The sequence below is a fragment of the Aequorivita sp. IT1282 genome (assembly GCF_058068205.1).
In genome coordinates this window covers 345,052-560,564 of the sequence record NZ_JBYRHR010000003.1, presented here as the reverse complement: position 1 = coordinate 560,564, position 215,513 = coordinate 345,052, and the positions used below count along the sequence as shown (strand labels likewise).

The following is a 215,513-nucleotide window of genomic DNA, read 5'->3' as shown; positions in this document are numbered from 1 at the left end:
CGGTAATTAATCTACGCTGTCAATTTCAATATCTCAATGAACTTTTCTCTATACTATTATAGAGAGTTATTTTGTTGATGGAACGGAGTTGAACCGTTGCTAATACTACCTTTCATCTTGTCTCTAAGAACGTGCTTATCTCTAAGCGGCTGCAAATATACAACTCTTTTTTAAACTCACAATGTTTTTTGAAAAACATTTGAAAAAAAATTTAAGAGCGAATTACTAACTTTCCCAACATCCTAGCTGCTGTTCTAAGCGGGTGCAAATATAACACCCTTTTTATAACCGGCAATACTTTTTAAAGTATTTTTTTTCTAAATTTTAAAGAGCGTTTGCTTTGCAATTCTGAACAGCTATCTGTTCTGCTTAGCGGGTGCAAATATAGATCGCTTTTCGATACCCACAAACTTATTTATGGCTTTTTTTCGATGTTTTTTTTTAACAAATAATAAGGCTTTGAAAGCTACCATATTACCATTGAAAAAAAATTGAATTAGCCCTAAAATCGGTTTTTATCTGTCTAATAGTTCAATTCTGAACCGAACTCCCTAATACAACGAGGGTTGCCAAAAACAAAAAGAGCGAACTACAAACATAGCATGTTTTAAAATTCTGTGCAACTACCTGAAGGTCTTAGTTATTAACAGTCTTTTTGTTCCAAGCGGCCTTTAAATCGAGATAGTCAATGGGGAATGAAGGTTTTTGACGTTCAAGTATATTTTCTTGAAAGGATCTTTCTAAAATATCCTCAATTAAATAGTCTTCTTTTACGTCAAAGGGGTTGTATTCTTCCTTTAGAGAGATTTCAAAAAGGCTGGCTGTGGTGTTATACCAAAATGCCCGCCAGCCAGTGCGAAGCTCTTTTACAAGATCGAAAGCTGTGCGACCGGTTTGTCTGTGGATTAGTTTTACCAATATTTGCCCTTCGGTATGGGTCAATTTTTTAAGTTTTTCAGAAAATTCACCTTCAATATACTTTTGGATGCGTTTTGTATAGCGTCTTTTATCACCTTTTCTATCAATAGTTTTTAATCTTTCGGTCATAGTTGTTAAACGTTCGGAGGCTAATTTAGCATACGGATATACTTTTCGGGTTTTACGGCGAAGGATAAGATAACGTCTTCGGTCATCGGCTGAACCAAATTTTAATTTATTCAGCAGTATTACTTCATCGAGATCAATCATTTCTCGAGCTATAGTATCACCTTCAATTAGGTAATACATAACTTCGGAGGAATCTTTCTGTTTTTTTAAATATTCAGAATCTGTTTGCGCGTAAGTGGTGTTCAAACCGCAAAAAAGTATACATATATATATAGGTAGAAAAACTTTCATCTAAAACTGTTTTTTTAAAGCTTGGTTCTATCCAAGAACGCACCAAAAATAAGCAAATTGCACTGTTGCTCTTAATAAGAATTTGCTAATTTTACCAAACATATTTAATTTCAGAAAAATAGATTTATGACGACTTCATTATTGAATGACAATTCACTTAAATTTTTAGAAACCTATTTAAATAATGCAGCCCCCACCGGTTATGAATGGGACGGACAAAAGCTGTGGATGGATTATCTAAAACCTTATGTTGATGAATTTTTTACCGATACCTACGGAACGGCGGTTGGTGTAATTAATCCCGACGCAAAATTTAAAGTGGTTATTGAAGGCCATGCAGATGAAATTTCGTGGTACGTTAATTACATTTCAGACAATGGATTGCTTTATGTAGTTCGAAATGGCGGAAGCGATCACCAAATAGCGCCTTCAAAAATTGTAAATATTCATACCAAAAACGGAATTAAAAAAGGTGTTTTTGGTTGGCCGGCAATTCACACACGCGATAAAGCGAAAGAAGAATGCCCTAAACCAGAAAACATTTTTATAGACGTTGGTGCAAAAGATAAAGAAGAAGTAGAAAAAATGGATATTCACGTGGGTTGTGTAATTACCTACCCTGATCAATTCCATATTTTAAACGAAGACAAATTTGTGTGTCGCGCTTTAGATAATAGAATGGGTGGTTTCATGATTGCCGAAGTTGCAAGATTACTTCACGAAAATAAGGTTACGCTTCCTTTTGGACTTTATATTACAAATTCTGTACAGGAAGAAATTGGTTTAAGAGGAGCCGAAATGATTGCAGAACGTATTAAACCGAATGTTGCAATTGTTACCGATGTAACTCACGACACCACTACCCCAATGATTGACAAAAAAGTACAGGGATTGGCGGAAATTGGTTGCGGTCCAGTAATAGCCTATGCTCCTGCTGTACAACAAAAACTTCGTGATTTAATTGTTGATACTGCCGAAAAGAAAATGATACCGTTTCAGCGTGCAGCACTTTCCAGAGCTACGGGAACAGATACAGATGCTTTTGCGTATAGTAACGGCGGAGTTGCGAGTGCGTTAATTTCGTTGCCTCTTCGTTATATGCACACCACTGTAGAAATGGTGCACAGAAATGATGTAGAAAACGTAATTAAACTTATTTACGAAACATTGCTTAATATTAAAGACGGCGAAACCTTTAGTTATTTCGACTAGATTTTTTTAAGCGACATATTAATTATTAAACATTTAAAGAGGCTGTTTAAAAAGTAGTTTTGGATGTCTGTTCGAGCGCAGTCGAGAACTTTAGGTTTCTGACTTACAATCAGGTCTCGACTGCGCTCGACCCGACAAACCGATTAATTCTTATTTTTTAGACTGCCTCTTTCTTTTGAATATTATTGAAGAAAGTAAGCCCGAGTTGATGTAGGTGAAATCGACTTTTTAATTTTTAAGTATCTTTCTTTAATAATATTTTTTGCTGCTTTAGTTTTTCGAAATAAATCTTTGCTTCTTTTATCACTCTAGGTGCAAGAATTACGGTTGCCGTCATTGTTGGAATTGCCATTAATGCGAAGAAAGTATCGATTAGATTAATCATCATACTTAACGAAGTTGTAGCACCTACGAGTATACTTAGAATATAGAAGTAATTATAAATACCCTTGTTTTTTGCTCCAAAGAGAAAAGACATACACTTGCTTCCATAATACGAATATGAAAAAAGCGATGAAATACTGAAAATAGCAATACAAGCCAGCAAGCCATATTTTCCGAAGACCGGCATACTTTCTTCAAATGCTGAAGCGGTTAAACTAACGCCATTTGCGTCGCTAGTTTGCCAAACGCCCGTAACTAAAATTGCCAGTGCGGTAAGTGTACATATTATTAAGGTATCAATTGCAGGACCCAACATTGCTACTAAACCTTCGCGAATTGGTTCGTTTGTTTTTGCTGCACCGTGCGCCATTGGCGCTGTACCTATCCCCGCTTCGTTTGAAAATGCACCGCGACGAATTCCTAATAGAATAATACCACCTATAACGCCTCCCAGAAATACATCTCCTTTAAAAAAGTTTGCCGAGAAAGCATCTGTGAAGATTAAGCCCAAGTATTTTGGAACTACATCAATATGAACGCCGAGAATTATAACAACCAGTGTGAAATATAGCAAGACCATAGCGGGAACCATTTTTGAAGCAGTTTTACTAATACGCCCAAGACCACCCAAAATAACTATTCCGGTGATAATAGCTAAAACAATACCTATCATTAAATCTGTTTTAAAACCGTAATAAAGTCCGGCGGGTTTTAAAAGTATATCGTTAATTGCTTGTGTAAGTTGGTTTACATTAAAAACCGGCAGAGCACCTACCAATCCTGCCACGCTAAAAAGAATAGCCATAGGCATCCATTTTCTTCCTAAACCTTCGGTTATAAAATACATTGGGCCACCTTGTATCTTCCCTTCGCTATCTTTTCCGCGGTAAAGTATTGCTAGTGTTGCCGTAAAAAATTTAGTAGACATACCAATTACAGCACTAACCCACATCCAGAAAACTGCGCCCGGACCACCAATGGCGATGGCTACGGCAACTCCTGCAATATTCCCCATTCCAACGGTTGCAGAGAGAGCCGTTGTTAATGCTTGAAAATGTGTGATTTCACCAGCATCGCTTTCGTTGTCATATTTTCCACGTAGCACTGCTATAGCGTGACCTAAGTAGCGAAATGGTAAAAATCTAATTCTTATTATAAGGTATAAACCACCTCCAATTAACAGTATTAAAAGTGGCAAACCCCAAGCTGCGGAAGCCATTTCAGCGACAATATTGTCAATTTTTTCCAAGTGCTAGTTTTAAAGTTTTAACGAATGTAGTGTTAAAATTTTTAAAATTAAAAGGGAAATTGTTTCTTGCAGCATCAAATGAAAATACAACTAACCATTTATTTTATTTTTGTGTCTTTTTTTACATTCGCTCAGACTGAGTCGGATTGGAAAAAAGGTGCGTTTTCTTTTAATCCTGAATTTCTTTTAGGATTAACTATGGAATCCAACGACGGTTTTCCCGATACTAAATTACAGAAACAACTACTTCTAAGCTTTGGACGCTTCCACGAAAATAATCCGCAAGAATGGGCGCAGCGACTAAAAGGTCCAAAAACGGGTATGTCTATTGGAATCACAGATTTTGGAAATCTGGATAGTTTAGGAATAGCCATTACTGCAATGCCCTTTATTGAATTTAAGGCCTTTGGCAGCACTCGCTGGAAAGTAGTGGCTGCAATGGGCGCTTCCTATTTCACTAAAAAGTTCGATGCCGAAACCAATCCGCAGAATCAAGCAGTTACCACAGATCTTACTTGGGCGTATAGAATGTATTTATATTATCAATTTTTAGGGACAAAAAATATAGATTGGCGAATGGGTTTGGGCTACTCCCACCACTCCAACGGACATACTCGCTTACTGAACCAAGGTTATAATTCATTTTTGGTTAGCCTTTCGGCAGATATAAAAAATCCATTAAATAATCCTGAAAACACTACTGTTGAAGCGCTTCCAACTTATAACGAAACCGTTTATAGCTATTTCGCGCTACGCGGTGGATTAGGACAAAATGTTTTCGCGTTGGCATTCAACGACAAAGAGAATGTTTACACTATTGCTGGAGAATACGGCCGTGTTTACAACAATACATTTAAAATTGGAGTAGGTTTTTACTATCGTTTTTACCAGCATTATTACGATTATATTGAAGGAAATGAATCGTTGGTGCAAGCTGGGCGCGAGTTCGATTATTTCAGAAGTAATTCTTGGTATTACGCTTCCAATTTAGCAATTACAGTTCACGGCGAAATATTCCTAAATCACTTTGGGATCGATCTTCAATTGGGTTATAATTTGCATAAACCTGCATATAAAATAGATTGGCGCATTAATCAAGGTTGGGATAATCCGCCGCGAGAAATTCCGCCAGGGTGGCTTTTAGGAGAATTTGACGGAAGTTTTAAAAAGAAGAGCCGAATTTCCTCCAGATTGGGGTTAAAATATTACCTAATTGGAATGGAAAAAGCACCGAAAAACAACTTTTATATAGGCGCCCATCTTAATGCAAATTTAGGGCAGGCTGATTTTACCGAATTTAGTTTTGGTTATGTGCACAGTTTTAATCATAAATCGAAGCAGTGATAAAACGTTTATTTCTAAAGTTCTCAAATAAACGTTTTCTACTCGCTGGTCGGTTGCCTTTTGGCACCCAAAAATACTTTCATTATTACTTCAAAATACAGCTGTTCATTTTTTTCTTTTTAATTACGTTTTCATCAATTGGTCAATCTACACCTAATTGGATTGATAATTCGTTATTTTTTAATACCGAATTACTCTTCGGAGAAACGCAGGAAGCGAACTTTAATTTCCCCAGTACAAAGACACAAAAGCAGCTAATTTTTAATATTGGTAGGGATCAATCTGAAAATTCACAAGAATGGACTCAACGATTAAAAGGTCCACAAACTGGCTTTTCCTTCGGCATTACAGATTTTGGAAATAGAGATAGTTTGGGGTTGGCCTTTTCGTTTATGCCTTTTATAAGGTTTAATGCTTTTAGAAGTGAAAAGGTGAGTGTACTTGCTGGAATGGGAACTTCCTTTTTGACTGAAAAATACGATGCCGAAAAGAACCCGAGAAACCAGGCCGTAACTACCGACTTAACTTGGGCTTGTAGATTGTTTTTGTACTATCGGCTTTTCACAACAGAAAACATTGATTTACACTTAGGTTTTGGTTATACACACCACTCTAATGGCCATATGCGCTTACATAATAAAGGGTATAATTCATATTTATTTAGCATTTCTACAGATATAAAAAGCCCTACAAAGGACATGGTAGAGTTAGGTGAGGAAGAGGTTATCACGTTAAAGAATAACGTTTACAGTTACTTCATTTTACGCGGGGGGCTTGGTCAAAATTCTTTTGCTTTGGCTTTCAATGAAAAAAAACATGTGTACACTTTTGCTGGCGAATACGGTCGTATCTACAATAACACACTAAAACTTGGGATTGGTTTTTACTACCGATTCTACGAACATTATTACGATTATATTAAAGGGAATGAATGGCTAGTGCGGAGTGGAAGGGAGTTTGATTACTTTAAGAGTATGCCTATATATTATGCAACCAATATAGGTGTAAATTTTAGCGGTGAAATTTTAATGAACCATATAGGCATAAATTTGCAGATTGGAGTTAATTTACACAAACCCGCCTATAAAATGGAATGGCGAATAAATAAAGGTTGGGAAAACACTCCAAGAGAAATTCCAGAGGGATGGGTACTCGGTAATTTTGATGGTTTTTATAAGTTCAAAGAACTATTATCTGGGAGGCTGGGCTTAAAATATTATTTACTTGCTACAGAAAAGAACCCTATAAACAACATATATATTGCCGCACATATCAATTCAAATTTAGGGCAGGCAGATTTCTCTGAAGTAAGTTTAGGGTATATCTACAGTTTTAATTTTCAAGAAGATATTTAAATTAAAAACTTAGCGTTTAGAAAAATAGCTTAAAATATTTTTTTCAATACGTTCGTGAATATTTGAAACATCTGCTTTTATAAACTTTTCGCCTGTAATGTTTTCGTATAATTCAATATATCTTTCTGAAACGGTTTCGATATATTCATCGCTCATTGGTGGAACCTTTTGTCCTTCTAAACCCTGAAAACCATTTTGAATTAACCACTGACGAACAAACTCTTTTGAAAGTTGTTTTTGAGTTTCATTATTATTCTGACGTGCTTCATATCCTTCGGCGTAAAAGTAACGTGAAGAATCTGGTGTATGAATTTCATCAATTAACACTATTTTTCCATCCTTCGTTTTACCGAATTCATATTTAGTATCAACTAAGATTAATCCTCTTTTGTGAGCAATTTCACTTCCGCGTTTAAAAAGTTTTCGCGTGTAATCTTCAAGTTGAAGATAATCTGCTTCTGAAACTATTCCTCTTTTCAGAATATCTTCGCGTGAAATATCTTCATCGTGATCGCCCATTTCGGCTTTGGTGGCGGGAGTAATTATTGGTTCAGGAAATTTATCATTTTCCTTCATTCCTTCAGGCATTGCGATGCCACAAAGCATTCGTTTTCCAGCTTTATATTCGCGAGCGGCGTGGCCACTCATATATCCACGGATTACCATTTCAACTTTAAAAGGCTCGCAAGCTTCACCAATGGCAACGTTTGGATCTGGAGTTGCAGTCAACCAATTTGGCACCACATCTTCAGTATCGCGCATCATTTTGGTCGCAATTTGGTTTAATATCTGTCCTTTATACGGAATACCTTTTGGCATTACCACATCAAAAGCGCTAAGCCTGTCCGTAGCTACCATTAAAAGTTTGTTGTTTTCTAACGTATAGACTTCGCGCACCTTTCCGTGATAAACACTTTTTTGTCCGGGGAAATTAAAATCTGTTGAAATTATTGTGTTACTCATTATTTAATCTACGTTTTCAATATTCTTGTAAGCCGCAATCACCTCTTTTACTAAACGGTGGCGGATTACATCTTTGTCGTCTAAATAAACCATTCCAATTCCTTTCACGTCTTTTAAAACTAGTAGTGCTTCCTTTAATCCTGAAGTTACACGACGCGGTAAATCTATCTGTCCTGGGTCTCCGGTTATCATGAATTTTGCGTTTTTTCCCATTCGGGTTAAAAACATTTTCATTTGTGCGTGGGTTGTATTTTGGGCTTCGTCTAAAATTACAAATGCATTATCCAGCGTACGGCCGCGCATAAATGCCAAAGGCGCAATTTGAATAACTCCTGTTTCAATGTGCGACGCCAGTTTTTCGGCAGGAATCATATCGCGAAGCGCATCGTATAACGGCTGCATATATGGGTCCAGCTTTTCTTTTAAGTCGCCCGGAAGGAAACCTAAATTCTCACCGGCTTCTACCGCAGGTCTGGTTAATATTATTCGTTTTACTTCTTTTTCTTTTAAAGCTTTTACAGCAAGTGCCACACCGGTGTAGGTTTTACCCGTTCCCGCTGGGCCAACTGCAAAAACCATATCGTTTTTACCCATAAGCGCTACGAGTTTGCGCTGGTTTGCGGTCTGTGCCTTAATAGGTTTTCCGCTTAAACCGTGAACAATTACTTCGCCACTGCCTGCAGGTGCTTCGTATTCTTCTTTATTTCGGCTTAACAAAACGCGTTCAATAACGTTTTCGTCTAGTTTATTGTATTTGGCAGTATGCTCTAAGAGCATCATAATTCGCCTATCAAATTCTTCCAGCACATCTTCATCGCCATATGCTTTGATTTTGTTACCGCGTGCAACGATTTTCAGTTTTGGAAAATATTTTTTAAGAAGGTCAATATTAGCGTTTTCAAGACCGAAGAAATCCCTTGGGCTAATCTCTGTAAGTTCGATGATAAGTTCGTTCAAATGCTGTATATTTTAGACGTGAGTTATGCTACGTAAAAGGTGTTATATTAAGGTGTAATTCACTGTCAATATTATATAAAAATATGATCAATAATGTTACGGCAGAATAATTTTTTTATTAATCAAAAATAGTTTTGCCACTAACAAAAGTAACTTATTTTTGTGGTAACCTTTTAAGAAAATATCAACAATCCATTTATGGCTATAATTACACTTACTACTGACTTCGGAGAGAAGGATCACTTCGTTGGCGCAGTAAAAGGGGCTATTTACACGGAAATGGAAGATGCGAAGATTGTTGATATCTCTCATTACGTTTCGCCCTTTCATTTGCACGAAGCTGCATATATAATCCAGAATGCATACAAAAGTTTTCCGCTGGGAAGCATCCACATTATTGGGGTAGATTCTGAGTTAAATCCTGAAAATAAGCACATTGCAGTTTTTATGGATGGGCACTATTTTATATGTGCTAACAACGGTATTATTTCAATGTTAACTTCAGAAATTCGACCAGAGAAAATTGTTGAAATAAACATTCACGATCGAATAATAAGTAATTTCCCTGTTTTGGATGTTTTTGTGAAGGTTGCTGGGCACATTGCCAGAGGTGGAACACTAGAGGTAATTGGCAAAAACATTACCGAAATAAAAGAATTAACAGGCATACGCCCTGTAATAAGCAACAAAGAAAGTCAGATAATTGGTAACGTAATATATATTGATAATTACGGAAACGTGATAAGTAATATTACTAAAAAGCTTTTTGAAGAAGTAGGGCGCGGAAGAGAATTTATAATTGCTGCACGTAACGCGAAGTTTTCAAAAATACACACTCATTATAGTGACGCCATAAATTTTAACCACGCCCCAGAAAAACGTGAAGAAGATGGAAAAAGGCTAGCGCTTTGGAATTCATCACAATTTTTAGAACTTGCAATTTACAAAAGCAATCCTACTTCGGTGGGTGGCGCTTCTAGCCTATTTGGGTTAGAATTTAGAGATACTATTACGGTTAATTTTAGTTTAGAAACATAAATTCATATTTTAAATAAACGTTTTTATCGAAAAGTGAAAACGGTGCTTCGGCTCCGCTTAAACCTTAAATTAGTTATATGTTCACAAGAATTGTAAAAATGGATTTTGAAAAGGAGAACATTCCTGCTTTTCTGGCTAATTTTGAAGAAGTAAAAAAAAAGATCCGCAATTTTCCAGGTTGTGCTTTTTTGGAACTTTACAACGATAAAAATAACGAAACAATCTATTTCACTTACAGCCGTTGGAATAAAGAAATAGATCTAGAAAATTACAGAAACAGCGAACTTTTTAGAGACGTCTGGAGTGTAACAAAACCAATGTTTAAAGCGAAAGCTGAGGCTTGGAGTGTGGATACTGTGGCGAGGCTTGAGTAAATAGGTGTAGGTAGTAGGTGAAAAATTAATGGCGGTTTAGCGCTTGGGATAAAAAACAAATGTTTACAATAATAAAACGCGAAATAAACTCTTTCTTTTCCAGTACCATTGGGTATATGGTGATTGCGGTTTATTTAGTGATAAACGGTTTATTTCTGTGGGTTTTTGGTGGAAATTTCAATATACTCGATTCTGGATTTGCAGACCTCTCCCCCTATTTTGAACTCGCTCCGTGGGTTTTACTATTTTTAATTCCCGCTGTTTGTATGCGTGCTTTTAGCGACGAAATGAAAATGGGCACTTTAGAGTTGCTACTCACCAAACCAGTGTCCTTAAAAGATATCGTTTTAGGGAAATATTTTGGCGCAGTAATTCTAATTATCATCGCTCTAATTCCAACAATTTTATACGTTTTCGCCATTTCTGAATTAGGAAACCCGCCCGGAAATTGGGACGTTGGCAGCACTATTGGTTCCTACATTGGATTACTATTTTTGGTGTTAGCTTATACCTCAATCGGCATATTTTCTTCCACGCTTTCACAGAATCAAATTGTGGCTTTTATAATTGCCGTGTTTCTGTGTTTTGGGCTTTATTACGGTTTTGATGGCTTTACTTCCACCTCTTTTGATATCTCACAATTTGGAATGAAAGCGCATTTTGACAGCGTTTCACGCGGAGTTTTGGATACTCGCGATTTACTTTACTTTTTGAGCGTTACCGTATTTTTTATTGCATTAACCATTTTTAAATTGAAGAAGCTATAATGAAAACTTCAATTAGAAAAAATATCGTTTCGCTGGTTGTGTTAATTGCAGGTTTAATCCTGTTGAATATCGTTGGCAATTATTTCTACAAACGTTTCGATCTTACACAGGACAAGCGTTTCACACTGTCTGAAGAGGCGAAACAAATAGTTGATCAAATTGATTCCCCACTTATTGTGGATGTTTTTTTGAAAGGAAATTTCCCGCCAGAATTCAAAAGGCTGCAAAGTGAAACGGAACAGCTTTTAGAAGAATTCTCATCATATAATTCAAATATAAAGTTTGAATTTATCGATCCCACAGAAAAGGGTAACGAAGCTTTTCAAACGCAATTTGAAAAATTTGGACTGACTCCTGCACAAGTTTCAGTTACCGAAAGCGGCAAACAGAGTACCGAGCTAGTTTATCCTTGGGTACTAGCACATCACGATGGAAAATCTGTGAAAATTGGTTTGCTGAAAAACCAACTTGGCGCTACTTCCGAAGAACGGGTAAACAGTTCGTTGCAAAACTTACAATATGCTTTCGCCGATGGTTTTAAAAAACTGGCTTCAGAAAAGTCAAAGAAAATAGCGGTATTAAAAGGAAATGGAGAATATGACGATCGTTACATTGCCGATTTCTTTGCCACCCTGCGGGAATATTATTTTATAGCTCCTTTCACTTTAGATTCTGTTGCTGCAAGTCCAGAAAAGACTTTGAAAGCCTTGGAAGGTTTTAACTTAATTGTTGCTGCCCAGCCCACAGAAGCATTCACCGATAATGAAAAATATGTGCTGGATCAATATATAATGAACGGCGGCAATACCCTTTGGTTACTGGACGCAACCCAAATGCAGACAGATACTGTTAGCGGCAATGCTTTCGCTTTTGGAAGGGATTTAAACTTAAACGATTTCTTCTTTAAATACGGCATCCGTATCAACCCTAATTTGGTGAAAGATGTGTATTCGGCCCCAATTGTTTTGGCGAGTGGCGATGAACGAGAATCCCAATACAATCGTTATCCGTGGTTTTTTAGTCCGTTGAGTAGCAGCACGAATAGCCACCCAATCGTTACAAATATTGAGGCGGTAAAATTTGATTATGCCAGTGCAATAGATACACTTCCAAATAACATCAAAAAAACGGTTTTGCTTTCTACTTCACCAATTTCTAAAATCGTGGGACTCCCCTTCCCTATTGACTTTGATTCAGAAATACCAAAGAATTTACAGATCGTAAATGAAGGTCCTAATCCTGAAGAATACAACGCTGGCGAAGTTCCGCTTGCTGTATTGCTGGAAGGAAAATTCACTTCAGTTTATAAAAATCGGGTGAAACCAATTAAACTTGACGGCATAAAAAATATAGATGAAGGTAAATCTGCTAAGATGGTAGTAATCAGCGATGGCGATGTAATTAAAAACCAAATGCAGGGCAATCGGCCGCTTGAACTTGGCTTCGACAAAATGACGAATCAGTTCTACGGAAATAAAGAATTTCTGCTAAATACGGTTAATTACCTGCTTGACGATAGTGGACTTATAAACATTAGAACGCGGCAAATTGCAGTACCTTTTCTCGATCCACAAAAAACTGTGGAAGAGCGAAGCAAGTGGCAAGTGCTTAATATATTGTTACCGTTGGGTTTACTGGCTATTTTCGGATTTGTTTTCACCTATTATCGCAAACGAAAATACACCCGCTAAATGTTGATAAGTTTGTTTTAACAAACACTTCAATTGAAATATATTTGTACTTCGGCTTCGAACAGTAAACTGAACGAATCCTTTGAATTATCAAGAAGTTTGACAGGTTCGCCAATCTTTTACGCTACTATAAATTAGACGTATGGGGCGAGCATAATTGAGAATTATTTCATAAAAAACACACATAATGAAATTCATCGTATCGAGTTCCTATTTATTAAGACAACTGCAAGTTTTAGGTGGTATTATTAACAACAATAATACGCTGCCTATTTTAGATAATTTCCTGTTTGATTTAGACGGAAAATCCCTTACTGTTTCGGCTTCCGATTTAGAAACTACCATTTCTTCAAAATTAGAAGTGGAAAGTACTGAAAAAGGTTTGGTTTGTATTCCTGCAAGACTTTTGCTAGAAACGCTAAAAACCTTTCCAGAGCAACCATTAACTTTTACGGTTGAAGACAACAATACTATTGAAATAAGCAGCAACCACGGTAAATACGCTTTAGCATACGCTAGTGGCGAAGAATTTCCCAATGCTGTTGAATTAAAAGATCCTTCGGCAACAATTGTACAAGGCGATGTGCTTGCAACAGCTATCAGCAAAACAATTTTTGCTTCAGGGAACGATGATTTAAGACCTGTAATGAGCGGTGTTTTCTTTCAGTTTTCAACAGATAATTTAGTGTTTGTAGCGACCGATGCACACAAATTAGTGAAATATACCCGCGACGATATTAGCGCTACACAAACTGCGGAATTCATAATGCCGAAAAAGCCATTAACGCTTTTAAAGAGCATTCTTGCAGGTAGCGAAGAAGACGTAACTATTGAATATAACGATAGCAACGCAAAATTTGTTTTTGAGAATACAGAAATGGTTTGTCGTTTAATTGATGGAAAATACCCGAACTACGAGGCTGTTATTCCGAAGGAAAACCCGAACAAGTTGGTTATTGACAGAAATCAATTCTTGAATTCTGTACGTCGTGTTTCTATTTTCTCTAGTAAAACAACGCACCAAATACGTTTAAAGATTGCTGGTGCAGAGCTTAATATTTCTGCGGAAGATATAGATTACAGCAACAAAGCTGAGGAGCGTTTAACTTGCGACTACCAAGGTGATGATATGCAAATTGGTTTCAACAGCCGTTTCCTTACTGAAATGCTGAATAATCTTACAAGCGATGAAGTTTCATTAGAAATGAGCCTTCCTAACCGTGCAGGAATTCTTACTCCTGTAGATGGATTAGATGAAGGGGAAACTGTTACAATGCTTGTAATGCCAGTGATGCTGAATAATTAAAAGCCTTTTTAACTTACAAATATAACGGAAGAACTAAAAGGAGAGCTTATGCTTTCCTTTTTAGCATTTCAGTATGTAATGAAGGTTCTGCTAGTTATTTTTCCAAAGATTAGATAAACTCTTATAAAATATATTCCAACTGTGGACAACTATAACCAGCATAGAAATCCATTTTAGACGGTATTGCGCGTTATAATAGCAGAAAGCAGTTCTTCAGCATTCAAGTTTGAGCACAGTTAATATGTATTTGGATATATTAATTTTTTACGTAGTTTTAACAAAGCATTAAGCCTCTCCTCATGAAAAACAATAAGTACGCTAATATAGATGAGTCCTTTAATATTAAAGTTTTTGGTAAAGGGTCTCAACCAATGCTATTTGCCCACGGTTACGGTTGCGATCAAAATATGTGGCGCTTCATGTATCCTTATTTCGAGGAGAATTACAAGATTATACTTTTTGATTACATAGGTGCCGGTAATTCTGATATCGCTGCATACACAAATGAAAAATACAATTCGTTGCACGCCTATGCAGACGACATAATTACAATCTGTGAACATTTAAATTTAAAGGATGTTATTTTTGTGGGGCATTCGGTAAGTGCAATGATTGGTATGCTTGCTTCACTTAAAGACCCTTCACTTTTTTCGAAGTTGATTTTAATAGGCCCTTCACCCCGTTATATAAATGAGGGGGACTACGTTGGTGGGTTTGATAAAGAATCTATTGACGAGCTTTTAGATACCTTAGACATCAATTATTTGGGATGGTCTCGAACAATGGCTCCTATTATTATGGGTAATGATGCACGACCTGAATTAGGAAAAGAATTAAGCAATAGTTTTTGTAAAACCGATCCAGAGATTGCTAAAAATTTCGCCCGTGTTACGTTTCTATCGGACAACCGAGACGATTTAGAGAATATTACTACGCCAAGCCTTATATTGCAGTGTTCTCAGGATGTAATAGCCCCTATAGAAGTTGGGAAATACGTAGCCAATTCGGTACAAAATGGCACTCTAAAGATACTAAAAGCTACAGGGCACTGTCCTAATTTAAGTGCGCCAGAAGAAACTGCAAATGCAATTTTAGATTTTCTTGAAACCAACTCTTAGTGGGAATTAAAAACGATATTTTAAACGAAGTAGATTCAGTACGTCTTAAGGCAGCTTTAGACTTATATGAAAATGCGCCCTGCGGGTCTGTCTCATTTCAAAACGATGGATTAATAATAGATATAAACAATACATTAACGAATTGGTTAGGCTATAAAAAGGAAGAAATAGTTAATGTAATTACCCTCCCTAGCCTATTTAAAATTGGAGGGCAAATATTTTTTGAAACGCATTTTTTTCCACTTATAAAAATGCAAGGTTTTATACAGGAAGTCTATTTTGATATTCTCAGAAAAGACAAAAGTGTATTTCACGGCCTTATTAATGTGCGAGAAATTCCTCCACAAGGAAATTTACAAACCACCTATCAAGCAACTATACTAGACGTTACAGATCGCTGGAACTACGAAAATGAAATATTAGATGCCAAGCGAAAAGCTGAAGCAGATTCAAAAGCTAAGGCAGACTTTTTAGCGACTATTAGTCACGAAATCCGTACGCCTTTAAACGCAATTCTTGGAATAGGGAATCTACTGCATAAAACGCCTTTAAACGATAACCAAAAGGAATATGCACGCCTGTTACTGAGTTCTTCTGAAAATTTATTGAGTCTTGTGAACAATCTTTTAGACCTAAGTAAAATAGAGGCTAAAAAGCTTGAATTGGAACATGTTTCATTCAATCTTCTCGATTTGCTTACTGTGTTAAAGCAAATATATTCGGTAAAAGCTGAGGAAAAGGGAGTAGAACTTCTTATAAATTTAGAAGAAGGTATTCCAAACAATATTATTGGAGATCCAGTAAAACTGAATCAAATTCTAACCAATCTTATTGGGAATGCAATAAAGTTCACTAAGGTAGGTGCAATAACGGTTTCCATTTCTTTGATTAAAAAACTTAAAAAAGAGGTTCATCTTAAATTTGAAGTTTCGGATACCGGAATTGGTATTCCTGAAGAAAAATTAGAAACAATTTTTCAAGAGTTTTCGCAGGCTAGTTATGATGTAAGTGTGGAATACGGTGGTACCGGACTTGGCCTTACAATCAGTAAAAAATTATTAGAACTTCACGAAAGTAAATTAGTAGTAACTAGTAAAGTTAATGAAGGTTCTAAATTCAGTTTTTCTTTAAAGTATGAGGTTAATAAGAAAAAATCTAAAAAGCCAGAACAATTAATTTCAACTTCTGAAGATAATGATTTTGATGGCTGCCAGGTTTTAGTGGTTGATGATAACCTAATTAATATTTATATAACAACGCAGTATCTTGAGTTGTGGAACATTCAATATAAAACAGCAAAAAGTGGTCAAGAAGCTATAAACATCATTAAAAAGCATGCAATAGATATTGTATTACTGGATTTGCAAATGCCAAAAATGAATGGATATGAAACTGCTGAAAAGATTAGAGAATTAAAGCTTGAAAAAGAGCCCGATATAATTGCTTTTTCGGCATCTACAAAGGGAGAAGTAAGCGATAAATTAATTAAAGCAGGAATAGATGACCACCTGCCAAAACCATTTCAACCTTCGGAGCTTTTTGATTTATTAGGAGTTTGTCACGGTAAAAAAAACAAAGGTAAAAAGCTCGCTAAACTTTCTACCAAAGCTAAATTTATACCGAAGAAAAAGCTAAGGAAATTAAGTGCAAAAACCAAATCATCAGGGGTTGAGAGTTACAGTTTAGAGCGCTATATAAAAATGGCGAATAACAAACCTGAATACCTTAAAAAATTTGTTTTAAGTACGCTGGATGCTATGGTAGGTTATAAGAAGGAATTTGAAATTGCTTTAGCAAACAAAGACATAAAAAAGATTTCAGATCTCATTCATAAAACTACGATGACCATGTATTATATGAAGGCTGATCCGCTAAGCGGTTATATGAGTGAATGTCGAGAAATTCTTGGAGCTGTTCCATTAGACGAAGCCACACTAGCTAGTAAGGGAAAGTTTTGTTTGGAGGAATTCACTAAAATAATAAAAGGTTTAAAAAAGAGTCAAAAGCTCTAATTCTATACTTTTCATTCAGTTTAAATAATAATCTTTGCGAGAATCCTGAATAGTAAACTTCATAAAAAAATTACTTTATCATTTTAATTTAGAGTGTTTCTTAGATTCAGTAATTTATAGAATTTTAGCATTCGTGCAACCCTTTTTTGATTGCGTATAATTCCTAGGGTACAAACCTTTAAAACTTTTCTAAAGTAATGTTACCTTTGCCCGCAATGACACACACAGATACTATAGTAGCAATGGCAACTCCTGCAGGGGCGGGTGCAATCGCAGTACTTCGACTTTCGGGGCCAGATGCCGTTGCAATTACTTCATCCATATTTACTTCAATTTCAAAGAAGGAACTTTCAAAACAGAAAACCCATACGGTTCATTTGGGAAACATAAAGGATGGGGAACGGGTAATTGATGAGGTGCTAGCAACTATTTTCAAAAACCCAAATAGTTATACTGGTGAAGATGTGGTTGAAATTTCCTGTCACGGAAGTAATTACATACAGCAAGAAATAATACAATTATGCCTTCGGAAAGGTTGTAGAATGGCACAAGCCGGAGAGTTTACACTACGTGCATTCCTTAACGGGAAGATGGATTTAAGCCAGGCAGAAGCTGTTGCAGACCTTATTGCTAGCGATAGTGCTGCCAGCCATCAGCTTGCAATACAGCAGATGCGTGGCGGATTTTCTTCAGAAATAAAAAAGCTGCGCGAAGAACTATTGAATTTTGCTTCATTAATTGAATTAGAGTTAGATTTTGCCGAAGAAGACGTAGAATTCGCCAATCGCGAGGAATTCCAAAAGCTAATTTCAAAAATAACACAAGTTCTTAAACGACTTATAGATTCGTTCGCTACTGGAAATGTTTTAAAAAACGGTATTCCTGTAGCCATTGTAGGCGAACCAAATGTGGGGAAATCTACCCTGCTGAATGCATTACTAAACGAGGATCGTGCCATTGTAAGCGACATTGCAGGTACAACGCGCGATACTATTGAAGATGAAATAACCATTGGTGGTATTGGTTTTCGATTTATAGATACTGCCGGAATTCGCGATACCGAAGATATTATTGAAGGATTAGGAATAAAGAAAACCTTTGAGAAAATTGAAGCTGCACAGGTTGTAATTTATCTCTTTGACTCGGAGAAATTTAAAATTCAAGGTACAAGATTCAAGGTTGAGATTGAAACTATCAAGAATAAATATCCTTTAAAAAACCTTGTAATTGTAGCCAATAAGGTTGATAAGCTTACAGAAATAGAAATTGAACAGTTACAATCTGCACTCAATAATCCGCCTGCTGGAAGATCTGTGCTTCAATTATTATCTGCCAAAACTGGGCAAGGCGTGGAAGAACTTCAAAATAAATTACTCGATTTCGTAAACACGGGCGCACTTCGTAATAATGAAACCATCGTTACCAACAGCCGCCATTACGACGCTATGTTGAAGGCTTTGGAAGAAATAAGCCACGTACAGAATGGAATAAATAATAATACAAGTGGAGATTTATTGGCAATAGATATTCGCCAAGCCTTGTATTATTTTGGTGAAATTACGGGCGAGATATCGAACGATGAGCTTTTGGGTAATATTTTTGCCAATTTCTGTATTGGGAAGTAATTCTTCTACTTTAAAAAACCTCTATACCAATCCGATAATACTCTATTATTTTCGCTATAATACTATAATATTCCGATATTCTTTATTAAGTTTGAGGTAAATGTTAAAGACTCTTTAATTTGTACATTTGTTTTTATTTCAAAAGCTTAGATACAAAACATTAAAAATCATTAGTATTGAAAAAAAAATATTTTGATAGTTACTTAGTTCTCCCCGTAAATCGTTAAAATAATTATTGCTATTCATGATTATTTCTAGTCAAAGACCCAACTTTCCGGATCAGCTTCTATTCAATTCATACCCATTTCCTATGTGGATTTATGATGTTGAAACGCTACGGTTTTTGGCAGTTAATGAAGAGGCAATAAAACATTACGGTTATTCGGAAACGGAGTTCCTTTCTATGACTATTAAAGATATTAGGCCAATAGAAGAAATTCCCAAATTATTAGAAGCTGTTAGAAGCACAATAACGAGGACTAAGGAATATAAAAATAATCTCTTTCTACATCAAAAAAAAGATGGTAGTATCATCCACGTAAAGATTAAAAGTAACCTAATTGATTTTTACGATAAGCAGGCAGATATTGTTACTGCAATAGACCTTACAGAGCAATACTTACAAGAAAAACATATTCTAGAGCAAAAGCATTATTTGTCTATAATAGGAGAACTTAATCAGCTTTTACTTAGGTCTGAAGATTGGGTGTTAGCATTGGATAGTTGTTTTCAGATTGTGGGAGATACGCTTAATATAGACAGAATCTACTTTTTTCAAAATGATTTAAAGAATAAAACAACCTCACAACGGCTGGAATGGGTTCAGGATAGTACCGAAATGCAAATTGATAATCCTGAATTACAGCATGTTCCTTTCTCTAAATTTCCACTTTTTATAGAGCCTTTGCAGAAAGGTGAATTCTTTGAGGCTATTGTATCACAATTACCACCAAGTACTATTAAAGATGTTCTAAAAACACAGAAAATTTGCTCTATACTAGTACTGCCAGTGATGGTTAACAATACTTTTTGTGGGTTTATTGGCATAGATGATTGTAAGAATGAAAGAACTTGGCAAAAGAATGAATTAGAACTTTTAAAAAACCTGACATCAAATCTTGGTCATGTTATAAAGGAATCTCAAGCCCAACAAAAATTAATAGACAGCGAGGCTAAATTAAAATCGCTTGTTCAAAATAGTACAGAGCTAATTTCAATTTTAAATACCGCTGGCGATTATATTTACGTAGCGCCAAATTCAACAAAAATATTAGGGATACCACCCGAGGAGATTATTGGCACTAATGCATTCGATTTTATTTATAAGGAAGATGCTCCTAGGCTACGAAAACATCTTGAGGAAGTCTTGACAACAGATAGCGAGTCTATTGAACCTTTCAGATATCCAGATTCTGAAGGTAATTGGCGTTGGGTTCAAACTGAATTAACAAACCATTTATACAATCCTGCAATTGGTGGGATAGTTGCAAACACTAGAGAGGTAACGCTTGAGGTTGAAAAAAGAATGGGGAAAGAACTTGTGGCATCTCTAACTAAAGCCATTGGTAGTCCAGGTTCACTTTCTGCTAGTTTAGCAGAAGCATTAAAAAAACTGGTACGGCTTTCAGGCATTAGTATTGCTGAAGTATGGCTTATTTCCGAAGATAAAGCGCGACTAAATTTAATTTCAAAATCTAATCAGGATGCATCATTTGATTCTTTTCATGAGCACTCTAAAAATATTCATAGTTTTGAAAAAGGCGTAGGTTTAGCAGGCCACGTTTGGGAATCTATGGGAACATCCATTTGGCAAGACATCTATAATTACGAGCCTCTTGTAAGAGCCGAAGCTGCGGCTGTAGCCGAATTACAGTCGGCTATCGGAATTCCTATAATTTTTAATGAAGAGTTTCTGGGGTGTTTTATTTGCTTTTCTCGCTTTAAAGATCAATATCTTTCAGATCATTTTAAACTATTAGAAGAAGTTGGTTTACAGATTGGCGCGGTGGTTAAACAGAAAATTACCGAAGAAGAATACCGCAACTTTTTTGATATTTCACCCGACCCACATTGCTTGGTTGGTTTTGATGGTTATTTAAAAAAGCTAAACAAAGCTTTTAAAGATTTACTTGGTTATTCAAAGTCTGAAATAATTGAAAAACCAATATTCGATTTTATACATAGTGAAGACAGAGCTTCTTTTATAGATAACTTAATAACCACTGCGGAGAGTATAAATTCATACGAGGCAAGGTTAATAACTAAAGATGGAACCATTAAATGGTTACGCTGGAGCGCTACTTTAAAAACTGAAGTAAAAATTATTATTGCTGTCGCTAAAGATATTACGGAGCAAAAAATTGCAGAGCAAGAATTAGAAGCGGCTTACTTACGACTTCGGAATGCTCAAAAAATTGCAAAGCTTGGGTATTGGAGTCGCGATTTAGATTCTGATATTTCTGAATGGAGTGAAGAAATGTACAGCTTATTTGGCTACACACCTTCTAATTTTATTCCTACATTAGAAAATATAGCGGAGGCATTTCACCCATCGGATAGAGCTTTACTATTTGGCGACGTAACTAAAATGCTTAAACCTGGCAAAATTCAAAGTTTTGAGCACCGCATTATAACTGGATCTAATGCTATAAGATGGGTGCGCCAAGAAGTACAACTTCTTGTGAATGCTGCTGGAAAACCATTTCGTTTGGAAGGAACAATTCAAGATATAACAGATAGCATAGAAAACCAAAAACAATTAGCTTTTAGCAATGAGCGGTTTAGCCTAGCAATGCAAGTGAGTAATGAAATAATTTGGGATATTGACCATAAAGAACAAACTATTGCAAGAGGTAGAGGTTATGAGGGCACATTTCAATATGATGCTACAGAGCCATTTAATAAAGAAAATTCTTGGTTTAATAAGGTTTACCCTGAAGACTTGCCTAAATTATGGGAGTCACTCCAAGCAGCCTTTTTAGATAAAACCAAGAAAAATTGGGAAAGAGAGTATAGAATTCTGACGGAAGATGGCAGCATTGCTTATATGGTTGACCGTTGCTATATACTAAGAGATGATGAAGGCAACCCCATTAGATCTATCGGGTCTGCGCTGGATGTTACAAATTCCAGACAACAACTTGAACAAATTAAAAGACAGAATACAAACCTTCGCGAAATTGCTTGGTTGCAATCGCATGTTATTAGGGCTCCCCTTTCTAAGATAATGGGTTTAATATATCTTTCAGAACTTAATTCTGAAGATGATTCGAAAGATGAAATTTTTAGTATGATTTCTGATGCAGCCGATGAATTAGACGAGGTAATACATGAAATCACTCACAAAATAAACGCAATTGAAGATGCAGATGCGTGAAATTTTACTAATTGATGATGATCCTATCATCAACTTGATTAACTCCCGAGTGATTAAATTGCACTTTCCGGATACGCACGTCACCGCCCTGAAAAGTGGTAAAGAAGGATTGGAATATATACGCGAACACCAAACAAAGACCTATCTTATTTTCTTAGACATTCATATGCCTCAAATGAATGGTTGGGAGTTTATCACAAAGATTCGTGAGTGCGAAATTTCGTTAGATTTGCAAATCCATATTCTTACGTCTTCGGTAGATAATACCGATATACGGAAAGCAAAAGAGAACGATCAAGTACTTTCCTATTTGTTGAAGCCACTAAAAATAGATGTTTTGAAATCCTTGGCTTGCTAATAACCCGTCATTGAGTTATTCTTTACTGTTCGGCTTTTATTAGTTTTCTTTATTCTTCATCAATTATATTACAAACAAATAGCTATTAATAAAATGGCTTAAACATAGAGGCGTTAATCTTTCCTTAAACCTTTACATTAAATTCAGTATTCTGTGGAATTGGCAACATAAACCCTTAGTTTTGCCCAATATTGATTAAATAATCGAAAAAAACAAACATTATGAGTCAAGTACAAGGAAATGAAACCGTAAAACTTCACTACACAGGTAAACTAAATGACGGACAAGTGTTCGACAGTTCTGTGGAAAGAGAACCACTAGAGGTAAAACTTGGTGAGGGCCGTTTAATTCCAGGTTTTGAAAAAGGATTGGTGGACATGAAAGTGAATGATAAGAAAACTATCACCATTCCAAAAGAGGAAGCTTACGGTGAAGTTCAAAAAGAGCTTTTCCAGAAAATTCCAAGTGAGAATTTACCACAGGAAATTAAACCAGAAATAGGAATGGGTCTAGTATCTAAAAACCCTGATGGTTCTGAACGTCAATTGCGTGTTGCAGAGGTGAAGGAAGATTTCATCATTGTAGATGCTAATCATCCCCTAGCTGGACAAGATTTGACATTTGATCTAGAATTACTTGATATTAAGTAATTTATTAGCATATATTTTTTATTTAAAAGGGCTTCCAGTTTTGGGGGCCCTTTTTTTATGAGGTGGTTTGAGGGGACGGGTTGTTTACATTTACATTTTGCTGGCATTGGACATCTTGCTACATAAGGGGGTTCGACTGCCCTTCGGCTCCGCTCAGGACGGGCTACTCACCCTGACATTGGGCTTTCATTGACAATTTTGCTGCAAAAGGGGTTCGACTGCGCTCACCCTGACATAGGGACTGCGCTTAGGATGGGCTACTCACCCTGACATAGGGACTCCGGACGGGCTGCTCACCCTGACATTCTGCTGAGCGAGGGAGTTCGACTGCTATTCGTTTATCTTCATTTTTTAAGCACCAATAAGTGCTCCTTCCCTTTACAACGAATTTAATTTAGAGAACTAAATGATCTTACAAGGGAAGGTGGCAGCTGGGTGTAATTTTAGTTCACTGTTGAATATAATTACCAGCTGACGGAAGGGTTGAAACTATAAGTTGGGCCTTCGACTGCACTTTGGAGGGGCTGCTTACATTGATAATTTTGCTAAATAAGGGGGTTCGACTGCCCTTCGGCTCCGCTCAGGACAGGCTGCTCACCCTGACATTGGGACTGTGGTTTGACTGCCCTTCGACTGCGCTTAGGAGGGGCTGCTTAAATTGATGATTTTGCTAAATAGGGGGTTCGACTGCCCTTCGGCTCCGCTCAGGACAGGCTACTCACCCTGACAGTAGGCTTTCATTGACAATTTTGCTGAACGAGGGGGTTCGACTGCCCTTCGGCTCCGCTCAGGACGGGCTACTTACCTACTACCCTCTTTCCTCTTCCCCGCAATTGCATCAACGCAATTAATTCCGTCTATTGCTGCGGAAATGATTCCGCCGGCGTAGCCTGCGCCTTCTCCGCAGGGGTATAGTCCTTTAATTTCGACGTGTTCTAATGTTTCTGGGTTTCGCGGAATACTTATGGGTGATGAAGTTCTACTTTCGGGGGCGTGTAGTACTGCTTGGTTTGTGTAATAACCATTCATCTTTTTCCCGAAAGCTACAAATGCTTTTTTTAGTCTTTTTGATAGTAAGGCCGGAAGTACTTCATTTAAATCTACTGAGACAATACCGGGTTGGTAGGAGGTTTTCGGGAAATCTTCTGAAACCTTTCCTTCCACGAAATCAATCATCCGTTGGGCAGGAACTCTTTGCGTCTTCCCTCCTGCTTCCCAACAAAGTCGTTCCACTTGTTTTTGAAAATCGAGACACACAAAAGGATCGCCTTCTTTATAATTTGGTAAATCTTTTGGCTCTACGCTAACCACAATTCCACTATTTGCATACGGATTGTTACGTTTACTGGGGCTCCAACCATTGGTTACCACCTCTTCCTGCTCTGTGGCACAAGGGGCTATAATTCCGCCAGGACACATACAGAACGAATAAACACCCAATCCATCCACCTGCTCCACCAACGAATAACTGGCGGGCGGTAAGTACGGATTGTCGTCATCGCCGTGATATTGTATATAATCTATCACTTCCTGTTGATGCTCTACACGAACGCCAATAGCAAATGGTTTAGCTTCAATTTTAATGTTTTTCTGGTGAAGTAAGTAAAATATGTCGCGTGCAGAATGGCCAGTGGCAAGGATTATATTTTCGAATTGCAACCATTTTTCACTATTAATTTGGATAGCTTCAATTGCGTTTTCCGTGATTTTTATATCTGTAAGCTTAGAATTAAAATGTACTTCTCCCCCATTTTCAATTATCGCCTCCCGCATTGCGGTTATAATTTTCGGAAGTTTATTAGTGCCAATATGCGGGTGTGCATCTACAAGTATATCTTCATCGGCACCAAAATGGACAAACCATTCCAATGCTTTTAAAACATTGCCTCGTTTTTTAGAACGTGTATAAAGTTTACCATCGGAATAAGTTCCGGCGCCCCCCTCGCCAAAGCAGTAGTTGCTTTCGGGGTTTACAATATGGTCTTTGTTGATGGCTGCAAGATCGCGCCTACGTTCGCGCACGTCTTTTCCGCGTTCAAAAATTATGGGTTTTAATCCAGCTTCTATTGCCCGAAGCGCTGCGTAAAGTCCGGCGGGACCTGCGCCGATTATAGCAATCTGCTTTGCCTCGCTTACATTTTGAGGTATAAATGGCGAAATAGTTTCTCGCTTTTCACCTTTTGACCACAATTCAATCTGCAGGTTTATTTTTATAGGTTTGCGGCGTGCATCAATGGAACGTTTTCGAATTCTCCAATCACTAATGTTATCTTTTCGAAGCTTTTCCTTTTCCAAAGCTAGTTCGAGAATGTAATCGAAATCCTCCTGTTGATGCGGTAAAACGGTAATTTGAACCAATCTGCTCATAGACGGCAAAGGTAAATGTTAATTTGTTAGTTTTTATAATGTTGGTTGGTGGATTTGTGAATTCGAGATTTGTTAATTCGGGATTCGGGTGGGGATTACCACGAATGCACGAATTTTTTTTGGGGGGGCTTTTACTTGCATTGATGGTTATGCTAAACGAGGGGGTTCGACTGCGCTCACCCTGACAATTGGCTTGCATTGACAATTTTGCTACAAAAGGGGGTTCGACTGCCCTTCGGAGGCGCTCGGGAGGGGTTGTTTACATATACATTTTGCTGGCATTGGACATCTTGGTACATAAGGGGGTTCGACTGCCCTTCGGCTCCGCTCAGGACAGGCTACTCACCCTGACAACTTAGTGGTGAAGGGGGTTCGACTGCCCTTCGGCTGCGTGCAGGACAGGCTGCTCAACCTGACAACTTAGTGGAGGGGGTTCGACTGCCCTTCGGCTGTGCTTAGGAGGGCTGCTCACCCTGACATAGGGACTGCGCTTAGGAGGGGCTGCTTACGCTTACATTTTGCTGGCATTGGACATCTTGGTACATAAGGGGGTTCGACTGCCCTTCGGGTGCGTGCAGGACGGGCTGCTTACGCTTACATTGGGACTGCGCTTAGGATGGGCTGCTTACGCTTACATTTTGCTGGCGTTGAACATCTTGCTACACAAGGGGGTTCGACTGCCCTTCGGCTCCGCTCAGGACAGGCTGCTCAACCTGACATTGGGACTGTGGTTTGACTGCCCTTCGGCTCCGCTTAGGAGGGGCTGCTCACCCTGACATTCTGCTGAGCGAGGGAGTTCGACTGCTATTCGTTTATCTTCATTTTTTAAGTACCAATAAGTGCTCCTTCCCTTTACAACGAGTTTAATTTAGAGAGCTAAATGATCTTACAAGGGAAGGTGGCAGCTGGGAGTAATTTTAGTTCGCTGTTGAATATAATTACCAGCTGACGGAAGGGTTGAAACTATATGTGGGGCCTTCGACTTAAATTCGGCTTCGCTCGGGAGGGGCTGCTTGGACTTACATTTTGCTGGCATTGAACATCTTGGTACATAAGGGGGTTCGACTGCGCTCACCCTGACAGTGGGACTGTGGTTTGACTGCCCTTCGGCTGTGCTTAGGAGGGGCTGCTCACCATGACAGTGGGCTTTCATTGACATTTTGCTGAACGAGGGGGTTCGACTGCCCTTCGGCTCCGCTCAGGACGGGCTGCTCACCCTGACATTGGGACTGGGCTTCTACTGCGCTGAGGGCGGACACCCCGCCAAAAAAAAAGGCGGGCAGGCTTCCCTTTTGGAAAGGGAGGAGCTGGGGTATTTTAGTATTGTTAATATTATGGGGGGCGTCCACAAAACAATTAATTATCTTTGTGTAAAACTAAAATGAAATGATTTTTATTGAAAACGAGAACAACACCAATCCACGGTTAAACCTTGCTTTGGAAGAATATGCACTGCGGAATTTTAGTGCAGATAATGATTATTTGCTTTTCTATATTAACGAGCCTTCAATTATTATTGGACGCAATCAGAATACTTTGGAAGAGATAAACCACAAGTATGTTAAAGAGAAGAATATTCATGTAGTACGAAGAGTATCAGGCGGCGGGGCGGTGTATCACGATTTTGGAAATCTTAATTTTAGTTTTATTACTAATCACGATATAAAAAGCCTAAACAACTTTAAAAAATTTACCGCACCCGTTATAAAAGTGCTCAAGAATTTAGGCCTAGACGCCGAATTGAAAGGTAGAAACGATATTCAAGTTGAAGAAAAAAAGATTTCTGGAACAGCTCAGTTTTCTACTGGAAAACGAATGGTTAGCCACGGGACGCTATTGCTGAACACCGATTTGGGAGAAGTGGTAAACGCGCTTAACGTAAAAATGAGCAAGATTGAATCTAAAGGTCACAAATCTGTGCGCAGTCGCGTGGCAAATATTTCGGAGTTTTTAAAAGAACCAATGAATATTAAAGCATTTAGACAACTTTTGCTAGAAGGGCTTTATGAGGAAAATGAACCTTTTGAAAGCTATCATCTAACGCCGGAAGAATGGAAAGCTGTTCATCAGTTAAAAGCAGAAAAATACGACACTTGGGACTGGAATTACGGCCGTTCGCCAAAGTTTAATATTCAGCGGAGCAAGCGTTTTGCTGTTGGTGAAATAGACCTGCGAATTTTTGTGGAAAAGGGACTTATAAAAGAATTTAAAATATTTGGTGACTTCTTTGGAAAAGAGCCAGCTGAGAATCTGGAGAATCTATTGATTGGTGTGCGTTATGAAAAAGAAGATATTTCGGAAGTCATAAAAAATATTAAGATTGAGGAATATTTTGGAGATCTTCAGAAAGATGAGTTTATTGATTTGGTTTATGGAGGGTAGGTTTGAGGGACGAGGTTTGAGCGACGAGATACGAGGGACGAGGGATGAGGGATGAGGTACTGCTTGCACTGACATTTTTGCTAAACAAGAGGGTTCGACTGCCCTTCGGCTCCGCTCAGGAGGGGCTGCTCACCCTGACATTACGTTCACCCTGATATTTTGCTTAGTCAGATCTTTAAAGGTACTAAGGGGGTTCGACTGCCCTTCGGCTGCGCTCAGGACAGGCTGCTCACCCTGACATAGGGACTCCGGACGGGCTGCTCACCCTGACATTCTGCTGAGCGAGGGAGTTCGACTGCTATTCGTTTATCTTCATTTTTTAAGTAGTAATAAGAGCTCCTTCCCTTTATATCTAGCTTTAATTAGAAGAATAATTAATCTTATAAGGGAAGGTGGCAGCTGGGTGTAATTTTAGTTCGCTGTTGAATATAAATACCAGCTGACGGAAGGGTTGAAACTATATGTGGGGCCTTCGACTTAAATTCGGCTTCGCTCGGGATGGGCTGCTCAACCTGACAACTTAGTGGTGAAGGGGGTTCGACTGCCCTTCGGCTCCGCTCAGGACAGGCTACTCACCCTGACATTGGGACTGCGCTTAGGATGGGCTGCACACCCTGACATTAGGCTTTCATTGACATTTTGCTGAACGAGGGGTTCGACTGCGCTCACCCTGACAGTGGGACTGCCCTTCGGCTCCGCTCAGGACGGGCTGCTCACCCTGACATTAGGCTTTCATTGACATTTTTCTGAACGAGGGGTTCGACTGCGCTCACCCTGACATAGGGATTGCCCTTCGACAGCGCATAGGACGGGCTGCTCACCCTGACAGTGGGACTGCCCTTCGGCTCCGCTCAGGACGGGCTGTTCACCCTGACATTTTGCTTAAAACGTAAGAAAGCTAAAAATGTAGTTACACTTTTAGCTTTCTGTATTTTTTGTGGTACGTGGTTGATGTTTCTATTTCCAACTTTACTTTTCGTACTTCGAACTTACAATTTTGTACTTCAATTATTCTACGATAAATTTTCCTTGCATTAGGGCGTAGTGGCCTGGGAAGGTACACATGAAAGTGTATGTTCCGGGGGCTGGAGCTTCAAATTCTATGGTGTCGGTTTGTCCGCCGCCTAACATTTTGGTGTGGACTATTATCTTATCTGTCATATCTGCTGGAATGTAATCGGTGTCTTTTGCGGTAGCTGCTGCTTGACCTACAGCGGCCATGTCTGCATCTTGAGTAAGTAATGCCCAGTTATGCCCCATTACGCTCATATCCATTTTACCTACGTGCTTTAGGGTAAGTTTTACTTTCTGCCCTGCTTTAACTCGAATCTCGCTCTTGTTATATTTCATTTGGTCGTTACCTTCGATGGTAATCGTGGCCACAGCATCATCGATTATTTCTGCTGGCGCAGCTTTTTCTTCAACTTGAGTGCCGATTTTCAACTCGTTTTGTTCTTCCTTTTTGTTGTCGCCACAACTGATTGCTATAGCGGACATAAATACTAATACTAACTTTTTCATATTATATAAATTTTAGATTAATTTCTAATAGCTAATAAAAGACAAAATTAGCTTCTATTTATGCGATAGCAAAATAAAAGGGCAATGGTTTGTTGGTTTTGGGAAAGGTATAACGTTTGGAATGTTGAATGTTGAATGTTGAATGATTAAGATTCGAGAATTAATGTTGTGGGGTTTGAGTTGTGGGGTTTGGGGTGTGGAGGAGTGATTTGGCTTGATATGGGTTAACCACAAAGGGCGCTAAGGAGACTCAGAGTTGCGCAAAGAGAGTTGGAAATTAATTAATATCTGTTTGCTTTAATCGGGTGGGTTTTAGGTGGTAGGTAGAGGACATAAGACGTAGGACGGTAAGACGTAGGACTGTAAGTTGTTGTATAATTTAACTGATGAAGGTACCAGAAAGTAGATTTTGGTATAGGGTTAAAAGGAGTAGGAATATTCTAGGCCTGCTCCTATTCTGGTTGATGCATTGTTTGAGAAATCTACTCCTGCTAGGGCGGTGAAAGTTCCTAGGTTTTCTGCTTTATAGGAAAGGGAGGCGTAATTGTACCAATATTTCCATTTGGGTGATAATGGCCTGCCGTAGGTGCCTAGATAGGTGGTGTAAGTACTTTTTACCTTCCAGTTGAATCTAGCGATATTGCCGGTTGCACCAAAATGATGGGCTCTAGAACGATTGCTAATAAAAGTCTTTTCATTAGTAGCAATGCTCTCTGGATCGTCATACAGCACAAATGGAATGCCGATAACATTTTGTTCATAAGTCCATCCACTTCTGTAAATACCATTTGAAAAGTAATTATCTCTACCACTACCCCCATATAAACCACTTTGATCTACAGTGTTTATATATTCGTAAAGTATTGATGAGATGAAATTTTGATTGAGAGGCTTAAAATAAACACCATAAACCCCATCGGGAAAGTTTTTGAAACCAGAGCCTGAGCCATCCTCGAACGGATGTTCGTGGTAGAGAGAAAACGCACCCAGTTTATTTTTAAATTCGTATTCAAGTAAGTAGGAACCCAGATGGTTGCCCAGTTTGTTGAGTATTTCGTTATCTATTTTACCATCGGATGGTGTAAGTGCAAAAAATACATCTACATAATCTCTAAAACTATCACTAAGCTTGCCATACTCAGGGGAAGTGCCTCCCCATTGGGCAAAGTGTTGAATCTTTGAGGTTAGTTTATGGCTATCGTTGAATTTAGTAATAAGGGCAAGTCTTTTATAATGTAGGTATGTGCCTTCTACATAGCGATTATCGTTTAGCTCGTAGTGGGCAATACCCCAATCTAGGGAGAATAGTTTTGAAATTTTAAGTGGATTGTTTGCTTCTAAAAGTAGCCCTGGGAAAGGTCGCGCATTACCCGACATTAGGAAGTTTTGATTAGTAGCGGAAAGGCCGTCAAATACTTCTTCTCGCTTTTTTGCCCCGAGGGTTGCGAGTAGCCAAGAATTTTCAAATTGCAGATATAAATCTCTGCGCTGTATTGCTTCAGTTGTACCATCTCTACCATAAACAGTAGCACCGGCGTTAATTTTAAAGGAGGAAAATGATAAGCTTGAAGTGAGTTGTGCGGTAGTTGAAAAATTAGTTAAATCGCTTACAGCATAGTCTGTATTGGTATGCATCCAAAAAGGAATTTCCTGTTTATTTGATGCAATTGCTTTTGTAGTTATACTGCCATTGACATCCAATTGCTGCGAGAAAATTGTTGCGGGTATTAGGATGAATGCGATGGTTAGTAACTTCATTATATGATATTTGATATTAGGTGGTAGGTTTTAAGTGAGAGGTTCCTCCAACGCTGAAAAAGCTTGCTCCTATGCTGAAGCTTCGGCGCACGCGGGCGGAGGACGATGGGAGACTTGTTTACGATGTTGATGGGTGTAACCATTGATTCTGTAAATTTAGGGTTCTAATGATTGCCTGTTTCATTTGGGGTGGGTGCTTAGGCTGACAGCTTAAATCAGATTGAGAATTTACTAACTGAGGGGGTTCGACTGCGCTCACCCTGACAGTTTAGTTTTTTTTTGATATTTTTCATGTATTGACATAATGCTAAACAAGGGGTTCGACTGCGCTCACCCTGACATTGTTGTTGTTTTCCTGACAGTTGTGCTCACCCTGACAGTTGTGCTACACTGGTGATTCGGCTGCGTGCCCGTTTCATTTGGGCGGGTGCTCAGGACAGGCTGCTCACCCTGACATGCTGCTTGGCATTTGGATTGGCCGGAAAATCTGTTGGAGCAAGGGGGTTCGACTGCCCTTCGGCTCCGCTCAGGACAGGCTACTCACCCTGACAACTTAGTGGAGAAGGGGGTTCGACTGCCCTTCGGCTCCGCTCAGGACAGGCTGCTCACCCTGACAGTGGGACTGAGCTCACCCTGACATTTTATTTTCTGGGTTATATTTGTAATGTGTTGCATTTCTACATTCTGATAGAATTTTTAACAAGTTTCCATCTCCATTAATTAAGGCTTTTTTCTTTGCTCTTGTCCATCTTTTGATTTTTTTCTCAAAGTAAATTGCTTGCAAAACATCATTGAATTCTTGATGAAATTTTAAGATTAATGGTCTTCTTTTATAAGTATAAGCGTCTCTTTTAGTTCCTGATTGATGTTGTTCTAATCGTTTTGACAAATCGTTTGTAATACCTGTGTAGTATGATTTGTCTGAACATTCTAATATGTACACGTAGTATTGGAAGAACATTTTTTTTATTTAAAGGTAGGTAATTTTGCTTAGTGAGACAATTGGGAAATTGAGGGGGTTTGACTGCCCTTCGACTGCGCTCAGGACGGGCTACTCACCCTGACATGTTGCTTGGCATTTCGGTGGAGAAGGGGGTTTGACTGCCCTTCGGCTCCGCTCAGGACAGGCTACTCACCCTGACATGTTGCTTGGCATTTGGATTGGCCGGAAAATCTGTTGGAGCAAGGGGGTTTGGCTGCCCTTCGGCTCCGCTCAGGACAGGCTACTCACCCTGACATACTGATTGGTGTGGACAAGGGGGTTTGGCTGCCCTTCGGCTCCGCTCAGGACGGGCTACTCACCCTGACATACTGATTGGTGTGGACAAGGGGGTTTGGCTGCCCTTCGGCTCCGCTCAGGACGGGCTACTCACCCTGACATGTTGCTTGGCATTTCGGTGGAGAAGGGGTTCGACTGCGCTCACCCTGACATTGGGACTGCGCTCACCCTGACAACTTAGTGGTGAAGGGGGTTTGGCTGCGCTCAGGACGGGCTACTCACCCTGACAACCTGCTGTAAAAGAGGTTGGGGTGCGCTTCGTCTACGCTCAGGACAGGTTGCTTACCTTGACATTCTGCTGAGCGAGAGGGTTCGACTGCGCTCACCCTGACAGCTTAGTGTTGAGGGTTAGCGTTTTCCGAAGGCTTTTTCCCAGATGGTTTGTTTTTTTTGTCCGTAGGTGTAGCCGTATTTGTTACCGTAGCCGAAATTGGCCATGCTTACGTTGTTAAGGACGAAGGCAACATTCTTTAGTTTTTTACCTCTTTCTTGTTCTATAGGGAAATCTAGGAGTTTCTTTTCTGTGTATCCTGCTCTAAGGGTGTATAAGGTGACATCTGCGTATTGGTTTATAAGCAGGGTGTCTGTAACAAGCATGGATGGAGCGGTATCTACTACCACATAATCAAATTCTTGGGCTAGTTCTTTAAATAAATCGCCTGATCTTTTTTGCATCCATAACTCAGCGGGGTTTGGGGGGATGGTACCACTAACCATTAACCACAGATTCTTTTGCATGGTAGATGCTTGTACATAATCTTTAGTTGTACTTTCTGGGTAGACCAAATATTCCACGACACCTTGGTTTGTAAAATCGTGCTCAATATAACGCTGTAATTGTGGGTTACGAATATCGGCACCTACCAATACCACTTTGGCACCGCTATTTGCCAAGGTAAGAGCGAGATTGGAAGAAACAAAAGTCTTCCCTTCACCTTTTACAGTTGAAGTAACGAAGATTACTTTTCCTTTTTCTGTTTCTTCTTGCTTGTCTAACATTAAGTATTGCAGGTTGGTGCGCAGAATTCTAAAGGACTCCGCCAGGATAGAATAGTCATTAACTTTTACTAGCTCGTCGTCTTTTTTGCTCAGTTCAGGGATTTCACCAACTATAGCAATATCGCCACCGTGACGTTCTACATAGGCACGGTTTCTAATTTTGTTATCTAAGAGTTGTTTTATGTAGATAACCAAAAATGGAACTAGAAGCCCTAAGATAAAAGCGGCCAACATTATAATTTGCCTTTTAGGCGATACTGGTGAAGTTGAGCTATAGGCACTATCTACAATTTTAGCCTTTGGTGTGGTCACTGCTAAAGAGATTGCTGTTTCTTCACGTTTTTGAAGTAAGTAGAGATACAAAGTTTCTTTGATTTCTTGTTGACGACTAATACTTCTAAACTGCTTTTCTTTTGCAGGAATGGCAGAAATTTCTCCTCCAATTAATGCGCCTTGTTGATTAAGTCTGCCGCGTTGTATTTGTAAGCCATTCTTTACATTAGCGAGACTCTGCTTTATATTAGCACGCATGCCGCTGATCTGATCTTCCAAACCTACCACCATTGGATTTTTAGTAGTACTACTTTGCAATAATTTTTTGCGCTCAAGAACCATTTTGTTGAAGAGTTCAACTTCCCCTGAAAAACCTTCCTTATCAACACCTAAATTTGCTGGGAGTAGCTCATCAGGATTACCGTTATTAAGATATTCCTGCATAGTGTTTACTAAAGCAATCTGAGTTTCTACCTCCAATTGTTTTTTGTTAAACTCACTTGCGTTTTCCAGAAATATTTGTCCTTCCGCAGCGATGTCTGTCAATCGATTTTCCTGCTTAAATTGAACTTTCCCAGTTTCAACACTATCGAGTTCGCTAGTAATGATCTCTAAACGGCTTTGGATGAAGTTAGCCGTATTGCGAGAAATCATGTTTTTGTCGTTTATAGCATCTTCATTATACTGTTGAATGAGTTCGTCGAGTATTTCTCTGGCCTTATCAGGAGCAGGAGAGATCATCTCCAAACCAATTACACTACTATTTTTGCTTACTTGTGTAGCTGTTATACCATTCCGAAGGCTACTAACTACCGCATCTTTATTGTTAATACTTACCCGTAGTTCATTGTTTTCAACACCCTTATTTAAAACTGCTAAGTTGGGAGAAACAATGATGGTGCCCCAGTCATAAGAAATGGGTACGCCAAATTTATGGGTTTCCTTATTTTGCCCATCTATTTTTAGAGAGAAACTAGTGGTAGATAAGGGTTCAATATGCATAAAACCTACAGGGGTACCATTATTTTCTGCATTAGGAATCAATTTAACATCAAACGGGCGGTTGTCAAAAACTTCGGCATCACGAACATTTCCTTCCTTAAAATAGCTTACTTGTAAATTAAGTTCATCTACTACTTTTTCAGTAAGGGATTTAGACTTTAGTATTTCAAGTTCATTGTCGAAATCGGAACTCGAAAGTCCAGAAAGGCCCATGTCTTGGAAAGCGGAGAGTTCAGAAAGGGCATTGCTCTTTTCGTCTTTAATTAAAATAGTTGCCGTAGTTTTATATGTGGGAGTTGCGTAGCGTAAATAGATATAGGCACCCGTTAAAGCTATTAAAACCGCAATAATAAACCAGGGCCAGTAACGGAAGTAGGATTCTAGTTGCTCGCGAAGGGTTAGTTCTTGTTCTTCGTTTTGGGACTGGTTTTGAGGGAGGTCTTGCATTTTCGGTTGTCGGTTGTCTGTTTTCGGTTGTCTGTTTTCGGTTTTCGGTTGTGGGTTGTGGGTATTAGGTTCTCCAGTTTTCTTCTACATATTTTATAAAAGTAAAAATTTTTGCGCCTAAGCTATCATATTTTATAATTAATTCAGGTATCTCTGGAATATTGTATAGTTCCCTAATTGTTTCTAATTGTCCTTTACATTCAAGCAAAGACGCGTGCGAATAGGTCAAAAATTTAATGAAATCCTGTTTATATGCTCTTCTACCATAACCTTCAATAATATTATCTTTAATACTCTTTGACGACCTCCTAAGTTGGCTACCTTGCTCGTATAATTCAAATTTCGGCATTTTTAATGAGGCGTGATGCACCTCGATACTATACTCGAAAGCTAAATTGTAAATGTCGAGATCTTTGTAGGTCTTCATGGGTTGGTTTTCGGTTGTGGGTTGTGGGTTGTGGGTTGTCTGTTAACGGTTGTGGGTTCTCGGTTGTCGGTTGTGGGTTGTGGGTTTTCGGTTGTGGGTTATGGGTTGTGGGTTGGGGTTGCTATCTAAAAATAATAACCATTACAGATAACAACAAAGATGCTATACTTATATATATACCTGTATTCGAATTAAAACTACTGCCTTGAACTCTTGCTTTATTGGGCTCTATATATACAACGTCATTTTGTTGGAGATAATAAAATTCGCTATTAAGCAAAGATGAATCTCTAAAGTCTAAATATTTATATTCTTTAGTTTTTCCATTGTCGCGAATAATTAAAACATTATCTCTTCTACCAAAAATAGTCATATCGCCCGCAAGACCTATAGCCTCAGGCAGGGTAAGTCTTTCTCCATCTACATTATAAGTGCCAGGTCTAGTTACTTCGCCTAATACGCTTACCTTAAAGTTCACAACTCTAATTGTAACAATAGGGTCTTTTACATATTCTGAAATACGTTCTACTAACATTTCACTTAATTCAGTACGGCTGAGACCGGCAACTTTAATTCTGCCTAAAACAGGGAAGTCTATAGTGCCATCTTGAGCTGTAAGATAACCTTGGCGTTCGGTATTTGTATATGATAAACCAGAAACATCTGCAGCCGCACGTGATTCGCTAATTAAGTTAAAGGGTCTTACTGCATTAAGATCGTAGGCAGAAACGACAATATTTAGAAGGTCGTTGGGTTGTATTTTGAAGCTGTTTTGAATATTATCTACTAAAGCTTTTTGCTGTTCTAAGTCTTGGAAGTAAACGATTTTTTCTCGAGATACACAGGATGCTCCTAAAATTACAACTAACAATAAAAGTAATCCCTTAATTATAAAACCTTTCATTTATTCTAATTTTCTGCAAAGATAGTTTCTTTATTATTTATTACTATTTTTTATTAATATTACTTAAAGTTTAATCCTTAGTTGTACTAATTGGAGGGATGGAAAATGGTTGTTGGTTGATGGCTAATGGCTAATGGCTAATGGCTAATGGCTAATGGCTAATGGCTAAAATAAAATAAATAATTTATCATTCATTATTCATTACTAATTAGTCACTTCACACTTTATCCGCCTCACTTTTGCTCGTTGAGACTCCATTTACTCTTCCTAACTCATCTTCTTGAGTAACATGAATTGATTTTACATATTCAGATTCTGGTACTAGGTCTAGGTCTACGTAAATTGAATTTTGGCTTACGAATTCGGGTACTACTTGTTTTAATTGTTTAATAATGCCTTTCTTCTTTCCTACTCTATTTATCAAAATATCTAGCTCATTGAGAGCTTCATTTATATATTCATAATCGTATTCCACTACACTACTCACGGTAATCTTAGGGTGATAGGTGGCTAGGGTATTTTCGCCATCATTCAAAAGCTCCTCATAAAGCTTTTCCCCTTCTCTTAGGCCTGTGATTTCAATATTAATATCTTCATATGGCTTAAGTCCGCTTAGTTTAATCATACGTTCAGCCATATCGAGAATACGCACTGGTTTCCCCATATCGAACACAAATATTTCACCACCTTTCCCCATAGTTCCAGCTTGCAGTACTAATTGGCAGGCTTCCTGTATTGTCATAAAATAACGAATAATGTCTTTATGCGTAACCGTAACTGGGCCTCCATTTTTTATTTGCTCTTTAAAGAAGGGAATTACAGAACCATTACTGCCCAATACATTTCCGAAGCGAGTGGTAATAAATTTTGTAGTTATGCCAGGTTTACGCTGCAAGGCTTGTACATACATTTCTGCTGCACGTTTGGTAGCACCCATTACGTTACTTGGGTTAACCGCCTTGTCTGTAGATATCATCACGAAGCGTTCGCAGCCGTAATCACAAGCTAATTCAGCCATAATACGCGTGCCCATTGTATTTACTCGGATACCTTCACGCGGATGGTTTTCTATCATTGGCACATGTTTATATGCTGCCGCATGATAAACAACATCGAACTGAAATTTCGCAAAAATACCCTCCATGCGTCCTTTTTTAGTAACATCTGCGAGGTAACATTGATACTTGAGGTTAGGAAAGGTTTTCTTTAAATAAAGATCGATACTATGTAAGGCACTTTCAGCATTATCTAGTACAATAAGTTTTTTAGGTTTAAAACCAGCAATTTGCTTTGCAAGCTCACTACCAATACTACCAGCACCACCGGTTACTAAAATCGTTTTTCCTTGTAGGTCTTCAAAAATTAAGTCTGTATCGGTTTCAATTGGATCGCGCTCCAGTAAATCTTCAATTTGAAGTGGTGCAATTTTTAAATGCATGTCGGAAAGCTTTCTCCATTTTTCAGGCATGGAAGTATTATAAACCTCTAAACCTGCAGCAAAAGTTTTTTCTACGAGTTGGTTTTTTTGAGGTACCGTCAAGGTATCACCCACTAACAATAAGCCGTGAACATTATATTTCTCTTTAATACCTGATAATTCATTTTCAATTTTTCCACAGCAAGTAATTATAGGCAAATTCATAATTTTATAATTATGGCCTTTTTCATCAGTACTTATAAATGCTATCGGGCGATAAGGAGCATACGAATCGCCAAGAAGTGACTGCGCTAAACCAATACTTTTCTCGGTAACTCCAAATACTAAAATGCGCTTTTTAAAATTATTAGAAGCTGTTTTGCGCAGTAGCCTATAGGTTTCCTTTACCACTATTCGAAAAGCAATTAAAAACCCTAAAGACAAGAAGGCATATAAAAGTAAGCCAGTGTTAGCAAATATTTTATACCCAGTAAAAGAATCATAGATATTATTTCCTATTAGAGTAAATAGAAACACGGTACCCGTTGCGAGCGCTAATCTGTATACATCTGTAAATGTGCTATGCCTAATAATTCCGGAGTAGGTTCTAAAAAGGACAAAGCTAGTAAGGTGGAGAACTAGGAGTAAAATTGCGCGCTCAGGAATGGACAGCACATCATACGTATTAATTGGAATATTGTATAATAGTAAGACAGTAATTATGTAGGAGAAGAGACAGATGGTTAAATCTAAGGCAATAACTACCCAGCGAGGAAGAAAGTGCTGGTCTAAAACATAATTTCGAACCCCGGCGTATTGCCTATGTAAATAATTAGATTCAGAATAATTATTTTTCATACTACATTTAGTTTAAATAATTTAGAACAGCAGTAGCAATACGCTCTCTAGCACTATCGTCTAGATTGCTACCCGAAGGTAAGCAAAGTCCGTTATTAAATAAGGTCTCGCTAGTATCATTTCCATAATATGGAGCATTTTTAAATATAGGTTGCAAATGCATCGGTTTCCACAAGGGTCTGGACTCGATATTTTCAGCTAATAGTGCTTCTCTTAGTCCGTCTGGATTACAATTAGCAGTAGGATTATTGAATGAAATACAGCTTAACCAGTGATTACTATAGTATTCAGCAGTTGGTTCTTTAAAAACAGTAATGTGAGGAAAGGCAGAAAATAGTTCTTGATAAAAATTATTCATTCCTCTTCGCAATGCCACATGAGCATCTAAAACTTCCATTTGCCCTCTACCGATTCCAGCACTAATATTACTAAGTCTATAATTATAACCAATATGACTGTGTTGATAATGTGGTGCATCATCGCGCGCTTGAGTAGCTAGAAAAACTGCCTTGTTTTTATGATCTACATCTCTAGACACGAGCGCTCCTCCACCAGAGGTGGTAATAATCTTATTTCCATTGAATGATAAAATAGACAAATCACCAAAAGTCCCACATTTTTGCCCTTTGTAGCTACTGCCCAATGCTTCTGCACTATCCTCAATGATTGGGATATTGTATTTTTTTGAAATCGCTTGTATTTCGTCAACTTTATATGGCATACCATATAAATGTACGGAAATTATTGCTTTTGGGTTTTTACCTTTTGCAATTCTATCTTTTATAGCTGTTTCTAAATGTTGCGGACATAGATTCCAGGTGTCTTTTTCACTATCTATAAAAACAGGTGTTGCGCCTTGATAAACAATAGGATTTGCCGAAGCAGAAAAGGTTAGGGATTGACAAAGCACCTCATCTCCCCTACCTACACCAAGTAATATTAAAGCTAAATGGATAGCCGCTGTGCCAGAACTGAGTGCGGCAACATGGCTTTCTTGACCTAAATAAGATTGGATATCGGCTTCAAATCCGTTTACATTGGGACCTAAAGGCGCTATCCAATTAGTGTTAAAAGCTTCTTGAACATAGTTTTGTTCTGTCCCGCCCATATGCGGTGATGACAGGTAAATCTTTTCTTTCATAGCATAATTTACAACTTTTTGTTCTTAAAATATTCACAACGATATTAGAAAAACAATCAGTAATAGTTTATAGGTATTTCTATTGAATTAGTGTTAATAGTAATTATTAAAACTTAGAATTCAATAGATTCAAGGGGAGATGCAAAGGTAGGAATATTTATGAAATATATGTAGGATTGAGGGAGGGAAAAATGAGATGGCGGTGTTCTGTTGTCGGTTGTCTGTTGTGGGTTGTGGGTTGTCTGTTGTGGGTTGTGGGTTGTCTGTTGTCTGTTGTGGGTTGTGTTGCTCCTCATTGGAGATTAGGGATTGGGTGCTAAAGGGCCCCCAACCCACCGCGGCGGAAGCTTTGGCGATTTATGTAATATTTATAGATGGAATGCTATTTAGTTATCTTCATTTTTCAAGTAGTAATAAGAGCTCCTTCCCTTTATATCGAATTTAATTTAGAAAACTAAATGATATTACAAGGGAAGGTGGCAGCTGGGAATAATTATAATTTGATGCTGAATATAAATACCAGCTGACGGAAGGGTTGAAACTATAAGTAGGGCCTTCGACTTTAATTCGGCTTCGCTCGGGAGGGGCTGCTTACTCTGACATTTTGCTTAGCCTGATGTTTGGAAGTACTAAGGGGGTTCGACTGCGCTCACCCTGACATTAGAACTGCCCTTCGGCTCCGCTCAGGAGGGGGTGCTTACTCTGACATTTTGCTTAGCCTGAGATATTGCTTGGCTCGACAGGTATCCTTTAAAAGGGGTTCGACTGCCCTTCGGCTCCGCTCAGGACAGGCTACTCACCCTGACAGTAGGACTGCCCTTCGGCTCCGCTCAGGACGGGCTACTCACCCTGACAATGGGACTGCGCTCAGGATGGGCTGCTTACCCTGACATTTGACATACGCTGACATTCGGTTTAGCCACAATTTGCTCATTCAGGCAACTTCATGTTTGAAGGGTTAGAGGATTGTGTGTTTAGCGCATTTTAGCAAGATTTGTATGTCGCCAAGAAATGATCTGTTGTAGTAATATTCTAGATTCATTTTTATTTTATCGGGGAAGAGAACCTCATCATTATATTTCAGGGGATCTTTTTGCTTTGCCAAAATTGCTTCTTCGTCCATATATTTCAATGCGGCTTTACTACAAAGGCCTGGTTTTAATTCTAATAGTTTTCGTTCTTTTCCTTGGAGCTTATCGTAATACCCAAGTATATCTGGTCGGGGACCTACAAAGCTCATTTGTCCGAGGAGAATGTTTAGCAACTGTGGCAGTTCGTCTAATTTGGTACGACGAAGGAAGCGTCCGAAACTAGAACTATCGCCACAGCAAAGCTGCAGGGTACGGATTTTATAAATTTTAAATGGCTTGCCGAATTGACCGATACGAACTTGTGTAAAAAGTCCACTGCCTGTATCGATAGCTGCAATTAAAATTAAGAATAGAAGTAGCCAACCTAGTAGGAATAAGAGTAGTAATGACAGTAGTATGTCGAATATTCTTTTAATTGGGGATGTTTTTAATGTTATTGTTTATTATTATTTTTGAAATTGGAAGTTATAAACTTTTGGCAGCTTTTTTATTAGAAAAGTAATTATGATTGGAGTTAAGGCGAAGTTAGTAAAATAGATTGTTAGCGACATAGAGTCTATATATATTTCGACAGGCTTAGCATAGGCTGCCCAAAGACCCGTTGCTAAATGGGCCCCAACCGGCCGCGGCGGGGAGTTAATTTGGTAATTGATGTATTGCTTGAATTGACAATTTTGCTAAACAAGGGGGTTCGACTGCGCTCACCCTGACATTGTGAGAAGGGGTTCGTCTCCGATCAGGAGGGGCTGCTTACGCCTACATTTTGCTGGCATAGAACATCTTGCTACACAAGGGGTTCGACTGCCCTTCGGCTGCGCTCAGGGCGGGCTACTCATCATGACATATTGCTTGACATTGTGCTTGGCTCGATATTCTGATAGCACAAGGGGGTTCGACTGCGCTCACCCTGACATTTGGTTTGTGTTGATGTTTTGTTATGTGTGGGGGTTGGCATGAGAAAAGGGGCCGGTTTTTTTTTGGGGCCCCTTTGGGTTATTTGGTTTTTTTATTTCTTTTGGACTTTCCTAGTTTGGGTTTTAGGAAGAGGTTCAATAAACAGGACATTAGGAAACTGACCACCGCGCCTATTGAGGCTAGGATGACGGTGAGTAAGATATCTTCGGCACGAATTACGCTTAGGGAGGAAAGGAAAGTTCCTCCAGCAGTACCCAACCATATTTGACCGTGTTTAATATCCATCATCATTGTCTTTTGATTCTTCATCAGGAATTACGTCTTCTACCGCTGCTTGACTTATAGCGCTAACTACTGTTCCTACAACTACTGCATAAGTAGCTATCGTGATTAGCCAGGTGGGTAAGCTAACAGGAGCGGCTAGAATTGTTCCGCCTACTGTGGCAAAACTCAAGCCTAGGTTTCTTATAATTCGAAAGAATCTAGGTGTTGGTTTTTTGAATCTGTTTAAGATATTCATATCGATTCGAATTAATATTAATGGTTACTTTTTCTCGCCTTTCCACTGCTTGATGGAAAATGGAAAGTACTTTTCCCAAAGCGAGTTTTGAATAGATACCCTTCCCTACTCCTGTGAGTTGCTTCACTGGAGCTATACAACCTCGCAATTCCTTTAGCGCGGAATTTGCAGGGTGCAAGAGAATTAAGCTTCTGTTATGTACGTCGAGTACTTCCAAATGATTTTTAAACTTTGGTGAGTACCGAGCTTTAAGTTCATATTTGCCTTCTGGGATGCAGGAAATGTTGCGCTTGTTTTCCTTCCACGGAAGCTCTATGGTGAAACAGACGAAGTGTCCGTTTAAAGTGAGGGTACCATTGGTACCCCCACTCTTATAAACCCTTGTTAATATAAACTCCATTATTAAACGGTGTCTATTTTAACAATGGACAGGGCATTTTTGGCCCCATTTTTTAACGGATAGAACTCTCCATTCACCTCTTGGTAAAATTCTACGCCCAATAGTTGGATAACTGGGAGCGTAAGATTTGGTTTTAGAAGAACGTTCATTTCACTAGCCATAACTTCTGGCTGCGTGTACGGAAGTATACCGGTGTCTGCCGCTGCAAATACAGCCTCCTCTCCATCGAAGTTTATGGCTGCTGCGCCTAGATTCAATTTGAAGTGGGTTGTACCACTTGGTGCTGCTATGCCAATAGCAGGACTAAATGCGTCTAGATTAACAGTAGCTTCTCCCGAAACTCGATCGAAGTCCATTGCGTATTCTAAGTAAACAGCAGTGCTGAGAGGGGCTTCAATATTAAAATCGAAGCCTTTCAGTATCTGAATATTCCCGTTGGGTATAGTCCGTTGACCTCGCGGACTAATTGGGTCGGTTTTAATGATTGCCAACAGGACGGTCATTAATCTACTAACAACTCGTCTGTCTTTGGCATTGATCATTTGTTGCCGAACTGCGTTACGCAGTAATTTTCCGCCACGACCTGCACGGCCGAATTCGGAATTGTTTTCCCGGGTTCTTTGAAACTTGGGATCGTGTAGCAGTTTGTTCCTCTCTATTCCGCCTTTAGCGCGGGCAAGGTGACCATCTGCAGTTTTGTAAAAGGCAATATCTTCGATAGTACCTTTTAACTTGATAATTCCAGCTTGTTTTGCCATAATTAAAAAATTTAAAGTTAGCTGCAAAGATGCGGTCCTGAAAAAGCGAATGTTCACAAGTTGGGTGCATCTTGGGTACGATTTATTTTTGGAAAATAGCCCGATTGTAGCGGCTGTGAGGGTTGAGGAAGTTGAATTTTATTTGAATAAAAAATTGGAGTCTGAAAAGGTTGTTAAAAGGCGTGAAAAAAAGTTTTTTAGGGAGATTATTTGAAAGAAGTGGTGGGGAATTGGGATAGAATATTTTAATATAAATCTTCTAAAAGTATGAAAATACTGAGGTATGATGGGAGTTAGTGTTATTTGTTTTTACCCAAGATGAGACCAAGTTGGGTGTTGGGAAATTTGGTGCTTTTTGCATATTAATTTATTTTGTAGGAAAAATTTGATGAATTCCTACGATCTAATGGCTTTGCTATGGCTTTGGTATGGCTATGGGGTGAGTATGGGGTGGGTGGGGGATTACCACGAATACACGAATTATTTATTGTTGGGGTTAGTGTGTGTTCCAAGCGGGGTGCATGCCGAGGGAGAGGTTGCTTCGGGCACTCCTATCGTCGCTTTCTCGCAATGACCCTTCGACTACGCTCAGGGCAGGCTACTGACCCTGACAGTCTACTGGCATTGAACATCTTGCTATACAAGGGGGTTCGACTGCCCTTCGGCTCCGCTCAGGACAGGCTGCTCACCCTGACATTGGACTGCCCTTCGGCTCCGCTCAGGACGGGCTACTCACCCTGACATAGGTACTGCGGGATGCAATTTGATTATGTTCATTTTTCAAGCACCAATATGAGCTCCTTCCCTTTACAACGAGTTTAATTTAGAGAACTAAATGATCTTACAAGGGAAGGTGGCAGCTGGGAATAATTATAATTCGATGCTGAATATATATCAGCTGACGGAAGGGTTCTAGCTGTAAATGGGACTCACGACTGAAGGGAATCAGTTCATATCCATTATTTGATGTTTTTTTTAATTTGAGATTTAAGATGTGGGATTATCCATCTACTTCTATGATTTTTCGCTGGAGGCTAGTTTTTAGGGTTTTGAAGAGTTTTGATTGTTTGCTCTTGCGGGTGCGGATTTCTAGGAAGGTGCGGTAGTAATCGCCTAGTTTTATTGTGAATAGGGTTTCTAGTCCTTCGGCTAGTTCTTTAATTGGGGCATTGCCGTGGTTTACTAAGCCTGATGCTTGAAGTGCGTAAACTAGTTCTACTAAATCTACCTTTAAGCCTGTCCATTTTAGGTTGGAAGTTTGTGGTTTGGTATTGAAAGGAAAATTTATTTTAGATAAGGCATTTGAATAGTGATTAAGAAGCAATTGATTGGCTATAAACTTCGCCAATAATAAATCGTGGGTAGTAGAAAATTGAGAGTCGGTGCAGTAAAAAAAGGTATGGGGATGAAAATTGATCATCCCATTAGCTCTTGTGAAGTATTCTTTATCGCGGTCTGTTCTATTTAGGAGTTGGTATGTATAGAATTCTTCGTTTGCTAAATACATTGCCTGTAAAGCTAAGAGCTGATTTTTTAAATGCTTTTTTATTGCTTTTTTACCGCATTTTGGTTTGGATGTTTCAAAGGATGCAAGCTTTAAATAGAAAATTAATTTACCCACCACCTGCGGTTTTATATTTTTAAAGAATGAGCATTCTGCATCCAGACTTTTAAATCCGTTAGAAATGACCAATTTGCGTAATTTTTCTAGCGCGGTCTTACAGGCATCTACAGCGGTATGGATTTCAAGAAAAATAGATTCTGATTCAAGATTTACGGAAGATAATTGTTGTTCCAATTCTTTTTGGATATTGAGATATGGTAACATATTGTACTGTTTTAAAGGATTTAACAGGGAGTGTTCCAATTAAAATACGATCAAAAATATGGCTATTGTTAGTAGTGAATGGGTTGAATCTCCATACTAATAGTAGGGAGAAACCATACTTGCTAGTTCAAAAAATGACGTAGTATGGAGGTATAAAGGATACAATTGTGTTTAGAGTATTGGCAGTAGTTAAAGATTTTATTAGGGTTCAGAATTTACTTGAGCAGCAGGTTGATACACTAGACTATTTTGAATTTATATTTTCTGAAATGCCTGAATTTATAGGGGAACCTATCAGTAAACACAGGCCAGACGTCATTTTAATTGATTTGGATTTTATCAGTAATCCGAATGATTTCATCTCAGAAATTCAATCCAGTTTTAGAAATCTGCCATTATTAATTGGACTATGCACAGATTACCGAACGGGGTATTTGGCATTGAAAAATGGTTTTTGCGATACTATAATTAAACCCATTATTCCTATCCTACTTATACAAGCATTACAAAAATGCAAGATTGCACTATTGAACAAAGAGCGCTCAATTTCCATTAGCTCTCCTAAAGAGGTTCGATATCTAAGAAGCACGGATATACGCATGTTGCAGGCAGACAACAATTATGTAATTATAGGGCTTGCGGATGGTGAAAGTTTTACTGTGTTTAATACCCTTTCGCATTTTCAGACAAAGTTGTGCATACCTTTTTTAAGGGTGCATAAGAGCTATATAATAAATGCACACTTTGTAACAAGAATTAATTATGGGAAGAAGTTTTTGAAATTAAAAGGGTGCGATAGCTGCATACCTTTTACTAAGAAATATGAAGAAGAGTTAGTATTGATTGATATTTTAAAGAGAGAAGGTGTATTGATGTAACCATGAATAGTAGGCATTTTACCATGTAAACAGTTAGTTATGAAAGAAACAAGGTAGTAATTACAAGGGTACAGAACTTACTTCAATAATTTTAGTATACGGAAGTTGCTCTCCGGGCTAGATTACTCTAGTCTTTCAAGGTGCACCATTGAATATAATCTATCAAGGCGATGGATGGAACTTTTATTCAACACCTTAATTCATTTAATTATGAAACTTCGACATGTAATTACTTTACTAGGCATTGCAATTTTGGGCCTAAGCTCTTGCACCCCTACCAATTTGGAGGGGCAAATGCAACAGGAGGATCGAAATCCGGTTAGTACGGGCGACGATTTGAGCATTCGCACAGACAACGGAAGAGACTGATTCACTTACCGTTAATCGAAAAGTCTTTTCACATTGGAAAGGCTTTTCTTAATTTTATAGTGGCTTTAAAGCATTTAAAATGAATAAAGTAACTATATACACATTCTATTTAATCGCAGGAATTAGTTTTATGTTTCTTGCACAATGTAATGAGCCTATAGTAAATTCTCAGAATGCCGAAACAAAGATAGATTCGTTATTGCAATTAAAACTTTCAACCCCTACTAGAGAATTTTCTAACGAAATAATAAGTGAGGCTATTAATGTAGCGGCTGCCACTAAAAGTGACAGTTTAAAAATGATTTGTTATAACAAGATAGCATACGCAATAGCCGAAGATGCAGATTCTTTGTTGTTCTACAATATAAATGGGAAGGCACTTATACTTGCGAACCAAAGAAAAGACAGCGGATTTATTGGGCAAACCCATTGGAATTATGGCATGCACTATTTGGGAAGGGACCTTTACAGCAAGAGTTATGCACATTACGAAAAGGCATATCACCATTTTAATAACTCGAACCCCTATTACGCTGGTAAAATGCTATATCATATGGCGTATATAAAATCTAGGATTAAGGATTATACAGGGAGTGAAATTTTATCGTATCAGGCTATTTCAATTTTTAAGTCTTTAGAGAAAACGCAACAACTTTATTTGTGTTACAATCTTTTGGGGGCGGTTTATGATAATTTAAATGAATACGATGACGCGCTAAAACAATACCAGATAGCTTATCAGTACTTAGACAAAGTAGAAACTAATTCACTACACCTTCAGGATCATCATAACAATATAGGCGTATTGTATCAGAAATTAGGAAGACAGGAAGAGGCTGTGGCGCTATTTGATGAAGCCCTAGGTTTTAAGGGTCTAAGAGAGCGGGACGCTGCATTATATGCACGTTTAATAGACAATCGCGCATATAGTCAGTTTTTAATGGGGATAAAATGGCAGCTGCCAGATATTTATTTAAACGCTTTAGCTATACGTGACAGCATTGAGAATAAGCCAGGTATGGTTATGAGCCATATTCATCTAGCAAGCTATTACTTAAGTGTTGAGGACACTGTAAAAGCACTTAATCACGGATCGCAGGCATATACCTTAGGGCGGGAATTAGCGCTAAATCGGGATACACTTGGCGCGTTGTTATTATTGGCAGAAATTGATCCAGAAAATAGTGGGCGTTATTTAAGGGAGCATATAGAACTAAATGAGACTTTAAACCAGAGAGAGCGGGAGTTACGCAATAAATTTACAAGAATAGAGTACGATACTGATAATTATATAAAGGAAAACGAGCGCTTGCTGCGCGATAAAACGTGGATAACAGTAGGAAGTGCTGCTGTAACGCTAATATTAATATTATTGATAGTAATCTTTAAGCAAGGCAGTAAGAATAAGGCACTAGCCTTTGAGGCGCAACAACAAAAAGCTGACGAGAAGATTTACTTGTTAAGCTTAGAACAACAAGCTAGTCTAGAGAGAGGAAGACTGCAAGAACGCAAGCGTGTAGCCGAGGAATTGCACGATGGCGTATTGGCAAGAATGATTGGAACACGGTTAATTTGGGAGTTTTTAAAAGTAAAAGGCGATACGGAAACTTTAAGGAAACATCGAAATAATTTAGCTGAAATGCAGCAGTTAGAGACTGAAATTAGAGATATCGCTAGAGATATGCTCAATGAAGTATTTATAACTGAATCAATTTATATTCAAACTATTGAAAAGTTGCTGAAAAAGTGGGAAAAACAGGGGCGCTATAAGGTTGAATTTAAAGTTGAGGAGCGGGAAATATGGGAAGAATTACCCGACTTTATTAAAGCAAATCTGTATAAAATCATAGAGGAAGCGCTACACAATATTACGGAACATGCAGATGCTTCACTTGTAACCGTAAATCTTAAGATTGTAAGTGTGTTTCTAGAATTACATATAGTAGATAACGGAATAGGATTTAAACCGCGCCTTACGGGTAAAGGGATTGGCATAAAGAATATGAAATCGAGAACTGAAAAATTAAATGGGAAGTTTACAATAAAAAGTGCCCTTGATAAAGGCACTACAATATTTATAAGTATTCCTTTAAACGAATAACAATGAAAACAAAACATTTAAACACACTGATAATTGATGACCATCCTTTGCTTATTGATGCATATAAAAGTGCGCTTTTAGAAATTGAATTGCAAAATGATGAATGGGCATTTAACATACACGAGGCTGATAGTTGTGATGCTGCCTTGATGGAATTAGAGAGAATACACTCGAATACTTCTCTAGATTTAGTTTTTTTAGATATCAAATTGCCACCCGCGAGCGATGGTTCTCATCTTTCAGGGGAGGATTTGGGGATTGAAATTAGAGAGAAATGGCCTAATGCTAAGATAGTAGTGGCTACTACATTTAATGATAACTATAGGATTCAGAATATTTTTAAAAGTATAAATCCGGAAGGGTTTTTAATAAAGAGTGATATTAATGCCGAAACACTAGGAGCGGCACTAATCGTTGTACTTTCAGCGCCACCGTACTACAGCAGAACAGTTATTCAGGCGATACGAAAGTATATTAGTCACGATTATTTATTAGACAAATGGGATCGTTCTATGCTCTATGAACTTTCTCAAGGCACCAAAATGAAGGAATTACCCAGCCTGTTACCTTTTTCAATGGGAGCTCTCGAAAAGCGCAAGAGCAAGTTGAAGGTAATTTTTGACATACAGCAGGGCGAAGACAGGGAGTTATTGATGCGCGCTAGGGAACATGGGTTTATCTGACTAGTTTATTGAAAAGGTTCTTTTTGTTGGGTGGTTGGATAGTTGGATGATACGTTTTCATTAGCACTTCGACTGCCCTTCGACTACGCTCAGGACGGGCTACTCACCCTGACATATTTCTGGGAATTGTGGGTGGGTTTTCATAAGCACTTCGACTGCGCTCAGTGTGACATTGTTGTTGAATTGTTGAGTTGTTTAATTGGTAATGGGGATTCATTTAATGTAGGAAATAAAGGTGACCGAGTGGATTTTAGCTAGCGAAGCGGAGCTAAAATTTGTATCGAGGTTAGCGGCTGCGGAGGTTAGACCACTTGATGCGCACTATTACGTTGGGCAATTCGACTACACTAAGTTTAACAAGCTAACAACTCTGAAATATTCCTTGGCCTAACATACTGCTTAATCGGACTTTTCGTTAAAACAAGGGGTTTGACTCCCCTTCGGCTACGCTCAGGACAGGCTACTCACCCTGACATATTTCTGGGAATTTGGATTCATTTAAAGTAGGAAACAAAGGTGACCGAGTTAATTTTAGCAAGCGCAGCGGAGCTAAAATTTGTATCGAGGTTAGCGGATTGTGGGAACGAAATCGAAATCGAAATCGAAAAGTTACTTCGGGAATACGGAAATACTCGTATTAGATGGTGGGATTTGTGGGTGCGTTTTCATAAGCACTTCGACTGCCCTTCGACTGCGCTCAGGACGGGCTGCTCAGTGTGACATATGTGTTTAATTGGTATTGTGGATTTATTTAAAGTAGGAAACAAAGGTGACCGAGTGAATTTTAGCTCGCGCAGCGGAGCTAAAATTTGTATCGAGGTTAGTGAAATGGGAGAAACCGTTGAAAAAGTAAGTTTAATCCGCCGAAAGGGTAAGCCTAATTTCCACTATTATAAAACCTTAGTTCCTAATTTTATGTATGCTAATTCAGTATATATAAAATTATGATAGATAGGGCGAACATTTTGAAATTCACTAGGAAACACACCAATGTTGTAGTGTCTTATCTCTTCGTTTTGTTATTCCTATATGCTGCGGTAAATAAAATATTGGATTTTGAAAATTTCAAATACCAACTCGCTCAATCGCCGTTACTAAGCGCTTATGCTGGTAAGATAGTCTGGCTGGTACCAAGCGCAGAAATATTAATCGCCATTCTATTAATCTTCTGTCGTTTTAGGAAAGTTGCGCTCTATGCAGGTTTTACATTAATGGTAATGTTTACCGCCTACATTTTTATCATTCTTAATTACTCTGACTTTATTCCCTGTTCTTGTGGGGGTGTTTTAGAAGCAATGAGTTGGACACAACACCTCATATTTAATGTGTTTTTTATCGTCTTGGCGGGGATGGCAATTTTATTAACAAATAGCCTAAGTATTAAAAGAAAATTATTACTACTTATTTCATTAGCTTTTTTAGCTATTGGATTGGTTATAATGCTCTTTCTGTTATCAGAGAAAAAGATGCATAGGAATAATGCTTTTCAGAGAAGGTTTGTGCCACATCCTATAAAATTAATTGAGGCGACAAATCTCAAATTTGATTCTTATTATATAGCAGGGATAAAAGATGGTATTATTTATTTAGGAAATGTGATAGCGCCATTGAATGTAATGGAGTTAGACAGGGATTTTAAAAATAGGAAAGAACATAGAATACAACTGGAAGCTATGGAGCTCCCCTATCAGCGTATTCAAATAGATATTAGTCCTCCGGATTTTTATGTTAGTGATGGCACTGTGCCAATAATACAAAAGGGCAGTATTACGAATTGGAAAGCGCATACCCTATCAAGAGATCAATTTTACTTTTCGAGTATAATTCCTGTCAATGATGATAGATTTATTGTAAGAACAATAGATGGACAGACCAAGCAGCAAGTAATAGCTAGTTATACTTCTACTCTATTTCACTTAAACAAAAACTTTAATCTAATTGGAGCTCAAACAAATTCAATATTTGAAACTGATGGGCAATTGCTTGCTGGAGCGACAGACGGTAAATTCATATATGTTTTTTACTATAAAAATGAATATGTTGTCTTCGATGAAAAACTAAACTTAGATTATACAGGCAAGACAATTGATACAATTTCGCAAGCACAAGTTGAACTTATCCACAATTCCAACACTAATGAAATTAAACTTAGTGGTAATACTGTGGTTGTAAACAAGCAAGCTACTATAGCTGGCGATTATTTGTATATAATTTCCGATCGACTTGGTGCATTTGAGAAAAAAGAAATCTTGGATCGTGCGACTATTGTAGATGTATATAAGATTTCTGGAAAAACGTATGAATTTAGTTTTTATATATATGATTATAAAGGGTTTAAAGTTTCGCAGTTTCAAGTTGAAGATAAGGCTCTATACGCGCTGATGGGGGATTATTTGGTGCGTTATGAGTTGAGTGGGGAATATTTTCTTGAGTTTGATTGATGGTTGGAAGATGAAGGGATGAAGGGACTAAGGGACGAATGGACGAAGAGACGAATGGACGGAAGGGACGAAGAGACGAAAGGACGAAGAGACGAAAGGACGAAGGGACGAATGGACGAAGAGACAAAAGGACAAAGGGGCTAAGAGAAAGAGGACGAATGATGAAAATGGAAATATTCAAATCTCCTATGGATTTTAAATTTCGTTATAATGCTTCAAATTTTAAGTTAACATAGTGATTAATAATATAAACGCATACTAGCGCAAGTATCAGGAAGTAAGATTGAACACCTGTAGAAAAAAGTAGATCGTTTTATAAATTTAAATTATTTCAAACATGAAAAATTTAAAAATGAATTGGGCGCTGCCAATATTGGCGGTAGCCTTTGCAGTAAGTGCGGCTTTTGCGAGCCAGGAGACTGTTGCTGATAGTTCATTGGAGCAAGGTTATGTGCATAGCACACAGCCCTGTAAAAAGGCTATACAATGCTATACCGATGGGCTCATTCAATGTACCTCCGGCGGAAACCTTGTTTTTGCCATGGACGGATCCACTGGATGTGACAGACCTTTGTATTTTAATTAGTGTAAAGGGTTGAGTAGGGAAAGAGGCTGTCTTGATGGGCAGTCTCTTTTTTTTGTGGGAAATTGGTGGGATTAGGGAATTGTTAATTTGTTAATTGGTGTATTGTTTGATTCGTTTTCATTAGCACTTCGACTGCGCTCAGTGTGACAAGCTAACCACCCAGAAAAATTACTTAATCAGACATTATGTTAAAACAAGGGGTTCGACTCCCCTTCGGCTACGCTCAGGACAGGCTACTCACCCTGACATATTTTTAGGAATTGTGTGTTCATTTAAAGTAGGAATCAAAGGTGACCGAGTGAATTTCAGCAAGCGAAGCGGAGCTAAAATTTGTATCGAGGTTAGCGGGGTGGGAAAACGACATCGAAATTGAAATCGAAAAGTTACTTCGGGAATACGGAAATACTAGTATTAGGTGGTGGGATTTGTGGGTGCGTTTTCATAAGCACTTCGACTGCCCTTCGACTTCCCTTCGACTGCGCTCAGGACGGGCTGCTCACCCTGACATATTTCTGGGATTTGTGGGCGCGTTTTCATAAGCACTTCGACTGCGCTCAGTGTGACATTGTTGTTTAATTGGTAATAGGGATTTATTTAAAGTAAGAAACAAAGGTGACCGAGTGAATTTTAGCTCGCGCAGCGGAGCTAAAATTTATATCGAGGTTATCGGATTGGGCACTCGGGCCCCTCGATACACCCTCCTGCGTCGGGCACTCGGGGACCTTTGGGTGGTGACTATGAAAATGTTTAGGGTTATTTTATTTTGGTTTTAGGTATTTTGCGAACCAATCAGAAATTCGCTTGGTGGCATCTTCTTGATTCTTGGGTTTTGTGAGGGAGTGGGATTCATTGGGGTAGTATAGGAAAGTTACTTCCTTGCCCAATCTGCGGAGGGCGAGATAGAATTCGATATTTTGGCGGACATCGATATGCACGTCTTCGGCACCGGACCAAAGCAAGATTGGGGTGCTAACATTTTGTACATGATGCATGGGCGAGTTTCTGTTATAGGCATCTGGATCATCGAAGTAGGAAACTCCCATCCTCCATTGGTGTTCCTCAAACCACCAGCTATTTGGGAGACCGGTATAGCCGCCAATGGTTAGAAAGAAGCTGAGAAAATTTGTAACTCCCGCACTTGAAACTACGGCTGCAAACATATCGGTCTGTGTGGCGATAAAGGCGGCTTCATAACCGCCATATGATTGGCCCTGCAACCCCAATCGGGTTTTATCGACCCTTCCAGATTTTAGAACGGTTTCCACTGCAGCGGTTACACATTGCAAGGCGGAAACTCCAGGGTCGCCAAGTTTGTAAACAATATCTGGATACAGTACAAAATATCCTTGGGCGGTATATAATCTAGGGTTGAAGCCGTCGCCATTATATTTGGAGGGGGTGTGGTATAAATGATATTTTGTTGATAAGCGCTCATAGACATGTACTATCATTGGATATTGTTTTCCTTTCTCATAATTATCGGGATACATCAATATACCTTGCAAATCTCGTCCATCAAAACTTTTGTAATTGATTAATTCCTGCCTAGGGCTGATGAAATCCTTATAATGCGGATTGCTTTCATATAGCAAAGACTCCTTGCCATCTTCCAATAAATATATTCTTTTGGGAATATCAAAGGATTCTTCCTCGACAATATAACTAGCTTTAACTTTTGCTTTTTTAAGATTAGCTATTTTAGTCTTTTTTGTGAAGAGTGGGTTTATTCCTTTTGAATTCCAGATATAGTAGCCAGATCCTTTAGGCCCTGTAGCTTCTAAAATAATATCGTTCTCAGTATCTAATACGTCTAATGAAAATTTGCCGAAACGTTGAAATGGAAATTGTTCAAATTGTGTATTGTAAACTCTGAAAACTGTTTCTTCTTCCCTACCATTTGTAATTCTATGAGCCTCTTTTCCATTTATAGCGACCTTCCAAATGTCAAATTCGTCATAGACATAGACCCATTTACTGTCTGTACTCCAACCGGCAAAACCATATAACCAGAAATTTAAGTTTGAAGATCGGTCCAATACTTCCATTTTAAAAGGGATATTAATCGATACATCTGTATGGGAATCGGTAAGGATATTGTAAACCCACCATTTTTCATCTTTGTAATAGGCAATAGATTCGCCATTTGGGGAACCGAATTTATTATTATATGAAGTTACATGTTCTTTTAGCATTAGCGTTTTCTCTTTGGTTGATAGATCCATAATATAGAAATCAGCATCGCCACGAGATTTGAAACTGGGTTCATATTGTTTCTCGTTGAACATTAGTGCATAGTTTTCTTCGGGCAAGAGAAAGGCAGTAGGTAGGTTTCCATCCGCAATTTGCAGTACCTCCTTTTTTACTGGATTCCATTGGGTGAGCCAAGGGCCAAACGCGGGATCGGCATTTTTTAATTGTCTCGGGACTATCCATTTATCATCTCCTTTCCAAACTTGGACGTTGTTTTTTAGAGAATCTAGATCACGTTGCAAATAGGTTTTGGGGCGAATATTAAAGAAGATGCGTTCGCCATCTGCAGCATAGAATAATTCGTCTTTTGCAGATATATAGGTGTTGGTTGGGAAATCTTTATGCCAGGTTGGATTGAGAGAGGTTAAGCTTGGCGTATTGCCATTTCGAAATTCGTAAAGTGTAGCACTATATGTTTTTTCGTCGGCATCCTTAAATTCTTCCATAAATGCCAGACCCGTACTTTGATTGTTCCATATCATATTTGAAAAGCTACTTTTTTCGCTACTTAGAAGCACTATTCTTTTATGGGATTCGGTATTTAAAATTTCAATTGAGTTACTCTTTTCTGTATTTGTTGCAATAGCCGCCCATTCACCATTTGGCGAGAATGCAAACCAGTCAATATTTTTAAGTTTAGTTGTTTTTGCTGTTTCCAGATCGATCAATGAGAAATCACCGTTTTTCTCCAATACGCCAGCATAATGTCCGTTATCGGAATAATAGAAGAGTTCTAATTCTGGAAAACTCTTAGTTTCTTCGGTAATAAGATTTATTAAATGAAGGGTTCTATTGGGCTCAAAATTAAAGATCCACTTTGAATTCTTACTGAATTCGTATTCTACGGCGTGTTTATATTTCATTGTTTTTTGAGATTGGGTATTTAGTACCATTAGGGAATCAACAGTTCCTGGAAATTGAAGTCGCCACGCCGTCCAATTACCATCGTTGGAAATAACTGGATTATAAAGTATATTCCATTTATCGTAATCTTTCTCCGTTATAACTTTCTTGTTTACAGCCTGCCCAAAAATTGGGCAGACTGCTATTAAAAACAAGAAAATGAAAAAAAATACTTGGCTAAATTTTGGTCTATGGGCGTTATTTATTTGAATATCCATATTAATATCCTGGATTTTGAGGTTGAAGATTTGGATTAAGATTTAACTCTGTTTCTGGTATTGGCAACAATATGTCTGTAGGCCGCCAATTGGGTTTAATTGGGCCAAGGAATACACTTGCTCTTTCTGTTCTTTTTAAATCGAACCAACGGTCCCCCTGTTCTGTAAATAACTCGTGGCGACGTTCATTTTCTATTGCTAAAAGCAATTCAGATTGTGTGGTTGCTGTTGTTGGGGTTAGGTTTGCGCGGGTTCGGATACTTTTTAAATCGGCTATTGCGCCATTTAAATCGCCTAAATATACCCGAGCTTCGGCACGAATTAAATACTGTTCGGCCAACCTTAGTATGATGGAATATTCATTGCCACTACCCTGCCGTACTTTGTATTTATACGGGTGGTAGTAGGTATTCCCTCCTACCGAGACCTCCCCTACCCAATTAGTTTTTCTACTATCGTTTGCTTCAAATGAAGAAATAAAATCTTGACTTAGTGCCACATAAGAAGGAGCACCCACAAAAATGAAGGTAGCGGCTTCCCAAGTATTATTGCCCGATTCTGGTTTGAGTTGCCAGATTGTGGAAGGGCTATTCTTGTTAAAGACTAATTCGGTCGTTTCGCCTAAATTTATTGTACCGCTATTGATTAGTTCGGTTGCCTGCGCAGCAGCCGAGGCGTAGTCTTTTTGGTAGAGAAAAGCGCGAGCTAAGAACGCAGTGGCGGCTAGCGCCGAGGGTTTTGTGCGTTCATTGCTTATGCCTTGTGAAGTGAGGAAAGATTTTGCCTCCAATAAGTCCTGAATTAAAAGTGGATACACTTCACTCTCTGGAAGACGACTAACGTCCTTATTTATTTTATAATCGGTAGTAGTGATATAGGGAATATCACCAAAGAGTTGTAATAAATGGAAATGAAGATATGCTCGTATAAAGAGTGCTTCACCTTGAAATTTTTCTTTATCTGTTTCCGAAAGATTTGTAGCCCCTTGCACACCTTCCAATATGCTATTAGTGGCATAAATTAAATTATAGGTATCGTTCCAAATGGTAGCTACTTCAGTATTGGTTGCCAACACGCTATGGCGATAAAATGCATCGGTATTTTCGCCGGGAACGCCATAGTAGTCCAATTCATCTACATATACGCCCATTAAAACGCTAAGACCATTCGTCTGCCCTGTAATAAGCACATCGTCGCGTAGCTTGGCATAGATACTTGCAAAGGCCGCATTGACGGTGGCTACATCTTCAAAGACTGCATTTGCTGTTAATTCTGATTGTGGCAAGTCCACTTCGGTGAAACTTTCACATGCATATAGTAATAAGCAGATATAAAGTAATGAGCTTACTATCACAATTTTTTTAAAGATCCTATTGGGATATTTTGTTTGAAATTTTATGATGAATTTCATAATTACTTATTTTAGATTGTTAGTTGAAGTCCGAGTGTTATTTTGCGCAAAGGCGGTAAAAAGCCTGTTAGCTGCTCGGGATCTCCGCTTTTAAATTTGCTAAATAGCAGGAGGTTTTCTCCTTGTAAATAGATTTTGCAGGCTAGATTTTCCGAATTGCGTTTTGGCAAGGAGTACGTTATGGAAGCGTTGCGTAGCCGTACAAAAGAGGCGTCGGATATTGAGGCGTTGCTAAACATATATTTTGAATAGGCAATTAAAGCATCTGTGTTATAGCCTGCTGTAAATAGTTGATGTTGCGCTTCATCGCCATCGTTTTGCCACTGTGTTGTAAGAAATTCAGGTTGGCTGGCCATCTGCCCAGGGACGGCACTTCCCAAAACATAGTTATAACCGTTACGCTTGGTAAACTGGAAGAGGAAATTGAGTTCCAGATTATTAAAAGTAATACGGTTATTTATTCCCCCATAAAACTTTGGGGAAGTATCTACTATGTACTGCCTATCCTCGGGTGCACTTATTTCGCCGTCGGCATTGTAATCTTCAAATTGGTAAATACCAGTTTCAGGATCGACCCCAGTTAGATGGTATAGTTTTTTAATACCAAGCGGCTCCCCAATAACATATTGGTTGGCATAAGTTGAGCTCTCCAAATTGGGAAAAGCTACAAGCCTATTTTTTGGAATTGAAAGATTTATATTGGTTGTCCAATGCCATTGCGCAGTTTTAAGGTTGATGGTATTCAGGCTCATTTCAATACCTGAATTTTCTACCACTGCTCCTAAATTTGATTGTATGGACGAGAAACCCGTAGTTCCCGGTAGCGGAATGCCTACCAATTGATTGGAAGAACGATTGTTGTAATATTCCAGAACTATATTGATTCTATCTTTTACAAAACCAAGTTCTAGGGCGCCACTAAATTTTTTGTTCGTTTCCCATCCAAAATCGGGATTGAAAATTCTTGTAGGTTGTAGGCCGCTTATGCCATCATATATAGTTCCTGTGGTGCTGTAGGTTTCTAAATATTGATAATTACCTATTTGGTCATTACCTGTAATTCCGTAGCTCCCTCGCAATTTTCCGAAACTAAAAAAAGGCAATCCAACTTTAAACAATTCTTCTTTTCCAAAAAGCCAGGCTGCGCCCACCGCCCCAAAATTAGCATATCTTCTACCAGAGCCAAAGCGGCTAGAACCATCGCGTCTGCCTGTGAGATTGAGGATATATTTATTTGAAAGGGTATAATTAATACGGCCAAAGAAGGCTTGGTATTTATATTCCGTTAGCGCATCGCGTTGTACGTTTAGGGTATTGGCTGCTGCAAGATTATAGATTAGACTATTGCTAGCAAAACCCCTCGCGAAATGAGATAGAATAGCATCAGTTTGCATTTGATAGCTTGCACCCAGTAATACATCCAGTTTAGACTTGCCGATATTTTTATTCCAATTTATTTGAGGTTCAAGCAGCCAAGAATCTTTCGTGGCATTATTAGTATAGATGGAGGAATAACTACTGGTTAAGCCAAGCGCTGGATCGTATTTAGTGTGTGGGCTGGTGCGGGACTCATCTAATTTTGTGGTGGTATAACCTAGGTTAGTGAGGAAGGTAATGCCTGGGAAAATTTTATAGGAAAGCCGAGCATTTGCAATGAGGTTGTTTCTATCAGTAAGATATTTACCTTCCAATTGAGACAATGGATTGGCGAAAGTACCGTTCTCAAAATTAAGCTCCCCATCAGAATCGTACAATTGGGGGGCATTAGGCGCCAAAAATCTGGGAAGTCCAGATAGGTCGATGCCCGGCAGATCATTATTCTCGACTGCATAGTTTGCTGAAAAGTAGAGGTTAAACTTATCGTCTGTACTTGTATGATCTAAATTGCTATGAACGGAAAGCCTTTTATAGTAGAAATCCTGTGGATATACCGTAGTTTCTTTATGATACCCTCCACTTAATAGAAAGCGCGTATTACCATTACCGCCAGAAACCGAGGCTTGGGCATTTGTAAGATAAGCAGTGCCCCCTATTAACTCTTTTTGCCAATCAGTATATCTATTTGCATCCCATGTTCCATTTACATCGTACGCATCTACCGGATACTCCGTAAACCCATCATTGGCAAACGCTTCCCTACGCATAGCCAGGTATTGATCGGTTTTCATATAGTCAATTGTTTTGGTAACGCTTCCTAGGCCGCTATATGTATTAAAACTGAATTTCGTTTTACCATCCTTTCCCTTTTTTGTAGTAATTAGCACTACCCCATTCGCACCACGGGAACCATAGATGGCGGTGGCATCGGCATCTTTTAAGATTTCTATGCTTTCAATGTCTTGTGGGTTTAAAAGGCTAAGGGGACTTATTCTACCTCCAGGGATAGTAGTAGCACCCACATTAGAGAAACCCATTGTTTGGGAATCATAGGGAATGCCGTCTATTATATAAAGCGGATCATTACCCGCTGCAATACTATTTTGGCCTCTAATACGTACTTCATAACCGCCGCTGGCCAAACCCGTAGTTTGAGTAATGGCAACACCCGCTACCCTACCCTGCATAGCAGCTAGTGGATTTGAAATGGGTTGGTTTTCAATTTCCTTGGCAGTAATGCTAACAATGCTGCCAGTTTTTTCTTTATCGGAAACTTTATAGTACCCCGCGTTAATTATTACTTGATCTAGCGCTGTAGCATCCGCTTGCATACTAACATTTAATATACTGCTACTGCCAACTGCCATTTCCTGCGCCTTATACCCCAAATAAGTAAACACTAAGGTATCATTGGCTTTGGCGGTGAGGGAATACCTGCCTTCCAGATTGCTAATACTGCCGCGGGCGTTGTTTTTTACTAACACATTAACGCCACTAAGTGGACCATCAGCATCGGTAATTGTTCCACTAATATTTTTTAGTGAAAGGTTCTGTGATAAAAGTGGGGAGCTGTAGGTTAGGAAAAGGGCAAAAGTTAATGTAAGCGCAAGGCTGCGCCTGTAATTATTTTTCATAATTTTGCATCAGTTAAGTGTTACACATTTATTTAACTACTGGCCTGCTCCAACGGTCGTCGAAAACTGGGAGCGGGTCACTTTTTTGTAATGAAACGTGGGAAGTTACATCCCCCTAGCCCCCTTCGAAGGGGGGACTGGTTTATAGCTTCAATTCACCATCCTTATTATTCATAAGCAAAATCTTTTTGGTTACAAATTAGTTGCGAAGCTTCTATTGAGGAGAAGTAGTTTGCTTTGAAAGAAAGTTGTGTGTATATAACGAACAAGCCAAATACAAAAAGGCGTAGAACTCAACTTACCGGATTGGGGTACTGGTATACCTGACAACGATAAGAAAGCCACGCCCGGGTCGTGAGCAATCTGCTTATCGTCTCATTGTCTAAAAATTACCAGTTTTCAATCCGAGATTCAAAGCGAATGCTTCTAATATTTTGCTCTTAGAAGAATCGCAAATTTAAAATAATATTGCTAATGTAATAATAATATTTTAAATGTAAGCAAGTTGGTTGACAAAAAATTTACAGTTAAGTTGAAAATTGCAATATGTCACGGAAAGAAACAGATGATACCCAACTTAACAAGCAAATTGCTTCAAGGATAAGAGAATTAAGGATTAAACAAGAGCCAATACAGGCAAAATTTGCTAAAGAAAACTTATTAGACCGCCAGATATTGAGTAGATGGGAAAGCACTACTGATAAACGCGGTGTATCAATACATACAATTAAAAGGTTTTGTAATATGATTGGAATATCTTTAAAAGAATTTTTTGATGATGATTTGTTTAAACATGATTTGTAAGAATTAATTACAAATTCTCCCAGGATTTCCAACTACCATAGCCCCATCTGGAACATCTTTGATTATTACTGCACCTGCGCCAATTGTGGCCCATTTTCCAATTTTAATTCCAGGAATTACACAAGCTCCAATTCCAATATGTGTGCCTTCTCCTACTGAAACGCCTCCAGCTAAGCTGGCATTTGGGGAGATATGGACAAAATCTCCTAAAGTACAGTCGTGCTCTATTACTGCTCCAGAATTTATTATGCAATGTTCTCCAATTGTTGCACAAGCATTTATTACAGCTTTTGCCATAACTACAGTGCCATTACCAAGGGAAGACCAAGATGAAACACTGGCGGTTTTATGGATTAAAAGACCATATTGTCCATTCAGTTTTTCATTTACCAGTTTACGAATCCTGTTGTTACCAATAGAGATAACCCATGTTTCTCGTAGACTGCAAAAACCGTCCACGTATTTTTCTACCGGAATATGGCAGACTGCTTCCGTTTTTGGATTATCGTCGTAAATGAGAGTGATTTTCTCTCCCATTGATTCAGCAATGTCTATTACTGATTTACTATGGCCGCTGGCTCCGAATAGTATCATTTATTAGGGGTTAATTGTTAGTTGTTTCCTGTAAAACGTTGTGAAGTTACTTGTCCTTGTTGATTGATCCCTTCGCTTCTAAACACTTTTTTTATGGTTTTAAAAAATATTTGCAAATCTAATTGGAAACTTTGATGCTCTACATACCACACATCATACTCAAACTTTTGTTCCCAAGAAATGGCATTGCGACCGTTTACTTGTGCCCAGCCGGTTATGCCCGGTTTAACATCGTGACGTTTGTGCTGTATTTCGTTATACAAAGGTAAGTATTCAGGCAATAAGGGTCTTGGACCTACAAAGCTCATATCTCCTTTTAGTACGTTTAGCAATTGAGGTAACTCGTCCAAGGATGTTTTGCGTACAAAATTTCCAACTGCTGTAAGTCGTTTATCATCTTGTAATAATAGACCAGTAGCATCACGGTTATCGTTCATTGTTTTAAACTTGACAATTGTGAAAATACGTCCATCTTTCCCTGGTCTGCGTTGATAGAAGAATGGCTTTCCATTGTTAGCGATTAATAGACTTAGCCAAACCAAGAAGAATATGGGGCTTATAATTAAAAAGCCAATAATGGCGCAAAGGAAATCGAATATAGGTTTTATTAGGTTTTGATATAACAAAATACTGATTTTGGTTTACAAAATTATAAAATGAATTCTATGAATTTTCTAAGTTTTGATATTCCTCATATAAGGACTTCCATATATCTTCTGAATTAAAATCCTTTATCACTCGCGCTCTTCCGTTTTTTCCATGTTCAATTCTTAATTCCTGATTAATGTAGTAATTGTGGACCGCTTCAAATAATTTATTTAAACTTCCATACTCCACTAAAGTGCCCGTTTCACCATTTATTACTGCGTCCCGGAAACCTGGGATATCATAACCCACAACTGGTATTTCTAGAGAATTTGCCTCTGCCGCTACCAAACCAAATCCTTCCCTCTTCGTAGGCAGCAACAATACGTCAAAATAAATCATGAATTCTTCCGGGTTTAATTGCTGACCGAAAAGAATAATATCTTCATCGATTATCAAGTTATGTTGTTTCAGAAGGTCTATAAAACCATCTCCGCTTTCATCCGGGCCCACAACAAAGCCTATAAAGGTAATATTACATTTCTTGAACTCAGCTAACACTTTAATATAATCTTCAATTCCCTTGTCGTCCAGAAGTCGACCTACAAAACCTATAATAAAAAATTTTGAGGATATTAGGTTTAATTTTTCATTATCTATTCTTACTATCGTTGGATTGAATTGATGTTGAAAGTCTATACCGTTTATGGTTCCATTCTCAATAACCGATATTTTTTTCGAACTGCAATAATTGTTTGCAATTGCAAAGTCCGTTAAACTCTTAGAAACCGCAAATATTTTAGTTGAAAGCGAGCAGGTCAATTTTTCGAGCTGATACAGTAAGCCCTTTTGAACCGAATTACCTTCGGTTGAAATTAGGCCATGCATTTGATAAATGATATTCTTCTTAAATAATAATCTTGCTGCTAAGGCTCCTATGAAAGAAGCCTTGGGTGTATGCAAATGAATAATATTAGGGTTTAGAGTTTTGAACAACCAAAAAAGCTTGTATAAGGAAGAAAGGTCGGAAACTAATGAAATATTGCGAACCAAATCAATATTGATTACATTTACATAGGGCTCACGTTTTTTAAATTTTTCATTAAATATATCATCCGAAGGCATAATAACTGTAACCTCCATCCCTCTTTTGTGCATATAATCAAGCTGGCCACTCATAAAAAAATAAGCCGACTGAGGTGCTGAAAAAACATGAACTAGTTTCATTGTTATAGCATGTCTTTTTCAATTTCTTTTGAATAATTAAGGGCATTATCAGTAGATATAACTTTTAAGAAATCAGAATTTTGGATCATTTCTTTTAATAATTCACGCTCTCGTCTATAAGCAAATTCAATATCAGTCTTTCTATTAAAATATTCGTAAGCGATAATTGTTGGAGCTCTCATATAGTTAAATTCATATCGATCTAAAGTATTAATGCGTTCAAATGCTTCTTCTGCAGAAATATCATAGTTCTTTATTTCTCCTCTGTCTAATATATATATTCCCTTTATTTTTGCCTTTAGAGAAATATCCTTAACATAATCGGTAATAGGCTCCGTCTTTCCAAAACTAAACAGCTCTAAAACTGAAATTTTCTCTGTCAAATTATTTAAAAACTTGCTAAAGCGACTAGAATCAACAGTATCATAATAACGAAATGTACTGGTCCACGGAACAGCAATTAAATTTGCTCCATCAGTCAAAGCTAAATCTTCTGCAATAAATTTATACTTGGAATTGTCATCCATACATAGCGTCATTGCTGTGAGTGTTTTACCTGTATTAGGTGGTGCAAAAATTGCATAACCATTTTTATTGACTACTACGCCCGAGCAGTGTAATGGTGCTAAATTATTATGCATTAATCTTAAATTAATAATATCAGTAAGAATATATCCAATGGAATGGATATTCATAAAGCGATGCTTAACAAAACGCATATAATCCTTATTTACTGTTATCTCAATATTATTTGTATCTATACCAGATACTTTAAATTGCAATTTTCTGCCATATAAAAAATTTCTCTCATAAAATATTTCACCTTGATTAGGGAAACCATTGAAGTAATGAAATTTTCCCATTTTTCCCTTCTCATCTTTAGGGGGCTCAACTCTACCGCTAACAACGTTTAGTATAATTTTAATTAAAGAATCATTAAATAGTGACTCATTTACATATGGCATTGCCATTCCATAAGAAAAGCTAAAATTTTCTATGTTTGTTTTTACGCCTATTATTTTTTCAACAGGACTGTAAAAGTAATTTTTGTTATTCATATATCGTTTTTAAATATATTATATACTTCACTATAGTGTTTATATCTTTTTTTTTTGAGAACAGGTAATGAAAACTTATTTACTGTTTTAATACTTTGTTCAATATTTTGCCTGTACAAATTTTCGTTTGTTAAAATAGATTCTATTTTTTTAAAAAGATCCTTAATATCACCTGATTTCACTAAAAAATTTGGCGAAACAAACTCGGGAATTCCACCTACATCACTGGATATAACTGGACAACCCCTTGCCATTGCCTCAAGCATAGCTCTTGGTATTCCTTCTGTTTTAGAGAATTGGATGTATAGATCTAAAGAGTCTAAAAAATCGAAAACTGCTTCACCACTTGATAAGTTTCCAAGACATTTAACATTTTCAGAAATATTATATTGTATAGCCTTTTGCTCTACAACTTCTTTAAGCGGACCCTCTCCTGCAAAATATAATTCAATATTGTATTTTTGTTTTATTAAATTATTAATCACTTCCAAAATTTCTATTGGTGATTTAATTGTATACATCATACCTAAAACACCAATTTTGATAGGTTTTTCATTAACATTTGTAAACCTATCATTTATTTGTTTAACTTGTTTAAGCTTTTTATTTAAATCAACTATATCTTTTACATCAATAATCACATTTGATGCTGATGAGCTTATTATGGCTTTTTTTGCTGGGTATCTTTTTTGTAATGTATTATTTGTTACATATAAGGCTGCAACACTGCTGGCCACAACTTTCCGCATTTTAAATAAACTATAATTTGTTAAAAACAATTTAAGTAAACTAGGTAATTTTAGAAATTTTGATACCTCATAAGGATCACCAACAACCTCTACTGCATATTTAACTTTATTATTATATAATATTTGTGCAATAAGATTACCCAATGGTCCTGGAAGTCTTAAGACATAGGCATCACTAAAGCTAATGTTATTTTTATATATTTTAGTTATTTGTTTTTTACTTTTATAAAAGCCAATTATGCCATTATAATATGGAAGAGGAATAACTGACACTCTATCTCCATTCACTTGATGATAATGGTTAGGAAATTCATCTATTTGTTTTACACGAGCAAGAACAAGAACACTCTTAAAGTGGTTTAAATAACGCTCCCAATAAGTTTCATAGCGTATACGCGGCGAGTAATAATTACCTTTAAACTCAAAGAATACTGCTTCTTGGACAAAATATAGGTTCATTATATCTCTTTATAAAATTGATTAAATAAATACTCTGCATCATATAATTTTATAACCACTTTACCTAAATTTTTGAAATTATTTTTATCAATATTATTTTTAATCTCAAGAATTTTTTCTTTAGCAGAAATGGCATCTAATGGCTCAATAAGCTGCCTGTGAAAATCTAAAGGAACTGTTTCTACTATAGCATTAATGTTAGATGCAACAAAAGGCAAACTTTTAACCATAGCTTCTATTAAAGAATTTGGTTGCCCTTCCGTAATTGAGGGAAAATAATAACAATTTAATGAATTTAACACTTTTGGAATATCATCTCTATTATTTTGTAGAATTATTCTTTTTTCTAATTTCGACGCAGATATTATCTCTTCTAAATTTTCTTTTACGCCATTACCACATAAAATAAAATAAATATTTTCATCTGACTTACACAAATCTAAGGCTACATTAATAAGGGTTGTATGGTTCTTTGCTTCATTAAACCTTCCTGTATGACCAACAATAAATGCATTTTCGGGAATATTAAACTCACTCTTTAGGTTTTCCTTCTCATCTAAAAAAGGTTTCGAATCTATCCCATTATAAATTACTTTAAATCTATTATCATTTTTCCATTTATTTGGATAAAAGAAATTAAATGCTGCTTTGGAGTTTGATAAAATATTTGTCGCACTATTTAAAGTAATCCATTGTGATATTTTACTATAATAAAGCTTAAATCTTGTTTCTTGAAAATGATTATTTGATCCCCTATAAAAAACAATTCTTTTTTTTACGTTTGCCAACTTAGATGTTAATAATATAATACCTGCAAAGTTACCGGTAAAATCACAAACTTTATTAATGTTATTTTTCTTTAAAAATTTATATACAAAAAAATAATCTTTAGGGTTAAAAAAACTTATTTGCTTAGAATGTATAGTTAGGTTTGGTATTTTTAAAAATTTCTGTTCTAACTGACCTGTTTTACCTCCCTTACAGAATACTATAATTTTATCAAACTCATAAGATTTGTATATTAAAAACCGTAACAGGTAGTTTTCTAGACCACCGCTGTCAATCGTTGTAACAAAAAAAACAATTTTTTTTATATCGTCTTTAGCCATTTTTTAATTAAAATTTATCTTTATTGAGTTCAATCTTCCTATAAAAGGCTATTTATATAGTCATTCTTTTATTAAATATATATTTATTAATTAATAACAATATTAAAATCCAGACCACTGTTCTGAAGCCAAATAAAACTGATGATCTTGAAATATAAATAGCATTACATAAATAAACAATTATAAAAACGTGAGAGAATAAATTTAAATAACTATAACTGTAGAATGTAACTTCAGCAAAACGAATAAAATAACCAAAAATAAACATGCCAAATATTACACCCATCAAACCAAAATCTAAATAAAAATCAACCATGGCAGATGTGCCAATTCCATAAGTACGAAAATCTCCTTGATGAATCCACGTTACAAATGATGCAGGTCCCTTATACTTAAACGATGTATCCTCAAATATTAATGAATTAAAAACATTCGAAAAGGGTAAAGAAGCCATTATATGTTGATATTGAAAGCGACCATATAAAAACTCATTACCATGAGAAATATAATTTACTGAATGGTGTAAAGTACGTATCGAAACTGCTAATTCTCTTGTCGATGGAAGTATAGAACTTTCTTCATTTTCACTATGAAAAACAGCATTATTAATTTTTTGATTAAAGTCAAGATTCTTATCAAAACTTCTTGCCACACCTAAAATTGTAATTATCAATGCACCTACACTAAATAGAATAACTCCTTTACCGTAACTTAATTTTTTTTTAGTAACGAAAAAGTAGCCTGATAAATAACATAGTCCAAAAGTAATTAAAGGTCCTCTATCACCACTAATTAGTACAGATAGTAAATAGATGCCGAAAACTACTAATAAATGAAAACCCATAAATCTCGTATATTCTATAAAGTTTTTTGGAATTTTATTTAGAGCAAATAAATTTCTACAAGATTGTATAATAACACCAAATATTAACAGATTAAATAATAATGACATATAAGTAGCAATAGTCCCCTTTTGAACAGCTCCATAATGTCCCATTATATACTTTGGGTTAACTGTTGCAAAATATATTATAAGGACTAATGTCGATATATACATTAAAAATTTGACTGAAATATTTTCATATTGTGGTTTTATTCTTTTATCGACATTTTTTTTAAAATCCTTATTATAACTTAAAAATCCTAAATAAAAAGAAATAATGCCAACTGTAGCCAAAGTCATAGTTTTTATAACAATAGATTCATTTACCCAGATAAATGTATTTGTTATACCTATGTTACCTAAAATAAAATCAGCATATATTTGAAAGTGAACGATAAGTAATCCAAGTACAACTAAATTAGAATGCTTTAAAAACTGTCCTTTTAATCCAATTATATTTTCTTTTCGTGTAAAAAATAGTATAGTAGAAAATAACAAAATGATTAAAATCACCAACATTACATCTGAATCCATAATGTTTGGAGTTACATTGTAAAAAGCAATGAATAAAATCAATAAAGAAATGTATATAAGTTTTAAAGGCATTATTTTATTATGAATTTATCGCTATCTAATTTTAGTAAAATACGTTTTTTATTTTCATAACTCATCCCTTTAGTCTTTGCATTGATTGGTAATAGTCGTTCTCTCAAGTTTGAAACTTCACCAATTTCTTTTGCAGGATTGCCTCCTATTATTTTTCCTTCAGGTATACTTTTTGTAACCACTGAACCAGCAGCAATTATCACATTACTATTAATTGTAACACCAGGCATTATCAAAACATTATTTCCAATATAAACATTATCTTTAATTTCAATTCTACCAAAAGTATCAAAATCTGGTATTTCTTTTCTAAAAACCCAACCACCTCCATGAGTGAAAAACTTAACACCATTAGTAATCTGAACATGATTACCAATTTTAACTAAATAAGGTTCTGAACCAAAATATTTTGTAGCTATTGAACATTTTTCTCCTATACTTACTCCAAGATGTCTTCCGTATTTTTCAGCGCTCCAAAAGATACGTCTGTAAAAACCTATAATTTTATTAAACATATCTTTAAATTTTAAAAAACCTAATTAAATGGCCAAAATAATTACCTAAACGAAATTTATTCTTTGTTTTTTGTTCGTAAATAATTTTATATTCATTTATTACAGATTCAACTTTAAAGTATTTTGAAAAATACTTTAAAGTATTAATATTGAATTCATTTTTCCAAACAAAATCATAAACTTCAATTCTATTATCATATTTACCTCTTTCAGAAAAATTTGTTTTTGTCAAAGATTCTATTGATTCATCATTTAATAATATTGGCATATTAGCATTTTTGACAGGGCAAAAAACCGTTTTATTTAAAGAACAAGCTTCCATTGCACCTCTTCCTGTTGCTATAACAACATCTGCAACATCCAACAACCTAGATGCCTCTTTTGTATAACCATCGGTTGTAACAAATAAAATAGGTAAATTACTTTCTATACTAGATTGTAATTTTTCAAAATAATCCTTATTCTGAATTTGACCAACAAATACTAAAACAGCATCTTCATTATATTTTAGAGCTTGTATTAATAATGCAATAGATTGTCTAAAAGATAAATCATAATAACTATTGAATCTAGATATTCTTAATAAAATAAACTTATCAGTTAAGTTAAATTTTTCTTTAAAATTTTGAATATGTGTCTCATCTTTTTTTGTTTCATTAACTCTATTAGGCAATAAATAACGAGGTATATTAGCTGTACTATATTTATTAAAGTGATCTAAATTTTCTTGACTAAAAAGAATTTGAGTATCTGCGTCTGGTATATAATTACTTCCATTTCCACCACCACATTTAGTATATACAATTTTAGTCTTATAGAAAAAAGCAATAGATCTTGCTATAAATAAACCATTAAAGTCGAAAGCATGAATTACATCTGGTTTAAACTCTTTAACAAAAGAATAAACAGAAAATATTTTCGTAAAAAAACTAAACTTAAATAGTTTGATAAAATATGTATTCTCTATGTCTCTTAAAGGTTTCGCATATACAGCTCCCAAATTTAGAATCTTAAAATCTATAATACTTGACAATCCTTTTGAGATAGCATCTAAACTATAAAAATGCCCCCCTCCTGAACTCTTGGTACTTGAGTATATAATATATAATACTTTTGCCTTCATTTATAATATTCTCTGTTCAACTTCTAATTCAACATTAAACTTATCCATTACAAGTTTTTTCACTTCTATAATTATATCAATTATATCTTGACCCTTGGCATTATTATTATTGACAATAAATCCACCATGTTTTTCTGATATTTTAGCACCGCCAATTGTAAATCCTTTTAAATTCAACTCATCCATTATTGCACCAACATAATAGCCTTCAGGTCTTTTAAAAACACTACCTGCATTAGGATACTCTTTAGGTTGTTTTGCCCAACGTTGTTCTTTTATAGTATCCATCTTTTCTTTAATAATAGCCTTCTCTTTTGGTAGTAGTTTTAACCAAGTCTTTAAAATCACATTATTGGTGTTACGTTGAAAGAAACTATTGCGATACTCAAACCCCATGTCTTCTTTATGAATTTCTTTAATTGTCATATCATGTAAATCTAGATAACGCACCTTAACAAGCACATCCTTTATCTCTTCTCCACTTGCACCAGCATTCATTACCACAGCACCACCAAGAGAACTTGGTATATCATAAAATATTTCTAAACCACTCAACCCATTTTCTAATGCCAGCTCACTTATTTTTAACATGGTAATACCAGACTCTGCTTCAATTTCTCCGGTAGTTGAATTAACAATTGAATCTTGAAAATTTCCATTAAAAATTAGGAAATTGGTATCGTAATATTCCTTAGATAAAATAACATTATGTCCACTTCCTAAAAGGACAAAAGGTTCTTCTTTTTTATAGAAGCTAATTACATCCTCTTCATTTTCTGGAAAATAAGCAATTTTACATTTAGCTTTAATTCGATATGAATTATAATTGGTTAAATCAAAATCAGTGTAGACTTTCATATTATTTTTTAAATTTCTTTAATATACTTAATATTGGATCGAAATCCATTTTCTTATAAGTTATAATCTCTTTAATAGATATTTCCGCCTCTTTACTATAAAAAAATAAAAAAAGAATTCCAGCAAAAGCATAACTTATTGTTGAAGCAAGAGCCGCTCCATTGGATCCGTATTTCGGAATCCAAAATATATTAAAAATGATATTAAAAATTAAAGCAGGAATCATTGCTTTCATAGAAACCCAAGGTTTACCCTTTCCAGCCAAATCTACGTTCATTACTTTAAAAATTGTTAAAATTAAAACCCCAGGTAATAAATAATTTAAAACACTAATACTCCCTCGAAAAGCCTCACCATACATTCCTGTTATGATTAAATCTGAGAATATCAAAAGAAATACTGATGCGAAGAGTATAAATAGAAAGGAAACTCGCAAAAGCTGTGCAACTTTATGGGAGAATAGTTTATCATTCTTACTTACTGCACTTCGTGCAAAGACAATAGTACTAAAGAGCATAGGGATTTGCCATAAATACTGGGTAATAGCGGATCCTTTGGAATATATTCCCATTTCATAAGGGGTACTTAATTTGTCTAAAAGTATAATATCGACTTTATAATTCAAGTTTATGACCAAGAGAGAAATAGCGTACACAACTCCGAGTGATAACATAGATTTTATAATTAGCCAATCAAATTTTAGACTAAAATCTTGAATAAATTTGTTTTTGAACAATAATATTACCGCAATAAAAAGCGGGCCACCAATAGCTGCAATCATTGCACCCGCAATATCCATTTTTATACCTACAACAAAAATGAGGGTTCCTAAAAAAATTATCAATGAAGGAATCCAATTTATTTTATTAAATGTTCCTATATCATTCTTACCTAAAAAAATACCTGAATTGTACGTATTAAATAGGCTAAAAGGAATAGGTATTAAGGCAAGTATCACTAATAATGAGTGGTGTCCCGTTTCACTAAAATATCTCATCAGAATAAAACTAACAGCTATTGATAAAACCGTTGTAAACATCCATATTTGAGTTATGGCCCGTTTTATTTGGGATTCTGAATAAATACCTTTTCCTAAAAAATAGGTGGTAGATTGCCTGATTCCTAAAGACCCAATGCTCATAAATAAGGAAGGATATACCAATAAGGCAGCAATTATACCATTCCCTTCTGGTCCAATATATCTAGCAGTGATTATTGATGTTCCTAATCCTAGCCCTATTATCAAGACATTAGAAAGACCTACCCTTAGAACATCACTTATAAAGGAGCTCATATTTTTTCTATTATTTTACAAGGTATGCCAACCGCAATTGCGTTAGGAGGAACATTGATATTAACAACAGAGTTTGCACCGATGATAGCATTTTCTCCAATCGTAATACCTCCAATTATTTTAGCACCTGCATAAATTTTAACTCCAAATTTTATTATGGGATATTCCTTTTGACTAGATCCTCGCTTACCATGACTGCCAAATGTTACTTGTTGAAATATCATAACATTATCCTCTATAATTACTCCATCTCCAATAACAATCCCCAAAGGGTGCGGTAGTTTTAAGCCACTCCCTAACAACGCATTATATGAAATATCGCAGTTCCTTTTAACTATCATTTTATTTTTATAATAATTCCCAATTTGGCGCAAAAAAAAATTCCGCTTACAAAAAAAATATTTACCTATTCTATGATTCAATAATAATCGAAACCTAGGACTGTATAAATAACTTTTTATAAAGTTTAGAATTAAACCATTCTTAACGGGCAAGTCTCCTTTAATATTTAATAATGTTTGTTTTAAGGTAATCATACTATATTAAAACTCCTAAGCCTTTTAATTTATCACTTAAATTCTCATAGCCACGTTGTATCTGCCATGCATTCTCAATGACAGTTTCTCCTTCGGCTGTCAAACCTGCTAGTAATAAGGCAATTCCAGCCCTTAAATCTAAAGCATTTACAGTTGCTCCTTTTAATGGATTTCCTCCATTAATTATTAACATTTCACCATCAACTCTATAATCCATTCCCATTTTTGCCAATTCTTCAGCATAACCATATCTTCCAGGAAATCTTAAATCAATTATTTTAGACTCTCCTCTACTCATGGCGCCGTATACAGCAAATAATGGTTGCATATCTGAGTTGATACCGGGATATGGACCAGTACTTATTTCGATTGGGTAAGATTCTCCTCCTCTTACAATCAAACTATTTTCGCCACGATAATATTTCATACCACTTTCACGGAGAAAAACTAATGGCACCTCTAAATGCTCAAACGGAAAGTTTTCAATCTCTACATCACCATTGGTAATTACGGCGCCAATAGCCCAAGTAAGAGCTTCCATATTATCAGGAATCACACTATGTTTTACCCCACTTAATTTGGCTACACCTTCAATTTCAATACACTTTTGACCAAAAACTTTAATCTTTGCGCCCATTTTTTGAAGCATATCGATTAAATCCATTATTTCAGGCCTAATATGAGGATTCCAAACTGTAGTTTTTCCTTCAGCTAAAGAAGCACAAATTATTGAATTTTCCGTTGCTCCTGTAGAGCGCATTGGAAGAACTATATCATTACCTTTTAATTTTCCATCTACCTTTGCACATAGATAGTCGTCTTCTTCCCAAACTTTTGCTCCAAGATTTTCGAGAAGCATAACGTGAAGATCATATTTTCTTTCGCCTAATTTACATCCGCCAGGCAAGGGTACACGTCCTTCGCCCCAACGAGCTACCAAAGCCCCTAAAATCAATAAAGTATTTCTTATTGACCTATCTTCCCAAAGTAAATGATTGGTGGTTTTAAGGTCATTCTCTGAGATCCTAACAAAATCTGCTTTCTCGCTATAATTTTTACCAAGAACCTCTAACATTTGTAAATGAACTTGTACATCCAGTAAACCATTAGGAAAGTTGGTTAGCTCAATATCTTCACTTGTTAGTAAGCTAGCAGCCAATAAACGCAAAGCACTGTTTTTAGCACCGCTTACCTTTACCTTTCCATTTAAGGAAGCTTTTTTAATCTTAATTATTTCGTTATTCATCTTATTTATAATATTCTTTATACCACGTTATAAATTTGTTTACTCCGTTACTAATATTTCCCTCAGGTCGGTATTCATAATCATTATGTAAAGAAGTGGTATCTGCCCACGTTTGTAGTACGTCTCCAGCTTGCATAGGATACATTTCTTTAATCGCCTTTATACCCGTTACACCTTCTATTGCCTCAATAAAATCCATAAGTTTAACTGGTTTACTGTTTCCTATATTATACAAGGAATAACTTGATTTTTCTTTTCGTTCATAAAGTAGCGTTGCGACCACTCCTTCAACGATATCATCAATATATGTGAAATCCCTTGAAAGATTACCCTCATTAAAAACCTTAATCGGTTTATGATTTAAGATAGCATCTGTAAACAAGAACATTGCCATATCTGGTCTGCCCCAAGGCCCATACACTGTAAAGAAGCGCAGGCCTATAGTTTCTATACCGAACAAATGACTATAAGTATGTGCCATGAGCTCATTACTCTTTTTGGTGGCAGCATACATACTGATAGGATGATCTACATTGTCCTCTGTGGAAAAAGGAATTTTATCGTTCATTCCATAAACGCTGGAACTACTGGCATAAACAAGCTTTTTGACATTAGCATTTCTAATACATTCTAAGAGATTAACAAAACCAACAATATTACTTTCTACATATTTCATTGGTTTTTCAATGCTATAGCGAACACCTGCTTGGGCTGCGAGATTACAAACCATATCAAAACTGTGCGTTCCAAATAACAATGGCAAGTGCTCCTGATCTTGCAAATTCAATTTTATGAAATGGAATTGATCGTTATGCAATTCGCTCGATACTAATTTGTTATACTTGATACTGTTTTCACTGACCCCCAAATTTTTAAGTCGAGCTAGTTTTAGATTGACATCATAATAATCATTAATATTATCTAAACCAACTACATTATGACCTAAAGAAAGTAACTTCTCACATAAATGATAGCCAATAAATCCAGCAGCACCTGTAACTAGTATTTTCATGATGTGCCGTTTAAGTTTGAAACTCCGATTGCAGCGTAATGAAACCCTATTTCCGTCATGATTTTACCATTCAAAATCTTTCTACCATCAAAAATAAAAGCCGGTTTAATAACTGATTTATATACCCCTACCCAATCATATTCCTTAAACTCATCCCATTCGGTGAGGATTGCGACTGCGTGTGCATCCTCACAAGCTTGATACGGATCATTGACAACTTTTAATAATCTTCTATTTTCTTCTGGGCTGCGGGTATTCAAATAATCTAAATCGGAATAGATTCTTTCCTCACTCACTTTAGGGTCGTAAACCGTAATTTCAGCTTCTTCATTTAAAAGCGCATCGGCCACATATATGGCGGCAGACTCGCGAGTGTCGTTAGTATCCTTTTTAAAGGCCCATCCGAAGAAGGTGATTTTTTTACCAGAAACTGTATTATAAAGTTTAGAAATTATGTTTTCGGCAAAACGATTTTTCTGGTGATCGTTCATGATGATTACCTGCTCCCAATAATCTGCAACTTTATGCAAACCATAGGATTTTGCTATATATACAAGGTTCAAAATATCCTTTTGAAAACAAGAGCCTCCGAAACCTACGGAAGCCTGTAAGAATTTAGGTCCAATTCGGCTATCCATCCCAATGGCTCTACTTACTTCGTTTACATCGGCGCCAGTTACTTCACAAAGCTCAGAAATAGCATTAATTGACGATACGCGTTGAGCGAGAAAGGCATTGGCCACTAATTTTGACAATTCTGAGGACCAAACATTTGTGGTAAGTATGTTTTCTCTTGAAATCCACGTAGCATAAATATTTACTAAGGCATTAATTGCTTCCTGACCGTCCACACTTTCTTCGCCACCTATCAAAACACGATCTGGCTTCATTAAATCCTGTACGGCAGTACCTTCCGCCAAAAATTCTGGATTTGAAAGAATTTGAAACTTAACTCCATTGCCAGTATGGTCTAAAATATCTTTAATAGCTTGGGCGGTTCTAACAGGGAGCGTAGATTTTTCAACAACAATTTTATTAGTAGTAGCAACTTTCGCAATTTGCCTAGCAGAAAGTTCAATGTATTTTAAATCAGCAGCCATCCCTTTCCCTTTACCATAAGTTTTAGTAGGTGTATTTACGGAAATAAATATCATTTCGGCCTCATCAATCGCTTTTTCAACTTCTGTGCTAAAAAAAAGGTTCCTTTCTCTAGCCTCTTGCACAACTTCTGTTAAGCCAGGTTCGTAAATTGGGAGGTTATTTAAATCCTTATCATTCCAAGCGGCTATACGGGTCTCATTAATATCAACGACCGTAACTTTAATATCTGGGTTTTTTAGGGCTAATACAGCCATTGTGGGGCCTCCCACATATCCAGCACCGATACAACAAATGTTTTTAATGTTCATTTTTTATAGATATGAGATATTAGACTTGAGATGTTAGACCAATCTATTCTATTCTCTATTGTTTTTTATTATTTCAAATTCGCCCAATACCATTCCACCGCCTCTTCTATGCCTTTATTAATAGCGTGAGTTGGTTTATAATTCATTAGCTTCTCCGCTTTTTCAACAGAAGCCAACGAATGTGGAATATCTCCTTTGCGGTTGGGTCCGTGTGTAATTTCAATATCTGCAATAGCGACGTCAAAAGTACTCAAATGTTTTTTGAGAAGCTCAGTAAGCTGCACTAAAGTAGTTCTATCGCCAACGGCAGTATTATACACCTGATTAAGCGCTTCTTTATTTTCTGTAGTGATAGCCAAAAGGTTCATCTGAACCACATTATCTATATATGTAAAATCGCGGGAATAACTGCCATCCCCATTAATAAGTGGACTCTCGTGCGCCATAAATTGTTTTACAAATAATGGTATCACTGCCGCATAAGCCCCATTGGGGTCTTGGCGTCTGCCGAAGACGTTGAAGTATCTAAGTCCGATGGTGTCTAATCCATAGGTTGTATGAAAAATAGTAGCATACAACTCGTTCACATATTTTGTAATAGCATAAGGTGACAGAGGTTTCCCTATTTTGTCTTCTACCTTTGGCAAAGCTTCACTATCGCCGTAAGTAGAACTACTTGCGGCATACACAAAGCGTTTTACACTAGCATCGCGAGCGGCAACAAGCATATTTAGAAATCCGCCTACGTTAACATCGTTGGAAGTAATTGGATCATTGATGGATCGAGGTACTGAACCTAAAGCTGCTTCGTGCAGAATATAGTCCTGTCCTTTGCAAGCAGTATGGCAAGTTGCTAAATTGCGGATATCGCCTTCGATTAGCTTAAAATTCTTATTTGATAAAAATGGCTGTATATTGTGTCTATGACCGGTAGCAAAATTGTCTAGGCAAATTACATTTGCACCGATTTCTAGGAGGGCTTCACATAGGTTGGAACCGATGAAGCCGGCGCCACCGGTTACCAAGACTTTTTTGTTCTTTAATATGCTAAATTGATCTAAGTTCATTTTTTAGATTTGAGATGAGTGATGTGACAAAATTCCCAATGTTCGATTTTCAATACTTTTTTTTTCTTTGTCCTGTTTAGAGAATTACCCCTTCCGTCAGCTGAATATGAAATTTAGCTTTTAATCAACCTTTCTCCCAGCTGCCACCTTCCCCTGAAAAAGGGGAAGGAGCACGTTGTCAACTTAGATTAGGGCTATACCGAGCTTAATAACTTGCCGAATCCCGAATCACAAATCCCGAATCACAATTTCGCTGTTGGGTTTTCTAATACTCCTTTTACGTCGTAAACAACCGAGTTCTCTTTTCTAAACGGCTCTAAATCCATCTTTAAAAATTCATTATGTGAGACTCCTAAAACGATACCATCAAATTTACTTTTATCAAGAGTTCTTGTGGTTTCTATGTTATATTCGTGTTTTACTTCTGCTGGGTTTGCCCAAGGATCGTAGGTGGTTACTTTTACGCCATAGTCTTCTAAGGCGCTTATAACATCTACGATTCTGGTATTGCGAACATCGGGGCAGTTTTCTTTGAAGGTGATGCCTAACATTAGCACTTCAGCGCCGCCGATGGCGATGCCTTTTTTAATCATACACTTTACTACTTGAGAGGCAACGTATTCACCCATAGAATCGTTTAGTCTTCTACCAGCTAAAATTATCTCTGGATGGTAGCCGCGTTCTTGCGCTTTTTGTGCTAAGTAATACGGATCAACCCCTATACAATGTCCGCCAACAAGACCGGGTTTAAATGGTAGGAAGTTCCATTTAGTACCAGCTGCTTTTAATACTTCATGAGTATCGATTTCTAGGAGATTAAAGATTTTTGCAAGCTCGTTTACGAAAGCGATGTTTATATCACGTTGTGAATTCTCGATTACCTTAGCTGCTTCTGCCACCTTGATACTCGGTGCCAAATAAGTACCTGCCGTAATTATAGATGCATAAAGTTCGTTAATAGCTTTAGCTGACTCTGGAGTAGAACCAGCAGTAATTTTTAATATTTTATCAACAGTATGTTCTTTATCGCCTGGGTTGATGCGTTCTGGGGAATAGCCCACGAAGAAATCTGTATTAAATTTTAAACCACTTACACGCTCTAAGACTGGCACACATTCTTCTTCCGTAACACCTGGATAAACAGTTGATTCATAGATTACTGTGTCTCCTTTTTTAAGCACCTTACCAACTGTTTCGCTGGCAGCATATAATGGTGTAAGTACGGGGCGGTTGTTTTTATCTACTGGAGTAGGTACGGTAACAATATAATAATTACAGCTTTGGACATCCATAAGATCTGTACTGCAAAAGAGGCCGTTCTTTATAGATTGACTATGATTATCAACCCCGTTTTCGTTCAAGGTATGCGCTACCAAAGTATTTGCCTTTAATAACACTTTTTGAAGCACTTCATCTTCCACTTCAAGGGTACTATCGTGTCCATTTTGTAACTCCTCTACTCTCCCTCTATTAATATCGAAACCCACAACTGGGTATTTAGTGGCGAAAAGTCGTGCTAATGGTAGGCCGACATAGCCTAAACCAATAATTCCTATTTTAACTGAATTTTCTCCTTCAGCTAGCTTTGGAGATTCTTGGGTCGTTTTCGAAACTTCCATAAAATTGATTATGTGTGTTGTATTATGTTAGTAATTATTACAAAAGATGTGCATAGGGGAGAAAATAGCACTGCTTATTTTTAGGAGACAAAGATAAAAATAGATTTGTGTTTTGGAAGGGTTATTTTGGGAAATGTAGGGGTTAGACGTTAGATGTGAGATTTGAGATGTGAGACGTGAGATGTGAGAGGTGAGATGTGAGAGGTGAGACTTGCGACGTAGGACGGTAAGACATAGGACGTAGGACCAATGGGAAACAGGACCCTCCTTTGACGGGCGGGTGTGAGACGGGTGTTGGTTGTCTGTTGTCTGTTGTCTGTTGTCTGTTATGGGTTATGGGTAGACGGTAGTTGGTAGTCGGTTGATTTGTTAATTCGGGATTTGGGAATTGGGAGGTGAGAATTGAGATGTGAGACGTTAGACGTGAGATGTGAGACCCTCCTGCGGCGGGCAGGCATGCGACATGAGACTTAGGACGGTAAGACATAGGACCCTCCTGCGGCGGGCAGGCGTAGGACCAATGGGAAACAGGACCCTCCTTTGACGGGCAGGTGTTAGACGGGTGTCGGTTGTGGGTAGACGGTTGATTTGTGATCGTGCCTACGGCAGACAGGTTCGGATTACTAAGGGGGTTCGACTGCCCTTCGGCTCCGCTCAGGACGGGCTTTCGAATGTCTAATGGCTAATGTTTAATGAATAATGACTACAGACTAATGTTGAATGTTGAAGGTCTAATGTATAATGACTACCGTCTAACCTAGTACCAATCTGCGTGGTATCTTTCTTCGCCTAGGAAGAAAATTATTCCGACACTCACATTTACAAAACCTCCAGAGAGGCCTTTTTCACCGGCATTTAGGCTGGCACCATTATAGCCGTAGTGTTGTTTTATGTTGCCAAAATAGGTTAGGTCGCCCATTAGCGCCATTTCGTTGCTAATTTTAATCTCTCCTGTAAGGCCGGCAAGAATATTACCTATGTGGTCGGTTCCTGTTGTGCCTGTAGGGTTCGATAAGGTTACCCCGAGTCCGGTATGAAATAGTAAACCAAATTGCTCCCTAATATGGAAATCAACATTTAGAAGTCTACCAACATTTACTACTCCTTCTAATCCAACTCTATTAAAGCTTACACCCATATCCTTACTATCTGGATCTGCGAAGCGATTGAAACCATAGTGGCCTTTTATACCAACTTTTTTGGAGAACATGTATCGGCCTGATAATTGAAATTGCTTAAAAGCAATATATTGACTACGTGCTATATCATCACCAGGTGCAAGTGGGACGTGAAGACCTGTGGAAATAGAGACAGAAAAGCGGTTATAATCCTTTCCTTGTGCCGAGATAGTGGCATTAAATAATAGAAATACTGTTACAAGAACCAGTGTAATTTTTAATGATTTCATAGAATCAATTTAGGTTAAATTCGCAATAATGCAGCAGTAATTTTTGATGGGGCACATAAAAAATTACTCTAATCAATAGATGAGGGAACCTATTTGATTAGATGAGCAATATAAAATATTATTTTCTATAACGTTAAAAAAATAAAATTTATTTGACAAAAGTACAGATTTTAACGTTTTTGTGCAATATTATATAATTTTTACTTGAAAGTGGTTTTTTTTGTTTTTAACTTTCTGGGGGGTTGGTAGGCGGTTGTTGGTTGTTGGTTGTTGGTTGTTGGTTGTCGGTTGAATTGAAATCATGACTAAGGAAGACTGGTTGGGATTACCAAGGGGGTTCGACTGCCCTTCGGCTCCGCTCAGGACAGGCTGCTCACCCTGACATTGGGGGACTGCCCTTCGGCTCCGCTCAGGACAGGCTGCTCACCCTGACATTGTCTGTTGAATTAGGAATTATAAACGAAACACCTCCCCGCCGCGGCAGGTTGGGGAACTTTTTTTATGTGAGACATAGGACGGTAGGACGTAAGATGTAGGACCAAATGGAAACACGACTCACGACTTAAGGGAATCACGAAATTGAAAACGAAAACGAAATCGAAATCGAAAGAACTCCCCGCCGCGGCAAGTTGGGGGCTTCTCCCCGTTGGGGTTGGGGGACTTTTTGTTGTGAGATTTGAGACCCTCCTGCGGCGGGCGGGCGTGAGATGTGAGACGTGAGATTCAGAAATTAGGACCAAATGGAAACACGACTCACCACTTAAGGGAACCACGAAATTGAAAACGAAGTCGAAACAGCTCGCCGCCGCGGCAGGTTGGGAATTTTGGGGGCTACCCCCCTCCCGAAGTAAATTCGGGACAGGCTCTTTGAAGGGGGGTTGGGGGGGATGTTTTTGGGCAACTAACCCTTTGTCTGCCTTTGGCATCCACATCCCTTTTGGAAATTGCAACTAACCCTCCGTCCGCTGCGGCGGACACCTCCCTTTTGAAAAAGTGCAAGAAACCCTCCGTCCGCTGCGGCGGACACCTCCCTTTTGGAAAAGTGCAAGAAACCCTCCGTCCGCTACGGCGGACACCTCCCTTTTGAAAAAGTGCAAGAAACCCTCCGTCCGCTACGGCGGACACCTCCCTTTCAAAAAGGGAGGAGCTTTATTTAATGTTTGAAACTTTCTTTAATCTCTAATAGTACCGATGGTAAAAGATCAAAAACCATCTTGTTTTCAAAGCGTAGAACTTTGTAGCCTAATGTATTCAGTCTAGCGGTTCTGGCGGCATCATACTCTAGGGATTCAGGATTGAAATGTCCTTGTCCGTCTAGTTCAATTATTAGTTTTTCCGAAGCGCAGTAAAAATCGACGATAAAATTCTCGATACTATGCTGCCGCGTGAAGCGCCTACCTTCATACTGCCTTGATTTTAGTTTGGACCATAAAAATGCCTCTGCGGGAGTAAGGTTTGCACGAAGTTCTTTTCGGAAAGTTTTTAAGTGTTTTAGGGTATGGATTTGTTTTTTCATGAGGGTTAGTTATGAAAAGTGTTGGATAAATTTAATAAAAAAAAACCCTTTGTCCGCTGTGGGCGGATGGCTTGATTTTGGAAAGGTGCAAAAAACCCTCCGTCCGCTGCGGCGGACACCTCCCTTTCAAAAAGGGAGGAGCTTATTTTGCGATGAAATAATTATTTAGCAAATTAGCTTTGTTGTATTGCATTGCTTTACCGGTCGTTAGATCTATTACCCCTACTCCAACGGCTTTGCAAATAGCATGGCCAGCAGCGGTGTCCCATTCCATAGTGGGGGCGAAACGGGGGTATATGTGTGCTAGGCCTTCAGCTAGCAGGCAAAATTTTAGGGAACTGCCTTTGGTGATTACTTGAACCTCTTTTTCTTTTTCCTTTTCTATTTCTGAAATGAAATTCTTTGTGGCTTCATTATGGTGTGAACGGCTGCCAACAATTTTTATGACAGATATAGCTTTACTCGGACTTATCTCTTTAGCATTTGCGTAAATTTCTACAATTGAAATATCTTCGGTAGCAATAATAATTTTCTTTGATGTTTTTCCATCTTCCGATGTGAAAAACAACTCTTTTGAAACTGGCACATAGATTACACCCAATACTGGTTTACCATTTTCAACCAGCGCAATATTCACTGTGAATTCGCCATTTCGCTTTATAAACTCTTTGGTGCCGTCTAACGGATCTACAATCCAGCACTGGGTCCAGTTTTTCCTTATAGCATAATCGAGTTGGCGATTTTCTTCACTTATAATTGGAATATTGGTTGGTTTCAAAAAACCCATTATAATCTCATTCGCATTTTTATCTGCGATGGTTAGAGGAGAATTATCATCCTTTAATTCTACTTCAAAATTGGTCTCGTAGATTTTAAGAATTTCCTTTCCAGCGGATAGGGCGGCTTGGATTGCGGTGGATAGGTTATTCATTGTTTATTATCTATTGTTTATTATTTATTATTATTTATTGTTATTGTTTATTGTTAAATGGGGTTGCAGGTTGTAGGTTGCGTTTTCATAGGCACTTCGACTGCGCTCAGTGTGACATTGTTGTTGGGTTGTGGGTTGTGGGTTTAAAATGGGCAAAAAACCCTCCGTCCGCTGCGGCGGACACCTCCCTTTCAAAAAGGGAGGAGCTAATACGAATGTACTTATTTATTTTATAATAGTAGCCAAAGTTTAATGCGACGCTATCCCCCCCCCTTTGAAGGGGGGGGGCAGGGGGGGGATGTTTCTGCGAAGTTAAATAAAGGCTAAACACTCTTGAAAAATTGATGGACACAATGACGTTGGTTATCTTTGATGTAACCTTAAAAAACTATATAAAATGGGATATTTGAATCTAGATAAAAAGAAAACTACTGCAACTGCAAAAGAACTTAATGTGCTATTGGCAGATTATCATTTATACTACCAAAAACTTCGCAACTTCCATTGGAATGTTGTTGGCCATAACTTTTTCGACTTACATATTAAGTTTGAAGATATGTATGAAGATGCAAAAATGAAAGTAGACGAAATAGCAGAACGCATTTTGACGCTTCGTTTTCAACCTACCAGTAATCTTACTGAATATTTGAAAATGAGTAATATTAAAGAATCTTCTTCAGATACTAAAGACCTAGAAATGGTTAGAATTTTGCTAGAGGATCACGGGAAATTACTAAAACAAATGCGCGCCGTAATTGAAAAAGCTGATGACGCAGGTGATGAAGGCACAATCGATTTGATTGGTGGCTTTATTGGTTATATTGAAAAAGTAAGTTGGATGCTTGATGCTTGGACAATGAAGAGTGGAGAGAATTATTCGGAAGCCTAGACTGATTGGAGATTAACGATTAACGATTGTTGATTTTAGATTGAAGGGAACCACGAACCACGACTGAAGGGAAACACGACTATGTGAGGTGAGACGTGAGACGTTAGATGTTAGATGTTAGACATTAAGCGTTTAACATTATAAATTATAAAAGCTGAGTTGGTTGGAAGTGACATTCTGACTACTCAGTTTTTTTTGTGTTGGTATGGGAGTTTACCCCTTCCGTCCACCGGTTTGTGATTTGAGCTTCGAATGATGATTTTATTGCGGTGGCCACCTTCCCCTTTATTCGAGTTTAGGCTTTCAATTGAAGTTTTTTAGTGAGGGGAAGGAACAGGTGAGATTAACGACGATCCCCCTGCGCTGAAAAAGCTTCGGAGGACGAAGGGGGGGAACGACGTGCGGAACGTAGGTGACCGAGTGAATTTTAGCTAGCGAAGCGGAGCTAAAATTTGTATCGAGGGCACCGGATTGGGAAATCGAAAAGCTAATATCGAAGACGTATTGCTACTCCCCCCTTTGAAGGGGGGTTGGGGGGGATGTTCATGATTTAGAAATCAAACCCTAAACCGAAGGTTAACCTACTCCCTTCTTTGGAGTTAAACAGGCTCAGATTTGCATTTAGGCCACCGGAGCCGTTGATCCAGAATCCTCCACCGCGGGAGTTGTGCCATTTTAGAGAAGTATCTTCTCTTAGCCATACCCTTCCTAAATCTGCGCCACCATAAATACCTAGTTGAAAAGGAATGAGTCCGATTTTAAATTTTGGGAGGCTATAGCGAATATCGGCGCTACCCACTAAGAACGATTTTCCTGTAAAACGTTGTTCTCTATAGCCACGTAAACCATTATCGCCCCCTAAATTAGCGGCTTGATAAAATTGATATCTATCACCAATATTGAATTGATATTTTAGGTTGGTTTTAAGTACTAAAGTTCTAGCTTTTATTAAAGTGTTGTAAAATCCGAGGCGCGTTTTTATAAAACCGAATAGGTCGTCCATATCTTCCAAATTATCGGTAACCCCAACATTTAAGTCGAAAACCATCCCCAGTGTTGGGTTTAGTGGATTATCGAAACTGCGGTAATTATAGATACCTTCTAGAGTTGCGAAGTAGCTAGTTTCTCCTTTATTTTGAAGATCGACAGTGGAAATATAATTGGTTGGGGAATTGTTTACTTCAAAAGCATCGAAAGTAGCTTGCAATTTGTAAAAACTACCAAAAATACTGTTGCGAAGCAGGCCTAAATTTCCGGTAATATGCTGTACTTCTATCCTATTGAATTCATAACCGTTTTCAGCTTGTAGATTAGCAGTCTCATTTCCGAAGCCGAAAAAATTCATTGTATAATTCGGACTTGTAAAACTCCCACCAAAACTTAGGTTTAGATCGTCTTTTATATTGGCGTATTCTCCTGAATAAGAAATTTCATAACTGTTGATATCTGTAAAGTAGGCAGCATTTAGAATGTGTTGCTGCGAAAATGGATTGCGTTGAAAATTATCTACTCTATAAACGTATTGCAGCGCAGCCCGAAAACCATCATCTGGATTAAAACCAATTGCGGAAATAAGACCTTGGGAGCGTTCGATTTGTTTTCTGTAATCGTAAGTATTTAAATTGTAAACATCTGTAAGGCGTAGACTGCCGCCATTTTTTGTTTCTACAATACTGGGTGCACTTTGATAATCGTAAACCTTTACCCTCCTACCCTCGTTAATAGCGAAAGTATCTTCATCATGACCCCCGACGATACGCAAGTAAATTAGATTGTCCTCATCGCCCGATACCGTAAAGTTATCTTTACCGCCTAGGCCATAAACCCAAAGTTCTTTGGTGTCTTTTCGTGAATATGTTCGATCTATTAAGGTATCAGATTTTACACCGTTTATGGTAGTAAAACTTCGGACGTTTGTTTTACCGCCTGGCAGTCTGGTTATTTCGAATAAATCGTCATAATCAGTACCCACGATAGTTTGTAAAGTGGAAAGATAAGTGAAGTATTGATCTGCAATATTGACCAAGTTTTCTTTCCTTTTCTTTAGTTTCTCCTTAATATCTTTTAATGATTCGTTTTGAACTTCTGTGGGGATTCTGCTGAAGGCTTTTTCAATAACCGCATCTGTAATACTGTCTTGAATTTGCTTTGCCAAATATTTCCATTGTCCGCGGCCAGAATTTTCTAGTAACGCCCTATCTAGAATAACCCCTTCTTTATTAAACCATTCTAAATTGGTTAGATTTTCACCGTAAACATGTGTTTCTAAGCTACCGCTAAAAAGGGAGCGGGTGATTTCAAAAATATTTCCTTCGAAACTAGAAAAGGCATTATCTCGATTATTAGGAATAGGAACGTACACATTTTTTTTATAGGTGTTGTAATATTCTGCCCATCGCCAGTGTTCGGGTTCGCGATCCCAATCGCCAATAAGCATATCAAAAAGGCGGGATTTTATATAATTTTCTTCATCTACAAAAACATCACCCGTTTTACGAAGTTTGATTAATATATCGTCTGTTGTTTCTACGTCGTCGGGGTATTTAAACAAGCCTTCACCCTCACTTCTTTCTGAAGGGTCTATGGAAATTAAATACAGATCGTTACCGAAATTTTCGTTGTAATCTCCTAGTCGCTTTTGTTTTGGGACGTAATACAATTCGGGGGTGGTATAAAAAACATCGATAGCCTGTGCCATATCTGGAATAGACATAATTGCATAGGGATGGGATGCGGTGTAGAAATTTGCATTCTGACCTTTTACTGTGGGGACATTTATTTTTTCTTCTTCAGAATCTTCGGTAGTATTCTTTTCGAAAACCAGTTTCCTAGAAATTTTTAGCGCCTTTTTACCCATGGTACGCATTCGGTAACGGTTACCGCTATTATCTACTAATAAAAGGGAGTTGTAATCTGCTGTTTTATTTTCTTGAAGTACCCGCAAACCTCCGTACAAGGTGTCTAAGGATGCCACTTGTGCCGTAACGGGTTGCGAATATGCGTCCTTATATTTTGCGCCCCAAACTGTTTTAAAAAATAGAGCTTCGTTGATGCTGTCTTGTTTGAAGATGGGGACGGTATATTGCTGTGGAAATATTTCGGGATATTTTGAAATATCCTTCTTTTTAGGAGCTGGAATTACTTCTTTTTGAAAAAGTAATTTCGGTTTATTGTTTTCACCATCTACGAAGTAGCGCACCCAGGAAGAACCATCTTCAAAAACATCTAAAACAGCGAATCCTTGTGCTCCCGTACTAAAAAATCCATCTTGACCCGTGGCGGCATAAGACTCTTTTGAACCCGCGCCCGAAACAATCTGCCGCAGCCCGTCTTTTTCGATATATTGTAAATTATGGTCGTGACCGGATACAAACACCAATTGCTTGTTATCTTTTACAAGCTCTTTTAGGCGGTCCATTAAATTATTATAAAGCTCATTATACCTATCCTGAACCGAAACACCTCCTTGCGAACGCACTTGCACTATAAGTGACGATAATATGGGCATTGGTATTTTTTTCTGAAATGGATAGAGGTGCTTTTCCAGCGCAAAATAGCCACCGTGGTTTCCATTAGTAAACATGGGGTGGTGCATAGCAAAGACTACTGTTTTGTTTTGGTTCTTTTCTAGTTCGAGTTGAAGTTCTAAAAAGAATTTTTCGCGGGTTTTTATATCGCAGTTTTTGTTGATGGTTGGATTTTTATTCCAGTCTTCTAGGAACCACTGTGTATCTATTGCAATTAATTGAATATGCTCGGAAACAGCTATGCTTTCTAACGGACAGCCATTGCTGGGTCTAAATGCATCTTGCTCGGGAAATAATGATTCTACATAATTCTCTTCTCGCGCTAAGCCCACTACCCCATTGTTATACCATTCATGATTACCTGGAATAAAAATGGTTTTTCCGTTATAGTCATTGACTGCTTTATATTGGGCATCGATGGCGTTTTCAGATTCTTTTCGGCGTGGATGCCCATCTGGATCCATTCCTGCGGGGTAGATGTTATCGCCAAGATAAATGGTGTAGTTACCTTGGGTTTTTTCAGTTTTAAGATATTCTTTGAAAGTGGCAAGGGCATCGCTCATGCCGCCCATTGGAGACAGGCCTGCGTCGCCAACTAGGTAAAAAGTTTTTTCTATTTTTTTCTCTGTAGGGTACAGCGCTTCCGTAGCTACCTTTTTAAACTGTGGCGCATAGGTAGCACAGGATGAAATGAGGAAAACAGCGAAAAATATGAAATAGAACTTCTTTAAAACCATAGGTAGTTACATTGAAAACGCTAAACCAAAAGTGAAGCGCATCCCTTCGTCGCCTGTAAAAACATTAAACGTACCGCTTAATAAATCGGCAGTGTTTACCCAAAAACCACCACCGTAGGAGCTGTGTAATACATCTGAAGTATCATTAGGAACCCATACTCTTCCCACATCGTAACCACCAAATACACCAATCTGTATTGGCAACAAAACAGTTTTAAATTTGTTGAAGCTATATCTAATATCTGCGCCAGCAACTGCGGCACTTTTTCCAGTAAAGCGTTCATCGCGATAGGCACGAAGTCCTGTATCTCCACCTAATTGTGCACCTTGATAGAACTCGAAGTTATTACCAACATTAAATTGCCCACGGAAGTCGGTTTTTAAAACTAACTTTCTATTATGGCTTAGTGCACTGTAGAAAGTTAGTCTAGGTTTTACATAACCAAACACATTATCGCTCTCGTCTATATTTTGTGTTCCACCCGCCACAAGGCTAAAATCCATTCCTCGGGTTGGGTTTACTTTATTGTCGTAGCTTTCATATTGGTAAGTACCTTCAGCAGTAACAAAATATTTAGTTTCGTCTAGTTCTGTTGGGCTTGGAATTACTTGGGAAATATATCTATCTGAAGTACCTTCTACTTCTATGCCTTGAAAAATGGCTTTAAGCTGAAACATACTGCCGTAAGGGGAATCCTTTTTTATACCGATTGAACCACCGTAACCACCAATGCGTACACGGTTGTATTCTAAACCAAGATCTGATTCATAATCTGGGTTTATAGTTTCGTTGCCGAAGCCAAAGTAGTTTTCGGAGAAATTAGGGTTTTTAAAATGACCACCCAATAGGAAATTCCAACTGCCGAAGATGTTTGCAAATTCACCTTGGTAATTCAGTTCAAAACTATTGGTTGAAGAATAATACCCTAAACCGATGCTGTGTTGTTGTGAAAATGGATTTCTTTTAAAACCATACTGCGTTAGAACATAAGATGGCCCTATTTTAAAACCGTCGTCTGGATTGAACCCTATAGTTGGGAGAAAAAGATTTACAGTTTTGATTTCTTTTTTGTAATCGTAGGTATTGAAGTCATAATTATCGGTAAACCGAATGCTCGCGCCGCCTTTTTCTTCAACTGTATTCTTTTTGCTTTTTTGATCGTAAACCTTCACTTTTAGACCGTTAGCTATTTTATAGGTATCGTTATTTTGCCCTCCGATTAGGCGAATAAAAATAGGTTTGTTTCCTTTGCCTTTTACTTCGAACACATCGTCATCGTCTAGGCCATACACCCAAATTTGTTTAGTTTCTTTTGCATCATAAGTGCGATCCATCATTAAATAACCCTTTTCTCCATTTTTTATGCGGTAGGTTTTAATATTGGTTTTCCCTTCTGGTAAGCGGGTAATTTCGAAGTAATCGTCTTTATCTGTTCCGGTGACGGTCTGCAGTTTGGCGAGATGCTCGTAATATTCTTCGGCAATTTTTACAATATTATCGCGTCTTCCTTTTAGTTTCTGCATTATTTGAGAAGCAGTCTCATCTTGAACTTCAATTGGAAGATCTTTGAAAGCACTTTCTATTACTTCATCGGTTATATTTTTTTGAATAAATTGCGCTTCCTCAAGCCAAGTTTCTTCTCCAACACGTTGTATTAAAGCGTGATCTAGTTTTATACCAGCTAAGTTAAGCCCCTTGGTATGTTTTACTTCTTCGTCATAAACTTGAAATTGATGGGCTGTGTTAAATAAAGTTCGTGCAATATCTAAAAGCGCACCGTCGAAGTTGGAATAAACTTGGTCGCGATCTCTTGGGATAGGATCGTAGGTTCTTGAACCGTCGTCGTTTTTATGTTCTGTAAAACGCCATTGGTCTGCATGACGGTCCCAGTCGCCCACCAACATATCGAAAACTCTTGCGCGTACAAAAGCTTTCTCGTTGAGTTTGTATTTTTCGTCTTCTCTAAGTTTTTCAAGTAGGCCGTCTGAGCTTTCCATATCGTCTGGAAAATCAAAAACTTCTCCAGTGAAGGTTTCATCGGGGCGTTCTACGATCATATAAAGTTCATCTCCATATTCTTCATTAAAACTACCTAGTGCCATTTGTTTTGGCACATAATACAGCTTAGGATTTGTGTGCAGAATACCTGCCGCCTCTGCTAATTTAGGGATGGTAAAGGCGCCATAAGGGTGTGCAGCGGTATAGAAATCTAGGATTAATTCTTCTGGGATGGTATTTAAAAAATCGTTTTCAATTTCCTTATCCTTAATAATTACGGTTTGAAGAAATTGCACAGCACTCTTTTTTAAGGCACGCATATTATAAGTGCGTCCATCTTTATCTTCTAACCTAAGCGAGCGTGTTTGGTGCCCACCACCAGCGCGCATTACTTTCAAACCGCCGTATAGCGTGTCTAAAAGCACTGTTTTAGCGGTAACTTCGGTACCGTAAATATCTCTATAATGATCTCCCCAAAGGGATTTATAAAAGCCAGATTTGTTGATTAGTTCTTCAGTATAAACTTGTGATTTATAGGTTTCTGGAAAATTTTGGGTAAGCGTTGCATAGTCGTAACCACCTAAAGCGGGATATATTTCTTTTTGAAACATCATTTTATAGGTGCCATCATCTTCAGCTTTAAAAAACTGAACTTGGGAAGCGCCTGCTTTTGTTACATCTAATTTTGCAAAGCCTTGATGGCCATAAGCAAATTGCCCGAATTGCCCAAGGGAAGCAGCCGTAGCGCCAGAGCCAGAACCTGCCACAATTTGTTTTACGGAGCCGTCTTCAATATACTGCATAGATTCATCTTGACCAGAAACGAAAACCAAGCGATCAATATCTTTGGTAAGCACTTTTAGCCTGCCCATTAAATCTTTAATGGCTTCATTATAGCGGTCTTGTTTAGAGATTGCGCCTAATGTTTTTACTGGCTTAATAAAGGTGCTGAAAAAATCTTTGTGTATTAGTGGGTATTTACCGCCGTGTTCGCCGTAGGTAAGTAGTGGATGGTACATTGCAAAAACGATAGTTTTGGTGGCGTTTTTCTTTAGTTCGCCTTCAATTTCTAAAAAGAGTTTTGCGCGGGTTTTAATTTCGCATTTATCGTTCATTTTTGGGTTATCATCCCAATCTTCCAAAAACCATTGTGTATCCAAGGCAATTAAATGCACATCGTTATTTATATCAATACTCTCCAGTGGGCAGCCATTATTGGGTTGCAATACATCGGCATCTTTAAACTTCGATTTAAGAAAATCTTCTTCAAGCTCTAAGCCGTCAACGCCACCTTTCCAATCGCGGTTTCCTGGCAGTACAACTACTTTGCCCTTGAAATCTTTAAGGGCATCAATTTGCTGTTGCATTGTTTTTTCGGCCTGTTTTGCTGCCTTTTCATCTTTGGCTGGCATACCGGAAGGGTAGAAACTATTTCCTAAAAATAGCACGTAGCTATCTTTTGAATTGTTGTCTGATATATATTTCTGAAGAGATTTTACGGATTTTGAAAGTTCGTCGCCTTTATTTCCAGCATTTCCTATGAGGTAGAAGGTTTTATCTACATTTGCTGTAGCAATACTTTTGGGGGAAGTATTGTCAGCATTTCTATATAGTGGTTGGTAGGTTGCACAAGCCGAGAGGAGTAGGCCAGCGATAAAAGTTATAATGATGTTAATTTTATTCATATCTATTTATGTGGATTGAATTTTTACTACTTTGGATACCTAAATAACTAATATGAGCAATATAGTTGAAGCTACTGATAATTTTATCTTTCAATTGTTTAAAGATAAGCTTCCGAATACTTTCGTTTATCACAATTATACTCATTCAAAACGTGTTTATAAAAGTATAAACGAAATTATTGAAAATTCACAATTTGATGTTAAAGATGCTACCATACTGCGATTGGCGGCTTTGCTCCATGATACAGGCTATATAGTTAAGCGTGAAAACCACGAGGAGGAGGGTGTGCAAATAGCAACTGATTTTTTAAAAGAACAGGGTGTAGAAGCCGATATAATTGAGGGCGTAACCAAGTGTATACGAGCCACAAAATTTAAGAATACTGTACCAGATACTGCGCTAGAAAAAGCAATTCGCGATGCAGATAGTTCACATTTTGGGAAAGACTATTTTACCGAAGCTAGTGAGTTTTTGAGACAAGAATTTCTATTTCAGAAAGTACATAATTACACTTCCAAAGAATGGCAGGATGAAAATATAAAGGTTCTTGTTGAAGACCACCAATTTTATACAGATTATGCTTTAAAAAAGTGGCAACCAGTAAAGGAAGAAAATCTCGCTAAACTTTTAAAATCGCGTAAGAAAAGAAAAGAAAAAGTGCAGAGTGAGCGCGTAAAAGCAAAGTTAAAAGCGCAGTATAAAAATGACAGCCCAGATCGTGGTATTCAAACTTTTTATAGAACAGCCTTGAGGAACCACATGAAACTTAGTGATATTGCCGATACAAAGGCAAACATTATGCTCTCTGTAAATGCAATTATTATTTCGTTAGTACTTTCCAACCTAATCTCTAAGCTAGATAATAACAACTATTTAATAATTCCGACAGCAATTTTTATTCTTTTTAGTGCAATCACAATGATTTTGGCAGTTATTGCTACCCGTCCAAATGTTACCAGAGGTGAATTTACCAGAGAAGATGTAGCTAATCAAGCTGTAAATTTAACGTTCTTCGGAAATTTCCATAAAATGGAACTTAATGAGTATGAGTGGGCAATTGAAGAGCTTTTAAAAGATAGAGATTACGTTTATAAGTCGCTTACAAAGGATTTGTATTTTCTTGGACAAGTACTAGATAGAAAATATAGAATCTTGCGATTAACCTATACCATATTTGTGGCGGGCACTATTATTTCGTTAATTTCTTTCGCAGTTTTCTTTTATCTGGAGATGTGATTTTAGTCTTGAGATGTGAGATATTAGAGGTAGGACGTAGGACGTAGGACGTAGGACGTAGGACGTAGGACGTAGGACGTAGGACGTAGGAAGTAGGACGTAGGACGTAGGACGTAGGACGTAGGACGTAGGAAGTAGGAAGTAGGACGTAGGACGTAGGACGTAGGACGTAGGACGTAGGAAAATTATAAAAATTGAGTTGATCAGAAGTTAAATTCTGACGGCTCAATTTTTTTTTGGAATTCGGGATTGATAAAATGGAATCACGAGCCACGACGATTGGAGATTTTAGATTGAAGGGAACCACGATCCTCCTACGCTGAAATAGCTTTGGAGGACGAAGGGAACCACGACTGAAGGGAATCACGACTTGATGGTAACTTCAATTTGAAGTTCGGAACGTATTTTAGCTAGCGAAGCGGAGCTAAAATTTGTATCGAGAGAACCATTTGGGAAAACGAAAAGCTAATATCGAAGACGAATTGCTACTCCCCCCTTTGAAGGGGGGGGGCGGGGGGGATGTTTTTGGTTGGGAAAACGAAATTGAAAACGAAATTAAAATCGAAATCGAAAACGATATGTACATAATTAAATACGTCGCTACTCCCCTTTGGGGTTGGGATTTATTCTATATACTGCTATACGAGGGGGTTCGACTGCGCTCACCCTGACATTGGAAATGTGCTCAGGTCGGTCTGCTCACCCTGACAGTAGTACTGCGCTTAGCCTGACATTTATCTTAATACAACATTCGGGTAAAGAAGGGGGTTCGACTGCCCTTCGTCTACGCTCAGGACGGGCTGCTCACCCTGACATTGGAACTGTGCTCAGGACAGGCTGCTCACCCTGAGATATTGCTGGGATTCGGGATTGATAAAATGGAATCACGAGCCACGACGATTGGAGATTTTAGATTGAAGGGAACCACGATCCTCCTACGCTGAAATAGCTTTGGAGGACGAAGGGAACCACGAACCACGACTGAAGGGAAACACGACTTGATGGTAACTTCAATTTGAAGTTCGGAACGTATTTTAGTTAGCGAAGCGGAGCTAAAATTTGTATCGAGAGAACCATTTGGGAAAACGAAAAGCTAATATCGAAGACGTATTACTACTCCCCCCTTTGAAGGGGGGGTCGGGGGGGATGTTTTTGGTTGGGAAAGCGAAATTGAAATCGAAACTGAAAACGAGTTCGAAATCGAAAACCATATGTACATAATTAAATACGGCACTACTCCCCTTTGGGATTGGGGACTTTAAAGCTGAGGGTAGTTGTATTTAATATTGAAAACTAGTAACGAGCGTTTTATTTAATCTTCCAGTTCCGAAATTAAATCGTCGTAGGTGTAATATTCCTTTACGGTGTCGTTGCTTTTACTATAAAGTATTTTTACACGTAAAGCCTTAAGGCCTGTTACACCTTGCAGATCTTCAAGATCTAAAAGTTCTACATCTTCCCCAAGCATATTTTGGTCCTGTAAAAAGTGAATGTATTTTAGATATTCTTCTTCGTCTTCTTTTTGGGAATAAACGATTACAATTTTGCCTGGTTCCGTTATTCTTTCTTCGGTGCCTTTTATGTGTGCTTTGTCCACACGTTTTTTCACCACTTCATAACGTGCATTGTAAGTGCCATCTACATCAAAACGTTTTTCGTCCATACGAAAACGAAGCGATAGCGAACCATTAAACGCTAAAATCATTGAGGCAACGTCCAGTTTTATAGGCAAAGAATCTTTGAAACGGTAAAAAGTGTTTTCCATTTCGCACATTACTTGTAGCTGCCACAACTTAAGGTTTTTTAGATATATTAGGTTGAAAGTTCTCTCCTTAGTAATTGCTTCGCCAATGTACATATTGTGTTCTACCCCATCCGTTTTAAAACGTTCAAAATAATGCGGATACATTTTCTGAGCATCTTGTTGTTTTCTGTCTAAAACGGCTGCAAGCCTTTTATTGATATGCATTACAGACTCGTCGTAATCTCTGCGGAATTTATAAACGAAACCGGTGGTAGTGTCAATTAGTTTATAATATTCGTCTACCCATTCTCTATGTGTATCGTTATGTTGCCTAATATATTTAAACAGCGGAATGATTTCCGAAGAAATAAAATTCATAATCTTCCGCTCTGTATCAACTTGAAGGTTTTCCTTAATTTCTTTTGAAAAACTAACGATGCTAAATTTCATTTGCTCAAAAATGGGCAAAGAGCTTTGTTTGGCTAGCTTCTTTAAAAGCTCGTCTATATACGTTAGTTGAAGTAATAAATCTTCTTTGGTGGCTTCATTTCGCGCATCTGAAGAGCCTTTAATATCTGTTTGTCCGTATAAAGGATAAATATCTTGAAAAACAATTTCTTTAAAAATATTCGGATTTCCTTCATTTACAGCATTTAAATAACGCTTTGCTTCTTGACGGAATTTCCAGTGTACACTCGTATGAATAGAGGTACATTCATCTTGGATAATAAGCTCCAGTTCGTTCTCTAGGTTTTGCTTAGAACGCACTACGGAGTCTATTAAAAAAGGCATAATGTCGCGCAACTTATTGGCGTTAATTGTATTTAAATCGTTTGCATTGGGTGAAACCAGTTCTAAGACTCCCAAGATTTTATCGTTGAAAACAATAGACGCAAAAATGGAGCTCCTCATTCCCTGCTCCATCATTTTTTTATAAAGTATATTTTCTGGATATAATTTATGGTAACGCTCGGCATCGGTAACACAGTAGAACTCTTTTTGCTTAAAAAGTTTATAATAGGAAGCACTGCAAAGTGCATCTTTACTCAACTGAGATTTTTTGTCGTTGAGGATGAAACTCTTAATTTCTTTGAATAGATTACGTTCAAAAGATTCGGCTTCTTCGTTATAATTTGTAAAACCAACCATCAAATCTTTTAGGTCGAATATAGAACGAAAAATACGACTGAACTCTGTATTTTCAAATCCGCCATTTTTTTCTAGGCGAAGAAGATTCGTTTTAAAATCTGAAATAGAAACATTTAGGGTTACATCTGTAAGTGTTGCAATTACAAACCCATTAAACGTCCAGCTTTCAAGCGGAAACTTTTCTTTCCAAATAGCAATATCTTCGAAGCTTTCTAAAAGTTCGTTAATATCTTCTTCAGTAATATCTTTAGCTTTTGAAGTTTTTTGGATATCAACAAAATCTGCATTATAAAGGAGTCTATAATTTTTCATCATTCCCCGTTCATCTGGAATGTTGTAATAATAAGACCTTCTAAAATCTACTTTTTTACCATAATATGCATTCAGAATAATGCTGCAACCCATTATATAAAACTGATCGTCATCAAAATTTGAGATGTCGAGAGAAAATTCATCACCGGCAGCTTTTATAATATTCTGATAGCGACGGGTGCTTTTAAAAGCCACCTCTTGAAATGGAATGGTTGCAAATTTTATTTCATTATCTGTTAAAATAGAAGGAAACAAAGGACCTAAAAGTATGCTTATTTGTTCTTTATATTTTGAAAGCTTCGCAAACTCAGAAATTCCTGAGGACAAAGCGGGATATTTTTTTTCGATCGAAAGTATTTCTTCAGCATAAATTCTATCGGTTGTATTTTCGGGCGAAATATCGCGATAGGCATCAAAAACGTTTTTGAAGCCTATTTTTATTTTCATCGGAAAAGGTCTCTTTTCCGCTATCGTTGGATCTTTTAACATAATGGTATAAAAGTAATGGTTAATAGGTCGGCAATATGTTAATAAATAACAAAAATACTGCTCCTTTCGCACATTGAGAGAATAAACTGCTACTTTTGCCCAAATTTTAAAATACTTTTTTATGAGACTAATTTTGGCTTCACTTTTAACTCTATCATTAATATCCTGTAACAATGACTCTGACAGCTATACGCTGGAAGGAGATGCTGTGGGATTTGCTGATGGAACGGAAATATATGTTTACACTTTAGAGAGCCGACAACCAAAGGTACTTGATACTATTACCGTTACTGCGGGTAAATTTTCTAAAACTTATCCGAAAAGCGACATTTCGACTTTGAACTTTTTGAGAATTAATGAAATTCAGGGTTCTGTATTGTTTTTTCCAGAAAATGAGGATATGAAAGCTACCATTTATAAGGATAGCATTCAGGCGTCGCGCATAATTGGAGGTAAGCAAAACGAGGCTTATAGTGCGTTTGTTGATAAGATGACTACTTTCAACAACAGAAAACAAGAAAGCATGGAGAATTTTCGCGAAGCGAGACTTGCTAACGATACTGCTACAATTGCAGCTATTCAGAGCCAAAACTTAAATATTGTTGGTGAAGAAACTGAATATAAAAAGAAATTTTTAAAAGAGAATAACAACACGCTCTTTGCAGCAATGCTTATTTCTGAAATGGTTAGCAGAAAAGAGCTTACTCCAGCTGAAGCCTCAGCATTTATTGAGAAGATGGATGAAAAGTTAACTTCGAATGTTATAGTTCAGGAATTAAACACCAATCTTGAAAGTTTGAAGAAAGCCGATGTTGGCAGCGCAGCACCTAATTTTAGTGCTCCAACACCAACGGGCGAAATGTTGTCTTTAAAAGATGCATTGGGAAAATACACAATTATCGACTTTTGGGCCTCTTGGTGTAAACCTTGTAGAATTGAAAACCCGAATGTTGTGAAAGTTTACAATAAATATCACGATAAAGGTTTGAATATTATTAGTGTTTCTCTTGACAAAGCAGAACAAAAAGACAAGTGGATACAAGCTATCAGTGATGATAAAATGGATTGGTTCCACGTTTCTAACTTACAGTTTTGGCAAGATCCAATTGCACAACAGTACAACGTACGTGCAATTCCTGCTACCTATTTGCTTGATGAAAATGGTATAATAATAGACAAAGACCTTCGCGGTGCAGCTTTGGAAGCAAAGATTGCTACTTTGTTGGGAGAGTAAGTTTAGACGAAAAACGAAAGACGAAATACGAAAGGGGAAATACGAAAGGGGAAATACGAACGACGTTAGACGTGAGACGAAAGACGAAAGACGAAAGACGAAAGACGAAAGACGAAAGACGAAAGACGAAAGACGAAAGACGAAATTAAAAAAAAGCCTCGGATTCAATATGGATCTGAGGCTTTTTTATGTAATATTTTCTTTTATTTCGTCTAAACTTTTAAACTCATTTACTTAGTTCAGAAGAAAGCTAACGTTTACAGAAGTTCTAATTTCCATTTCGCCTAGAGAGATGGTTTGTTCGCCACCGCCGGAGGAAGAATCCATCATTGCCATTTTATACATTGGGCTTGGTCCAGAGGACTGGTTAAACTCGCTTATAGAAACAGCTTTCCCAACACTTTGGTTTAGCACAGAGGCGTATTCCTTGGCTTTCATTTGTGCATTTTCTACTGCTTTTTTACGAGCTTCGCTTTTTAAAGTTTCTTCTTTTGAAGAGGAAAAGTTTACGCCGTCTATTCGGTTAATTCCTGTATCTATTAGCCCCTTCATGACAGCTTCATACTTTTTTAAATCGCGTAACTTCACTGAAAGTGATTGATTGGCAGCAAAGGTGTAGGTCTTACTATTGTAATCATAATTTTTGCTCAAGTTCATAAATTCGGTTCTCACATCTTTATCGGCAATATCCATTTTCTTTAAAAACTTTAGAACTTCGCTGATAGTCGCGTCATTTTGTTCTTTTAGCATTTTGGTGTTTTCACCAGTGTTTTCAACGCGAATGTTGATAGTAACTTCATCTGGCACAACTCGAACAATCCCTTCGCCCGTAACATCGATTGTTGGTGGTGGTAAAGTGTTTTGAGCCATAACAGCTGTGGTGGTAATTGCTAGGATTAAAAGGGTTTTTAGTGTTTTCATGTTTTTTTTTCTGTTAACTGTTATCTGTTGTGGGTTTTCGGTTGTCGGTTGTCAGTTGTGGGTTGTGGGTTGTGGGTTGTCAGTTCTCGGTTGTGGGTTTTCGGTTTTCGGTTGTGGGTTTTCAAGTCTAATAGTTCCTGTTTCGTTTACAGCTTACCTAATTTATGTAGAACGAATAAAAGAATTAACGGAATAGCCAGTAAAACAACAATCCACAGACTGGTTTCGAATAGGTAGGGTGCAAAAAGTAGTGTTAGCACATAACCGCCAACAGCACCGCCAACGTGGGCATCGTGACCAACATTCCCCAATCTTTTTTTCATTCCGTAGATGGAATACAACAAATATGCCATTCCGAAAAGCCAAGCAGGAATGGCTATTGGAATAAAGAACATATATAGCCCCATATTAGGGAAAAACAATATGGCAGAATATAATACCCCCATCACCGCACCACTTGCCCCTATTGCGCTGTAGTGATATTCATCTTTATGAAAATAGAACGAAAGTAGGTTTCCGACAATTAAACTGGCTACATAAATTATTACAAAATATGTAACTCCCACGCTCATAATTACAACAGGCGCAAAAAAGTAAAGTGTTAGCATATTGAATAGCAAATGCGAAAAGTCGGCGTGTAAAAAAGCGGAGCTAAACATTCGTATCTGCTCCCCTCGCCGAATACCAGCAATGTTGAATTTATATTTTTCGAAGAATGAAAAATCATTAAAGCCTTTAATTGAAATAATTACGTTGGCTGCAATGATGATTATGGTGGCTATGTCTATGTTTAGCATTTGAAAGTAGAGGTTAAAAGTTTGAAATACGAAATGGGAAAAACGAAATTTGAAATACGAAAAACGAAAATCGAAATTTGAAATGCAAAAATAGAAAATTAGAAACTATAAAATAAGGACATGGCTTATTGGTTTTGGTTCTTTCTAGCTGTTTTTATGGAAGCTACGGTGATTGCTACAAGTTCGTTGGCTTCTTTGTTTAATCTTTTTAAAGAATCTTGATTTTCATTTAAAATGTGTGTAAACATTTCTAGCCAGTACGCACTTTCATCGGCTTCTTCTTCAACTATCTTCAATTTATTTATAAAATCGCGAGGTGATTTTCCTCTTAAGGCTGCACGATAATTGGCGCCCACAGAGCTGGAGCTTTTAATTAATTGATGAACATACGCATTGTACTCTCTTGAATTAGGGATTTTGGCGCACAGGTGCCAACAATCCAATGCAAATTTTTGGGTTCTTTGTTTTAGTTCGACACTCATAATCTAAATCTTAAGGTTACTACTTTTAAAATTATTATATTAATTTCAAAATAGTGTCTCATTCCTTTTAATTTTAAACTTCGCAGTTACTATTTAAAACTTCCCATTTCGTATTTCGTATTTCTAATTTCAAATTTCAAAGAATAATTTAAGTAGTTTTGCACGAACATTTCCTATGCAAAGATTGCTTTATATACTAGCATATCCAATTCTTTGGCTGCTTTCCATCTTACCGATGCGCATTTTATATATCAAGTCGACTGCCTTGTTTTTATTAGTGTATTACGTGGTGGGTTATCGCAAAAAAGTTGTGAAAAACAACTTAGCATTAGTTTTTCCTGAAAAAACACAAAAAGAGCGAAACCGAATAGCGCGTGAATTCTTTAAACATCTCTGCGATATTATTTTTGAAACGGTGAAAGCGTTTACTATTTCGGAAAAGGAAATAAGAAAACGGTTTGTAGTTACCAATGCCGAAATACTGGATCCGTATTACAAAAACGATCGGAGTATTTTACTAATGGCTGGTCATTACGGCAACTGGGAATGGAGTGGTATTTTAAATAAGCTAATGCAGCATCAAGCGCACGCCGTGTACAAACCTTTGGGCAGCAAACAATTTGATACGATGGTGAAAAAGACGCGGGAGCACTTTGGCGCTATTATAGTAAGCAATAAAAAAATTGTGCCCGTCCTTTTTAGAAAGTGGAAAAAAGGAACCAAAACATTAACCTATATACTTTCAGATCAAACGCCAAAAATTGGTGCTTTTAAACATCGGGATACCTTTATGGGCATTGACGTACCGATGTTTACCGGCACTGAGGAATTAGCTAAAAAACTAGACTTCGCTGTAATATATCTTAAAGTTGAAAAAGTGAAGCGTGGCTACTACACCGCCACTTTTGTTCCTCTAGTGGACGAACCAAAACAACTCCCCGATTTTCAGATTACACGTATGTTTTTTGATGCCTTGGAAGAACAGATTCACGAGAAACCTGAGTATTATTTATGGTCGCATAAACGGTGGAAGCTTAGAAATCAAGCCTCCTAGAAATGTGAATGAGAGGTGAGAGGTGAGTGGTGAGACGTGAGACAGTAGACGTGAGAGGTGAGACAGTAGACGTGAGAGGTGAGACGTGAGATTTTAGACAGTATACGTAGGACGTTTTAAGTTGTGAGCAAAGGTGACGGAGTGAATTTTAGAGAGCGAAATGGGAAATCGGAAATTAGAAATTAGAAAGTTGAAAAACGAAGCCGAATCAGTTCCCCCATCGGAATTTAGGGGACCTACCCTATTATTTCTTTAATCTCCTCAATAATTCTATCTGTCAAAGTACCTGCCTCTTCTTGGGTTTTTGCTTTGGGAAAATAAATTATACTTACCGTAGAAACACGATTAAAAACTTGGGATAAGCTGTATAGGCTTTCGTTTAATTGTGGTTAATTTTGGGATATAAGAAGTTGTAGCCAATTAAATAATAGAAATTTACATTAGATTGAAACACACTAATACATAATGGCTTGATCAGTCCTTGTATACAAGTTGACAAAACAATATGAAATCATTATTACTCACTTTATTTTACACTAAGAAAGGTTTAAATCTTTTGTATTTATGGCGTAGTTAATTTCATACTAGATTTTAATGAGCAAGACAACAATGTTGGATTTTATCTAAACTTATTTTACCTTGTTATGACGGTGTTGTTATCTATTTTGATGGGAATGTTATTTTCTTACATTCTATATAAAATAGGAAAATGGATGGAAGGAAAAAGTAATTATATAGAGATATTTTCGCTTTATGCATATTCAATTCTTCCAACAGTTATTGGAGTTGTTATTGTTGGCGTTTTAAATATTACTGACTTTTTTGTTCACGATTATAACAATGCATATTCAAGCAACTTCATTCTTTTTCTCGGTTGGTTTTTTTCATTAAAAATTCTTCTTCAAGGATTGCTAAAGTTTAACGACTATGGTATTAAAAAAGCTATATTAAACATATCTCCTTTTGTTATATTTAAAATAGGGGTTTTAGTATATTGCTTTTATTTAATTGGATAGAGCATATAAACTATTTTAGCTCCGTAATAATTAAATAAGTTAAACCCAGCAAAAAACCCATAAAAACTGTTATTATATTATGGACAAGAAAGTAGCTATAATAGATTTTACCAACGAGCTTAAAGACCCCATTAAGAAACTTAATTACGAATGGCTTGAAAAGTATTTTCAGTTGGAGCCGGGCGATATTGAATCGCTATCAAACCCAAAAGAGCAAATAATTGATCAAGGCGGTTTTATATTTTATGCCACACTTAATGATGAAATTGTGGGTACAGCTTCTTTATTAAAGAAAAATGATACTCTTTTTGAAATAGGAAAAATGGGGGTTACTGAAAGTGCGCAGGGCCACAAAATTGGAACAATCTTACTTGAACGTTGCTTAAACGTAGCAAAAGAAAAAAAGATTAAAACCTTAATTTTATATACTAACAGCAAATTGCAGGCAGCAATTCACCTTTACAAAAAATACGGTTTTAAGGAAGTAGCCGTTGAAAAAGGTCTTTATGAAAGAGCTGATATTAAAATGGAGAAACACCTTTTTTAACCCCTTATTAAAAATTAAAAAACAAGGGTATTCAGGCTACTTCTAAATGCAATTGCGTGTTTGCAACGCTTAATCCTCCTAGGAAAAAATGCAATCACAAACACGCAACTAGATATTTAGAGAAATTTAGATTCCCGCTATTTCCTTTATTTCCCCAATAATTTTATCTGCTAAAGTATCTGCCTCTTCTTGGCTTTTTGCTTCAGTATAAATACGGATAATCGGTTCTGTGTTTGATTTTCTGAGGTGAACCCAGTTTTCTGCGAAGTCTATTTTTACGCCGTCAATGGTGTTTATATCTTCAGAGGCATACTTTGCCTCCATTGCTTTTAAAATTGCATCAACGTCTAATTTTGGCGTAAGTTCAATTTTCTTTTTGCTCATAAAATAAGCGGTGTATTTTTTTCGAAGTTCGCTAACAGCGATTTTTTCTTCGGCCAAAAAACTTAAAAACAAAGCTATTCCCACTAGACTATCGCGACCGTAATGCAACTCTGGGTATATAATACCGCCGTTTCCTTCACCACCAATTACGGCATTGGTTTCTTTCATTTTTTTAACTACGTTTACTTCGCCAACGGCACTAGCAGTGTAAGTTCCGCCATGTTTTTCGGTTAGGTCGCGCAAAGCTCGTGAAGACGACATATTGCTTACTGTGTTCCCCGGATTGTTTTGCAACACATAATCAGCCACAGCTACTAGCGTATATTCTTCGCCAAACATTTCGCCATTTTCATCTACAAAAGCGAGGCGATCTACATCTGGATCGACCACAATTCCGAAGTCTGCATTTTCTTCAACCACCATTTGCATCAAATCGCCTAAGTGTTCTTTTAAAGGCTCGGGATTATGTGGAAATTCACCGTTTGGGGTGCAATGCAATTTTATAGTTTCAACGCCCAAAGCTTCTAAAAGCAATGGCACTGCGATTCCGCCTGTAGAATTTACGGCGTCTACTACCACTTTGAAGTCGCAGCTTTTAATGGCTTCGGCATTTACCAATGGCAACTCTAAAATTTCATCAATATGTAAATCGATATATGCATCGTTTTTGTGAATTTCGCCTAAACTGTCCACATCTGCAAACAAAATATTTCCGGCTTCGGCAATATCGAGAATTTGTTGTCCGGCGGCAGAATTTAAAAATTCACCTTTATTATTTAGCAATTTTAGGGCGTTCCACTGTTTTGGATTGTGGCTGGCAGTAAGTATAATTCCACCGTCGGCGTGCTCCATGGTTACAGCCATTTCGACCGTTGGAGTGGTTGAAAGGTTTAAATCAATTACGGTAATCCCCATCCCAACTAAAGTATTCATTACAAGTTGCTGAATCATTTCGCCCGAAATTCTAGCATCGCGACCCACGACAACTTTGTAGTTTTCTTTTTCGCGTTGCAATTTCACCCAGCTGCCATAAGCGGCGGCGTATTTTACTGCATCAATTGGAGTTAAGTTTTCGCTTTGTGCCCCGCCAATAGTTCCGCGGATGCCCGATATAGATTTAATAAGTGTCATTTTTTGCTGTTAATGGTTAATTGTATTGGATATTTTATATTTCTAATTTCACATTTCGTATTTCACATTTCGTATTTCGTATTTCGTATTTCACATTTCGTATTTCGTATTTCGTATTTCGTATTTCAAAATGTCATTTTCTGAATTTATTTTTCAATTTTAAAAAGTACAGTTCAAAGTATGTATACGAAATATGCGCTATTAATAGCGTGCCTGCGAAGGTAAGCAGGTACATTAAAATTATAATCAAATTTCCGTTTAGATTTTGGAGCATTTCTATTTTGAGAAACAAAAATACCACGGCGTTTAAAACAATGGCGTGGTACATATAAATACCATAAGAAATACTTCCGAAGTGATTCAACATTTTGTTATTCACCGCTACTCCCCTATTATTAAAGGCTAGCGAATGAATGAAGAAACCAAAAAGCAAACAAGTAAATAAAGATGTAAGCCAAAGTGTTTCAAAATGGAATATATCTGTCACAAATAATAGTAAAGTTGCGACGCAAATTAGCAATGGAAAGATTGCTGAACGTTTTAAAAATTCGAGCTTTTTCTTCTCTTCGAGAATTGCAATCACCCCACCTGCAAAGAGGTAATAAAACACAAATGTAAATTTGCGAAGCGCTATAAAAACATCGGACCAATAAAGGATGAAATAACCTAATAGCAAAACGCTTAAAACACGCAGAATCCATTTCGTATTCATAAAAAATAGCAAAGGTGCAATTAAGAGATAGAACTGCTCTTCGATGCCGATAGACCACAGTATTTCTAAGATTCCGCCGGGTTCGTAAACTACTGCGAAGACGTTCGGAAGAAAGAAAACATTGTAAAGAAAGGCTTCTTTCCAAGTGTAATTAATTTCAAAAGGTATGTTTAAATAGGGTAAAAGAACATTGTAAAATAGCAAGCCGAAGCCCAAAACCAGATAGTAAAGCGGAAAGATTCGCAGTATGCGCCTGATATAAAAATCTTTTATGGAAAAAGCGCAGCGGATTTTGGCGCGATAGATTAACCGAATTATCAAGAAACCGCTCAATGTAAAAAACATGTACACCGCCTCCAACCCACGGTGAAAAACGGGAAGCCCATCAAAATAAGGCAAACCCTGATTCGCAGAAAGTTGGGGTAAGTGAAAAAGCAACACTAAGGAAGCTAGAAAAAACCGTAAAGGATCTAAATTGGGTAACCTGTTCAAATTTCAGTTTTACAGTTCAAAAATACATATATTTATTGAATGAATTTTTTAGCCCACATCTATCTCTCTGGCGGGGATGAAAGCATTATAATTGGTAACTTTATAGCAGACGGCATTAAAGGCAAACGCTATGAAAAATACCCGCCGCAAATAGCAAAAGGTATATTGCTGCATCGCGCTATCGATACATTTACCGATGCCCACCCCACTGTTCATCAAAGCACCGCGCGGCTTCACAAAAATTATAGTCATTATAGCGGCGTTATAGTGGATATATTATACGATCATTTTTTAGCGAAAAACTGGAGCAAATATTCAGATCAACCATTAGATGAATATGTACAAGATTTTTATGAATTGCTTCGGAAAAACTTCACCATTCTACCCGCGCGTATTCAACGTATGATGCCTTATATGATAGCTGATAATTGGCTGCTAAGTTACGCCACCGTTGAAGGTATAGGCAAGATTTTAGCACAGATGAATGTACGCACCAAAGGAATTTCAAAAATGAATTTAGCCGTGGCAGAGCTCGAAGAATTTTATGACGAATTTGAAGCTGAATTCACTTCCTTTTTTGAAGAATTAATTGCCCATTCCAACCAAAAACTTATAGAATTATGAAACTATATATTTCTTTCTTGCTTGTACTGATGTTGGTTTCTTGCAAAGAAAAGCCACAAGCAGAAACTCAAGAAGTAGCTCCAAAAGTTGAAGTAAAAGCCGTAATTGCCGATAGTGCAATGGTAGTTTCCGCACGTGCCGAAGCCTCAAAAATTGGTTTAGAAATTTTAAAAAGTGGCGGTAATGCTTTTGATGCAATGATAGCTACACAAATGGCTTTGGCCCTTACACACCCCAACGCGGGTAATCTTGGTGGTGGCGGATTTATGGTTTATAGAACTGAATTTGGCGAAATCGGCACTTTAGATTTTCGTGAAAAAGCTCCGCTGGCGGCAACAAGAGATATGTATTTAGACAAAGACGGAAATTACTTGCCAGAAAAAAGTACCGACGGCGCCTTGGCAGTTGGCGTTCCTGGCAGCATTGCAGGTATTTTCGCGGTTCACGAAAAATTTGGCTCGCTTCCTATGGAAATACTTCTTAAACCAGTAATTGAACTTGCTAACAAAGGATACGTAATTACGGCAAAACAAAAGGCGCGTTTTGATGAATACAAAGAGCAATTTAAAAAAATAAATGGCGAATCTTCCATTTTTACTGAGGTTTACAATGCGGGGGATACTTTAAAAAACACATCGCTGGCAAATACTTTATCCAGAATTGCGAAAAATGGTAGAGCCGAATTTTATGCTGGGGAAACTGGGAAAAAGATGGTTGATTTTCTGAAGAAAAAAGGCGGGATAATCACTCAAAAAGATTTAGATGCTTACGAAGCTGTTTGGCGCGAGCCCCTAGTTTTTAAATATAAAGATGTGAAGCTTATATCTATGGCGCCACCGTCTAGTGGCGGAATTTGTCTTTCGCAGATTTTACAAATGATTGAACCGTTTCCAATTGCTGAATACGGGCATAATTCATTAAAATATATGCAAGTCTTGGTGGAGGCCGAAAAGCGAGCTTATGCCGATAGAAGCGAATATTTAGGCGATCCTGATTTTGTGGATATTCCGGGAGATTCGTTGCTGTCTAAAACATATCTTACAGAAAGGATGAAGAATTTTTCATTTGAAAAAGCAACTCCTTCTGAAGAAATTAAACCTGGAAAAATAACTAGCAATGAAAGTATGGAAACCACGCATTATTCCATAGTAGATAAATCTGGGAATGCAGTTTCTGTTACCACAACTCTTAATGGTTCTTATGGTTCCAAACTTTATATATCGGAGCTTGGTTTCTTTTTAAACAATGAAATGGACGACTTTAGCGCCAAGCCCGGATCGCCAAATATGTTTGGCTTAATTGGTGGTGAAGCCAACGCCATTGAGCCACAGAAAAGAATGCTAAGTTCTATGACGCCCACCATTGTTGAAAAAGACGGCAAATTATTAATGATTTTAGGTACTCCCGGCGGTTCCACGATTATAACATCTGTATTGCAAACATTTTTGAATGTTTATGAATTTGATATGAATATGCAGGAAGCTGTAAATGCGCCGCGTTTTCACCATCAATGGATGCCAGATGTAATTTTAGTTGAAGAAAATGGTTTTTCTCCAGAAATTATAACGGAACTAAAAACGAAAGGATATTCTTCCAACTCCGAAATACTGCCCCAAATTGGCGCCGTAGACGCTATTTTGATCTTACCAAATGGCAAACTTGAAGGCGGTGCGGACAGCCGAGGTGACGATACCGCCATAGGGTATTAAATATGAATTTCTTCATGTTTTACAAAAAAAAAGTGCATTACGTCGAATATAAATTAATTCGACTTTAAAAAAGACTAGTTTTGAGGCCTTAAGAAGAATTGGCTGTTTAAACTGATCCTTCTTAATTAAAAAACTAACGACTTTTATTATAACCTACTTTATAATATTGAGTCGAAATACGAATCATTTTAAACCTATAAAAAATTTTATTACAGTAAAATTTCTTCTATTACAATCTCAGCATAATTAAATGATAAGCCCCTGTCAAATAAATCTATGAGGATAAAACACTTACTCAAAAAGTGGTATTCTACTTTCGCGTTTATTATAAGTATAATTATTTGCATTGTGCTAATAATTCTACTTTACGATAAGTATGAAAATACACTAGGCTTTACCGAACAACTAAGAAGGATGACTTCTATTTTTATAGGAATCAGTGGGTTTTTAGCGGCAATATTGATGGTTTTTTTAGCAACTTCTGCAATGACTCAAAAAAATAGAAAAGCTAAACTAACCGAGAAAATAAGCAAGACTACCCAAAAGATGCACAATTTCCGGTCGATTGCCGAGATTTTGGTGAATTCAAATCTTTGGCTTCCTGGGCTGAAGGATTATATGGAAAAGGAGTTTACTAATCTTTCCTATTTTGATGTGAAAGAATTTTACAACGGAAAATCAAAACTAGCAATAGACTTTCTAGAAGAAACGTCACGTTTTAGCAAAACTGAAAATCTTTATTTGGAAGCAAAAGCGCTTTTAATGACCAAGCCCAAAGACATCCAAGTTCGGGAAACAATAGAATACCCCGTTTTTTACGAGAGCGACATAGTTCAAAAATGGGTTAAACACAAATGCGGTTCGGGATTGTGGTATGCCTTTGGGTATAAATTTGGTGATTACAGGGAATTACTCAATTTAAAAGCAGTAACGGATCGCCATCAAGAAAAAATACTTACGCTGGCAAATACAATTGATAACGACGTTTTTGAAAAATCATCGTTTAACGAAGTATTCTTTGCTAAACTATGGGAATATTTAACCAAGGAGGTAGTGCCAACGCTTTTCCATTTTCAGAGAGAATTAACCCGAAAAACGCCTCAATTAATCTATTATTTGTACACTGTTTTTGTGCTGTTAATTATATTCGGAGTGCTCTTTCCGATGACTTATTTAATGCTAAATTTCTCCGTTTTCTTTATAATCTTAGGTTACTCTATTGTTCTGAGTACCATATTTTTTATTTCTATAACCTTTCATATTTTCCTCTCAAAAGAAGTGAATTCCTAGGTTTATAAGCGAACAATAATTTGAGCAAAAATTAACATCCGTCAAAGCGCATGCGTTCTTTAATTTCGGTTCAATTGAGTACCTTTGCGAGCTATGTCGAAAAATGAGGATTTTATAGAAGTTTTGGGCGCGCGCGTCCACAACTTAAAGAACATTGACGTTCGTATTCCGAGAGAAAAATTAGTAGTAATTACAGGGCTTTCCGGCAGCGGAAAATCCTCTTTGGCGTTTGATACTATTTACGCTGAAGGGCAACGCCGTTATATTGAAACGTTCTCTGCATATGCCAGACAGTTTTTGGGAAGTTTGGAACGTCCCGATGTAGATATAATTGAAGGCCTCTCCCCCGTTATTGCCATTGAGCAGAAAACTACGAGTAAAAGTCCGCGCTCTACAGTTGGTACCATTACCGAAATTTACGATTTTCTTCGCCTTTTTTATGCCCGAGCCAGCGATGCATACAGTTATAACACAGGCCAAAAAATGGTGAGTTATAACGATGAGCAGATAAAGCAACTTATTTTAGAAGAATACGCAGAGAAAAAAGTTAGCATACTTGCGCCAGTAATTCGTTCCAGAAAGGGTCATTATCGCGAACTTTTTGAACAAATTGCCAAACAAGGTTTCTTGAAAGTACGCGTGGACGGCGAAGTGCGCGATATTGTACAAGGTATGAAAACCGATCGTTACAAAACTCATGATATTGAAATTGTAATAGATCGCTTAAAAATTCCTTCGCCCACCATAGCCAAGGCTGCCGAGGGTGAAGTAAATGATAACCATAAAAGACTTTCTGAAACCATAAATACAGCAATGTATCACGGTGAAGATATTTTGATGGTTTTGGATAATGATACAAATGAAGCGCGTTATTTTAGTCGTTCGTTGATGTGCCCGAGTTCTGGGATTTCATATCCAAATCCTGAGCCGAATAATTTTTCTTTTAACTCTCCAAAAGGAATGTGCCCGCATTGCAAAGGACTGGGGAAATTGTACGAGGTAAATTTGAATAAATTAGTGCCTAACCCAAAACTTTCTATTAAGCAAGGCGCTTTGGCAGCACATGGGCCTCAGAAAAATAATTGGGTATTTAAGCAACTTGAATTAATTGCAGAGCGTTTCAATTTTAAATTGAGCGACCCGTTCGAAAAAATTCCGCAGGAAGCAAAAGATGTTATCTTTTTCGGCGGAAATGAAAAATTCGATATTGAATCGAAAGCACTTGGAATTACTCGAAGCTATAAAATAGATTTTGAAGGTGTTGCTACCTTTATCCAAAATACTTTCGACGCCAGCGAAACCACTTCATTAAAACGATGGGCGAAGGAATATATGGATAAAATTCCGTGTCCGGAGTGTAACGGAACACGACTTCGCAAAGAATCGCTTTTCTTTAAAGTGAATGGAAAAAACATAGCCGAGCTCGCCCATATGGACGTAGTGGAACTGGCTGAATGGTTTAAAAATCTTGAAAAACACCTTGGTGAAACTCAACTAAAAATTGCTTCAGAAATCATAAAAGAAGTGCGTTCAAGACTTCAGTTTTTGGTAGATGTGGGATTAACTTATTTGGCTTTGGACCGCAGTTCGAAGTCACTTTCTGGTGGTGAAGCGCAACGAATTCGTTTAGCCACACAAATTGGTTCGCAGTTGGTGGGCGTGCTTTACATATTAGACGAGCCCAGTATTGGTTTGCATCAACGCGATAATGAGCGGTTGATTAATTCACTTAAGCAATTACGAGAAATAGGCAATTCGGTAATTGTTGTGGAGCACGACAAAGATATGATTGAGAGCGCCGATTATGTGATAGACATTGGCCCAGCTGCTGGAAGGCATGGAGGCGAAATTGTTTCTGAAGGCACGCCAGACGAAATAAAAAAGCACCACACGCTTACTGCAGACTACTTAAATGGAACGAAAACTATAGAAATTCCGAAGGTACGCAGAAAAGGAAACGGCAAAACTTTGACGTTAAAAGGTGCTACAGGGAATAATTTAAAGAACGTAACGGTAAAATTTCCGTTGGGAAAAATGATAGGCGTTACAGGCGTTTCAGGCAGCGGAAAATCGACGCTCATCAACGAAACCCTTTATCCTATTATGAATGCACATTTTTTCAATGGGGTGAAAAAACCGATGCCCTATAAAAAGATTTTAGGGCTTGATAATCTAGACAAAGTAATAGACATTAACCAATCGCCAATTGGAAGAACGCCACGAAGCAATCCAGCGACTTATACGGGCGTTTTTTCGGAAGTTCGAAATCTATTCGCTAAAACTTCCGAATCTTTGATTAGAGGTTATAAGCCGGGCAGATTTAGTTTTAACGTAGCTGGCGGACGTTGTGAGACCTGCAAAGGTGCTGGTTTACGTGTTATTGAAATGAATTTTCTACCCGATGTTTATGTGGAGTGCGAAACCTGCCAGGGCAAACGTTTTAACCGCGAAACTTTAGAAATTCGATATAAAGGAAAATCGATTTACGATGTTTTGGCAATGACCATTAACGAGGCTTCAGAATTTTTCGAAAATATTCCGAAGATACACAGAAAAGTAAAAACAATAAAAGACGTGGGCTTAGGTTATATAACCCTTGGCCAGCAGTCAACAACACTTTCGGGTGGGGAAGCACAGCGTATAAAACTGGCAACAGAACTTTCCAAGCGCGATACTGGGAATACGTTTTATATTTTGGATGAACCCACTACGGGACTTCACTTTGAAGACATTCGTGTGTTGATGATTGTGCTGAATAAATTAGTAGAAAAAGGAAATACTGTTTTAATAATTGAACATAACCTAGACGTAATTAAAACGGTAGATTATATAATAGATATTGGTCCCGAAGGCGGAAGACAAGGTGGGAAAGTTATGGCACTGGGAACGCCCGAAGAAGTGGCTGAAGACAAAAAAAGCTATACAGCAAAATTCCTTAAAAAAGAATTACTTTAGCGACTATCGATATTCAAAATTCAAGGTTTAGTATTTAGAAACCTTGAATTTTATATTTTTAACATTGAATTAAACGGAATGAGAGACGAACAAATACCGAAAAACTGGAATCAAGTAAAAACGAACGACTCGTGGGCGATTTTTAAAATCATGGGAGAGTTTGTGAATGGTTACGAAAAAATGAGCCGCATTGGCCCGTGTGTTTCCATATTTGGTTCTGCCCGAACTAAACCCGATAATCCTCATTATAAACTTGCAGAAAATATAGCTAAAAAAATTACCGAAAACGGTTATGGCGTTATTACTGGCGGTGGCCCGGGGATTATGGAAGCGGGAAACAAAGGCGCGCATTTGGCTGGTGGAACTTCGGTAGGATTGAATATTACATTACCTTTTGAGCAGCACGACAATCCTTATATTGACAGTGATAAAAGCATTGATTTTGATTACTTTTTTGTGCGCAAAGTAATGTTTGTAAAATACTCCCAAGGATTTGTTGTAATGCCCGGCGGCTTTGGTACCTTGGACGAATTCTTTGAAGCGTTAACGCTTATTCAAACACATAAAATTGATAAATTTCCAATTATATTAGTGGGCACCGCATTCTGGGGTGGTTTATTCGAATGGATAAAAACTACACTAGTGGAAGCCAATAACAACGTTAGCCCCGAAGATTTAGACTTGGTTCATTTAGTAGATACTGAAGATGAAGTACTTAAAATCTTGAATGATTTCTATAATGAATACAATCTAAGCCCGAACTTTTAATTTTTTCGGTCTCACCAATTTTTAAATTCATACAAATTTTTGTTAGCTAAAAGAATCATATTTCTATTTCTATTTTGTTTGGTAATTCAAGCGAAGGCGCAGCATATTATAAATATTGACGCCACGCTGAACCCTGGGCAAAAGACGCTTTCAATTAAACAACAACTTACCTATAAAAACACTTCTACAGATACGTTAAAAGTGCTTTATTTATTTGATTGGGCTAATAGTTTTTCTTCTAAAACGAGTCCGTTAGGGAAGCGTTTTGGTGAAAACTATGACAGTTCTTTTCAATTTGAAAAAGAAGAAGATCGCGGGAGAACAACTATTGAAAAAATTTACAACAATTCTTCAATTCCAATACAATGGCAGCGCGGAGATGAAGTAGATATTCTGAAGGTTATTCCTGAAAAAATAATTTACCCGGGCGATAGTTACACTTTCAATTTAGACTATGTAGTAAAAGTTCCCGACAGTAAGTTTACACGCTTTGGGGTGGATAAACAAGCTAATTTTAAATTGCGAGATTGGTATATTTCGCCAGCAGTTTATAACGGCGAATGGCAAATTTATAGCAATAAGAACACCTTCGATCTCTATTTATCTCCTTCGGAGTTTTCAATTACGCTTCATATTCCAAAGAATTATTCTGTAACCTCAGATTTAGATTTGGTTTCGGAAGATATTTCAGAAAACAAAAAGAATATCTCTCTTGAAGGTAGCTACAGGATTAGCACTGTTCTCTACCTAGACAAAAATCCAAACTTCGAAACTATTGAAACCGATAAGTTATCGATAGTAACAAACTTGCAAAGTGGCAAGATAAATCCACCGGTGCAGGCGTTGTTGATTGATAGAATCGCACATTTTTTAGATGAAAAACTCGGCCCCTATCCGTTTAAAAAAATGGTTATCAGCGACACAGACTACAGAACAAATCCTGTTTATGGTCTTAACCAATTGCCCAGTTTTATAAGTCCGTATCCCGATGGTTTTGAATATGATATGGAGCAGTTAAAAACCATCACTCGGCATTATATTCAAAACACCCTCATTTTAGATTCGCGTAAAGATTATTGGTTGCAAGATGCGCTTCAGATTTATTTGATGATGGAATATGTAGACACCTATTATCCGAAAATGAAGATAATAGGCAATCTTAGTGATTGGTGGATTATACGTTGGGCGCACGCGGCAGAATTAGAATTTAACGATCAATATTCGATGCTTTATTTAAATATGGCGCGCAGCAATATTCACCAAGCTTTAACTACTCCGAAAGATTCGTTGTTGAAATTTAATATGAATATTGCCAACGGCTATTACGGCGGAAGTGGTTTGCGTTATTTGAATGATTACATAGGCGATTATATTATAAATGAGAGTATTAAAGAGTTTTACTTAACAAATAAATTGAAACCCGTAAAAACTTCAGATTTTGAAGAATTACTCACGAGCAAAACAGATCTCCCAATCAATTGGTTTTTTGAAGATTTTGCCGATACCCGAACTACCATTGATTTCAAAATAAAAAGAGTTGAAAAGCAAGGGGATTCATTGAAGGTTTTTATAAAGAACAATAGAAAAAGTGAATTGCCTATTTCGCTTTACGGTTTAAACGATGATGAAATTGTCTATAAAACGTGGACAAAGCCCATGGATAGTATAACATCTATTACCATCCCTGCGGAAAACATTAAAAAACTTGCTTTAAATTACGAAGGAAGAATTCCAGAATACAATCTTAGAAATAACTATAAAGCTGTAGAAGGATTATTCAATAAACCTGTCCAGTTTCGTCTTTTCCAAGATGTGGAAGACCCTAAGTTCACTCAGTTTTTCTTTATGCCCATCTTTGAATATAACCTTTATGATGGGGTTTCGGCTGGACTGCGACTTTACAACAAAACGGTGCTGCCAAAGGCAGTGCATTATAGCGTGGAGCCACAGTTTGGGTTTCGCTCTAAAACACTCGTTGGGAGGGCTTCTGTAAGTTATTTGCAGGCTATGGATCAAGGAGAATTATACGCTATGCGTTATGGGTTTTCTGGGAATTATTACTCCTACGACCGTGGATTATTTTATAAAAAATTTACGCCATACATCACATTTGCCTTCCGAAATAAGGATTTAAGAGATAATGAAAAGCAATTCATAAACCTGAGAAACGTAAATGTTTACAGAGACGAAAATCCTAATGATCCCGATCAAGAGCCAAACTACAGTGTTTTCAATATGCAGTATGTTTACTCTAATCCGAATCTAATTAATTATTTTAGAGGGGTTGTAGATTATGAAATTTCTTCGAAATTCAGCAAGCTATCTGTAGATTTTGAATACCGAAAACTCTTTTTAAGCAACCGTCAATTAAATCTTCGTTTTTTCGCGGGGGTATTTCTTTTTAACGATACGAGAGAAAATGAGGATTTCTTCAGTTTTGCACTGGATCGTCCAAACGATTATCTTTTCGATTATAATTATTATGGCCGAAGCGAAAATTCAGGCCTTTTTAGCCAACAACTCATAATTGCCGAAGGTGGCTTTAAATCGCAGTTAAAACCTGCATTTGCAAACAGTTGGATGGCTACCGTAAATGCAAGCACCAATATTTGGAAATGGATTTATGCCTATAGCGATGTGGGATTAGTAGCGAATAAAGAGCGTGGCATAAATGCTGTTTTTGACAGTGGTATTAGGCTGAGTTTGGTTGCAGATTATTTTGAATTGTATTTTCCAATCTATTCAGATTTAGGTTTTGAACCAAACCTGCCACATTATGATGAAAAGGTAAGATTTATCGTTACTTTAAGCCCGAAGACTTTATTGGGGCTTTTTACGCGAAGATGGTACTAGGGTTGAAATTCCAAATAACAAACGCCAAATAACAAATTCCAAATAACAAATTCCAAATAACAAATAGCAAATTTCAAAAACCATAATGCAAATACTAAATAACTGGCGAATCATCTTATTACTTTGTCTTACGCTTGGCTTGGCTCCTTTCTTTCCCGAACCACATATTTGGGGGAAAGTGAAATGGATTACAGGTGGTGCCGAGGGAATGCAAGCGGCAGATTGGTTTGATGTTTTGCTTCACGGTTTTCCATTTATTTTATTGCTTAGGTTGCTGATTGTGAAGCTCCTTCCCTCAAAAACGAAATAAAACGATAAAAAGGCTTACCTTTTAAAATTCACAGTACTCAATTTAGCATTGCGAAACACCCTCAATTTTGCTATTTTTGTATTCCTAAAAATAAATTTCATGCAGACAGACCCAAAGACAAACGGCGAGATTTCCTTTAACGATTTTAAAGAAACAGTTTTAAAAGATTATAAAATTGCTGTTACCAGCCGTGAATGTAGTCTACTAGGGCGTCGCGAGGTGCTAACAGGGAAAGCGAAGTTTGGAATTTTTGGCGACGGGAAAGAAGTGCCACAACTGGCTTGGGCAAAAGCATTCCAAAATGGCGACTGGCGCAGCGGATACTACCGCGACCAGACTTTTATGATGGCAATTGGCAAATTGACTATCGAGCAGTTTTTTGCAGGATTATATGCGCATACTGATATAAAAGCAGACCCGATGAGTGCCGGAAGGCAAATGGGTGGTCACTTTGCAACCCACAGCTTAAATGAAGACGGTAGCTGGAAAAACCTTACACAACAAAAAAATAGCAGTGCTGATATTTCACCAACAGCTGGGCAAATGCCTCGTTTATTGGGCTTGGCACAAGCTTCAAAAATATTTAGAAACGTAAGCGGAATTGAAAACAAAACCAATTTTTCTATCAACGGTAACGAAGTTGCTTGGGGAACTATTGGAAATGCAAGTACCAGCGAAGGCTTATTTTGGGAAACCATAAATGCAGCCGGCGTACTACAAGTACCAATGGTTATGAGCGTTTGGGATGATGAATATGGAATTTCCGTTCACGCAAAGCACCAAACTACTAAAGAAAATATTTCTGAAATCTTAAAAGGTTTCCAACGTAACGAGGAAGAAGACGGTTATGAAATCATCCGTGTAAAAGGTTGGGATTATTCAGACCTTGTTGATGTTTATAACCGTGCATCAAAAATTGCACGCGAAGAACACGTTCCCGTTTTAATTCACGTTCAACAATTAACGCAGCCACAAGGCCATAGTACTAGCGGCTCTCACGAACGTTACAAAAGCAAAGAACGATTAGCGTGGGAAACAGAATACGATTGCAACGTAAAGATGCGCGAGTGGATTCTTGAGAGTGAAATTGCTACTGACGAAGCTTTAGTTGAAATAGAAAAAGAGATAAAGAAAAAAGTTCGCGACGGTAAAAAAGCTGCTTGGGAAGCATTTGTTGCGCCACAAAAGAAGGAACAGCAAGAAGCGATTGTTTTTCTTAGCAATTTAGCCGAAAGCAGCGCTAACAAAAGTTTCATTGAAAAAATAAAAAACGAATTGGCTTCCGAAAAAGAGCCTTATCGTAGAGATATTCTCACCGCTACCAGAAAAGCGTTGCGATATGTTGTAAGTGAAGATTCTTCTGAAAAGAAACAACTTCAGGATTGGATTACGAATTATTACGAATTAATTCAACCTAAATACGGCGCACACCTTTATTCTGAAGCCACGGAGAATGCTAGAACAATTAAGGAAGTACTTCCCTCCTACGCTGATGATGCCGAAGATGTAGACGGACGTGTAGTTTTAAGAGATAATTTTGACGCCATGTTTACCAAACATACAGACGTCTTAATTTTTGGGGAAGACAGCGGCGAGATTGGCGACGTAAATCAAGGTTTGGAAGGAATGCAGGAAAAATACGGCAAATTACGAGTTGCCGATGTTGGAATTCGCGAAGCGACTATTCTTGGACAAGGAATTGGGATGGCTATGCGTGGCCTCCGCCCTATTGCCGAAATTCAATATCTTGATTATATATTGTATTGTATTCAAATAATGAGTGATGATTTGGCGACCGTTCGTTACAGAAGCAACGGCACGCAAAAAGCACCGTTGATTGTTCGTACACGCGGCCATAGGCTAGAAGGAATCTGGCATAGTGGTTCGCAAATGGGCGGATTAATTCATTTGCTTCGTGGAATGTATATTTTGGTTCCAAGAGATATGACTAAAGCTGCAGGTTTTTACAATACTTTATTGGAGACCGACGAACCAGCACTAGTTATAGAATGCTTAAACGGCTACCGCTTAAAGGAAAAAATGCCAAATAACTTAGGCGAATTCAGAACACCAATTGGAGTTGTGGAAACTATTAAAGAAGGAAAAGACATTACGTTAGTTTCCTACGGAAGTACTTTAAGAATCGTTGAGGATGCAGCAAAAGAGCTTCAGCAAGCAGGTATTGATGCGGAAATAATAGATGTACAAAGCTTACTACCGTTAGACATTAATCACGATATGGTAAAGAGTGTTGCTAAAACCAACAGGCTTCTCGTTATAGACGAAGATGTGCCCGGTGGTGCATCTGCCTATATTTTAAACCATATTGTAGAAACACAAGGCGGTTATAGACACCTAGACAGCAAACCACAAACACTTTCAGCTAAAGATCATCGTCCGCCGTATGGCACCGACGGCGATTATTTCACGAAACCTTCAATAGAAGATGTTTATGAAAAGGTTTATGACATTATGCACGAGGCAAATCCAAGTGGTTTTCCAAAGCTGCGCTAAATCAATTTTCGCAATTTATTAAAAAGAATTATGTCGGTTTAAAATATTTATTCTACTTTCGTAATTCACAATTAAAGAAAACAAACAAGTCTATGTTACATTTAAGCTTAAATATTAATAATAATAATAACGAGCTCCCGTAACTAAAACTTGTCGCGATATACAGCCCGTCAGGTTTTTTCCTGACGGGCTTTTTTTTTGAATTCCTGCGAAGGCAGGAATCTCCAAAGCCAGTTTTTGGATTAGACAGAGATTAAGATGAAACATCAAATAAAATTATTACTAACTAAGTTCCTATAATTAGCAGGAGCCTAAAACAAGGAGGCCGCTTAACGGGTTGGGAATCTCGGTTGAGATTCCCGCTTTCGCGGGAATAATATGTGTGGAATTGTATGTGCATTTAAACTTAAAGAGTCTGCTGAGGCATTGAGACCTCAAGTATTATCGATGGCAAAATGTATCCGCCATCGCGGACCAGATTGGAGTGGAATTTTTAGTAACGACAAAGCTATTATGGCTCATGAGCGACTAGCAATTGTAGATCCTACTTCAGGGAAGCAACCGCTTTTAAGCAGTGATAAAAACCTTGTGCTAGCCGCAAATGGCGAAATTTATAACCATTCGGAACTTCGGAAGCAATTCAAGAATTATGACTTTCAAACTAAAAGTGATTGCGAAGTTATTCTTCCGTTGTACAAAGAAAAAGGCGCTTCATTCTTAGATGAAATGAACGGTATCTTCGGCTTTGCGCTTTACGATGTTGAAAACGACAACTATTTTATAGCGCGCGACCATATGGGAATAATACCTTTATATATGGGTTGGGACCAAAACGGAACCTTTTATATAGCTTCAGAATTAAAAGCTTTAGAAGGTGTATGCACCAAGATTGAACTCTTCCCTCCTGGCCATTATTTAGATAGCCGCGAAGGCGAATTGAAACGTTGGTACACTCGCGATTGGATGGATTATGAAAACGTAAAGGACAACGCAACAGAAATTGCTGAACTTCGTAAAGCATTAGAAGCCGCTGTACACCGCCAATTAATGAGTGATGTGCCGTACGGAGTTTTACTTTCTGGAGGATTAGATTCTTCGATAACCTCTGCAATTGCTCAAAAATACGCTGAAAAACGAATAGAGAGCGAAGACACCGAAGGAGCTTGGTGGCCCAAACTTCACAGTTTTGCTATCGGCCTTGAGGGAAGCCCAGATTTGGAAGCCGCTCGGAAAGTTGCAGATCATTTAAAAACCGTTCATCACGAAATAAAATTTACTATCCAGGAAGGATTAGATGCCATCCGCGATGTAGTTTATCATTTAGAAACTTACGATATTACAACTATTCGGGCCAGTACACCAATGTATTTAATGGCTCGTGCAATTAAGGCAATGGGTATAAAAATGGTGCTTAGCGGTGAAGGTTCTGATGAAATTTTTGGTGGCTATCTATATTTTCACAAAGCGCCAAATGCCGAGGAACTTCATAAAGAAACCGTTCGCAAACTAGACAAATTACATATGTATGACTGTCTGCGCGCAAACAAATCGCTTGCTAGTTGGGGCATTGAAGGTCGCGTTCCTTTTTTAGATAAAGAATTTATGGATGTTGCCATGCGTATTAACCCACAAGACAAAATGATAAATGGTGAACGCATGGAAAAATGGGTGCTCAGAAAAGCTTTTGAAGATATGCTGCCAGAAAGCGTGGCGTGGCGACAAAAAGAACAATTTAGCGACGGCGTGGGTTACAGTTGGATTGACTCTTTAAAGGAAATGGTAAATGAAAAAGTAACCGACGATCAGTTTGCAAATGCGAAATATAAGTTTCCATTACAAACTCCAAGTAGCAAAGAAGAATTCTATTACCGAAGCATTTTTGCGGAACATTTCCCAAGCGATACTGCAGCGCTCTGTGTACCCTCAGTACCCTCTGTGGCTTGCAGTAGCCCGATAGCATTGGAATGGGATGCGAGTTTTAAGAATATGAATGACCCAAGCGGACGGGCGGTTAAGAATGTACATTCGGATGCTTATTTGAAGTAGTTGTGAGTGGTGAGTGTATTTGGAAATTGCTAAATTAGCTGCACATTCCTTTTAACTAGTCTTTTAAATTTGTTTTCAATTTAACCAAACAACATACTACGTGAAATTTATTACGCGGACGGAGCTTTCAGTAACTGATAAAAAAGAAATTTTCAATTTGTGGAATAATGAATATCCAGAAAAATTGAATTATCAATCGCTTGCGGAATTTGAAAATTATCTTGGAAATTTAATTGAACAATCACATATTTTAATGCTAAATGAAAATCAAACAATTAAAGGTTGGTATTTTGATTTTATGCGTGAAAATGAAAAGTGGTTTGCTATAATTTTAGATTCAAAACTTCAGGGTAAAGGCTACGGAACAATTATTCTTAACCTTGCAAAGGAAAAGGAAACTGAATTAAATGGTTGGGTAATTGATCATAACAATGACAAAAAGAAGGACGGAAAATTTTTTAATTCGCCTCTAAGTTTTTATTTAAAAAAAGGTTTTGAAATATTAACTGAAGACAGATTAGAAATTGAAAAAATATCTGCTGTAAAAATTAGATGGACAAAATAATAGCTGGCATCATATACGCACACTACCCTAAAAGATAATTTATAAAAACGAGGATACTTGTAATCTATTTTAAAACTTACTTTATTGTAATTAAATGATTAACGATTAAAATTATCCCATTCAAGCACAACAAAGAGTGTTATAAATCATATCTTGCGGAAATTAGCACCATCTACAACCTACTTTACTTAAAATTTACAATAAATGGATTTCACTAACCCGCTAGTTTACGGGGTTCCTTGTTTTTTAGGATTAATAGCCTTAGAGCTTTCTTACAGCAAAACTCTTGACGACAAGCAACTATACAAATGGAAGGATTTTATATCAAGTCTATCGCTTGGTATTGGGTCTGCAGTGCTAGGTGCACTTATAAAAACGGTTTCCATCATCCTGGTTTTTAATTTTGCATACGACCTTTTTAACCCGCTAGTTGATGGGGTACGCACAAATATTATGGGCTATGAATCTTTCGGCTATGCTTGGTATTTATGGATAATCTGTATGCTTTTAGACGATTATACCTATTACTGGTTTCATAGGCAAAACCATATGGTGCGATTTTTATGGGCGGCACATATTGTGCATCATTCTTCAGATAATTTCAATTTAGGAACTGCGGTTCGCAATGGTTGGTTTACTATTTTATACAAACCATTCTTTTATGTTTGGATAGTTATAATTGGTTTTCCTCCAGAAATGCTCGTTGTTTGTTTGGGAATTGAGGCGTTATGGCAGTTTCAATTGCATACTAAGTATATAAAAAAGTTAGGCTTTTTTGAAACTTTTATGAACACACATACAATGCATCAAGTGCATCACGCACGGAATCTTGAATATATGGACAAAAACCACGGAGGTTTTTTAAATGTTTTTGATAGAGTTTTTGGTACTTGGAAAGAACTAGACGATTCTATTGACATTGAATACGGGGTTTCCACGCCTCCTAACTCTTACAACCTCTACGTTATATTAACCCACGAATACAAGAATATTTGGGAAGATATGAAGAAGTCTAAAAAATGGAGCGACAAGTTTATGTATGCTTTTGGGTCTCCGGGTTGGAGCCACGACGGAAGCACACTAACTATAAAGCAAATGCGAAGGAAGCTGAGAGAGGAAGGGGTTGCAGTTGATAGTTAGTAGTCAGTGGTCAGTGGTCAGTGGTCAGTGGTCAAAACTAAAATTAATAGAATCTACATTTAATAGAAACGCCGGAAGATAATCTTCCGGCGTTTCTGTTTGATTAGATAATTAATTATTATTCAACCGTATAATATAGGTTGCCATCACTATCCATTAGCAGGGTAAGTGTTTGAAGTATACAAAAATCTACATCTGAAAAATCTACGGAGTTACCTTCATCATCGGTAATTCGAATATCGTAGTCGCATAACGTTTCATCAGCAATTGGGATGGAAACATTTACCATCGTGTCAGTTTCAAATCTATCATAGGGAATAATGTCGTCGCCCCAGTTATTTTGATTTGTGTCTGTAATGTATACTCCATAAAGGCTAAGTCCTGTATGGTTCACAACGTCGAATCTCAGCTCATAATTTTGTGCGGTCAAAGAAGCAGTAAAAAACACCGCAACAAAGAGAAATAAAATGGTTATTTTTTTCATAATATATGTTTTGATTGTTGGCTACTCTATATGCTTTTCGCCTATCGCGTTAGTTGAAATATTTATTAAATGTAATAAAAAAAAATAGTTGAAATGGTTTTTATAAATATTGAATTTGTGATAACCAGCAGATTAGCATCAAAGTCTAATATTTATTAATTGTAAAATTGAAAAAATGTGCCACTGTAAAATATAAGCTAAACTATAGAACTTAAGACCCCACGCCCCCCAGACGTGTACGCCAACATCGCACTGATAATTCAATAATCGAAATAGAAAGTTAAATTATTTTATAAATAAATATTCAAACAATTTTTAATTTTACTTAAAAATAATCTTAATATATTGCAAAATGTGTAATTCACGACCGAAAAATTTTCTATATTTAAACAACCACAAATCTACTTCGCTATGAGCATGTTTCACTATTATAATTTTCCACATTGTGAGGTATTTGTTTTCGACCAATTTCTGATAACACAAATAAGAGAAGGTGTTACAGTTAAACCCGAACACAATTATGAGTTGCGACAAATTATCGATTTGCATTTTTTAAATAAAGATTTAGTATATCTCTCCAACCGCCATTTTTCGTACGCAGTAGATCCATTAACTTACTTGGGAACCTCCAAAATTCACAACTTATTAGCTATTGCCATCGTTACTAAAAATGAAATTGCAAAATCGAATGCGCTGCTAGAAAGTATTTTTTACAAAAAAAAGTTCGCCACCTTTCCAACCCTTAGTGAAGCTATGGGTTGGGTGCACGAAATATTAAATGAAGAAAAGCAATTAAAGTGAAGCGAATAATTTCAGAATATTGAAAACAAAACTTAAGGTAACCACTGCTTATTAAAATTAGGCTTGCGTTTTTCAAGAAAAGCATCGCGGCCTTCTTTGGCTTCTTCCGTCATATAAGCAAGACGTGTGGCTTCCCCTGCAAAGACCTGTTGGCCCACCATTCCATCGTCAGTAAGATTCATTGCAAACTTCAGCATTTTAATGGAGGTAGGACTTTTCAGTATAATGGTCATGATAAATATTAATCACCGCATTGGCCAACCCTTTTTTGCAGTTACCATTCGTAAAGAAATCCTTCACCTTCCGGAATTTCTCGGTGTCGTTTTCCAGCTTTTGGCTTTCCTCCTCCATTTTATATTGAAGAAATTCAGTGATGTTAAAACCACCTTTAAGTTCCCCAAGTTTCATGATAAGCTTGGTGCTTTTATCATCGGACGGAGTTAACGTATCCAATTTGTAATTCTTCACCCCTTCCGTTATTCTCTGAAAAATGGACGGCTTGTTTTGTGCAGCAGTTTCATTTTGGGAAAAAACTCCCGCAATGCAACACAGGCAGGCAATCCGAAAAAGTTGAAGAAGTTTAATATGGCAGTTATTTTAGTATCGTGAATTTAGAAAAAACAGAATTCAATGCGGTTAAACATCAAATTCAGAAAGCCCATTCCTATATTAAAAAACTGTTTTATGTAGATTTAAATCCAATTTTATGTAATCTTCCATATCTTGAATAAACCAACAAAATTCCTTCGGCATGAGTATCTTTAATTAATATAATTTTGACGAGTCAGAGGTATTCATCTTTGCTCGCACTTAAAGAAAATTGTTAGGTAATAAACTCAATTGGGAATAAAAGGTGTTGTTGCGTCTAATTTTTAATTATACGTTTAATATAATGTTTATCCGCCTGCTCAATATCAACTATATAAATACCTGAATTAAAATTTGTTAAATCAACTGGAGTATTTCCGTCAATTTCTTTTGAAAATAACTCAGTGCCAACGACTGAAAAGATTTTAATCTTTACATTACCAACGGTGACTCCTTTAATATAAAATTTTTCTTTTACGGGAATTGGATAAAGAAGTATTGAAGGTTCTGGTGAAAAGGAAGAGATAGCCAAAATACATTCTTCAGAGTAATTTGCAATTGGGTCTTTAAACCAATTGGACTGTGAATTAGCATAATTTACATCGTCTACTTCAATACATAGTAAGTCGGGGTTATCGGTAAGATTAAAATATTCGAGAAAGGTATTATTTCCGCTCTTAGCGTTCATCGTTTGCAAATCGTTTAGTCTTCCATCAATATATCTAAGGTATGGTAGTTGGGAAAAATCCAATACTTCAAAGTTATTGTCTACAACACTTATCCAATCCATCAGCGGATTATTCTGAAAGTTAAGAGAAACAAGCTGGTTACTATCTGCCAACAATGTATTTAACAGAGGATTTTGGCTTGTATCTAAAGTTGAGATGTTATTATGATTTACATCGATAAAAGTAAGCGATGGATTTAGTGAAACGTCAATTGAGGTCAGGCCACTGGAAAAAATAGACAAACCCTCCAGATTAACATTTTGGCTTAAGTCAAAGTTTCTGATAGGTGTGTACGCACAATATAAATTTTTTAAATTTATATTGTGCGAGGTATCCAAATTATTAAGAGGGTTTCCAGAACACCAAATACTTTCCAAGTTTATATTTGCTGAGAGGTCTAAGGAAGTTAGATTATTTCCGGGACAATCCAATTGTCTGAGCGCTATGTTTTGGCTAATATCTAAAACCCCTAAATTATTTCCTGTGAGATCAATATATTTTAGATTTGGATTATGAGATAAATCAACAGTGGAAATAGAATTATTAAATACTCTAAAATTTTCAAGGTTGAGACTATTGGAAACATCAATCTCGGTAAGGTTAGTGCGGAAACACCAAAGTGTTACAAGCTCAATATTCTGCGATAAATCTATTGTGCTTAATGGATTATCACTACAATATAAAAACTCCAAATTTGTAAAACTTTGAATGCCCTGTAAGGAAGAAATATTTCTATCATTAACAATTAATCCTATAACCGATTCCGCTTCAGAAACTTGTATTTGCCCATCATTATTTAAGTCCGCAGGAATATCACCTTGATGATCTCCATCAAGATCCACACAATTTGAATTTAAGAGCGCATTTCTAAAGTTTGAGTTTGGAATATTTACTATTTGGGCAAAACCTAAAGACGAAAATAAAATAAATGCTATAATAGTTATTGGTTTATTCATATTTGAAATTTAATTTCCAAGATTACAATTATACAAAAAACATAATTCCGATAACGAATATTATGGTAACCACTGCTTATTAAAATTAGGCTTGCGTTTTTCGAGAAAAGCATCGCGGCCTTCTTTGGCTTCTTCCGTCATATAAGCAAGACGTGTGGCTTCTCCTGCAAAAACTTGTTGGCCCACCATTCCATCGTCAGTAAGATTCATTGCAAACTTCAGCATTTTAATGGAGGTAGGACTTTTAGCAAGAATTTCCTGTGCCCATTCATATGCGGTATTTTCCAATTCGGCATGAGGAACAACGGCGTTTACCATCCCCATATCAAAAGCTTCTTTTGCACTGTAATTTCTTCCGAGGAAAAATATTTCACGAGCCCGCTTCTGCCCTACCATTTTTGCTAGATACGCACTTCCATAACCACCGTCGAAACTAGTTACATCGGCATCAGTTTGTTTAAAGATTGCGTGTTCCTCGCTTGCTAAAGTTAAATCGCAAACTACGTGTAAACTATGTCCGCCACCCACAGCCCAGCCCGGAACAACACAGATTACGGCTTTCGGCATAAAACGAATCAATCGCTGTACATCGAGAATATTTAAACGATGGTACCCATCTTCACCCACATAGCCTTGGTGGCCACGCGCTTTTTGGTCGCCGCCGCTGCAAAAACTATACACACCATCTTTAGAAGAAGGTCCTTCAGCAGAAAGCAATACCACGCCAATAGAAGTATCTTCCTGTGCATCGTGAAAAGCATCGAGCAATTCGGCAGTGGTTTTTGGGCGAAATGCATTTCGAACATCGGGCCTGTTGAAAGCAATACGCGCCACGCCTTCAGATTTTTTATAGGTGATATCGGTATATTCTTTTACAGTTTTCCAGTTGGGTGAACTCATAATTGTTATTTTAGCGTAAATATATGAAATCAAAATTTTAAATAAGGCAATGACTCCTCGAGCGCAGTCGAGAGGTCATTATAATTTGTAAATTAAAAAAGGTCTCGACTGCGCTCGACCAGACAAAAACCGATGAAACATTTTATTCTTTTCTTTATATTTCTTTTCACTTTAACTATTAGTGCTCAAGAAGCTTACAAATTCACAACTGTTACAGACCTTGAAACGACGGCTGTAATAAGTCAAGGAACTACGGGAACTTGTTGGAGTTTTAGTAGCACATCATTTTTGGAAAGTGAAATTATTCGCCTTACGGGAAAGAAAATTGATTTAAGTGAAATGTACCAAGTGCGCAACACTTACCCGCTGAAAGCCGAAAATTTTATTATGCGTCAGGGAAAAGCGCAGTTCAGTGAGGGCGGATTGGCGCACGATGTGATGAATTCCGTAGAAAAATACGGTCTAGTTCCGAACGAAGCATTTAGCGGAATGTTTGCCGGAGAAACAAAATACAACCACGCCGAGATGGTTGCCGTTTTGGAAGCGATGCTAAAAACATATGTGGATAATCCAGGAAAGAAATTGAGTGCTAAGTGGAAACCAGCTATTGCAGCGGTTCTAGACACTTATATTGGTGAAAACATTCAGAATTTTACGTTTGAAGGGAAACAATACACTCCCCAAACCTTTTTGGCAATGACCAAAATTCAGCCAAAAGAATATATAAATATTAGCAGTTTTACGCAGGCTCCTTTCTATTCAAAATTTATATTAAACATTCCGGATAACTGGAGCAATGGTAGTTTTTACAATGTGCCACTAGACGAAATGATGGCGACAATTGATAATGCTTTGGAAAAAGGTTTTACGATTGAGTTAGATTGCGATGTAAGTGAGCGCAGTTTTTCGTCTAAAGATGGTGTTGCCATTATTCCTGAAAATGATGTGAATAATGTAAAAGCATTGCAAGGAATCTATCCAGAAAAGAAAGTTACTCAAGAATATCGTCAAGAGGAATTTGAGAATTACAATACTACAGACGATCATTTAATGCACATTACTGGATTGCTTCGCGATCAGAACGGTACAAAATATTACAAAGTAAAAAACAGTTGGGGCACGGACGAAACGCGGGTTGCCAATGGTGGTTATGTATATTTTAGTGAAGCTTATATGCGTTTAAAAGCAATAAGTATTACCGTGCACGAAGATGCAATTCCTGAAAGCACCGCTAAAAAATTAAGCTTATAGATCAAGCCGAAATTGAACTTAAAGTTGGCTCAAATTTTGATATCTTTGTTGCAATGAAAAAGCTATTGTTTCTTCTTTTAATACTTCCACTGATTGCTTCGGGGCAATTGGATTTTGAGAGCAATAAATACAAATTAGACTTTGTAAAATTGCCAGAAATTGAAAGTTTGATAAGCACTTCATCGTTATCGAATTCAGATTTTTCAAAAAAAATCACGAATACGCTTCCTTCATTTAAAATGAATAAAAGTAATTATCGCGCACCTGTGAGCATGTATGATGCCATGGCTACAAGCGAAAGTTATGTAAAATCTGATCTTAAAATATCTTTAAATCCGAGAGAATACGGAGTTTACGGAGGTAACAGCAGTTACAGTGCCGATGGCTCAACGTCTGTAAAGAACATTTCATATAAAGAGTCGCGAGGGTATTTAAGACCAGAACTTATGCCCTATTCTTACGGTTTTTACCAACGTCCATCTAGGCGTAGTGGTTTTTATGTAGGTTATGGAGCTTATGGCCCGTATTCACAATAGTTTTATATCATCTTCCCTATTACAATCTTCTTTTTTTTGAAGGTGCTTTCTTGCTACCTTAATGAGCTTATTATAAAATAAAACAATCTTTATTTTATATTGTTAGGATTCCTTACTATATTTGTTGAGGCAATATTGCTTTCAAACTTAAATCTTTCATAATTATGAAAAAGTCTATTTTTTATCACGCTGGTTGTCCGGTTTGTTTAAATGCCGAGCACGAAATTCTAGAACTTATGGATCCGGCAACTGTTGAAGTTGTGCATTTGGGTGAAGAAAAATCTAAAATCAAAGAAGCTGAAAACGCTGGGGTAAAATCTGTTCCGGCCTTAGTTACACCCACTGGCAATGTGCTTCATATAAATTATGGAGCTTCTATGGCTGATGTAAAAGGGTGAAAAATCGATTAGGATTACTAACTTTGCCTGTTAGACTAAACTCCTAACAGGCTTTATTATGGAAAAAAGTGTTTTCGATACCTCCTTTCAACAAGAAAGTGTAAGTAATAAAATAGTGGTGGGTCTTGAACGGATTTCGGAAGTTTTCCGAACCCTCCTTTGGGCAGAAGCCAAAAAATGTGGCGTAAGCCCTATACAGATTCAAATTCTTATTTTTATCGCTTATCATAAAAGCGCACTTTGCACGGTAAGCCATTTGGCAAAGGAATTTGACCTTACAAAACCAACTATCAGCGATGCGGTGAAATCTTTGGATCAGAAAAAACTTATCTTAAAAGATTATTCAAGTTCGGATAGCCGAAGTTTTCTCATTATACTTTCAGAAAAAGGAAAAGAATTGGTTTCAGTAACCAAAAACTACGCAAACCCTTTAAAAAAACAGTTTGATACTTTTGATGATGCACAACTACAAACTGTTTATGAAGCCATCGTAAAACTTATCTATAATCTCAATAAATCGGGGATTATCAGTGTACAACGCACTTGTTTTGCTTGTAAATTCCACAGTAAAAAAGATGGTAGAGATTATTGCGAATATCTTCAAAAGCCTTTAGAACCTGAAGCTATACGCGTAGACTGTTCAGAATTTGAGGAAAAATCTAATAAAATTTCAGCTTTGTGACAGCGCTTAACTTTCTGTAGTATCTTTTGACTTTTCCTTTAATTCTATTCCGTCTTCTTTTATCGTAATCTGCTTGTCTTTGTAGAGTGTTCCGATTGCTTTTTTGAAACTCTTTTTGCTCATCCCCATCATGTTTTTAATAGTATCTGGGTCAGATTTATCGTGAAGCGGTAAAAAGCCACCAGCGGCCTCCAATTCTTCGCGAATAAAGTTTGCATTTGGCTCTATACTTTTATAACCAACTTTTTGAAGTACAAGATCTATTTTATTGTCGGGACGAATATTTTTAACAAAGGCCTTCATGCGGTCTCCGGTGCGGATGTCTTCAAAAATATCTTCAATATAAATTAGACCTTTATGAACACCATTCACAATTACGTTTGCTCCTTTTTCGGTGAGGTGAGTAACTAAAATATTTACTTCCTCATAAGCTTCAACGGTTAAAGTTTCGTTTTGAAGAAAATGGTTTGTTTTACTTGAGCCAACCAAACGATTGGTTTTATCATCTATATATAGGTGAACAATGTACCAGTTCCCTTTTTTCATTGGGCGTGCTTGTTCTTTAAATGGAACAAACAATTGCTTTTCCAATCCCCAATCCATAAAAGCACCGTATTCGGTAACGTCGCTGCAATGCAGATACCCAAAACTGTTTAACAACAGAAAAGGCTCGAGCGTTGTAGCTATTGGCCTTTCTTCGTTATCGAGATATATAAAGACTGAAATATTGTCGCCAATTTCATATTCTTCTGGCTTGTATCTATGTGGTAAAAGCACCACATTTTCTTCTTCATCGCCCAAATATAATCCTGGTTCGGTTTCCCTAAGGATTTCTAAAGTATTGTATTCACCCAGTTTTATCATAATTGCAAAGGTACTCTATTATTGTAAAAAAAAATATTAATACGTATACACAAATAAAACAAATGATGTAAATTCACTTTTATAATGGAACAAAAAACACCACATAATCTTCCTTCAGAATTCCAGTTAACAAAAACACTGGAAACAGATATTGGCGAGGTATATTTTTATGATAATATAGCTGTGTTTCAGGCTAATGAAGGGATTGTAATGTCTCGTAAATCTGCAAATTCGGTTATAATAAAATGTCTTCGGCATTTAGAGGGTGAAAAGTGGGTTATAATTTCTAATCGAATTAACTCATATTCGGTTAAACCCATGGATTACAAAGCACTAAATAAAATACCTACCCTTAGATCTATAGGTGTTGTTTATTATTCCGAAATAGTTCGTTCGAATGCAGTACTAGAATCTAAATTCTGCAATATTCCCTTTTATTCCTTTCACGATCTAACTGATAGTCTTAGATGGGCGAAAGCATATTTAAGAAATGAAGCTGAAATAATCTAGAAGTACTTTATCATTTACCGATGAAGGTGTGAAAATTTCTAACAAAGCTGGGCCTTCATTATTACTGAAAAAAGCATTCAACTTTACTGGCAAATCTTCTTTATTATCAATAGTTTCATAATTGAAATTGTACATTTCTGAAAGCTGTTTAGCGCTTAAATTATGCTTTGTTTCAAAAAAAGTGTCGAAAATTTCAGTGTCTTTTTCACCGGGAAGAATTCTAAAAATACCGCCTCCTTTATTATTAATGACAATTATTTTGAAATTTTGCGGAATGTAATTATTCCAAAGGGCGTTGCTATCATAGAAAAAGCTGAGATCGCCAGTTATAAAAACAGTGGGCAGTTTTGAAACCAATGCAGCCCCAACAGCTGTACTCGTACTGCCATCGATGCCACTAGTACCGCGATTGCAAAATACTTGGGCAGTGGCGGGAATATTAAAAAGTTGCGCGTAACGAATGGTGGCACTATTGCTTAACTGCAATTGAATATGTTGTGGAAGCTTGTGGAATATTTCGCAAAAAACCATAAAATCTGAATACGGTATTTCATGTTCGAAGGCGCCGTGACGTTGCAATCTGTGTTGTTTTACTGTCAACCAATTGCTTTGATACTCGCTTTGCAATTCAATTGTTTTCGGAAGAAATTCAACAAAGAAATTATTTATAGTTGTTTTAAAATGATGTTCAAGTACAAAATAAGTGTCGTACGCTTTTTTCGCATCAACGTGCCAATGTGCTTTCGGCGGAAAACTGCGCAGAAAAGCTTTTATTCTTTTTGAAATTACCATCCCACCAAAAGTGAGTAAAACGTCTGGTTGAAGCTTTTTGAAATCTTCTTCCGTCAACGGACTTATTAGCTGATCTATAGCAGAAATAAAATTCTCATCATGAAGATTAGAGGTGGTTTCTGTTAAAACCAAAACACTTTCGTCTCTCGCAAGTTGGTCAATAAAGCGTTGTTCCACGCTGTTTGGTGCTAAAACACCAACCAAAATTACTTTCTTTTTGCTGCTATTCCACTGTTCAATAAAGGGCGTTAAATCTTCTTCCAAAGCGCAATTGGCTATTCGTGGTTCTACATTTTGCGGCCAGATTAATTGCTCTTCAATAGTGTTATATAAAGGTTCAGAAAAAGGAATATTGATATGTACTGGTCCGTTTAATTCAATTGCAGTGTTTAGCGCAATGTTTATTTCGGTTTCATTTTTTATCTGAAAATCTTCACCTTCAATACAATTGGCACTGTAAAGAATATGGTTTTCAAAAACATTTTGCTGACGGATAGTTTGTCCATCGCCAATATCAATTCTATCTGCAGGTCTGTCTGCGGCGATAACCACCAAAGGAATATCGCTGTAAAAAGCTTCTGCCACCGCGGGATAATAATTTAGCAAGGCAGAACCAGAAGTACAAACAACAGCCACAGGTTTTTTTAATTGTTGCGCCATTCCCAATGCAAAAAATGCGGCGCAGCGTTCATCTACGACACTAAAGCATATAAATTTTGGATTATTGCCGAAACCGGTAGTTAAGGGTGCATTGCGCGATCCTGGAGATATTACTATATGGTCAACTCCTTTATCCAAACATAATTGAACAAGGGTTTGTGAGAGAATTTTATTTGAGAATTTCATGCCGTGTAAAGGTACAAAGACGCCGAAAATATTATAGCATTGGCGCCAATACTTGTAGCATAGTTTGCATTTTATTTTCCGTTTCCTGCCACTCTTCCAATGGTTGCGAGGCAATAGTTATGCCGCCACCCACATAGATGCGTGCCGTATTGTTTTCAATCTGCATACAACGCAAGTTTACCATTAATGATGCTACTGCACCGTTTTGTTCAATTGGACCCAGAAAACCGGTGTAAAACGCACGATCGTAGCCTTCGTTTTCTAATATAAATTCTTTTGCAACTTTTTGAGGACAACCACAAATTGCCGGGGTTGGATGCAGCACAGTAGCGATTTTGGTCAGCGTAGTTTTGCCGTTATTTAAAACACCCGATATATCAGTTCTCAAGTGAAGCAAAGATCCGGCTCTATGCGTGTGTGGATTTGAAACCTTTAATATTGAAGTTACCCGTTGCAAACTAGTAGTTATGGCATCTGTTACCAATTGTTGCTCATTCAGTTCCTTTGGGCCCCAAACTACATGGGCTTGGTTTGTAAAGGGCTGCGTACCCGCCAAAGCCATTGTTTTAAACGAATGATTATCCACCTGAAGCAGTGTTTCGGGAGTAGCGCCACACCACATTCCAGTTTGTGGATGATACCAAATATATCTAAAAGCCGTTGGGTAGGCAGAAAACAAATGATTTAGCAACGCGCCAAATGAAAAATTACTTAAGTCGAATTCTTTGGAACGCGAAAGAACAATTTTCTTTGCCTTTCTCTTTTTTATTGTATCAATAATTTTATTTACTAATTCCAGATATTCATCTTGTTCCGAATCATTTTTAGCTACAGAAACGGGATCTAATTCAGCTTCAGTTTTAATTAATACACTCTCAATTTTTTCCGAATCTTTCTCCGGAATAAAACATGCAGAAGCTTTATAATTAAAAGGTGCTAATACAAATCCGTTTGTTGTTAAGTCTTCAATTAGAAAAAGCTCATCAGTTTTTTGCAGCAATGCAGTAACTTTATTTTGTTCCGGCAGTGCGTAAAGCACAAAGGGTAATTCTTTTTCTAAATGTTCTGAAATTTTTTGGGTAAAGAGCTGAAGATCCATTATTTTTTTTGGGGTAAAGTGAGAGTGGTTAGTTTAACGAGAGACACCAAAGCACCGTCTTCATTGGTTATTTTTATTTGCCAGAGTTGTGTGGTTCTTCCTTTGTGGAGAATGCTGGCGTGTGCGTAAACATAACCATCGCGAATACTTTTAACGTGATTGGCAGCAATTTCAATTCCGCGGATAATTATGTCTTTCGAATTAAGAAAAACAAAAGCTCCTGCACTGCCCACACTTTCCGCCAGAGCTACAGATGCGCCACCGTGCAACACGCCATCAGGTTGATGAACTCTTGGGGTTACGGGCATTCTAGCTACAAGGAAATCATCACCTACTTCGGTGAATTCTATATTGAGCGTTTCCATTAGGGTATTTGGACACATTTTGTTGCAAGCGGCCAAAATTTCTTGGTTGGTGTACTTCATTGTATTGGTTTACATTTGTAAAAATACAAAATTGAAACTAACAAAATGAGTATCCAAAAAGAGGTTTCCTACACAAGTGCTAATAGTTACCACACAATCAATGAATTAACCAATAAAACCAAAAATGTTTGGATGGTTTTTCACGGAATGGGTTATTTAAGCAAATATTTCATCAATTATTTTTCTGAATTGGATTCTGAAGAAAACTACATTATTGCGCCACAAGCACCTTCAAAATATTATCAGGACAAAGGCTTCAAACACGTTGGTGCTTCTTGGCTTACCCGTGAAAATACGATTACCGAGACCGAAAATATACTAAATTATGTAGATGCCGTTTTTGAAAAAGAACTCTCGGGCTTAATTCCAAATCTTATTGTTTTAGGATATTCCCAAGGCGTCTCAATTGCTACGCGATGGGTGGCGCGACGAAAACTTCAGTGCAATATATTGGTGCTTCACTCTGGCGGTATTCCAAATGAATTGCAACCCAAAGATTTTGAATTTTTGAAAGAAAATGCGCAGGTAATTTACCTCTACGGTAATAAAGATCAATATATTACCGAAGCTCGAAAAACCGAAGAGCATTTAAAAGGTAGTATGCTATTTCAGAACCGGTTAACAATTGAGGTATTTGAAGGCATTCACGAAGTAAACAAACCATTCCTACTAAAGATTTCTAAAGAAATTTAACTCATTTGTGTCGTTCATCGAATAAATTTGTGTTTAAACTTTGTTTTTCGTTCTTTTACACCGCTCTCAAACATAAAAACACCTACTATGAAAACGAAAACACTAACCTGCCTCTGCCTCTTTGTTGCATCTTTAGCGATGGCACAAGTGAGCAAGCAAGAAAAACAAGTTCTTTTAGATCTTTATTCTTCAACTAACGGACAAAAGTGGAACACTAAATGGGACGTTAATACAGCTGTAGATACATGGCACGGAGTTACTGTAGAAAATAATACAGTAACTAGTATTGACCTTCACTTTAATAATTTGAGCGGTACGCTTCCTGCTTCTTTAGGGCAACTTAAAAATTTAAAAACACTGGAATTGTCTTTCAATCCTATTGAAGGCAGTCTTCCAACTGAATTAGGAAATCTTAGCAATTTAGAAGTTTTGGCAATGAATGCAACTTCGCTTAGCGGAAATATTCCAGAATCTATAGGAAATCTATCTCAGTTAAAGCAATTGCATTTAAGTAGTAACCAACTAAGTGGTACTGTGCCAGAGAGTGTAAGTAACCTTAAGCATATTGAAATTTTTAATGTGTTTGATAACGATTTATCGGGCGAATTACCTAAAGGTTTGGCAAATTGCCCACACCTAAAAGAACTAGTAGTTGCTGAAAACGAATTTACAAATCCGAATGATTTTTCTGTAATCATTCTTTCAAATACTGGATCAAAATTAAATTTAATGAACTCACCATTACAGACAGGATCTACTGAAGCTATTATAGCTGTGGAGCGGGATGAAAATGCAGATTAACTCAATACCTCAAAATTCCCTCACTTCCAAGCGGCCTTAATTGGCCGCTTTTTTTTGCTTAATATTGAATTAAATCATAAATATTATAACTTTCTGTAAAGACAAAATACTGAAGCTGCAATGGAAAAAACTTATTTAACCTTCCTATTAAAAGAATAAATCAGCACCCCGCCAGTTACAAACATTAATAAACTATACACTGCTGGTACAATTGCAAAGGAAGCATTATGAAGCAAGACCACTGCAATTGTAATTGCTAGGGTACCGTTTTGAATTCCCGATTCTATAGATATTGAGCGTGCGGCCTCTTTGCTCAACCCGAACAATTTTGCCGAAAAATAACCCAATACCATGGTAACAACATTCAACACCAATGCAGCAATGCCTGCCTGCTCAAAATAAGAAACAAAGTTAGCTCGCTCTTTTATGACCAAGCCAACAATAATCAGCGCCAATACAGCGCCTGAAGCAATACGCACCGGCTTTGCCATTCTATCAGCAAAATCTGGTCGGTACCTACGCACTAACATTCCAATAATAATAGGTATAACTACTATTACAAAAATTTGGACAATCGTTGAAAGTACATTCAGTTCCACCACTTGACCAACGCCCAAAAAATATTCTAAGGCAAAGTTTACAATAAATGGAATTGTTAAAATGGTTATCAAGCTACTAAAGGCGGTAAGCGTGACCGAAAGCGCCAAATCTGCTTTTGCCAAATGCGAAATTAAATTAGAAGTTGGCCCACCTGGACAAGCTGCCAAAATCATAACCCCAATTGCTATTTCGGGCTGCATTGGAAAAACCCACGTAATCCCCAAACCAATGAGCGGCAGAAGAATCAATTGATTGGTCAAACCAATAAAAATAGCTTTTGGATAGCGGAATATTCTTTTAAAATCTGTGCCTTGCAAGGTGAGCCCCATGCCCAACATAATAACGATTAATGATCCCGCAAGGATTATAGTAGAGAGATTATCCATATTTTATTATTTGGAAGAAAGATAATAAAATTGCATTAGGATTTTAAATGGGAGCTTTTTGAGTACTTATTTTTCATAACAATTTTTACCTATATTTATATTTCCTCCCCGCTCTGACGCCTTGAAGATTCCTCGAAGATTTCTTTGGAGATTTATTGATAGAAAATTTTAAAAACAAATAAAGAAAATTGAATCATAATTATTACATACATAAAAATACACATATCAACAACAAGCAAGGTTTAAAAGATGGTGTTAGAATAGAAAAAATTCCATCTATGTATTTAATAAAATACAAGGAAGCAGAAGGACCATTCGAAGATTTAGAAACCCTTAAAAAAAATTCTAAAATCTATCGCAATTTATTATTAACTAATCCCAGAAGAGCTCAACAAATTTGTTTTGAAAGTAATATAAGCTTAATCAAGGATTTTGTATTTACAAATGAAGATTTTTCTACCGATAAGAACTTTATCGAAATAATTGAGCATTGCACTAAAGGAAAAATTAAGAATGGAAAAATCACAGGCATTCATTATTATAATCCTGAAAAAATGAAAATTTTAAATATTACAAAAGAGAATCTCTTAAATGGAATATGGGAAGCTGAAATTGAATTTTATAATTTAAAAACTAAGAAATGGATAAGAAAAGACAAACCCACTACATTTTTTCCAATACATTGGAGTATACATGATTTATTTCACGAATGTTTTTATGCAGTCAATAACAAACAAAAAAAAGAAGATAGTAATAATATATTTGTATCGAAAACTAAAACTGGAATTGATGTTGAAATAATTTGTAGTAATTCCGTATTGAAATCTATTTACCCAATTTTATAATTTTGAAAAAAAAATAAAAACACTGAATTAAAAAAACCGCAACCAATTAAGGTTGCGGTTTTGAATTTAGCTATTTAAAGAAACTTACTTCACCTCTTCAAAATCTACATCTTCAACATCGCTGTTTTCAGCGTTGTCTGTTCCCTTCTCTGCTCCTGCTTCAGCATCACCGGTTGGTGCGCCTTGGCCATCTGCTTGGGCTTTGTACATTTCTTCAGAAGCTACTTTCCAAGCTTCGTTTATTTTATCTAAAGCTGGCTGAATAGTAGCTACGTCTTTAGCTTCGTATGCTTTTTTCAATTCTTCCAAAGCATCTTCGATTGGTTTCTTTTTATCGTCAGATAATTTTTCACCAAATTCTTTCAGTTGCTTTTCAGTCTGGAAGATCATTCCATCAGCTTCGTTTAATTTATCTACTTTTTCTTTAGCAGCTTTATCGCTTTCAGCATTTGCTTCTGCATCTGCTTTCATCTTTTTGATTTCATCTTCTGTTAATCCTGAAGAAGCTTCAATACGGATGTCTTGCGTTTTGTTAGTAGCCTTATCTGTAGCGCTTACTTTAATGATACCGTTGGCATCAATATCGAACGTTACTTCAATCTGTGGCGTACCACGTTGTGCTGGTGGAATACCGTCTAGGTGAAAACGACCAATTGTCTTGTTGTCGTTTGCCATTGGGCGTTCCCCTTGCAATACGTGAATCTCAACACTTGGCTGATTATCTGCTGCAGTAGAGAATACTTGACTTTTCTTAGTAGGAATAGTTGTGTTGGCCTCAATTAATTTGGTCATTACACTACCCATTGTTTCAATACCAAGAGAAAGTGGCGTTACATCTAAAAGAAGTACATCTTTTACATCTCCAGTTAATACCCCACCTTGAATTGCAGCACCTACGGCAACTACTTCATCTGGGTTTACCCCTTTGTGTGGTTTTTTTCCGAAGAATTTCTCAACAGCTTCTTGAACTGCAGGAATACGAGTAGAACCACCTACAAGAATTACTTCGTCTATATCACTTTTGCTTAATCCAGCAGCTTTCATTGCTGTTTCGCAAGGCTTCATTGTTCTTTTTACAAGATCTTCAATCAATTGCTCAAACTTAGCACGTGTTAACGTTTTAACCAAGTGTTTTGGTCCGCTAGCCGTAGCTGTAACGTAAGGCAAGTTAATTTCAGTTTGTGCAGCAGAAGAAAGCTCAATTTTTGCTTTTTCAGCAGCTTCTTTCAAACGTTGCAATGCCATTGGGTCTTTACGAAGATCGAAATCTTCTTCAGCTTTAAAGTCGTCTGCCAACCAGTTTATAATCTTCTGATCCACATCATCACCACCTAAGTGAGTATCACCATCTGTAGCAAGTACTTCAAAAACGCCATCACCTAATTCAAGGATACTAACATCGTGTGTACCACCACCAAAATCGAATACTACAACTTTTTGGTCGGTTCCTTTTTTGTCAAGACCGTATGCAAGCGCTGCTGCAGTTGGTTCGTTAATGATTCGTTCTACTTTAAGACCAGCAATTTCACCAGCTTCTTTAGTTGCGTGACGCTGACTGTCGTTAAAGTATGCAGGAACAGTAATAACCGCACGGGTTACTGGCTGACCTAAATAATCTTCCGCAGTTTTCTTCATTTTCTGAAGAATCATTGCACTTAATTCCTGAGGAGTGTACATACGTCCGTCAATGTCTACACGGGCGGTATCGTTATCACCTTTTACAACTTTAAAAGCTGCGCGTTCTGCTTCGTTTTTAGACTCAGAATATTTGTTCCCCATAAATCTCTTAATAGAGCTAATGGTTTTTGTAGGGTTAGTAACAGCCTGACGTTTTGCAGGATCTCCTACTTTAATTTCGCCGCCTTCCACAAATGCAATTACGGAAGGAGTTGTTCTTTTTCCTTCGGCATTAGGAATAACCGTTGGCTCGCTACCTTCCATCACGGCAACACAAGAGTTGGTTGTACCTAAGTCGATTCCAATTATTTTACTCATAATAATTTTGTTTGATGTTTATAATTTATTGTTGTATTCTTAATTTCTCTTTCTACAAGTCAATGATTGTGCCAGCGGAAAGATTATGACATGATGGCAGAATGTAATTTGAAAGATTTTATTAGTAGTTTTACCCCTGTCTCAATAAACACTTTTTTTTGAAAAAATTCCTGAATAGAACGAATCCCGTAGTTGTTGGAATAGCAAGCGGTCTCTATCCCTTTCTTTATAATTATTTTTCTAATTTCACTATGGTCGATTCCCGTGGTCAGCTATTCTTCTTTATAGCTTTCTTTCTATTGATTCCTGTGTTAATCAATATTTTATTGAAAGTTTTTTCAGGAAAAATAACATTCGTTGCCAAAAACTATACGCTGTTATTAACCATTTCAAACTTAGTAGGATTTGCCTGCTTAGTAACTTACAGCATTATAGGACCGAAGAAGAAAATAATTCTCTTGGTTATGATTCTTACCATCGGACTTGCCTTTTTATTAAAGAAGCATTTAAAAAAAGCAGTTTTAATAGAATTGTTACTAGCCTTAATTGTGGCAGTTCAATTGGCTTTTTATGTTGGCAATAATTTAAATTTTTCTACAGCGTGGAAACAACTTCCCGATAAAATTTCAGAAGCTACTTTCAACAAAAAACCAAACGTTTATATTATCCAACCCGACGGATACGCCAACGCTAGTACGCTGAAAAAGCCACCGTATACTTTTGATAATAGTGCTTTTGAAAGTTTTTTAACTGAAAACAATTTTAAAATTTATCCCAATTTCCGAAGTAATTATTCTAATACAGTTACTTCAAATAGTTCTATGTTTGCTATGAAACATCACTACTACAAAAAACCAAAACCCAGCTCGAAGGAAGCACACGGATTGCGAAAAAGCATTGCTGGAAAAAACGCTGCGGTAGCTCTCTTCAATAAAAACGGGTATAAAACATCGTTACTAATTGAGTCGCCCTATCTTATTGTTAACAGGCCAGAATTGGAATATGATTATTGTTCTATTTCGTATAAAGAGCTTTCCTTTTTATCGCGTGGGTTTGATATGAACGTGAATGTTTTAGATGAAATGGAAAAGGCGCTGGAAGAAAACAAAAATCAGGCTAATTTTTATTTTGTGGAAAAGATATTGCCAGGCCACATCTCAGTGTCAAAACTCCAATCAAAAGGCAAGGATGAAGAAAGAGAGAGTTATTTAGACAATGTTGAAAAATCTAACCTTTGGCTGCGCGAAATAACTTCTTTAATAACCAAAAAAGATCCTTCGGCATTAATAGTTATTGTTGCAGATCACGGAGGTTATGTAGGTTTCAATTATACGGGAGAACTTCACCGAAAAATTGAAGATACAACGCTTATAAATTCAATTTTTGCCGCTAAGCTCGCTATAAGATGGCCCAACAACGAAATTCCTGAGTTTGACACTAAATTGAAATCGAACGTTAACCTCTTCCGGGTTTTATTTTCTTACCTCACAGATAATGAGGCATATCTTAACCACTTAGAAAATGATGAAAGTTTTATAATAGTTGAGGAAGACACGCCTTTTGGAGTGTATAAAGTAATTGATAAAGACGGAAACTTTGTTTTTAATAAGCTTCCTTTTTAACTACTATTTACAGCACAATACAATTAAAGGAGTATACAGTTTTCTGTGGTAGTAACAGTTTTTAAAAATCATTACTTTTACCATACGCAGAATTTCAAAAAACACTTAATTGAATAATAAAGAGGCTTCCCGTCAGCATATATCATATATTGTTTTGCTCATTCTTGCTGGCGAAGCAGTTTTTATTTTACCCTTTGTATTGGCTCGTGTTTTTCGCGCCACGGTACTCGAAGTTTTTCAAATAGACAATACTGAATTAGGACTATGCTTTTCGGTTTATGGAATTGTAGCTCTTTTCTCCTATTTATTGGGCGGTCCTTTGGCAGACAGATTCCCTCCGCGTAAATTGATGGGTACGGCTTTAATACTAACCGCTTTGGGCGGATTAATATACGCAGACTCTCCTACTTTTCAAACATTAATCATTCTCTATGGTTTCTGGGGATTTACAACTATTTTCCTGTTTTGGTCGGCAATGATAAAAGCCACACGTGTATGGGGCGGGAGTAAAAATCAAGGAAAAGCATTCGGTTTTTTAGATGGCGGTCGCGGATTGGTAGGAGCGCTCTTTGGGTTATTGGGAGTGTTCGTGTTTTCGTTGTTCGTTTCAGACGCTCAAACAACATTAAACGAGCAAGCAGAAGCTTTTCATTATGTTATTTATGTATCCTCGGCGCTTGTTGCTTTAATAGGGATTATCGTATTCTTTTTTCTGAAAACAAACAAAACGGCAGAAGTTACCACCCTAGATAAAATAACTTTTAAGAATATAAAGTCAGTTCTAAAATTACCTGCAATCTGGCTGTTGATGATTATTATTATCTGTGCATACGTAGGTTATAAAATAACCGATATAATTTCACTTTACGCCAACGATGTAATGCTTTACAGTGAAGTGGATGCTGCCAAAACAGGAACATTTTTATTATTTATTCGGCCCATTGTGGGGGTTATTGTGGGATTTCTTGCAGATCGTTCCCGCGCATCTATTTACTTATGTATTGGTTTTTTACTTTCTATTTGTGGAGCAATGCTTTTTGCTTCAGGAATTTTAGATGAAGGCGCAGATATTTTGTTTTTTCTTTCAATAATCATCACCGCTATTGGTGTCTACTCGGCGCGTGTTCTTTATTTTGCAGTTATGGAAGAAGGCAATATTCCGTTGGTATTAACCGGAACAGCAGTTGGAATAATCTCTTTCATTGGCTACACTCCCGAAATTTTTGCTGGTCCCGTTATCGGGTATTTTTTAGACGCATCCCCCGGAAAGGAAGGACATCAATCAGTATTTTGGATGCTGGCAATTTTTTCTGTCGTAGGATTCGTAGCTTCTTTCATCTTTTATCGAATTTCAAAAAAAGTAGCCCCGGTTTAACTTTCTATTTTTAAAAAGTTGCAGGGATTAATTTGAAAATCGGCATTAGTACTGCCCTGATCAAACAAAATATTTTCTTCGGAATTTACGCTTCATTGTTGGAAATATTCCATAATTTTGGAATAAATCCAAAGCACATGTTTTTGAATTGCCACAGCTATTATAGTTTACGTTACGGAACCCTTAAAATCAGCGATTTGTTGCATTTGGGCCAGCAGAACGGAGCGGCTTCCATGGCGCTCACAGATGTCAATTCTACTTCCGCTTCTTTAGAATTTGTTCGCATTGCTTCAGATTATGGTGTAAAGCCAATTTTGGGTGTAGACTTTAGAAAAGGCGCGCAACAGCAATTTATTTTATTGGCAGAAAACAATGCTGGTTTTCAAAATATAAACGAATATCTGTCAGCTTTTCTTCATCAGCGGGAAAGCACTGAAAATGTAAATATTCCTTCTAAAGCCGAACAAATTGCCAACACATTTGTAATTTATCCGTATGCATCTTTTGAAGGTGAAACACTTTTGGAAAATGAATTTCTTGGTGTAAAGACAGAAGACATTAATTGTTTAAAATTTTCGCCGTGGAAAAATAGGCAAGATAAATTGGTGGTTTTGCAAACCGTGACTTTTCAGAATAAAAAAGGTTTTAATACACACCGATTGCTTCGTGCAATAGATAATAATACGTTGCTCAGCAAACTGCCAACTTCGGAACAAAGTAGTGAAAACGACGTATTTATTTCGGAAGAAAAACTAAAAAAAGCTTTTGAAGAATTTCCGCAAATTATTAAAAACACAGAGCAACTTTTAAAAAAGTGCAGTATTTCTTTCGATTTTTCGAAGGAAAAAACTTGCAACCAAAAATCGTATACTACTAATGAAGATTTAGATTTCCGATTACTGAAAAAATTGGCTTATACGGGAATCCATTACCGCTACAAACGCCCGGGCGAGCGAGTGATGGTGCGGATAGAAAAAGAGCTGGGTGTTATAAAAGAAAAAGGATTTGTTTCCTACTTTTTAATCAATTGGAAAATTTTAAAATACGCTCGCAGCAAAGGCTATTTCTACGTAGGTCGTGGCAGTGGCGCCAACAGTATTATTGCTTATTTGTTGCGAATTACAGATGTAGATCCTGTGGAACTCGATCTCTATTTTGAACGTTTTATAAATTTATACCGAAAAAATCCGCCCGATTTTGATATTGATTTTTCGTGGCAAGACCGCGACGATATTACCAGTTTTATTTTTAAAACATTTAAAAACACGGCGCTTATAACCGTTTATAACACCTTTAAATTTAAAGCTTCGGTACGCGAATTGGGAAAGGTTTTTGGGCTACCAAAAGAAGAAATTGATAAACTTTCTACACAAGATTGCGACTTTAAAACGCTAGACAAGATGTCGCAATTGGTAATTGTTTACAGTCAATACATTCAAGGTTTTCCGAACTATTTGGGAATTCACGCCGGTGGAATCTTGATTTCAGAAAAACCCATTCATCATTACACCGCCACTTTTATGCCGCCAAAAGGCTACGCTACTACGCAGTTTGATATGGTAATTGCAGAAGATATTGGGCTTTATAAATTCGATATTTTAAGTCAGCGTGGATTGGGAAAAATAAAAGACGCTGTGGAAATTGTAAAATACAATCATCCCGAAATACCGCCTTTGGACATTCACGACATAAAACGTTTTAAAAAGGACGAAAAAATAAAAACACTATTGCGCAATGCACAGGCAATTGGTTGCTTTTATGTAGAATCGCCCGCCATGCGAATGTTGCTCCGCAAACTGCAAGTGGATGATTATTTGGGTTTGGTGGCGGCCAGTTCGGTAATACGACCGGGCGTTGCAAAAAGTGGCATGATGCGCGAATATATTTTGCGCTACCGTTTCCCCGAAAAAAGAAAAGAGGCACACCCCGTTTTACTGAATATTATGCCCGAAACTTATGGCGTAATGGTCTATCAGGAAGATGTAATAAAAGTAGCGCATCATTTTGGCGGCCTCGATTTGGGCGAAGCAGATATGTTGCGAAGAGGAATGAGCGGCAAGTTCCGATCGCGGGAAGAGTTTCAAAAAGTGAAAGATCAGTTCTTCAATAATTGTAAAAATTCGGGTAAAAATGAAACATTCACGGCAGATGTTTGGCGGCAGATTGAAAGTTTTGCTGGCTATGCTTTTGCAAAAGGACATTCCGCTTCGTATGCCGTGGAAAGCTACCAAAGCCTATTTCTAAAAGCCTATTTTCCGTTGGAATATATGGTGGCTACACTCAACAACGGGGGTGGTTTTTACAGTGTAGAACTTTATGTGCACGAAGCGCGAATGCACGGCGGAAATATTTTGCAACCCTGCATTAACCGCAGTTACGGCGCAACTATTATTGATGGAAAGGATATTTATATTGGGTTCGGGTTTTTACAATCTTTGGAATCAAAACTTATTGAAAAAATAATTGTTGAACGTAACAAAAATGGCGCTTTTGAGAGTTTGGACGATTTTTTAGAACGCGTTTCCATCGGGATGGAGCAGGTAACAATTCTTATAAAAATAAACGCTTTTCGTTTCACGGGAAGAAACAAACGCGAACTACTTTGGGAAGCGTATATGAAAATAAATAAAGTGAGTTTTGAAGAAAATGTGTACACACTTTTTAAACCGAAAAAGATTAATTACAAAACCCCTTCCCTACCGCACACCACGCTGGAAGATGCTTTTGATGAAATGGAACTGTTGGGTTTTCCGCTGTGTAGTCCTTTTGATTTACTCACAAATTCTTCGGAAAATAAATTGCGGGCAACGCATCTTTCCCAACGTATCGGGAAAATAGTAACTATTGAAGGATATTTAATAACAACTAAAAGGACCCGAACGTCTAAAGGTGATTATATGTACTTCGGAAATTTTCTGGACCGAGATGGCGATTTTGTAGATACGGTACATTTTCCGCCGGTTGCCAATCAATATCGCTTCCGAGGAAAAGGAGTTTACAGTATTACCGGAAAAGTAACGGAAGAATTTGACTGTATAAATATTGAAGTTTTAAAAATGGAGCGGCTGGGGATAATTCAAGATCCGAGGTATGCTGCTGAAAAAGGACGTATGGCCGCTGCGCTGTAAAGACTTAAGACGGTAGGACGTAAGACCGCTGCGCTATAGGACATAATAGTAACAATTAAGAGATTCCCGCCGTAGTTTATCCTGAGCGGTAGTCGAAGGGCGGGAATGTATGAACGACAAAAGAAACATAGTACATATGGATTTGGACACATTTTTTGTGTCCTGCGAGCGCTTGTTAGATAGTAGGTTGATTGGAAAACCAGTGCTTATTGGCGGCACCAGCGATCGTGGCGTGGTGGCTTCGTGCAGTTATGAGGCACGCACTTTCGGGATCCATTCTGCAATGCCGATGAAGTTAGCCAGACAGTTATGCCCCGAAGCCATTGTAGTTCGTGGCGATGCCAGCACCTACAGCAAGTTTTCAGAAAATGTTACCGATGTTATAAAAGAAAGTGTGCCACTTTACGAAAAGGCTTCTGTAGATGAATTTTACATCGATTTAACTGGAATGGATAAGTTTTTTGGTTGCGAAAAATTAGCTTCAGAATTACGGCAGCGCATTATGAAAGAAACTGGATTGCCTATTTCCTTTGGGCTTTCAATCAACAAAACGGTTTCAAAAATAGCCACTGGCGAAGCAAAACCCAACAATCAAATTCATATTATAAAAGGCACCGAAAAACCTTTTCTTTCGCCTTTGGCAGTCAATAAAATACCAATGGTTGGCGAAGTTACTTACCGCGCTTTATGCGATCTAGGCATAAAACAGATAAAAACCATACAGGAAATGCCTGTGGAAATGATGGCGAAAGTTTTTGGGAAAAATGGGCAGACCATTTGGCAGAAGGCTAACGGTATAGACAATACGCCAGTAGAGCAATACACCGAACGCAAATCTATTTCAACCGAGCGCAGCTTTGACCGCGACACCACCGATGTAAAAAAACTGGAAGGTATTATTATTGCAATGGCAGAAAATCTGGTTTTCCAACTAAGGCGCGGCAACAAACTTACTGCCTGCGTAACCTTTAAAATTCGGTATTCAGATTTTCAGACTTATACTATGCAGCAAAAAATACCGTATAGTTCTGCAGACCATAAAATTATTCCAATAGTGATGGGGCTTTTTAAGAAACTATATCAACGCAGACTTTTAGTGCGGATGGTGGGCGTGCGGTTTAGCCATTTGGTGGAGGGCGGATTTCAGATAGATTTGTTTGACGATAACGAAAAAATAATCAATCTCTATCACGCTATGGACAAGATGCGGGACCGTTACGGCGATCGGGCTGTAATGCGCGCTGCGGGAATGGAAGCCAAGAGTATTGGCCGTTGGAATCCTTTTACGGGAGCACCGCCGCCGTTGCTGCCCAATAGACGACGCTGAATTAAAACCAAGTAGGCTCGCGAATTATCGCGTGCATCGAGTTTTCCATGACACGTAAAAAGTTGCAATGTTCAATGTTCAATGTTCAATGTTCAATGTTCAATGTTCAATGTTCAATGTTCAATGTTCAAAAATAAAAATTCAGAATTCAGAATTCTTCATTCTTAATTAAATAAGATGCTATCTTTGTTTTAAAAGAAAATTGAATGGAAAGCATTAGTGTTTTTGACATGTTATCGATTGGCGTTGGCCCATCAAGTTCGCATACCTTGGGACCTTGGCGCGCAGCATTACGTTGGATAGAGGAATTGAAAGAAAAAAATCAATTTGAAGAAGTTGTAGGTATCACCGTAGACCTGTATGGCTCACTGTCACTTACAGGAAAAGGTCACGCCACAGATATAGCAATAATGCTAGGTTTAACAGGGTTCGACCCCGTAACTTTTCCTATTGAAAATATTCAAAAAGAAATTGATTTCATTACTTCTGAAAACAAATTGAAACTAAACAATGAGTTGGATGTTCCATTTTTTCCGAAGGAAAACATAATTTTTAATCGGAAATTTCTCGAGTTTCACCCAAATGGAATGACTTTTAGAGCAACTTTGAAAAACGGTTCTGTAAAATCTTCTTCATTTTATTCAATCGGCGGTGGATTTACTGTAAAAGAAGAAAGAAAGAACAAAAAGATTAAACAAGATAAATTTGCAAAATTTCCATTTCCTATCGAAAAAGGTGCAGAACTTGCTGCATATTGCAAAGCTGAGAATAAAAGCATTTCTGAAATAGTACTCGAGAACGAAAAATCGCTCAGAACCGAAGCCGAAATAAACGACGGTCTAAAGAAAATATGGGATGTAATGTTAGATTCCATGTACGTTGGCGCCCATACCGAAGGCATCCTGCCAGGTGGACTAAACGTAACCCGACGCGCTTTTGAGATGAATAGAAATCTTATTGGTGAACATACTTACAACGGTGCAGATGAATGGGTTGCTGCAATTAGAAATACAGAAGTTAAGTTTAGACAAATATTGAAATGGGTTTCGTGTTTTGCATTGGCAGTAAACGAAGTTAATGCTTCACTTGGGAGAGTCGTAACAGCTCCAACCAATGGTAGTGCTGGCGTAATTCCTGCAGTAATGTTGTATTATATGGTTATAGAAAACCACGACGCTAATTTTGACGATGTGCGCAAATTCCTACTCACTGCAGGTGAAATTGGAAGCATTTTCAAAAAAGGTGCAACTATCTCTGCAGCAATGGGTGGTTGCCAAGCTGAAATTGGGGTATCATCTTCAATGGCGGCCGGAGCACTCTGCGAATTAATGGGTGGAACACCAGACCAATGTTTAATGGCCAGTGAAATTGCCATGGAGCATCACCTAGGTTTAACCTGCGATCCAATTGCTGGTTTGGTTCAAATTCCGTGTATTGAACGCAATGCAATGGGTGCCATAAAAGCCATAAATGCTTGTGAAATGGCACTAGACAGCGATCCGGCAAAAGCAAAAGTGCCACTAGATAAAGTGATTGCAACAATGTGGGAAACAGCAAAAGATATGACATCTAAATACAAAGAAACCAGTGAGGGAGGATTAGCGGTGCAAGTAAACATAAGTGATTGCTAAAATACTTGGATTTATACCTCGAATAAATTTTATACACATCACTTCTTTCAAAGAATTATTAAAATTCTAAAATCGGTAATCTAAAATCGTAAATTATTACTTTTACCCCTCAATTTCATTCAAACTATGAGCACAGCTAAAAAAGAGTACAAGCGTATTACTACCAAAACTTTGGTGGATATGAAGAAGAAAGGCGAAAAGATTTCGATGCTAACCGCCTATGACTTTACCATGGCAAAAATCGTGGATAGCGCCGGAATAGATGTTATATTGGTTGGTGACTCTGCTAGCAATGTAATGGCTGGCCACGAAACAACATTGCCAATAACGTTGGACCAAATGATTTATCACGCTGCTTCTGTAGTTCGTGCAATTGAGCGTAGTTTGGTAGTAGTAGATTTACCTTTTGGGAGCTATCAAAGCGATCCGAAAGAGGCGCTGCGTTCAGCGATTCGAATTATGAAAGAAAGCGGCGGCCATGCGGTAAAACTTGAAGGTGGAAAGGAAGTAAAAGAATCCATAAAAAGAATTTTAAACGCAGGTATTCCAGTAATGGGCCATTTGGGTTTAACTCCTCAATCCATTTATAAATTTGGAACCTATACCGTTCGAGCTAAAGAAGAAGAAGAGGCCGAAAAACTTATTGAAGATGCTATTTTATTAGAAAAAACGGGATGTTTTGCTATAGTTCTGGAAAAAGTTCCAGCCAAACTTGCCCAAGAAGTTGCAGAAAGAATTAGCATTCCAGTAATTGGTATTGGTGCCGGAAATGGTGTTGACGGTCAAGTGCTAGTAACGCACGATATGATTGGGATGACGCACGAGTTTAACCCGCGTTTTCTTCGTCGTTATTTAGATTTATATACTGAAATGAAAGATGCTTTTAGTAAATACAGTTCAGATGTAAAAAGCGGCGATTTTCCGAATGATAGCGAACAATACTAAAAAAGGAATTTTCAAATTACAAGCACCAAATTCCAAATAAAAATTCAATATTCAATATTCAATATTCAAAAAATCAACTTCGTTTTTTCTAAACTTTTAAACTGCTCCCAATCTCAACAAAAAAAATACATAGTACAAAAAACAATCTTCAGGTTTTGTTTGAAGACAATCATTTAATTGTTGTTAACAAACGTCCTGGCGATATTGTGCAGGGCGATAAAACGGGTGACGCCCCTCTTTCCGAAGTTGTAAAAGAATACATAGCCGAAAAGTACGATAAACCAGGTGCAGTATTTCTAGGCGTGGTTCACAGATTAGACCGACCCACGAGTGGCATTGTTATCTTTGCACGAACTTCAAAAGCCTTAGCGCGGCTGAATAAAATGTTTTCTGAAAGGGAAACCGAAAAAATATATTGGGCTGTAGTTAAAAATGTACCGCCTAAAACGGAGGATACTTTAATTCATTTTTTAAAAAGGAATCCCAAACAGAATAAGTCCTACGCGCATATTAAAGAAGTGCCAGACAGTAAAGAAGCTATTCTTCATTATAAACTTCTGAAAAAACTAGACAATTATTATTTATTGGAAGTAGTGTTGGAAACCGGAAGACACCATCAAATTAGGTCACAACTTTCTGCTATTGGATGTTTTATAAAAGGCGATTTAAAATATGGTTCTGATCGAAGCAATCCCGATGGCAGCATTCATCTTCACGCGAAAAAACTGAAACTTATGCATCCTGTGCAGAAAGAAACCGTCAGCTTAGAAGCACCCACTCCCGATGATTCTATTTGGAATGCTTGCAATTAGATTTTAATTAAATTCTTTTTCAAAGCATAAATAACCAAACCTACCCTATTTTTTATATTAAGCCGCTTAAACAAGTCCTGCCGATAACCATCGATGGTTTTTGGACTCAAATCCATAACATCTGCTATTTCTTTATAAGTCATTTCCGAACAGGCTAATTTCATAAACGTGAGTTCGTTTTCCTTAAAATCTAACATTCTTCCATCTTCGTCTGGGGTGAGTGAATGAAGTAATGTTTCGGCTACTTTTTCAGAATGATAATACCCTTTTTGTAGTAATTCTATTAGTGCCTCGTTCAAAATTTCTGGGTGAATGTCTTTCAATAAATAACCATTTGCACCTTTTCTCAGCATTTTTAGAATAGTTTGCTCATCGTCTTCCATTGAAAGTGCAAGCACTTTTATATCTGGATGACTTACGCCGAGCCAATCTAAAGTTTCGAAACCGTCCATAATTGGCATATTAATATCGAGCAGAATTATTTCGGGAAAAATTTCTCTATCCGCCATTTCTGTCTGCAGTTCCATTCCGTTTTTAGCAATAAAGAGAACGCTGAAATTCGGAAATGAGTTAATTAGCTTGGCTAACGAACGTGCAAGAAGCGAGTGATCATCAACAATTACAACAGTATTTTTGTGGTCGGACTTCATTGTGCTTTTTTATAGGGATACCTCAAATTTAATTGAGTACCCTCGCCTATCTCTGATGTTATAGAATATTCTGCGTCAATGAGTTGTGCGCGACCTTTCATTGTCTCCATTCCAGAACTATCTGTTTTTGCTGAAGTATTAAAACCTACTCCATCATCAACAGCTAAGATATTGAGGGATTGTTCTTTATAATCTAAATGTACGAATAATTTTGAAGCTCTAGCGTGTTTCAAAACGTTTGAAAGGAATTCCTGTAAAATTCGAAATATTATAATTTCGTTTGCATTGTTAATTGGAATTATATCGCCCGTAATTTTCAAGGTTGCATCTAAATACCCCAAACGCTTAAATCTGTCCAATTCTACTTGTAATGATGCCAGTAGTCCGTTCTTTAATATTACATCGTTGTTGAGTACTTTTGAAAGCGAACGTATTTCTTGAACAGTATCTTGTACTAATTTTTTTGTTTCCTGTATTTGCCCGTGAAGGGTAAGTGGGGCCGAATTCATCATAACATTCAACTGTATATTTGCCACAGAAAGTAACTGACCAACATTATCGTGTAATTCCCAAGCTATATTTTTGAGCGTTTGTTCCTGAATTTCTATTTGTGAATCGGCAAGTTCTCGTTGGTACATTTGTTCAGCTTCGAACCGTTCTTTAAGAAATTTATTTTTTCGGCGTTGAAATGCTACAACAAAAAATATGGCAAAAATCGTAAATAACAATAGCATTACGACAATGTAAACTATTAATAATTTTTCTTGGGGAAGTAAGGGTTCTCTTTCTGATAGCATATTAAAAATCCTACAATATAAGTAGCGTATAAAAAATAATTACATCCAAAGATAATCGGCTTATACAATTTGACAAAGCTTGGGTCAACAGAATTGCTGAAATATGAACTATAAATAAATAAAGGGGTAGTGCATAAGTGAAAAAACAAAGCCCCAACAGATATATAAAATGGCAAACTCCTTTGCACACTTAATATTTGATCGCTCTTAAGTAATTCTAAATAGTACAGAGCGATGCTAATGAAAACTAATAACGTTCCAAATAAACGAAAAACAGGCAAAAATATATCGAAAAACTCCTTAGTAAATATAATTTCGAATACACATACTACCATAAAAATTAAGGATAGTATATTGAGAAATACAACAGACTTCTTCGACGTTAAATACCATTTAAAATAATTGATATAAAAAAGATAACTTACAATACCGTATAAGTTATAAATCCAATAATTTTTTTCAAATATTCCGCCTTTTAAAAAAGATAGATACCCGTAATCTACAGTGAAAACACTGTACCAGCCCAAAATTTCTACACATATGGTAATGAAAAGAAAAAGGGTTAAGTAAAAATTTGGCCTTGATTTATTTTTTTTATAATAAATAAAAGAAGCTATAAAAGCTAATAATTCCAATGCATTTGCTACAATTACTGCGGTCATTTACAATAGTTTCTTAAAATAAATAGTGAATTTGAAAGTAAATAAATTGGTCCATTAATTATTTCTTCCAAAGTTGAAAAATTGGAAAAAACAGTTTTAAAAATAAGAAATCTTCAAGCTAGATGTGAAGATAAAATCTCCATTGAAAATTAATAAACGTTTGGAGGCCATCCACCTACAACTGTATTTAATGGTTCAATTTTATAATTATTTGGAGAATCTTGGGCTGTATTAATTGTTGGGGCTAAAAAGCAAGTAGCCTTATTTGCATTAACATTATCATACGCTCCAAAATAAATACGAATACCAGGGTTCATAATATCCTGTAATTTAGATTGTTCCCGTACATAGTCTAGAAACTGCTGCATTTCGGTTAGACTGAAAAGAAACTCACGAGTGTCTATTGAGCCCATAGCGCGTTCAATATCCATTGCGCGCGTAGTTACCCAGTTTTCCTGTAATTGTTTTGCTTTGTCTACGGTGATACAATTTTTTGGTTTTGACATAATTGAAATTGGTTTTTGGTTAATTACCAACGAATGTAGTAAAAACAATCAAAGCAGCACTTTATAGTTATAATATTCAGGGAAAATCCCCCGTGGCTATCAGAATTTTCCTATAGCTGAAAAGGGTTTTTCCTATAGCAAATTCAGGCTAAACCTTTAGCTGCTCAGGTAAAATACTGTTGCATAGTGCGTTATAATTGTTTATATTGCATGTGTTAAATTAAAGTTAATACTTCTCGCTCATGATTTACGAGACACTAGAAATTTTAAAAGATCAGGTTTCAAAATATTTGGAACAAAAAACGGGTGACGCAAGTTTAGTGGTTTTGGAAAACGTGTCGAAATATGACGATCCAGAAGTAAACACGATGAATGACAAAGTGGTGCTTTCACTTTTAAATATTGAAGAAGAAGCAACACTTAAAAACAACCCTAACGTAAAATTTAAAAATGGAGAAACTATTTATAGAAATCCTCCCGTTAATTTAAATATTTACGCACTCTTTTCTGCTAACAGAAGCACTTACACAAACTCGCTTTCTTCCATTTCTTTCATTATTGAATTTTTTCAGTCCAAAAAAATATTCACTCAAATTAATACTCCTTTAAATCCAATAATTCCCGCATTAGATAATATTACGGAATTCCGCTTTATAACTGAACTCTACACGCCAACATTTGAGCAGCTAAATTATATCTGGGGAACATTGGGTGGTAAAGCGCTGCCGTCTGTTCTCTATAAAGTAAGTGTTGTGAAAATTGAAAGCAATGCTCTCTTTGAAAAAGGCACACCAATTACTGTAGTTGCCGGCACCTTAAACAATATAACTTAATGAGTTTCACTACAACATATCGTGTTCTGTTTAATGTAAACCTTTACCATCATTATTTTTTGGATAATGGCAGTACCGTTTTTGATAGTAATTTAGGCTTAAAAGAAATACAACTGGCCAAATATAATTTTGAGGATTTCTGTCAACTAATTCCTTCGGAAGAAACGCAGGAAATATTTAAAGGGAATAAAATCGTTTTTAAAACATTACCCGTTGGATTTACTATTTACGCTAAAGCGGAAGAAACTGCCCCTAACTCCGGCACTTATAAACCTTTTGTAAATCTTTCGCAAACTACCGTATTCAACTTTCTAATTTATGTGAAGGATTCACTTTTTGAAAATTACTCAACAGTGAATTCGAAACCATCAATTCCATATTTCTTCTCAAATACAAAACCCGTTTCGGAAGGAGTTTCTTTTAAATATATTGATTTAGAAGCCACTACCCTACCCGTAGAAAATTTCACTATAAATCAAACTAGCTATAGTGAAATAAGTAAAAGCCTTTCAGAAAAAGAAAAAATAGGACTCTTCGGCATCATTTCATTACAAATGAGCGGAGACGACACCATTCCTTTTGACGGTCGTGCCCGAAACATTCTGAATGTAAATGGAACAATACCAGCAAGCCCCAAAATTTTTAAAATTCAAATTAAAAACCGCAAAACTATTTGGAATTACCGCAGTGCAGTTAATAGTAGCCTGCTTCATTCCACGAATCCCACAAAATTGCCGCTGACTAAAAATGGCATTATTGGGTACAGTTTTGGTGGCCAAGAGCGTCCCTCAGCTTCCCCTTCACGTCTCATCTTTGAAAAAGATGGTGGTGGAAATATAATCAAGACCATTTCAGAAATTTATATTAATCAATAACAAAAACTATGGCAACTACGTACAAAACACCCGGGGTTTATGTGGAGGAAATATCGAAATTTCCACCATCGGTGGCACAAGTGGAAACAGCAATCCCAGCCTTTACAGGCTACACAGAATTAAGTGAAACTTCGGTTCGCAATAAACCAAAACGCATTGTTTCGCTTTTAGAATATGAAACATATTTTGGCAAAGCTCAAAATGAAGCCGCAATTACAGTAACCATTAAAGATACTATCAACAGCGGACCGCCAATTAAGCTTTTGTCTCAACAGTTTAGTGTAGCCATGCCTACTTCAAGTCCTTTTTTGATGTATTACGCCATGCGTATGTATTTTGATAACGGTGGTGGGCCTTGCTACATCTGTTCAGTTGGAGACTATACGGGTGGCACTGTAAGCCAAGTGGCACTTGTTGGTGGTTTGAATGAATTTGAAAAATTTGACGAACCTACATTATATGTCTTTCCAGATGCAATGGCTGTTTCGACTGCAGATAGTTACTATTCACTCATAAATAAAGCTTTGATGCAGTCTCAAAAGCTGAAAGATCGCTTTGTTATAATTGATTCATTCGCAAACAATAGCGATAATATACGCAACACGGCATCTTTGGGTAATGGTGTAGATTTATTAAAATACGGTGCCGCCTATCATCCTTTCTTAAAGACGGTTTATAGCTATGCTTACGCCGATGCAGCTATAACATTGGCTCACAGTATTACCGACGAAACAAACACAGTTTCTACGGGTATTTATGACACAAAAAAACTTGACGAACTTGCAGATAGTCTGGATAGTGATTTCAACTTAATACTTTACAATAAAATAAAAACCGAGCTGGAAAAGCAGTATGTAACGCTTCCGCCTAGCAGCGCAATGGCTGGAATCTACGCTCGTGTAGATAGTAATCGTGGCGTTTGGAAAGCGCCTGCAAATGAATCTGTTAGTGCAGCCGTAGAACCCTCTATTAAAATTACACACGAGGCGCAACAAGATTTAAATATTCATGTCTCTGGAAAATCTATTAATGCCATTCGGTCATTTACTGGGAAAGGTATTTTGGTTTGGGGAGCGCGCACACTTGCTGGTAACGACAACGAGTGGAAATACGTTCCAGTTCGTCGTTTTTTCAATATGGTTGAAGAATCTGTAGAGAAAGCATCTTCACAATTTGTCTTTGAACCCAACGATGCAAATACTTGGGTAAAAATACGCGCTATGATTGAGAATTTCTTAATTCTTCAATGGCGTGCTGGAGCATTGGCAGGAGCCAAACCCGAACAAGCTTTTTACGTGCGGGTTGGTTTAGGCGAAACTATGACGGCAGACGATATTCTAAACGGAATCATGAATATTGAAATAGGAATGGCCGCAGTACGTCCAGCAGAATTTATAGTGCTCAAGTTTTCACATAAAATGCAGGAAGCTTAAATAAAGTCGGCAGTTTTCAGCCGCAGTAAGCAGTTTAATAGAGTAATTATTCAATAACTTAAAACATAGCAAGATGGCCAATACATATCCATTAGTAAAGTTTCATTTCTCAGTTGACTGGGGAGGAACAAACATAGGTTTTACCGAAGTCAGCGGACTAGATGTAGAAACCGAATTAATAGAATACCGTCACGGTGCAAGCCCAGAATACAGCAAAATTAAAATGCCGGGGATGCAGAAATACAGTAACATCACTTTAAAGCGCGGATCGTTTGCAAACGATAATGAGTTTTATCAATGGTGGAACACGGTTAGTCTAAACACCATTGAACGTCGTGACATTACAATTTCTTTGTTGAATGAGGAACACGCGCCCGTAATGGTTTGGAAAGTAAAAAATGCTTTTCCAATAAAAGTTCAGTCTACAGATTTAAAAGGTGATGGCAATGAAACCGCTATTGAAACTTTAGAAATTGCACACGAAGGTCTATCAATTCAAAACGGTGATTAATGAGCACGATATATCCTCCGGTAAGCTTTCATTTTAAGGTTGAATTTAACGGTATTTCTTCACAGGATAAGGACGTTCAGTTCCAATCCGTATTAGGATTATCTGTAGATATTGAAACCGAAGAATTTGCAGAAGGAGGCGAAAACAGATTCAAACATAAATTCCCGATACGATCTAAATTTCCAAACCTCGTTTTAAAACGTGGCATGGTAACAGATTCCGACCTCATAAAATGGTGTCGGAACGCTATTGAGAGTTTTCAGTTTGAACCAGTAGATCTTACCGTGAAATTACTGAATGAAGAACATGAACCACTTGTAACTTGGAATGTAGTACACGCTTACCCAGTAAAATGGGAGGTTGCTGAACTAAATGCCGAAGAAAGCAAAGTGATGATTGAAACCATAGAATTAGCATATAATTATTTTACACTCGTATAAAATGCCAATAGAAATTAAAGAACTGCACATAAAAATAAATGTGAACGGAACCGAGCAGTCCAATGCCTCTCCCAGTAAAAACCCTGGTGCAAAGGCGGATGCAATTGTGAAAACTTGTGTGGAAGAAGTGATGCGAATTGATTCTAGAAAAAAAGAACGATAATGAAAGGCGAACTAAAAAAGCTGAAAATAATTGGCTTCAAAGACGATAAGTTTACCGAAAAAGTGGGCGATGGCGAATTTACTTCGTTGTTGAACCCAGAAAAATATACGTTTAAATATAAAATAGAATACACCGAAGCTCAGGGCCAAGGTACAAGCGCTACACAACCCAAATATTTACGCTCCGTTCCCGAGGATTTAGATCTACAGTTTCTTTTTGACCGCACAGGTATAATTAAAGGACAAGACAATAAATTGGGAGATGGCATAGTCGAAGATATTGAAAAATTCAAAAAAATAGTTTTCGATTATAATGGCGATGAGCACAAACCCAATTATTTAATGATAGGATGGGGAACGCTACTTTTTAAAGGGGTTCTAGCCGAAATGTCTATTGAATACAAACTATTTTCACCCGAAGGCGTACCGCTGCGAGCAGTAGTTACCGCAAATTTTAAAGGAGTGGTTGAAGACAATTTGAGGGTGGCCCGCGAAAATAACAACTCGCCAGATTTAACACATGTACGAATGGTGAAGGAAGGTGATACCCTTCCACTTATGACTTTCAGAATTTATGGCGATTCTAAGTATTATTTAGCGGTGGCAGCTGCTAATAATCTTGTGAATTTTAGAAGACTGCAGCCCGGACAACAAATTATATTTCCACCCATAGAAAAAGTTTCATAAATGAATAATAGCAGAACAATAGAAACCGCGCGCAGCGCAGATTTAGTGAGCTTCAAAATACTTATTGAAGGCACGGAACTTTCTGCTGTCAATCAAGTAAAAAGTATTTCGGTAGAAAAAGAAATAAATAGAATTCCCTTTGCGCAACTTGTTTTTGTTGATGGCGATGCAGCTTCTCAAAACTTCAGTTTAAGTGAAGAAGATTCGCTTATTCCCGGAAATAAGATTGAAATTAAAGCAGGTTACCACGGTGACGAGGAAACCATTTTTGTTGGAATAATTATAAAACACAGTATTAAAATTCGTGAAAATTCTTCTGTTTTAATTGTTGAATGTAGGGACGAAGCTGTAAAAATGACAATCGGCAGAAAAAGTAATTTTTATCACAACAACGAAGACAGTACCATTATTGAAGAAATTATAGGGAAATACAGCTTGCAAAGCGACATTGAAGCTACTTCGTATGTTAATAAAGAACTGGTGCAATATCGAACTTCTGATTGGGATTTTATTATGACCCGTGCTCAATTTAATGGTCAGATCTGCGTGGTTGATGACGGAAAGATCAGCATCGCTAAACCAGATCTTTCACAAACCGAAATTGAAACCGTTGCCTTCGGCGCTACTCTGTTAGATTTTGATGCAGAAATGGACGCTCGAAATCAGTTTAATTCTATAACTGCTTTCGGATGGAATCCATCCGATCAAGAAATAGTAGAGACCGAAGCTGCCGATCCAAATCTTTCTTTAAATGGAAATATCTCAGTTTCAGATTTAGCTGAAGTAATAGATCTTGACGACCTAGAATTAAAACACGGAGGAAACTATAATTCAACGCAACTTCAGCAATGGAGTGATGCAAAAAATTTATTTCAACAACTCTCAAAAACCCGTGGAAGAGTGAAGTTTCAGGGAATTGCAAACGCAAAACCCGGAACAATGTTGAAGTTGGAAGGTGTAGGCGATCGCTTCAACGGAAAAATATTTATTAGTGCCGTTCGTCACGAAATAGTAGACGGCAATTGGACAGTAGATGCCGAATTCGGTATAAATCCAGAATGGTTTAGCGAAACTTATGACGTTTCAGAATTACCCGCATCGGGTATTATTCCTGCAGTTAGTGGTTTGCAAATTGGGGTGGTTTCGCAATTAGAATCAGACCCCGATGAGGAAGATAGAATTTTAGTGAAAATACCAATAATAAATAAAGACGAACAAGGTATTTGGATGCGTGTTGCAACTTTAGATGCTGGAAATAATCGCGGATCGGTCTTCCTTCCTGAAATTGGCGATGAGGTAATTGTTGGTTTTTTAAATGATGACCCAAACCACGCCGTAATTCTTGGAATGCTTCACAGTAGCGCAAAACCTTCACCAATTAAGGCTTCGGACGACAATCACGAAAAAGGATTTATTACCCGTAGCGAGATGAAATTAATTTTCAACGATGATAAAAAATCTATCACTATTGAAACCCCGGGTGGAAAGAAAGTAATAATAGATGAAGACGCGGGAGTTATTAAAATAGAAGATGAAAATAGAAATATTATAACAATGGATGACAGCGGAATTGCTTTGGAAAGCGGAAGCGATTTCAGTATAAAAGCAACTGGCGATTGCAATATAGAAGCAGTAAATATTAATCTAAAAGCCGACGCACAATTTAAAGCAGAAGGCAGCGCCGGCGCTGAAGTTTCAACCAACGCCATCGCAGTTTTGAAAGGGTCTTTAGTACAGATAAATTAGGCCCCCTAATCCCCCGAAGGGGGACTTTTGAACTTCCTGCAAGGTTTAAAAACCTTGTAGGTTTTATAAAATGTAGATAAAAACGGAAAAACAATAAAAATTAGAAATATGCCCGCAGCAGCACGAATAACTGATATGCACATCTGTCCGATGACGAACCCAAACGGAAGTCCGCACGTTGGTGGACCTATATTACCACCTGGGGAACCGACGGTACTTATTGGCGGAATTCCCGCTGCTAAAGTTGGCGATATGGCAACCTGTGCCGGACCGCCAGACTCCATTATTAAGGGATCTGCTACAGTGTTAATTGGCGGAATGCCCGCAGCACGTATGGGAGACAGTACCGCACACGGAGGAAGCATAGTTTTAGGAGATTTCACTGTGTTGATTGGTGGATAAGAAATTGAGTCAAGCAAGATTTTCAAAATATTATAAGACTGAGACAGAAAAGATGTCCCAATAAATAATAGAAAAATAAATAATTATGAATACCGAAACATTTTTAGGCGAAGGTTGGAGCTTTCCTCCTCATTTCGACAAAAAAACAGGCCAATTGGTTACAACCACTGGCGTCGTAGACATTAATAAAAGTTTAGAGATTCTGTTATCAACAAGATTGGGCGAGCGCATTATGCTCCCAAATTACGGCTGTAACTTAGAAGAACTGCTTTTTCAACCTTTGGATGTAACGCTTAAAACCTATATAAAAGAATTAATAACCTCTGCAATTCTCTATTACGAACCGAGAATTGATACTCAAAAAATAACACTAGACACCACAAATGAATTAAATGGTGAAATATTAATAAACATAGAATACATAGTACGCATAACAAACTCTCGAGCAAATATGGTCTTCCCTTTCTATAAAACGGAAGGCACAGAAGTTTAAAAATTATGGCAAAAGACTGCGAAAATAAATTCCTAATAAACCATAAGGGCACCGAACAAACCCAAAGGTCTCTTAACGCCATGCTTCCAGAAAATCTAAAACTGAATGATTTTTCTACTGAAGCTTGGATGGAGTTTGCTTATAATTTTGCCAAGGAAGTAAATTATTTTTCTATAGAAAATGAAACTGTGCCCGCTGGAAATTGGGAATCGTTTTTTATTAAAAAAGAAGAAATCGCAGTATTTCTCGCTAATGCTGAAACCTCAAACAGTCTCTCCCCGCACCTTACACTATTTGTATGTTTTTTGAAGTTGATGGAAATTTCGAAAACACGCTTTAATGCACTTACAAAAAGACATCTCGATTTTTATTACAATGAAATACTTCAAATAGACAAAAAGGCTCCGGTTGCTGATAGTGTTCATCTAATTTTTGAATTGGCTAAGAACATATCAAGTACTAATGTAGAAGAGCAAACGCTTCTTGAAGCTGGAAAAGCTGCTGATGGAAAACGACTTCAATATGCAACGGATAAAGAAGTGGTGTTAAACAAAGCTAAGGTTGCGGCTTTAAAAAGTGTTTATCACCATAGAAAAACGAATAATTTAAACCCTAATGAGCTTAATGGGCTTTTTGCCGCAGCAGTAGTAAATTCAGCAGATGGCAAAGGTGAATCCTTTAAAACCGACGCTAATTGGTTGCCGTTTGGTTATCCTTCCCATTTCAAGCCCAGCTTGCCTTTACAAACACCAAATCTTGGTTTTGCAATTGCTGCCCCAACGCTTAATTTGGCTGAGGGCGTACGTATTATTCAAACAATTTTTAATCTTGAAAAATCGATTCAAGTTTTCAATATTGCACAAATTATTAATTGTATAGAAGTTTACGCTACGGGTGAAAAAGGATGGTTGGGGCCCTTTAAAATTACAGCGTCAGCGGATGGATTTACTTCAACGATTGGAAATAAAGTGGTTCAGCTTTGTGTAAAAATCGATAAAACCGAAAAAGCTATTGTTTCTTATAACAAAGAAATTCACAAAGAAAATTTTGAAACAGATCAACCAATATTTCGGTTTCTGCTGAAAACTAAACAACCTGAGTTTAGTGAAGGTTATAGTTTATATACCGAATTATTTCAGAAAAAAGTAAAAAAGGTAACTGTAAAAGTATCTGTTTCCGAAGCTGAAAAACTTCAGTTAAAAAACGATTTCGGTAATCTAGCGGCCGATAAGCCTTTCTATCCCTTCGGTACACAACCAATGGAACGCTCCGCATTTTATATTGATTATTCGGAAGCATTTAATAAAAAATGGGACACGCTATCAATTCACGCCTCGTGGCTAAACACTCCGAACGACTTTAAAAATCATTATATAGCCTACCGAAGAGACGAAAATAATTTTAATCTCTCGCCAAATCTGTATTATAAAACTCTGTATTACAACTTTAATGTAGGAACCAAAGTATATGCAAAACCGGCTGGATTAACTTTCGGCCCAACTGTAAGTCCAAGTAATCTTTACGTTACCGGAAACGATTATTTTAAGGCAAAAGTTTCGGTTGAAAATAATGAAAACCATGTTAGTGTAAATAATACTTTTCCGCTTTTCACCAAAAATGGAAGTATTTTTGAAACTAATCTTTCCCTCAATAATGCGAATTATACTACCGGTAAAAACGGCCCCATAAAACTGTCTTTAAATCAATCGTTCTTGCACGCTTTGTTCCCAAAAGTATATGCACTAGCGCTTACGACCGAAGAAGATACCGTGCTCCCAAATGAGCCCTACACTCCTATTATTGAAAAAATTGAATTGTCTTATACTGCCAGCCAAGAAGTTGTATTTGGAACTTCGCAAACCGCCAATCTCGAAAAAATAATGCTTTTTCACGAGCATCCTTTCGGGCAAGCCGCAACTTCCAAAACTTTATTACCAACGTACTGTGCGGGTGGCGAACTTTATATAGGCCTTGAAAATACCGAAGCACTTCAACAAGTTCAGCTTTTGTTTCAATTATTGGAAGGTACCGAAAACCCTTTATCCGAAAGTTTCACTTCCACTGAAAAGGTTTCATGGGCGGTGCTTTCAGATAATTCGTGGATGGAACTTTCAAGTGAATATCTAATAGGAAACACGACGGATAATTTCTTAAAAACAGGAATCGTAACAATTACTATTCCTCGGGAAGCCACAAATACTAACACACTACTACCTTCGGGATTGGTATGGCTTAGAGCGAAAAGTCCCAAGCATTTCGACATTGTTTGCCGATTTATCAATATACACGCTCAAGTTATAACTGCCACTTTTGAAGACAATGGCAACGAGCTTTCTCATTTAATAAATGGTTTGCCCGCTGGCGTAATTAGCAAACTAACGGAGCGCGATTCAGCAATTAAAACGGTAACTCAGCCCTATAATTCATTTGGGGGGCATCCTGAGGAAAGTGATGAAAGTTACTATCGCCGTGTAAGTGAGCGAATTCGTCATCGCGATCGTGCCATTTCCTTATGGGATTACGAACATTTAATTCTTGAAAAATTTCCTGAAGTTTATAAAGTGAAGTGCCTAAATCACACTAAAAAAGAAGATTATCACAACCCTGGAAATGTAACCGTAGTTGTGATTCCGGATATTCAAAATAACAATGCCTTCGATATTTTTCAGCCACGATTGAGCACTGCAAAGCGCAACGAAATTCAGAATTACATAAACGAGCTGAATACATTTTTTGTTTCGGCAGAAATAATCAACCCAAATTATGAAGAAGTTGAGGTCTCGCTTAGCGTAAAATTCAATGTTGGTTTCGACGAAAATTTTTATACAAAACAATTGGAAGAAGACATTAAAAAATATCTATCCCCTTGGGCATTTTCTGAAACTGCTGTGTTGAATTTTGGAGTGTCTTTTCACAAAAACAAACTTATTTCCTATTTAGAAAACCAGCCTTACATTGACTTTTTAGAAGATGTAATTGTGAAACACAGAATCTCGGTAACAGCTGCATATGTTGAAAAAACAAATGTTTTGCCATCAAGCCCGAAAGCAATTTTAGTGTCGGCAAAAAAACATTTTGTAACGCCGGTCCAATCAAAATGTAGTGTTCAAACCCCTAAAAACCCCACGGTATGTCTTCCGTAAAAACATATAGCTCCATTGCGAAGAATACTTCCAGCTTGGACGATCTCGACTTTGATTTTCTTCGGAAAAAAGGGATTGAGTATATCGAAGCTTTGGGTAGCGAATTGTGGACGGACTACAACGCGCACGATCCCGGAATCACCACTTTGGAGGTTTTATGTTACGCAATTACCGATTTGGGCGCCCGTCTATCTCTTCCGTTGGAAAATATTTTGGCCGAAGAAAATGATCCCAGTTTTTTAAACGAACAATTTCTAACAGCTGAAAATGCACTGCCCATAAAACCTGTAACAGCGCTAGATTATCGCAAACTATTCGTTGACATTGAAGGTGTGAAAAACGCTTGGCTGAAAAAGCACGAAAAGAAAGTTTTTGCCAATTGTAAAGAAAATAAGTTATCGTATAAACCATTTAATATACAGGATAAGTATAAAAAGGAATTTATTTTAAATGGATTGTACGATGTTTTAATTGAATTTGATGAATTAGACATAGAACTTTTTAATACGGAGACAAAGCAAAAAAATGAAATAAAACGGCTGAAAAAAGAAGTGAGAACTATTTATCACGCGCATAGAAATCTTTGTGAAGACGTTGTTGGCATCGATGAAGTTGAAAACCATCCCGTAGCAGTTTGTGCCATTATAGAGCTAAAACCTGAAGCCGACGAAGACAAAGTACAAGCCCAAATATTATATACCATTGACGAATATCTTTCACCTTCCCTCCGCTTCTATTCGTTGAAGGAAATGCTGGCGAAAGGTTACAAAACTGATGAAATTTTTAACGGACCGTTGCTAAATAATGGTTTTATAGATAGTAAAGAATTGAAGAAAACCGAGCTTCGAAGAGAAGTGCGGTTGACAGATTTGATAGATTTAATCCAAAAAATTGAGGGTATTGACGTTATCCGCGATATTACAATCAACAATTGCGACGGCAAACCCGAAACCAAAAAAATCTGGAACCTGTGCATTCCAGCCGGTAAAAAGCCGAAACGTTGCGACAAAAGTTCATTCAGCTATTACAAAGGGTTTCTTCCGCTAAACATAAATAAAAAGGCGGTTGATGATTATTTGAAAGCTATTTACGATGAAATTGAAGCAAATATTCTCGATATCGCCTCACAAAAAAAATCCTTAGAATTGCCTGTTGGCGGATATTCTGGCGTGGGTGATTACAGTTCTATCCAAAATGATTTTCCGGAGGTTTACGGCGTTGGTGAACTGGGAGTGAAAAGCACAGCGACTACTGCGGACCGTGCCAAAGTAAAACAATTGAAAGCCTATTTATTATTCTTTGATCAAATCTTCGCAAGTTACTTTGCGCATCTTAAAAATGTGAAAGATATATTTTCAATAAATGGCGAATTGGATAAAAGTTATTTCACTCAAGCGGTTGAAAATGTAAAAGATCTTTCGGAATTGGTCTCAGCCAATTATACCACCGATGAAAATATAACCGACCTTTTGTTTTCAGACCTTGATGATAAAGTGGTGCGCAGAAATCAAATTCTTGATCATTTACTTTCCCGTTTTGCAGAAAACTTTAGTGAATATGCTTTTTTGATGAAGCAATTATACGGCAACAATACAGATGCTGCAGTTATTAAGACCAAAGAGCGTTTTCTGCAGCAATATAATATGATAGGCTGTGAGCGTCCGCTGAGTTTTAATTATTACGAGCAGGAAGCAGAAGATTTGTGGGACACGGGAAATGTTTCAGCATTTCAAAAGCGAATTGCACTTTTGAGCGGCAACCCAAATTTTTTCCGAAGAAATTTTTCTGACGATCCTTTGGAGATTTATGAGGAAATTGACACCGACGGAGTTATTGAATACCGCTTCCGTTTTCGAAGTAAAAACAAAAATATCCTTTCGTCATCTAGTAAACATTACCACAATTTAGCTTCGCTTTACAAAGAAATTTTGGACATAAAAAACTACGGACAATTTGCTGAAAACTATGAAATAAAGGTAAACAAAGCTAGTAAGTTTTATTTCAATCTTACTAATCCAAATGTTCCAGACCCAAAAGACGAAGACCATGTAATTGCGCGGAAAATTTCTAGTTTTTCAACACAATTGGCAGCTGAAACTGCAATTGCGCAGACAGTTCAATTTATCAAAACACTCGATTTTAACGAAGGAATGTATGTAATTGAACATATTTTACTTCGCCCCGATGTAACGATAAATACCGCTCCAGAGAACACTTTTCTACCAATCTGTACGGAAAATTGCGAAGGCTGTGAAGGTATTGATCCTTATTCTTTTCGAGTTTCAATTGTGTTGCCGGGCTGGACCGAGCGTTATAGCAATGTTGATTTCAGAAGATTTTTAGAAAATTTAATTCAAAAAGAACTTCCGGCTCACATTATGGCGAAAATCTGCTGGATTGGCTATCCAAAAAGTTACGACACCAAAGGTGAAGAAAACGAAATGGTGGAGCTTGAAGAAGCCTACAAAGATTGGTTACTCACCAAAACCGATATGGGCCAAAAACAACCCAACTCAAAATTGAAACGATTCATTAAAATTATGAGCAGCCTGCATACAATTTACACGCAGGGCACACTCCACGATTGCGATGACGATGAAGAACAACAAGATATTATCCTAGGCAGGACCAACCTGGGGAAACTTTAAATACCAAAGTTATGAGCACTAAATTATTGGAAATAACTCCACAGTACCGCTCCTTCGTGGACGATCAAGTACTGACCTCCGGGCAGCTAAACGAATTTATAGAATATTTTGAGGATCAAGACCGACTTACGCGCGTATGCCTTGTGGGTGTTGGCGTGGCCTGTGGTTTTAAGGTTTCGGTTAACAATCAAAAAACGCTTGTAACAATTACCCAAGGTTGCGGTGTTACTACCGATGGCGACCTTTTAAAGCTTCAGAAAAATATAAAAGATTCTTCTGAGACTTCTATTGTTTTGGAAAATATAAAATATTCGCATTTTCGCGATTTTGAGGATGATAAAGCAAAATACAAACATTTCAAAAGTGATAACAACGCCATTGATTTGTGGGAATTAATTCCGCAGGAAAAAGTAGATGTGGAAGAAGGTCCTCTCCCTATCAACTCACAATTGTTAAATAACAAAGTTGTGGTGCTCTATCTGGAATGTTACCCAAAAGAAGCAGATATCTGCACAACTACAAATTGCGATAATCAAGGGCAGCCAAACATTCAAAACCTTCGAGTATTACTTATTAATAGAGAAGATGTTGAAAATATTGTAAACCCAAAAGACGGTATTTTCACCAAACACGATGTTTATGAGGCCTTTACGAATCTACCGCAAACCGCCGTACCAAAAGTTATATTGAATGATAGCAATTCCAATTCATATTCAAAATTGGCAGCTGCTTACAAATCAGTTATTAGTTCAACAAAAAAACCTTTACACGCTGCACTTGAGCAATTGTTTCAAGGTTTTTCAGAAATTTTGGATATTAAAGATGGTACTTCAAATACCGTTTTGAACCAAATTAATAATCTGGATGATTTCAATAAAAGTGATAAAGTCCAGTATCGATATGATTTGGTGCGCGACATCAGCGACACATATAATGAATTGGCTGAAATACTGTTGAAATTAAAAACTGAATGTTGCCCAAACCTTGAAGCATTTCCGAAGCATTTGTTGCTCGGCATGCTAACTTCGGAAGAAATTTATCCAGAATTACGCCACGATTTTTACCATTCGCCCACAAATAACGAATACGCAAAGTATTTAAAAATGGCGAAAAGCTTGATGCATCGTTTGGTAGTTATTTTGGACAATTTCAATCTTTCCGATGAAAAAAACCTTGATATTACCCCTTCAAAAACATGTGGAAATTTAGGCGAAAAAGCCATCCCAATTTACTACGAAACGGATGCCGAAATGCTAACTGCGTGGGATTTCAATAAAACCGAAAACTACAAACAACGTTATAATTTAAGCTTTCACAAAGAAAATCTTGCGCCAAATAGTTGGGTTAAAAACCCATTAAACTTTGAATTGGATTGTAACGATTTTTATAGAATTGAAGGTCATTTAGGGCGTGCCGCACAGGACAGTCGCAATACCATCAACAATCTGAAAACCACACATGCGTTAGATTTTGATTGTTTGCTTTTTGATCTTCAAAGAGATGCGCAAGCATTTACTTCCTTTATACGAGAAAACCCTTCTATCGTTCATAAAGCAGGGGTTCCAAAAGGGGGCACATTTGTAATTGTTTCAGAAAAAGAACAGGTAATGGCAGATTTCTGTCTTGCAACCAAAGTCAATAATGCTACCGATGGCGGATGCTGTTCCTTGATGGAATGTACTTACCCGTGGATAAGTTCATTAAAATATATGAATAATCTTTCGCGAAGCCTAAAAGGAAAGCAAAGTAGAAACAAGCCAATGCCGCAAAATTATGTGCTGCAGGTAATTGAGTACAAAATTAATGGAGAACCAATAATTAATAGAACTACCACGATTACAATTCCGTTAGAAAAAATATTTTTGAGAAGAATCCACGCCGTAACCGAAGCTTTAAACAATAAGTTTGATAAAGGAGTGGTATTTGACTTTAATGAAAACCAAAAGCGTTTAGTAATTACCCGCGCCAAAGAAGATACTTATATCATCCGACTGCGTGAAATTTCGATGGCGAATAATAATGCAATTTACACTTATAGCAACAACGGAATGTACCGAAACAATTTGGTGTTTAGACCAGATGCTATGCGCTGCCGCGATTTACGTAGCTACCGTGAATCTTTTTATCAAAAACTGCAGGCTCAGATTGCTCCAGTAAATAAAGACGATGATTACGGAAGATACGATGAAAAGTGGGCAAAATGGAGCAAATTAACCGAACGATTAATTTCAAACCCCGTGATAGCTCAAGCTGGATTAACCCGTATGATTACTTCTCAAGAAATGTTGCCACAAGAGACTCGAAATTTGGTGCAAAATATTAAGAGGGATTTTCAGGCACAAAGCAATGGCGTAGACCTTCAGTTCCGTTTAGACGGCGATTGGGTAAATGGCACTTGGGTGAATAAATTTATGCTGGACCATCATAGAAGAAACAGAAAAAATACACACGACGATATTGTGCTATTTGTAAACCTGCGAAAATATCTTCACAATGAAACTGGAATAACAAAACTGTCTATTTACATAACAAATCTTGGGTATTCTCAAGTTCTGGATGCAGTAATTGCGAAACACAAGACTGTTGCCGACTTCTACTTTGGAACACCAACGGGTGAAAATGCGATAAGATTATGAGAAACTCGCTGAAAATAGCGCAAAAAAAGAAGGGTATCAGTCGGTAAAATTGTACAATCCGAATGATACCCTTATGGGTCTAACAAGAAAGGAACTAAGAACTAAAGAAAGACAAAAGAACATCGAAAGAAAACCTCGCGAAAGAACTAAAGTACTAACTATAAAAGAACGAAGCACTAACTGCAAACAACCCAGTAATTCATCTCTGAATCGAAATGTAAATATAGGTCTAAAAATCTAAATAACAAATGGTTGCAAATAAAAATATCATTAAAAAAGTGAAAATTGGGGTGAATACCTCCTCCATTGACTTTGGTATGCAGCTAAAAGATAGTTTGGATGTTTTTTTTAAGGAAGAAATATTTCCAGAAATGAATACTTATTTCAATTCTATTCAAAAAAACAATTCAAATATTATTCGTTTCGATACGCTTTCAATAGAAATATCTATGGATGAAAATGGTTCTCTGATTGACTTAAAGCCTTTAATTATCAAGGAATTAAAAAATATAATAAAAATTGAAACCATTATAGAAAATAAAACAAATAGTGTAAAAACCTCCACTTCTGCACAGAATGAAATAGAAGCATTTTTCTCCTTCATCGAAGATGGTATAATGCCGTGGTGGTTTGAAGAAAAATCAAATTTTTGGAACGATTTTTTTCAAAATTTAGAACCTCACAAAGCATTCTCGAAAAAATTAAAAACACTTTTCGAAAGACCAGAAGTACGCAAAAGATTGGTTTATCAATTTGATGATAAGCAGCTGTTTAAATTAGCTTCTACAATAAATGGCGCTACATTATCAGTAAGCTCAGAAAATAGAATTCCGAAAGAAAATAGGGTGCTAATTTGGGAGACGGTTTTATACTATTCGCTTTACCACAAAGAGGAAAAGGTTATAAGAATTTTGCAGAAAGTTCCCTATAAAAATGCAGATAAAATATTAGGTGTTTTCAACGAGATTTTTGGGTTAAAGATTTCTATTAGTCTCGATGATTTTGTGAAAAACGAATCCGAAAAACCTATTTCTACTGAGACACAAAATTCTAAAAAAGCTATAAATTCCCAGGAAAAGGTAGATTCAGAAGTTTCTGTGAAAATTGAAAAAATGGTAAATGAAGGCATTTTGGTGAAAAACGCGGGGTTGATTCTGCTCCATCCATTTTTGAAAATGTTTTTCCAAAGACTGGAATTTCTTTCAGATAAACATATTAAACCAGAAAAAATAGATGAAGCTTTACACACTTTACATTATTTGGCCACAGGCCAAGAACAACCGTACGAACACGAACTAGTATTCGAAAAATTTCTCTGCCACGTCCCTACTCACCAACCTGTGAATCGACATATTTCACTAACAAAAGAGCAAAAACTTGCGTGCGAAATATTATTAGAGGCCGCGCTCAATCATTGGACCGCGTTAAATAGTAATTCAACTGAAATTCTTCAAAATGAATTTTTACAAAGAGAAGGTAAACTCACTGTTTCAGAAGAAAAACAAAATCTTTTCATTCAACGAAAAACGCTAGATATATTACTGGACAGACTCCCTTGGAATATTCATTTTATAAAACTTCCTTGGAAAGAAAAGATACTTTTTGTGGAATGGTAAAACGAACGTTATGAAAATATTCAAAAAAAATACAAGCGCTTCGGCAAAAGTTAATAGTACCAATACTGTAATAAGTAATGTGCCATTTTTTCCCATTCAAAAAAAATTGTCAATCGGAAAGGCTGATGACGCTTATGAAAAGGAAGCAGATGCGGTTGCGGATAAAATTGTCCAGCGTTCCGAAATTGGCCAATACAGTGCTCCCAACACATTTTTCCCCGCCACTCAATTACAACAAAAAACTCTTGGAGAGTCAATAACTCCAGTTGACCAACTCACAGGTATTGAAGAAGAAAACCTTCAGAAAAAATGTGAAAACTGCGAAGAAGAAGAAAACATCCAGAAAAAAACTTCTGCAAACCAAGACTCTGCTCCTTCAAATTTAGAAGGAATTATTCAGAGCAATAATGGCAGTGGAAGTCCATTGAATGATAATTCAAAAAGGGAAATGGAAGAAGGTTTTGGCACGGATTTCAGTAATGTTAGAATACATACTGATTCCACTTCCATTCAACTAAGCCAAGGATTAGGAGCGCAGGCGTTTACCAGTGGCAATAATATTTACTTTAATGCAGGAAAATTCAACCCAGCCTCTAAGGAAGGAAAACATTTATTGGCCCACGAACTTATACATACCCTACAGCAAAATGGTGTAGAACCTATAAATAAAAGTATACATACGCAGAAAAATAACAATGCGCTACAATTACAAATAGAAGCAGAAACAGCTGCTACCGCTGAAGCGTGCACTGGTTTTGTAGAACAAATTAGACTAGCTAAAGAAACTGCTGCACAGTGGGTTTCGGCTACTAGGCAATGGTTTTCAAATTATGAAAGATTAATAAGAACAAGGGCTCCACGATCTGGTAGACCTTCAAGAATTGGCCCCGAAATTTTCAGAAATTTTCAGCTGCTCGATGAAAATTTTCGAATTTCAAGAAATCTAAGGATTGAAATTCCAACTTCAGCCTTTACGGAGTATACTTCAGACCAATTCGTTGCCTTATTTAATGCCTCATCAACGGTTCGTAATAATTTTTTAAATATGGATGTAGCTTCGCAAACTGCAATGTGTTTTAATGCTACTTGCCCCACTGGTAGAATTGGCACCGAGGTTTTTGGAAGTGCCTTTGCAGGTTCCGGCGAGTATACCCTCAATACCCAATGTTGGAGTCCACTATTGGAAAATTTGCGGGCTGGGGTGGTTCTTCACGAATGCTTTCACAGTAGCTTTTCAGGTTTTTCTGGAGATACCTATTCGTTTGAATCGAGCTACCCTGGAGGCAGTGCGTTAACGAATGCAGAAAGTTATGCCATTTTTGCTTCTATCATTGGTGCAAATTCGTCCTATAGATCCATTGTTTTAGAAGATGTACACATATCAGGTTCTGTTACTAGTGAGGCTGAGGTGGAAACTTCTGAAACAACCCCTGATGAATAGACAGTAGTATAAAATAATTAAAAATTTGCCTGAAGGCAAAATCCATTCGAAGATTGAATGCATTAAAATTGATGCTTCATAAAAACAGATTTAAAATAAAAGCAAAGTTTATTCACTACAAATTTTTAAAGCATACTTATGGCAAAGGCACAAGAAGTAGAACTAAAACAAATATTTAATTTTTTAGAATCGCTAATTTTATGGCGAATCAGAAATAACGCTGCCGATTTTGATACAAAAGCGCCTATTCTTGAATTAAAGAATTTAGGAAAATCAAAATTGGGTAGTTTTTTGAAGGAAGAAAACCTATCTAAAACCGAAGTTGTAGTGCTTCTTTTAGCAGTAGCACCTTCGTTTTCGCCTTCCTTTTTACAGGATACGGTTTCAAAAGAATTTCCGAGCGGAACTGATTTTGTGCAATTTGGTGGTGTAAAAGGCCAAAATCATCGCGGATTTCTTCCCACCGGTGAAACAGCCCTATTTATTTTGGGAGGGACCAATTTCTCACAAAGAATTCAATGCATGCATCTCTTTTCGGAAGAACATTTGTTCAATAAAAAAGACATTCTCTATCTCGAAACCGTCCCTTCCGGAGAACCGATGATGAGTGGAAAATTAATTCTTTCACCTGAAATTATTTACAAACTTACAACGGGCGAAGTTCCCGCTCCAAAATTGAGTACTCAATTCCCAGCGGAAAAGTTGGAAACACAATTGGAATGGAACGATCTTATTTTAAGTGAAAAAACGTTACAGCAAATTCAAGAGTTGGAAATTTGGCTTCAGCACAACGACCAATTATTCAACGATTGGGGAATGGGTAAACGTTTAAAAGCTGGGTATCGCGTGCTTTTTCACGGACCACCCGGTACCGGAAAAACACTAACGGCGAGCCTTTTAGGCAAATACACAAAAAAACCTGTTTATAGAATTGACCTTTCAACAGTAGTTTCAAAATACATTGGTGAAACCGAAAAGAATCTCTCTAACCTTTTTAATAAAGCAGAAAATAAAGATTGGATTTTATTTTTTGATGAGGCTGATGCTATTTTTGGAAAACGCACCAATGTTCGCGATGCGCACGATAAATATGCAAACCAAGAGGTTTCTTATTTATTACAACGTGTGGAAGCACATCCGGGATTGATTATTCTAGCATCAAACTTTAAGGATAATATTGATGAAGCCTTCACCCGCAGATTTCAATCCATTATTTCGTTTGAGATGCCGGGATCAAATGAACGAGCAAATATTTGGAAGACAAATCTTCCCGAAAAATTAGAAATTTCAAAAGAAATTGATTGGGAAGCTGTTGCAAAAAAATATGAACTCACAGGTTCAAACATTCTGAATATCATTCAATTTTGTTCCCTAAAAGTTTTAAGTGAAAAAGGCGAAACCTTAACTGCAGAAATTTTACAACAAGGAATTAGACGAGAATTTTTAAAAGAAAACCGCACGCATTAAATTACTTTTTATGTAATGTATTTAAAGCATAAATAGCGAAACTACCCAGCCAATGGCTGCCTTCATAACTATCGCCCACAAGATTTGAGTATGAATATGTCAAATGTTCATTCGCTAAATTTTGAAGGTGTTTGTATTTTGGAAATTGCTTCGCCAAGCCATAAAAAACCCAAGCTCTACTAAAATTAAGACCATCCAAATGCACGAGTTTGCCATCGGTGCGATCGCTCACCTCCCCTACTTTTAAATGATAATTTTCATCTGCCAGCTGCGGTAAAAAGGAATCCATCCAACTAATAAATTCTTCCGAAGAAAGTATGCGTCGCATAATATCAACCTCTTCCAAACAAGGTGAAAGGAAATCGTAACCGCTGGGTTCCCAAGTTATCGGACAGTTTTCGTCTTCGAAATAAAAATCGCGCGCACGCTTTACAATTAATTGTTTCAATTCTACATCGCCAACAGCTTCGGCATAATCAAAAGTCAAAGTGAGTCCGAAGGCAGTATTAGTGTGCTCTCCAACGCGGATTGGGTAATTTAGTTTTGGCAAAAATTCTTTATAACGAAGCACGATAATATCGGCTAACGGTTTTAGATTTTGCTCTAATTCTTGCGCCATCGGGTCGTTCCAATTGTGAAGTTCTTCAGAAAGTTTCAATAGCCACGCCCAGCCATAAGTTCTTTCAAAAGATTTATTAATTGGCTTTTCAAAAAATGCAACTTCAATTGCGACATTTTCAGTCGTGATTTTTTGTGTGAGTAAATTTCGAACATCATTCGCCTTGTCCATTTCTGGAAATTGCTTTAACAAACTTACCATAGACCAATAACCGTGTACCGCACTATGCCAGTCAAAACAGCCATAAAATATAGGATGCACAGCGATAGGCTCCACTAAATCTGCTTCGCTTTCCAACGTTTCGCCAGGTTTGTACGGATATGCTGTACCAACGCAATGAAGCGGAAGCTTTATTAATTTATTGGCTTCGGCTAAAGTGAAGGACGGTGCTGAGAATTTCTGAACTGAAAGTGCTTCATCTAAAGCAATTTCAGAGTTTTCCTTTTGCTGATTCTTACAACTAAAGAGAAGTAATATTGAGAAAGTTAGAAAGTAAATGCTTTTCATAAAACAGTTGGGTTTGGATAAAGATACAGAAATAAAAAAACCACGAATACACGAATGGAAAACCAATTATTCGTGTATTCGTGGTTAAATTTTACCAGTGAAAAATCTACAATTTCACGTCTTCAAGTTTAACTTCTTTTCCATTTTTATTAAGAAGTTTCACTTCGTCGAAGCCCATAGTTTTGAATTGCGCAAATTGTGTGGCTGCATCGCCCACGACTAAATAAGCCATTTTGGAAGCATCCAAATATTTATTTGCAAGTGCTTTGTGTTGTTCCAACGTCATATTACGCACTGTAGCCTCTTCCTTTTCAATGTAATCTGCTGGAAGGTCATACTCGTTAATTTCCTGTAGCATTCCTAAAAGTGAACCCTGTGTCTCGAAACGACGTGCGTTAGATTTTATAAGTGCGTTTTTAGTGAATTCAAGATCTTCAGCTGAAATTCCGTTTTTGTAATTTGAAATTTCTTCTTTAAAAATAGCTACTGATTCGCCAGTTGTATTAGTTCTTACACTTGAAGAAGCGGTAAATGTGCCAGGCAATTTACTTCCGCTAAAACCGGTGCGAGCGCCGTACGTATATCCTTTTTCTTCTCTTAGAATTAAATTCACATTTCCTGAAAAAGAACCACCTAATTTATAGTTCATCACTTCGGCCGGATAAAAATCTGCATCAGTGCGCGGCATAGAAATATAACCTATGCTAATAACAGATTGTTTTGCATTCGGGATATCCACAAAATAAAGTGAAGCTTTATCGCGATTATTAGATGCTGGAAATTTAGGTATAGTTACTTCCTTTGAAGCCCAACGCTCTTCCAAGCCTTTTAAATCTTTTAAAACGTCAGCTTTGTTTATTTTACCAACTGCCTGAAATGTACTAACTGAAGGTGAAAAATTACTATTGTAATATTGCTTCAATTCGTTCATAGTAATTGCTTTCACAGATTCAACAGTACCAACGGTTGGGTGACTGAAAATATGATCGTCGCCATAAAGAATTTTATTGTAAACACGATCTGCAACTACATTCGGATTTGCATCAGAGCGCTCAATTTGGTTTATAGTTTTCGTTTTTATACGTCCCAATTCCTCTTCGTCCCAACGTGGTTCCATAAGAATTTCGGTAACCAGTTCCATCGTTTTATCGAAATTTCTAGTAAGTGTATTTCCACGAATTACGATAGATTCGTTAGTTGTGTACATATTTATGTTTGCTCCCAAAAGATCGATAGCCTCTTCCAATTGCTCAGGAGTTTTATTGGCTGTCCCTTCCATCAAAATATCGCTCATTAAATTGGCAACTCCATTCTTTTTAATATCGTCAAGCAAATGACCGCCTTCAATAACTAAACTGAAATTTACCGTTGGAATCTCATTTTGTTCAATACCCGAAACTTTTAAACCGTTTCCTAGTTTTGCATTCCAAATTTCAGGAATTGCAAGTTCTGGAGAATTACCTTGAGTTGGAGCCGTAGAACGATCAAAACTTGAAGGTGTTTTTACAATTTTCACAGCTGTTTCTTCCACAGTTTTGGCAATGTTTTCTTTTATTTCTTCCTCTACAACATTTGCTTTTACAGAATTTACGGTAATAAGTTCAAGTTGCCCTTTAGGCACAAAACTTGTCATTACGTATGGTTTAGCTTTAATATATTTGTTGTAAACTCTAATAACGTCTTCCTTAGTTACTTTTTTAATATTTTCAATATCTTCAGTTATAAAACCTGGATCGTTCGTAAATACATTATATCTCGCCAATTGAAAAGACTTTCCTAAAACACTACTAATTCCGTTATAGAATTGAGTTTCTAAACCTGCTTTTATTCTTTCGATATCGCGATCTGTAACACCATCTTTTTCAAAAAGTACAAAGGCTTCATTAATTCCACTTTCAATAGAGTCTAAATCAACACCATTGTTGGCGGTAATTGAAATATGAAAGCTACCAGCTAATTCACTTGAATTATTATAAGCAGTTGTGCGAGCAGTAAGATCTTTCTCCTTAACCAAAACTTTATATAAAGGTGCTTTTTTTCCTTGTGAAAGAATTTCGCCTAAAAAGTCTAAAGCATAAGCATCCTCGGTATATTGTTGCAATGTTGGCCACACCATATTAAGTTGCGGTGCTGTGGCAAAATTATCTTGGTGGAAAAGTCTTTTCGTTTCTGAAAGTGTTACTGGTTGCGGAGTTAGTGGCGCAACCTCTTGACGGCGCTTAATTTCGCCGAAATATTTTTCAATCATTTGCTTAGCTTCTGCAGTTTCAAAATCTCCTGCTAAAACCAAAGTGGCATTATTAGGTCCGTAAAAACGATCGTAAAATTCTTTTACATCTTCTACGGTTGCATTTTGCAAATCTTCCAATTCGCCAATTACTTGCCAATTGTAAGGATGCCCTTCTGGGTAAAGATTTTTATCTATCACCCAACCTGTATGTCCGTAAGGATTATTATCTACGCGCTGGCGTTTTTCATTTTGAACCACTTCCTGCTGATTTTCAAAAGCAGCTTCGGTTACGGTGTTAATTAAAAATCCCATACGGTCGCTCTCAAGCCACATTACGGTTTCCATTGCGTTTTTTGGAACAATTTCGTAATAAATAGTTCCATCTTTCCAGGTTCCACCATTTAGTGTTCCACCGGCATCTTGAATTGTTTTAAAGAATTGGTCTTGCGGTACATTTTCAGATTCTTGAAAAAGCATGTGTTCGAACAAATGGGCAAACCCAGTTCGACCTGTTTTTTCGCGATTAGAACCTACGCCGTACTGGATGGCGAGTGACACGATAGGATCGCTTTTGTCTTGGTGAAGAATAACATCGAGACCGTTTTCAAGCTCATATTTTTCGAATTCTACCGAAAGCTTGGCATTATCTACTGAAGCTGATTCTTGATTCGTTTTACACGAAAAAACAACTAATGATGTGATAGCCATCGCTAAGACACCCATTTTAATGGAATTTTTAATCATATGGAAAGGTTTTTTTTAAGAAAGTTTTAAAGATACAATGAGAAGTGAAGTAAAGTCTTAAAAATAAGTTAAAACGAGGTTGGAAATATTTTAGAATCTGCCTACAATAAACCTATCCAAACCAATATTATAAATCAATATGGGTAACTGCCTAACATATTTCCTCTTGGTGAATAATTTGCCACAAAAATATAGAAACCATCTTCGCATTGTGCAAAACCAATACCTACTTCGGTCGTAGATTTCCAAATCATTTGTGTGTAATGGTTGAAGTTAGAATTGCTGTAAGTATAGTTGTCTTTTTCTTTATACCACGATTTAGATGCATCCAAAGCAGTAAAAACAAGACCACCGCCCCCATACAGGTTTTCACCAACAGCGGAATTTCCGCTGTGACTAAAGGAACAATTGTCTTGCGCCAACATATCGGCGTGTTTTTGGGCGATAGAAGCCAAATCAGTACTCCATTTTAAATTCGGAACTCCTACTTCATTTCTTGCCATATTATGATGCGCTAGAAACTGAGTCGCCATTTCCATTGAAACTTCACTGCCTGTGGAACTACTATCGTTTTGAATAGTCTCAAAAAGTATATCGTCATCATTAGAAAAAATAGTATCGTTTTGAGCAACGATAAGCTGAATCGAAAAAAATACGCAGAGAATTAGAATTAGATTTTTCATGAATACAAAAGTTAAGGGTTAGTTAGGTTTCAGTTTAATTCAAAATAAGAAATTGAATTCTGAATCCCTTCAAATATACTGAGAAACAGGGCTATATTTACTGTGTATAAGCACGTAATTTTATGACTGTGAAATAATTAAGCGTGTTGTATGAATTAAAAAATCACCCAAACCAGCCATCCCGATCCAAACTTCTATATTGAATTGCTTCAGAAATATGGTTGCCATTTAATGTTTCAGTAGCCTCCAAATCTGCTATAGTTCTGGCTACTTTTAGAATTCTATCGTACGCACGGGCGGAAAGATTCAAGCGTTCCATGGCAGTTTTTAAAAGGGCTAGCGATGCTTCATCGAGCTTGCAGAATTGACGGATTTGCTTCACACCCATTTGAGCGTTGTAGTGTACTTTTTCAAATTCAGTAAAACGTTCAGACTGAATTTTTCTAGCCTTAGTAACCCGTTCCCGGATAACAATGCTGGACTCGCCACGACGTTCGTCGCTCAATTTTTCAAAAGGAACTGGTGTTACTTCTATATGGATATCAATTCTGTCCAAAAGTGGTCCCGAAATTTTGCTTAAATAACGTTGCATTTCTGCCGGTGAAGACATAACAGGTGCATCGGGGTCGTTAAAATAACCACCGGGACTTGGATTCATACTTGCTACGAGCATAAAACTTGAAGGATAGGTAACTGTAAATTTTGCACGCGAAATGGTAACATCGCGATCTTCCAAAGGCTGCCGCATTACTTCCAAAACACCACGTTTAAATTCTGGCAATTCATCCAAAAACAGAACGCCATTGTGTGCCAAACTAATTTCTCCAGGTTGCGGGTATTGCCCACCGCCGACTAATGCGACATCGCTTATAGTGTGGTGAGGGCTTCGAAACGGACGCGAAGTCATTACTCCTCCCCTTTCCATAGTTCGGCCAGCGACGCTATGTATTTTTGTGGTTTCTAAGCTTTCTTGAAGCGTCATTGGCGGCAAAATACTTGGCAGCCTTTTCGCCAACATAGTTTTTCCTGAACCGGGCGGACCGATTAAAATTATGTTGTGACCACCCGCGGCTGCAATTTCCATACAACGCTTTATTGATTCTTGCCCTTTTACATCCGCAAAGTCGAATTCAGGATGCTCTAAGTGGTTGTAAAATTCAGCTTCAATATCTACTTCAGTTTTTTCGAGCGGAATATTTTCGTTGAAAAAATCTATTACTTCTTTTATATTCTCAATGCCAAAAACCTCGATTCCTTCAACTATGGCAGCTTCTTTTGCGTTTTGCTTCGGAAGAATGAATCCTTTAAAACCCTCTTCTTTGGCTTTTAATGAAATTGGCAAAGCGCCCCGTATTGGTTGCAGGTTTCCGTCCAGAGAAAGTTCACCCATAATTATATAGTCTGAAAGTGGATTTAATTCTACAATTTGCCCTGTAGCTACAAGTACTCCCATTGCCAAAGTTAAATCGTAAGCAGAGCCTTCTTTTCGAAGATCTGCGGGCGACATGTTCAAAATTAATTTCTTTCCCGGAATTTTGTAGCCGTTGTTTTGTAGCGCTGCGGCAATTCTATAGTTACTTTCTCGAATTGCATTATCGGGCAGACCAACCAAATGGTACCCTACACCACTATCTACATTTACTTCTACCGTAATTGTAGTGGCCTCTACACCAAAGACTGCGCTTCCGTAAACTTTTGTAAGCATAGAAATTTATATTATTAAAGTGGCAGGGGAGATTATTGAAAGAAAGGTAACAATTTTTTAACTAATAAGATTTCAAAAATAGAATTGGTTGCATATGAAAAGTCGGAAACAAGGAAATATCCTGATTTTTTCTAGGAAAATTCCTTTTGAAAAAACAGGTTTTAACCTATTGAAATTCAGGTTTTTAACATAATATTATGTGAAAGTATTTTTTAAATTTGCTGACAATGAAACATTAGATTGTTTCACTTTGAGGAATATTAACTAAATACAAAAACACTATGTTCAATCAAATTTCAAAAAATTCAAAATGGATATTAGCTTTTAGTTTCGTTTTGATTTTCAGCACAATTTCCTTTTCGGGAAGCCGCAAAATTGGCGGTTATGTAGACCAGGCCGAAAGCCGGTTTGTTAGAAATGTATGGAATTTTATCAAAAATTTCCAAACTCCAAAGAGCATTGGAGCACACAGTTGGCAATATGAACAATATTATTGGGCAGAGCCGTATGAATTTACCACCTCGCACCGTAGTTATGTAGATGCGATGGATTTAGCTTATGTGGCTGGACACGGTAATTATTTCTATATACAGACCAATCAGAGTTTGGGGTTGGGTGTAGATTTAAGAACCGTACCGCAATATGGAAACAGTGGGGACGATCTTGAATTCCTAATAATCGAATCATGCTACACGGTTTCATCCAGACCCGAAAAAACCAATTGGTGGAGCGATTACAATGCGATGTTTGGAGGTTTACACCAATTAGTTGGTTTTCATACCCTAAGCCATTCCGACAACGGGATTCCAAATAATTATGCGGGCAAGCTTAAAAATAATGGAGCCGTTTGGCAATCGTGGTTTGACGCGGTAAACGAAGAGCGTTTCTGGATTTTTAATCCTTCCTATTATGATCCACAATATGGCAGTAACTATCCATATCCTGGCTTGGCAAGCGTAATTGTTGGCCAAGGTTGCGCAAACGATAGATTGGGCTCCTATGCCAGCGATCCGGCCCCTGGAACAGGAGGAATGTACACCTACTGGCAATATTAATAACTACCATAAAAATATACTATTATGAAAAACACATATAAAACAGCGCTATTTACAATAGGAACAATATTGATTTCAATATTGACTATGTCCTCGTACGTAAATAATAAAACTGCACCTAGTAAAGAAAGAGCCATTGAACCGTATGCATATCAAAATCTTATTACTTATCAAGAGGGCGATATGTATATTTATACCACTTCGGCAATAAAACCCGAGAAAGTGAAAAGGTTTCAAACAGCTGCGGGCAACAAGATGGAAACAAAAGGTTTGGTTCCCTCATCTGAAAAAGAATTAGTGGCTTTTAGTGAAAAAGATCCCTCTGCTTTTTACGAACAGGATTTAAAATCTGGCACCCTATCTTTTAATAAAGGAATGCAAGGATATTATATGAATTCAAAAATCCAATTGCCAACACAGGAAAGAGCAAAGGATATTTCCCTATCGTTTATTAAAGAAATTGGACTTGCTCCAGACGATATGAAGGAATTAAAAATGATTCATGCCGGAGGTTTACGTGCTTCTGCAGCAAACACCGAAAATGTGATAGATGTTCTACGAACCATTACCTATGGCCGCATGTTAAACGGAGTGCCTGTTTATGGCGCTGGTTCAAAAATTATCGTCCACGTAGGCAATAATGGTGAGATTGTTGGCTTAAACTCTAGATGGAAGAACGTTGAACAAAGCAGAGCAAAAAATGTGGATAAAGGTTCTTTAAAAGATGCCAAACAAGCGGAGATGGAAATGCAACGCCAACTTACCAAAGATTACGGTACAAATGCGAAGTTTAAAATTAGGGATATGTATCTGGCCTATTACGATGGCGGTAATAATTATATTCAACCTGCTTATTTCTTTCAGGTAGATGTAACCTTACCTAAGGTAAAAGAAAGTCCAGAAATTACCTTTGACTATTTAGGTATTATTGCAGGACTTTCAAACCCACCCGAAGCAATTGTACCAGCGCAGGAATCTCCCGAAGCACAAAGAATGATTAAAAAATCTTCTTTGAAAGGATCACGAATTTCTAATGAAAAAAACAAGAATGACGTGGATTAATTATTGCTTCAATTAAATAACAAACCAAAAACTATCAAGTTGCAGTTATAGCTAAAAGCTAATTTTTGTAACTTGATAGTTCTTTTATAAATACTTCATTATGAAAAGTCAAAACAAGTTATTCATCTGTTTCGTGTTGTGTACTGTAAGTTTATTTCTGTTTAGTTTTTCAGGCTGCAACGATAGAAAACAACAAACTGAATCTGTGGAAATTCCACAAACACCAGAAGCACCCGAAGGTTACGAACAACCAAACGCTCCAGATTCCATTCCGCTAAAAGATTTGGGAACGGACTGTTATGAAAAAAACACAAAAACCTACAAAATATCGTGTCCAGATTTATACGATCCTGTTTGTGGATGCGATAATAAAAATTACAGTAATAGCTGTGAAGCAGAGCGAGCAGGAATAAAAAAATGGACTAAAGGAAACTGCAAATAGTCAAAAAAACCGCTGCTTTATTTTTTATTCAATTTTGAAATAAGATTTTTTGTAGAGGCATTTGCAACGTTTTCTAATTGATGGTTTTCAATTGCATTTAATGTTCCTTTTGCAACCGTTTTCCCTAGCTCAACACCCCATTGATCGTAGCTGAAAATATTCCAAATAACGCCTTGCACAAAAATTTTGTGTTCATAGAGTGCTATCAAACTCCCCATGTTTTTAGGGGTGAGTTTTTTTATTAGGAAGGTTGTAGTTGGTTGGTTCCCTTCAAAAACTTTAAAATTGTTCTCTACTTCGCTTCCAGAAGTTCCCTGCATTAGGGCTTCAGTTTGTGCAAAACAATTTGCCAATAATTTATTTTGGTGGTCTTCATTTCCATAAAGTGATTCTGCAAAAACAATAAAATCAGCCGGAATCAACTTTGTTCCCTGATGAGTTAGTTGAAAAAATGCGTGTTGCGCATTAGTACCTGTGCTACCCCAAATTATGTTTCCTGTTTGATAGTTTACAAAATCGCCATTTCGGTCCACACTTTTGCCGTTGCTTTCCATAATTGCTTGCTGAAGATAGGGCACAAACTTGGTCAAATATTGTGAATACGGAATTATTGCCTCAGTTTCAGCTTTAAAAAAATTATTGTACCAAACCGAAAGTAGTGCAGTGAGTACCGGAATATTTTCGTTGAATTCAGTATTCTTAAAATGAAGATCCATTTTATTTGCTCCTTTCAGTAAATCCTCAAAATTTGAATATCCCACAGCGCAACACACGGAAAGACCAACAGCGCTCCATAGTGAAAAACGACCGCCAACCCAATCCCACATTGGGAATATATTTTCTTTAGAAATTCCAAAATTTGCCACTGCTTCAAGATTTGTGGAAACCGCAACAAAATGTTTTGCAATGTCTTTTTCGGGAGCATTTTTCAAAAACCATTCCCGAACGGTGTTAGCATTCGTAAGGGTTTCCTGCGTTGTAAATGTTTTTGAAACAATTATAAATAACGTTGTTTCTGGGTTTACTTTCTTTAAAATTTCTTGAACATGGTCGCCGTCAACATTGGAAATAAAATAAGTGTTTAAATGATTTTTGTAGAATTGAAGCGATTCCACAACCATATCTGGACCCAAATCGCTACCACCGATGCCAATATTTACAACATCTGTAATTTCCTTTCCAGTATAGCCTTTATGGTTTCCGCTGATAATTTCTTCGGAAAAAAGTTTCATTTTATGAAGGGTTTCCTTCACTTCTGGCTTCATATTGTCGAAATCCCTAAGAGCCGTATGAAGCACCTCTCTATTCTCGGTTCCGTTTATTTTTTCACCAGCAAATTGCGCTTCAATAGCTTCTTTCAGCTTTACTTCTTCGGCCAATTGTAAAAGCAAATCGAAGGTGGTTTGTGTAATTCTGTTTTTTGAAAAATCGATGTAAAATTCTTCCCATTCCACTGAAAACCGTTCCGAACGCAAGGTATCTTCTGTGAAAAGTTGCTGCATTTTCACATTTTCCATTTCAGGAAAATGGACATCAAGCTTCTTCCAGGATTCAGTTTTAGTTGGATTTATTTTTGGAAACATCTACTTTTTCTAGATTTTAGATTTACGTACTGGGATTTTCAATTTTTCTCTTGTAATGATCTATCAACCCGTCAATCGGTCTGCGTACAATATTACCCAATTCCAGATGATAAGGTTTCATACAATCGCGGATAATATCTTCAGAAAAGTGAGCAATGGAACCAATAAAATGGATTGGCACGTTTTGAGCTTCTTTGAAACAAAGAATTCTGTATTCAATAAATTTCAGCATTCCTTCGCTGATGAGTTTGTAAAAATATCCGTTTACTTCTTCCGAAGTGAAAATAAATTCAGCAAAAGAAGCCAAATAAGTGTTCGGGTTCGGCTTTTTATATAGGTTCATTTTTATGGTATCGGGATCCAAATCAAAGCGACTCTCAAAACTTTTAACCAATTGGGCGGGCATTTTATTGTAAAAATAATCGCGAATTAACCGTTTTCCGAAGTAATTTCCACTTGCTTCGTCCATTAAAACATAGCCAAGCGAGGCTACAGTAGTATGTATTTCTTTACCGTCAAAATAACAACTATTACTGCCAGTACCTAAAATACAAACAATACCAGGTTCGGAAGTTGCAGCATAAACCGCGGCAACTGTATCTTCTTGAACCAATACTTTGGCATTCACGAAAATTTCAGCAATAGCATCGGTTAAAATTTTATTTGGAGTTTTTGTGCCACAACCTGCGCCATAAAAATCTACTTGCTCAACTTTTTCGAAAATGCTTTGGAGATCATTATTTTCACGAATACGAATGTATAGTTCCTCTTGCGGAATTACCGCTGGATTTAGACCAAGGGTTCTCGTTTTTAAAACTACTTCGCCTTTAGAATCCAACAAAACCCAATCGCACTTTGTTGAGCCACCGTCTGCTATTAAAATCATAAATTATATGCTTGCGACATGAGCAGCCAAATCAATCAATTTTGAAGAATAGCCATATTCATTATCATACCAAGCCACTAACTTAAAGAAATTATTGTTAAGTGCAATGCTTGCGCCAGCATCAAAAGTGCAGGTATGCGGATCAGACACAAAATCTTGTGAAACAACGTCGTCTTCGGTGTAGTTTACAATGCCTTTATATTGCCCTTTGGCAGCATCCTGAAATAACTTTTTAATATCCTCATAGGTTGCTGATTTCTCAGTTCTAACTGTTAAATCTACTACGGAAACATCTGTAGTAGGAACTCTAAAAGCCATTCCAGTTAACTTTCCATCCAGTTCAGGAATTACCTTCCCTACTGCTTTAGCCGCACCGGTTGCAGCCGGAATTATATTCGACAAAGCACTTCTGCCGCCACGAAAATCTTTCTTCGAAGGTCCATCAACGGTAAGTTGTGAAGCAGTTGTTGCGTGAATAGTTGTCATTAAAGCTTCTACAATGCCCAAGTTATCGTTGATTATTTTCGCCAATGGCGCCAAGCAATTTGTAGTACAAGACGCATTTGAAACTATGGTATCTTCAGCTTTAACTTCATTGTGGTTCACGCCCATTACAAACATAGGAGCCGTTTTAGAAGGTGCAGAAATAACCACTTTTTTTGCTCCAGCTTTTAAATGTGCGGAGGCATTATCCTTTTCAATGAAAATTCCTGTGCAGTCTATTATTATTTCAGCTCCAACAGCATCCCATTTAAGATTCTCGGGATTTTTTTCTGCGGTAACTCTGATTATTTTATCGTTTACAAGTAGGTGGCCATCTTTTACTTTAACCGTTCCGTCGAATTTTCCGTGGACGGAATCGTATTTCAAAAGGTAGGCAAGATGATCTACATCTAACAAATCGTTTATAGCAACTATTTCAATATTTTCTCTTTGAGAAGCAATTCTAAAAGCTATTCTTCCTATTCGGCCGAAGCCATTAATTCCAATTTTCGTCATTCTATTTTCACTTTTTTAAATTGAAATTATATCGGCAACGCGAATTAATTCCAAATCTATTTTATGTTTTGTTTTTACTGTGTCCGTAAACAATACCGAAGTAATTTTGTTATGGACAATACCAATCATTACATTATTCTCACCACGCAAAAGCGCGTCTACGGCACCAACGCCGAGTCTGCTGGCTAATACCCTATCGTAACAACTGGGAGAACCTCCTCGTTGAATATGACCTAATACAGTTACTCGCACTTCATAACCCACTAAGTTTTCTTCAATGTATTTTGCAAGTTCAAAAATGTTTTTACCAATTTTATCCCCTTCAGAAACGACTATTATACTTGAGGTTTTGCCGGATAGTTTACTTCGGTGCAAAGATTCAACCAAACGATCTCTTCCCATGTTTTCCTCGGGGATAAGTATCTCTTCTGCGCCTCCACCAATACCTGCATTTAGAGCGATATCGCCAGAATCCCTTCCCATTACTTCTACTAAAAACAATCTGTTGTGTGAATTTGCTGTATCGCGAATTTTATCAATCGCCTCAACGACTGTATTTAGTGCGGTATCATAACCAATAGTGAAGTCAGTTCCGTGGATGTCGTTATCGATAGTTCCGGGAATACCTACAATTGGATAATTAAATTCATCCTTAAAAACTGAAGCTCCAGCAAAAGTACCATCGCCGCCAATAACTACGAGGGCGTCAATATTTGCTTCTTTTAAATTTTTGAATGCTTTGTTTCTACCTTCTGGAGTGCGGAAATCCTGAGATCGGGCAGATTTTAAAAAGGTACCGCCACGATTAATAATGTTTTTTACCGAACGAGCATCAAGCGATTTAAAATCACCTTCCATTAAACCTTCATATCCTCTAAAAACACCAACACATTCTAGTTTATGGTATGCGCAGGATCGCACAACAGCCCTTATTGCTGCATTCATTCCAGGAGCGTCGCCACCGCTAGTAAGGACGCCAATTTTCTTAATTGTTTTGCTCATTGTGGTAAAGCTAAGTTTTTAATATTATTCTTCCAATATTAAAAAATTACTATAACGTTTTCGGTTAATAACTAATAAAAAAAGCCCGCGATTGGGTTTTTCCATTATTTCTCTAATATTAAATATTCCCAAGGAGCAAATGAATATTCCTGATCCTTAGCCATATTGATGGTTTCGTTGCTTATTAAATTTTGAAATGTTCCTGAAATATTTAGCTTAAATTTTAAAGGTTCTTTTGATAAATTCGCTAAATAGATTATTTCACTTTCACCTTTTTTTCTTCGGAAAGCTAATACATTGGCGTCATTTGAAGTTGTTATTCTTTCAAAAGAAGCTGCATTTTTTCCACCTTCCAAAGCGACTTTGGTAGCTTTAAGTTTTCCTAATTTCTCAAGTAAAGGCCAGGCTTTTCCTTTTGTTTTTGGGATACTGTCTTTTTCAAAAAATAAAAGTCTGTGATTAAGATCATATTCTTGACCGCTATAAATTAGAGGCATGCCGGGCATAGTGTAAGTTAAAGCAAGCATCGCATCGCTGGCGTTGCCCATTCGTTCTTTTACAGTTCCGTTCCAACTATTTTCGTCGTGGTTGGTTATGAAATTCATCAAGATATCATCCTTTTCATACAATGAATCGCGCTTTTTAATATACGCATCAAAAGCAGAGACATCTTTTTTGCCTTGCGCAATTTCATTCATAACATGATGTGAATCCCACCCATAAGCCATATCGAATAAATTTTCTTTTAAAAGCTCGGGCTCCCAAGCTTCTGCTAACATAAAAATATCTTTTTTGGAACGAAGTTGCGGAATAGCTTTCTCCCAAAATGCAGTTGGCACGGAGCCTGCAACATCGCATCGAAAACCGTCAATTTTTTCGGTGGTGATCCAATATTCCATATCCTCAATCATTTCTTTTTGTAAGCCTTCATTGGAGTAGTCCAGATCTGCAACGTCTTCCCAACCCACAGAAGTACCATCATCATTTAACGGATCAGTAATTTCACCTTTAGAATTTTTCGTGTAATATTCTGGATGCTCTTTTATCCAAATATGATCCCAGCCCGTATGATTTGGCACCCAATCTAAAATTACATACATTCCATTTTCGTGTGCGGTATCAATTAAAGTGCGTAAATCTTCCATCGTTCCAAATTCGGGATTCACTTTCGTATAATCTGTTACGGCGTAATAACTGCCCAACATTTTATTGCGTTGCACAGAATCTTCAATCTTGCTTGCAAAATCACCGCCAGTAGCTTTCCTTTTTGTTTCCGAAATTGGAAAAATAGGCATCAACCAAATTATCTTCACATTTAATTCTTTCAGTTTCGAAATGTCCTTTGTGAAGGCGTTAAAAGTTCCTTCAGCAGAATATTGCCTAATATTCGCTTCGTAAATAACGGCGTTTTCCAAAACCGAATCGTTTATTGGCGGAAGACTATCTTTTACAATTGCTTCGGTTGAAGCATTCATATTTTTGTTTTCGTTTTTACAGGCTGCAAATAGCGAAATGACTGCCAGTGCTATAATTATTTTTTTCATCAATTGAACTTTATTTGGTTTGAATTATCTTGAAATCGTTAAATGGAACTGAAGTGTTTTCATAAACGAAATCCGCTTTCGATTTATTAAAAATAATAGTTACCGTTTCATCGAAATAGCTTCTTTTTATAATCATAATATTCTCGTCGGCGCGTACAATTTCGGTGTTTCCGTATTGCAAAGCCATTGAATTTCGGCGTAGTTTCACCAACTCTTCCACTCTCTTTTTAAGATTTTTTTCGTGGGAATCAAGTCCTTCAAACTTCATCATTTTTCTATTATCCGGATCGCCAGCGCCAATGCTTCCGTATTCATCTCCGTAATAAATACAGGGAATTCCAGGAATTGTAAGGTTGAAAGCTTGCAGCATTGCCAACTTATTATAAGCAGTTGTATCGCTCATTTTAACCTCTCGGGTCCAACCAGCTTTTTTGGCATCTTCGTCAAAACGTAAATCTCCAGAAGCGTAGGTAATAAATCGGGCTCGATCTTGATTTCCGGTGATATTACCCATTTCATTATGGTAACCATAATATTTTAAACCTTGTTGCAAAGTATTTGAAAGCCTATCAAATGACGCGTCTGTTGCAAATGCATTTACAGAAGCATCATACAAATTGAAGTCGAATTGGGCATTTAGCATTCCTGTATTTATATAACTTCTTATCAATTCAGGGCTGCCGTAAGTTTCACCTATTTGGAAAATAGGTCTGTCTGTACGCTCTTTTACCTTTTGGGTTAAAGTTCGCCAAAATTCAAGTTGAATGTGTTTTGTGGCATCGTGACGGAACCCATCTAAATCGTAATTAGTTACCCAAAATGCCGCAGAATCTGTCATTTTATCAACAACTTCAGGCTTACTGAAATCTAAAGTTGGCATAAAAGTATCAAACCAAGTAGTTAATCGGTGGTCGTCCCAGCGCTCAGTATTCAATGTTCCATCTGGCAAATACAACTCAGTAGCCCAATCTGGGTGCTCTTTGTAAAGCGGATGTTCTTTGTGAACGTGGTTTGCAACATAGTCTAAAATTACATTCAACCCTTTTTCGTGGGCGGCTGCAATTAGTACTTTGAAAAGCGCTTCATCTCCAAAACGGTAATCAATTTTAGAACTGCTCGTAGGCCAATAACCGTGATATCCGGAAAATTTTGTGAGCGGATCTGGCCAAAGACCGTAAGCTCCTTCTGGGTTTTGGGTAATTGGCGAAAGCCAAATTGTATTGATACCGAGATCGGTAAAATAACCTTCATTAATTTTATCTAAAACGCCCTGCAAATCACCGCCGTAATAGTTCGCTTTTGGCAAAATGCTATCGTTAACTACTTTTTTGGTGTTTTCAGGATCTCCGTCACGGAAACGATCTACCATTAAAAAATACATTATTTGAGAATGAAAATCGGTTCGGGTTAATTTTGAAGCATCTGTAATTACTTTTCCGTCTTCAAGTGGAATTAATAAATCGTTCGTTCTTCCAAATGAATTGGCCCCATAAACCCGAACATAATCTCGTTTGTTTCCAGTTTTGGGAATTTTCACCGAATAGGAATCTCCTTCACTCTTTACATTTTCGGAAGAAAGCAAAACATTATCCAAATAAACCAAAACATTAGTAAGCGGTTTTGTTGAAGAAAATGAAAATCCGTTTTCAGTAACTTTTTTAGTTTCAAGTACCGCTAATTCAGCTTCGTTTGTTGGTATGGAAAGCAAAGAATTTGTGCCTCCCATTCCATTCGATGTAGTTTTCGAATTTGCCGGATCGGGCATTTCCTTGCCGTTATTAATTATAATATATTGATAATCGCCGCCGGAAACGGTGGTTTCAAATTTCCAATTACCATCGGAATACTTCATTTCAATAGGTTGCCAGCTATTGAATTCACCCTTAATTTTTAAATCTGAATACCTTTTTTCATTATCTGGAATTGTAATAGCAACCGTTTGCTTTTCACTTTTAAAAATAGGAATATCATTGGCAACTCCTTTAACCCAAATACGAATATTTGAAGCATACGGTGTGGAATCTGCAGTTTGAATTTTCAATAAATTGTTCTCCTTTTGAAGTTCAAATTTTAAAAAATTGTTGCTTTCCACTGAATCGATTTCAGAAACTTTCAGAAAGTAATCAGATAACAAAAGGGTGTCTTCAGCATTTTTCAAATACATTGGAGTAGCAGTTCCTTTTATAACCGATGCCTTCCAATTGTTATTTTCTTCCTTCTTGTTACAGGAAATAATCGAAAGAAAAAGAATGCCAAAAAAGAGGATGTTTTTCATAGTAATCATTATTTGATTTCAATAATCATTGAAGTTTTTGCTGGAATTGTAATTTGTGTTGCTAAGGAAATTTCTTTGTCAGAAATAATATCTCTGCCCGTTTTAGAGCCCTTCAATCCTTCAGAAAATCTTTCTGGCGCAATTGATTTTGGTTGATCTGAATTATTTAAAACAACCATCACGGTTTCTGAATCATTATATCGAAAATAGACGTAAACATTTTCTTGCGGCAGATAATGAAGATATTTGCCAGTGTGCATCACACTTTTCGACTTTCGCCAGTTGAGAACCTTTTTTAAAAAATTGTAATACTCATTTTGAGTTTCAGTTCTTCCTTCTTTTTTAAATGCGTTTTGAGCATCAACTGCCCAGCCACCCGGAAAATCTTTACGGATATCTCCATCGCCTTTTTCGCGAGTTCCTGTCATTCCTATTTCATCGCCGTAGTATAATTGCGGGATTCCGCGAACGGTTAAAATAAGCGTCATCGCCAACTTATATTTGGCGATATCTTCCTTATAAATTTGATTAATCCGTTCCGTATCGTGATTGCCCGCAAACACTAAAACATTATTGATGTTTGGATATAAAAAATCGTTGGTAAAGTTGTCATAGGCACGTTGCATACCCGTATCCCAACCTTCATTTTCAGAAAACATAGTCATAATTCCATCGTGCAACGTAAAATCCATTACTGAAGGTAAATTTGAGTTGTAATCCTGTAAAGCCGCGATTTTACTATCCTTTTGCCAATAAGCAATCTGCGCTTGGTTATGCATCCAAACTTCACCAACAATATTGAAATTTGGGTATTCGTCCATAATTGCCTGAGTCCAATTTGCGATTCCGTCTTTGTCGTTATATGAAAATGTATCAACACGAAGCCCATCCAAACCAGCAAATTCAATCCACCAAATCGCGTTTTGAATCATATATTTTTGAAGCAAAGGATTAGCCTGATTCATATCCGGCATGGTTACATCAAACCAGCCATTCATACAATTAACAGCATCTATTTTAGAAGCATTTAAATCGAATTGCGTACTCATATGATAATTACTGCGTTTGAAACCATTTTCCCCTTCAGGCCAATAGTGAAGCCAATCTTTGGAAGGCAAATCTTGAACAATCCAATGCTTGCTACCCCAATGGTTGGTTACGTAATCCATAATTAATTTCATGTCTCTTTTATGCATTTCGTCCGCCAATTTTTTATAATCGGCATTGCTTCCGTAACGCGGATCAATTTTATAGAAATCGCTCTGAGCGTAGGTATGGTAGCTATATGTGGGCTCATTGTCCTCCAACATGGGCGTACTCCAAAGCGCAGTAACACCTAAGTCTTCGAGGTAATCCAAATTGTCAATAATTCCTTTAATGTCGCCACCGTGTCGTCCGCCGGGATTGCTTCGGTCTGCTTTTTCTGCCATTTCTTTTACAGAATCATTCTCTGGATTTCCGTTGGCAAAACGATCGGGCATTAAAAGATAAATTGCATCAGAAGCATCAAAACCTTTACGTTGGGCAGAATTATTCTCGCGTTGTTTCAACTCATATTTATAGGAAAATTGAGTTTTACCGTTTTTTTGAAATTTTAATTGAAATATTCCAGGAGTTACATTTTTAGTATCAACCGTAATAAAAACATAGTTAGGGTTTTCAACTTTCTCAATTCTTAGAATTTTTAGGCCTTCAACCGAAACTTCAAAGTTTTGAATGTTTTTTGCATAACAAAGAAGTTCAAGTTCACTGTTTTTCATACCACTCCACCAAAATGGAGGCTCCACTTTTGGAGTTTGCGCCAATAGATTTATGGTGAAAAATAAAATTATAGCACTTAAATAATACTTCATAATTAAACAGTTATTTCTGTATTTGGTAATATGACAATGGGCTTTTCATTAACGAAAATTTGCAATTCAGAATCTCCTTCTAAGGTAAATTTATGGGCCGTGTGCGATACACAAACTGTTATAATATTACCTCGAAAATTTATTTTGAACTTATACTTTTCCCACTGTTTTGGAATTTGAGGAGTGAAGGAAAGTGTTCCATCCACAACACGCATTCCGCCAAAACCTTCAACAATACTCATCCAAGTTCCAGCCATACTCGTAATATGACAGCCTTCGTGAACTTCCTTATTATAATCATCAAGATCTAATCTAGACGTTCGCAAATAGAACTGATACGCCTGTTCCATCCTGCCCAGTTTTGCAGCCAAAATACTATGTACACAAGGCGATAGTGATGATTCATGAACGGTTAAAGGTTCATAATAATCGAAATTCTTTTTAAGTTCTTCTGTTGAAAAATGATCTTCGAAAAAGTAAAATCCTTGCAACACATCGGCCTGTTTTATATAGGGTGAACGTAAAATTCTGTCCCAAGACCATTTTTGGTTTATAGGTCTTTCTGCATCGCTAAGCTCTGAAACTGGCTTTAGTTCTTTATCCAAAAAACCATCCTGTTGTAAATAAACATCGAGCTTTTCTGAATAAGGGAAATACAAGTTTTCCGAAACCTCTTTCCACTTTGAAAGCTCAGCTTTTGAAAGCTTTGTTTTGTTCAAAACACGAACATAATCGCTATCATATTCCTTTTCCAAAATTTGAATATTCTCTAGCGTATATTTAATACACCACGCAGCAATATAATTTGTGTACCAGTTATTATTTATATTATTTTCATATTCATTCGGGCCAGTAACTCCCAAAATTACAAACTTGTTTTTCTCTTTTGAAAAAGTTGCGCGCTGAAACCAAAAGCGGGCAATACCAATCAATACCTCAATACCTTTTTGGGCTATATATTCAAAATCGCCTGTAAAGCGGTGATAATTGAAAATAGCAAAAGCAATTGCGCCGTTTCTATGGATTTCCTCAAAAGTTATTTCCCACTCATTATGACTCTCCTCACCATTCATAGTTACCATTGGGTAAAGAGCCGCACCATTTGTAAAACCTAGCTTTGCAGCGTTTTCAATGGCTTTTTCTAAATGGCGGTAACGATACGCCAATAAATTTTTGGCTACACTATAATTTTTGGTTGCCATATAAAAAGGGATGCAATAAGCTTCTGTATCCCAATAAGTGCTTCCGCCGTATTTCTCGCCAGTGAAGCCTTTTGGACCAATATTTAGTCGGGAATCCTTCCCTAAATAGGTTTGATTTAACTGAAAAATATTGAATCGAATTCCTTGTTGCGCCTTTATATCGCCTATAATCTCAATATCTGCCATGTGCCAGATTTTCGCCCAAGCTTCTTTTTGAAGTTCTTTCAATTTTGAAAACCCGAGAGACATCCCTTTGGCGATAATTTCTTTAGCTACTTTATTTAGATTTTCATTATCATGATATAACGAAACGGTATATCCAGCATATTTTTGAAGAACAGCAGTTTCACCTTCGCTAACCTTAACTCTATATTGATATGCAACTTTTTTGTCAGTTTGTTGCTTCAACGGATTGGCATCAATTTCCTTTGAATTCAGAAACAATTTAGACCCCATAAACGTAGAGATATTGAAATCTGTTTTCATTGTTCGCGATCTAATAAAAGCGCAATTATTTTCTGTAGAAATTTGTAAAGTATCCCAAAATTTATCATTCCAATTGGTATCCTGATTAGTTATACCAGCATCCAAATAGGGTTCAAAAATAATTTCGACATCTTCATTCAGCGGAACAATTTCATAATTGATAATTCCTAATTCATCAAAATCTAATGAAAGTATTCTGGTACTTTCAACCTTAATTTCCACTCCATTTTGAAGGGTCGCATTAAAAGAGCGCAGGTAAAAGCCCTCTTTCATATTCATTTCACGACGGAAGTTTGAGATAGATTTACATTTATTAATATCTAAAGTTTCACCATTTATTTTTACCGAAATACCTATCCAATTAGGCGCATTCAATACTTTGGCAAAATATTCTGGATAGCCGTTTTTCCACCAACCCACTCGGGTTTTATCAGGATAATAAACCCCCGCGATATAACTTCCTTGAAAACTGGGGCCAGAATAATCCTCTTCAAAATTAGCACGCTGACCCATGACACCATTGCCAAGACTGAAAAGACTTTCGGACGATTGTACTCGGGTTTTATCAAAACCTTCCTCAATTATTGACCAATTGCTTGGTTTTATATAATCTTGATTCATTATAATTCTAAATTCTTTTAACGTTCAATTAATTGTTTCAAAAAAGTGGAATCCATTTCAGTAAAATTTCTGAAAACGTAATCTGCTTCTTTTAAGATTTCTTTTTCTCCAATACCAATACTTATCATTCCTGCAATATTTGCAGCCTCTATACCAGCCAGCGAATCTTCAAAAACAATACAGTCTTTGGGTTCAATATTTAAATGTTTCGCCGCATTTAAAAACACTTCGGGATCAGGTTTTGCTTTTGAAACATTAGTACCGTCTACAATTACTTTAAAAGCATCCAAAAGATTCACCTTTTCAAGAATTGCCCGAGCGTTTTTACTTGCCGAACCGAGTGCCAATGATTGATTATTTTCCTTCAAATAATTCAAAACTTTTACCACATCTGGTAAAATTTCAGAATCATCCATTTTTGAAATATAATCGAGGTAATCTTGATTCTTTTCAGCCATTACCCTATCAAAATCGGTTTCAGATAAAACGATATTTCCCAACGAAAGAATTTTCTCTAACGAGGCAATCCTACTAACGCCTTTTAACTGTTCATTTTCCACTTCTGAAAAAGGAATATTTTGACTATCTGCCAATTTTTTCCAAGCTAGGTAATGGTATTTTGCAGTATCTACAATAACACCGTCAAGGTCAAATATGAAGCCTTTTTGATTATTCATTTATATTTATTCGTTTTTGAGTTTTTACGCGAAGCGTTAGTATTCCTGCAAGTATCATAGAAAAGCCGCCTATAATAAGTGCATATATTGGTTCACTATTAAAAAGGTTTTTGACAATAAAACCAAGGATGGTTGCTGCAACAATTTGTGGAATTACCACGAAAAAATTAAAGACACCCATATAATAGCCCATTTTGGCAGCCGGAAGCGATCCCGAAAGCATAGCATATGGAATAGATAAGATACTTGCCCAAGCAATACCAACTCCTACCATTGCTAGTAAAAGACCAACTTTATCGCTTAAAAAGTAAATTGAAATTAGGCCTAAACCACCCATACAAAGTGCAAATAAATGGGTGAATTTATTACTTGTTCTTGCTGCCAAAACTGGTAGCAAAAATGCTACGGCCGCTGCAACACCGTTGTACACGGTAAACATAACCGGCACCCAATCTGCTGCGTCGTTATATATTTTTGAAGTAGTATCATGCGTGCCAAAAACGTGGCCTGTAACCGCCTGAGTGGTATAAATCCACATGCTGAAAAGTGCAAACCACGAAAAAAACTGTACCCAAGCCAATTGTTGCATCGTCTTTGGCATGTTCAATAAATCTGTTATAATTATGGTAAAACCATTTCGTGTTTTTTGCTTCCGAAGTTGCGAAACAATAATAAAAAGGATACCCGCTACTATTAAACCTATAAAGAGGATGTAGAGTGTTTTGTCTAAGTTTTCTAGATAAAGAAAAGTTGTAGCCCCTAAACCTACAATCAGAAAGGTTAAACCAATTAAAAATTGTTTTTTTATATTTTCCTCCAATTCAACACCTTCTAAAACAGCCTGTTTTGAAGCCATTTTAGAATGTTCAAATGCTTCTAATTGTTCGGGTGTGTATTCTTTGCTTTTAAAGACCGTCCAAAGTACTGCAAAGAGAAAAACAATTCCACCCACATAAAACGACCATTTTACCGATGGCGGAATAATGCCTTCGGGCGCCGTATTATCCAAACCAATCCAATTAGTGAAGACATAAGGCAATAAAGATCCCACAACGGCTCCAACCCCAATAAAAAAGCTCTGCATGGCAAAACCTAAAGTGCGTTGGCGTTCTGGTAAATTATCACCCACAAAAGCACGAAATGGCTCCATAGAAATATTTATGGACGCATCCATAATCCATAAAGTACCTGCCGCAATCCAAAGTGTGGGAGAATTCGGCATTATAAAAAGTGCAATAGATGAAAGTATGGCACCAACAAGAAAGTAAGGTCGCCTTCTTCCCAAACGTGTCCACGTTCGGTCACTAAAATACCCAATAATAGGTTGAACAACTAGACCTGTAACAGGAGCCGCAATCCAAAGAATTGGAATTTGGTCCAAGCTCGCGCCCAGTGTTTCAAATATTCTTGAAGTATTAGCATTTTGAAGGGCGAAGCCAAATTGGATGCCCAAGAAACCGAAACTCATGTTCCAGATTTCCCAAAAACTTAATTTAGGTTTTTGCATATCGATAACTTTTGGTCTTTCGATAAGCACTGCGACTTATCAAAACATTTTTATGGGAAGTAAAAATATAGTCTCGATAGTCTAAGGGTGTAAATATATAAATTTTTATATATGCGAACGTTAAATTTTAGAAGTTGATTCTCTTTCTATTAATTCTGTTTCAATAATTACAGTCTCAAAATCGTTTTCAACGTCTTCATTTTCAATTCTATTGATGAGCAAATGAGCAGATTTTTCACCCAATTCTTTTCCGTGTTGACTAACCGTACTTAGACTTGGATTGGAATATTTAGATAATAGACCATCTGTAAAACCAATTACTTTAAGAGATTTCGGAATTTCTTTACCTAATTTCCTAGCTACATTCATTGCGGTAATGGCATAAATTTCATTCACAGCAAAAATTCCGTCAAGTTGTGGATTTTCAGATAAAAACCGCCCCACTTCTCTTTCCAAAGCTTCCATTTGATTTTCGTCATTCACATCATCAGAAAGTTTTAAAATGAAATTTTGATTCATCGGAATATTTCTTTCTTGCAACGCATTTTCATAGCCGCTGGTGCGAAGCTTTCCAACATTTACGTGGTCTTGTGTAGTTATTATTCCAATGTTTTTACACTGCATATCTAGCAATTTCAGCACAGCTTTACGAGCAGCTTCCACATCATCCACAATCACTTTGTCGCATTTTACTTCACTAATCGTTCGATCAAACATAACTATTGGCATCCCTTGATCTATTGTCTCGGTAAGGTGATGGTAATCTTTCAAACGCTGTGTTTCCTTTGAAACACTCAAAATAAAGCCATCAATACTACCATTGGCAAGCATTTCCATGTTAATCACTTCTTTCGTAAACGATTCGTTTGAAAGACCAATAATAACATTGTAACCGCGCTCATTTGCAACTTTCTCAATTCCACTAATTACAGTGGTGAAAAAGTGGTGAACAATTTCAGGGATAATAACCCCAATAGTTTTTGTTTTTCGGTTTTTTAAGCTGAGCGCGATGTTGTTTGGCTTGAAATTGTAAAGCTTAGCGAAGGCTTTAATTTTTTGACGGGTATTGTTACTTATTTCAGGATTATCACGAAGCGCTTTTGAAACAGTTGAAACTGAAACATCTAGCTCTTTAGCAATCTTTTTAAGGGTTAATTTCTGCACGTTTTGGTATCAATTATTAGTTCTAAAGGTATTAAAGAATATTTAAAATTGCTGCTTTAGAATTTTTAATCCCTCAAAAAAGAGCCTTTAGAATGCGAATAATGTTAAATAAGATAAACTTATCAACACGAAAACGTTTTCGTAAGCCCAAGTGTTAAAGAAACGTTATGATATGATGTATTTTCTGTTAAATTTGGAGCAGGAAGTAAAAATATAATCTTATAAATCATTCTAAATTAACAATTTAAGCTAAAATGAAAAAAATCATACAAAGTTTATTATTCCTTCTTATACTCTTTCCTTTGGCGGCTATTGCCCAAAGTGTATCGGGAACGGTCTCAGACGGCACGTCTAACTTACCGATACCAGGTGTAAATGTTATTGTAAAAGGAACAACAAATGGGGTAACGACCGATTTTGATGGAAAATATACTATCAAAGGTCTTACTACTGGCGCAGTTTTAACATATTCCTATATAGGTTACACACCTCAGGAGGTAACATATACTGGTCAGCCAACTATAAGTATTGGTATGCAAGAAGACACATCTATACTGGACGAAGTAGTTTTAATTGGTTACGGTTCTACAAAAAAACAGGACGCTACCGGTGCTGTTCAGAAAGTAAGTGCAGAAGATTTCAATAAAGGATCTATTGTTTCGCCAGACCAACTTCTTTCGGGAAAATCTGCCGGTGTACGTATTACCACTAGCGGTGGTGCGCCCGGTGAAGGTTCCGAAATTAGGATTCGTGGTGGTTCATCGCTTTCCGCAAACAATTCGCCTTTAATTGTGGTTGATGGTATTCCATTAGATCAAAGAGGAGTACAAGGTGTTAGAAATCAACTTAACTCTATTAACCCTAACGAAATTGAAAACTTTGTTATTTTAAAGGATGCATCTGCTACTGCTATTTATGGTTCAAGAGCGTCAAATGGGGTAATCCTTATTACTACAAAATCTGGAAAAAAAGGAGCTCCTTTAAAGGTTGAATACGGCTTCCAATTTTCTGCAGACCAGATAACAGACCAAGTGTCTGTTTTTAACGCAGATGATTTTCGAAAATTAATTGCAGATAATCCTGCTCAAGATGCTACAAAATTAGGAAATAGCAATACAGATTGGCAAGATGAAATTTACAGAACTGCCAATGGCGGAATACATAACCTTACACTTTCACAAGGTTTCAAAAACTTTTCATATCGAGTAAATTATAACAATACCAATAAACAAGGTGTGTTGCTAACAGATTTATATACTCGTAACGCCATTACTTTAAATCTTGACGGTAGTTTGCTTGATAATAGTTTAAAATTGAGACTTACGTCCATCGGTAGTTTTGATGATAATACGTATGCAGATAATGGTGCAATTGGAGCAGCTACTAATTTTGACCCAACTCAGCCAATCTACGATGCAAACAGTCCATTTGATGGATACTTTGAATACACGCAACCAAATGGCGATCCAATTAAATTGGCTCCTAGAAACCCTGTGGCACTTTTGAAACAAAATCAAAATAAAGCGCGTAATAAAAGAAATATTTCAAACTTAAATGTTGATTATCGTTTTCCATTTTTGCCAGAACTTAGGTTTATTTCTAACGCAGGTTTTGATTATTCTGAAATTGATGGACAACAATATATACTCGGTACTTCAGCTTCTCAAGAATTCGGAACCTATAAAAACTTTTATACAGGTTTTAACCGAAATACCAATTTAGATTTACTCTTAAATTATAAGAATACTATTTCGGCAATTAGCACTGAATATGATTTAACCGGAGGGCATACCTATCAAGAATTCTATATTCAATCTGATAGACAACAAACAGAACAAGGAATTCTAGTAACAAGACCTACCGTTATTGACAGAAACAGTTTGGAGTCTTATTTTGGAAGAGCCAGTTTTAATATTCTAGATAAATACTTGATTTCTGCTAGCTACAGACGGGATGGTTCATCACGTTTTAGTGAAGACAATCGTTGGGGTAACTTTCCTGCCGTTTCTGTAGGTTGGAAAATTAATAACGAGAGCTTTATGAAAGACAGTAGCACGTTTTCCACTTTAAAGGTTCGCGGTGGTTATGGTATAACAGGTAATCAAGAAATTGGTCAGAATTATGGCTATCTTGGTATATATACCCCAGGTTTAAATTCTGCTAGTGTTCAATTTGGAGATGAATTTTACAATACACTTCGACCAGAAGAGTTTGATGAAAATTTGAAGTGGGAAGAAACTACACAATATAATGCAGGATTGGATTTTGGTTTTTTCAACGATAGATTAAATTTTAGTGTTGATGGTTATTACAAACAAACCAAAGATTTATTGGCACGTATTCCTACCGCTGCAGGATCTAACCTTTCAGACTTTTTAACCACCAATGTAGGTGAATTAGAAAGCCGTGGTCTTGAATTAGGTATTGATGTGGCACTAGTTAACTCAAAAACTTTTCAATGGGATGTAAATGCAAATGCTACCTTACAGGAAGTTGAAATAACAAAACTTAATTTGAGTGGCGACCCAGACTACTTTATTCCGCAAGGAACAATTAGTGGTGGGGTGGGTAATAAAATCCAACTTTGGAAACCGGGATATGATCCAACTACTTTTTTTGTTTTTCGTCAAGTTTATGACAATGCTGGAAACCCAATTGAAGGTGCTTACGTAGATGTAAATGGTGATAATCAAATTACAGAAGCAGACAAGCAAGCTTATAAAAAAGCAACTCCAGATGTTTATCTTGGATTTACATCTAGTATGAGTTATAAAAAGTTTGATTTTAGTTTTACTTTACGAAGTGGACTAGGAAACTATGTATACGACAACGTAAAATCAAGTACTGGATATTACAGAAAATTCTTTGAATCTGCTGGTAATGTATTTGAAAATGGTAGCACTAGTGTTCTTGATTCAAATTTTGACGATGCGCAGTACTTTTCAGATTATTATATTAAAAGAGCTGATTTCGTAAAAATGGATAATATTTCGATCGCATATACAATTCCATTCGAAAAAATAACATTAAGAACTACGGCAACAGTAACTAATGTTTTTACTATTACTGAATACGACGGCTTAGATCCTGAAATTTCTAGCGGGATAGATAATAACTTTTACCCAAGACCTCGTGGTTTTGTTCTTGGATTTAATTTCACATATTAATAAACAATAACTATGTACAACAATTTAAAAAAGGCTTTATTCTTCCTTTTTGCCACACTTGTTTTTGTGTCTTGTAGCAAAAATTTAGATCTTGCCCCCGAAGATGGTAGAAATACGTCTGACAATGCTTTTAACGATCCCGCTTCCTATAAGGCTTTTCTAGCAAAAATATATGCTGGTCTTTCACTTAGCGGACAAGAAGGGCCTGCCGGCCAACCAGATTTGGAAGGTCTTGACGAAGGTTTTTCAAACTATGTTAGACTTTATTGGATGATGCAGGAGCTTACTACAGATGAAGCTGTAATGGGCTGGAACGACGGTACTATTCGTGACCTTCACGGACAAAACTGGACTTCTGGTAATGAATTCATCAGAACAATGTATGCTCGTATTGCGTATCAAGTTGCGCTCTGCAACGAATTTTTAAGACAGACAACTCCAGATTTATTAGACAGTCGAGGTGTGAGTAGCGAGTTACGCGCAGAGATTCAAACCTATAGAGCTGAAGCTCGTTTTATGAGAGCTTTAAGTTACTGGCACTTTATGGATCTTTACGGAAACCCACCATTTGTAACCGAAAACGATGCTGTTGGAGCCTTTTTACCTCCTCAAATTCAGCGGTCAGATTTGTTTAATTATGTAGAAACTGAACTTCTAGATATAGAAGCCAGCATGATTCCTGCAAAACAAAATGAATACGGAAGAGCAGATAGAGGTGCACTTTGGACATTATTGGCTAAAGTATATTTGAATTCTGAAGTCTACACAGGTAATGACCGTATGGTTGACGCTTTAACGTATTGCAACAAAGTTATTGGAGCTGGTTACAGTATTGCACCAATACCTTATGAAAATTTATTTTTAGCAGATAATAATAGTAATGGCGCCCAAGCCGAATCAATTTTTGTAGTTCCTTTTGATGGTCTTAGAACAAAATCGTTTGGTGGAATGACATTCCTAATACACGCTGCCGTGGGTGGCGATATGAATCCTGCTTTATTCGGCATTAATGGTGGATGGGCTGGAATTAGAACCACCTCTACCTTTGTAGAACAATTTCCTGGCGAAGAAAATTCTGCTGATGGCAGAGCTCGATTCTTTACAGAAAATCAATCTAAAGAAATAAACAACATTGCAAATTTTCAAGATGGCTATGCTGTTGAAAAATTCAAAAATGTAGATGTAAATGGCAATCCGGGATCAGATCCAAACGATCATCCAGATACAGATTTCACTATGTTCCGTTTGGCAGATGTTTACTTAATGTATGCTGAAGCAGTTATTAATGGTGGCGGTGGAAGCACTTCAACCGCGGTAGAATATATTAACCAACTTAGACTACGCGCATACGGAGATACTAGTGGAAACATTGGCGTATCTGACTTAACAATGAATTTTGTTTTAGCAGAAAGATCGAGAGAGCTTCACTGGGAAGCGCATAGAAGAACAGATCTTATTCGTTTCGACCAATTTTCAGATCACGGAGTATGGCCTTTTAAAGGAAATGTTCCTCAAGGAACAACAACTGGAGCTTTTCGTGACCTAATGCCCCTACCCGATACCGATTTAAGTGTTAACCCAAATTTAGTTCAAAATCCTGGCTATTAATTTATAAAATTTAAGAAATGAAAAAACTTTCAATATTTTTACTTTTAGGAATCACATTACTCTCAATAAGTTCTTGCGAAACGGAAGACGATGTGGTATTTGTGGCTCAAGAAACAGAAGGAGTTATTTTTACAAATAATGTGCTTTCAAAATATATACTAACCGAAGGAACTGCTACTAATATCGGTGAGCGTTTTACTTGGGAATCTTCAGATTTTGGCGAACCTACAAATGTTAGTTATGATTTTGAATGGTCTACAACCGTAGATTTCGAAATTTTTGAAACCGAAGGATCTACTACTGTTTCAGAATATGCAATTACTATTGGTGATATGTTAGGCTATGCAACTGCAATTGGTATGGATAACGACCCATTAACTGATAATCCAAACACAGGGACTGTATATGTACGTGTTCGTGCATATATTGGAGCTGGCGGGATGGAAAACTTTTCTAGTGTACAAGCTATCAATTTAGAATGGTCAGAAGCAACCGATGATCAAGGTCCAATGCTACCAATGATTGCTGTTCCTGGAAACCACCAAGGTTGGGATCCACCAACTGCACCTCATATGGCTGCTTCTGCAACAGGAGCGACAAATTATGAAGGTTTTGTCTGGTTAGATGGTGAGTACAAATTTTTGGCTCCAGACGCAGATGGTAACTTTATGTGGGGCAATACTGACTGGGGCGATGATGGTACATTTACAGGTGTTTTAGTTGAAACAGATGAATCAAACTGTACTTCACCTTCAGGATATTATTTGATGAAAGCGAATACCGCAGATTTAACTTACAATGCTACCTTAACTAACTGGGGCGTTATTGGTAACGCAACTCCAACAGGATGGGATAGCGATACAGATATGGTATACGATCAAGCCACTGGTCTATGGACTCTTATTCTTGAATTAACCGAGCAAGTGCCAACAGATAATGGTATGAAATTCCGCGCAAACGATGCATGGGATTTAAATATGGGTGACACTGGAGCTGACGGAAGCTTAGAGTTTGGTGGTGATAACATTGGTGTTCCTGCATCAGGTACTTACCTTATTACCTTAGATTTAAGCAACCCAAGACAATATACATACACTTTGGAGCTTCAATAGAAAAATCTAAACTTAAAAATCAGTGTTAATTTTGTTTTCTAAGTAAAAAAGGAGGGTGTATTAAAACCCCTCCTTTTTTAATTTAATATTTCTTGTTATGAAAAATATATTAGTTAGAATTTTACTGTTGTGTACTGCATTACAGGTAAATGCTCAAATTCAGAATGCGACTTTTTCAATAGATCCTTCATTTTTTGATTCTTCAGATCAAATTACCATAACGGTTTCAAACATAGATCCTGCATTATGGGGTGTAAACGATATCTATCTATGGGCTTGGTATTATGATCTTAACGACAACCAAGCTGGGGATTCGCCAACCAATGGAAGTTGGGACAATTCCAGTGAAAGTCAGAAATTCACGAATAACGGGAATGGAACATTCTCCTATACCCTTACCCCTGCTACGTTTTATGGAGACCCAGATATTGGACGCATAGGAATATTGGCAAAGGCCAAAAATGCAACTGATATTGGAAATGGAGAACGTAAAACTCAAGATTATTATGCTGAGGTTGGTACATTACAGGTTACTCTAAACAGTCCCGCACAACATAATACAATTGTAAATTCTGGAAGTTCTATTTCGGTTTCTGCAACTGCAAATATTGCTGCAAACTTTAATTTATTGGCTAATGGAACCTCCGTTTTCACACAAAATAACGTTACCAACTTCAACACCAATCGCACAATAAATCAAGATACTTTTTTTGAACTTATAGCTACGGACCCAGTTTCTGGTACGTCCGTAACCAAAACATTTAATGTAATCCTCACTCCAAATACCCAAACAGCTTCGGTACCAGCAGGGATGAAAGATGGTATAAATTTAAATCCAAACAATCCAGATGAAGCAACTTTGGTGCTTTATGCTCCAAACAAAAACTTTGTACACGTAATTGGAAATTTCAACAGTAATGATTGGAGACTTTCCAATACATTTCTTCTGAAAAAAGATGTTTCGCAAAATAGATTTTGGATCAAACTTACAGGCTTAAATACTGGCGATAACAACGTTCTTTTTCAATATGTAGTTGATGGTCAAATAACAATTGCAGACCCCTACTCTACGTATGTTTTAGATGAAAACGACGATGCGTATATTGATGAGGATACATTCCCCGATATTCCATCCTATCCATCCGGAAAAACTCAATTTGCAATAAGTTGGTTTAAAGTAAATGAAACGCCTTACAATTGGCAAATAAATGATTTTCAAAGACCTCCCCAAGACAATTTAGTAATCTATGAACTTCTAATTCGTGATTTCGACGAAGACCATAGCTACGATGCAATCATCAACAGACTTGACTATTTACAATTTATGGGAATAAACGCTATTGAGTTATTGCCTGTAAATGAATTTGACGGAAACATTAGCTGGGGCTATAACCCAGGTTTTCATATGGCTTCTGATAAATACTACGGAACAAAAAACCGTTTAAAAGCACTTGTTGATGCTTGTCATGCACGCGGAATTGCGGTAATTCTTGATGTTGTTTATAATCACGCAACTGGCCAAAACCCATATTATAGAATGTGGAACGATTGTAACGGATGTTATCAAGGTGCGGCAACGCCTGAAAATCCATTTTTTAATGTTACAGATCCAAATACGTCATTTCAATTTTTTAATGATATAGACCACGAATCTACTGCCACACAGCATTATATTGATCAATTGAACGAATATTGGTTAACTGAATTCAATATAGACGGATACAGATTCGACTTTACGAAAGGGTTTACAAACACCGTTGGCGATGGCGGTAGTTATGACGCTTCACGTATTGCAATATTAGAACGTATGTATAATCAAATTCGCGCCGTGGATCCTACTGCATACACCATTTTAGAACATTTTGCGCCCAATTCTGAAGAAACAGAACTCATTAACCATAGAGCCACGGGAGACCCCGATGAGCCGGGAATGATGGTGTGGAGCAATCATAATTACAATTATAATGAAGCCACTATGGGATATAACCAGAATTCAAATTTTTCTGGAATATCATATCAAAATCGAGGCTGGTCAACTCCTTCTGCAGTAGGATATATGGAAAGTCATGATGAAGAAAGATTAAATTTCAAAAATCTAGAATACGGAAACGGCAATGCCAATTACAATGTGAAAGATTTTGAAACCGCTATGGATCGTATGGAATTGGGCGGTGCTTTTTTCTTTACAGTACCGGGACCAAAAATGTTGTGGCAATTTGGAGAATTAGGATATGATTTTAGCATAAACTATTGCCAAAATGGAACCAATAATCCAGATTGTCGAGTAGATCCTAAGCCAATACCTTGGAATATCAATTATCACACAAATGCTGACCGAAACGATATAAGAGCTGTATGGGCCAAACTTATTCGGTTAAAAAAGGCAGAACCAATTTTTAGAAGCGCCGATTTTACAATGGATGTTTCAAACACAAACGGACTTAAAAAAATTCAAATTACTGATGCTTCTGCCACCGGAAGTGAAATTAAGTATATAACCGTTTTGGGTAACTTTAATATCATCCCACAAGATATTGTTCCTGCTTTTCAGGAAACCGGCAGTTGGTTTAATTTAATAGATGATTCAGAAATAACGGTTAACAATGTCAATACGCCAATTACGCTTCAGCCTGGAGAATACTTTGTTTATGCTAATGAATTTTCAGTTTTGTCTGTTCCAGAATTTTCTGTTGAAGAATTTTACACTTACCCCAACCCATCAAGTCATTCAATAAAATTTAATAAAGATATAGATGCATTTTCCATTTTTGATATTACAGGAAAATTAATTCTGCAAAAAGAGCTTTATAAAAAAGGCGACGAGATTAATGTGGAGCACTTTTCAAATGGCGTTTACATTATAAAAGCGAAGCATAATAATAGCTTATACCAATTAAAATTTATTAAAGATTAATGATTAAATATACGTGTTAGTACGTATAGCGTAGGAATTTATCCTGTCTTATATTTGAACTATAGAATTAGTGGATAATGCACAAGGCAATATTTTTTGTGGGGATAGAAAATATTCTTAGTGCACTTTAAAGTTTACTAAGTTAGGTTTGTTTTAGAATCCCAGCCAATAGGCTGGGATTCTTGTTTTTATCCAGTTTTGTTATTTTTTCAACATTATAAATTCGATGGAAGAATCGTTATAAACCTTGTGGGTTTGTTTTTTGAAATCTTCCTTTTTAGCTTCAAAAATATTAGGAACAAAGGTTTGCGGATTCAAATCTATCAACGGAAACCAAGTACTCTGCACTTGTATTTGAATTTTATGTCCCTTTTTAAATGTGTGATTAATGTCTTGAAGAGTTATGTTCACTTCAGTCTTTTCGTTTGGAATAAAAGGTTCCGGATTGCTAAAACTATTTCTAAATCGTCCGCGCATAACTTCACTTCTAACCATCATAAAATAGTTGCTCATTTTTAAGTATTCCTGCGTTTCTTGATAGTTTTCGGCATCGGCAGGAAAAACATCAATCACCTTTACAATCCAATCAGCATCGGTGCCCGTAGTTGCCACTTTTAATTTAGCGAGAATGGAACCGACCAAGGTAATATCTTCGGTTAGAACTGGTGTTTCGTAAACTAACACATCTGGTCGGCGAGCAGCGAAGCGCTGATCATCCGTCATATATTTTCTGGGGGTGAACACCATTTTAATATCTTCGGAATAAGGTACAGGCTTCTTAGGGTCGCTGACGAATTCTTCAAATGAAATACTTTTATCAGCTTCGTTACTTAAACGCTGATCACTTTGAAGGAAAAAAGTCTTCTTTTCAGTGTTTTTGGGTGGCCATTCTTTATACGACTTCCATTGATTAGTTCCCGTTTCAAACATATAAGCTTCGGGTAAACTACTTTCTCCCTTTCCATTATCTTTTAAGAAATGATTGAAAAATTTCGTCTCAACATCACGTTGGTAATCGCGCGAAATATTATCGCCAAAATAGACATTCCCGATTGCTTGCCGTTCATTGGTTCGTGCCCAATCGCCGTGGCTCCAAGGACCAAAAACAATAGTATTATAATTTTTGCTATTCTTTTCTACAGCTTGATAACTGTTGAAAGGTCCATAAAGATCTTCCGCGTCAAACAGTCCGCCAACAAACATTACAGCGGGTTTAATGTCCTTTAAATGTTGAATGATGCCGCGTGACTTCCAAAATTCATCGTAGCTAGAATGTTCCTTTAACTGTTGCCAGAATACATTGTCTTCACCATAATATTTATCGAGATTGCTCAACGGACCAGCGTCCAAGAAAAACTGATATTGATCCTTTGTTCCCAACTCAGGAAAAGAGTACCACGATTGGTTTGTAGGTTCTGTTTTCTCATAACCAAACAATGCTGTGGCGCGCCAATAACTCAATAAATATGCACCATTGTGGTGAAAATCGTCAAAAAAGAAATCTCCAATAGCTGCTTGTGGAGAAACAGCTTTTAGTGCCGGATGCGAGTCTAATAACGAATAAGTTGCATAAAAACCAGGATAACTAGTGCCCCAAATTCCTACATTCCCGTTGTTGTTGGGGGTATTTTTTACCAACCAATCTATACTATCAAAAGTGTCGCTAGCTTCATCAATTTGCTTGCCTTTTTTATTCGGAATATACGCGCGCATATTATCATAAACCCCTTCGCTCATCCAGCGGCCACGCACATCTTGATACACAACAATATTACCTTCTTTCATCATAAATTCGTTTGGTGAAATTTTTGAACGAAATTGATCCTCGCCATAAGGCTGGCAACTGTAAGGCGTTCTTTGGAAAAGTATTGGATACTTTTTTGAAGTGTCTTTTGGTGAATAAATTACTGTGAAAAGTTTAACCCCATCACGCATTGTGATGGATGTTTCCGTTTTGTTGTAATTATCTTTTACAAAGCTTTCGTCCTGTGCAAACGAGAAAAAGCTGACAAAAAATAATAACGATAGTATCTTGAATGCTTTCATTGATTTTTTCCTTTTTTCTAATTTTTCTGATATGTTATTTTGAATATTTCCTTTGTGTCTTCCGTTACTTTAAATTGGTCGTCTATGCGGTGGCCAATTACCCAAACTATATTTTCACCACTTAAAAGAAGCCAGATTTTTTCTTTCTCTGTCAACGAAATTTTTTCATCTTTAAAAAATTTACTCAGCTTCTTTTTCCCTTTCATACCGAAAGGTTGAAAACTATCGCCACTCCTCCACTTTCTTAATTTTAATGGAAATTCTAACTTTTCCGCAGCGACGAAAATTAAGTTTTTTTCTGTTTCACCTATGTATTCTGAAGTTTCAATGGTCAATTTAATTGGTGAAGCTATTCCTTGTTTCGAAACCAAAATTTCTTCGGAAGTGTTTTCGTCGGTAATTTCGCTCAGCAATAATTCATCTCTATTTTTTAAAAGACGATGCGTTTTTGAAAAAACTTGCTTGCCCGTTTGTGCGTTCAGTAAATTTGAAACGTCTTCCCATTCCGTAAATCCGAAACCGTTTAAAAGCTCATAAAGCAATTCTTCCGGATGCGGCAATTCCTTCAATTTTTGAATGTTTATTTTATAGGCATCGGTTGCTTCGGAAACTACTAATTTATAGATCAAAGCCATATAATCTTCAATCAAATTTTGTGTAGCTTGCAAATTATGTTGTGTTCTCTGAAAATTTTTCAGCACCGAATCGTTCGATTCTTTAAATTGTGGCAAAACCTCTAAACGCAACTTATTTCGAAGATAATCTGCCTTTTTATTGCTGCTATCCTCGCGCCATTTCAATTTATTTTTCTCTGCATATTTCAAAATTTCAACACGAGAAAAATCAAGCAGCGGACGTATAACCTTATTGTTTTTCTTCGGAATTCCGGTAAGTCCTTTTATGCCTGTGCCTCGAGAAAGATTGATGAAAAAAGTTTCCAAATCATCGTCTAAATGGTGAGCGGTCAATAAATAATCGTATTTAAAATCTTTTAAAATTTCGGCAAACCAAGTGTAACGAAGGTCACGAGCCGCCATTTGAGTTGAAATTTTATGATCTTCAGCATATTTTTTCGTGTCGAAAGTTTCCACAAAAACTGGAATTTCTAATTGATTGGCTAAGCCTATTACAGACATTTCGTCGCCATCGCTTTCTTTTCCGCGCAGCGAAAAATTACAGTGCGCTAAAGCAATTTCAAAATTTATTTCTTTAATTAAATGCGTCAAAACCACACTGTCCAATCCACCGCTACAGGCGATGAGTAGTTTTTTTCCAACTAAAAAAGAAAAATTGGAGTCAATATTTTTTTTGAAGCGATTGAGCAATTGGTTGATGATTTACAATAAATTAATAATGATTCCCACAATAACAGCAATTCCGAAGCTTAGCAGCGTGCCAATAAGCACGTACTCTGTTTTTAGAGTTTCGTTATTTCCGTATCGTAAAATTGATTTTGCAGCTATTAAAAACCCAACCGCCGAATATTGCGAAACTAAGATAAGCGTGAGCGTTAAAATACGTTCCAAAATGCCAATTACCTTTCCGGCGTTCGGCATTTCATTATCGCTACTAACTTGTATTTCGGTGGATTTAAAAACTTCTTTTATAAAAATGTTTGCGGGTTTTAAACAAACAAGATATCCTGCAATAATCAACAAATATTTGAAACTGAGTGTAACAGAAATAGAAGGATTTATGCCGTGCCATTTATTGAATAATGTAACCACTATCGCGATGATTGCTAAATGAATGGCTTGATCTATAAAAAAAGCATAGCGCCCAAAATACTTGCTATTATTGAGATGCCGCTTAAAACCATCAAGCAAAAAGTGAGTTACGGCGATTACTGCCGCTGCCAAAACAAAACCAAATTGCAACGAAAACAACCACGCTAACGCAAAACAAGCCAATGCGTGCCAGTAGAGAAAAGGGCTTTTAAAGCCAATTGTATTTTTTTGTTTCGCTAGTTTATCGGTTTGAAAAAAATAGTCCAAACACAGATGTGCAATTAATTGGAGCAGCAATAATTCTTTTAATCCCATAGTTCTACTTTGAAATTATCATTTTAAAATAATTTACCGCTTCATCAATGGCGTTCCAGCCAACGCTTGTGGAATGCTGATTAACGGCAGATTGCCCTATGCCTAAGCGTTTGGCTATTTGTTCCTCTTGGTTGTTCATCAATTTTAGGTACAAAACTTCGCACTGCCTTGAGGTTGCTTTACTGAATAAAACATCGAGCAGTGCCAGTAAAGGTTGGAAATTTTTATTTAAATCTTCGTTTTTCGATGCAAAAAACAAGGTGTTTTTTATTACAATGCGTTCTTTATTATACGTTGTTTCGCCACTAATTTCTCGACCCGATAAGTAGATTGCTTCGCCGTCTATTATGCCTTCTTCGGGATTATAACGGCTTAATTCGCCATAACCGATTGCTAGCCGTATTCCGTGTATTTTGAATTGCTTTACGCGGTTATCTTCCTTTTTGTATTTTTTGGTATCAATGGGAATTGCCTTTACAAAACTTTTAATTGCCAGCGCTACTTGCAAGCCTTCCGAAGCATTTGGAACTACACATTCTAAATAATCGCCTTTTATAATGCGACCATAAACGTTGAATTCATCTTTCAAATCGTTGAGCAGCGTTTTCAAGTTTTCTTCAACAAATTTGCTGTCTTCAACGCTTAAACTTGTTGATGAAACGATATCTCCAGAAATAACCGAATAATTCATTACTTAAAAATTTATTCAAATATATAAATTTATTAGCGTTTAAACTAATAAAGTGTGTTTATTAGCTTAAAGACTAATAAAACTACTTTATAAGTTCACAAACTCATAAAGTAACATTTAGTACTTCTCGCATTGCTTTTGCTTTAAGCAAACATTCTTCGTATTCCTTTTCCGGAATAGAATTACTAGTGATAGCGCTACCTACGGAAAAGCTAACATATTTTTTTGAAGAATTATAGAGAATACTACGGATAACAACGTTGAAATCAAAATCTCCCGAAGGCGAAAAATAACCGATTGCTCCACTGTATAAACCGCGTTTGGAGTCTTCTATTTCTTCAATAATTTTCATTGCCGAAATTTTTGGAGCGCCCGTCATACTTCCCATTGGGTATGTATTTCTCAAAACCTCAACACTAGAAAAACCCTGTGGAACGGTACAACTAACTGTAGAAATCATTTGGTGCACTTGTTCAAAAGTATAAATTGTACAAAGTTCATCGACGGCAACAGTTCCTTTCTCTGCAATGCGCGAAAGATCGTTACGCACCAAATCTGTAATCATAATATTTTCACTGCGCTCTTTGGGGTCTTTTGCAAGTTGCTGCGCCATTTCCAAATCTTCCGCCACATTATCCAAACGCTTTGCTGTGCCCTTAATTGGTTGAGAAATTATGGTATTTCCAGTTCTTTTAATATATCGCTCTGGGGAAGCTGAAAGCGCAAAAAGATTGTTCAGTTTCAGAAAGACTGAAAAGGGTGGTTTTGAAATTTTATTAAGCTGAATAAAAGTTTCCAACGGGTTAATTTCAGCATCTTCAGAATAGAATTCCTGACAGACATTTGCTTCGTAAATATCGCCCCGTTTAATATGCCCAAGCACCTCCTCCACTTTCTGAATGTAATTATCTTTTGTGGTGCGGATACTTATTTTTACAGCCTTTGACGCTTCATCGTTTACAGGCTGTTGCATCATTTCAGAAATTGCTGACCAATCTTCTTCAATTTCATCGGCAACCATATTTAAATAGTGTATTTCAACACTATTTTCAGAAAATAGAAAAAGTTTTTTTGGTTGAAAAAAGTAAAGATCGGGAAAACCTAAACCATCAAAATTTTTGGAATGGAGCTTTTCTACGTCGTTTTTCAGATCGTAAGTAAGATATCCAAAAATCCAATCTGCGGTGGTTGTTTGATATTCCTTTAGCTCATCGAATGCATTGTGAAAATCGGTTTTAAGCGCTGTAAAAGCATCGACCGCCAAAATTGCTTGATAGGTTTCGTGCTTTTGCGAATAGTTATTACTATCCAGCCAAACAACCTCTTCAAACTGTTGTGCCCAACGGAGTATGCTTGTTTTAGCATCTTCGTTTAAAGAAAAAGAATATTTCTTTAGTGTGCGCATTATTGTTGAATTTGATGAGCAAAATTTTGAAGAACATCATTAAATCCAAGCAATAAAACTTCATTTGATATTGATTGAGTTTCTTCAGAAAAATTTTCTGAATACGAAGGAAAGCTGAAACTTTCAACGATTGTTGCACCAAATCTTGGTAGCACATTTTTAGTGTATTCTAAAGCGGACGCACCGCCGCGTTTTCCGTTGGAAGTACTCATTAATAAGATCTTTTTTCCTTCTAAAAATTTTCGATCTAGTCGCGACAACCAATCAATTACATTTTTAAAATAAGCTGAAACCATTCCATTGTGTTCGTTCACTGAAATAACTAATGCGTCGGCTTCTTTTATCTTATTATAAAGCATTTTTAAATCTACTGAATAGCCTCTTTCGCTTTCAATATCTTCACCAAACATTTGAAGATCGTAATCTGTTAGTTTAATTAATTCAACGGCGTGCCCAGCAATTTGTGATGACGCAAAACTGACTAATTTATGATTGATAGATTTACTACTGTTACTTCCTGCAAAGAATAATATTTTTTTCATCTGTCAAAGTTATTGAAAAGGGAGTTATGAAAAAACCCGCGCCAAATAAATTGACGCGGGCTTCTATAAAATTAAATAATTAAGAATTATTGCTTCACAATACGCTTCACAATACTCGTGTTTTCTGCGTTTATTTTCACAAAATACATTCCTGTTGCAAAACTTTCTAAAGTGAAATTAGTTTCCATTCCAGCTCCAGTTAGGTCTATGTTTTTAATAACTCTACCTTTTACATCTGTAATTATTACATTAATTAGCTGTGTGGTAGTTTTATTCAACAAGGTTAACTCACCTGTAGTTGGGTTTGGATATAATTGAATGTTATTGTAAAATTCATTATCTCCAAGTCCTAAAACTTCATCTACTGTAACTGTGAAAGTACAAACATCTTCATTACCAGCGCCGTCAGTTGCCGTCATTGTAATGGTTGTAACACCAGCGCCAACCATTGTACCGGCAGCAGGAGCTTGCGAAATTGTAGGATCTGGACAGTTATCTGTTGCAGTAGCATCGCCTGTATAATCTGGCAATGTATATTGCTCACCTTCAACCACCTCAACAATAACGTCTGCTGGACAAGTAATTACAGGATCTTCAGTTTCTGCTATAACTTCTGCTATTGTACGTATTCCAGGACATCCAGACTCCAAATTAATGTCGCCATTAGGAGTTCCGAAATCTGCGGTCTCACAAGTTCCAGACCAGTCTGCTGTAGAATTTGTATCGCCAACTCTTCTAAATGAGCTTGCACCACATTCTGCAGTTAACGCAGCACCAACTCCAGTCCAATCTAGATCTGCAGCAGTAATGTTGAAACCATTGATTGTAACATTCAATAATGAAATTTCAACAGCGGAAAAATTCCAAAAAACAGAATCTACCACATTTCCGTTATCATCGATAATAATTATCCAACCTGATCCGGTATTGTCCCAAAATAAATTGTTACCCCAATATCCTGAACCGCTATCATCATTATAATCTACAACTGTATTAGCGCCCATATTACCCAATGTTTTAACAATTGTATTCATTGCATTAATATCTACATAAGGTTGATCACTTACGGCAACACTATAACCAGAATAGTCTGTTGCAATACCTACATTTTGTATTTCAAACCTGTCTGGCGTTTCTAAACTAATTTCTGAAATCACTAATTGCGACAATGGTCCGGGTGCTCTTTCTAATGCATATACATCAATAGAACCTGTTGGTGTAAAAGTATACGATGTACCTTCAAAAAGGAAGTTACCTCCAGTTGGAGCATCATACCATCTTATTACGTTCGCAGGATCGTCTAGCGTAGCTGTAACAGTTACTGGATCGCCAACGCAGAAATCTGTAACTCCTGTAGTAGTTGGTCCATTAGGGACTGCTAAAACCTCTATCGTGTCTGTTGCAGATGATGCTACTGAACAAGGTCCAGATGGCACATCATAAGAAATTGTGTGAACACCAACACCAGCTGCTGCTGGATCGAATGTGAAAGTAGATCCGTTTCCGTTATCTGTAACACCAGGTCCACTGTACTCACCTCCGCTTGGAGATCCACCACCTAAGTCTGTTAAAACTTCTGAAGATGCACAAACTTCTTCTAAAACAGATAATGTAGCTGTTTGTGAAGGAGTATCGAATGCTTGAGTTCCGTCACTTCTACTTGTAGAAAGACCTTGGCTAGCACTGTAACCTAAACCTCTTTTTGCAAATGCATCCCAAATTAAACATTCGTTTGCACCACCATAAAGCGCTTGATCTGCAGCTAAAATTGCGTTACGACCATCAACAAAACCAGGA

At 37.1% G+C, this 215,513-nt stretch carries 161 protein-coding genes and 1 pseudogene (1 of these 162 running past the window's edge); 78 read left to right on the top strand and 84 right to left on the bottom strand.

The features are described from left to right. Positions 1-636: 636 nt before the first annotated feature. Positions 637-1,338, bottom strand: coding sequence for a DUF4294 domain-containing protein (locus AC3RVG_RS09405; RefSeq protein ID WP_489691201.1), 702 nt, complete (start codon positions 1,336-1,338; stop codon positions 637-639). Positions 1,339-1,464: 126 nt separating this feature from the next. On the opposite strand from AC3RVG_RS09405, the gene AC3RVG_RS09400 reads away from it, so the two are divergent. Continuing rightward, positions 1,465-2,550 (top strand): M42 family metallopeptidase, encoded by a 1,086-nt coding sequence (locus AC3RVG_RS09400; RefSeq protein ID WP_489691200.1) that lies wholly within the window; start codon positions 1,465-1,467, stop codon positions 2,548-2,550. 235 nt (positions 2,551-2,785) lie between these two features. On the opposite strand, the gene AC3RVG_RS09395 is transcribed toward AC3RVG_RS09400, so the two are convergent. Continuing rightward, positions 2,786-4,183, bottom strand: a complete 1,398-nt coding sequence (locus AC3RVG_RS09395) for an alanine/glycine:cation symporter family protein (RefSeq protein WP_489691199.1) — start codon at positions 4,181-4,183, stop codon at positions 2,786-2,788. 198 nt (positions 4,184-4,381) lie between these two features. Between AC3RVG_RS09395 and AC3RVG_RS09390 the strand changes: the two genes are divergently transcribed. After that, a complete protein-coding gene (locus AC3RVG_RS09390; protein WP_489691198.1) occupies positions 4,382-5,527 on the top strand; it encodes an acyloxyacyl hydrolase in 1,146 nt (381 codons plus the stop codon). Next, a complete protein-coding gene (locus AC3RVG_RS09385; RefSeq protein WP_489691197.1) occupies positions 5,524-6,882 on the top strand; it encodes an acyloxyacyl hydrolase in 1,359 nt (452 codons plus the stop codon). The genes AC3RVG_RS09390 and AC3RVG_RS09385 overlap by 4 nt, the downstream gene beginning before the upstream one ends. Before the next feature lie 9 nt (positions 6,883-6,891). Here the strand turns inward: AC3RVG_RS09385 and AC3RVG_RS09380 are convergent, their stop codons facing one another. Together AC3RVG_RS09380 and AC3RVG_RS09375 are read right to left on the bottom strand one after the other, a co-directional pair. Further along, positions 6,892-7,845, bottom strand: coding sequence for a phosphoribosylaminoimidazolesuccinocarboxamide synthase (locus AC3RVG_RS09380; protein WP_489691196.1), 954 nt, complete (start codon positions 7,843-7,845; stop codon positions 6,892-6,894). A gap of 3 nt (positions 7,846-7,848) precedes the next feature. After that, a complete protein-coding gene (locus AC3RVG_RS09375) occupies positions 7,849-8,802 on the bottom strand; it encodes a PhoH family protein (protein ID WP_489691195.1) in 954 nt (317 codons plus the stop codon). Between the two features lie 198 nt (positions 8,803-9,000). Between AC3RVG_RS09375 and AC3RVG_RS09370 the strand changes: the two genes are divergently transcribed. From AC3RVG_RS09370 to AC3RVG_RS09320, 11 genes are all read left to right on the top strand, one after another. Further along, a complete protein-coding gene (locus tag AC3RVG_RS09370; RefSeq protein WP_489691194.1) occupies positions 9,001-9,840 on the top strand; it encodes an SAM hydrolase/SAM-dependent halogenase family protein in 840 nt (279 codons plus the stop codon). 77 nt (positions 9,841-9,917) lie between these two features. After that, a complete protein-coding gene (locus AC3RVG_RS09365) occupies positions 9,918-10,214 on the top strand; it encodes a putative quinol monooxygenase (protein ID WP_489691193.1) in 297 nt (98 codons plus the stop codon). Between the two features lie 59 nt (positions 10,215-10,273). Next, complete coding sequence (gldF, locus tag AC3RVG_RS09360; RefSeq protein ID WP_489691192.1) at positions 10,274-10,981, top strand: gliding motility-associated ABC transporter permease subunit GldF; 708 nt, start codon at positions 10,274-10,276, stop codon at positions 10,979-10,981. Continuing rightward, complete coding sequence (gldG, locus tag AC3RVG_RS09355) at positions 10,981-12,672, top strand: gliding motility-associated ABC transporter substrate-binding protein GldG (protein WP_489691191.1); 1,692 nt, start codon at positions 10,981-10,983, stop codon at positions 12,670-12,672. Before gldF ends, gldG begins: the two co-directional genes overlap by 1 nt. Before the next feature lie 187 nt (positions 12,673-12,859). Beyond that, positions 12,860-13,978 (top strand): DNA polymerase III subunit beta, encoded by a 1,119-nt coding sequence (gene dnaN / locus AC3RVG_RS09350; RefSeq protein WP_489691190.1) that lies wholly within the window; start codon positions 12,860-12,862, stop codon positions 13,976-13,978. A gap of 299 nt (positions 13,979-14,277) precedes the next feature. Continuing rightward, positions 14,278-15,096, top strand: a complete 819-nt coding sequence (locus tag AC3RVG_RS09345) for an alpha/beta fold hydrolase (RefSeq protein WP_489691189.1) — start codon at positions 14,278-14,280, stop codon at positions 15,094-15,096. After that, on the top strand, positions 15,096-17,108 hold the full coding sequence (locus tag AC3RVG_RS09340) for an ATP-binding protein (protein WP_489691188.1): 2,013 nt from the start codon (positions 15,096-15,098) through the stop codon (positions 17,106-17,108). The genes AC3RVG_RS09345 and AC3RVG_RS09340 overlap by 1 nt, the downstream gene beginning before the upstream one ends. 215 nt (positions 17,109-17,323) lie before the next feature. Next, positions 17,324-18,733, top strand: coding sequence for a tRNA uridine-5-carboxymethylaminomethyl(34) synthesis GTPase MnmE (gene mnmE / locus AC3RVG_RS09335; RefSeq protein ID WP_489691187.1), 1,410 nt, complete (start codon positions 17,324-17,326; stop codon positions 18,731-18,733). A 244-nt stretch (positions 18,734-18,977) separates the two neighbouring features. Beyond that, complete coding sequence (locus AC3RVG_RS09330; RefSeq protein ID WP_489691186.1) at positions 18,978-22,109, top strand: PAS domain-containing protein; 3,132 nt, start codon at positions 18,978-18,980, stop codon at positions 22,107-22,109. Beyond that, positions 22,102-22,467 (top strand): response regulator, encoded by a 366-nt coding sequence (locus tag AC3RVG_RS09325; RefSeq protein ID WP_489691185.1) that lies wholly within the window; start codon positions 22,102-22,104, stop codon positions 22,465-22,467. Before AC3RVG_RS09330 ends, AC3RVG_RS09325 begins: the two co-directional genes overlap by 8 nt. Before the next feature lie 221 nt (positions 22,468-22,688). Further along, positions 22,689-23,117: an FKBP-type peptidyl-prolyl cis-trans isomerase gene (locus AC3RVG_RS09320; RefSeq protein ID WP_489691184.1), complete on the top strand. Its 429-nt coding sequence runs from the start codon at positions 22,689-22,691 to the stop codon at positions 23,115-23,117. A gap of 801 nt (positions 23,118-23,918) precedes the next feature. Here AC3RVG_RS09320 and AC3RVG_RS09315 read toward each other — a convergent pair. After that, positions 23,919-25,484, bottom strand: coding sequence for an NAD(P)/FAD-dependent oxidoreductase (locus AC3RVG_RS09315; RefSeq protein ID WP_489691183.1), 1,566 nt, complete (start codon positions 25,482-25,484; stop codon positions 23,919-23,921). A 1,386-nt stretch (positions 25,485-26,870) separates the two neighbouring features. On the opposite strand from AC3RVG_RS09315, the gene lplA reads away from it, so the two are divergent. Next, positions 26,871-27,866, top strand: a complete 996-nt coding sequence (gene lplA / locus AC3RVG_RS09310) for a lipoate--protein ligase (protein ID WP_489691182.1) — start codon at positions 26,871-26,873, stop codon at positions 27,864-27,866. Positions 27,867-28,874: 1,008 nt separating this feature from the next. On the opposite strand, the gene azu is transcribed toward lplA, so the two are convergent. The 13 genes from azu to AC3RVG_RS09245 form a co-directional block, all read right to left on the bottom strand. Next, the gene (gene azu / locus AC3RVG_RS09305; protein WP_489691181.1) at positions 28,875-29,387 is read right to left on the bottom strand and encodes an azurin; all 513 of its coding nucleotides are present in this window, start codon (positions 29,385-29,387) and stop codon (positions 28,875-28,877) included. A gap of 420 nt (positions 29,388-29,807) precedes the next feature. Then, positions 29,808-31,145 carry a capsule assembly Wzi family protein gene (locus AC3RVG_RS09300; protein ID WP_489691180.1) on the bottom strand — a complete coding sequence of 446 codons (1,338 nt, stop codon included), beginning with the start codon at positions 31,143-31,145 and terminating at the stop codon, positions 29,808-29,810. Positions 31,146-31,773: 628 nt separating this feature from the next. Further along, positions 31,774-32,106, bottom strand: coding sequence for a GIY-YIG nuclease family protein (locus AC3RVG_RS09295; protein WP_489691179.1), 333 nt, complete (start codon positions 32,104-32,106; stop codon positions 31,774-31,776). 666 nt (positions 32,107-32,772) lie between these two features. Next, positions 32,773-35,145: a GumC family protein gene (locus AC3RVG_RS09290; protein WP_489691178.1), complete on the bottom strand. Its 2,373-nt coding sequence runs from the start codon at positions 35,143-35,145 to the stop codon at positions 32,773-32,775. Positions 35,146-35,209: 64 nt separating this feature from the next. Next, complete coding sequence (locus AC3RVG_RS09285) at positions 35,210-35,572, bottom strand: four helix bundle protein (RefSeq protein ID WP_489691177.1); 363 nt, start codon at positions 35,570-35,572, stop codon at positions 35,210-35,212. A gap of 121 nt (positions 35,573-35,693) precedes the next feature. Beyond that, on the bottom strand, positions 35,694-36,476 hold the full coding sequence (locus AC3RVG_RS09280) for a polysaccharide biosynthesis/export family protein (protein WP_489691176.1): 783 nt from the start codon (positions 36,474-36,476) through the stop codon (positions 35,694-35,696). Between the two features lie 217 nt (positions 36,477-36,693). Continuing rightward, the gene (locus AC3RVG_RS09275; RefSeq protein WP_489691175.1) at positions 36,694-38,751 is read right to left on the bottom strand and encodes a polysaccharide biosynthesis protein; all 2,058 of its coding nucleotides are present in this window, start codon (positions 38,749-38,751) and stop codon (positions 36,694-36,696) included. 7 nt (positions 38,752-38,758) lie between these two features. Further along, complete coding sequence (locus AC3RVG_RS09270) at positions 38,759-39,892, bottom strand: DegT/DnrJ/EryC1/StrS family aminotransferase (protein ID WP_489691174.1); 1,134 nt, start codon at positions 39,890-39,892, stop codon at positions 38,759-38,761. A 958-nt stretch (positions 39,893-40,850) separates the two neighbouring features. Then, positions 40,851-41,390 (bottom strand): sugar transferase, encoded by a 540-nt coding sequence (locus tag AC3RVG_RS09265; protein WP_489691211.1) that lies wholly within the window; start codon positions 41,388-41,390, stop codon positions 40,851-40,853. 782 nt (positions 41,391-42,172) lie between these two features. Further along, a complete protein-coding gene (locus AC3RVG_RS09260; RefSeq protein WP_489691173.1) occupies positions 42,173-42,352 on the bottom strand; it encodes a hypothetical protein in 180 nt (59 codons plus the stop codon). Positions 42,353-42,380: 28 nt separating this feature from the next. After that, the gene (locus AC3RVG_RS09255; protein ID WP_489691172.1) at positions 42,381-42,818 is read right to left on the bottom strand and encodes a DUF5675 family protein; all 438 of its coding nucleotides are present in this window, start codon (positions 42,816-42,818) and stop codon (positions 42,381-42,383) included. Between the two features lie 2 nt (positions 42,819-42,820). Then, positions 42,821-43,576, bottom strand: coding sequence for a hypothetical protein (locus AC3RVG_RS09250; protein WP_489691171.1), 756 nt, complete (start codon positions 43,574-43,576; stop codon positions 42,821-42,823). Between the two features lie 1,000 nt (positions 43,577-44,576). Then, on the bottom strand, positions 44,577-45,404 hold the full coding sequence (locus AC3RVG_RS09245) for an RteC domain-containing protein (RefSeq protein ID WP_489691170.1): 828 nt from the start codon (positions 45,402-45,404) through the stop codon (positions 44,577-44,579). A 179-nt stretch (positions 45,405-45,583) separates the two neighbouring features. Here AC3RVG_RS09245 and AC3RVG_RS09240 point away from each other — a divergent pair, with 179 nt between their 5' ends. The 6 genes from AC3RVG_RS09240 to AC3RVG_RS09215 all read left to right on the top strand — a co-directional run bounded on the left by AC3RVG_RS09240 (position 45,584) and on the right by AC3RVG_RS09215 (position 52,462). Then, positions 45,584-46,282: a LytR/AlgR family response regulator transcription factor gene (locus AC3RVG_RS09240; protein WP_489691169.1), complete on the top strand. Its 699-nt coding sequence runs from the start codon at positions 45,584-45,586 to the stop codon at positions 46,280-46,282. Positions 46,283-46,492: 210 nt separating this feature from the next. Continuing rightward, the gene (locus AC3RVG_RS09235; RefSeq protein WP_489691168.1) at positions 46,493-46,651 is read left to right on the top strand and encodes a hypothetical protein; all 159 of its coding nucleotides are present in this window, start codon (positions 46,493-46,495) and stop codon (positions 46,649-46,651) included. Between the two features lie 79 nt (positions 46,652-46,730). Further along, positions 46,731-48,752 carry a tetratricopeptide repeat-containing sensor histidine kinase gene (locus AC3RVG_RS09230; protein WP_489691167.1) on the top strand — a complete coding sequence of 674 codons (2,022 nt, stop codon included), beginning with the start codon at positions 46,731-46,733 and terminating at the stop codon, positions 48,750-48,752. A 2-nt stretch (positions 48,753-48,754) separates the two neighbouring features. Next, positions 48,755-49,435, top strand: a complete 681-nt coding sequence (locus AC3RVG_RS09225) for a response regulator (RefSeq protein ID WP_489691166.1) — start codon at positions 48,755-48,757, stop codon at positions 49,433-49,435. 944 nt (positions 49,436-50,379) lie between these two features. Continuing rightward, entirely contained in the window at positions 50,380-51,876 is a 1,497-nt protein-coding gene (locus AC3RVG_RS09220; RefSeq protein ID WP_489691165.1) for a MauE/DoxX family redox-associated membrane protein, read from the top strand. Positions 51,877-52,213: 337 nt separating this feature from the next. Further along, on the top strand, positions 52,214-52,462 hold the full coding sequence (locus AC3RVG_RS09215; protein ID WP_489691164.1) for a DUF6520 family protein: 249 nt from the start codon (positions 52,214-52,216) through the stop codon (positions 52,460-52,462). Positions 52,463-53,220: 758 nt separating this feature from the next. Here AC3RVG_RS09215 and AC3RVG_RS09210 read toward each other — a convergent pair. From AC3RVG_RS09210 to AC3RVG_RS09200, 3 genes are read right to left on the bottom strand one after another with little or no spacing between them, the layout of a single operon-like run. Then, a complete protein-coding gene (locus AC3RVG_RS09210) occupies positions 53,221-55,833 on the bottom strand; it encodes a S9 family peptidase (RefSeq protein WP_489691163.1) in 2,613 nt (870 codons plus the stop codon). Position 55,834: 1 nt separating this feature from the next. Then, positions 55,835-57,244 carry a RagB/SusD family nutrient uptake outer membrane protein gene (locus tag AC3RVG_RS09205; protein ID WP_489691162.1) on the bottom strand — a complete coding sequence of 470 codons (1,410 nt, stop codon included), beginning with the start codon at positions 57,242-57,244 and terminating at the stop codon, positions 55,835-55,837. Positions 57,245-57,255: 11 nt separating this feature from the next. Continuing rightward, entirely contained in the window at positions 57,256-60,255 is a 3,000-nt protein-coding gene (locus tag AC3RVG_RS09200; protein ID WP_489691161.1) for a SusC/RagA family TonB-linked outer membrane protein, read from the bottom strand. Between the two features lie 546 nt (positions 60,256-60,801). Between AC3RVG_RS09200 and AC3RVG_RS09195 the strand changes: the two genes are divergently transcribed. Then, positions 60,802-61,059: a helix-turn-helix domain-containing protein gene (locus AC3RVG_RS09195; RefSeq protein WP_489691160.1), complete on the top strand. Its 258-nt coding sequence runs from the start codon at positions 60,802-60,804 to the stop codon at positions 61,057-61,059. 3 nt (positions 61,060-61,062) lie between these two features. Here the strand turns inward: AC3RVG_RS09195 and AC3RVG_RS09190 are convergent, their stop codons facing one another. The 20 genes from AC3RVG_RS09190 to cysQ all read right to left on the bottom strand — a co-directional run bounded on the left by AC3RVG_RS09190 (position 61,063) and on the right by cysQ (position 82,863). After that, a complete protein-coding gene (locus AC3RVG_RS09190; protein ID WP_489691159.1) occupies positions 61,063-61,653 on the bottom strand; it encodes an acetyltransferase in 591 nt (196 codons plus the stop codon). Positions 61,654-61,670: 17 nt separating this feature from the next. Continuing rightward, a complete protein-coding gene (locus AC3RVG_RS09185) occupies positions 61,671-62,279 on the bottom strand; it encodes a sugar transferase (protein ID WP_489691158.1) in 609 nt (202 codons plus the stop codon). Between the two features lie 37 nt (positions 62,280-62,316). Further along, complete coding sequence (locus tag AC3RVG_RS09180) at positions 62,317-63,465, bottom strand: glycosyltransferase (RefSeq protein ID WP_489691157.1); 1,149 nt, start codon at positions 63,463-63,465, stop codon at positions 62,317-62,319. A 2-nt stretch (positions 63,466-63,467) separates the two neighbouring features. Then, complete coding sequence (locus tag AC3RVG_RS09175; protein WP_489691156.1) at positions 63,468-64,523, bottom strand: hypothetical protein; 1,056 nt, start codon at positions 64,521-64,523, stop codon at positions 63,468-63,470. After that, positions 64,520-65,731 (bottom strand): glycosyltransferase family 4 protein, encoded by a 1,212-nt coding sequence (locus tag AC3RVG_RS09170; protein WP_489691155.1) that lies wholly within the window; start codon positions 65,729-65,731, stop codon positions 64,520-64,522. The genes AC3RVG_RS09175 and AC3RVG_RS09170 overlap by 4 nt, the downstream gene beginning before the upstream one ends. Further along, positions 65,731-66,840 carry a glycosyltransferase gene (locus AC3RVG_RS09165; RefSeq protein WP_489691154.1) on the bottom strand — a complete coding sequence of 370 codons (1,110 nt, stop codon included), beginning with the start codon at positions 66,838-66,840 and terminating at the stop codon, positions 65,731-65,733. Before AC3RVG_RS09165 ends, AC3RVG_RS09170 begins: the two co-directional genes overlap by 1 nt. 52 nt (positions 66,841-66,892) lie before the next feature. Continuing rightward, positions 66,893-68,329, bottom strand: coding sequence for an O-antigen polymerase (locus AC3RVG_RS09160; RefSeq protein WP_489691153.1), 1,437 nt, complete (start codon positions 68,327-68,329; stop codon positions 66,893-66,895). Beyond that, complete coding sequence (locus tag AC3RVG_RS09155) at positions 68,329-68,844, bottom strand: acyltransferase (RefSeq protein WP_489691152.1); 516 nt, start codon at positions 68,842-68,844, stop codon at positions 68,329-68,331. The genes AC3RVG_RS09160 and AC3RVG_RS09155 overlap by 1 nt, the downstream gene beginning before the upstream one ends. A 4-nt stretch (positions 68,845-68,848) precedes the next feature. Next, entirely contained in the window at positions 68,849-69,967 is a 1,119-nt protein-coding gene (locus AC3RVG_RS09150) for a glycosyltransferase family protein (RefSeq protein ID WP_489691151.1), read from the bottom strand. Beyond that, positions 69,968-70,825: a UDP-N-acetylmuramate dehydrogenase gene (murB, locus tag AC3RVG_RS09145; RefSeq protein WP_489691150.1), complete on the bottom strand. Its 858-nt coding sequence runs from the start codon at positions 70,823-70,825 to the stop codon at positions 69,968-69,970. Position 70,826: 1 nt separating this feature from the next. Next, complete coding sequence (locus AC3RVG_RS09140) at positions 70,827-72,119, bottom strand: oligosaccharide flippase family protein (RefSeq protein WP_489691149.1); 1,293 nt, start codon at positions 72,117-72,119, stop codon at positions 70,827-70,829. Continuing rightward, positions 72,116-72,655 (bottom strand): serine O-acetyltransferase, encoded by a 540-nt coding sequence (locus AC3RVG_RS09135; RefSeq protein WP_489691148.1) that lies wholly within the window; start codon positions 72,653-72,655, stop codon positions 72,116-72,118. The genes AC3RVG_RS09140 and AC3RVG_RS09135 overlap by 4 nt, the downstream gene beginning before the upstream one ends. 1 nt (position 72,656) lies before the next feature. Further along, complete coding sequence (gene murA, locus AC3RVG_RS09130) at positions 72,657-73,901, bottom strand: UDP-N-acetylglucosamine 1-carboxyvinyltransferase (RefSeq protein ID WP_489691147.1); 1,245 nt, start codon at positions 73,899-73,901, stop codon at positions 72,657-72,659. Position 73,902: 1 nt separating this feature from the next. After that, positions 73,903-74,913 carry an NAD-dependent epimerase gene (locus AC3RVG_RS09125; RefSeq protein WP_489691146.1) on the bottom strand — a complete coding sequence of 337 codons (1,011 nt, stop codon included), beginning with the start codon at positions 74,911-74,913 and terminating at the stop codon, positions 73,903-73,905. Further along, positions 74,910-76,322: a nucleotide sugar dehydrogenase gene (locus AC3RVG_RS09120; RefSeq protein WP_489691145.1), complete on the bottom strand. Its 1,413-nt coding sequence runs from the start codon at positions 76,320-76,322 to the stop codon at positions 74,910-74,912. Before AC3RVG_RS09120 ends, AC3RVG_RS09125 begins: the two co-directional genes overlap by 4 nt. A gap of 68 nt (positions 76,323-76,390) precedes the next feature. Then, positions 76,391-77,389 (bottom strand): SDR family oxidoreductase, encoded by a 999-nt coding sequence (locus tag AC3RVG_RS09115; protein WP_489691144.1) that lies wholly within the window; start codon positions 77,387-77,389, stop codon positions 76,391-76,393. A 242-nt stretch (positions 77,390-77,631) separates the two neighbouring features. After that, positions 77,632-79,008: a nucleotide sugar dehydrogenase gene (locus AC3RVG_RS09110; protein WP_489691143.1), complete on the bottom strand. Its 1,377-nt coding sequence runs from the start codon at positions 79,006-79,008 to the stop codon at positions 77,632-77,634. 757 nt (positions 79,009-79,765) lie between these two features. After that, positions 79,766-80,416: a hypothetical protein gene (locus AC3RVG_RS09105; protein ID WP_489691142.1), complete on the bottom strand. Its 651-nt coding sequence runs from the start codon at positions 80,414-80,416 to the stop codon at positions 79,766-79,768. 1,153 nt (positions 80,417-81,569) lie between these two features. Next, positions 81,570-81,932 (bottom strand): endonuclease domain-containing protein, encoded by a 363-nt coding sequence (locus AC3RVG_RS09100; protein WP_489691141.1) that lies wholly within the window; start codon positions 81,930-81,932, stop codon positions 81,570-81,572. Positions 81,933-82,074: 142 nt separating this feature from the next. Continuing rightward, positions 82,075-82,863 carry a 3'(2'),5'-bisphosphate nucleotidase CysQ gene (gene cysQ, locus AC3RVG_RS09095; protein WP_489691140.1) on the bottom strand — a complete coding sequence of 263 codons (789 nt, stop codon included), beginning with the start codon at positions 82,861-82,863 and terminating at the stop codon, positions 82,075-82,077. 397 nt (positions 82,864-83,260) lie between these two features. Here cysQ and AC3RVG_RS09090 point away from each other — a divergent pair, with 397 nt between their 5' ends. After that, complete coding sequence (locus AC3RVG_RS09090) at positions 83,261-83,752, top strand: Dps family protein (protein ID WP_489691139.1); 492 nt, start codon at positions 83,261-83,263, stop codon at positions 83,750-83,752. Positions 83,753-84,302: 550 nt separating this feature from the next. Here the strand turns inward: AC3RVG_RS09090 and AC3RVG_RS09085 are convergent. After that, complete coding sequence (locus AC3RVG_RS09085) at positions 84,303-88,016, bottom strand: metallophosphoesterase (protein WP_489691138.1); 3,714 nt, start codon at positions 88,014-88,016, stop codon at positions 84,303-84,305. 6 nt (positions 88,017-88,022) lie between these two features. Then, positions 88,023-91,700: a phosphoesterase gene (locus tag AC3RVG_RS09080; protein WP_489691137.1), complete on the bottom strand. Its 3,678-nt coding sequence runs from the start codon at positions 91,698-91,700 to the stop codon at positions 88,023-88,025. Positions 91,701-91,752: 52 nt separating this feature from the next. On the opposite strand from AC3RVG_RS09080, the gene AC3RVG_RS09075 reads away from it, so the two are divergent. Further along, entirely contained in the window at positions 91,753-92,937 is a 1,185-nt protein-coding gene (locus AC3RVG_RS09075) for a Pycsar system effector family protein (RefSeq protein ID WP_489691136.1), read from the top strand. A gap of 1,312 nt (positions 92,938-94,249) precedes the next feature. On the opposite strand, the gene AC3RVG_RS09070 is transcribed toward AC3RVG_RS09075, so the two are convergent. Further along, a complete protein-coding gene (locus tag AC3RVG_RS09070; protein WP_489691135.1) occupies positions 94,250-96,589 on the bottom strand; it encodes a GAF domain-containing protein in 2,340 nt (779 codons plus the stop codon). Positions 96,590-96,752: 163 nt separating this feature from the next. Here AC3RVG_RS09070 and AC3RVG_RS09065 point away from each other — a divergent pair, with 163 nt between their 5' ends. After that, positions 96,753-97,865, top strand: a complete 1,113-nt coding sequence (locus AC3RVG_RS09065) for a redoxin domain-containing protein (protein WP_489691134.1) — start codon at positions 96,753-96,755, stop codon at positions 97,863-97,865. Between the two features lie 234 nt (positions 97,866-98,099). Here the strand turns inward: AC3RVG_RS09065 and AC3RVG_RS09060 are convergent, their stop codons facing one another. The 3 genes from AC3RVG_RS09060 to AC3RVG_RS09050 form a co-directional block, all read right to left on the bottom strand. After that, positions 98,100-98,786, bottom strand: a complete 687-nt coding sequence (locus tag AC3RVG_RS09060; protein ID WP_489691133.1) for an SIMPL domain-containing protein — start codon at positions 98,784-98,786, stop codon at positions 98,100-98,102. A 146-nt stretch (positions 98,787-98,932) separates the two neighbouring features. Next, complete coding sequence (locus AC3RVG_RS09055; RefSeq protein WP_489691132.1) at positions 98,933-99,583, bottom strand: rhomboid family intramembrane serine protease; 651 nt, start codon at positions 99,581-99,583, stop codon at positions 98,933-98,935. A 125-nt stretch (positions 99,584-99,708) separates the two neighbouring features. Continuing rightward, the gene (locus AC3RVG_RS09050) at positions 99,709-100,065 is read right to left on the bottom strand and encodes a four helix bundle protein (RefSeq protein ID WP_489691131.1); all 357 of its coding nucleotides are present in this window, start codon (positions 100,063-100,065) and stop codon (positions 99,709-99,711) included. Between the two features lie 175 nt (positions 100,066-100,240). Here AC3RVG_RS09050 and AC3RVG_RS09045 point away from each other — a divergent pair, with 175 nt between their 5' ends. The 3 genes from AC3RVG_RS09045 (at position 100,241) to AC3RVG_RS09035 (ending at position 102,682) form a co-directional block, all read left to right on the top strand. Next, on the top strand, positions 100,241-101,119 hold the full coding sequence (locus AC3RVG_RS09045; protein WP_489691130.1) for a lysophospholipid acyltransferase family protein: 879 nt from the start codon (positions 100,241-100,243) through the stop codon (positions 101,117-101,119). 551 nt (positions 101,120-101,670) lie between these two features. Then, positions 101,671-102,135 carry a YIP1 family protein gene (locus AC3RVG_RS09040; RefSeq protein WP_489691210.1) on the top strand — a complete coding sequence of 155 codons (465 nt, stop codon included), beginning with the start codon at positions 101,671-101,673 and terminating at the stop codon, positions 102,133-102,135. Between the two features lie 79 nt (positions 102,136-102,214). Then, positions 102,215-102,682 (top strand): GNAT family N-acetyltransferase, encoded by a 468-nt coding sequence (locus AC3RVG_RS09035; RefSeq protein WP_489691129.1) that lies wholly within the window; start codon positions 102,215-102,217, stop codon positions 102,680-102,682. A 126-nt stretch (positions 102,683-102,808) separates the two neighbouring features. Here AC3RVG_RS09035 and glmM read toward each other — a convergent pair whose 3' ends face one another. Then, positions 102,809-104,197 (bottom strand): phosphoglucosamine mutase, encoded by a 1,389-nt coding sequence (gene glmM, locus AC3RVG_RS09030; RefSeq protein WP_489691128.1) that lies wholly within the window; start codon positions 104,195-104,197, stop codon positions 102,809-102,811. Between the two features lie 133 nt (positions 104,198-104,330). After that, positions 104,331-105,401: an acyltransferase family protein gene (locus AC3RVG_RS09025; protein WP_489691127.1), complete on the bottom strand. Its 1,071-nt coding sequence runs from the start codon at positions 105,399-105,401 to the stop codon at positions 104,331-104,333. A 39-nt stretch (positions 105,402-105,440) separates the two neighbouring features. Here AC3RVG_RS09025 and AC3RVG_RS09020 point away from each other — a divergent pair, with 39 nt between their 5' ends. From AC3RVG_RS09020 to AC3RVG_RS08970, 11 genes are all read left to right on the top strand, one after another. Then, complete coding sequence (locus AC3RVG_RS09020) at positions 105,441-106,025, top strand: acyl carrier protein phosphodiesterase (RefSeq protein WP_489691126.1); 585 nt, start codon at positions 105,441-105,443, stop codon at positions 106,023-106,025. Continuing rightward, positions 106,022-107,734, top strand: a complete 1,713-nt coding sequence (ggt, locus tag AC3RVG_RS09015) for a gamma-glutamyltransferase (RefSeq protein WP_489691125.1) — start codon at positions 106,022-106,024, stop codon at positions 107,732-107,734. Before AC3RVG_RS09020 ends, ggt begins: the two co-directional genes overlap by 4 nt. 348 nt (positions 107,735-108,082) lie before the next feature. Further along, the gene (locus tag AC3RVG_RS09010; RefSeq protein ID WP_489691124.1) at positions 108,083-109,024 is read left to right on the top strand and encodes a hypothetical protein; all 942 of its coding nucleotides are present in this window, start codon (positions 108,083-108,085) and stop codon (positions 109,022-109,024) included. 93 nt (positions 109,025-109,117) lie between these two features. Continuing rightward, on the top strand, positions 109,118-111,979 hold the full coding sequence (gene uvrA / locus AC3RVG_RS09005) for an excinuclease ABC subunit UvrA (protein WP_489691123.1): 2,862 nt from the start codon (positions 109,118-109,120) through the stop codon (positions 111,977-111,979). Positions 111,980-112,057: 78 nt separating this feature from the next. Continuing rightward, a complete protein-coding gene (locus AC3RVG_RS09000) occupies positions 112,058-112,747 on the top strand; it encodes an LOG family protein (protein WP_489691122.1) in 690 nt (229 codons plus the stop codon). Between the two features lie 39 nt (positions 112,748-112,786). Next, positions 112,787-115,600 (top strand): gluzincin family metallopeptidase, encoded by a 2,814-nt coding sequence (locus AC3RVG_RS08995; protein WP_489691121.1) that lies wholly within the window; start codon positions 112,787-112,789, stop codon positions 115,598-115,600. 85 nt (positions 115,601-115,685) lie between these two features. After that, positions 115,686-115,910: a hypothetical protein gene (locus AC3RVG_RS08990; RefSeq protein ID WP_489691120.1), complete on the top strand. Its 225-nt coding sequence runs from the start codon at positions 115,686-115,688 to the stop codon at positions 115,908-115,910. A gap of 99 nt (positions 115,911-116,009) precedes the next feature. Beyond that, positions 116,010-118,424, top strand: coding sequence for an alpha-ketoacid dehydrogenase subunit alpha/beta (locus AC3RVG_RS08985; protein ID WP_489691119.1), 2,415 nt, complete (start codon positions 116,010-116,012; stop codon positions 118,422-118,424). Positions 118,425-118,802: 378 nt separating this feature from the next. Next, complete coding sequence (gene asnB, locus AC3RVG_RS08980) at positions 118,803-120,470, top strand: asparagine synthase B (RefSeq protein ID WP_489691118.1); 1,668 nt, start codon at positions 118,803-118,805, stop codon at positions 120,468-120,470. A gap of 100 nt (positions 120,471-120,570) precedes the next feature. After that, positions 120,571-121,035, top strand: a complete 465-nt coding sequence (locus AC3RVG_RS08975) for a GNAT family N-acetyltransferase (protein ID WP_489691117.1) — start codon at positions 120,571-120,573, stop codon at positions 121,033-121,035. Positions 121,036-121,239: 204 nt separating this feature from the next. Further along, positions 121,240-122,175, top strand: a complete 936-nt coding sequence (locus tag AC3RVG_RS08970) for a sterol desaturase family protein (RefSeq protein WP_489691116.1) — start codon at positions 121,240-121,242, stop codon at positions 122,173-122,175. A gap of 118 nt (positions 122,176-122,293) precedes the next feature. Here AC3RVG_RS08970 and AC3RVG_RS08965 read toward each other — a convergent pair whose 3' ends face one another. After that, positions 122,294-122,659: a hypothetical protein gene (locus AC3RVG_RS08965; protein ID WP_489691115.1), complete on the bottom strand. Its 366-nt coding sequence runs from the start codon at positions 122,657-122,659 to the stop codon at positions 122,294-122,296. A gap of 411 nt (positions 122,660-123,070) precedes the next feature. Here AC3RVG_RS08965 and AC3RVG_RS08960 point away from each other — a divergent pair, with 411 nt between their 5' ends. Beyond that, positions 123,071-123,460: a hypothetical protein gene (locus AC3RVG_RS08960; protein ID WP_489691114.1), complete on the top strand. Its 390-nt coding sequence runs from the start codon at positions 123,071-123,073 to the stop codon at positions 123,458-123,460. Between the two features lie 32 nt (positions 123,461-123,492). Here AC3RVG_RS08960 and AC3RVG_RS08955 read toward each other — a convergent pair. The 3 genes and pseudogenes from AC3RVG_RS08955 to AC3RVG_RS08945 all read right to left on the bottom strand — a co-directional run. Then, positions 123,493-123,687 (bottom strand): annotated as a pseudogene (locus AC3RVG_RS08955) (enoyl-CoA hydratase-related protein); the annotation flags it as partial. 638 nt (positions 123,688-124,325) lie between these two features. Beyond that, positions 124,326-125,732, bottom strand: a complete 1,407-nt coding sequence (locus tag AC3RVG_RS08950) for a leucine-rich repeat domain-containing protein (RefSeq protein ID WP_489691113.1) — start codon at positions 125,730-125,732, stop codon at positions 124,326-124,328. 60 nt (positions 125,733-125,792) lie between these two features. Next, positions 125,793-126,632, bottom strand: coding sequence for a 1,4-dihydroxy-2-naphthoyl-CoA synthase (locus tag AC3RVG_RS08945; RefSeq protein ID WP_489691112.1), 840 nt, complete (start codon positions 126,630-126,632; stop codon positions 125,793-125,795). 132 nt (positions 126,633-126,764) lie between these two features. Here AC3RVG_RS08945 and AC3RVG_RS08940 point away from each other — a divergent pair, with 132 nt between their 5' ends. From AC3RVG_RS08940 to AC3RVG_RS08925, 4 genes are all read left to right on the top strand, one after another. Then, positions 126,765-127,883 (top strand): C1 family peptidase, encoded by a 1,119-nt coding sequence (locus tag AC3RVG_RS08940; RefSeq protein ID WP_489691111.1) that lies wholly within the window; start codon positions 126,765-126,767, stop codon positions 127,881-127,883. Positions 127,884-127,936: 53 nt separating this feature from the next. After that, complete coding sequence (locus AC3RVG_RS08935; protein ID WP_489691110.1) at positions 127,937-128,419, top strand: hypothetical protein; 483 nt, start codon at positions 127,937-127,939, stop codon at positions 128,417-128,419. A 164-nt stretch (positions 128,420-128,583) separates the two neighbouring features. Beyond that, positions 128,584-128,817 (top strand): thioredoxin family protein, encoded by a 234-nt coding sequence (locus AC3RVG_RS08930; protein WP_489691109.1) that lies wholly within the window; start codon positions 128,584-128,586, stop codon positions 128,815-128,817. 58 nt (positions 128,818-128,875) lie between these two features. Then, complete coding sequence (locus AC3RVG_RS08925) at positions 128,876-129,499, top strand: MarR family winged helix-turn-helix transcriptional regulator (RefSeq protein WP_489691108.1); 624 nt, start codon at positions 128,876-128,878, stop codon at positions 129,497-129,499. A 6-nt stretch (positions 129,500-129,505) separates the two neighbouring features. On the opposite strand, the gene AC3RVG_RS08920 is transcribed toward AC3RVG_RS08925, so the two are convergent. After that, positions 129,506-130,363 (bottom strand): CvfB family protein, encoded by an 858-nt coding sequence (locus AC3RVG_RS08920; RefSeq protein WP_489691107.1) that lies wholly within the window; start codon positions 130,361-130,363, stop codon positions 129,506-129,508. An 84-nt stretch (positions 130,364-130,447) separates the two neighbouring features. On the opposite strand from AC3RVG_RS08920, the gene AC3RVG_RS08915 reads away from it, so the two are divergent. Then, complete coding sequence (locus AC3RVG_RS08915) at positions 130,448-130,873, top strand: hypothetical protein (RefSeq protein ID WP_489691106.1); 426 nt, start codon at positions 130,448-130,450, stop codon at positions 130,871-130,873. Here the strand turns inward: AC3RVG_RS08915 and menD are convergent. The 3 genes from menD to AC3RVG_RS08900 are packed head-to-tail and all read right to left on the bottom strand — an operon-like array spanning position 130,847 to position 134,035. Then, entirely contained in the window at positions 130,847-132,511 is a 1,665-nt protein-coding gene (gene menD / locus AC3RVG_RS08910; protein WP_489691105.1) for a 2-succinyl-5-enolpyruvyl-6-hydroxy-3-cyclohexene-1-carboxylic-acid synthase, read from the bottom strand. The two genes, AC3RVG_RS08915 and menD, sit on opposite strands and share 27 nt — an antisense overlap. Positions 132,512-132,542: 31 nt before the next feature. Continuing rightward, on the bottom strand, positions 132,543-133,610 hold the full coding sequence (locus AC3RVG_RS08905) for an isochorismate synthase (protein ID WP_489691104.1): 1,068 nt from the start codon (positions 133,608-133,610) through the stop codon (positions 132,543-132,545). Then, on the bottom strand, positions 133,610-134,035 hold the full coding sequence (locus AC3RVG_RS08900; protein WP_489691103.1) for a PaaI family thioesterase: 426 nt from the start codon (positions 134,033-134,035) through the stop codon (positions 133,610-133,612). The genes AC3RVG_RS08905 and AC3RVG_RS08900 overlap by 1 nt, the downstream gene beginning before the upstream one ends. Positions 134,036-134,080: 45 nt before the next feature. Between AC3RVG_RS08900 and AC3RVG_RS08895 the strand changes: the two genes are divergently transcribed. Beyond that, on the top strand, positions 134,081-134,728 hold the full coding sequence (locus tag AC3RVG_RS08895) for an alpha/beta hydrolase (protein ID WP_489691102.1): 648 nt from the start codon (positions 134,081-134,083) through the stop codon (positions 134,726-134,728). 87 nt (positions 134,729-134,815) lie between these two features. Continuing rightward, the gene (locus AC3RVG_RS08890; RefSeq protein WP_489691101.1) at positions 134,816-135,529 is read left to right on the top strand and encodes a leucine-rich repeat domain-containing protein; all 714 of its coding nucleotides are present in this window, start codon (positions 134,816-134,818) and stop codon (positions 135,527-135,529) included. 131 nt (positions 135,530-135,660) lie between these two features. On the opposite strand, the gene AC3RVG_RS08885 is transcribed toward AC3RVG_RS08890, so the two are convergent. Continuing rightward, positions 135,661-136,515: a bile acid:sodium symporter family protein gene (locus tag AC3RVG_RS08885; protein WP_489691100.1), complete on the bottom strand. Its 855-nt coding sequence runs from the start codon at positions 136,513-136,515 to the stop codon at positions 135,661-135,663. Between the two features lie 188 nt (positions 136,516-136,703). Between AC3RVG_RS08885 and AC3RVG_RS08880 the strand changes: the two genes are divergently transcribed. After that, positions 136,704-137,360 carry an EndoU domain-containing protein gene (locus AC3RVG_RS08880; RefSeq protein WP_489691099.1) on the top strand — a complete coding sequence of 219 codons (657 nt, stop codon included), beginning with the start codon at positions 136,704-136,706 and terminating at the stop codon, positions 137,358-137,360. 84 nt (positions 137,361-137,444) lie between these two features. Here AC3RVG_RS08880 and dnaK read toward each other — a convergent pair whose 3' ends face one another. Then, positions 137,445-139,355 (bottom strand): molecular chaperone DnaK, encoded by a 1,911-nt coding sequence (dnaK, locus tag AC3RVG_RS08875; RefSeq protein ID WP_489691098.1) that lies wholly within the window; start codon positions 139,353-139,355, stop codon positions 137,445-137,447. A gap of 158 nt (positions 139,356-139,513) precedes the next feature. Between dnaK and AC3RVG_RS08870 the strand changes: the two genes are divergently transcribed. The 7 genes from AC3RVG_RS08870 to AC3RVG_RS08840 all read left to right on the top strand — a co-directional run bounded on the left by AC3RVG_RS08870 (position 139,514) and on the right by AC3RVG_RS08840 (position 150,195). After that, the gene (locus tag AC3RVG_RS08870) at positions 139,514-140,977 is read left to right on the top strand and encodes an alkaline phosphatase family protein (protein WP_489691097.1); all 1,464 of its coding nucleotides are present in this window, start codon (positions 139,514-139,516) and stop codon (positions 140,975-140,977) included. A gap of 109 nt (positions 140,978-141,086) precedes the next feature. Continuing rightward, complete coding sequence (locus AC3RVG_RS08865; RefSeq protein WP_489691096.1) at positions 141,087-142,352, top strand: MFS transporter; 1,266 nt, start codon at positions 141,087-141,089, stop codon at positions 142,350-142,352. A 137-nt stretch (positions 142,353-142,489) separates the two neighbouring features. Next, a complete protein-coding gene (locus AC3RVG_RS08860; RefSeq protein WP_489691095.1) occupies positions 142,490-145,480 on the top strand; it encodes a DNA polymerase III subunit alpha in 2,991 nt (996 codons plus the stop codon). 109 nt (positions 145,481-145,589) lie between these two features. Then, a complete protein-coding gene (dinB, locus tag AC3RVG_RS08855) occupies positions 145,590-146,807 on the top strand; it encodes a DNA polymerase IV (RefSeq protein ID WP_489691094.1) in 1,218 nt (405 codons plus the stop codon). A gap of 206 nt (positions 146,808-147,013) precedes the next feature. Next, on the top strand, positions 147,014-148,438 hold the full coding sequence (locus AC3RVG_RS08850; RefSeq protein ID WP_489691093.1) for an L-serine ammonia-lyase: 1,425 nt from the start codon (positions 147,014-147,016) through the stop codon (positions 148,436-148,438). A gap of 126 nt (positions 148,439-148,564) precedes the next feature. Further along, complete coding sequence (panB, locus tag AC3RVG_RS08845; RefSeq protein WP_489691092.1) at positions 148,565-149,383, top strand: 3-methyl-2-oxobutanoate hydroxymethyltransferase; 819 nt, start codon at positions 148,565-148,567, stop codon at positions 149,381-149,383. 155 nt (positions 149,384-149,538) lie between these two features. Next, entirely contained in the window at positions 149,539-150,195 is a 657-nt protein-coding gene (locus AC3RVG_RS08840) for an RluA family pseudouridine synthase (RefSeq protein WP_489691091.1), read from the top strand. On the opposite strand, the gene AC3RVG_RS08835 is transcribed toward AC3RVG_RS08840, so the two are convergent. From AC3RVG_RS08835 to AC3RVG_RS08825, 3 genes are all read right to left on the bottom strand, one after another. Next, positions 150,192-150,845, bottom strand: coding sequence for a response regulator (locus AC3RVG_RS08835; RefSeq protein WP_489691090.1), 654 nt, complete (start codon positions 150,843-150,845; stop codon positions 150,192-150,194). The two genes, AC3RVG_RS08840 and AC3RVG_RS08835, sit on opposite strands and share 4 nt — an antisense overlap. Then, positions 150,842-151,483, bottom strand: a complete 642-nt coding sequence (locus tag AC3RVG_RS08830; RefSeq protein WP_489691089.1) for a sensor histidine kinase — start codon at positions 151,481-151,483, stop codon at positions 150,842-150,844. The genes AC3RVG_RS08835 and AC3RVG_RS08830 overlap by 4 nt, the downstream gene beginning before the upstream one ends. Positions 151,484-152,453: 970 nt before the next feature. Next, positions 152,454-152,810, bottom strand: coding sequence for a hypothetical protein (locus AC3RVG_RS08825; RefSeq protein ID WP_489691088.1), 357 nt, complete (start codon positions 152,808-152,810; stop codon positions 152,454-152,456). A 242-nt stretch (positions 152,811-153,052) separates the two neighbouring features. Between AC3RVG_RS08825 and AC3RVG_RS08820 the strand changes: the two genes are divergently transcribed. The 16 genes from AC3RVG_RS08820 (at position 153,053) to AC3RVG_RS08745 (ending at position 173,343) form a co-directional block, all read left to right on the top strand. Beyond that, positions 153,053-153,643, top strand: a complete 591-nt coding sequence (locus AC3RVG_RS08820; protein WP_489691087.1) for a Pvc16 family protein — start codon at positions 153,053-153,055, stop codon at positions 153,641-153,643. Next, positions 153,643-154,518 (top strand): hypothetical protein, encoded by an 876-nt coding sequence (locus AC3RVG_RS08815; protein WP_489691086.1) that lies wholly within the window; start codon positions 153,643-153,645, stop codon positions 154,516-154,518. The genes AC3RVG_RS08820 and AC3RVG_RS08815 overlap by 1 nt, the downstream gene beginning before the upstream one ends. An 8-nt stretch (positions 154,519-154,526) precedes the next feature. Beyond that, a complete protein-coding gene (locus AC3RVG_RS08810; RefSeq protein WP_489691085.1) occupies positions 154,527-155,951 on the top strand; it encodes a phage tail sheath family protein in 1,425 nt (474 codons plus the stop codon). Positions 155,952-156,024: 73 nt separating this feature from the next. Then, a complete protein-coding gene (locus AC3RVG_RS08805; protein WP_489691084.1) occupies positions 156,025-156,462 on the top strand; it encodes a phage tail protein in 438 nt (145 codons plus the stop codon). Continuing rightward, positions 156,462-156,902 (top strand): phage tail protein, encoded by a 441-nt coding sequence (locus tag AC3RVG_RS08800; protein ID WP_489691083.1) that lies wholly within the window; start codon positions 156,462-156,464, stop codon positions 156,900-156,902. Before AC3RVG_RS08805 ends, AC3RVG_RS08800 begins: the two co-directional genes overlap by 1 nt. Position 156,903: 1 nt before the next feature. Beyond that, on the top strand, positions 156,904-157,065 hold the full coding sequence (locus AC3RVG_RS08795) for a DUF5908 family protein (protein ID WP_489691082.1): 162 nt from the start codon (positions 156,904-156,906) through the stop codon (positions 157,063-157,065). Further along, on the top strand, positions 157,065-157,751 hold the full coding sequence (locus tag AC3RVG_RS08790; protein WP_489691081.1) for a CIS tube protein: 687 nt from the start codon (positions 157,065-157,067) through the stop codon (positions 157,749-157,751). Before AC3RVG_RS08795 ends, AC3RVG_RS08790 begins: the two co-directional genes overlap by 1 nt. Further along, positions 157,752-159,497: a type VI secretion system tip protein VgrG gene (vgrG, locus tag AC3RVG_RS08785; protein WP_489691080.1), complete on the top strand. Its 1,746-nt coding sequence runs from the start codon at positions 157,752-157,754 to the stop codon at positions 159,495-159,497. It begins immediately after the preceding gene. Between the two features lie 108 nt (positions 159,498-159,605). Further along, the gene (locus tag AC3RVG_RS08780; RefSeq protein ID WP_489691079.1) at positions 159,606-159,899 is read left to right on the top strand and encodes a PAAR domain-containing protein; all 294 of its coding nucleotides are present in this window, start codon (positions 159,606-159,608) and stop codon (positions 159,897-159,899) included. A gap of 85 nt (positions 159,900-159,984) precedes the next feature. After that, on the top strand, positions 159,985-160,392 hold the full coding sequence (locus tag AC3RVG_RS08775; protein WP_489691078.1) for a GPW/gp25 family protein: 408 nt from the start codon (positions 159,985-159,987) through the stop codon (positions 160,390-160,392). Between the two features lie 5 nt (positions 160,393-160,397). Continuing rightward, the gene (locus AC3RVG_RS08770) at positions 160,398-163,535 is read left to right on the top strand and encodes a baseplate J/gp47 family protein (protein ID WP_489691077.1); all 3,138 of its coding nucleotides are present in this window, start codon (positions 160,398-160,400) and stop codon (positions 163,533-163,535) included. Further along, positions 163,523-166,183 carry a hypothetical protein gene (locus AC3RVG_RS08765; protein ID WP_489691076.1) on the top strand — a complete coding sequence of 887 codons (2,661 nt, stop codon included), beginning with the start codon at positions 163,523-163,525 and terminating at the stop codon, positions 166,181-166,183. The genes AC3RVG_RS08770 and AC3RVG_RS08765 overlap by 13 nt, the downstream gene beginning before the upstream one ends. Positions 166,184-166,194: 11 nt before the next feature. Beyond that, complete coding sequence (locus tag AC3RVG_RS08760; protein ID WP_489691075.1) at positions 166,195-168,819, top strand: hypothetical protein; 2,625 nt, start codon at positions 166,195-166,197, stop codon at positions 168,817-168,819. A gap of 248 nt (positions 168,820-169,067) precedes the next feature. Further along, positions 169,068-170,435 (top strand): contractile injection system tape measure protein, encoded by a 1,368-nt coding sequence (locus AC3RVG_RS08755; protein ID WP_489691074.1) that lies wholly within the window; start codon positions 169,068-169,070, stop codon positions 170,433-170,435. A 10-nt stretch (positions 170,436-170,445) separates the two neighbouring features. Then, positions 170,446-171,876, top strand: a complete 1,431-nt coding sequence (locus tag AC3RVG_RS08750; protein WP_489691073.1) for an eCIS core domain-containing protein — start codon at positions 170,446-170,448, stop codon at positions 171,874-171,876. Between the two features lie 138 nt (positions 171,877-172,014). Beyond that, a complete protein-coding gene (locus tag AC3RVG_RS08745) occupies positions 172,015-173,343 on the top strand; it encodes an ATP-binding protein (protein WP_489691072.1) in 1,329 nt (442 codons plus the stop codon). 1 nt (position 173,344) lies between these two features. Here the strand turns inward: AC3RVG_RS08745 and AC3RVG_RS08740 are convergent, their stop codons facing one another. The 4 genes from AC3RVG_RS08740 to AC3RVG_RS08725 all read right to left on the bottom strand — a co-directional run bounded on the left by AC3RVG_RS08740 (position 173,345) and on the right by AC3RVG_RS08725 (position 179,831). Then, the gene (locus tag AC3RVG_RS08740) at positions 173,345-174,469 is read right to left on the bottom strand and encodes a DUF2891 domain-containing protein (RefSeq protein WP_489691071.1); all 1,125 of its coding nucleotides are present in this window, start codon (positions 174,467-174,469) and stop codon (positions 173,345-173,347) included. A 106-nt stretch (positions 174,470-174,575) separates the two neighbouring features. Then, positions 174,576-177,443: a M16 family metallopeptidase gene (locus AC3RVG_RS08735; protein WP_489691070.1), complete on the bottom strand. Its 2,868-nt coding sequence runs from the start codon at positions 177,441-177,443 to the stop codon at positions 174,576-174,578. A gap of 134 nt (positions 177,444-177,577) precedes the next feature. After that, positions 177,578-178,126: a CAP domain-containing protein gene (locus tag AC3RVG_RS08730; protein ID WP_489691069.1), complete on the bottom strand. Its 549-nt coding sequence runs from the start codon at positions 178,124-178,126 to the stop codon at positions 177,578-177,580. Positions 178,127-178,289: 163 nt separating this feature from the next. After that, complete coding sequence (locus AC3RVG_RS08725; RefSeq protein ID WP_489691068.1) at positions 178,290-179,831, bottom strand: YifB family Mg chelatase-like AAA ATPase; 1,542 nt, start codon at positions 179,829-179,831, stop codon at positions 178,290-178,292. A 281-nt stretch (positions 179,832-180,112) separates the two neighbouring features. Between AC3RVG_RS08725 and AC3RVG_RS08720 the strand changes: the two genes are divergently transcribed. The 3 genes from AC3RVG_RS08720 (at position 180,113) to AC3RVG_RS08710 (ending at position 182,390) form a co-directional block, all read left to right on the top strand. After that, positions 180,113-180,886, top strand: coding sequence for a DUF6345 domain-containing protein (locus AC3RVG_RS08720; RefSeq protein WP_489691067.1), 774 nt, complete (start codon positions 180,113-180,115; stop codon positions 180,884-180,886). 24 nt (positions 180,887-180,910) lie between these two features. After that, positions 180,911-181,948 (top strand): hypothetical protein, encoded by a 1,038-nt coding sequence (locus AC3RVG_RS08715; RefSeq protein WP_489691066.1) that lies wholly within the window; start codon positions 180,911-180,913, stop codon positions 181,946-181,948. Between the two features lie 100 nt (positions 181,949-182,048). Next, on the top strand, positions 182,049-182,390 hold the full coding sequence (locus tag AC3RVG_RS08710; RefSeq protein WP_489691065.1) for a Kazal-type serine protease inhibitor family protein: 342 nt from the start codon (positions 182,049-182,051) through the stop codon (positions 182,388-182,390). A 17-nt stretch (positions 182,391-182,407) separates the two neighbouring features. Here the strand turns inward: AC3RVG_RS08710 and pgi are convergent, their stop codons facing one another. The 11 genes from pgi to AC3RVG_RS08655 all read right to left on the bottom strand — a co-directional run bounded on the left by pgi (position 182,408) and on the right by AC3RVG_RS08655 (position 198,189). Continuing rightward, complete coding sequence (pgi, locus tag AC3RVG_RS08705; protein WP_489691064.1) at positions 182,408-183,973, bottom strand: glucose-6-phosphate isomerase; 1,566 nt, start codon at positions 183,971-183,973, stop codon at positions 182,408-182,410. A 22-nt stretch (positions 183,974-183,995) separates the two neighbouring features. Next, positions 183,996-184,859, bottom strand: coding sequence for a BadF/BadG/BcrA/BcrD ATPase family protein (locus AC3RVG_RS08700; protein ID WP_489691063.1), 864 nt, complete (start codon positions 184,857-184,859; stop codon positions 183,996-183,998). Between the two features lie 3 nt (positions 184,860-184,862). Then, entirely contained in the window at positions 184,863-185,858 is a 996-nt protein-coding gene (gap, locus tag AC3RVG_RS08695; RefSeq protein ID WP_489691062.1) for a type I glyceraldehyde-3-phosphate dehydrogenase, read from the bottom strand. Between the two features lie 15 nt (positions 185,859-185,873). After that, complete coding sequence (gene pfkA, locus AC3RVG_RS08690; RefSeq protein WP_489691061.1) at positions 185,874-186,860, bottom strand: 6-phosphofructokinase; 987 nt, start codon at positions 186,858-186,860, stop codon at positions 185,874-185,876. Positions 186,861-186,964: 104 nt separating this feature from the next. Next, a complete protein-coding gene (locus AC3RVG_RS08685; RefSeq protein WP_489691060.1) occupies positions 186,965-188,404 on the bottom strand; it encodes an alpha-amylase family glycosyl hydrolase in 1,440 nt (479 codons plus the stop codon). Positions 188,405-188,414: 10 nt separating this feature from the next. Further along, positions 188,415-190,679: an alpha-amylase family glycosyl hydrolase gene (locus tag AC3RVG_RS08680; RefSeq protein ID WP_489691059.1), complete on the bottom strand. Its 2,265-nt coding sequence runs from the start codon at positions 190,677-190,679 to the stop codon at positions 188,415-188,417. A gap of 8 nt (positions 190,680-190,687) precedes the next feature. Further along, positions 190,688-192,532, bottom strand: coding sequence for a glycoside hydrolase family 13 protein (locus AC3RVG_RS08675; protein ID WP_489691058.1), 1,845 nt, complete (start codon positions 192,530-192,532; stop codon positions 190,688-190,690). A 2-nt stretch (positions 192,533-192,534) separates the two neighbouring features. After that, a complete protein-coding gene (locus tag AC3RVG_RS08670; RefSeq protein WP_489691057.1) occupies positions 192,535-194,841 on the bottom strand; it encodes a glycoside hydrolase family 65 protein in 2,307 nt (768 codons plus the stop codon). A 17-nt stretch (positions 194,842-194,858) separates the two neighbouring features. Then, positions 194,859-195,518 carry a beta-phosphoglucomutase gene (pgmB, locus tag AC3RVG_RS08665; protein ID WP_489691056.1) on the bottom strand — a complete coding sequence of 220 codons (660 nt, stop codon included), beginning with the start codon at positions 195,516-195,518 and terminating at the stop codon, positions 194,859-194,861. Continuing rightward, positions 195,511-197,025, bottom strand: coding sequence for an MFS transporter (locus AC3RVG_RS08660; RefSeq protein WP_489691055.1), 1,515 nt, complete (start codon positions 197,023-197,025; stop codon positions 195,511-195,513). Before AC3RVG_RS08660 ends, pgmB begins: the two co-directional genes overlap by 8 nt. Positions 197,026-197,145: 120 nt before the next feature. Beyond that, positions 197,146-198,189 (bottom strand): LacI family DNA-binding transcriptional regulator, encoded by a 1,044-nt coding sequence (locus AC3RVG_RS08655; RefSeq protein ID WP_489691054.1) that lies wholly within the window; start codon positions 198,187-198,189, stop codon positions 197,146-197,148. Between the two features lie 254 nt (positions 198,190-198,443). On the opposite strand from AC3RVG_RS08655, the gene AC3RVG_RS08650 reads away from it, so the two are divergent. From AC3RVG_RS08650 to AC3RVG_RS08635, 4 genes are all read left to right on the top strand, one after another. Continuing rightward, entirely contained in the window at positions 198,444-201,356 is a 2,913-nt protein-coding gene (locus tag AC3RVG_RS08650; protein WP_489691053.1) for a SusC/RagA family TonB-linked outer membrane protein, read from the top strand. A 12-nt stretch (positions 201,357-201,368) separates the two neighbouring features. Continuing rightward, the gene (locus AC3RVG_RS08645; protein ID WP_489691052.1) at positions 201,369-202,964 is read left to right on the top strand and encodes a RagB/SusD family nutrient uptake outer membrane protein; all 1,596 of its coding nucleotides are present in this window, start codon (positions 201,369-201,371) and stop codon (positions 202,962-202,964) included. Between the two features lie 17 nt (positions 202,965-202,981). Beyond that, the gene (locus AC3RVG_RS08640; protein WP_489691051.1) at positions 202,982-204,076 is read left to right on the top strand and encodes a SusE domain-containing protein; all 1,095 of its coding nucleotides are present in this window, start codon (positions 202,982-202,984) and stop codon (positions 204,074-204,076) included. A gap of 97 nt (positions 204,077-204,173) precedes the next feature. After that, the gene (locus tag AC3RVG_RS08635) at positions 204,174-206,990 is read left to right on the top strand and encodes an alpha-amylase family glycosyl hydrolase (protein ID WP_489691050.1); all 2,817 of its coding nucleotides are present in this window, start codon (positions 204,174-204,176) and stop codon (positions 206,988-206,990) included. A 201-nt stretch (positions 206,991-207,191) separates the two neighbouring features. On the opposite strand, the gene AC3RVG_RS08630 is transcribed toward AC3RVG_RS08635, so the two are convergent. From AC3RVG_RS08630 to AC3RVG_RS08600, 7 genes are all read right to left on the bottom strand, one after another. Beyond that, a complete protein-coding gene (locus tag AC3RVG_RS08630) occupies positions 207,192-209,036 on the bottom strand; it encodes a CocE/NonD family hydrolase (protein ID WP_489691049.1) in 1,845 nt (614 codons plus the stop codon). A gap of 17 nt (positions 209,037-209,053) precedes the next feature. Further along, positions 209,054-210,361: a tRNA lysidine(34) synthetase TilS gene (gene tilS, locus AC3RVG_RS08625; protein ID WP_489691048.1), complete on the bottom strand. Its 1,308-nt coding sequence runs from the start codon at positions 210,359-210,361 to the stop codon at positions 209,054-209,056. A gap of 12 nt (positions 210,362-210,373) precedes the next feature. Next, a complete protein-coding gene (locus AC3RVG_RS08620; RefSeq protein WP_489691047.1) occupies positions 210,374-211,078 on the bottom strand; it encodes a DUF3307 domain-containing protein in 705 nt (234 codons plus the stop codon). Between the two features lie 4 nt (positions 211,079-211,082). Beyond that, positions 211,083-211,769, bottom strand: coding sequence for a fumarate hydratase (locus AC3RVG_RS08615; RefSeq protein WP_489691046.1), 687 nt, complete (start codon positions 211,767-211,769; stop codon positions 211,083-211,085). A 103-nt stretch (positions 211,770-211,872) separates the two neighbouring features. Continuing rightward, the gene (locus AC3RVG_RS08610) at positions 211,873-213,174 is read right to left on the bottom strand and encodes an anthranilate synthase component I family protein (protein WP_489691045.1); all 1,302 of its coding nucleotides are present in this window, start codon (positions 213,172-213,174) and stop codon (positions 211,873-211,875) included. Further along, complete coding sequence (locus tag AC3RVG_RS08605; protein WP_489691044.1) at positions 213,174-213,716, bottom strand: NADPH-dependent FMN reductase; 543 nt, start codon at positions 213,714-213,716, stop codon at positions 213,174-213,176. Before AC3RVG_RS08605 ends, AC3RVG_RS08610 begins: the two co-directional genes overlap by 1 nt. An 86-nt stretch (positions 213,717-213,802) precedes the next feature. Continuing rightward, positions 213,803-215,513 carry the final stretch of a M36 family metallopeptidase gene (locus tag AC3RVG_RS08600; RefSeq protein ID WP_489691043.1) on the bottom strand. It continues 1,730 nt past the right edge of the window, so only the last 1,711 of its 3,441 coding nucleotides appear in the window; the start codon falls outside the window, past its right edge; it ends in the stop codon at positions 213,803-213,805.

Excerpts from the sequence above, each read along its gene's own strand:
- AC3RVG_RS08810 (WP_489691085.1), top strand. The coding sequence starts at position 154,527 with ATGGCAACTACGTACAAAACACCCGGGGTTTATGTGGAGGAAATATCG.
- AC3RVG_RS08650 (WP_489691053.1), top strand. The coding sequence starts at position 198,444 with ATGAAAAAAATCATACAAAGTTTATTATTCCTTCTTATACTCTTTCCT.
- AC3RVG_RS08795 (WP_489691082.1), top strand. The coding sequence starts at position 156,904 with ATGCCAATAGAAATTAAAGAACTGCACATAAAAATAAATGTGAACGGA.
- AC3RVG_RS09215 (WP_489691164.1), top strand. The coding sequence starts at position 52,214 with ATGAAAAATTTAAAAATGAATTGGGCGCTGCCAATATTGGCGGTAGCC.
- AC3RVG_RS08760 (WP_489691075.1), top strand. The coding sequence starts at position 166,195 with ATGAGCACTAAATTATTGGAAATAACTCCACAGTACCGCTCCTTCGTG.
- AC3RVG_RS09195 (WP_489691160.1), top strand. The coding sequence starts at position 60,802 with ATGTCACGGAAAGAAACAGATGATACCCAACTTAACAAGCAAATTGCT.
- AC3RVG_RS09230 (WP_489691167.1), top strand. The coding sequence starts at position 46,731 with ATGAATAAAGTAACTATATACACATTCTATTTAATCGCAGGAATTAGT.
- AC3RVG_RS08775 (WP_489691078.1), top strand. The coding sequence starts at position 159,985 with ATGAATACCGAAACATTTTTAGGCGAAGGTTGGAGCTTTCCTCCTCAT.
- vgrG (WP_489691080.1), top strand. The coding sequence starts at position 157,752 with ATGAATAATAGCAGAACAATAGAAACCGCGCGCAGCGCAGATTTAGTG.
- AC3RVG_RS09225 (WP_489691166.1), top strand. The coding sequence starts at position 48,755 with ATGAAAACAAAACATTTAAACACACTGATAATTGATGACCATCCTTTG.
- AC3RVG_RS08990 (WP_489691120.1), top strand. The coding sequence starts at position 115,686 with ATGCAAATACTAAATAACTGGCGAATCATCTTATTACTTTGTCTTACG.
- dinB (WP_489691094.1), top strand. The coding sequence starts at position 145,590 with ATGAACGACAAAAGAAACATAGTACATATGGATTTGGACACATTTTTT.
- AC3RVG_RS08965 (WP_489691115.1), bottom strand. The coding sequence starts at position 122,659 with ATGAAAAAAATAACCATTTTATTTCTCTTTGTTGCGGTGTTTTTTACT.
- AC3RVG_RS09345 (WP_489691189.1), top strand. The coding sequence starts at position 14,278 with ATGAAAAACAATAAGTACGCTAATATAGATGAGTCCTTTAATATTAAA.
- ggt (WP_489691125.1), top strand. The coding sequence starts at position 106,022 with ATGAAACTATATATTTCTTTCTTGCTTGTACTGATGTTGGTTTCTTGC.
- AC3RVG_RS08915 (WP_489691106.1), top strand. The coding sequence starts at position 130,448 with ATGGAACAAAAAACACCACATAATCTTCCTTCAGAATTCCAGTTAACA.
- AC3RVG_RS08720 (WP_489691067.1), top strand. The coding sequence starts at position 180,113 with ATGTTCAATCAAATTTCAAAAAATTCAAAATGGATATTAGCTTTTAGT.
- AC3RVG_RS08745 (WP_489691072.1), top strand. The coding sequence starts at position 172,015 with ATGGCAAAGGCACAAGAAGTAGAACTAAAACAAATATTTAATTTTTTA.
- AC3RVG_RS08940 (WP_489691111.1), top strand. The coding sequence starts at position 126,765 with ATGAAACATTTTATTCTTTTCTTTATATTTCTTTTCACTTTAACTATT.
- AC3RVG_RS08835 (WP_489691090.1), bottom strand. The coding sequence starts at position 150,845 with ATGAAGTCCGACCACAAAAATACTGTTGTAATTGTTGATGATCACTCG.
- AC3RVG_RS08755 (WP_489691074.1), top strand. The coding sequence starts at position 169,068 with ATGGTTGCAAATAAAAATATCATTAAAAAAGTGAAAATTGGGGTGAAT.
- AC3RVG_RS09190 (WP_489691159.1), bottom strand. The coding sequence starts at position 61,653 with ATGATACTATTCGGAGCCAGCGGCCATAGTAAATCAGTAATAGACATT.
- AC3RVG_RS08730 (WP_489691069.1), bottom strand. The coding sequence starts at position 178,126 with ATGAAAAATCTAATTCTAATTCTCTGCGTATTTTTTTCGATTCAGCTT.
- AC3RVG_RS09160 (WP_489691153.1), bottom strand. The coding sequence starts at position 68,329 with ATGCCTTTAAAACTTATATACATTTCTTTATTGATTTTATTCATTGCT.
- AC3RVG_RS08925 (WP_489691108.1), top strand. The coding sequence starts at position 128,876 with ATGGAAAAAAGTGTTTTCGATACCTCCTTTCAACAAGAAAGTGTAAGT.
- AC3RVG_RS09290 (WP_489691178.1), bottom strand. The coding sequence starts at position 35,145 with ATGCAAGACCTCCCTCAAAACCAGTCCCAAAACGAAGAACAAGAACTA.
- lplA (WP_489691182.1), top strand. The coding sequence starts at position 26,871 with ATGATTTTTATTGAAAACGAGAACAACACCAATCCACGGTTAAACCTT.
- AC3RVG_RS08945 (WP_489691112.1), bottom strand. The coding sequence starts at position 126,632 with ATGAGTTCACCCAACTGGAAAACTGTAAAAGAATATACCGATATCACC.
- AC3RVG_RS09065 (WP_489691134.1), top strand. The coding sequence starts at position 96,753 with ATGAGACTAATTTTGGCTTCACTTTTAACTCTATCATTAATATCCTGT.
- AC3RVG_RS08890 (WP_489691101.1), top strand. The coding sequence starts at position 134,816 with ATGAAAACGAAAACACTAACCTGCCTCTGCCTCTTTGTTGCATCTTTA.
- AC3RVG_RS08715 (WP_489691066.1), top strand. The coding sequence starts at position 180,911 with ATGAAAAACACATATAAAACAGCGCTATTTACAATAGGAACAATATTG.
- AC3RVG_RS09000 (WP_489691122.1), top strand. The coding sequence starts at position 112,058 with ATGAGAGACGAACAAATACCGAAAAACTGGAATCAAGTAAAAACGAAC.
- AC3RVG_RS09020 (WP_489691126.1), top strand. The coding sequence starts at position 105,441 with ATGAATTTTTTAGCCCACATCTATCTCTCTGGCGGGGATGAAAGCATT.
- AC3RVG_RS08970 (WP_489691116.1), top strand. The coding sequence starts at position 121,240 with ATGGATTTCACTAACCCGCTAGTTTACGGGGTTCCTTGTTTTTTAGGA.
- AC3RVG_RS08770 (WP_489691077.1), top strand. The coding sequence starts at position 160,398 with ATGGCAAAAGACTGCGAAAATAAATTCCTAATAAACCATAAGGGCACC.
- AC3RVG_RS08765 (WP_489691076.1), top strand. The coding sequence starts at position 163,523 with ATGTCTTCCGTAAAAACATATAGCTCCATTGCGAAGAATACTTCCAGC.
- AC3RVG_RS09045 (WP_489691130.1), top strand. The coding sequence starts at position 100,241 with ATGCAAAGATTGCTTTATATACTAGCATATCCAATTCTTTGGCTGCTT.
- uvrA (WP_489691123.1), top strand. The coding sequence starts at position 109,118 with ATGTCGAAAAATGAGGATTTTATAGAAGTTTTGGGCGCGCGCGTCCAC.
- AC3RVG_RS08750 (WP_489691073.1), top strand. The coding sequence starts at position 170,446 with ATGAAAATATTCAAAAAAAATACAAGCGCTTCGGCAAAAGTTAATAGT.
- AC3RVG_RS09205 (WP_489691162.1), bottom strand. The coding sequence starts at position 57,244 with ATGAAATTCATCATAAAATTTCAAACAAAATATCCCAATAGGATCTTT.
- AC3RVG_RS08700 (WP_489691063.1), bottom strand. The coding sequence starts at position 184,859 with ATGATTTTAATAGCAGACGGTGGCTCAACAAAGTGCGATTGGGTTTTG.
- dnaN (WP_489691190.1), top strand. The coding sequence starts at position 12,860 with ATGAAATTCATCGTATCGAGTTCCTATTTATTAAGACAACTGCAAGTT.
- AC3RVG_RS08815 (WP_489691086.1), top strand. The coding sequence starts at position 153,643 with ATGAGTTTCACTACAACATATCGTGTTCTGTTTAATGTAAACCTTTAC.
- AC3RVG_RS09285 (WP_489691177.1), bottom strand. The coding sequence starts at position 35,572 with ATGAAGACCTACAAAGATCTCGACATTTACAATTTAGCTTTCGAGTAT.
- AC3RVG_RS09270 (WP_489691174.1), bottom strand. The coding sequence starts at position 39,892 with ATGAAAGAAAAGATTTACCTGTCATCACCGCATATGGGCGGGACAGAA.
- AC3RVG_RS09170 (WP_489691155.1), bottom strand. The coding sequence starts at position 65,731 with ATGAACCTATATTTTGTCCAAGAAGCAGTATTCTTTGAGTTTAAAGGT.
- AC3RVG_RS09120 (WP_489691145.1), bottom strand. The coding sequence starts at position 76,322 with ATGAACATTAAAAACATTTGTTGTATCGGTGCTGGATATGTGGGAGGC.
- panB (WP_489691092.1), top strand. The coding sequence starts at position 148,565 with ATGAGCACAGCTAAAAAAGAGTACAAGCGTATTACTACCAAAACTTTG.
- menD (WP_489691105.1), bottom strand. The coding sequence starts at position 132,511 with ATGAAATTCTCAAATAAAATTCTCTCACAAACCCTTGTTCAATTATGT.
- AC3RVG_RS09140 (WP_489691149.1), bottom strand. The coding sequence starts at position 72,119 with ATGAGCTCCTTTATAAGTGATGTTCTAAGGGTAGGTCTTTCTAATGTC.
- pgmB (WP_489691056.1), bottom strand. The coding sequence starts at position 195,518 with ATGAATAATCAAAAAGGCTTCATATTTGACCTTGACGGTGTTATTGTA.
- AC3RVG_RS09135 (WP_489691148.1), bottom strand. The coding sequence starts at position 72,655 with ATGATTACCTTAAAACAAACATTATTAAATATTAAAGGAGACTTGCCC.
- AC3RVG_RS09365 (WP_489691193.1), top strand. The coding sequence starts at position 9,918 with ATGTTCACAAGAATTGTAAAAATGGATTTTGAAAAGGAGAACATTCCT.
- AC3RVG_RS09125 (WP_489691146.1), bottom strand. The coding sequence starts at position 74,913 with ATGAAAATACTAGTTACAGGTGCTGCTGGATTTATTGGCTATCATTTA.
- AC3RVG_RS09315 (WP_489691183.1), bottom strand. The coding sequence starts at position 25,484 with ATGAGCAGATTGGTTCAAATTACCGTTTTACCGCATCAACAGGAGGAT.
- AC3RVG_RS08620 (WP_489691047.1), bottom strand. The coding sequence starts at position 211,078 with ATGGGATTAAAAGAATTATTGCTGCTCCAATTAATTGCACATCTGTGT.
- pgi (WP_489691064.1), bottom strand. The coding sequence starts at position 183,973 with ATGTTTCCAAAAATAAATCCAACTAAAACTGAATCCTGGAAGAAGCTT.
- AC3RVG_RS08630 (WP_489691049.1), bottom strand. The coding sequence starts at position 209,036 with ATGAAAGCATTCAAGATACTATCGTTATTATTTTTTGTCAGCTTTTTC.
- AC3RVG_RS08615 (WP_489691046.1), bottom strand. The coding sequence starts at position 211,769 with ATGAATTATTCGGTTATTTCTGGAGATATCGTTTCATCAACAAGTTTA.
- dnaK (WP_489691098.1), bottom strand. The coding sequence starts at position 139,355 with ATGAGTAAAATAATTGGAATCGACTTAGGTACAACCAACTCTTGTGTT.
- AC3RVG_RS09280 (WP_489691176.1), bottom strand. The coding sequence starts at position 36,476 with ATGAAAGGTTTTATAATTAAGGGATTACTTTTATTGTTAGTTGTAATT.
- AC3RVG_RS09320 (WP_489691184.1), top strand. The coding sequence starts at position 22,689 with ATGAGTCAAGTACAAGGAAATGAAACCGTAAAACTTCACTACACAGGT.
- AC3RVG_RS08905 (WP_489691104.1), bottom strand. The coding sequence starts at position 133,610 with ATGGATCTTCAGCTCTTTACCCAAAAAATTTCAGAACATTTAGAAAAA.
- AC3RVG_RS08800 (WP_489691083.1), top strand. The coding sequence starts at position 156,462 with ATGAGCACGATATATCCTCCGGTAAGCTTTCATTTTAAGGTTGAATTT.
- AC3RVG_RS08830 (WP_489691089.1), bottom strand. The coding sequence starts at position 151,483 with ATGTACCAACGAGAACTTGCCGATTCACAAATAGAAATTCAGGAACAA.
- AC3RVG_RS09220 (WP_489691165.1), top strand. The coding sequence starts at position 50,380 with ATGATAGATAGGGCGAACATTTTGAAATTCACTAGGAAACACACCAAT.
- cysQ (WP_489691140.1), bottom strand. The coding sequence starts at position 82,863 with ATGAATAACCTATCCACCGCAATCCAAGCCGCCCTATCCGCTGGAAAG.
- AC3RVG_RS09100 (WP_489691141.1), bottom strand. The coding sequence starts at position 81,932 with ATGAAAAAACAAATCCATACCCTAAAACACTTAAAAACTTTCCGAAAA.
- AC3RVG_RS08790 (WP_489691081.1), top strand. The coding sequence starts at position 157,065 with ATGAAAGGCGAACTAAAAAAGCTGAAAATAATTGGCTTCAAAGACGAT.
- AC3RVG_RS08735 (WP_489691070.1), bottom strand. The coding sequence starts at position 177,443 with ATGATTAAAAATTCCATTAAAATGGGTGTCTTAGCGATGGCTATCACA.
- AC3RVG_RS09390 (WP_489691198.1), top strand. The coding sequence starts at position 4,382 with ATGGAATCCAACGACGGTTTTCCCGATACTAAATTACAGAAACAACTA.
- AC3RVG_RS08930 (WP_489691109.1), top strand. The coding sequence starts at position 128,584 with ATGAAAAAGTCTATTTTTTATCACGCTGGTTGTCCGGTTTGTTTAAAT.
- AC3RVG_RS09110 (WP_489691143.1), bottom strand. The coding sequence starts at position 79,008 with ATGGAAGTTTCGAAAACGACCCAAGAATCTCCAAAGCTAGCTGAAGGA.
- AC3RVG_RS08960 (WP_489691114.1), top strand. The coding sequence starts at position 123,071 with ATGAGCATGTTTCACTATTATAATTTTCCACATTGTGAGGTATTTGTT.
- AC3RVG_RS09075 (WP_489691136.1), top strand. The coding sequence starts at position 91,753 with ATGAGCAATATAGTTGAAGCTACTGATAATTTTATCTTTCAATTGTTT.
- AC3RVG_RS08605 (WP_489691044.1), bottom strand. The coding sequence starts at position 213,716 with ATGAAAAAAATATTATTCTTTGCAGGAAGTAACAGTAGTAAATCTATC.
- AC3RVG_RS09245 (WP_489691170.1), bottom strand. The coding sequence starts at position 45,404 with ATGTTACCATATCTCAATATCCAAAAAGAATTGGAACAACAATTATCT.
- AC3RVG_RS09150 (WP_489691151.1), bottom strand. The coding sequence starts at position 69,967 with ATGAAGGCAAAAGTATTATATATTATATACTCAAGTACCAAGAGTTCA.
- AC3RVG_RS09035 (WP_489691129.1), top strand. The coding sequence starts at position 102,215 with ATGGACAAGAAAGTAGCTATAATAGATTTTACCAACGAGCTTAAAGAC.
- AC3RVG_RS08780 (WP_489691079.1), top strand. The coding sequence starts at position 159,606 with ATGCCCGCAGCAGCACGAATAACTGATATGCACATCTGTCCGATGACG.
- AC3RVG_RS09210 (WP_489691163.1), bottom strand. The coding sequence starts at position 55,833 with ATGGATATTCAAATAAATAACGCCCATAGACCAAAATTTAGCCAAGTA.
- AC3RVG_RS08860 (WP_489691095.1), top strand. The coding sequence starts at position 142,490 with ATGTTTTTGAATTGCCACAGCTATTATAGTTTACGTTACGGAACCCTT.
- AC3RVG_RS09275 (WP_489691175.1), bottom strand. The coding sequence starts at position 38,751 with ATGAAAAATAATTATTCTGAATCTAATTATTTACATAGGCAATACGCC.
- glmM (WP_489691128.1), bottom strand. The coding sequence starts at position 104,197 with ATGACACTTATTAAATCTATATCGGGCATCCGCGGAACTATTGGCGGG.
- gap (WP_489691062.1), bottom strand. The coding sequence starts at position 185,858 with ATGACGAAAATTGGAATTAATGGCTTCGGCCGAATAGGAAGAATAGCT.
- AC3RVG_RS09255 (WP_489691172.1), bottom strand. The coding sequence starts at position 42,818 with ATGGAGTTTATATTAACAAGGGTTTATAAGAGTGGGGGTACCAATGGT.
- AC3RVG_RS08660 (WP_489691055.1), bottom strand. The coding sequence starts at position 197,025 with ATGCAAAAACCTAAATTAAGTTTTTGGGAAATCTGGAACATGAGTTTC.
- AC3RVG_RS09200 (WP_489691161.1), bottom strand. The coding sequence starts at position 60,255 with ATGAAAAATAATTACAGGCGCAGCCTTGCGCTTACATTAACTTTTGCC.
- AC3RVG_RS09105 (WP_489691142.1), bottom strand. The coding sequence starts at position 80,416 with ATGAAATCATTAAAAATTACACTGGTTCTTGTAACAGTATTTCTATTA.
- AC3RVG_RS09330 (WP_489691186.1), top strand. The coding sequence starts at position 18,978 with ATGATTATTTCTAGTCAAAGACCCAACTTTCCGGATCAGCTTCTATTC.
- murB (WP_489691150.1), bottom strand. The coding sequence starts at position 70,825 with ATGAAAGTCTACACTGATTTTGATTTAACCAATTATAATTCATATCGA.
- AC3RVG_RS08725 (WP_489691068.1), bottom strand. The coding sequence starts at position 179,831 with ATGCTTACAAAAGTTTACGGAAGCGCAGTCTTTGGTGTAGAGGCCACT.
- AC3RVG_RS09250 (WP_489691171.1), bottom strand. The coding sequence starts at position 43,576 with ATGGCAAAACAAGCTGGAATTATCAAGTTAAAAGGTACTATCGAAGAT.
- AC3RVG_RS09405 (WP_489691201.1), bottom strand. The coding sequence starts at position 1,338 with ATGAAAGTTTTTCTACCTATATATATATGTATACTTTTTTGCGGTTTG.
- asnB (WP_489691118.1), top strand. The coding sequence starts at position 118,803 with ATGTGTGGAATTGTATGTGCATTTAAACTTAAAGAGTCTGCTGAGGCA.
- AC3RVG_RS09060 (WP_489691133.1), bottom strand. The coding sequence starts at position 98,786 with ATGAAAACACTAAAAACCCTTTTAATCCTAGCAATTACCACCACAGCT.
- gldF (WP_489691192.1), top strand. The coding sequence starts at position 10,274 with ATGTTTACAATAATAAAACGCGAAATAAACTCTTTCTTTTCCAGTACC.
- AC3RVG_RS09155 (WP_489691152.1), bottom strand. The coding sequence starts at position 68,844 with ATGTTTAATAAAATTATAGGTTTTTACAGACGTATCTTTTGGAGCGCT.
- murA (WP_489691147.1), bottom strand. The coding sequence starts at position 73,901 with ATGAATAACGAAATAATTAAGATTAAAAAAGCTTCCTTAAATGGAAAG.
- AC3RVG_RS09070 (WP_489691135.1), bottom strand. The coding sequence starts at position 96,589 with ATGAAAATAAAAATAGGCTTCAAAAACGTTTTTGATGCCTATCGCGAT.
- AC3RVG_RS08610 (WP_489691045.1), bottom strand. The coding sequence starts at position 213,174 with ATGCGCACACTAAAGAAATATTCTTTTTCTTTAAACGAAGATGCTAAA.
- AC3RVG_RS08640 (WP_489691051.1), top strand. The coding sequence starts at position 202,982 with ATGAAAAAACTTTCAATATTTTTACTTTTAGGAATCACATTACTCTCA.
- AC3RVG_RS09115 (WP_489691144.1), bottom strand. The coding sequence starts at position 77,389 with ATGAACTTAGATCAATTTAGCATATTAAAGAACAAAAAAGTCTTGGTA.
- AC3RVG_RS09055 (WP_489691132.1), bottom strand. The coding sequence starts at position 99,583 with ATGCTAAACATAGACATAGCCACCATAATCATCATTGCAGCCAACGTA.
- pfkA (WP_489691061.1), bottom strand. The coding sequence starts at position 186,860 with ATGAGCAAAACAATTAAGAAAATTGGCGTCCTTACTAGCGGTGGCGAC.
- AC3RVG_RS08635 (WP_489691050.1), top strand. The coding sequence starts at position 204,174 with ATGAAAAATATATTAGTTAGAATTTTACTGTTGTGTACTGCATTACAG.
- azu (WP_489691181.1), bottom strand. The coding sequence starts at position 29,387 with ATGAAAAAGTTAGTATTAGTATTTATGTCCGCTATAGCAATCAGTTGT.
- AC3RVG_RS08680 (WP_489691059.1), bottom strand. The coding sequence starts at position 190,679 with ATGAAAAACATCCTCTTTTTTGGCATTCTTTTTCTTTCGATTATTTCC.
- AC3RVG_RS09300 (WP_489691180.1), bottom strand. The coding sequence starts at position 31,145 with ATGAAGTTACTAACCATCGCATTCATCCTAATACCCGCAACAATTTTC.
- AC3RVG_RS08820 (WP_489691087.1), top strand. The coding sequence starts at position 153,053 with ATGATTTACGAGACACTAGAAATTTTAAAAGATCAGGTTTCAAAATAT.
- AC3RVG_RS09080 (WP_489691137.1), bottom strand. The coding sequence starts at position 91,700 with ATGAATAAAATTAACATCATTATAACTTTTATCGCTGGCCTACTCCTC.
- AC3RVG_RS09085 (WP_489691138.1), bottom strand. The coding sequence starts at position 88,016 with ATGGTTTTAAAGAAGTTCTATTTCATATTTTTCGCTGTTTTCCTCATT.
- AC3RVG_RS08920 (WP_489691107.1), bottom strand. The coding sequence starts at position 130,363 with ATGATAAAACTGGGTGAATACAATACTTTAGAAATCCTTAGGGAAACC.
- AC3RVG_RS08885 (WP_489691100.1), bottom strand. The coding sequence starts at position 136,515 with ATGGATAATCTCTCTACTATAATCCTTGCGGGATCATTAATCGTTATT.
- AC3RVG_RS08850 (WP_489691093.1), top strand. The coding sequence starts at position 147,014 with ATGGAAAGCATTAGTGTTTTTGACATGTTATCGATTGGCGTTGGCCCA.
- AC3RVG_RS09180 (WP_489691157.1), bottom strand. The coding sequence starts at position 63,465 with ATGAAACTAGTTCATGTTTTTTCAGCACCTCAGTCGGCTTATTTTTTT.
- AC3RVG_RS09050 (WP_489691131.1), bottom strand. The coding sequence starts at position 100,065 with ATGAGTGTCGAACTAAAACAAAGAACCCAAAAATTTGCATTGGATTGT.
- AC3RVG_RS08950 (WP_489691113.1), bottom strand. The coding sequence starts at position 125,732 with ATGAATAAACCAATAACTATTATAGCATTTATTTTATTTTCGTCTTTA.
- AC3RVG_RS08710 (WP_489691065.1), top strand. The coding sequence starts at position 182,049 with ATGAAAAGTCAAAACAAGTTATTCATCTGTTTCGTGTTGTGTACTGTA.
- AC3RVG_RS09370 (WP_489691194.1), top strand. The coding sequence starts at position 9,001 with ATGGCTATAATTACACTTACTACTGACTTCGGAGAGAAGGATCACTTC.
- AC3RVG_RS08645 (WP_489691052.1), top strand. The coding sequence starts at position 201,369 with ATGTACAACAATTTAAAAAAGGCTTTATTCTTCCTTTTTGCCACACTT.
- AC3RVG_RS08805 (WP_489691084.1), top strand. The coding sequence starts at position 156,025 with ATGGCCAATACATATCCATTAGTAAAGTTTCATTTCTCAGTTGACTGG.
- AC3RVG_RS08740 (WP_489691071.1), bottom strand. The coding sequence starts at position 174,469 with ATGAAAAGCATTTACTTTCTAACTTTCTCAATATTACTTCTCTTTAGT.
- mnmE (WP_489691187.1), top strand. The coding sequence starts at position 17,324 with ATGACACACACAGATACTATAGTAGCAATGGCAACTCCTGCAGGGGCG.
- AC3RVG_RS08825 (WP_489691088.1), bottom strand. The coding sequence starts at position 152,810 with ATGTCAAAACCAAAAAATTGTATCACCGTAGACAAAGCAAAACAATTA.
- AC3RVG_RS09295 (WP_489691179.1), bottom strand. The coding sequence starts at position 32,106 with ATGTTCTTCCAATACTACGTGTACATATTAGAATGTTCAGACAAATCA.
- AC3RVG_RS08935 (WP_489691110.1), top strand. The coding sequence starts at position 127,937 with ATGAAAAAGCTATTGTTTCTTCTTTTAATACTTCCACTGATTGCTTCG.
- AC3RVG_RS09175 (WP_489691156.1), bottom strand. The coding sequence starts at position 64,523 with ATGAATAACAAAAATTACTTTTACAGTCCTGTTGAAAAAATAATAGGC.
- AC3RVG_RS09165 (WP_489691154.1), bottom strand. The coding sequence starts at position 66,840 with ATGGCTAAAGACGATATAAAAAAAATTGTTTTTTTTGTTACAACGATT.
- AC3RVG_RS09090 (WP_489691139.1), top strand. The coding sequence starts at position 83,261 with ATGGGATATTTGAATCTAGATAAAAAGAAAACTACTGCAACTGCAAAA.
- AC3RVG_RS09380 (WP_489691196.1), bottom strand. The coding sequence starts at position 7,845 with ATGAGTAACACAATAATTTCAACAGATTTTAATTTCCCCGGACAAAAA.
- AC3RVG_RS09400 (WP_489691200.1), top strand. The coding sequence starts at position 1,465 with ATGACGACTTCATTATTGAATGACAATTCACTTAAATTTTTAGAAACC.
- AC3RVG_RS08685 (WP_489691060.1), bottom strand. The coding sequence starts at position 188,404 with ATGAAAAAAATAATTATAGCACTGGCAGTCATTTCGCTATTTGCAGCC.
- AC3RVG_RS08985 (WP_489691119.1), top strand. The coding sequence starts at position 116,010 with ATGCAGACAGACCCAAAGACAAACGGCGAGATTTCCTTTAACGATTTT.
- gldG (WP_489691191.1), top strand. The coding sequence starts at position 10,981 with ATGAAAACTTCAATTAGAAAAAATATCGTTTCGCTGGTTGTGTTAATT.
- AC3RVG_RS09235 (WP_489691168.1), top strand. The coding sequence starts at position 46,493 with ATGAAACTTCGACATGTAATTACTTTACTAGGCATTGCAATTTTGGGC.
- AC3RVG_RS09325 (WP_489691185.1), top strand. The coding sequence starts at position 22,102 with ATGCGTGAAATTTTACTAATTGATGATGATCCTATCATCAACTTGATT.
- AC3RVG_RS08675 (WP_489691058.1), bottom strand. The coding sequence starts at position 192,532 with ATGAAGTATTATTTAAGTGCTATAATTTTATTTTTCACCATAAATCTA.
- AC3RVG_RS08895 (WP_489691102.1), top strand. The coding sequence starts at position 134,081 with ATGAGTATCCAAAAAGAGGTTTCCTACACAAGTGCTAATAGTTACCAC.
- AC3RVG_RS08900 (WP_489691103.1), bottom strand. The coding sequence starts at position 134,035 with ATGAAGTACACCAACCAAGAAATTTTGGCCGCTTGCAACAAAATGTGT.
- AC3RVG_RS08670 (WP_489691057.1), bottom strand. The coding sequence starts at position 194,841 with ATGAATCAAGATTATATAAAACCAAGCAATTGGTCAATAATTGAGGAA.